At 38.4% G+C, this 230686-nt stretch carries 231 protein-coding genes, 1 tRNA gene and 3 pseudogenes (2 of these 235 cut by a window edge); 96 read left to right on the forward strand and 139 right to left on the reverse strand.

The window, feature by feature from the left end; all coding sequences use genetic code 11:
- The 3 genes from F931_RS11940 to F931_RS11950 form a co-directional block, all read right to left on the reverse strand.
- On the reverse strand, positions 1-696 hold the 5' portion of the coding sequence (locus F931_RS11940) for a phospholipase D-like domain-containing protein (RefSeq protein ID WP_080649699.1). It extends 183 nt beyond the left edge of the window; the window shows 696 of its 879 coding nt (coding positions 1-696); the start codon lies at positions 694-696; its stop codon lies off the left edge, out of view.
- 236 nt (positions 697-932) lie between these two features.
- Positions 933-1379 (reverse strand): DMT family transporter, encoded by a 447-nt coding sequence (locus F931_RS11945; RefSeq protein WP_016141620.1) that lies wholly within the window; start codon positions 1377-1379, stop codon positions 933-935.
- Positions 1380-1388: 9 nt separating this feature from the next.
- A complete protein-coding gene (locus F931_RS11950; RefSeq protein ID WP_016141621.1) occupies positions 1389-1823 on the reverse strand; it encodes a DMT family transporter in 435 nt (144 codons plus the stop codon).
- A gap of 98 nt (positions 1824-1921) precedes the next feature.
- Here F931_RS11950 and F931_RS11955 point away from each other — a divergent pair, with 98 nt between their 5' ends.
- Both F931_RS11955 and F931_RS11960 read left to right on the forward strand, forming a co-directional pair.
- Positions 1922-2854: a LysR family transcriptional regulator gene (locus F931_RS11955; protein ID WP_016141622.1), complete on the forward strand. Its 933-nt coding sequence runs from the start codon at positions 1922-1924 to the stop codon at positions 2852-2854.
- A 534-nt stretch (positions 2855-3388) separates the two neighbouring features.
- Complete coding sequence (locus F931_RS11960) at positions 3389-4234, forward strand: hypothetical protein (protein WP_016141623.1); 846 nt, start codon at positions 3389-3391, stop codon at positions 4232-4234.
- 470 nt (positions 4235-4704) lie between these two features.
- Here the strand turns inward: F931_RS11960 and F931_RS11965 are convergent, their stop codons facing one another.
- Positions 4705-5034: a hypothetical protein gene (locus F931_RS11965; RefSeq protein ID WP_016141624.1), complete on the reverse strand. Its 330-nt coding sequence runs from the start codon at positions 5032-5034 to the stop codon at positions 4705-4707.
- An 85-nt stretch (positions 5035-5119) separates the two neighbouring features.
- Positions 5120-5566 carry a winged helix-turn-helix transcriptional regulator gene (locus F931_RS11970; RefSeq protein ID WP_016141625.1) on the reverse strand — a complete coding sequence of 149 codons (447 nt, stop codon included), beginning with the start codon at positions 5564-5566 and terminating at the stop codon, positions 5120-5122.
- Positions 5567-5677: 111 nt separating this feature from the next.
- Between F931_RS11970 and F931_RS11975 the strand changes: the two genes are divergently transcribed.
- A complete protein-coding gene (locus F931_RS11975) occupies positions 5678-6916 on the forward strand; it encodes an MFS transporter (protein WP_016141626.1) in 1239 nt (412 codons plus the stop codon).
- 154 nt (positions 6917-7070) lie between these two features.
- Here F931_RS11975 and F931_RS11980 read toward each other — a convergent pair whose 3' ends face one another.
- Positions 7071-8324: a mechanosensitive ion channel family protein gene (locus tag F931_RS11980; protein ID WP_016141627.1), complete on the reverse strand. Its 1254-nt coding sequence runs from the start codon at positions 8322-8324 to the stop codon at positions 7071-7073.
- A gap of 242 nt (positions 8325-8566) precedes the next feature.
- Between F931_RS11980 and F931_RS0103835 the strand changes: the two genes are divergently transcribed.
- Positions 8567-8929 carry a DUF3592 domain-containing protein gene (locus tag F931_RS0103835; protein ID WP_025470347.1) on the forward strand — a complete coding sequence of 121 codons (363 nt, stop codon included), beginning with the start codon at positions 8567-8569 and terminating at the stop codon, positions 8927-8929.
- A 4-nt stretch (positions 8930-8933) separates the two neighbouring features.
- On the opposite strand, the gene F931_RS11985 is transcribed toward F931_RS0103835, so the two are convergent.
- The 4 genes from F931_RS11985 to F931_RS12000 are packed head-to-tail and all read right to left on the reverse strand — an operon-like array spanning position 8934 to position 11944.
- Positions 8934-9578 (reverse strand): glycosyltransferase family 2 protein, encoded by a 645-nt coding sequence (locus F931_RS11985; protein WP_016141629.1) that lies wholly within the window; start codon positions 9576-9578, stop codon positions 8934-8936.
- Positions 9575-10174, reverse strand: a complete 600-nt coding sequence (gene nodS, locus F931_RS11990) for a class I SAM-dependent methyltransferase (protein WP_016141630.1) — start codon at positions 10172-10174, stop codon at positions 9575-9577. The genes F931_RS11985 and nodS overlap by 4 nt, the downstream gene beginning before the upstream one ends.
- Positions 10149-10943, reverse strand: a complete 795-nt coding sequence (locus tag F931_RS11995; protein WP_016141631.1) for a PIG-L deacetylase family protein — start codon at positions 10941-10943, stop codon at positions 10149-10151. Before F931_RS11995 ends, nodS begins: the two co-directional genes overlap by 26 nt.
- A complete protein-coding gene (locus F931_RS12000) occupies positions 10931-11944 on the reverse strand; it encodes an acyl-CoA/acyl-ACP dehydrogenase (protein ID WP_050567587.1) in 1014 nt (337 codons plus the stop codon). Before F931_RS12000 ends, F931_RS11995 begins: the two co-directional genes overlap by 13 nt.
- Positions 11945-12193: 249 nt before the next feature.
- Here F931_RS12000 and F931_RS12005 point away from each other — a divergent pair, with 249 nt between their 5' ends.
- Together F931_RS12005 and F931_RS12010 are read left to right on the forward strand one after the other, a co-directional pair.
- Positions 12194-12427 carry a DUF2171 domain-containing protein gene (locus F931_RS12005; protein WP_016141633.1) on the forward strand — a complete coding sequence of 78 codons (234 nt, stop codon included), beginning with the start codon at positions 12194-12196 and terminating at the stop codon, positions 12425-12427.
- A 294-nt stretch (positions 12428-12721) separates the two neighbouring features.
- Positions 12722-13663 (forward strand): metal-dependent hydrolase, encoded by a 942-nt coding sequence (locus F931_RS12010; protein ID WP_016141634.1) that lies wholly within the window; start codon positions 12722-12724, stop codon positions 13661-13663.
- A gap of 53 nt (positions 13664-13716) precedes the next feature.
- Here the strand turns inward: F931_RS12010 and F931_RS12015 are convergent, their stop codons facing one another.
- The 3 genes from F931_RS12015 to yafE form a co-directional block, all read right to left on the reverse strand.
- Positions 13717-14271 (reverse strand): TetR/AcrR family transcriptional regulator, encoded by a 555-nt coding sequence (locus tag F931_RS12015; RefSeq protein WP_016141635.1) that lies wholly within the window; start codon positions 14269-14271, stop codon positions 13717-13719.
- Positions 14272-15141: 870 nt separating this feature from the next.
- Complete coding sequence (locus tag F931_RS12020) at positions 15142-15480, reverse strand: hypothetical protein (protein ID WP_016141636.1); 339 nt, start codon at positions 15478-15480, stop codon at positions 15142-15144.
- 284 nt (positions 15481-15764) lie between these two features.
- On the reverse strand, positions 15765-16532 hold the full coding sequence (gene yafE / locus F931_RS12025; RefSeq protein ID WP_016141637.1) for a class I SAM-dependent methyltransferase: 768 nt from the start codon (positions 16530-16532) through the stop codon (positions 15765-15767).
- Positions 16533-16895: 363 nt separating this feature from the next.
- Here yafE and F931_RS12030 point away from each other — a divergent pair, with 363 nt between their 5' ends.
- Positions 16896-17381, forward strand: coding sequence for an Lrp/AsnC family transcriptional regulator (locus tag F931_RS12030; RefSeq protein WP_031945533.1), 486 nt, complete (start codon positions 16896-16898; stop codon positions 17379-17381).
- A 178-nt stretch (positions 17382-17559) separates the two neighbouring features.
- Positions 17560-17676: a hypothetical protein gene (locus F931_RS22080; protein ID WP_004793556.1), complete on the forward strand. Its 117-nt coding sequence runs from the start codon at positions 17560-17562 to the stop codon at positions 17674-17676.
- Between the two features lie 15 nt (positions 17677-17691).
- On the opposite strand, the gene F931_RS12035 is transcribed toward F931_RS22080, so the two are convergent.
- The 4 genes from F931_RS12035 to F931_RS12050 all read right to left on the reverse strand — a co-directional run bounded on the left by F931_RS12035 (position 17692) and on the right by F931_RS12050 (position 20674).
- Positions 17692-18501, reverse strand: a complete 810-nt coding sequence (locus tag F931_RS12035) for a pyrroline-5-carboxylate reductase family protein (RefSeq protein ID WP_016141639.1) — start codon at positions 18499-18501, stop codon at positions 17692-17694.
- Between the two features lie 346 nt (positions 18502-18847).
- On the reverse strand, positions 18848-19072 hold the full coding sequence (locus F931_RS12040; protein ID WP_016141640.1) for a hypothetical protein: 225 nt from the start codon (positions 19070-19072) through the stop codon (positions 18848-18850).
- A 213-nt stretch (positions 19073-19285) separates the two neighbouring features.
- Positions 19286-19501: a cold-shock protein gene (gene cspV, locus F931_RS12045; RefSeq protein WP_016141641.1), complete on the reverse strand. Its 216-nt coding sequence runs from the start codon at positions 19499-19501 to the stop codon at positions 19286-19288.
- A gap of 240 nt (positions 19502-19741) precedes the next feature.
- Positions 19742-20674: an LpxL/LpxP family acyltransferase gene (locus F931_RS12050; RefSeq protein ID WP_016141642.1), complete on the reverse strand. Its 933-nt coding sequence runs from the start codon at positions 20672-20674 to the stop codon at positions 19742-19744.
- A gap of 216 nt (positions 20675-20890) precedes the next feature.
- Here F931_RS12050 and F931_RS12055 point away from each other — a divergent pair, with 216 nt between their 5' ends.
- Positions 20891-21508, forward strand: a complete 618-nt coding sequence (locus F931_RS12055) for a LysE family translocator (RefSeq protein ID WP_016141643.1) — start codon at positions 20891-20893, stop codon at positions 21506-21508.
- 98 nt (positions 21509-21606) lie between these two features.
- Here the strand turns inward: F931_RS12055 and F931_RS12060 are convergent, their stop codons facing one another.
- From F931_RS12060 to F931_RS12070, 3 genes are all read right to left on the reverse strand, one after another.
- The gene (locus F931_RS12060; RefSeq protein ID WP_016141644.1) at positions 21607-22152 is read right to left on the reverse strand and encodes a glycoside hydrolase family 108 protein; all 546 of its coding nucleotides are present in this window, start codon (positions 22150-22152) and stop codon (positions 21607-21609) included.
- A gap of 30 nt (positions 22153-22182) precedes the next feature.
- Positions 22183-22572 carry a hypothetical protein gene (locus F931_RS12065; RefSeq protein ID WP_016141645.1) on the reverse strand — a complete coding sequence of 130 codons (390 nt, stop codon included), beginning with the start codon at positions 22570-22572 and terminating at the stop codon, positions 22183-22185.
- 209 nt (positions 22573-22781) lie between these two features.
- The gene (locus F931_RS12070; protein WP_016141646.1) at positions 22782-23036 is read right to left on the reverse strand and encodes a hypothetical protein; all 255 of its coding nucleotides are present in this window, start codon (positions 23034-23036) and stop codon (positions 22782-22784) included.
- A gap of 674 nt (positions 23037-23710) precedes the next feature.
- Here F931_RS12070 and F931_RS12075 point away from each other — a divergent pair.
- On the forward strand, positions 23711-24382 hold the full coding sequence (locus F931_RS12075; protein ID WP_002119885.1) for an XRE family transcriptional regulator: 672 nt from the start codon (positions 23711-23713) through the stop codon (positions 24380-24382).
- Between the two features lie 149 nt (positions 24383-24531).
- Here F931_RS12075 and F931_RS12080 read toward each other — a convergent pair whose 3' ends face one another.
- A complete protein-coding gene (locus F931_RS12080; protein WP_016141647.1) occupies positions 24532-24768 on the reverse strand; it encodes a hypothetical protein in 237 nt (78 codons plus the stop codon).
- Positions 24769-24942: 174 nt separating this feature from the next.
- Positions 24943-25019 (reverse strand) — tRNA-Met (locus F931_RS12085).
- A 256-nt stretch (positions 25020-25275) separates the two neighbouring features.
- Between F931_RS12085 and xseA the strand changes: the two genes are divergently transcribed.
- Positions 25276-26541, forward strand: a complete 1266-nt coding sequence (xseA, locus tag F931_RS12090; protein WP_016141648.1) for an exodeoxyribonuclease VII large subunit — start codon at positions 25276-25278, stop codon at positions 26539-26541.
- Positions 26531-26725 (forward strand): exodeoxyribonuclease VII small subunit, encoded by a 195-nt coding sequence (xseB, locus tag F931_RS12095; RefSeq protein WP_004709785.1) that lies wholly within the window; start codon positions 26531-26533, stop codon positions 26723-26725. The genes xseA and xseB overlap by 11 nt, the downstream gene beginning before the upstream one ends.
- A 262-nt stretch (positions 26726-26987) precedes the next feature.
- Here the strand turns inward: xseB and F931_RS12100 are convergent, their stop codons facing one another.
- Complete coding sequence (locus F931_RS12100; RefSeq protein WP_016141649.1) at positions 26988-27206, reverse strand: hypothetical protein; 219 nt, start codon at positions 27204-27206, stop codon at positions 26988-26990.
- 47 nt (positions 27207-27253) lie between these two features.
- Positions 27254-27847, reverse strand: a complete 594-nt coding sequence (locus F931_RS12105; protein WP_016141650.1) for a LysE family translocator — start codon at positions 27845-27847, stop codon at positions 27254-27256.
- Positions 27848-28287: 440 nt separating this feature from the next.
- Between F931_RS12105 and F931_RS12110 the strand changes: the two genes are divergently transcribed.
- Together F931_RS12110 and F931_RS12115 are read left to right on the forward strand one after the other, a co-directional pair.
- Positions 28288-28617, forward strand: a complete 330-nt coding sequence (locus F931_RS12110) for a hypothetical protein (RefSeq protein WP_031945535.1) — start codon at positions 28288-28290, stop codon at positions 28615-28617.
- A 475-nt stretch (positions 28618-29092) separates the two neighbouring features.
- A complete protein-coding gene (locus F931_RS12115; RefSeq protein ID WP_016141652.1) occupies positions 29093-29449 on the forward strand; it encodes a four-helix bundle copper-binding protein in 357 nt (118 codons plus the stop codon).
- 596 nt (positions 29450-30045) lie between these two features.
- On the opposite strand, the gene F931_RS12120 is transcribed toward F931_RS12115, so the two are convergent.
- From F931_RS12120 to actP, 3 genes are all read right to left on the reverse strand, one after another.
- Positions 30046-30453, reverse strand: coding sequence for a GFA family protein (locus F931_RS12120; RefSeq protein WP_016141653.1), 408 nt, complete (start codon positions 30451-30453; stop codon positions 30046-30048).
- Between the two features lie 27 nt (positions 30454-30480).
- A complete protein-coding gene (gene cueR / locus F931_RS12125) occupies positions 30481-30882 on the reverse strand; it encodes a Cu(I)-responsive transcriptional regulator (protein ID WP_005070253.1) in 402 nt (133 codons plus the stop codon).
- A 75-nt stretch (positions 30883-30957) separates the two neighbouring features.
- The gene (actP, locus tag F931_RS12130) at positions 30958-33429 is read right to left on the reverse strand and encodes a heavy metal translocating P-type ATPase (RefSeq protein ID WP_016141654.1); all 2472 of its coding nucleotides are present in this window, start codon (positions 33427-33429) and stop codon (positions 30958-30960) included.
- A gap of 165 nt (positions 33430-33594) precedes the next feature.
- Here actP and F931_RS12135 point away from each other — a divergent pair, with 165 nt between their 5' ends.
- Entirely contained in the window at positions 33595-33795 is a 201-nt protein-coding gene (locus F931_RS12135; protein WP_079748319.1) for a heavy-metal-associated domain-containing protein, read from the forward strand.
- Positions 33796-33846: 51 nt separating this feature from the next.
- Here the strand turns inward: F931_RS12135 and benM are convergent, their stop codons facing one another.
- A complete protein-coding gene (benM, locus tag F931_RS12140) occupies positions 33847-34806 on the reverse strand; it encodes a LysR family transcriptional regulator (RefSeq protein ID WP_016141656.1) in 960 nt (319 codons plus the stop codon).
- 44 nt (positions 34807-34850) lie between these two features.
- Positions 34851-34981, reverse strand: a pseudogene (locus F931_RS22090) (hypothetical protein).
- Between the two features lie 104 nt (positions 34982-35085).
- Here F931_RS22090 and benA point away from each other — a divergent pair.
- The 7 genes and pseudogenes from benA to F931_RS12175 all read left to right on the forward strand — a co-directional run bounded on the left by benA (position 35086) and on the right by F931_RS12175 (position 43256).
- Positions 35086-36468: a benzoate 1,2-dioxygenase large subunit gene (gene benA / locus F931_RS12145; protein WP_016141657.1), complete on the forward strand. Its 1383-nt coding sequence runs from the start codon at positions 35086-35088 to the stop codon at positions 36466-36468.
- Positions 36465-36984, forward strand: a pseudogene (gene benB / locus F931_RS12150) (benzoate 1,2-dioxygenase small subunit). The gene benA and the pseudogene benB overlap by 4 nt, the downstream one beginning before the upstream one ends.
- 52 nt (positions 36985-37036) lie before the next feature.
- On the forward strand, positions 37037-38053 hold the full coding sequence (benC, locus tag F931_RS12155; RefSeq protein ID WP_016141658.1) for a benzoate 1,2-dioxygenase electron transfer component BenC: 1017 nt from the start codon (positions 37037-37039) through the stop codon (positions 38051-38053).
- 21 nt (positions 38054-38074) lie between these two features.
- Positions 38075-38860 carry a 1,6-dihydroxycyclohexa-2,4-diene-1-carboxylate dehydrogenase gene (gene benD, locus F931_RS12160; RefSeq protein ID WP_016141659.1) on the forward strand — a complete coding sequence of 262 codons (786 nt, stop codon included), beginning with the start codon at positions 38075-38077 and terminating at the stop codon, positions 38858-38860.
- Positions 38861-38918: 58 nt separating this feature from the next.
- Positions 38919-40112: a benzoate/H(+) symporter BenE gene (gene benE, locus F931_RS12165; RefSeq protein WP_016141660.1), complete on the forward strand. Its 1194-nt coding sequence runs from the start codon at positions 38919-38921 to the stop codon at positions 40110-40112.
- A 478-nt stretch (positions 40113-40590) separates the two neighbouring features.
- Positions 40591-41949: an aromatic acid/H+ symport family MFS transporter gene (gene benK / locus F931_RS12170; protein WP_016141661.1), complete on the forward strand. Its 1359-nt coding sequence runs from the start codon at positions 40591-40593 to the stop codon at positions 41947-41949.
- A gap of 44 nt (positions 41950-41993) precedes the next feature.
- Positions 41994-43256: an OprD family outer membrane porin gene (locus tag F931_RS12175; protein ID WP_016141662.1), complete on the forward strand. Its 1263-nt coding sequence runs from the start codon at positions 41994-41996 to the stop codon at positions 43254-43256.
- Between the two features lie 103 nt (positions 43257-43359).
- On the opposite strand, the gene fabH is transcribed toward F931_RS12175, so the two are convergent.
- Entirely contained in the window at positions 43360-44466 is a 1107-nt protein-coding gene (gene fabH, locus F931_RS12180) for a beta-ketoacyl-ACP synthase III (RefSeq protein WP_016141663.1), read from the reverse strand.
- Positions 44467-44561: 95 nt separating this feature from the next.
- The gene (hrpA, locus tag F931_RS12185) at positions 44562-48419 is read right to left on the reverse strand and encodes an ATP-dependent RNA helicase HrpA (protein WP_016141664.1); all 3858 of its coding nucleotides are present in this window, start codon (positions 48417-48419) and stop codon (positions 44562-44564) included.
- A gap of 352 nt (positions 48420-48771) precedes the next feature.
- On the opposite strand from hrpA, the gene ahpC reads away from it, so the two are divergent.
- Positions 48772-49335: an alkyl hydroperoxide reductase subunit C gene (gene ahpC / locus F931_RS12190; RefSeq protein ID WP_003652649.1), complete on the forward strand. Its 564-nt coding sequence runs from the start codon at positions 48772-48774 to the stop codon at positions 49333-49335.
- A gap of 194 nt (positions 49336-49529) precedes the next feature.
- Complete coding sequence (locus F931_RS12195) at positions 49530-49745, forward strand: KTSC domain-containing protein (RefSeq protein WP_005070287.1); 216 nt, start codon at positions 49530-49532, stop codon at positions 49743-49745.
- Positions 49746-49810: 65 nt separating this feature from the next.
- Here the strand turns inward: F931_RS12195 and mdmC are convergent, their stop codons facing one another.
- Together mdmC and F931_RS12205 are read right to left on the reverse strand one after the other, a co-directional pair.
- Complete coding sequence (gene mdmC / locus F931_RS12200; protein ID WP_016141665.1) at positions 49811-50398, reverse strand: O-methyltransferase; 588 nt, start codon at positions 50396-50398, stop codon at positions 49811-49813.
- A gap of 45 nt (positions 50399-50443) precedes the next feature.
- A complete protein-coding gene (locus F931_RS12205; protein WP_004702746.1) occupies positions 50444-50662 on the reverse strand; it encodes a DUF1653 domain-containing protein in 219 nt (72 codons plus the stop codon).
- Between the two features lie 257 nt (positions 50663-50919).
- Here F931_RS12205 and ahpF point away from each other — a divergent pair, with 257 nt between their 5' ends.
- Together ahpF and F931_RS12215 are read left to right on the forward strand one after the other, a co-directional pair.
- Positions 50920-52485: an alkyl hydroperoxide reductase subunit F gene (ahpF, locus tag F931_RS12210; protein ID WP_016141666.1), complete on the forward strand. Its 1566-nt coding sequence runs from the start codon at positions 50920-50922 to the stop codon at positions 52483-52485.
- A gap of 171 nt (positions 52486-52656) precedes the next feature.
- Positions 52657-53001: a hypothetical protein gene (locus F931_RS12215; protein WP_016141667.1), complete on the forward strand. Its 345-nt coding sequence runs from the start codon at positions 52657-52659 to the stop codon at positions 52999-53001.
- A gap of 60 nt (positions 53002-53061) precedes the next feature.
- Here F931_RS12215 and gstB read toward each other — a convergent pair whose 3' ends face one another.
- Both gstB and F931_RS12225 read right to left on the reverse strand, forming a co-directional pair.
- Positions 53062-53673, reverse strand: coding sequence for a glutathione binding-like protein (gene gstB / locus F931_RS12220; protein WP_016141668.1), 612 nt, complete (start codon positions 53671-53673; stop codon positions 53062-53064).
- A 207-nt stretch (positions 53674-53880) separates the two neighbouring features.
- The gene (locus F931_RS12225) at positions 53881-56319 is read right to left on the reverse strand and encodes an ExeM/NucH family extracellular endonuclease (RefSeq protein ID WP_016141669.1); all 2439 of its coding nucleotides are present in this window, start codon (positions 56317-56319) and stop codon (positions 53881-53883) included.
- Positions 56320-56464: 145 nt separating this feature from the next.
- Between F931_RS12225 and trmB the strand changes: the two genes are divergently transcribed.
- The 3 genes from trmB to yliJ all read left to right on the forward strand — a co-directional run bounded on the left by trmB (position 56465) and on the right by yliJ (position 58641).
- Positions 56465-57181, forward strand: coding sequence for a tRNA (guanosine(46)-N7)-methyltransferase TrmB (gene trmB, locus F931_RS12230; RefSeq protein ID WP_016141670.1), 717 nt, complete (start codon positions 56465-56467; stop codon positions 57179-57181).
- A 171-nt stretch (positions 57182-57352) separates the two neighbouring features.
- Positions 57353-57727: a hypothetical protein gene (locus tag F931_RS12235; protein WP_016141671.1), complete on the forward strand. Its 375-nt coding sequence runs from the start codon at positions 57353-57355 to the stop codon at positions 57725-57727.
- A gap of 287 nt (positions 57728-58014) precedes the next feature.
- Positions 58015-58641, forward strand: coding sequence for a glutathione S-transferase family protein (gene yliJ / locus F931_RS12240; RefSeq protein ID WP_016141672.1), 627 nt, complete (start codon positions 58015-58017; stop codon positions 58639-58641).
- A 13-nt stretch (positions 58642-58654) separates the two neighbouring features.
- Here yliJ and F931_RS12245 read toward each other — a convergent pair whose 3' ends face one another.
- The 5 genes from F931_RS12245 to F931_RS12265 all read right to left on the reverse strand — a co-directional run bounded on the left by F931_RS12245 (position 58655) and on the right by F931_RS12265 (position 63902).
- Positions 58655-59434, reverse strand: coding sequence for a Rossmann-like and DUF2520 domain-containing protein (locus F931_RS12245; RefSeq protein ID WP_016141673.1), 780 nt, complete (start codon positions 59432-59434; stop codon positions 58655-58657).
- Between the two features lie 93 nt (positions 59435-59527).
- Complete coding sequence (locus tag F931_RS12250) at positions 59528-60955, reverse strand: OmpA family protein (protein WP_016141674.1); 1428 nt, start codon at positions 60953-60955, stop codon at positions 59528-59530.
- A 213-nt stretch (positions 60956-61168) separates the two neighbouring features.
- Positions 61169-62404, reverse strand: a complete 1236-nt coding sequence (gene pyrX / locus F931_RS12255; protein ID WP_016141675.1) for a dihydroorotase — start codon at positions 62402-62404, stop codon at positions 61169-61171.
- 12 nt (positions 62405-62416) lie between these two features.
- Positions 62417-63433, reverse strand: coding sequence for an aspartate carbamoyltransferase catalytic subunit (pyrB, locus tag F931_RS12260; RefSeq protein WP_016141676.1), 1017 nt, complete (start codon positions 63431-63433; stop codon positions 62417-62419).
- A gap of 124 nt (positions 63434-63557) precedes the next feature.
- Positions 63558-63902, reverse strand: coding sequence for a hypothetical protein (locus F931_RS12265; RefSeq protein ID WP_016141677.1), 345 nt, complete (start codon positions 63900-63902; stop codon positions 63558-63560).
- 239 nt (positions 63903-64141) lie between these two features.
- On the opposite strand from F931_RS12265, the gene rlmKL reads away from it, so the two are divergent.
- The gene (gene rlmKL / locus F931_RS12270) at positions 64142-66352 is read left to right on the forward strand and encodes a bifunctional 23S rRNA (guanine(2069)-N(7))-methyltransferase RlmK/23S rRNA (guanine(2445)-N(2))-methyltransferase RlmL (RefSeq protein ID WP_025470350.1); all 2211 of its coding nucleotides are present in this window, start codon (positions 64142-64144) and stop codon (positions 66350-66352) included.
- Between the two features lie 18 nt (positions 66353-66370).
- Here the strand turns inward: rlmKL and F931_RS12275 are convergent, their stop codons facing one another.
- Together F931_RS12275 and clpB are read right to left on the reverse strand one after the other, a co-directional pair.
- Positions 66371-66787: a hypothetical protein gene (locus F931_RS12275; RefSeq protein ID WP_016141679.1), complete on the reverse strand. Its 417-nt coding sequence runs from the start codon at positions 66785-66787 to the stop codon at positions 66371-66373.
- A 259-nt stretch (positions 66788-67046) separates the two neighbouring features.
- On the reverse strand, positions 67047-69626 hold the full coding sequence (clpB, locus tag F931_RS12280) for an ATP-dependent chaperone ClpB (protein ID WP_005070314.1): 2580 nt from the start codon (positions 69624-69626) through the stop codon (positions 67047-67049).
- Positions 69627-69926: 300 nt separating this feature from the next.
- Here clpB and F931_RS12285 point away from each other — a divergent pair, with 300 nt between their 5' ends.
- Positions 69927-70736 (forward strand): peptidoglycan DD-metalloendopeptidase family protein, encoded by an 810-nt coding sequence (locus F931_RS12285; RefSeq protein WP_016141680.1) that lies wholly within the window; start codon positions 69927-69929, stop codon positions 70734-70736.
- On the opposite strand, the gene F931_RS12290 is transcribed toward F931_RS12285, so the two are convergent.
- From F931_RS12290 to F931_RS22095, 3 genes are all read right to left on the reverse strand, one after another.
- The gene (locus F931_RS12290) at positions 70733-71158 is read right to left on the reverse strand and encodes a GNAT family N-acetyltransferase (protein ID WP_016141681.1); all 426 of its coding nucleotides are present in this window, start codon (positions 71156-71158) and stop codon (positions 70733-70735) included. The genes F931_RS12285 and F931_RS12290 overlap by 4 nt on opposite strands.
- Positions 71159-71253: 95 nt before the next feature.
- Positions 71254-71676, reverse strand: a complete 423-nt coding sequence (locus tag F931_RS12295) for an OsmC family protein (RefSeq protein WP_009388411.1) — start codon at positions 71674-71676, stop codon at positions 71254-71256.
- Positions 71677-71754: 78 nt separating this feature from the next.
- Positions 71755-71874 (reverse strand): hypothetical protein, encoded by a 120-nt coding sequence (locus tag F931_RS22095; protein ID WP_002121587.1) that lies wholly within the window; start codon positions 71872-71874, stop codon positions 71755-71757.
- A gap of 240 nt (positions 71875-72114) precedes the next feature.
- Between F931_RS22095 and crp the strand changes: the two genes are divergently transcribed.
- Positions 72115-72822, forward strand: a complete 708-nt coding sequence (crp, locus tag F931_RS12300; RefSeq protein ID WP_016141682.1) for a cAMP-activated global transcriptional regulator CRP — start codon at positions 72115-72117, stop codon at positions 72820-72822.
- 159 nt (positions 72823-72981) lie between these two features.
- A complete protein-coding gene (tas, locus tag F931_RS12305; protein WP_016141683.1) occupies positions 72982-74031 on the forward strand; it encodes an NADP(H)-dependent aldo-keto reductase in 1050 nt (349 codons plus the stop codon).
- A gap of 55 nt (positions 74032-74086) precedes the next feature.
- Here tas and F931_RS12310 read toward each other — a convergent pair whose 3' ends face one another.
- From F931_RS12310 to epD, 6 genes are all read right to left on the reverse strand, one after another.
- The gene (locus tag F931_RS12310) at positions 74087-74866 is read right to left on the reverse strand and encodes a M48 family metallopeptidase (protein ID WP_016141684.1); all 780 of its coding nucleotides are present in this window, start codon (positions 74864-74866) and stop codon (positions 74087-74089) included.
- 114 nt (positions 74867-74980) lie between these two features.
- Complete coding sequence (locus F931_RS12315) at positions 74981-75298, reverse strand: hypothetical protein (protein WP_016141685.1); 318 nt, start codon at positions 75296-75298, stop codon at positions 74981-74983.
- 121 nt (positions 75299-75419) lie between these two features.
- The gene (purA, locus tag F931_RS12320; protein ID WP_016141686.1) at positions 75420-76739 is read right to left on the reverse strand and encodes an adenylosuccinate synthase; all 1320 of its coding nucleotides are present in this window, start codon (positions 76737-76739) and stop codon (positions 75420-75422) included.
- A 65-nt stretch (positions 76740-76804) separates the two neighbouring features.
- Entirely contained in the window at positions 76805-77971 is a 1167-nt protein-coding gene (gene hisZ / locus F931_RS12325; RefSeq protein WP_016141687.1) for an ATP phosphoribosyltransferase regulatory subunit, read from the reverse strand.
- A 183-nt stretch (positions 77972-78154) separates the two neighbouring features.
- On the reverse strand, positions 78155-79246 hold the full coding sequence (locus F931_RS12330; RefSeq protein ID WP_016141688.1) for a hypothetical protein: 1092 nt from the start codon (positions 79244-79246) through the stop codon (positions 78155-78157).
- Between the two features lie 158 nt (positions 79247-79404).
- Positions 79405-80424, reverse strand: a complete 1020-nt coding sequence (gene epD / locus F931_RS12335) for a type I glyceraldehyde-3-phosphate dehydrogenase (protein WP_016141689.1) — start codon at positions 80422-80424, stop codon at positions 79405-79407.
- A gap of 270 nt (positions 80425-80694) precedes the next feature.
- On the opposite strand from epD, the gene alaS reads away from it, so the two are divergent.
- The 11 genes and pseudogenes from alaS (at position 80695) to F931_RS12385 (ending at position 90984) form a co-directional block, all read left to right on the forward strand.
- On the forward strand, positions 80695-83331 hold the full coding sequence (gene alaS / locus F931_RS12340) for an alanine--tRNA ligase (RefSeq protein WP_016141690.1): 2637 nt from the start codon (positions 80695-80697) through the stop codon (positions 83329-83331).
- Positions 83332-83619: 288 nt separating this feature from the next.
- Complete coding sequence (locus F931_RS12345) at positions 83620-84825, forward strand: tyrosine-type recombinase/integrase (RefSeq protein ID WP_016141691.1); 1206 nt, start codon at positions 83620-83622, stop codon at positions 84823-84825.
- 35 nt (positions 84826-84860) lie between these two features.
- On the forward strand, positions 84861-85088 hold the full coding sequence (locus F931_RS12350) for a hypothetical protein (RefSeq protein ID WP_016141692.1): 228 nt from the start codon (positions 84861-84863) through the stop codon (positions 85086-85088).
- Between the two features lie 136 nt (positions 85089-85224).
- Positions 85225-86241 carry a hypothetical protein gene (locus F931_RS12355; protein WP_016141693.1) on the forward strand — a complete coding sequence of 339 codons (1017 nt, stop codon included), beginning with the start codon at positions 85225-85227 and terminating at the stop codon, positions 86239-86241.
- A 4-nt stretch (positions 86242-86245) separates the two neighbouring features.
- The gene (locus F931_RS12360) at positions 86246-86881 is read left to right on the forward strand and encodes an SOS response-associated peptidase family protein (RefSeq protein ID WP_016141694.1); all 636 of its coding nucleotides are present in this window, start codon (positions 86246-86248) and stop codon (positions 86879-86881) included.
- Between the two features lie 141 nt (positions 86882-87022).
- Positions 87023-87522, forward strand: a pseudogene (locus F931_RS0103845) (LexA family protein).
- On the forward strand, positions 87519-88817 hold the full coding sequence (locus tag F931_RS12365; RefSeq protein WP_016141695.1) for a Y-family DNA polymerase: 1299 nt from the start codon (positions 87519-87521) through the stop codon (positions 88815-88817). Before F931_RS0103845 ends, F931_RS12365 begins: the two are co-directional and overlap by 4 nt.
- A 144-nt stretch (positions 88818-88961) precedes the next feature.
- The gene (locus F931_RS12370; protein ID WP_016141696.1) at positions 88962-89504 is read left to right on the forward strand and encodes a PAAR domain-containing protein; all 543 of its coding nucleotides are present in this window, start codon (positions 88962-88964) and stop codon (positions 89502-89504) included.
- Positions 89505-89507: 3 nt separating this feature from the next.
- Positions 89508-90203, forward strand: coding sequence for a hypothetical protein (locus tag F931_RS12375; protein WP_016141697.1), 696 nt, complete (start codon positions 89508-89510; stop codon positions 90201-90203).
- Positions 90178-90669 (forward strand): hypothetical protein, encoded by a 492-nt coding sequence (locus tag F931_RS12380; protein ID WP_016141698.1) that lies wholly within the window; start codon positions 90178-90180, stop codon positions 90667-90669. Before F931_RS12375 ends, F931_RS12380 begins: the two co-directional genes overlap by 26 nt.
- A 99-nt stretch (positions 90670-90768) precedes the next feature.
- The gene (locus F931_RS12385; protein WP_016141699.1) at positions 90769-90984 is read left to right on the forward strand and encodes a hypothetical protein; all 216 of its coding nucleotides are present in this window, start codon (positions 90769-90771) and stop codon (positions 90982-90984) included.
- A gap of 187 nt (positions 90985-91171) precedes the next feature.
- Here F931_RS12385 and F931_RS12390 read toward each other — a convergent pair whose 3' ends face one another.
- From F931_RS12390 to F931_RS12410, 5 genes are all read right to left on the reverse strand, one after another.
- Entirely contained in the window at positions 91172-91942 is a 771-nt protein-coding gene (locus F931_RS12390; RefSeq protein WP_016141700.1) for an NlpC/P60 family protein, read from the reverse strand.
- Positions 91939-92196: a phage holin family protein gene (locus F931_RS12395; protein WP_016141701.1), complete on the reverse strand. Its 258-nt coding sequence runs from the start codon at positions 92194-92196 to the stop codon at positions 91939-91941. Before F931_RS12395 ends, F931_RS12390 begins: the two co-directional genes overlap by 4 nt.
- 124 nt (positions 92197-92320) lie before the next feature.
- Positions 92321-92539: a hypothetical protein gene (locus F931_RS12400; RefSeq protein WP_025470351.1), complete on the reverse strand. Its 219-nt coding sequence runs from the start codon at positions 92537-92539 to the stop codon at positions 92321-92323.
- Positions 92532-93227 carry a hypothetical protein gene (locus tag F931_RS12405; RefSeq protein ID WP_016141703.1) on the reverse strand — a complete coding sequence of 232 codons (696 nt, stop codon included), beginning with the start codon at positions 93225-93227 and terminating at the stop codon, positions 92532-92534. Before F931_RS12405 ends, F931_RS12400 begins: the two co-directional genes overlap by 8 nt.
- Positions 93227-94039, reverse strand: a complete 813-nt coding sequence (locus tag F931_RS12410) for a hypothetical protein (protein ID WP_016141704.1) — start codon at positions 94037-94039, stop codon at positions 93227-93229. Before F931_RS12410 ends, F931_RS12405 begins: the two co-directional genes overlap by 1 nt.
- Positions 94040-94240: 201 nt before the next feature.
- Between F931_RS12410 and F931_RS12415 the strand changes: the two genes are divergently transcribed.
- Complete coding sequence (locus tag F931_RS12415) at positions 94241-95302, forward strand: hypothetical protein (protein ID WP_016141705.1); 1062 nt, start codon at positions 94241-94243, stop codon at positions 95300-95302.
- Between the two features lie 97 nt (positions 95303-95399).
- Here the strand turns inward: F931_RS12415 and F931_RS12420 are convergent, their stop codons facing one another.
- From F931_RS12420 to F931_RS12440, 5 genes are all read right to left on the reverse strand, one after another.
- Positions 95400-99230: a DEAD/DEAH box helicase family protein gene (locus F931_RS12420; RefSeq protein WP_016141706.1), complete on the reverse strand. Its 3831-nt coding sequence runs from the start codon at positions 99228-99230 to the stop codon at positions 95400-95402.
- Between the two features lie 75 nt (positions 99231-99305).
- Positions 99306-100817, reverse strand: a complete 1512-nt coding sequence (locus F931_RS12425; protein ID WP_016141707.1) for a hypothetical protein — start codon at positions 100815-100817, stop codon at positions 99306-99308.
- Entirely contained in the window at positions 100817-102769 is a 1953-nt protein-coding gene (locus tag F931_RS12430) for a defense against restriction DarA-related protein (protein ID WP_016141708.1), read from the reverse strand. The genes F931_RS12425 and F931_RS12430 overlap by 1 nt, the downstream gene beginning before the upstream one ends.
- Positions 102770-102842: 73 nt before the next feature.
- Entirely contained in the window at positions 102843-103496 is a 654-nt protein-coding gene (locus tag F931_RS12435) for a hypothetical protein (RefSeq protein WP_016141709.1), read from the reverse strand.
- Entirely contained in the window at positions 103496-105031 is a 1536-nt protein-coding gene (locus tag F931_RS12440) for a hypothetical protein (protein WP_016141710.1), read from the reverse strand. Before F931_RS12440 ends, F931_RS12435 begins: the two co-directional genes overlap by 1 nt.
- 158 nt (positions 105032-105189) lie before the next feature.
- Here F931_RS12440 and F931_RS12445 point away from each other — a divergent pair, with 158 nt between their 5' ends.
- Positions 105190-105387: a hypothetical protein gene (locus F931_RS12445; protein ID WP_016141711.1), complete on the forward strand. Its 198-nt coding sequence runs from the start codon at positions 105190-105192 to the stop codon at positions 105385-105387.
- Between the two features lie 360 nt (positions 105388-105747).
- Here F931_RS12445 and F931_RS12455 read toward each other — a convergent pair whose 3' ends face one another.
- The 12 genes from F931_RS12455 to F931_RS12510 form a co-directional block, all read right to left on the reverse strand.
- Positions 105748-106473: a hypothetical protein gene (locus F931_RS12455; RefSeq protein ID WP_016141713.1), complete on the reverse strand. Its 726-nt coding sequence runs from the start codon at positions 106471-106473 to the stop codon at positions 105748-105750.
- A 4-nt stretch (positions 106474-106477) separates the two neighbouring features.
- Entirely contained in the window at positions 106478-106828 is a 351-nt protein-coding gene (locus F931_RS12460) for a hypothetical protein (protein WP_016141714.1), read from the reverse strand.
- Positions 106828-117300, reverse strand: a complete 10473-nt coding sequence (locus tag F931_RS12465) for an interleukin-like EMT inducer domain-containing protein (RefSeq protein ID WP_016141715.1) — start codon at positions 117298-117300, stop codon at positions 106828-106830. The genes F931_RS12460 and F931_RS12465 overlap by 1 nt, the downstream gene beginning before the upstream one ends.
- Positions 117301-117309: 9 nt before the next feature.
- Positions 117310-118203, reverse strand: a complete 894-nt coding sequence (locus F931_RS12470; protein ID WP_001167472.1) for a hypothetical protein — start codon at positions 118201-118203, stop codon at positions 117310-117312.
- Positions 118203-118652 carry a hypothetical protein gene (locus tag F931_RS12475; RefSeq protein WP_001240946.1) on the reverse strand — a complete coding sequence of 150 codons (450 nt, stop codon included), beginning with the start codon at positions 118650-118652 and terminating at the stop codon, positions 118203-118205. Before F931_RS12475 ends, F931_RS12470 begins: the two co-directional genes overlap by 1 nt.
- Complete coding sequence (locus F931_RS12480) at positions 118652-119299, reverse strand: hypothetical protein (RefSeq protein WP_001187722.1); 648 nt, start codon at positions 119297-119299, stop codon at positions 118652-118654. Before F931_RS12480 ends, F931_RS12475 begins: the two co-directional genes overlap by 1 nt.
- A 116-nt stretch (positions 119300-119415) precedes the next feature.
- The gene (locus tag F931_RS12485; RefSeq protein WP_016141716.1) at positions 119416-119694 is read right to left on the reverse strand and encodes a hypothetical protein; all 279 of its coding nucleotides are present in this window, start codon (positions 119692-119694) and stop codon (positions 119416-119418) included.
- Positions 119695-119756: 62 nt separating this feature from the next.
- Positions 119757-120524: a hypothetical protein gene (locus F931_RS12490; RefSeq protein WP_016141717.1), complete on the reverse strand. Its 768-nt coding sequence runs from the start codon at positions 120522-120524 to the stop codon at positions 119757-119759.
- Positions 120525-120542: 18 nt separating this feature from the next.
- Entirely contained in the window at positions 120543-121838 is a 1296-nt protein-coding gene (locus F931_RS12495; protein ID WP_016141718.1) for a hypothetical protein, read from the reverse strand.
- Positions 121839-121955: 117 nt separating this feature from the next.
- Positions 121956-122243 carry a hypothetical protein gene (locus tag F931_RS12500; protein ID WP_016141719.1) on the reverse strand — a complete coding sequence of 96 codons (288 nt, stop codon included), beginning with the start codon at positions 122241-122243 and terminating at the stop codon, positions 121956-121958.
- Positions 122244-122247: 4 nt separating this feature from the next.
- Entirely contained in the window at positions 122248-122796 is a 549-nt protein-coding gene (locus F931_RS12505) for a hypothetical protein (RefSeq protein WP_016141720.1), read from the reverse strand.
- Positions 122797-122858: 62 nt separating this feature from the next.
- The gene (locus tag F931_RS12510; protein WP_016141721.1) at positions 122859-124637 is read right to left on the reverse strand and encodes a hypothetical protein; all 1779 of its coding nucleotides are present in this window, start codon (positions 124635-124637) and stop codon (positions 122859-122861) included.
- A gap of 222 nt (positions 124638-124859) precedes the next feature.
- Here F931_RS12510 and F931_RS12515 point away from each other — a divergent pair, with 222 nt between their 5' ends.
- On the forward strand, positions 124860-125114 hold the full coding sequence (locus tag F931_RS12515) for a hypothetical protein (RefSeq protein WP_016141722.1): 255 nt from the start codon (positions 124860-124862) through the stop codon (positions 125112-125114).
- A 32-nt stretch (positions 125115-125146) separates the two neighbouring features.
- Here the strand turns inward: F931_RS12515 and F931_RS12520 are convergent, their stop codons facing one another.
- The 17 genes from F931_RS12520 to F931_RS12600 form a co-directional block, all read right to left on the reverse strand.
- Entirely contained in the window at positions 125147-125449 is a 303-nt protein-coding gene (locus F931_RS12520; RefSeq protein ID WP_016141723.1) for a hypothetical protein, read from the reverse strand.
- Entirely contained in the window at positions 125446-125994 is a 549-nt protein-coding gene (locus F931_RS12525; protein WP_016141724.1) for a hypothetical protein, read from the reverse strand. Before F931_RS12525 ends, F931_RS12520 begins: the two co-directional genes overlap by 4 nt.
- A complete protein-coding gene (locus tag F931_RS12530; protein WP_016141725.1) occupies positions 125984-127114 on the reverse strand; it encodes a hypothetical protein in 1131 nt (376 codons plus the stop codon). Before F931_RS12530 ends, F931_RS12525 begins: the two co-directional genes overlap by 11 nt.
- A gap of 1 nt (position 127115) precedes the next feature.
- A complete protein-coding gene (locus tag F931_RS12535) occupies positions 127116-127394 on the reverse strand; it encodes a hypothetical protein (protein ID WP_001243275.1) in 279 nt (92 codons plus the stop codon).
- 14 nt (positions 127395-127408) lie between these two features.
- A complete protein-coding gene (locus tag F931_RS12540) occupies positions 127409-128947 on the reverse strand; it encodes a phage tail-collar fiber domain-containing protein (protein ID WP_016141726.1) in 1539 nt (512 codons plus the stop codon).
- A gap of 72 nt (positions 128948-129019) precedes the next feature.
- Positions 129020-131011: a Hint domain-containing protein gene (locus F931_RS12545; RefSeq protein WP_016141727.1), complete on the reverse strand. Its 1992-nt coding sequence runs from the start codon at positions 131009-131011 to the stop codon at positions 129020-129022.
- Between the two features lie 19 nt (positions 131012-131030).
- A complete protein-coding gene (locus tag F931_RS12550) occupies positions 131031-131543 on the reverse strand; it encodes a hypothetical protein (protein ID WP_000014220.1) in 513 nt (170 codons plus the stop codon).
- 11 nt (positions 131544-131554) lie between these two features.
- Positions 131555-131755, reverse strand: a complete 201-nt coding sequence (locus F931_RS12555) for a TraR/DksA C4-type zinc finger protein (protein ID WP_000130711.1) — start codon at positions 131753-131755, stop codon at positions 131555-131557.
- On the reverse strand, positions 131748-132551 hold the full coding sequence (locus tag F931_RS12560) for a hypothetical protein (protein ID WP_016141728.1): 804 nt from the start codon (positions 132549-132551) through the stop codon (positions 131748-131750). The genes F931_RS12555 and F931_RS12560 overlap by 8 nt, the downstream gene beginning before the upstream one ends.
- 2 nt (positions 132552-132553) lie before the next feature.
- Positions 132554-133459: a hypothetical protein gene (locus F931_RS12565; RefSeq protein ID WP_016141729.1), complete on the reverse strand. Its 906-nt coding sequence runs from the start codon at positions 133457-133459 to the stop codon at positions 132554-132556.
- A gap of 72 nt (positions 133460-133531) precedes the next feature.
- On the reverse strand, positions 133532-133759 hold the full coding sequence (locus F931_RS12570) for a hypothetical protein (protein ID WP_001237354.1): 228 nt from the start codon (positions 133757-133759) through the stop codon (positions 133532-133534).
- An 11-nt stretch (positions 133760-133770) separates the two neighbouring features.
- Positions 133771-134229 (reverse strand): hypothetical protein, encoded by a 459-nt coding sequence (locus F931_RS12575; RefSeq protein ID WP_016141730.1) that lies wholly within the window; start codon positions 134227-134229, stop codon positions 133771-133773.
- A 78-nt stretch (positions 134230-134307) separates the two neighbouring features.
- On the reverse strand, positions 134308-134922 hold the full coding sequence (locus tag F931_RS12580; protein WP_000377371.1) for a hypothetical protein: 615 nt from the start codon (positions 134920-134922) through the stop codon (positions 134308-134310).
- Complete coding sequence (locus tag F931_RS12585) at positions 134910-136355, reverse strand: hypothetical protein (protein WP_016141731.1); 1446 nt, start codon at positions 136353-136355, stop codon at positions 134910-134912. Before F931_RS12585 ends, F931_RS12580 begins: the two co-directional genes overlap by 13 nt.
- The gene (locus F931_RS12590; protein ID WP_000633139.1) at positions 136336-136674 is read right to left on the reverse strand and encodes a hypothetical protein; all 339 of its coding nucleotides are present in this window, start codon (positions 136672-136674) and stop codon (positions 136336-136338) included. The genes F931_RS12585 and F931_RS12590 overlap by 20 nt, the downstream gene beginning before the upstream one ends.
- Positions 136674-137030 (reverse strand): hypothetical protein, encoded by a 357-nt coding sequence (locus F931_RS12595; RefSeq protein WP_016141732.1) that lies wholly within the window; start codon positions 137028-137030, stop codon positions 136674-136676. The genes F931_RS12590 and F931_RS12595 overlap by 1 nt, the downstream gene beginning before the upstream one ends.
- 198 nt (positions 137031-137228) lie before the next feature.
- Entirely contained in the window at positions 137229-138170 is a 942-nt protein-coding gene (locus tag F931_RS12600; protein ID WP_016141733.1) for a putative barnase/colicin E5 family endoribonuclease, read from the reverse strand.
- Positions 138171-138332: 162 nt separating this feature from the next.
- Here F931_RS12600 and F931_RS12605 point away from each other — a divergent pair, with 162 nt between their 5' ends.
- Positions 138333-140054 carry a hypothetical protein gene (locus F931_RS12605; protein WP_016141734.1) on the forward strand — a complete coding sequence of 574 codons (1722 nt, stop codon included), beginning with the start codon at positions 138333-138335 and terminating at the stop codon, positions 140052-140054.
- A 146-nt stretch (positions 140055-140200) separates the two neighbouring features.
- On the opposite strand, the gene F931_RS12610 is transcribed toward F931_RS12605, so the two are convergent.
- From F931_RS12610 to F931_RS12735, 26 genes are all read right to left on the reverse strand, one after another.
- The gene (locus F931_RS12610; protein ID WP_016141735.1) at positions 140201-141025 is read right to left on the reverse strand and encodes a hypothetical protein; all 825 of its coding nucleotides are present in this window, start codon (positions 141023-141025) and stop codon (positions 140201-140203) included.
- Positions 141026-141032: 7 nt separating this feature from the next.
- A complete protein-coding gene (locus F931_RS12615) occupies positions 141033-143276 on the reverse strand; it encodes a phage tail tip lysozyme (protein WP_016141736.1) in 2244 nt (747 codons plus the stop codon).
- 83 nt (positions 143277-143359) lie between these two features.
- Positions 143360-143626 carry a polysaccharide deacetylase family protein gene (locus F931_RS12620; protein WP_016141737.1) on the reverse strand — a complete coding sequence of 89 codons (267 nt, stop codon included), beginning with the start codon at positions 143624-143626 and terminating at the stop codon, positions 143360-143362.
- Positions 143627-143784: 158 nt separating this feature from the next.
- Complete coding sequence (locus F931_RS12625; protein ID WP_016141738.1) at positions 143785-144051, reverse strand: hypothetical protein; 267 nt, start codon at positions 144049-144051, stop codon at positions 143785-143787.
- A 95-nt stretch (positions 144052-144146) separates the two neighbouring features.
- Positions 144147-144977, reverse strand: a complete 831-nt coding sequence (locus F931_RS12630; RefSeq protein ID WP_016141739.1) for a hypothetical protein — start codon at positions 144975-144977, stop codon at positions 144147-144149.
- A 13-nt stretch (positions 144978-144990) separates the two neighbouring features.
- Positions 144991-145677 carry a helix-turn-helix domain-containing protein gene (locus F931_RS12635; protein WP_016141740.1) on the reverse strand — a complete coding sequence of 229 codons (687 nt, stop codon included), beginning with the start codon at positions 145675-145677 and terminating at the stop codon, positions 144991-144993.
- Complete coding sequence (locus F931_RS12640; protein WP_016141741.1) at positions 145678-146376, reverse strand: RusA family crossover junction endodeoxyribonuclease; 699 nt, start codon at positions 146374-146376, stop codon at positions 145678-145680. It lies immediately after the preceding gene.
- 258 nt (positions 146377-146634) lie between these two features.
- A complete protein-coding gene (locus F931_RS12645) occupies positions 146635-146850 on the reverse strand; it encodes a hypothetical protein (protein WP_016141742.1) in 216 nt (71 codons plus the stop codon).
- Positions 146851-146888: 38 nt separating this feature from the next.
- Positions 146889-147665, reverse strand: a complete 777-nt coding sequence (locus tag F931_RS12650) for a hypothetical protein (protein ID WP_016141743.1) — start codon at positions 147663-147665, stop codon at positions 146889-146891.
- 78 nt (positions 147666-147743) lie between these two features.
- On the reverse strand, positions 147744-148043 hold the full coding sequence (locus F931_RS12655) for a hypothetical protein (protein WP_016141744.1): 300 nt from the start codon (positions 148041-148043) through the stop codon (positions 147744-147746).
- A 28-nt stretch (positions 148044-148071) separates the two neighbouring features.
- The gene (locus F931_RS12660; RefSeq protein WP_016141745.1) at positions 148072-148539 is read right to left on the reverse strand and encodes a DNA N-6-adenine-methyltransferase; all 468 of its coding nucleotides are present in this window, start codon (positions 148537-148539) and stop codon (positions 148072-148074) included.
- Positions 148536-149297, reverse strand: a complete 762-nt coding sequence (locus F931_RS12665; protein WP_016141746.1) for a DNA-methyltransferase — start codon at positions 149295-149297, stop codon at positions 148536-148538. The genes F931_RS12660 and F931_RS12665 overlap by 4 nt, the downstream gene beginning before the upstream one ends.
- Positions 149294-149596, reverse strand: a complete 303-nt coding sequence (locus F931_RS12670) for a hypothetical protein (protein WP_016141747.1) — start codon at positions 149594-149596, stop codon at positions 149294-149296. The genes F931_RS12665 and F931_RS12670 overlap by 4 nt, the downstream gene beginning before the upstream one ends.
- Positions 149593-150324, reverse strand: coding sequence for a hypothetical protein (locus tag F931_RS12675; protein ID WP_016141748.1), 732 nt, complete (start codon positions 150322-150324; stop codon positions 149593-149595). The genes F931_RS12670 and F931_RS12675 overlap by 4 nt, the downstream gene beginning before the upstream one ends.
- A gap of 2 nt (positions 150325-150326) precedes the next feature.
- Positions 150327-150854 carry a hypothetical protein gene (locus tag F931_RS12680; RefSeq protein ID WP_016141749.1) on the reverse strand — a complete coding sequence of 176 codons (528 nt, stop codon included), beginning with the start codon at positions 150852-150854 and terminating at the stop codon, positions 150327-150329.
- Positions 150851-151615: an ATP-binding protein gene (locus F931_RS12685; protein ID WP_016141750.1), complete on the reverse strand. Its 765-nt coding sequence runs from the start codon at positions 151613-151615 to the stop codon at positions 150851-150853. The genes F931_RS12680 and F931_RS12685 overlap by 4 nt, the downstream gene beginning before the upstream one ends.
- The gene (locus F931_RS12690; RefSeq protein ID WP_016141751.1) at positions 151612-152634 is read right to left on the reverse strand and encodes a hypothetical protein; all 1023 of its coding nucleotides are present in this window, start codon (positions 152632-152634) and stop codon (positions 151612-151614) included. The genes F931_RS12685 and F931_RS12690 overlap by 4 nt, the downstream gene beginning before the upstream one ends.
- A gap of 3 nt (positions 152635-152637) precedes the next feature.
- Positions 152638-154116 carry a DNA cytosine methyltransferase gene (locus tag F931_RS12695; RefSeq protein WP_016141752.1) on the reverse strand — a complete coding sequence of 493 codons (1479 nt, stop codon included), beginning with the start codon at positions 154114-154116 and terminating at the stop codon, positions 152638-152640.
- Positions 154113-154499 carry a hypothetical protein gene (locus F931_RS12700; protein ID WP_016141753.1) on the reverse strand — a complete coding sequence of 129 codons (387 nt, stop codon included), beginning with the start codon at positions 154497-154499 and terminating at the stop codon, positions 154113-154115. The genes F931_RS12695 and F931_RS12700 overlap by 4 nt, the downstream gene beginning before the upstream one ends.
- Before the next feature lie 5 nt (positions 154500-154504).
- Positions 154505-155065, reverse strand: coding sequence for a phiTE_072 family protein (locus tag F931_RS12705; RefSeq protein WP_016141754.1), 561 nt, complete (start codon positions 155063-155065; stop codon positions 154505-154507).
- Positions 155065-155706 (reverse strand): ASCH domain-containing protein, encoded by a 642-nt coding sequence (locus F931_RS12710; RefSeq protein WP_016141755.1) that lies wholly within the window; start codon positions 155704-155706, stop codon positions 155065-155067. Before F931_RS12710 ends, F931_RS12705 begins: the two co-directional genes overlap by 1 nt.
- Positions 155703-156158, reverse strand: coding sequence for a hypothetical protein (locus tag F931_RS12715; RefSeq protein ID WP_016141756.1), 456 nt, complete (start codon positions 156156-156158; stop codon positions 155703-155705). The genes F931_RS12710 and F931_RS12715 overlap by 4 nt, the downstream gene beginning before the upstream one ends.
- A complete protein-coding gene (locus F931_RS12720; protein ID WP_000200037.1) occupies positions 156155-156340 on the reverse strand; it encodes a hypothetical protein in 186 nt (61 codons plus the stop codon). The genes F931_RS12715 and F931_RS12720 overlap by 4 nt, the downstream gene beginning before the upstream one ends.
- On the reverse strand, positions 156337-156537 hold the full coding sequence (locus tag F931_RS12725; protein ID WP_000290738.1) for a hypothetical protein: 201 nt from the start codon (positions 156535-156537) through the stop codon (positions 156337-156339). Before F931_RS12725 ends, F931_RS12720 begins: the two co-directional genes overlap by 4 nt.
- Before the next feature lie 33 nt (positions 156538-156570).
- Entirely contained in the window at positions 156571-156945 is a 375-nt protein-coding gene (locus tag F931_RS12730) for a hypothetical protein (RefSeq protein WP_000818521.1), read from the reverse strand.
- 32 nt (positions 156946-156977) lie between these two features.
- The gene (locus tag F931_RS12735) at positions 156978-157211 is read right to left on the reverse strand and encodes a helix-turn-helix domain-containing protein (protein WP_016141757.1); all 234 of its coding nucleotides are present in this window, start codon (positions 157209-157211) and stop codon (positions 156978-156980) included.
- A gap of 136 nt (positions 157212-157347) precedes the next feature.
- Here F931_RS12735 and F931_RS12740 point away from each other — a divergent pair, with 136 nt between their 5' ends.
- From F931_RS12740 to csrA, 17 genes are all read left to right on the forward strand, one after another.
- Positions 157348-158046 (forward strand): XRE family transcriptional regulator, encoded by a 699-nt coding sequence (locus tag F931_RS12740; protein WP_025470354.1) that lies wholly within the window; start codon positions 157348-157350, stop codon positions 158044-158046.
- 11 nt (positions 158047-158057) lie between these two features.
- On the forward strand, positions 158058-158345 hold the full coding sequence (locus F931_RS12745; RefSeq protein WP_016141759.1) for a hypothetical protein: 288 nt from the start codon (positions 158058-158060) through the stop codon (positions 158343-158345).
- 211 nt (positions 158346-158556) lie between these two features.
- Positions 158557-158889, forward strand: coding sequence for a hypothetical protein (locus F931_RS12750; RefSeq protein ID WP_000105905.1), 333 nt, complete (start codon positions 158557-158559; stop codon positions 158887-158889).
- 40 nt (positions 158890-158929) lie between these two features.
- Entirely contained in the window at positions 158930-159733 is an 804-nt protein-coding gene (locus F931_RS12755) for a DUF2303 family protein (RefSeq protein WP_016141760.1), read from the forward strand.
- An 85-nt stretch (positions 159734-159818) separates the two neighbouring features.
- On the forward strand, positions 159819-160079 hold the full coding sequence (locus tag F931_RS12760) for a hypothetical protein (RefSeq protein ID WP_000350171.1): 261 nt from the start codon (positions 159819-159821) through the stop codon (positions 160077-160079).
- Positions 160080-160137: 58 nt separating this feature from the next.
- A complete protein-coding gene (locus tag F931_RS12765) occupies positions 160138-160467 on the forward strand; it encodes a hypothetical protein (RefSeq protein WP_016141761.1) in 330 nt (109 codons plus the stop codon).
- A complete protein-coding gene (locus F931_RS12770) occupies positions 160464-160832 on the forward strand; it encodes a hypothetical protein (protein WP_016141762.1) in 369 nt (122 codons plus the stop codon). The genes F931_RS12765 and F931_RS12770 overlap by 4 nt, the downstream gene beginning before the upstream one ends.
- A gap of 170 nt (positions 160833-161002) precedes the next feature.
- Positions 161003-161683 (forward strand): 3'-5' exonuclease, encoded by a 681-nt coding sequence (locus tag F931_RS12775; RefSeq protein WP_016141763.1) that lies wholly within the window; start codon positions 161003-161005, stop codon positions 161681-161683.
- A gap of 12 nt (positions 161684-161695) precedes the next feature.
- Positions 161696-162724 carry an ead/Ea22-like family protein gene (locus F931_RS12780; protein ID WP_016141764.1) on the forward strand — a complete coding sequence of 343 codons (1029 nt, stop codon included), beginning with the start codon at positions 161696-161698 and terminating at the stop codon, positions 162722-162724.
- 141 nt (positions 162725-162865) lie between these two features.
- Positions 162866-163159, forward strand: a complete 294-nt coding sequence (locus tag F931_RS12785; protein WP_016141766.1) for a hypothetical protein — start codon at positions 162866-162868, stop codon at positions 163157-163159.
- Positions 163156-163554 (forward strand): hypothetical protein, encoded by a 399-nt coding sequence (locus tag F931_RS12790; RefSeq protein WP_016141767.1) that lies wholly within the window; start codon positions 163156-163158, stop codon positions 163552-163554. The genes F931_RS12785 and F931_RS12790 overlap by 4 nt, the downstream gene beginning before the upstream one ends.
- Positions 163551-164087 (forward strand): hypothetical protein, encoded by a 537-nt coding sequence (locus F931_RS12795; RefSeq protein ID WP_016141768.1) that lies wholly within the window; start codon positions 163551-163553, stop codon positions 164085-164087. Before F931_RS12790 ends, F931_RS12795 begins: the two co-directional genes overlap by 4 nt.
- A complete protein-coding gene (locus tag F931_RS12800) occupies positions 164084-164593 on the forward strand; it encodes a phage protein (RefSeq protein WP_016141769.1) in 510 nt (169 codons plus the stop codon). The genes F931_RS12795 and F931_RS12800 overlap by 4 nt, the downstream gene beginning before the upstream one ends.
- A complete protein-coding gene (locus F931_RS12805) occupies positions 164590-164934 on the forward strand; it encodes a hypothetical protein (RefSeq protein WP_016141770.1) in 345 nt (114 codons plus the stop codon). Before F931_RS12800 ends, F931_RS12805 begins: the two co-directional genes overlap by 4 nt.
- Complete coding sequence (locus F931_RS12810) at positions 164935-165186, forward strand: hypothetical protein (protein WP_016141771.1); 252 nt, start codon at positions 164935-164937, stop codon at positions 165184-165186.
- Positions 165187-165395: 209 nt separating this feature from the next.
- Positions 165396-166676: an aspartate kinase gene (lysC, locus tag F931_RS12815; protein ID WP_016141772.1), complete on the forward strand. Its 1281-nt coding sequence runs from the start codon at positions 165396-165398 to the stop codon at positions 166674-166676.
- 246 nt (positions 166677-166922) lie between these two features.
- Complete coding sequence (gene csrA, locus F931_RS12820; protein ID WP_000906487.1) at positions 166923-167177, forward strand: carbon storage regulator CsrA; 255 nt, start codon at positions 166923-166925, stop codon at positions 167175-167177.
- 67 nt (positions 167178-167244) lie between these two features.
- On the opposite strand, the gene rnhB is transcribed toward csrA, so the two are convergent.
- Together rnhB and F931_RS12830 are read right to left on the reverse strand one after the other, a co-directional pair.
- Positions 167245-167811 (reverse strand): ribonuclease HII, encoded by a 567-nt coding sequence (gene rnhB, locus F931_RS12825; RefSeq protein ID WP_002163155.1) that lies wholly within the window; start codon positions 167809-167811, stop codon positions 167245-167247.
- Positions 167812-167882: 71 nt separating this feature from the next.
- Positions 167883-168266, reverse strand: a complete 384-nt coding sequence (locus F931_RS12830) for a hypothetical protein (RefSeq protein WP_016141773.1) — start codon at positions 168264-168266, stop codon at positions 167883-167885.
- A 239-nt stretch (positions 168267-168505) separates the two neighbouring features.
- Between F931_RS12830 and yceJ the strand changes: the two genes are divergently transcribed.
- Complete coding sequence (gene yceJ / locus F931_RS12835; protein WP_016141774.1) at positions 168506-169063, forward strand: cytochrome b; 558 nt, start codon at positions 168506-168508, stop codon at positions 169061-169063.
- Between the two features lie 43 nt (positions 169064-169106).
- On the opposite strand, the gene F931_RS12840 is transcribed toward yceJ, so the two are convergent.
- From F931_RS12840 to F931_RS12850, 3 genes are all read right to left on the reverse strand, one after another.
- Entirely contained in the window at positions 169107-170105 is a 999-nt protein-coding gene (locus tag F931_RS12840; protein ID WP_016141775.1) for an adenosine deaminase, read from the reverse strand.
- A gap of 116 nt (positions 170106-170221) precedes the next feature.
- Positions 170222-171541: an NCS2 family permease gene (locus F931_RS12845; protein ID WP_016141776.1), complete on the reverse strand. Its 1320-nt coding sequence runs from the start codon at positions 171539-171541 to the stop codon at positions 170222-170224.
- 305 nt (positions 171542-171846) lie between these two features.
- The gene (locus F931_RS12850) at positions 171847-172089 is read right to left on the reverse strand and encodes a hypothetical protein (protein ID WP_016141777.1); all 243 of its coding nucleotides are present in this window, start codon (positions 172087-172089) and stop codon (positions 171847-171849) included.
- A gap of 606 nt (positions 172090-172695) precedes the next feature.
- Between F931_RS12850 and F931_RS12855 the strand changes: the two genes are divergently transcribed.
- Positions 172696-173418, forward strand: coding sequence for a pirin family protein (locus tag F931_RS12855; protein ID WP_016141778.1), 723 nt, complete (start codon positions 172696-172698; stop codon positions 173416-173418).
- Between the two features lie 76 nt (positions 173419-173494).
- Here the strand turns inward: F931_RS12855 and F931_RS12860 are convergent, their stop codons facing one another.
- Entirely contained in the window at positions 173495-174115 is a 621-nt protein-coding gene (locus F931_RS12860; RefSeq protein WP_002163161.1) for a TetR/AcrR family transcriptional regulator, read from the reverse strand.
- 525 nt (positions 174116-174640) lie between these two features.
- On the opposite strand from F931_RS12860, the gene F931_RS12865 reads away from it, so the two are divergent.
- The 4 genes from F931_RS12865 (at position 174641) to F931_RS12880 (ending at position 179036) form a co-directional block, all read left to right on the forward strand.
- Entirely contained in the window at positions 174641-175600 is a 960-nt protein-coding gene (locus F931_RS12865; RefSeq protein WP_016141779.1) for a metal-dependent hydrolase, read from the forward strand.
- Positions 175601-175664: 64 nt separating this feature from the next.
- The gene (locus F931_RS12870) at positions 175665-176498 is read left to right on the forward strand and encodes an SDR family NAD(P)-dependent oxidoreductase (protein WP_016141780.1); all 834 of its coding nucleotides are present in this window, start codon (positions 175665-175667) and stop codon (positions 176496-176498) included.
- 22 nt (positions 176499-176520) lie between these two features.
- Positions 176521-178044: a flavin-containing monooxygenase gene (locus tag F931_RS12875; RefSeq protein WP_016141781.1), complete on the forward strand. Its 1524-nt coding sequence runs from the start codon at positions 176521-176523 to the stop codon at positions 178042-178044.
- A gap of 113 nt (positions 178045-178157) precedes the next feature.
- On the forward strand, positions 178158-179036 hold the full coding sequence (locus tag F931_RS12880; RefSeq protein ID WP_016141782.1) for a class I SAM-dependent methyltransferase: 879 nt from the start codon (positions 178158-178160) through the stop codon (positions 179034-179036).
- Positions 179037-179095: 59 nt separating this feature from the next.
- Here the strand turns inward: F931_RS12880 and F931_RS12885 are convergent, their stop codons facing one another.
- Positions 179096-180016: a LysR family transcriptional regulator gene (locus tag F931_RS12885; RefSeq protein WP_016141783.1), complete on the reverse strand. Its 921-nt coding sequence runs from the start codon at positions 180014-180016 to the stop codon at positions 179096-179098.
- Between the two features lie 238 nt (positions 180017-180254).
- Here F931_RS12885 and F931_RS12890 point away from each other — a divergent pair, with 238 nt between their 5' ends.
- Genes F931_RS12890 through ttdB form a run of 3 tightly spaced genes read left to right on the forward strand, consistent with a single transcriptional unit; the run spans position 180255 to position 183107 of the window.
- Positions 180255-181553 carry an MFS transporter gene (locus F931_RS12890; RefSeq protein WP_016141784.1) on the forward strand — a complete coding sequence of 433 codons (1299 nt, stop codon included), beginning with the start codon at positions 180255-180257 and terminating at the stop codon, positions 181551-181553.
- Between the two features lie 49 nt (positions 181554-181602).
- The gene (ttdA, locus tag F931_RS12895) at positions 181603-182502 is read left to right on the forward strand and encodes a L(+)-tartrate dehydratase subunit alpha (RefSeq protein ID WP_000356537.1); all 900 of its coding nucleotides are present in this window, start codon (positions 181603-181605) and stop codon (positions 182500-182502) included.
- Positions 182499-183107, forward strand: coding sequence for a L(+)-tartrate dehydratase subunit beta (ttdB, locus tag F931_RS12900; RefSeq protein ID WP_000722967.1), 609 nt, complete (start codon positions 182499-182501; stop codon positions 183105-183107). Before ttdA ends, ttdB begins: the two co-directional genes overlap by 4 nt.
- Before the next feature lie 44 nt (positions 183108-183151).
- Here ttdB and F931_RS12905 read toward each other — a convergent pair whose 3' ends face one another.
- Positions 183152-184165 carry an AraC family transcriptional regulator gene (locus F931_RS12905; protein WP_016141785.1) on the reverse strand — a complete coding sequence of 338 codons (1014 nt, stop codon included), beginning with the start codon at positions 184163-184165 and terminating at the stop codon, positions 183152-183154.
- Between the two features lie 136 nt (positions 184166-184301).
- Here F931_RS12905 and F931_RS12910 point away from each other — a divergent pair, with 136 nt between their 5' ends.
- The 4 genes from F931_RS12910 to choB all read left to right on the forward strand — a co-directional run bounded on the left by F931_RS12910 (position 184302) and on the right by choB (position 189353).
- Complete coding sequence (locus F931_RS12910; protein ID WP_016141786.1) at positions 184302-185789, forward strand: flavin-containing monooxygenase; 1488 nt, start codon at positions 184302-184304, stop codon at positions 185787-185789.
- A 44-nt stretch (positions 185790-185833) separates the two neighbouring features.
- Positions 185834-186688 (forward strand): SDR family NAD(P)-dependent oxidoreductase, encoded by an 855-nt coding sequence (locus F931_RS12915; RefSeq protein ID WP_004702834.1) that lies wholly within the window; start codon positions 185834-185836, stop codon positions 186686-186688.
- Positions 186689-186760: 72 nt separating this feature from the next.
- Positions 186761-187654, forward strand: a complete 894-nt coding sequence (gene bah / locus F931_RS12920) for an alpha/beta hydrolase (RefSeq protein ID WP_016141787.1) — start codon at positions 186761-186763, stop codon at positions 187652-187654.
- Positions 187655-187682: 28 nt separating this feature from the next.
- Complete coding sequence (gene choB, locus F931_RS12925) at positions 187683-189353, forward strand: GMC family oxidoreductase (RefSeq protein WP_016141788.1); 1671 nt, start codon at positions 187683-187685, stop codon at positions 189351-189353.
- Between the two features lie 66 nt (positions 189354-189419).
- On the opposite strand, the gene F931_RS12930 is transcribed toward choB, so the two are convergent.
- From F931_RS12930 to vanK, 3 genes are all read right to left on the reverse strand, one after another.
- Entirely contained in the window at positions 189420-191618 is a 2199-nt protein-coding gene (locus F931_RS12930) for an OsmC domain/YcaO domain-containing protein (protein WP_016141789.1), read from the reverse strand.
- A gap of 252 nt (positions 191619-191870) precedes the next feature.
- Positions 191871-193151 carry an OprD family outer membrane porin gene (gene vanP / locus F931_RS12935; RefSeq protein WP_016141790.1) on the reverse strand — a complete coding sequence of 427 codons (1281 nt, stop codon included), beginning with the start codon at positions 193149-193151 and terminating at the stop codon, positions 191871-191873.
- Positions 193152-193182: 31 nt separating this feature from the next.
- On the reverse strand, positions 193183-194529 hold the full coding sequence (gene vanK / locus F931_RS12940; RefSeq protein ID WP_016141791.1) for an MFS transporter: 1347 nt from the start codon (positions 194527-194529) through the stop codon (positions 193183-193185).
- A 373-nt stretch (positions 194530-194902) separates the two neighbouring features.
- On the opposite strand from vanK, the gene atsA reads away from it, so the two are divergent.
- From atsA to F931_RS12965, 5 genes are all read left to right on the forward strand, one after another.
- On the forward strand, positions 194903-196588 hold the full coding sequence (atsA, locus tag F931_RS12945) for an arylsulfatase (RefSeq protein ID WP_016141792.1): 1686 nt from the start codon (positions 194903-194905) through the stop codon (positions 196586-196588).
- 25 nt (positions 196589-196613) lie between these two features.
- Positions 196614-197567 (forward strand): formylglycine-generating enzyme family protein, encoded by a 954-nt coding sequence (locus tag F931_RS12950; protein ID WP_080649701.1) that lies wholly within the window; start codon positions 196614-196616, stop codon positions 197565-197567.
- Between the two features lie 12 nt (positions 197568-197579).
- Positions 197580-198767: an OprD family outer membrane porin gene (locus tag F931_RS12955; protein WP_016141794.1), complete on the forward strand. Its 1188-nt coding sequence runs from the start codon at positions 197580-197582 to the stop codon at positions 198765-198767.
- A gap of 233 nt (positions 198768-199000) precedes the next feature.
- Complete coding sequence (locus F931_RS12960; RefSeq protein ID WP_016141795.1) at positions 199001-200077, forward strand: aromatic ring-hydroxylating dioxygenase subunit alpha; 1077 nt, start codon at positions 199001-199003, stop codon at positions 200075-200077.
- Positions 200078-200089: 12 nt separating this feature from the next.
- Positions 200090-201034 (forward strand): PDR/VanB family oxidoreductase, encoded by a 945-nt coding sequence (locus F931_RS12965; RefSeq protein ID WP_016141796.1) that lies wholly within the window; start codon positions 200090-200092, stop codon positions 201032-201034.
- A 43-nt stretch (positions 201035-201077) separates the two neighbouring features.
- Here F931_RS12965 and vanR read toward each other — a convergent pair whose 3' ends face one another.
- The 3 genes from vanR to mhpT form a co-directional block, all read right to left on the reverse strand.
- Entirely contained in the window at positions 201078-201770 is a 693-nt protein-coding gene (gene vanR / locus F931_RS12970; RefSeq protein WP_080649494.1) for a GntR family transcriptional regulator, read from the reverse strand.
- A 123-nt stretch (positions 201771-201893) separates the two neighbouring features.
- Positions 201894-202349, reverse strand: coding sequence for a MarR family winged helix-turn-helix transcriptional regulator (locus F931_RS12975; protein ID WP_016141798.1), 456 nt, complete (start codon positions 202347-202349; stop codon positions 201894-201896).
- Between the two features lie 69 nt (positions 202350-202418).
- The gene (mhpT, locus tag F931_RS12980) at positions 202419-203651 is read right to left on the reverse strand and encodes a 3-(3-hydroxy-phenyl)propionate transporter MhpT (protein WP_016141799.1); all 1233 of its coding nucleotides are present in this window, start codon (positions 203649-203651) and stop codon (positions 202419-202421) included.
- 248 nt (positions 203652-203899) lie between these two features.
- Here mhpT and hcaA point away from each other — a divergent pair, with 248 nt between their 5' ends.
- The 8 genes from hcaA to F931_RS13020 all read left to right on the forward strand — a co-directional run bounded on the left by hcaA (position 203900) and on the right by F931_RS13020 (position 213546).
- Complete coding sequence (gene hcaA / locus F931_RS12985) at positions 203900-204739, forward strand: p-hydroxycinnamoyl CoA hydratase/lyase (RefSeq protein ID WP_171067916.1); 840 nt, start codon at positions 203900-203902, stop codon at positions 204737-204739.
- A gap of 37 nt (positions 204740-204776) precedes the next feature.
- Positions 204777-206228 carry an aldehyde dehydrogenase gene (hcaB, locus tag F931_RS12990; RefSeq protein ID WP_016141801.1) on the forward strand — a complete coding sequence of 484 codons (1452 nt, stop codon included), beginning with the start codon at positions 204777-204779 and terminating at the stop codon, positions 206226-206228.
- Positions 206229-206310: 82 nt separating this feature from the next.
- Entirely contained in the window at positions 206311-208197 is a 1887-nt protein-coding gene (hcaC, locus tag F931_RS12995) for a feruloyl-CoA synthase (protein WP_171067917.1), read from the forward strand.
- A 74-nt stretch (positions 208198-208271) separates the two neighbouring features.
- Complete coding sequence (gene hcaD, locus F931_RS13000; protein WP_016141803.1) at positions 208272-209411, forward strand: acyl-CoA dehydrogenase family protein; 1140 nt, start codon at positions 208272-208274, stop codon at positions 209409-209411.
- Positions 209412-209492: 81 nt separating this feature from the next.
- Complete coding sequence (locus tag F931_RS13005; protein ID WP_016141804.1) at positions 209493-210743, forward strand: OprD family porin; 1251 nt, start codon at positions 209493-209495, stop codon at positions 210741-210743.
- A 57-nt stretch (positions 210744-210800) separates the two neighbouring features.
- Positions 210801-211337, forward strand: a complete 537-nt coding sequence (locus F931_RS13010) for a DUF3237 domain-containing protein (RefSeq protein ID WP_016141805.1) — start codon at positions 210801-210803, stop codon at positions 211335-211337.
- A gap of 40 nt (positions 211338-211377) precedes the next feature.
- Complete coding sequence (locus F931_RS13015; protein WP_016141806.1) at positions 211378-211767, forward strand: PaaI family thioesterase; 390 nt, start codon at positions 211378-211380, stop codon at positions 211765-211767.
- A 33-nt stretch (positions 211768-211800) separates the two neighbouring features.
- Positions 211801-213546 carry a tannase/feruloyl esterase family alpha/beta hydrolase gene (locus F931_RS13020; RefSeq protein ID WP_016141807.1) on the forward strand — a complete coding sequence of 582 codons (1746 nt, stop codon included), beginning with the start codon at positions 211801-211803 and terminating at the stop codon, positions 213544-213546.
- 59 nt (positions 213547-213605) lie between these two features.
- Here F931_RS13020 and uxuR read toward each other — a convergent pair whose 3' ends face one another.
- The 4 genes from uxuR to gudD all read right to left on the reverse strand — a co-directional run bounded on the left by uxuR (position 213606) and on the right by gudD (position 218690).
- Positions 213606-214319, reverse strand: a complete 714-nt coding sequence (uxuR, locus tag F931_RS13025) for a FadR/GntR family transcriptional regulator (protein ID WP_009387748.1) — start codon at positions 214317-214319, stop codon at positions 213606-213608.
- A 241-nt stretch (positions 214320-214560) separates the two neighbouring features.
- Positions 214561-216147 carry an aldehyde dehydrogenase (NADP(+)) gene (gene aldH / locus F931_RS13030; RefSeq protein WP_016141808.1) on the reverse strand — a complete coding sequence of 529 codons (1587 nt, stop codon included), beginning with the start codon at positions 216145-216147 and terminating at the stop codon, positions 214561-214563.
- Between the two features lie 30 nt (positions 216148-216177).
- Positions 216178-217089, reverse strand: coding sequence for a 5-dehydro-4-deoxyglucarate dehydratase (gene kdgD / locus F931_RS13035; RefSeq protein WP_016141809.1), 912 nt, complete (start codon positions 217087-217089; stop codon positions 216178-216180).
- Between the two features lie 266 nt (positions 217090-217355).
- The gene (gene gudD, locus F931_RS13040) at positions 217356-218690 is read right to left on the reverse strand and encodes a glucarate dehydratase (RefSeq protein ID WP_016141810.1); all 1335 of its coding nucleotides are present in this window, start codon (positions 218688-218690) and stop codon (positions 217356-217358) included.
- 284 nt (positions 218691-218974) lie between these two features.
- Between gudD and F931_RS13045 the strand changes: the two genes are divergently transcribed.
- The 3 genes from F931_RS13045 to F931_RS13055 all read left to right on the forward strand — a co-directional run bounded on the left by F931_RS13045 (position 218975) and on the right by F931_RS13055 (position 222973).
- The gene (locus F931_RS13045) at positions 218975-220333 is read left to right on the forward strand and encodes an MFS transporter (protein WP_016141811.1); all 1359 of its coding nucleotides are present in this window, start codon (positions 218975-218977) and stop codon (positions 220331-220333) included.
- 70 nt (positions 220334-220403) lie between these two features.
- Entirely contained in the window at positions 220404-221951 is a 1548-nt protein-coding gene (gene garD / locus F931_RS13050) for a galactarate dehydratase (protein WP_016141812.1), read from the forward strand.
- Positions 221952-222076: 125 nt separating this feature from the next.
- Entirely contained in the window at positions 222077-222973 is an 897-nt protein-coding gene (locus F931_RS13055) for a DMT family transporter (RefSeq protein WP_016141813.1), read from the forward strand.
- A gap of 14 nt (positions 222974-222987) precedes the next feature.
- On the opposite strand, the gene F931_RS13060 is transcribed toward F931_RS13055, so the two are convergent.
- Entirely contained in the window at positions 222988-224058 is a 1071-nt protein-coding gene (locus F931_RS13060) for an AraC family transcriptional regulator (RefSeq protein WP_016141814.1), read from the reverse strand.
- Between the two features lie 129 nt (positions 224059-224187).
- Here F931_RS13060 and F931_RS13065 point away from each other — a divergent pair, with 129 nt between their 5' ends.
- Complete coding sequence (locus tag F931_RS13065; protein ID WP_016141815.1) at positions 224188-225648, forward strand: coniferyl aldehyde dehydrogenase; 1461 nt, start codon at positions 224188-224190, stop codon at positions 225646-225648.
- Between the two features lie 47 nt (positions 225649-225695).
- Here the strand turns inward: F931_RS13065 and F931_RS13070 are convergent, their stop codons facing one another.
- From F931_RS13070 to F931_RS13085, 4 genes are all read right to left on the reverse strand, one after another.
- Positions 225696-226064, reverse strand: coding sequence for a hypothetical protein (locus tag F931_RS13070; RefSeq protein WP_016141816.1), 369 nt, complete (start codon positions 226062-226064; stop codon positions 225696-225698).
- A gap of 234 nt (positions 226065-226298) precedes the next feature.
- Positions 226299-227762 carry an amino acid permease gene (locus F931_RS13075; RefSeq protein WP_016141817.1) on the reverse strand — a complete coding sequence of 488 codons (1464 nt, stop codon included), beginning with the start codon at positions 227760-227762 and terminating at the stop codon, positions 226299-226301.
- A 400-nt stretch (positions 227763-228162) separates the two neighbouring features.
- On the reverse strand, positions 228163-229257 hold the full coding sequence (astA, locus tag F931_RS13080; RefSeq protein WP_016141818.1) for an arginine N-succinyltransferase: 1095 nt from the start codon (positions 229255-229257) through the stop codon (positions 228163-228165).
- On the reverse strand, positions 229254-230489 hold the full coding sequence (locus F931_RS13085) for an aspartate aminotransferase family protein (RefSeq protein ID WP_016141819.1): 1236 nt from the start codon (positions 230487-230489) through the stop codon (positions 229254-229256). Before F931_RS13085 ends, astA begins: the two co-directional genes overlap by 4 nt.
- Positions 230490-230624: 135 nt before the next feature.
- Between F931_RS13085 and F931_RS13090 the strand changes: the two genes are divergently transcribed.
- Positions 230625-230686: the 5' end (the start) of an Lrp/AsnC family transcriptional regulator gene (locus F931_RS13090; RefSeq protein ID WP_002120489.1), read on the forward strand. The gene runs 361 nt beyond the window's last position; 62 of the gene's 423 nt are visible here — the first part of the coding sequence; its start codon is at positions 230625-230627; its stop codon lies beyond the right edge, outside the window.

A 230686-nucleotide genomic window follows, 5' to 3' on the forward strand; every position in this document is an offset into this window, starting at 1 on the left:
GTATGAAGCATTTAACGGGGAAATTTTATAATATTCTATTGTTGTGTTCTCAAACTTTATACCATTGGTTTTAGTAAGCTGATCGTCATTTACAATGATTCTGATATTCACTCCTTTTTTGTGCTGATTGTACAAGGCTTCTGCTATAGGTCTCGATGTAATCCAAGCAACTGCTACCCAAACTAAGAATTGTGCTGATCTAATATGCTGAATTATTTCTTTTTCTATATCTTCAAATACAGGATTAACTTTTATTTCTTCTGGGAAATCTGTACCTGTAATTCGATAAATATTATCGAGTCCCTTTTCAAGACAAAAACCATCATATTTAAGGATTTTATTTAGTGCCTCGGCAACACTTTCAGAATTATCTGTATTTCGTTCATCAACTAAATATTCAAGTAAATTTTTTAAATGAATAGTCCCATTAATTTCTTGCAACTTATTTTTAGTATAAGTTGCCCTTGATCCAAATTTTTCCTCTTTAATTAAGGTATCGTAGTCATCTCGAGAACCGAAAGAATTGAATAGTTGAGTTAATTTTTTTCCTGTAAGATAATTAATTGTTCCATCAGCTGTAATTTTATCCGTTAGCTCAGAAATTGATAATGCTGATAAGTTCATCTCTTTCATCCAGTAAAATTTTAAATTAATTATAGATAAAGCATAAAATAATTGTAAAAAATTATTCGACACCACTTCGGCACCATTAAAATATAACTCATTGTTATTTAATATTTATTATAACCTTGCCAAGGTTGGGGTCGCGAGTTCGAGTCTCGTTTCCCGCTCCAAAATTCAAAAACCACTTAATTCGAAAGAATTAGGTGGTTTTTTTATTGTCTGATACTTAATTAATATTCAAAGATAATAACAATCGTCGAGACGTAACAATTAAAAAAAGGGCTTTTATACCCTGTTCAAGCTTCTATCTAATTTGTTTTACTACTCGAATAAATAAAATATAGCGCAATGCCCAAACAGATGAGTGCCGCTAATCGATAAATTGAAAAAGGTAAGACTTCATTACCAAACCAGCCAAAGTTATCAATCAGTATGCTCATTAAGAGCTGACCAAAAATAACTGCAACTGTTGCAACTGCTGCTCCAATTCTTTGTACCGCTAAAACCATAATTACAATATATGGCACACCACACATTGCGCCTAATAATTGCCATTTGGGTACGTCTAATAAAGTTAAGCTTTGCTTCGGTTCAAAATAAAAAATAAGTAATGCTGTAATTAAAGCACCTACAGAGAAAGTTAGAAATGCGCTCTTAAATACACCAACTTTACTTCCAAGTTGACCATTAATTGCAGCTTGAACACTCAGTAAAGCACCACCAATTACAGCTAATAAAATCATTAAAATAGTCATGTTACCCTCTTATGCAGTCGCTACAAGTGAAAGTGCTATCACAATAAAGACAAGAGCAATAACGCGCTTGTGATCAACTTTTCTATGCGGCGTACCCAGCAGGCCATAATGGTCAATAATGAGACTCTTAAAAACTTGCCCCGCCAAAATACCAATCATTGTCATGGCGATCCCGATAATAGGTGTCGTAATAGTAAGAATAATCACATAGATAGGACCTAATACCCCGCCTAATAATTGCCATGATGGAAGACTAAAAAATGAGGGGCTTTTGCGTGGACTAAAAAATAACATCAATAAAAAAGTAAGGGCTGCCCCTACTCCAAAAATACTGAAAGTTGCCCACAACTCACCTACTTCCTTTCCCAATGGACCTAAAAGCCCAGCTTCAACGGACAACCCCATTCCGCCTAAAATTGTTAGGAGCAGTAATATAATTTGCATCTACATTGCCTCAACTTATCTAGGCAACGAATACTAGAGTAGTCAATTCAACGAAAAAACAGCATAATTTATGAATCACTTTTGCAGAAATTGCACAGATGAATTTAGCAAATTCGATAGATATTCGTACTCTTCGCTTTTTTATAAGTGTATATAACGCTCAAAACTTTTCTATTGTGGCTCGTAAAGAAGATGTATCTGCCTCAATGATTTCTCGCACAATACAACAATTAGAAGATGCGTTAGGCCAGCAGCTTTTTTATCGGAATACTCGGGCAATTACCCCTACAGAATCAGGTAAATTGTTTTTTGAATATGCCAAAAAAATTACTGAACAATTTGATGAAGCACAAAAGGCTTTGCAAGATAAAACCATTGAACCATCAGGCTTAGTTAGAATTAATGCGCCTGTCTTTTTTGGTCAACGTCATATTGCCCCGTGGCTGACTGGACTATCGGAGCTTTACCCAAAACTTCAAATAGAATTAATTCAAACTGATGAGTTTATAGATCCTTTACGTGAAAGCACTGACTTAATATTTCGTATTGGAACCTTAACAGACTCTTCTTTTCACGCACGTATTTTTGGAACACAGAAATATCATTTAGCTGCCTCACCCAAATACTTATCTAAGTACGGGACACTCAAAGATCCTAAAGAATTACATGACCACAAATGCCTAGTTTATAAAGGCTTTGAAGGCCCTAACCGCTGGTTAGTAAAAGAAACCAATGGGGAATGGATACACTACCCGATTAATCCTCTGCTCTCTTCAAATAATGCTGAAAGTTTAATGGCAGCGGCCCTCAATGGAATGGGTATTGTTTTATTTCCAGATTGGTTAATTGGTGAAGCACTTAAAAACGGTGAATTAATAAAACTATTACCTGATTACGAGACTTCTATTAAACCTCAGCCACAACATATTGCAGCCATTTATCCCAATGTTCGTCATCCGCCATTAAACATTAGAGTAATTATTGACTATTTTGCAGAAGTTTATGGTTCACCACCGTATTGGCAAGAATAATATTGAAGGAAATGACAGCAGCAAGTTCCTATCTCCTTTCCCGCTCCAAAATTCGAAAACCACTTAATTCGAAAGGATTACTTTCTTAGTTACCTGACAATAATCCTATGATTCCTATTACACATCTAATGCCTTTCAATTAGTATGGCAACGTAACTTACTCAGAGTTGGCTTAATGGCGTTATTAGGCTCCATACCCCTATGAAGCTATTAATTTTGTTCATGACTACCGTTTACCAGTAGAGATCCTAACGAAGATTACTGGCATAAAACGGTTAGTGTTTTAGTAGATAATTATTACGGCTCTACAACATCTAAAATTGCCAAGATATTTAGTACTGCATAGAAAAAAGAGTCTTCTCCTGAGAATTTTTATGCAATTACAAATAATATTCAGATTTATATTCATCATATAAACAGAGTATTCTGATATAAAAATCTACAGCAAAAATCAAACAAAATTTCAACATATATTTAAAGTTAACACTTTTTTTTAATTGATACTTTCTTTACTTCCAAATTTGATTTACCGATATGAAAAAATTGATAGTCGCAATCGCAGCTACCCTCACATTAACTAATGCATATTCATTTGATGTTTATCAATTTATCATTTGGAAAAGCTATATAGATGATAAGGGACAACTCAACACTGATCAAAAACAACTTCAAAACTATTTCGCACAAAACAACTTAAAACCTATAAAGGTAATTTATCACAATAGATTTCTTACAAAAGGTCAGCCAGATGAGGATAAAATTAAAATTATTGCCAACGCTACCAAGGCAAATCCTTCTATCCCCGTATCCTTTGATATAGAGGTAGGTAATAAATTTAAACCTCAAACATTACTTCCAATTGTCAATGAAACATTAGATCTCTATCACAAGCATGGTGGAGCTGCGCCCGTTGGTGTTTATGGAGTTCTACCACAAATAATTTTCGCAAATGAGCAATTTAATTTATCTACTAAAAATCGTTATAGTCAACTAAATAAAGACGCAGAAGGTATAGCAAAAAAAGTAGATTTCTTAAGTCCTGTCTTATATAACACATGGATAAGAGACTTCAATCAATGGAAAGTTCGTGTTGACTTCCAAATGTCAGAAGCGCATATGTATGCAAATAAGTACAATTTAAAGATCATTCCATACATTTCTGGATCATATTTGGATAGAGGCTTTTTTAAAAATAAGATAATTCATCCATTGTCTGAATCTGAAATGAAACAACGATTAGACTATATTAAGAGCAAAGGGGCTGATGGTGTAATTGTATGGGAAGGTAGTACAGCTATACTTAAAAATGGTAAAACTCCAACTTATGATAAAAGAGCTGGTGCTTATAAAGTAATTACTGAATATGCAAATTCTAAATAAATCTATTAAAGCCCTCTAATGAGGGCTTTTTCTAAAATACTCTAATGTAAATTAATACGTTTACGTTATTGTTAATCATATATGTTGCACATTCTGAAAGTAGGGTGCACAACAAAATTAGCATCTTTATAGTGAAACTCTGTTAGAAACCCAACCATAGAAAAATTGCTCTTGCTTGGATTGCGTTCATAATTTCCAATGTAACGCTAACCCCGCATAATAGTCAGCACACAAACTAATACCCCTACCTTTACCGCGCCTGAAAATGGGTTTTAAGTGCGTTTAAAATGCCGTTAATCAATAATTTGAAAAAGAGGTAGGATTTCATTACCAAACCAGCCAAAGTTATTAATCAGTATGCTCATTAAGACAAGCTCTCATCTCCTTTCCCGATTCCAAATAAAAAAACCGCCTAGCTTAAAAAATTAGGTGGTCTTTTTATTTGCGTCAGTTAACTTTCCCCCTAACACTTAAATATTTTTAGCTAATTCTTTTGCCAAACATTGTTCATGCCAAGTGGTTTGAAAATTCTCGACAGCTTTTGATTTGATAAGAGGGTCTTCAAATAGCTTTGAAGAATATGCAGATTTGATAAGCTCTTGATAAAGTTTTTTGGCTTGTTGCTCTTCAAGATGATTGGCGATGTCATGTAACTCTTTAGCGGGCACTTCATGTTGTCTCGCATCCATCACGCCACTTGCTGCTTTCTTCACAGTTTCACAGTAATGGAGTTCCATTGCTTCGGATGCTGCATAACATTGAATTGAAATTGCGCTTATAAAGAGGAATATAAATCTCATAATCTCACCTTAATTTGACGCGCAAGGTTATCAACTAATCAGCCTAAATTTAAGTTAAAAAAGGTTATTTTTGTTTTCTCTTATTTTATTTCACCTTTTGCACTTGAGTGTCAGAAGCGTTTAGCACTTCTCCATCTGCTGAGACGGGTGCCATAAATGGAATTTGCTGACCTGTATTTTTATCAACTAATAGAGAATGGCGCTCTCCACTTTCAAATAGGTTGTGCTCTCCCCATTGACGTAGAGCAACAATCACAGGAAATAAACTCTCCCCTTTAGGGGTTAGCACATATTCCTGATAAGCCGTACCATCGGAAGCATCTTGCATTTCGAGAACACCTGCATCCACCAACTTTTTCAGCCGGTCAGAAAGTATATTTCGCGCAACGCCCAAGCTGCGCTGAAAATCTCCAAAACGGCGCATTCCATCAAAAGCATCTCGCACAATAAGCAGTGACCACCGATCTCCAATGAGATTGACGCAGCGTGCAACAGGACAAAGCTCTTCTTTTAACAATGTTGAGTTGGCCATCAGATTTCCCTACAAATTATCCGAAATAAGTTATCTAGTTGCATTTTAAAACTAGCAGGTCTAATATTCAACTAGTTGCATTTTAAAACTAGATTGAATGGATTTAGGGTCATGAAAGCTTCTCTTGCATCTCCAACATCTTCGGTAGACAACAATAAACTGCGTTCAAGCATGCCTCGCGGGGTAATTTTGCTGTTTGCTATTGCAAGTGGTGCAAGCGTAGCAAATGTCTATTATGCACAGCCTTTGCTCGACATATTGGCTAGAGACTTTAATGTCAGTCATGCCGCCATTGGCGGTGTAGTTACAGCCACTCAAATAGGGTGCGCCCTAGCGTTGGTGTTTTTAGTACCATTGGGTGATCTTGTAAATCGGCGGCGATTAATGGCTATGCAGTTATTGGCTTTAATATCTGCATTGTTAATAGTTGCCTTTGCTCACTCTACAATTATTCTTTTAATGGGAATGCTTGCGGTGGGTTTACTCGGCACAGCCATGACACAAGGGCTTATTGCCTATGCTGCAAGTGCTGCTGCCCCACATGAACAAGGACATGTAGTCGGTACTGCACAAAGCGGTGTGTTCATTGGCTTACTGCTTGCCCGTGTATTTTCAGGTGGAATTAGTGATGTGGCGGGTTGGCGCGGCGTGTACTTTTGCGCCGCCATTATCATGCTCATGATTGCATTGCCACTTTGGAAACGACTCCCTCATTTAAATGTTCAGCCTGTTAGCATGCGCTACCCGCAACTTCTGGCATCCATGTTCAAACTGCTGCGCCAAGAAAAAGTACTCCAAGTGCGCGGAGTTTTAGCTTTACTCATGTTCGCGACATTCAATATTTTTTGGAATGCGTTGGTATTACCGTTGAGTGCGCCACCATATAACTTCTCGCATACTGTAATTGGGTCTTTTGGACTCGTCGGGGTTGTCGGCGCTTTGGCTGCCGCACGTGCGGGCTACTGGGCCGACCGCGGATATGCTCAGCGTACAAGCGTGGCAGCACTCGTAATATTACTGCTCGCTTGGGGCCCATTTTCACTTATGGGTTATTCGCTTTGGGCGCTAGTAATAGGTATCGTATTGCTAGACTTAGGCGGACAGGCTTTGCACGTGACTAACCAGAGTATGATTTTTCGTACTCTTCCAGAAGCGCATAGCCGGCTTGTCGGGCTATACATGCTCTTTTATGCAATCGGTAGTGGTTTGGGTGCAATCAGTACTACAGCCACTTACGCCTATGCTGGATGGTTTGGCGTATGTGCCTTAGGTGCAAGTGTTAGTTTGTTAGCGCTAGTCTTTTGGTGGGTGACACGACGTATTGTGCCTCACGATAGAGCTAAACAATAAAAATATATAAATAGAAAAAGAGTGGATCTGACAAAGGTTCTTTAAGTTCTAGCAGATGCATTAAAATTGAGGAGGTTTAAGTCCAATACAAAAATTAAAAAAGCCCTCAAAGTGAGAGCTTTTAGTGAAACAACTTTTACATTTAATATGGCAGTTAAACTTCAGTTGGGCTAATTTCTGTCGTTAATCTTTGCAAATCATGACCCGAAGGCGCTTGGTAAACGCGTAAACCAAATTCAGGAAGAATCGCAATTAAGTGATCGAAAATATCTGACTGAATTGCTTCATAAGAAACCCATGCAATGGTATTGGTAAATGCATAGACTTCTAAAGGTAAACCTTGGCTGGTCGGTTGTAACTGGCGAACCATAATCGTTTGGTTTTGAGCAATGCCCTTGTGCTGACGCAAGTAAAATTCAACATAGGCTCTAAATGTACCAATGTTAGTTAAACGGCGCTTGTTATAACGAGATTGATTGCTTAATTGCTTATTAAACTCTTCAATTTCAGATTGTTTCGCATCAAGATATTGGTCTAATAATAAAAACTCTTTTAATTTTTGCTGCTCGTCATCAGTCATGAAATGTACACTGCTTTGATCAAGAAAGAGTGAACGCTTCATACGGCGACAACCCGAATTGCTCATGCCTCGCCAGTTTTTAAAAGTATCGGTAACGAGTTTATTGGTTGGAATAGTGGTATAGGTTTTATCAAAATTTTGAACAGTCACCGTATGCAATGAAATATCAATCACATCACCATCAGCATTTAGAGATGGCATTTCAATCCAGTCGCCAATACGCACCATGTCATAAGAAGCGATTTGGACACTCGCGACTAATGACAAAATAGTGTTTTGGAAAACCAGCATTAATACTGCTGCCATCGCACCGAAGCCTGCAAGTAAAGTGAACACATCCTTTTTAAGGAATGTTCCCAAAATCATGAGACCACAAACCACAAATAAAATGAGTTTAACCAGCTGTAAATAACCCTTAATTGGCTTATTTCTAGATTTTGGGTTACGTTGATAAATAAGGTTAAAGATATTTAATATTTCACTGACCGTAAGCGCCAAAGTTAGAAAAATAAATGCTTGTGCAGCCATCTCTACAAAAGTAATAAACTTTGGAGATAGATGAGGAACCGTTGCAATACCATTCATAATCACAACAGCAGGAACAATATTTGCAAATTTCTGTATAACGCTATGCTGAGCAAAAATAGACTGATTTGGTGATTTGAGCTTTGTAACTAAATGACGAACGCCCCGAACAATAATGCGTTTGGCAATAAAATTTGCAATTGCAGCAAATAAAATCAAAATAGTGAGTGAAACAAACATTTCTAGCCAAGGATATTGGCTTAACTCACCCCGAATATCACGAAAAAAATTTAAAAAATCCAAACCTATACACCTTAACACTTTATTTTCACTAATTTTAAGGGCTAAGGCATTTGATCATAAGGTTTGTTTACATATGTAGTCATAAATACAACAACTAAGTTATATACCCTGCTTAAATTTAATTTTGATCTATTAATTTTAAAGCTTCTTAAGTTTATGGTTCAGTCCGATTATATAAAGTAGATCGAACCTATTTGTTCCTTTAGAATAATACGTTAAACAAGTAATTTTGGTTTGAATGAGTGAAATTTTCCGATTTTTTAACTTTTATTGGAATGGTCTGGTTCAGCTTATTCTTTATCTATATCGCTTGGGTCTTTTTTCTTAAAAGTCTGGTTCATAAATTTTTAATTTATAGACGAGGAATAATGACTTCTGCCGAGGTCGTATATTTTCAGGACTCATTAGCTAAGGTGCAATATCGCCCTTTATGTTATATCAAATTGAAATTCCAAACTGAGCAAGGCCAAATCACGACTGAAAATCTAAAGGTGCTTATTGCTAAACAAAATCATCATAAATATAAAGTCGGCAGCATTATCAATATTAAATATGACCCTAAAAATTTAAAGAACATTTTGATATTGGGCGAGGTCATGCTTTAAGTCATTAGAGATTATTTAAAAAATACGATAATCCCTGCGGCGCACGCCCATTTAAGCGACTACTCGTTGTGACTCGCACCAGATTACTCCAAGTAATATTGCAACAATGCTTGAGCAATTTTTTGATTAAAGACACATCTTCATGACATGAAATAGGCTCAAAGCCACCGACCAAAAGGTAGACCTCTGCACTAAAACTTAAATTTGCTCCATGAATATGCGCATGGTCCATCTCATCTTTATAGTGTGCTAAATATTTTTGCCGTTTAGTGATAGAGAGATGACTAAAATCATCGAGCGTTACAGTGCCGCAAATTGCATCTGTCGGTTGATGCTGGATTTGATAGCGCAGCCAATCAGGGCTGACGACGGTGTCTGCATCGGTACAAGCAATCCATGTGACCCCTCTTTCAATTAAATGGCGAATACCTAAGTCTCTTGCTTGCCCAACACATGCATAGTCGCATTCAATCCAATTGATTTGATGGCTTTGTACGATCAAACGCGACTGATCTGTACAGCTATCGAGTACAACAAGCACTTCTACGTCATAACCACTGATGTTATCGATCGCCACCTGAATAGATTGCAGACAGGCAGATAAATAGTACTCTTCGTTATGCGCGGGAATGACGATACCTATTTTCATCTTAGTTTTTCCTGCTGTGCTAAAGAGGAAGTGTTCGCTGTCCATAGATCAATCATAAAATCTGGATCGTTTAAGCTGAGATAGTGATGAAATGGAAAATGTTGCTGAAAAGCTTGATGGACTTGCTCAGCGTTTAACTCAAAATCTTGTATTTCATGACGCCAGTGGCAACACAAAATTTCACCGTCATCATTTAAACTATGTTTTAACTTTTCAATAAACTGATGTAACTCATCCTTGGATAAGTAATACGCCATCTCACTAATTAAAATCAGATCAAATTTTTGAATTGAGTAGTCTTCGGGTATTTTTCTATTTTCAACAACAACATGCTCCAATTCTTTTAAACGCTCAGAAGCCAAACGAACAGCATTCTCAGAAACATCTATACATACCAATTGCTCAGCTCTTTGCGCTAAATGAAAACTTAAATGTCCGTTTGAACAGCCGACTTCTAGCACTTTTGGATAGCGAGGCTTTGTCAGCAGCGCGAGACAAATTTGTCTTTTACGTGCTTCATACCAGTGAGCGTCATAGCCCCATGGATCACTGTTATGACGATATAAATCTTCAAAGTACATGCGAGAATGAATCACTCAAATAAACCTCATAAGGCATTAAAAGACGATTAATCGCACTTGGAGATAGCACTGCGGCATTCCCCGTGCTTTCATCTGCTTCTAGTTGGGTTTTAAACTGCAAAATTGCTTGATGTTTTTTAGTTAGCTGTTCTTGTGTTAAGGAATACGCTTTTGCTCGGTGCCAATCAATTCGGGAATCTAAAGGCTTTGCCCAATGCCAAGCCCAGATTAATACGTGTAAACATAGGAGTTGCTTAGCAGTTGCATAAGCTTGTACGGTTTTACCTACTGCTTCATGGTCTGGATGTCCATCAAGTTCATAGCTACAAATTAGAATATCGTTGGCTTGCACCATCTGATCTAGACACTGCCAGAGTTGCTCGGTTTGCAAATGAATATGACCATCTAATAAATTAAGTTCTACATGCTCGGTTGACTCTGCTACGTCTAGACAATTTAAGGCCGCCAAGCTTTCTTGCGGACGAAGAATATTGAGCTGATCTGGAGGATATTTTGTAGAGTTAGGATGGCTTTGTGTGCCGTTACTCACAGCTAAAACCACTATTTTACAATTCAATGTGATCAGTTGCTGCATTAACCCGCCACAGCCAAGCACTTCATCATCAGGATGTGGAGCAACAATCACCACCCTTTTAGAACGAAATAACTCAAGATCTAAAGGCGCTAACGGATGATCTTTAAATATATTTAACCATTGCTCTTTGGTCGTGCCCTCACCAAAAATAACGCGGTCTTCAACCAAAGGATGTTTTAAAGTTCCCATAGGCTTTGCTCCGACACACAGAGTTCTGCAATTTGCTCATAGTCAAAAGCAGCATGACTTTGTCGTATAAACACAGGTAAATCTGCCATGAGTTGAGCAAATGTTGCATCTTCACAAAAAGGACGCGCGCCTAACGCTTTCCCTACTCGCTCAATAACGCTCAGGCAACATTGTTCTGTTTGGGCACGTAATATGCGTATTTCCCGTTCATGACTTAGCGTTGGTTTATGATCAATTAACTCGGCAACATATTGAAAATATTGTTTGGTGATTTCTAATTGCTGAGCGACCTCGCCTAAATACAATTTTTTATACGGATTAGGATTTGCCTGACAACTTTCTTGCAAATAACCCGCTAAGCGCACGGCAGCACCATACCAACAGGCCGCAACACCTGCTGCCCCATGCCAAAAACCTGGGCGTTTTAAATAACTATTTGGCTGACCTATTGCCGTAACAGGCGTATTTTTAAAAGTTACTTGCGCGGTCTGTGTTGCATGCATGCCTACAGCCTGCCAGTGGCTTAAATCGGTAGTGATGGATGGATGACTTAAGTCGGCAATACAAAGCTGCGCCTGTCCTTGCTGATCTTTATAACTCATTAAAGCTTTTTGGATAAACTCCGCGCCAGAGCACCACGGTTTGATGCCATTACAAAGGTCATTAGTGATTTGCAAAGGCGCTGGTCCGCCATCGGCTGCCCAAACCGCCCAAGTCTTGTTATCTATTTCTTGTTGATAACCCAATTCATTTAAAATGCTTATGGCATCGCAATGCGATTCAAAAAGCTTAGCTAGACTTAAATCAACCCCAGCAATTTGCCCAAAAAGTTGCCAACGTTGATAAGTCTGCCCCGAAGCTGGATGAGGTAAATTTTTCGCTACATTGATTAATTGATAGAGCAAACTAATACGCAGCTTACTTTTAACCTCAGCTGAGGCAGTTTCAAATTCATTTAAGATACTCAAAATCGTCATGTTTATAGGTATTTTGATATTCATTGCAAATAATTATTTATAAGACTTAACTCAACCATAACTAAACATTTCTGTTTAAATAAACACATAAATTGTAATAAAAAGAAAAATAATATTAGTTTTATATCCAATTATTTCATTGTTATCCAAATATTCCTATTAAGTGAACTTATAATCCGATCATGTAAGGTTTATTAAAAACCCAACATTTAAGCGATTATTTAAAGTAGTTTAGTTCTTACCGTTTTTCTATTTCCAAAGAAGAGGTCCAAAATGAATACTTTAAATATTAATGATATTAAAAAACATGCTGATGTCATTGCTTCATGTGGCACAAAAGTAGGAACTGTCGACCATCTTGATGGTGAGAACCAACTCAAACTCACCCGAGATGAAAGTGGCCAACATCACCTTATCCCTACTGGATGGATTGGGGAAGTGAAAGAAAACCAAGTCATTCTGAATAAAAATTCAGAAGAAGTTAAAGAGCAATGGCAAGCAATCTAGGCTTGAAGCACGGCGAGTTATTCACCGTGGTCATTTATAATTAAAATATTTCACTATAAAAATAAATGAGTAGGCTTAAATTATTTTAGGCCTAAATGATAAAAATGAAGGCTCCTTTTACTAAGGAGCCTTTTTTATTGCATAAGCTTCAAAAACACGAAGTACCAATGCTTTTTATCTGAACAAACCATTCAAGGGATATTTTTGTCCCTTAAGCACATGGTGATTAAGTTGACTGAATGCTAAAAATGACCCATTCGCATTAAATAAACAATTATGAATAGGGTGACGGATATGCTCACAGGGAATCATCAGCTTAAAGCAAGAAAAGTACATTTTGATTTTGCGGAGTCGTCCGTTTGCTGGATGCCAAATGATCCTCTATGCTCTCATGTCGCCAATGGCATTAACATGCTCTTGCCGGCTGGTGAGTTTTGGTTTTGCCGTGTGTTTAATAAAACCCTGCCCTTGATTACCGATGAAACACTAAAACAAGAAGTGATTGGATTTGTCCGCCAAGAAGCGGCCCATGCACGTGCCCATGAAAAAGCTCAAGATTTCTTACGTGAAAATGGCTACGACATACAAGAGACACTCAACCGTGCCCATTTTGTTTTTAACATTTTATTGGGTGACAAACCTTTAGGCATGCCTTTTTTAAAAGGTGAAAAGCTAGATGAATATTGGCTACTTTTCCGAGTAGGTGTGATTGCCGCAATCGAGCACTTTACCGGCACCATTGGCCAGTGGACACTCGATAGTAAGACGTGGGACAAAGCCGACCCTGCCATGGCAGATTTGTTCCGTTGGCATTTGGCTGAAGAAGTTGAACATCGCTGTGTTGCTTACGATTTATTTGAGCATCTCTTAACAAACAAATTTGGTTTTTATGTGTCACGCCAAGTGATTATGGCAGCGGTTTTCCCACTGTTTATTTACTTCCTTGCTGACTTTGCCCGTAGTCTAGGTAAGCAGGATTTAGAGCACGAGGATATTCAAAAACTAATGCGCCGTGGCTACTTCAAAATTATTCGTGAATTTGAAAAAACTGCGACTCGCTCAGACAACTTACCGACCATAAAATATTTATGGAAAGCGACATTAAGATGGGCTTCTCCAAAATTTAACCCGCTTCATGAGGGAGACACCGCACAAGCTTTAGCTTATATGGCTCGTTCGCCTGCGGTTCAATATTTTGAAGGAATGCATTCTGCAAAATCTGTGTCATTAAGTTAAACATTCTGAAAAAAAAGCCCCTGAGTTGGGGCTTTTTTTAAGTTTTTATCTGTTTAAGCCAAGTTTAAAAAGAAATAATCTAATAACCGTGCTCTGTCATCTACACTATTTGTGCCTAAAAGCTGCACCATCGCCCCATCAATCATAAATAAAAACATATAGGCATCTTGGACCGAAGCGGTCGATTTGAGCGTTAAAAGTAGCTTATATATTTCGTCAATAAACCAGTTTCTGTAGTCGACCACAATTTTATAGGCAACTGGATAAAGCTTTTCAATTTCAAAAATTGCCTTAAATGGCAAACGGTAAAAACCATCTAAATTGGCATGTAGAAAGTAAATCTCCTTAAGTTTATCGAGCACTATTTGTTCATTGTAGGAATTGAAAATTGAAAGTACTTTTACTTTGAGTGCATCGGTTTGAAAAGTAAGACTCATCTCGATGAGCCGTTCTTTTGAATGGAAGATTTTATAAAACGTAGTTTTGGACACTTGTGCTTCGGCAATAATTCGATCAACACCGATTTTTTGAAACCCATCTTGATTAAATAAGTCTTTTGCTGTGTGAAGCACTTTCAATGCTGTAAAGGAAGATTGTAAATTTGGCATAGATATACCGCTTAAAATAATTTTTTGTTGTATATAAAAGAGATAGAAATGCCGTCACTCTTAAAATGAGTGCTAAAAACAGACATGAATAAGCAGTACCAAAACGGCGTGCTCACCTATCTCGGGTTTTATTGTTGCTATGATTTTTAGTCGTAACGATTCTTAAGGCGTAGAAAACCTAGAGTCGATTAAACCAATTTATAGAGTATTTAAACGGTATGAATAGAGAGACTTTGGCAAAGGCCAATAAAGAAGAAATAGTACGCATGAGCGGACTCCTTTGGCTATAAAGAAGCTTCACTACATTACTGTCAAATAATGGTGGTGAAACGAGAGAAGGTTGACAGACTGATAGCCAAAAGATCAGCACACCCGAAGGTGTCCCCCTCCCGTTCCACCGCAGAGGGGGCACGCAGGGATGCCCACAAAAAAGAGAGACTTTTTCGTGTGCGTTGGCTATCCGACCTGTCAAAGTCGACTGGCAATGTGGCCAGCAGGCAAAGCATAATCGGAGGGGTTTATAGTGTCAATGTGATATTGGATAGAAAATAATTGAATAAATATTATTTTTCACTGGATTAGAATATTTTATTACTACATAGAAATTCATTATTTAGTAAAAATAATAATAGAACAAAAGAGGGTTAGCAGACTGATTTACCCAAAAATCAGCACATCCGAAGATGTCCCCCTCCCGTTCCACCGCAGAGAATAATAAGAGAAATTTTAAGTATCAATATGATATTAGGTCGATTCTTAAAGTTTATTATCTAGTTTAATTGGCAGATTATATTTAGTGATACACCGATAAAATGGATAATTAAATCCATCTTATCGGCTTGCTAGAAGAGGTTTTTAAAACCTTATTTTTTATTGTTTAATATATTTTGGAAACTCTTTTAAAACCTTATGACAAAAGTGGCCCTGTGTGTCCTCTTTCTTGCGCTCTTCAAACTCCTTCATACCAAATTTCATGACTTCTCTACCGTATTTTTCGCCAAGATCATGTTTAGTACATTTTGCAGCAGCATCCTTTAACTCTTCTGAATAATAGTGATAGTTGCAATCGAGTTGAGCACGACTTAAAAAACCATGTAGCTCTACTGCTTTCTCACACTGTGTTTGCTCTAAAAGATTTCTAGACTCTTGAGCAGCATAAATTGATGTTGCTACGAATAAAGTGAAAATCGTTACTAAAAAATTACGCATTATTTCCCCGAAAAAGTTATTAAAAGTATTAGTGATAATATTGCGGGCGTATTAAATAATAATTATTTATAAGTGTCTATTAACAATAAAGAAAATAGGTTGAAACCCCTTCTCTTTTGAATACTTAATCACCTTAATAAAATTGGGTGATTAATTTTTATCAAAAAATAATATTAAATTTGTTTTATAGTGATCTTTAATATAATCCAAGTTATTCAAGAAAAGAGTTTTAGCAATATTTAATTGATTTCCACATTACTAAAACCCTTACTCATTTCAGCGCTTTAAAACCCTAGTTTTTTAAAGACAAAATAACCCACATGGCTTTCAAAGCTACCATCATTTTGAATTTTGAAATATTTCTTCACAAGGTCAGATGAACCTTCCTGTAAATAACGTAAAGTTCTGATTTGATCTACAGGCGTTTTCATACGCTTTACCCAACTATCAAAGTCTAACGCAAGCGTTTGTTTATCTAAGCCCACCAAGTCAAAGCCTGCATCTTCGATGAAATAGACCCACTCTTTGACACTATAGTTTCGTACATGACTTGGGTCTCGAATCGTTTCGATGGTCTGTAAAAACGTATCTAATATTGGCGAGCTAGAACTGATAATGTCTACAAAAATAACAATACCATCTGGCTTAAGCACACGATTCACTTCTTTCATAGCTGCCGGAACATGCTGCCAGTGATGAGCTGAATATCGGCTAATGACCACATCAAACTGCTGATCACTGAAAGGCATATCTTCAGCAATGCCCTGCTGCACAAAGATGTTTTTTAACTTGCGTTGACTGGCAGCCTTAGAGACTGTATCTAACATTTCATGAGATAGATCATAAGCAAAAACAAGGTCAGCATATGGAGCAACATTATATGAGACATGACCACCACCACAGCCTAAATCAAGAACCACAGCCTTTTCAATTTTCTGAACCTCATTAATAAATTTATTAAATTCAATTCCTTGAGAATGAGCTTGGCTGTTTAAATAATCGATAGATTTATTTTGATATTGTTTTTGGTTTATATCGTGCTGGGTGATCATAACCTTGCTCCTATATGCAATGAAATTAACATAAAGGAAAAGTTAGATAAAAAATAATGATTAGTTTTTCTTCAATTAATAAATAAAAGTTATTATTTAATTTTTTTTAATAGGTTCTGTCCATTCATCAAAATCGATTTAACAATTTAAAAGAAATCCGCAAAGAGCACTGTTTAGTCACCCTTACTGAAACAGTGCTCTTTGCTCCATCTCAACCTCTATCCAGGAAGGTTTGATGCATAGAAATAGTGTATGTACCTTTTGCTCAAAATGTTTCCTGTATTTTTTAATATTTTTAAATGTTCGCAGCATAAAAATAAAGTATATTTAGATTTATCAGAAGATTCTTCTTTGGTTTATATTTTGAACAGAACAGAATACGCACTAGATCGTATAGATCGGAAAATTTTATCTGCACTACGTGGAAATGGCCGTTTAACCGTTGCTCAATTAGCTGAAGAAGTCGGTCTTTCATCCTCTCCATGCTGGACACGACTAAAACGTCTGGAAACTTTAAAAATTATCGAAGGATATACGGTAAACGTAAATCCCAAAGCGATTGGGATTCATGAAGTCTTTTTTATTGAAATTACTTTAGAGCGCCACGACGACGAAATGTTAGAGAATTTCAGCGAAGCATTAGCTGACATACCGGAAGTCGTTGAAGCTCATCTCGTTACAGGTGACTATGATTATCTGGTTAAAGTGGCAGTCAAAGATGCTGACCATTACGAACGGTTTTTAAGGAAGAAACTTTACTCGATTAAAGGAATTCGACACACCCGTTCGACCTTTGCCCTACGTCCCCTCAAATCTGCCAATACAGCAGATTTAATGTTAATTGAATAAAAGCATTAAACAGTTAAAGACAATTGTTTAATTTATTGATTTTAAAAATTTTATTAGTAGAGAAGCTAAAAAATATAACAGATCTAGACTCTGTTATATTTTTTTTAAAAAATTCTGTATCTATGATTACAGCCTCCACTTCTTCAAAATGTAATTAATCTGAATTGGAGGCATCGCCATGAACATTTTGAAGAAAAAAAATAAGGCCAGTTTTGTATTCTTTATTATTACTCTCTACTCTTTTATTGGGTTTGGCTTAGGTTTCATTATTTGGGAATACTTTTTAAAGGCCTAAGTTGCGTAAAAAGAGTTAATTAACCTCTGTAATAATTTCAGAAGTGATTTCTTTACTACGATGATATGCGGCCTTCATGGCTAAACGTATATCATCGGATAGATTTCCTAGCTCAAACATTCTTAGAGCTGATTCTGTAATTCCGTTAGCCAAAGTCACTTTCCCACACAGATCTGCAGGTGGAACATTACTTTTACGAACCATTTCAACTGCACCACTGGCCGCTTGGAGTGCTAAATCTAGGGCAAATTGCTTATCAAGCCCTAAAGAAACTCCTGTCTTTATCATGCTATCTAAAATATAGAAAAAGTAAGCTGGACCCGAACCAGAAAGTGCAATAATTGCATCGGTTTGCGTTTCAGAGGGCGCCCAAAAAGTCTGTCCCGTTGCAGAATACAGTGTTTCGATTACGTCTTTATCGAGTTGGTCCATTTGCTCTGAAGCAATAAGTACATGCGTACCCGTATGGGTAAGCACAGGCGGATTTGAAATCACACGTACAATTTTTTTTGAACCCGTAAAACGAGCCAAGTTCGCAATATCAACCCCAGCCATCATAGAAACAATGATTTTATTTGCTAACACCTTTTTAAGCGGTACAAGTATTTCTTTTAACTGTTTAGGCTCTAATAGCAATACAACAATTTCAGCTTTCTTTAATCCATTTTCATTTTGCTTTAAAGCATTTGTATGATTAATATTTTTCTCTTCAATCAGATGTATTTTTTCTTTTTTAAATCCCTTTAAAACTAACCCTCCTATTAAAGCCAAAGCTAAATTACTACTACCGACAAAGCAAATATTAGGGTGTACTGCATTTAACATTTAAAATGTTTTCCTTTCTTAAGAGAGGCTTATAACAATGAATATTTCTATTAATTATGAATATTGAATTTAAGATGACCGTCTGAATAAAGAACCCATTTTAATAAAATATATTATTAAAATGGGTTTTGTTTTATTTGCGCAATAAATAAAACAACTTTAGCTTAAGCCTAATGTAGTAGCTTTATAAGCAAAGACCACTCAATAATTGTTTAAAATATGTAACCAATACTATAGTATTGTAAATAAATTACATCACTTTAAGAGAGTAGAATTTTTCAATTGAACTTAATAGTTAGAACATCTTTTATTTACAATAATATAGTTAGGCTATTTTGTTTTAACTTTAATTACAGTATTTCTTTTTTTCTAAAATTTGCTCTGCTCTTCTTGTTGCTTGTGCTAAATCTATATCCTCACATACCCAGAAAGAAAGAATTTTTCCAAATAAATGAAAGTGTTGTTTAACATATTGAGAACCGTGATCTGAATAATGATCTTCCACTTTGAAAGTATCTTTATTATTTTCTATTTTTTGACCGTCAAAAATACCGCCAATACAAATATCCATTTTAATACCAAAAATTTAATAAATCATATTATAACATAAAATTAATGAAGCTCTTCTAAACAATTATTTTGATACTTCTCTTTTATTTTAAATACAATTTGAGATTAAAATTATAAAAACCCACAAATTTAAGTGGGTTTTCGCAAATACTATATGTTTAAATATAATTTATTTAAAAAATGTATTTAAATTCAATAAAGTATTTTTATTTAATTATGAGTTTTGAAGAATAACAATATTTGAAGCCTGTGGCCCTTTTTTACCTTGTACTACAGTGAACTCAACACGTTGGCCTTCGAGAAGAACTTTAAAACCTTGTGTTTGAATATCGGTAAAATGAGCAAAAATATCTTTACCTTCGTCAGCCGCAATAAAACCAAAACCTTTAGTTTCATTGAACCACTTTACTGTACCAGTAGAATTAGACATGTTTTAATCCTGAATCTTTAAAATATTATAACTTATTATTGGGGAAACCAATTTAACTAAAAAATAGACGTGAAAACTTAAATGACTGAAAACCGAAGGATTATAAATAAAACTACGAAAAGAGAAATCTATGATGACAAGAATATTTTGTTAGTTATGCTCGATAATACACGCTTCAAAATCATTTGCAATCGCTATTCAACATAATTAAAGCAACAAAAATTCTATGTCTCTTTATCCTTAGTAAAACTTCTTTTCACCAGCAGGACGTGTCTTAAACCGTCGGTGAAACCACATGTATTGTGTAGGGGCAATACGAATTTGATTCTCAATAATCTTGTTTACCCTTTCAGCGTCACTGACTTCACAGCCACTCGGGAAGTTTTCTAATTTTGGCTCTACCAACACATGGTATTGAGGGTTACGAATATCGCCACTTCGATAAAAATACAAAGGCACTGCTGCTGCTTTTGAGATATCCATCAGTCTGCGATGTGCCGTAACAGTAGCAGCTTGAATACCGAAAAATGATGCCATGACACCTTGTTTTAAACCAAAGTCCTGATCTGGGCTATACCATATTGCATGACCATGTTTAAGATTTTGGATGAGTCCACGCATATTGTCTCGAGCAATCTGGTTTTTATACACTCTCGCACGACTACGATGAATCAGAAAATCTAAAAATGGATTATTCTGAGGTCGGTAAACTACGTCCATATTAAAAAATAAGGTACACGCGGCTCCGCCTGCATCTAAAAGTGTACTATGAGTACCCAATAGCAGTACGCCATTTTCCTGATTATTAGTTAAATTCTCTAAACCATCTATGTGAACACGACTTTTAAACCAGTTCGGGCAATACCAAGCATTTAATGCTTCAAATACTCCCGTTAAGGTATCAACAAAAACCTGTTTAGCTTTTGCCTCAATTTGAAGAGATGTTTTTTCAGGAAAGCAAGCTTCCAGATTTCGTAGCGTAGTTTTGCGTCTTGAACCTAGAGATTTCCAAGCGATTTTTGAAAGAAGATCTGCGAGACGCCATTGAATAGCCCAAGGTAACATCGCAAATAACATCAGAATAAAAGCTAAAAACCATATACCCCAATATTTAAACGATAAAAAGGAAAATTGAAATTCGCCAGATTTAAACTGCCGTTCTTTTTTCGTCATACTATATATTTCTTGAGGTATAGGTCTAGCATACTACCATGCTTAATTTTAAGGGTTGTATGTTTATGTTGCTTTTAACTTTTATATAAATGCATATTTTAAATATTTAATCTATTTAACCCTAAAATAGACATAACCTTCTGTATACAACGTTTATTTTCTCATTTAAAGTAACCACACATTTTTTGCCTCAATTGATAAATAGGATATATCAGCGTGAGCGGTCTTTTAGTGTTTATAACAATTGCATTTCTTACCCTATTAAGCCCAGGACCGGGAGTTTTATTTACTGTCACAAATTCAATTAATTATGGTGTTAAAACTGCTTTGTTTGGAATTAGCGGCTTAATTATTGGTATGTTTGTAATTGCGGTAGTTTCTGCCAGTGGTGTAGGACTTATTATTACCAGTAACCCTACTATTTTTACGGTTTTAAAATTTATTGGTGCATTTTATTTAATGTATCTAGGATATAAAAACTTTACGAAAAAGCTTCCTTCACAAGAGTTAATGACTGATCAACAAAACAATAAAGTTATAAGTAAATCTAAACTATTTTATGAGGGCCTGCTCGCTTCTTTACTTAATCCGAAAACAATCGTATTTTTTATTGCACTCTTCCCTCAATTTATTGATATCAAGAAAGAAATTTTAAATCAGTTTTTAATTCTCTCTTTAACTTTTTGTTTCATTGGTTTTTTAATTCATTTGGTCTACGCAAATTTCTCTTCTATTTTCAAAGAGAAAATGTTGGCGGGAAATAATTTCTCGATTCTCAATAAAATTAGTGGTGCTATTTTCTTTCTTCTTGCAGTTTTACTTATCACCCAATAAATCATTACTCGATATATTATATTTTGAAAAGCCTAAACTCATGGTTAGGCTTTTCAAATCTTTTGATTTATGAACATATTTTTATCTAATTACAATTTTTAGACCGCTACTCTGTTTAATATCCAACCATAAAAAAAATCTTCATATTTTGGATTATTCTCTGTAATTTCGATATAGCGCTGCCCTTGCATAATATTTAGAACACGGACTAATACCTTTTCACCTTCTTTATGGCGTTTGTTTAAATACGTTTTAAGAGCTTGAAAAGTAAGAGGACCATATTGACCATCTATAACAAGATTTGGCCAACCTTCTTTTCCCTCTTTATTCAGCAGATTTAAAGCACGTTGTAATAAAGGTTTTGCAAAATTGACTCCACAGTTGATAGCTGTATCGAGTAACTCTTCGGCAATCGCTGGGCTAATCGTATCAATTTGATCGAATTGAGGTTCAAGCCAATATTGGTGTTTATAAATAGATTTAGCCACGGCTAATGGTAAATCTTGCATATTGCCTTGATATCCATTTGATCGAGCGACGGCTTCGGTAATGCCAAATTTAGTGGCATGACCGTGATCAGATGGATGGTTAACATAGCCGCCTTCTCGTCTGATGAGCGATTCTAAGTATTGATCAATATTCATTTTATTTTTTCCTATGTGTATAAGTTATCTTTAGCTATTTTGAAGATCATCTTTCGCCTTTTTTAGGTCTTTCATGACCTCCACAATCGTTTTACCTTCTTGTTTATTAATAAAGTTAAATATCCATCTCACAATCGCCCAGCCCGGTAATCCGCAAATAAAGAAGAATCCACATAGCGTGATCATTCCCCAAATATCGGATACCCATTCATGCAGATTCCATTTCATAATAATAAAGGAACCACCTGTCAGACTTGAAACGACGGTGCAGATGAGACCAACAATCCATTCTTGTGGTGAACGTGGAAAACGCATCATTAATACCACTGCGACAACTAAGCTGACTGCAAAAGCCACCATAATGGCAATGCTATAAATATTTAAAAAAGTGGCTAACCCACTGGTTGAAACTGTTTCCATGACATTGTCCTGCTTTAAAGGGTAAAACTTAAAAAATCAACATAATCATTAGTTTGTTGTTTTTTATGTTTTATAGTGACCCTTAGTTTTCTTTATTACAGTCAATAAAAAACACTAACGCTTTTAAACCGCGCCAAATCGCAAGACGAACTGATCCTTGACCCCATATTTCAGGGGTCCAAGAAAGAATGTTTGTATGCTAAAGCCTGTTAGTGTGCACTGCTTAAGGCCTGTTCAATCAACTCAATTACCGTGATTGCACCTAGCGCTTTTTGCATAGAGACTTGATCATCAAATATGAATGCTTCATCTTCAAGTTCATTGACAATCTGCTTTGCCTCCTCGAGTGCTCTTTTTATTTTTTGTACCTTATATTTGTTTACGTCTTTTGCAATTGTTGGGACATACCCTCCACGTTTTGCATTTTTAAGTTGTTTAGCTCTGTTCTGCATTGCTGTAGTCATTCACTATCTCCAACTCAACTCACTCGTTTAGTAAGGCGTCTTTATCGTTTGTTATTCTTGAAGTTTTCATACATTCTCTCAGCAATATAGCCAAGCTATTACTACAAATATGTGTCCGAAACGTTTCTTCTGGTACAACAAGCATAAAGACCTAAACGTTATATATTTAAAGCCTTAATTTACAAATAAATATTTCCTTTTCGGAAAATGTAAAAAAGTATTAATTTTTCCAAAATTAAATATTTTCCATACTTTAATTTTTTGACCAATAAGTTCATATAAGGCTTTGCCGTATATCGGAAACTTTTGTTAGCGCTCACAATCTTTGTTAAATTCTTCATGTTCTTGATACCCTTTATCGACGAACATTAAGCCTGATCCACGGAATCGGGCTTTTTTTTATTCCAATTTTTGTTTTGATAGCCTCTTAGCAAATAATAATTGAGCTATCTCCCTTTTATTCTGCTACCTATAGAAACAAAATAAATTTAGCTTTGATCTCAACACCTTGATAAATCTATAAATAGTGGCTTAAACACAATTTAAACTTTATCTATGCATCTGAAGATATAACTGATATTATAACTATAGTTATTATTAGTCAATAACTATAGTTGTTTTACTCGATATAACTTTAGTTATATATTTGTTATAAGTTTGCTGGTGTGACCATTATGGCTCTTAAAGATCGTTTGAAAGATTCTAGAATTAAAGCCAAAAAAACTCAGGCTGAAGTGGCAGAAGCAGTAAAGATGTCTCAGCCAGCCTATCAGGCTTTAGAATCCGGGAAAAATTTGAAATCTGCGTTTCTTCCTTTAATTGCTCAGTTTTTAGGTGTGGATGGTTATTGGTTAACAACTGGGAATACAGAAGATTCATTTAGAGAAAGCGACGTATTTAGCCCGACTGTGGTGAGTGCCGAATCTACCGATCAATATGTTTGGATTGAGGTGGTAGAAGCTAACTTTTCTTGTGGTACGGGTGAATCTATCGAGTTTCACTTTGACGCAATTAATGGAAAGATTCCTTTCCCTGCTTCATTCTTTAAAGAGAAACGCGTTGCTCAAGAATGCATGCGTATTATTAAAGCAAAGGGCGATAGCATGACAGACTACATTAAAGATGGAGATCTGGTAGGGATTGATATCTCTCAGACTGAAGTCATTGATGGTGAGATTTATGCGGTTTACTTTGCTGGCGAAGGAATGATTAAACAAATTTTTAAAGAAGCAGATGGTTCTTTAATTTTGCATAGTTTAAATGAAAAATTTAGAGATCGGCGTGTAACTGAAGAGAACGGAAAGAACTTTAAAGTGATGGGCCGTCAGTTTTGGCGGGCAGGCTAATTAAGCTATTAAATATAGCTAAAATAATAATTTGATTGCTTTAATAGCGTTTACCTTTATATAACTTTAATTATTTATATAACGTGTAGACATAAAAAAACCTATCTCCATTAAAAGAGATAGGTTTTTTGCTTTAACGCCTAACATGATCAACAATACGTATTACTTAAACGATAAAGTTGATTAAATCCAGCGTAGAAGCTTTTACCATCTTGGTTTAACTCAATTTCTTCACCAGACTGAAGTTGAATTTTTTTACCAACTTCGACCCAACGATATCCATCGAGAGAGTTTTGCTTACGCACGTGAGGAACAATCCTCACATTAATTTCATTGCCATTTACGGCTGTGGCAATTAGCCACTCATTTACTATATTCACAATCATTCACTCATCACTGAGCTCATGTGATTTAACGGTATTTAATTAGAACGCTAGATTTAAGGTATGGACAGTCAGTCTAGAATTTAATATTTAGCTTTATATAGGGTTATTTATAAGCTAATTGCTTTTCATAATTTTTGTATTATGAAAAGTGGTACATCACAGAGCATAATATTTTGGTTGCGGGGGCCGGATTTGAACCAACGACCTTCGGGTTATGAGCCCGACGAGCTACCAGACTGCTCCACCCCGCAATTGGAAGTAAGCTTTATACGCCCATATATTTTATAAAGCAAACCTTATTTTTTAATCGGTTGTAATTATTAAGAATTATCTTTTTATTAATTTTTCATTTTAACCATTCGGTCTAAATAGCCATATCGATTTCCAGCATTTAGTTGTTTAAATTGTTGTATTTATTTTAAACAGAACCTGATATTCATAAACAGCAATTGCCTTGGGTGGGTGGCTTTTATACTATCTAGTTTGGCTCTTTAATCTTTAGTTCCTATGTCTGAACCTCAGTTTTCCCTTAGTGAATATCTCGGCACAGTTCAGGAAGTTATCCGTCTGGCCTTTGATGAACCAGTTTGGGTAAAAGCAGAAATTCGAAATTTAAATGTTAAAGGTGGCCATTATTATCTAGAACTCGCAGAAAAAGATGCTGAGACAGATAAAGTCATTGCCAGTTGTAAAGCTACAATCTGGAAATTTTCAGCAAGTAAAATTGTTTTAAAGTTTGAGCGTGAAACTGGTATCGAAATCTCAAGTGACTTAAATGTGCTTATTAAAATTAGAGCACGTTTTGATCCTCAATACGGATTTTCGGTCAATATTGAAGAGATTGACTCAAGCTTTACATTGGGTGAAATTGCTAAACGTTATCAGCAAATTATTGAACGACTCACTCAAGAAGGCTTAATTCATAAAAATAAACTCCTCCCTACTCCTTTTGATATCCAAAATGTTTTAGTGATTGCCCCTCAAAATGCAGCAGGCCTAGGCGACTTTAAAAAAGATGCAGATGCTCTAGAGAGAAATGGGGTTTGCCATTTTGTGTATCACAGCGCGACATTTCAAGGAAATACGGCTGCAACTAGCTTGATGGAGTCTTTAGGTTCAGGTTTAAGACAATGGGCAAGCACATTTACATTTCCACCAGACTTGATTGTGATTATTCGTGGTGGTGGTGCTGTCAATGACTTGGCTTATTTAAATGATTATGAGCTTGCCGCCCTGCTCTGCAAACGCAGTGTACCGATTTGGGTAGGAATTGGTCATGAAAAAGACCGTACCATCTTAGATGAGATTGCACACCGTTCGTTTGATACACCAAGTAAAGTGATTGCTGGTATTCGCAACCATATTGTTGAGCGTGTTCAAGAAGCAGTAGATAGTCTACAAACCATTAAGCTGCTTTCTCAGCATCAAATAACGACCTATCAAAGCAAGAATGATCAACTGCTTCATCACATTAAGTCATCCGCACAAAATCAACTTAACTCGGCGCATCGCCTGCTTGACCAGATGAGAGAACGGATTCAGTTCAGCTCACAGCAACAAGTTAAATTTTCATTAGCTCAAATCGAATCTTTAATGAAGGAAATTCTTTTGCAAAACCCGAAACAGGTCCAAGCCAAGGGCTATGCAATTGTCAGATCCGAAGGAAAAGCGATTCGCTCTATCCATCAAATTTCAAGTCCTGCCATTGCTATTGAAATGCAAGATGGTGTGGTTGAAGCCAACATTACACAGGTAATCCCAAATGAAGAATGAAGAGTTAACGTTTAAGGACGGCCATGACATTTTGAAGAAAAATGCCGAATTATTAGAATCTCAAGAAAGCCCTGATATTGATAATTTAATGAAAATTGTTGAAGAATCGATTAGTGCTTATAAAGCGTGTAAGTCACGTATAGAAGCTGTTCAGCAAGCTTTAGATGAAACATTTAAAGAATAACTTGAATAGAAAAAGCCCATTCCTACTTCTCATTGAAGGAATGGGCTTAGTGAAATCCACTTAATCCTGAAATACAAAAGTGTGGATTAGGTCACACTTTTGCACAGGCATAGTCCCATAATCATTTTAGATGTTCAATATTTTAATTGTGTCTGTACGTTAATTTGACTTAATTTTCACCAAAACTTAACTAAAATTTCTATTGTTAAGATCAAACCAGACACAAGCTCTACTCATGATTATCGTAAACTTAATTTAAGACCTATTCCTCGCTGAAAGGTCCAATTAATTGATAAATTTTGCCATCTTTTGGATTTTCATAGAGCAAATCCATATTAGGCAAAATAATATCATCATTAATTTCAATATGTTCAACGCTCTTATGAAGTTCAAGTGCGTGATCATTCATTGGTCTAACTTTTGCCAAAGCAATTGATTCTTTATCAAACTGATCCTTGATAATTACTTTTAATCTTGTCATGAAAATCTCCTGAAAATTAAATTTTTAATATAAATAATGGGTTAAGTTTAAAATGAGCTAATCGCAGAATAGCCGATTGGCATAGCAAAAAAAGTTAAGATAAATGCAGCCGTACGTTGTAAATTACGTTGGTTTAACCAAGTTACTTTGTTTGAAATTAATACGGTTCCAAAAGCAATCCATAAAAATGCAATGGGTGTAATTAATGATAAAAAAACAGCAATATGAACAAAATATACGTGAAGCACTTCCCATGCTGCATGTGGAAAAATAGCAGAAGCAAAGAGTAAAGCTTTAGGATTTAAAAGTGTTGCGACAAATAAGGCCTTAGGCGTAATCAGTGGGGTGTCTAATTTGATGTCATTTGTTGATGTTATCCAAAGTTTAAATGCAAGATAGAGAATAAAAGTTGCACTTATTAACTTTAATAAGGCAGGAAGCCAAGGGATAAAATGTGAAACTGACTCCAGCAGAATACCCCAAGAAGTAATTGCAATGAGATAACCCATCACTTCAGCAGGAATAAGTTTAAGAGACTGCTTCACCCCTGCTTGTATTCCAGCTGAGGCTAACAATGTATTTGTTGGGCCTGGAGTCAACAAAATGGTGACCACAAGTCCAATAAACATAAATGACACCATAGGCAACGAACTCTTTAGTTATGCTAGGCGAAATATGTCAAAAAGGAATATCTATTGTCGACAAAATGGTTGTAACAAGAAATATTAATATTTAATTATTTATTTTTAAAACAATTAATTAAGTTAAACTGACCTTAAATTCACTTACAGTTTCAACAATTTTAAATATGCAAAATTGATCACAAAAATAGAAAATAACGAGCTATTTTTACTAGCTTATAAAAAAACTAACTCGAGATTTTCGCTCAAAAAAATAAGCTGTAATTTTTAATATATTGCACTCATTTAGTTTACTTAATAATCGTTTTTCTTACTTGAAATTTTCAAATTGATCAATATATAAACAACTAGAAATCGTGATTTTACTGAATATGATGTCTTGCTCCCCATCAATTCATTGATCGCCGCTTTCATCACATAAATCAGATGATCGAGGATGCATGATGAATGCTTATGTTCGCCCTCATCCAGATGGTTTTAAATCTTATTTAGGAAAGAATCAGAAAACCGGACTCTACATTGTACGAGTGGGTTGGACGATTTATGAAATGAATGGCAATGGCTCTGTTTTGTACATTGTCAAAAATGAAGATACGATTCCGTTGGATGTAGAAAAGTTTAAAACTGACCGTCCCAAAATTTATGCTGCTCTTCTAAGCGAAGTTCAGTTTCAACGCAAGAAACAACTTGCGATTGATCTCCAACAATCAAACATCCCTTCTTATGATCGTAAAGCCTACAAAAAACGCCGTGGCTTTATCAACTCTTAAACATATTTTCCTCTGTAAATTCATATAGAAAAAGCACCCTCGGGTGCTTTTTCCTTTAACGACCTGTTGCGATTAATACGAACATACTCAGTATTAGTGTGCTTAATGATCGTTTGCAATGTATGTGGACTTCATGCTCAGCTCCGTGAGCGTATTGATTAACGTTTTCCATTTCGTGTGCCCTTAAAGTTCACACTGATAATTTGCACAAATTTCAAACAATAAGAAATTAGCCAAAAGTATTATATCGAATCAAATTTTAAACCTAATTTTTTAATTGGTATTTTGCGTTTTATAAATCAACTCGAACCGATCTACACACAGGAGATGTAACATTCTTATACGAGGTTAACTGCCTATTGAGTGTTTGTAGACCTTTCATTTCAAACTCACCTGCCAAAGAAATGATTTTATAAAATGAAAAAAGATAACAATATTCTATTTTTTAATAATAGTCTTCGACAGGAGAACTCTTATGGAAATGCAACAAGAAACCGATCCTTCTTTATTTTGTGATACCTCTACCTCAATCCAAGCCTGCATTGAATGTATGATTGCCTGCAAAACCTGTGCAGCAGCCTGTTTGCAAGAAGAACATGTAAGTATGATGCGTGAATGTATTAAGCATTGCATGACATGTGTAGAGATCTGCCAACTTTGTACGTCTTTAGAGTTAAGAAACTCTGAATTAGCAGAGCCAGCAATGCAACTTTGCGCAAACGCATGTCAACTCTGTGCAGCAGAATGCAGCAAACATGAGCATGAACACTGCCAGATCTGTGCAAAAGCATGTTTAGCGTGTGCTAAAGCTTGTCTTGCCTATCGTGCCTAAATAATTTTTCAGATATAAAGCCTACGCGTCTTTAGATCGTAGGCTAATTAAAATATTTTAAATAACAATAAATTATTTATTTTTTATTTAAGGATTACTTTTTTATAGGCATAAAAAAAACCCGCATCTTGGGGAAAATGCAGGCTCTTAGATCTCCCACAACGACCATGAGTTCATTATTAAACTTGAACTTTAAACCGTTAACTAAATGTACAGCGAATAAAAATAAAAAGCAATACAGAATAGTCTGTATATTTGAAATATTTTATTATTTTTACATTACTTTTTCATAAATAATTTAAAAATATAAGCTAACTCTACATAAGAAATAGTTTTTACAGGCATTAAAAAAAGCCCGTTTCACGGGCTTTTCTGCAACGGTGAGCAATCTAAGATTTGTGTCTATCCATCTCTTGGTTTGCTCTTTGCTAGCTATATGTAAGGTCTTATCGTATCTTTTGCCCTGTCCCAAGTTTCCCTGTAGATCGAGGAGATATTACGATTACCTTAAGTACAGTTATAGCACATTATTTATTCATGGCTAGTGCTGTTCACGTTTTTTTACAAATGAATAAAATTCGATCTAACCTTAATATTTAAGGGTTTTCTACCCCATTTTGATATTGGCGAGCATTATCGCAAATTGGATACCACTTCACTTTTGAAGACACAAAAGCATGAGAAATTAACGATGTCGATATTTCTTCATTAATCAGCCCTACCCTTAAACGCACCACATCAGGTTTATCTAGACGTTCACTCCAGATCGGTGAACCACAGGTTTTACAGAACACTCTCTTTTTATTTGGCGATGCAAAATAAGCTTGTAAAAGATTTTCACCTTGCACAATATCTAAGTCACTTTTTTGTACTTGGGTAATGGCAGCAAAAGCAGCCCCTTGTGCTTTTTGACATTGTGTACAATGACAAACCATGATGGGTTCTAATTCGCTATTAATTTGTAGTTGAATCCCATTACAAAGACAAGAAGCTGTATAAGTCATCATTTTTCCTTTTTATTTTTATAAGTTTTAGCTTACACCCACACCTTTTTCAATGTGATCTAAGATGGCACAAGAAGCTTGTTGGTTACCACAGCAATCATCGGCTGAAGCCTGCAAAATATTAACCATCTCTTGTAAATGAGCGATTTTTTGTTTTAACTCGGCAATATGTTTTACCGTTAAGGCTTTCACTTCTGCACTATGCCGATCTGTGTTTTTCCAAAGCGAAATAAGTTCTTTCATCTGTTCTGATGAAAAACCTAACTCTCTCGCATGTTTTAAAAAGTTTAAAGTTTTAAGGTCTGTTTCTGAATAAATGCGATAGCCAGAAGCAGAACGCTGAGCTGCTTCAAGTAAACCGATTTCTTCATAGTAGCGAATCATTTTCGCTGAAATGCCTGAATGTTTGGATGCCTGACCGATATTCATCTCACACCTCAAATATTAAATTTGGTTTAAGACCTGCTGTCATGATCTTAAACCAAAAGTTGATTTTCAGCACCCTTACTCTACTGGCGCATGAAAATGTTTTAAGCGTAACGCATTGCCTAAAACAAAAACCGAAGAAAGTGCCATCGCGCCTGCTGCAAACATTGGCGAGAGTAAAACGCCAAATGCGGGATATAGCGCACCTGCTGCAATTGGAATCAGGGCTACGTTATATACAAATGCCCAGAACAGGTTTTGACGTATGTTTCGCATGGTTGCTTTACTTAACGCAATTGCATTCGGTACGCCTTTTAAACTGCCTGACATCAACACAACATCGGCTGCTTCAATGGCAACATCTGTTCCTGTACCAATCGCCAAGCCAACATCTGCTTGTGCCAAGGCTGGAGCATCGTTAATACCGTCACCAACGAAAGCTAAGCGACCATATTGTTTTTGCAGTTGGCGGACTGTATCGACTTTGCCTTCGGGTAAAACCTCGGCCACAACTTCATCAATTTTTAGCTTTTTGGCAATGGCTTGTGCCGTATGACGGTTGTCTCCAGTAATCATGGCAACCTTGAGACCTAATTGATGCAAGGCATCAATCGCAGCATAGGTTGTTTCTTTAATTGGGTCTGCCACGGCAATAATTGCTGCAAGTTGCTGGTCAATGGCAACATAAAGCGGTGTTTTGCCCTCTTCACCTAACTGAGCCGCAATCGCTTGGAATGAACTGGTGTTTAAACCAAGTTGATGCATATAACGGTCTGCGCCAATTTGTACTTTTTGACCTGAAACTTCCGCCTCAATACCTGAACCTGTAATCGAGTTAAATGCTGTTACGGGTAATAAGTCTAGGCCTTCGCTTTCTGCTGCTTGAACAATTGCGAGGGCGATTGGATGTTCAGACTTGGCTTCGACAGAGGCAACTAAAGTCAGCACTTGTTTACGTTCAAAACCTGATTGCACATTAAAGTCTGTCAGTGTCGGTTTACCCTCGGTGAGCGTACCCGTTTTATCAACTGCAACAACCTGCGCTTCTTGTAAAAGCTGCAAAGCTTCACCTTTACGGAACAGGACACCTAACTCAGCACCACGTCCCGTACCGACCATAATAGAAGTTGGTGTTGCAAGTCCCATCGCACAAGGACACGCAATAATCAGTACCGCAACGGCATTCACTAAACCAAAAGTGAGCGCAGGCTCTGGTCCCCAAATAAACCAAGCCAAGAAAGTAATTGCAGCAATTAACATCACTACAGGCACAAACCACATAGTGACTTTATCAACCAACCCCTGAATCGGAAGTTTAGAACCTTGGGCCTGCTCAACCATACGTATAATTTGTGAAAGTACAGACGAAGAACCAACGGCGGTTGCCCGAATGTTTAGAGTACCGTTTTGATTGACTGTACCGCCCACCACCTGCTGTCCTATTATTTTTTCAACAGGAACGGGTTCTCCCGTAATCATAGATTCATCAATGTAGCTGTGTCCTTCGACTACTTCGCCATCGACTGGCACACGCTCACCCGGACGAATTTCTACAATAGTTCCACTGACCACTTCAGCAACAGCAACTTCTACTACTTGACCATCACGCTGGATGCGGGCAGTTTTAGGCTGCATTCCCACTAAATGTTGAATCGCTTGCGAGGTTCGGCCTTTGGCTTTGGCTTCAAAATATCGCCCAAGCAAAATTAAACTGACAATAACGGCAGCCGCTTCAAAGTAAACATTGACCGTGCCTTGGGGTAATACCTGTGGCATGAAGGTTGCCACAACCGAAAAACTGTAGGCAGCCAAGGTTCCAACAGCAACCAGCGAGTTCATATCGGGTGCTAAACGCCATAAGGCTGGAATCCCTTTTTGATAAAAACGGCGACCCGGAAAAACAAGTACTAATGTGGTCAAAACAAACTGTAAAAGCCAGCTATTATATTGACCAATGGTGTGCATGACCCACATGTGAAAAGCTGGAATGAGATGTGAACCCATTTCCAAAATAAATACAGGTAAAGCCAATAAAATCGAAATGATTAAATCTTTTTTAAGCTGATCTAATTCTGACGCTTTTTTGTCGAGTTGCTCATCTTGATTTTTTTCAGATGCTTTCGCGTCGTAACCTGCTTTTTTAACGGCGCGAATAAGATTTTCAACATTGACTGATGCATCTGCTTGTACCCAAGCCTGTTCTGTTGCTAAGTTGACGGTTGCTTCTTGAACGCCGTCTACTTTTTTAAGCGCTTTTTCAACACGTGCAACACAAGATGCACAAGTCATGCCTTCAATAGACAACTCTAATGGTGCAGCTTTTGGAACATCATAACCTGCTCGTTCAACTGCTTTAACCAGTGCTTCACGCTGAATCGGTTGATTTGAATAAACAACGGCTTTTTCTGTTGCCAAATTAACATTGGCAATCTCTACATTTTCAACTTTCTTAAGTGCTTTTTCGACACGACCTACACACGAGGCACAAGTCATGCCCTCAATTGGAAGTGTTTCACTATATGCTGGCAATTTTGTGTTTTTTGAGTCCATCAAACACCTCTGCAAATCTGCAAAATTTAATATTCTGTATCGAGCATACAGATTCCCATCATGGGAAGGTCAAGCATATTTTTTAAAAAAATGGTCTTGACCTTACAATCATGACAAGGTTTAGACTCAGTGTTATCCAAACAAATATCTCGTTCTTGATGGAGTATGAATATGAAATTACTTATTGAAAATATGACTTGTGGCGGCTGCGCTCGTGGTGTGACTGCGACAATTCAAGATGTCGATCCAAATGCAAAAGTAGATGTAGACTTAGCGACAAAAATCGTGACTGTTGAAAGCAGTGAAAGCGTCGATAAAATTACCGAAGCACTTGAAGAAGATGGTTTCCCAGCTCAAGTGCAATAAAATATCAATATTTTGCATAGCTTCAACCTTGAGGCTATGCATTCACTTTATTTAAAAATCAATACCGTTTGAATCATCTATCGGGTTCTGATCGAGCGTAAAAACGGTGCGTTTATATGGAATACCTTCTAAATCATAAACCTGATAAATACAATCAAATAAAAGCTGTAAGTCTTCACTTCGGTCCATTGCGCGAGCAGTAATAAAAATCGGACTGACTGCGCCGTTATCTAAAATCGGAATGTAGTTTAAATGAGGAAAACGGATAGTGTCGGCACTTGCTGGAATAATACAAATCCCTTCTCCCGCTGCGACTAGGCCCAGAGCCAATTGAATTTCGCGTATTTCATGCAAATTTTTCGGAACCAAACTATGCTCGGCAAAGATGTTTAAAAGCTGAGTAGAAAAATTAGGTTTAGGCGATGTGGGATACATAAACATCTTTTCATCAATCAAGTCGGCTAGATATACCCCTTCCGTACGTTGAGCTATGGGATGACTCGTATGCGCGGCAACCACCAAACGCTCTTTACGTAAAAGAATACGTCTCACAGCAGGGTCGCTAATTCTTAAACGACCAAACCCGACATCAATACGTCCTTCCTTTAATGCCTGTAACTGTTCGGTTGTACTTAACTCCATGAGTTGAATGTTCAGATGAGGTTGCTGTTGACGAAATAAATAGATAATTCGTGGCAGTAAACCGTAGAGCAAAGACCCAACAAAACCAATGGTCATACTTCTTTCAATGAGACCAATACGCTTGGTCATACTTTTTATTTCTTCAGCATTCGACAAAAGTTTAACAGCGTGCTGATAAAAGAAATGTCCGGCTGGGGTTGTCTGTAAAGGACGGCTTCCGCGCTCAAACAGTTGAATTCCAAGCTCACTTTCCAGATTTTGAATCTGTCGACTCAAAGGTGGTTGAGCAATAAATAGTTTTTCGGCCGCCTTTGTAAAGCTCTGTTCTTCAACAACAGCCACAAAATACCGTAAATGTCTTAGTTCCATCAGGTTTCCATACCTTTAAGATATAAAAAAATGCAAATTCAGTCTTAGACACAGTTTAACCATTCTTTTAAGGTATATACAAGCAACAAACCGATGAAGTGATGAATCGCTTGGTGAAAAAAGCCTTCTTGCCAACCTTCCCGTGATTCATCTTCATCAATTCACTGTTAAACACCCAGCGCACTCAGGCGCTTCATTGACAATATTAGGATATCAAGACCTTTAAGAGTAGCTAAGGCCTTGGTGACTTCCACACTTTTGGAAAGTCGGAGAACGGACATGCCACGTATTCCTGTAATCAATACTAGCCATCTTGACCGTATTGATGAATTACTTGTCGATAACATCGATACAGGTGAATTTAAACTTCATCGCTCAGTGTTTACTGACGAAGCCTTATTCGACCTCGAAATGAAATATATCTTCGAAGGGAATTGGGTTTATTTAGCACACGAAAGCCAAATTCCAAACAATAATGACTATTACACCACGCACATTGGTCGTCAGCCGGTCATTATTGCACGTAACCGTAACGGCGAACTCAATGCCATGATCAATGCGTGTTCACACCGCGGAGCACAACTTTGCCGTTATAAACGTGGTAACAAAGCAACATATACCTGTCCTTTTCACGGTTGGACGTTTAATAACTCGGGTAAATTACTCAAGGTTAAAGATCCAAGTGAAGCAGGCTATTCTGACTGTTTTAACCAAGAAGGCTCACATGACCTTAAAAAAGTGGCTCGTTTTGAGAGCTACAAAGGCTTCTTATTCGGTAGCTTAAATCCCGACGTTCCGTCACTTGAAGAGTTCTTGGGTGAAACCACCAAAATCATCGACATGATTGTTGATCAGTCTGAACATGGCCTTGAAGTTTTACGTGGTTCATCTACCTATACCTACGAAGGTAACTGGAAACTCACCGCTGAAAATGGCGCCGATGGTTACCACGTTTCTGCTGTGCACTGGAACTATGCAGCAACGACCCAGCACCGTAAAGAAACTCAAGCTGCCGATAATATCCGTGCCATGAGTGCAGGTTCTTGGGGTAAACAAGGCGGTGGCTCGTATGGCTTTGAAAATGGTCACATGTTGCTTTGGACACAATGGGCAAACCCAGAAGACCGTCCAAACTTCCCGAAAGCAGATGAATACACCGAAAAATACGGTGAAGCGATGTCGAAATGGATGATCGAGCGTTCACGTAATTTGTGTCTCTATCCAAACGTTTATTTGATGGATCAGTTCGGTTCGCAAATTCGTGTACTTCGCCCACTTTCAGTCAATAGAACCGAAGTTACCATTTACTGTATCGCGCCTAAAGGCGAAGCACCTGAAGCTCGTGCACGTCGTATCCGCCAATATGAAGATTTCTTCAATGCTTCAGGCATGGCAACACCAGACGATTTAGAAGAATTCCGTGCTTGTCAGGCAGGCTACGCAGGTATTGCACTTGAGTGGAATGACATGTGTCGTGGTTCAAAACATTGGATTTATGGACCAGACGATGCAGCAAACGAAATTGGTTTAAAACCCATGTTAAGTGGTATCAAAACTGAAGATGAAGGTCTTTATCTTGCCCAACATCAATATTGGTTACACACCATGAAACACGCGATTGTATCAGAGAAAGAAATTGCTGATCAGGGAGAAACAGCATGAGTGCTCAAGACAAAGCAACTTTAGAAAATATTGCTCAGTTTCTCTATCGCGAAGCTCGTTTTTTAGATGATGAACAATGGGATGACTGGCTTGAATGCTATGCACCGGAAGCATCTTTCTGGATGCCAGCGTGGGATGATGACGACAGATTAACTGAAGATCCGCAATCTGAAATTTCACTTATTTATTATCCGGACCGTCAAGGTTTAGAAGATCGCGTGTTCCGTATTAAAACCGAGCGCTCATCTGCAACCATGCCAGACACACGCACAAGCCACAATATTGCCAACGTTGAAGTCGTAGAGCGTGATGGCGACAAAGTCACTGTTCGCTTTAACTGGAATACCTTGAGTTTCCGTTACAAGACAAATTACAGCTATTTCGGTATGTCACGTTATGTGATCGATTTTTCAGGTGATCAACCAAAAATCTTGAGCAAGTATGTCGTTTTGAAAAATGACTACATCAATCAAGTCATTGATATTTACCACCTTTAAGACATACCCCCTCAGTTAAACGGATGGTTGGCTGAGGGCAAAAGTTTCAAATATTCTGTAGGATACATGCCATGTTAAACCACAATGTTGCACTTCAATTTGAAGATGGTGTTACACGTTTCATTAACGTAGCTCAGGGCGAAACTCTATCTGACGCAGCTTATCGCCAAAAAATTAATATTCCTTTGGATTGCCGTGATGGAGCATGTGGAACTTGCCGCGCATTTTGCGAGTCCGGTAGTTATGACATGCCAGAAGAAACCTATATTGAAGATGCGTTAACCCCTGAAGAAGCTGAGCAAGGCTATATTCTTGCTTGCCAATGTCGTCCAACTTCAGATGCCGTATTCCAAATTCAAGCCTCGTCAGATGTTTGCAAAACTGCAATTCATAGCTTCCAAGGCACATTAGCCCGCGTTGAAAACTTATCAGATTCAACCATCACATTTGATATCCAACTTGATGAAGGTCAACCGGATATTCATTTCCTTGCAGGTCAATATGTGAATGTTGCAATTCCTGAAACTGGCGAAACACGTTCATATTCATTTAGCTCAAAACCGGGCAATCGCTTAACTGGCTTTGTAGTCCGTAACGTGCCGAACGGCAAAATGAGTGAGTTTTTAAGTAAGAATGCCCAAGCTGGCGACAAAATGACTTTTACTGGTCCATTCGGTAGCTTCTATTTACGTAATGTAGCTCGCCCAGTGCTGATGCTCGCAGGCGGTACCGGCATTGCCCCATTTATGTCGATGTTACAAGTGCTTGAGGAAAAAGGTTCAGAACAGCCTGTTCGTTTAGTCTTTGGTGTCACCAATGACTTTGATTTGGTTGCTCTAGAAAAACTCAATGAATTGCAGGATAAATTCCCATGGTTCGAATACCGAACTGTGGTTGCAAGTCCTGAAAGTCAGCATGAACGCAAAGGCTATGTAACGGGTCATATTGAAAGTGAATGGTTAAACGGTGGCGACGTCGATGTTTATCTATGTGGACCGGTGCCAATGGTAGAAGCTGTTCGTGGCTGGTTAGAAACTGAAAATATCAAACCTGCTAGTTTCTTGTTTGAAAAATTCTCTGCAAACTAACTCAGGGTGGAGAAGTTATCTATGTCAAACCGTCAAAGATTTACCGATAAGGTCGTGATTGTTACGGGTAGTGCTCAAGGCATTGGTCGTGGCGTAGCCTTACAAATCGCGGCTGAAGGCGGACAAGTCATCATGGCTGACCGCTCTGAATATGTTGAAGACGTTCTCAAAGAAATTCAGAGTGCAGGCGGTGATGCTGTCACGATTAATGCTGACCTTGAAACCTATGCAGGTGCACAAGCAGTAGTTGCAAAAGCCATTGAACACTATGGTCGGGTAGATATCCTGATTAATAATGTAGGCGGCGCGATCTGGATGAAACCTTTTGAAGAGTTTTCCGAAGAAGAGATCATTAAGGAAGTAAATCGCTCATTGTTTCCAACTTTATGGTGCTGCCGCGCTGTGTTGCCCGCCATGATTAAGCAACAATTGGGGGTTATTGTAAATGTATCTTCAATTGCAACCCGTGGTATTAATCGTATTCCTTATTCTGCATCTAAGGGCGGTGTAAATGCTCTAACAGCATCGCTTGCTTTTGAACATGCTAAAGATGGAATTCGAGTCAATGCCGTTGCGACTGGTGGAACTGAAGCACCCCCTCGTAAAGTGCCACGTAACGCCAATCCGTTAAGTCAAAATGAAAAAGACTGGATGCAGCAAGTGGTTGATCAAACCATAGATCGAACATTTATGGGCCGTTATGGCACAATTCAAGAACAAGTGAATGCAATTTTATTTCTTGCATCAGATGAAGCATCGTATATGACTGGGTCAGTCATTCCGGTCGGAGGTGGAGATCAGGGTTAACCCTGATCTTTTTGCATGATTGGGTAAATAATATGATTTGCATGGAGGCAATCAAACAATGGTAACCCTGTTAAAGACATTAAAAAATGACTGGTCTATATCAGCCACTGTTGCTGGCTTTCTTGCGGTTTTAATTTCCTACTCAGGCCCACTGATTATTTTTTTCCAAGCTGCTCAACGTGCCCATGTCTCTACCGATATGATGGTGTCATGGATTTGGGGAATTTCAATTGGTGCCGCCGTTTCAGGGATTTATCTTTCAATTAAATATAAAACGCCTGTCATAACTGCGTGGTCTGCACCGGGTACTGCCCTATTAGTTACCCTATTTCCCAATGTCTCGTTGAATGAAGCGGTAGCCGCCTATATTACTTCTGCCATCGTTATTTTTTTAATTGGCGTTACAGGTTACTTCGATAAGTTACTTAAATGGATTCCGCAAGATGTCGCTGCCGGCATGATGGCAGGTATTCTTTTCCAATTCGGTATTGGCCTATTTACTGCATCTGATAGCATGCCTTTTATTGTCTTTAGCATGCTCATTGTCTTTTTAATTGCCAAACGTTTAATGCCCCGCTACACCATGATTTGGGTGTTAGCTGCCGGAGTTTTATTAAGCCTCATTTTAGGCAAAATGAATCCGGTTGATGTGAGTTTTAGTTTAGCGATCCCGCAGTGGATTAGCCCGGAATGGACTTGGAACTCAACACTCAACCTCGCTGTTCCTCTCATTTTAGTCAGTCTAACCGGCCAATTTTTACCGGGTATGGCGATTATGAAACTCAGCGGTTACGACACACCAGCCAAACCCATTATTACTGTTACCAGTATTGCCTCTTTAGCTGTTGCTTGCATCGGCGGTATTACGATTGTGCTGGCTTCAATTACCGCTGCTTTATGTATGGGCAAAGATGCACATGAACTCAAAGAAAAACGGTATATCGCAGGAATCGCCAACGGGATTTTTTATATTTTAGGAGGCTTATTTGCTGGCAGTATTGTCATGCTCTTTAGCCTCCTTCCTAAAGAGTTGGTTGCAGCACTGGCTGGTTTAGCTTTGTTAGGTGCCATTGCCACCAATATTTCTGTTGCCATGAAAAATGACAATCAACGTGATGCCGCACTTATTACCTTTTTAGCGACAGCATCAGGCATGCATTTCCTTGGATTAAGCTCAGTTTTTTGGGGTATTTGTATTGGTGTAATCGCCCATTTCATTCTTACACCACGATCAGCTCCAGCCCCAAATTAAGTTTTTTATCTAAATCCCCCAGCTAAAATAAAGCTTAAATCGCCAAATCAGACAGCAAATAATTTGCTCATTCTGATTTGGCGATTTTTTATTGAATATAGATTAAATTTCATTTTTAAGATAAATCTTTAAAATAATTAAATAATAGACTTTAGTATTTTATTTTTATATTTTCACTTCAATTCATAATATAAAACTAACTATATTTTTAACTGTGATTCTCATCAAAAAAATCTATAAAAAAACATCTATAAAACCCTTAGAATTCTCATAATACAATATTCAACCCCATTTTAAACATTGTAATAAGACCAACTCACCAAATTAAAATAAATTATATTTTTCAATTATTTAAATTAACAAAAGTAAGATACCTAAAAGGCATAAAGATATATCAATTAGGTTTTTGACTCTAATCCAATAACAAAATAGTTTATTAAAAAATAACGCGATGCTTCACAAATTGGAGGTGAAGAAAATGGATACGAGCAAGGTTAATATTAATGAGTTAATTGATAAAGCCAGTTTTACATCTTTTCATTGGAAAGTTTTAATCTGGTGCTTACTTATTATTATTTTTGATGGATATGATTTAGTTATTTATGGGGTTGCTCTTCCTCTCTTAATGCAGCAATGGTCATTAACTGCGGTAGAAGCCGGTTTACTCGCCAGTGCTGCGCTATTCGGGATGATGTTCGGTGCCATGATTTTCGGCACACTTTCAGACAAACTGGGACGTAAAAAAACCATCCTGATTTGTGTCACTTTATTTAGCGGATTTACCTTTATGGGTGCCTTTGCTAAAGGGCCAACTGAATTTGCTATTTTACGCTTTATTGCAGGTCTTGGGATTGGCGGCGTTATGCCAAACGTTGTGGCACTTATGACCGAATATGCCCCTAAAAAAATCCGTAGTACCTTGGTCGCAATCATGTTTAGTGGCTATGCAATTGGGGGCATGACATCTGCTCTACTCGGCGCATGGCTCGTTAAAGATATGGGCTGGCAAATCATGTTTTTAATTGCGGGTATTCCCCTGTTATTACTGCCACTCATTTGGAAATTTTTGCCAGAGTCTCTCGCCTTTTTAGTGAAATCTAGCCATAGCGAACAGGCAAAAAGTATTGTGAGTAAAATTGCACCAGAAACGCAGGTAAACGCCAATACTCAACTGGTGTTAAATGAAAGTACAACGACAGATGCACCTGTCCGTGCACTTTTCCAACAAGGCCGTACTTTCAGCACATTTATGTTCTGGATTGCTTTCTTTATGTGCTTACTCATGGTGTATGCCTTAGGAAGCTGGTTACCTAAACTCATGCTGCAAGCAGGCTATTCATTAGGTGCGAGCATGTTGTTCCTCTTCGCGCTCAATATTGGCGGCATGGTGGGTGCAATTGGTGGTGGTGCTTTAGCAGATAAATTCCATTTAAAACCTGTTATTACGATCATGTTTATTGTGGGATCAGCCGCTTTAATTCTGCTTGGCATTAATAGTCCACAATTTATTTTATATAGCCTGATTGCAATTGCTGGTGCTGCCACAATTGGTTCTCAAATCTTACTCTACACTTTCGTTGCGCAGTTCTATCCAACAGCACTTCGTTCAACTGGTATGGGCTGGGCATCTGGAATTGGTCGTATTGGCGCGATTATCGGTCCAGTTTTAACCGGAGCCCTACTCACCTTTGAGCTTCCTCACCAAATGAATTTCTTAGCGATTGCAATTCCGGGTGTGATTGCTGCACTTGCAATATTTATGGTCAATCTAAAAGCGTCTGTTGCTGCACAAACGCCATCAACTTTTAACCCTCAAAACACGCTTACCCAGCAGTAAATATAAATGCGCCGAGGACTGGCGCATCTTTTTGGAAATGGATTATGGAATTATTACACCGTTTTAAACCACACACTTTAGCGATAGCAACATTATTAGGTTTTTTGACTAGCTCAAGTTTATGGGCAGCAGATACGGCTCAACAAAGCGAAGATGAATGGAAGTTCACGCTAAAAAATGCCTATATCAACCGTAATTTTGATAATGATGCGCTCAAAGATACCGGCAGCTGGTCTCAGGCAGCGTCATTATTTTATAAATCGAAAATGCATGACACCCCTCTGCAAATTGCAGATAAGCCCATTACCATTGGTGCCGATGCTTCTGTTCAATACGCCGTGCGCTTGAGTTCAGATAAACATGTCGCCGACACAGTTTTGCCTTTTAATAAAGAAACACAATCTCAGGCATCAGACTATCTAAAATACGGCGCGACTTTAAAACTGGGTTATGACAGAACTCTTTTAAGTGTCGGTGAACTCTGGCTCGATTTACCTGTAACAGCTGTCGACGCTAGCCGACAACTGCTTGCCTCTTATTGGGGAACCAATCTTAAGTCACAACTTTCAGATCAACTTTACGCTGAGATTGGTCGGGTTGAAAAAGTATCTCCACGAAATGAAGAAGACTTTAAAAAGTTTTCATTTACTTCAAATGGAGTTACTAAAGAATCTGATGGCCTTAACTACATTGACCTGCGCTATCAATTTACGCCGTCACTCAAGGGCGAATATTACTTTGGTAATTTAGAAGACCTCTACAATAAACACTATGTAGGGCTTGAGCATACATGGAAACAACCTAATTTCGCTCTTACGTCTAAGTTTAAATACTTTAATGCAAAAGATGATGGCAATACTTTTGATATTGATGCGCAAAACATTGGGGTGCTGGAGACTCTTAAAGTAAAAAACCATACCTTTGGCTTGGGGTACCAACAGATTATGGGTGAATCGGCTTACCCTCTACCGGATGGTTTCTTGCCAGAAACGTATTTCATTAACTGGAATGCAACGGGTTTCTTTAAAGAAGATGAAAAGTCTTACCATGTGATGTACGGCTATGACTTTAAAGACTTTGTACCGGGCTTAAATGCGATGGTGAAATATGTTTACGGCCATGACTTTAAAGCAGCCAATGGTGAGAAAAACCATGAAACTGAGTCGAATGTGATTTTAAACTATGCATTTCAACAGCCATTGTTAAAGGGTATTGCGCTGCAATACATTCGCATTGATTACAATGTTAAACACGGCAATGACTTTGGTGAAGACCGCTTGTTTGTAAACTACACCAAAAAGTTTTAATAACTTTTGATTCAATCTCAGCGGGCCAATTTTGGTCCGCTTTTTTATATGATTTCGCTCATAAAAAAACGCTCTTACGAGCGTTTTTAATTAACTTTGCAACTTAAGCAATGTGCTTTTGTACAACGATCGAACCGACTGAATAACCAGCACCGAAAGATGAAATCACGCCATATTCACCATCATCCACTTCATGGCCTGTACGGTGTAAAGCAATAATAACGCCTGCTGAAGAGGTATTGGCAAACTCATCTAGAATAATTGGCGCACGGCTTAAATCTGCCTCTTTACCAGCCACATATTTCAAGATTAATTCATTCATGTTGGCATTGGCTTGGTGTAACCAGAAACGCTTAATATCGTTTGCGGTTAACTGCATTTTTTCCAACTGTGCATTAATAATTTTTGCTACGAGCGGACAAACATCTTTAAATACTTTGCGGCCATCTTGACGGAACAGCTTGTCATCAACCACTGCATCTTCACTACGGTTTAAGAAACCGAAGTTATTGCGAATGTTGTTTGAAAATTGAGTAAATAAATGAATATCTAAAATTTCAAAACCAGTTTTAGTCGTGGTTTCTTCAATAATAGAAGCCGTTGCAACATCACCAAAAATGAAGTGACAATCACGGTTACGGTAGTCTAGGTGACCAGATGTAATCTCGACATTCACCAATAAAACACGGCGAGCACCTGAACGGATTGCATCTGCCGCTTGTTTCAAACCAAAAGTAGCAGCTGAACATGCAACGTTCATGTCATAGGCATACCCTTGAATACCGAGTGCCGACTGAATTTCAATCGCTACAGCTGGATAAGCACGCTGCATGTTTGAACATGCCAAAATTACAACATCGATATCTTCAGCAGTTACGCCTGCATTTTCCATTGCCTGTTTCGCAGCAATAACACCCCACTCTGCTTGAAGTGAAAGTTCATCATTTGAACGTTCAGACAAACGAGGACGCAAACGATTTGGATCGAGAATACCTGATTTCTCAATCACGTAACGGCGCTTAATACCAGACGCTTTTTCAATAAATTCAGCACTAGAACCACGTAACTCTTCTAGCTCACCTGCTGCAATTTTCTCTGCATTCTCTTGGTTATATTGTTCCACATAAGCATTTAAACTGTCGGCCAGTTCTTCATTAGAAATGATTTCTGTTGGGTGAAATAACCCAGTACCTGTGATACGAATGCCCATGTAAAACTCCTAAAAAAATGAATAGGGTCTGTTAATCTTTCATTTATAAATTGCGTTGTAGGCTAAACAACAACATAAACAGACCCCGATCTATCTTAACTGATTCCCAAACGATCCCATAACTTTTGCAGTCGAGTTGGCGAAATAGGCATCTTAGTTTTCATCGGTTGAGAAAATAAAGAAATGCGGAATTCTTCCAACATCAAATACAATTCTTTGATTTTGGGATTGTTTTTGAATTTAAATACCTTGTCCATCCATGGATCGACATCGTCAATAGCAGCATGATCTCGCTGTAGATTATTTGGCAATCGATCTAAACGCAATAGCAATGCTTTTAAATAACGCGGGTATTCCTGCCAAAGATCAACCGGTTGGCGGTAAACAAAATTGCCAAGTGACATGAGATCTAGTTGATCTTCAATATCATCAATACTGCGTCCAAACACATCTGGATCAAGCACTAAAAGCTGACGGCGAATTTGCTGCCATTGAATATAAATATCACTTAATTGCTCAAGTGCTTGCTGCCCATGACTCAAAAATTGCTTTTTGACCTGATCTAGCAGCTTATTAAATTCATCAGCGTTAATGGGCAAAGTCGTAATTGCCATTTGCAAGGTTGCATAGACCAACATCTGCTCAAGCTTAGCTTTATCTCCTAAAGGTGAATAAGCCAACGCGAGCGGTTTTGAAATCTGCTTTTTCAACTGGCGAACCAAGTCACCAAGCTGCATATGAACCAGACGAATAATCCCTTCGCGATGCTGTTTAATCGCCTCAGCTTGATCGTTAAACGTTTGAATAACAATGCCTGACTCATCTTTAGCTTCGAGCTCAGCAAAAGCCTTGGTCGGTACTAAAGCCTGATATTGTTTGACTACAACGCCCGTAACTTTATGAGAAGCCTCGAAAGTAAAGTTTTCAGGAAAGTCTTTAAACTCACCTTTTTGCTGTTTGACTGGACGATGTGTTTCCACGCGGCAACGCGCTTTTAACTCAGGTAAATCACGACCTTTAGCAATCAGCTTGCCTTTTTCATCAATCACTTTAATGAAAGGCACCAAATATGGGTCAATACGTTCAAACGAAAAATCTTTTTCGGTAATTTGCTCACCACGCAAGGCAAAAGCTAAATAACTGAAAATATGTTCACGTAAATGTACAGCATCAATGCCTTGCATGAGCTTACGGGCTGTATCAGGAATTGGCACCACATTACGACGCTTGTCTTTTGGTAAAGCTTTAAGTAAAGCCTCAATTAAATCTTGGCGCCAACCCGGAATTCCCCATGACCAAATATTTTCATCAACCTGAGGCAGCGCCTGCACAGGAATTTGAACAGTTGCACCATCTTCGTCATGGCTCGGGTCAAAATGATATGTGGTTGCTAAACGTAGCTGACCATTGTGCAAATGATCTGGAAATTGCTGCGTTGTTGGTCGGTCATTGAGCCAAAGCGCCTCATCGTCAATAAATAAATAACGTGGATTATTTGCTTCTACTGTGGCACGCCAGTCTTCAAAGCTACGACGGCTCGCAATTTCTTCCGGAATTTTAGACGCATAAAACTGATAAATCGTTTCTTCATCGACCACTAAATCACGACGACGCAATTTATCTTCAACTCGCTCTACTTCTTCAAGCTTAAGTAAGTTGTGTTTTAAAAATGGTGGAATCGTACCCAAGTTACCCGTGGTTAATGCATCGCGTAAGAAAATCTCATGGGCAGCAGGCTGATCAACTTTCTCAAAATTAATTAACCGTTTCGGCTCAATAATTAAACCAAACAACGAAATTTGTGCATATGCATTTACGATCCCAGCTTTCTTAGACCAATGCGGCTCAAAATAGTGATATTTCAATAAATCACGTGCAGCAAGCAAAATCCATTCAGGGTCAATTTTGGCTAAAGTACGTAAGTACACTTGAGAGGTTTCGACCATCTCAAAAGCCATCACCCAAGAGGTATTGGTTTTATGCAAAGTACTCGCAGGGAAAACTTTAGCCTTTTGCTGGCGCACTGCCATAAAGGTATTTCGTTCATCAGTTTTATTGGCAATGAACGATAATAAACCTGTCAGCAACGCACGATGCAAGTTTTCATAATTTGCAGCTTTTTCATTAAAACTAAGTTTTAAGCCTTCGGCTAACTCAACCAATTGCTGGTGTGTCTGTTTCCATTCACGTAAACGCAACCAGCTTAAGAAATGCTGCTTGGCAAATTGACGTCGTTTATTTTCAGACATCCCTGCTTCACCTTTAGGATTTAAAGTCTCCCAAAGTTTCAAATAAAACAGAAAATCTGAATCTGCCTCGCGGAATAATGCATGTTTTTGGTCAGCTTGCATCTGTTTATCTGCCGGACGCTCACGCGGGTCCTGAACAGCTAAAGCACTCACTACAATTAAGATTTCTTTGAGCACACCAAAATGCGCACCACCAATAATCATACGAGCAAGTCGTGGGTCAATTGGCATACGTGCCATCATTTGCCCAACTTTGGTCAGCTCATTTTTCTTCTCGTTAAGGGCACCTAACTCAATCAACAGTTTACGGCCATCATTTACAAGGCGGAAATCTGGTGGCTCAATAAAATCGAAGTTTTCTAACTCACCTAACCCTAAGCTCTGCATTTGCAAAATAACCGAAGCCAAGTTGGTTCGTTTAATTTCAGGTTCGGTAAACTCAGGGCGACTTAAAAAATCTTCTTCGCTATATAAACGAATACACACACCTGGAGCAATACGACCACAACGCCCTTTACGCTGATTGGCTGCGGCTTGAGAAATGGCTTCAATTGGTAAGCGTTGTACACGTGAACGGTAGTTATAACGCGATATACGAGCAAAACCACTATCAATCACATAACGAATATTTGGAACCGTAAGTGCAGTTTCGGCTACGTTCGTCGCAATAATAATACGACGACCTTTTCCACCCGGACTAAAAATCTTTTGTTGTTCAGAAACAGCTAAGCGTGCATACAACGGTAAAATTTCGGTATGTCTTGGTCCGTACTTTTGCAACGTTTCCTGCAACTCACGAATTTCTTGCTCTGTGCTTGAGAAAATCAGAATATCGGCATGTTCTGGATGACCTTTTGCCTCTGCATCCGCAAAGCATTCTTCTACCGCTTGTACAACTGCACGAGGAAGGTTTTCTTCAAAATCATCAAACTCATCGTCATCACTGCCGCCAATATTCATTTCTGAAATTGGGCGATAAAGCACTTCGACAGGATAACTACGACCTTCTACTTCAAAAACTGGTGCATTATTAAAGTAGTTACTAAAACGATTTACATCTAAAGTTGCCGAAGTCACAATCACTTTTAGATCTGGGCGTTTTGGCAGTAACTGCTTTAAATAACCCATAATAAAATCGATATTGAGTGAGCGTTCATGCGCTTCATCAATAATGATCGTGTCATATTTAGACAAGAAGCGGTCATTGCCTAACTCGGCAAGCAAAATACCATCGGTCATTAACCGTACAATTGAATCTTGCGAACCTTGTTCATTAAAACGAATTTTAAAACCAATCGATTCGCCAAGCTTTTCGCCAACTTCTTCTGCGATACGTTGAGAAACACTACGCGCAGCTAAACGACGTGGTTGAGTATGTCCAATCATACCGGTTAAGCCACGGCCTGCTAACATTGCAATCTGAGGAAGCTGTGTGGTTTTACCCGAACCCGTCTCACCCGCCACAATAATGACCTGATGCTTTTGAATTGCATCAATTAAACGATCAGCATATTGAGAAACAGGTAAATCCTGATTCAGTTTAATTTTAGGGAGACGTTCAAATCGCTGTCTTACTTTGGCATTAGATTGTTCAAATAATTTTTCAATCTCTGCTGCATTGGCTTTTTTATCTTTACGCAAACGATTTAAACGGTAACGATCTCTTGCCATCACCCACTGATCAATATTTAAATCATTCTGCACAGACAAATTTTCCTGAAAATACAACAATCCTCTATTTTACGCTCTAATGACCATAAGGTAAAACAGTTGGGTTTTTATATATTTTTAATTTTTTAAAATTTTGCCCTTGAATTTTGTCTCACTAGACTTCATGTTGTTAGGCAAGTTTCTTTTACGATAACTGTCATTTGATTTACATGTTTTTGCAGTCAAATCGAATACAGTGTTTGGGGACTTAAAAATCGTAAATTTATCACTTATTCGATTTTCCGATTTTAGTCATGTAAAAATACTATTTCCCCAATAAAGAATTTTTATTTATTCTAGATCTCGTAAACAAGTTTAAATATAAACCTCAATCATGGAGACAATGATGAGCTTGATTAATACTGAAGTTAAACCATTCCAAGCAACTGCTTACCACAACGGCCAATTTGTTGAAGTTAACGAAACTAACCTTAAAGGTAAATGGTCTGTTGTATTCTTCTATCCAGCTGACTTCACTTTCGTTTGTCCAACTGAACTTGGTGACTTAGCTGACAACTACGCTGAATTCCAAAAACTTGGTGTTGAAATTTATGCTGTATCTACTGATACACACTTCACTCACAAAGCTTGGCACGACACTTCTGAAGAAATCAAAAAAATCCAATATCCATTAGTTGGTGACCCAACTTGGACTCTTTCTAAAAACTTCGACGTTCTTATCGAATCTGAAGGTTTAGCTGACCGTGGTACTTTCGTTATCGATCCAGAAGGTAAAATCCAAATCGTTGAACTCAACGCTGGTGGTATCGGCCGTGACGCATCTGAACTTCTTCGTAAAGTAAAAGCTGCTCAATACGTACACGCTCACCCAGGTGAAGTTTGCCCAGCTAAATGGAAAGAAGGCGAAGCAACTCTTGCTCCATCTATCGACCTAGTTGGTAAAATCTAATCTCTTATTAGATTTTAAAAACTCAAAGAACCACCCCTCATCGGGTGGTTCTTTTGTTTTGAATAAGCACATCACATTTTCTACTGATACTTTTACAATTATGCCCTTCCCCATTACATGAAGTTTGAGTAATGTCGAATAAATAACCGATATTTTTTGAGCTTAAATCATATGAAATAAAAGGGGAAAAATTTATGGCGAATACTGTGGCAGTCACTTCATGGAAATACAATGCAACTTCACGTCATCTAAAAATATTTTATAGCGATGGTTCGGGCGAACTTTATCATCCTGTACCAGAATTTATTTATGACAACTTATTACGCTCAACAGACAAAGCTGCTTTTGTACATAAATATTTAGAATTCGACTTACACTTTACTCGCCTATCTTTAGTCAATGCATCATAACCTAATCAAATAAGGCCTGCGTTGAACAGGCCTTTATGAGCAATTAAATCATATTTTTAAATAGTTTATCTCGCCACCACAATACATAAACCAGCGCCTACGGGTAAAATACTGCTCATAAAATTTTCATCTTTTTTAATTAAAGACAAGAATGAACTGACCTCAGCCGCATGTGAAATGACATTATCAATAATGAGTACGCCACCTTTTGGCTTCATTAAACGCTTTAAATCTGGCCAATAATTCTCATAAGCAGGACGCTCAGCATCTAACAAAATAAAATCGAAAGTTTCCTGAGCTTCTTTTAAATAGTCGGCTGCATCTCCTACCCAAAAATCAACCAATTCATCTAATGCCAGTTCAGTCGCATGGCGTTTCGCCTCATTACTCCGATTGGCATCGATTTCAAGCGTGGTTACTTTACCGTGTGTTGCTTGTGCCGCCTCAGCAAGCCATAAAGTAGAATAACCTGTTGAAGTCCCGATTTCTAAAATTGATTTGGCTTGCTGCATTCGAATAAATTGCGATAGCAGTTTCGCAGACTCAGCCTCAATATTGCGATACCTTAGCAAACGATCTGCCTGCTGGGCATCATGTCGTTTAAAGGTGTCATATAAATCGGCAACTCTTTGTAAGAAAAAAGTATTTGGCATATATTCACCCTTTAAAATCGTTATTTTATATGACAGCCGTTTGAATTAAGTGCTTTGAATTAACTTAAAGCGCGGCACGATACTTCCATCAGCCATTTGAACCGTTTCAGTAAACATATCTAGTGGACGTACCCAAGTTGAATAGTCACCATAAAGACACTGATAAACGACTAATTCTTCTTCAGTCTCGCTGTGTTTTGCTACAGAAAAAACTTGATAGAGATTACCTTTATAATGCTGATAAATGCCGCGTTGCAATGACATGAAAGTACCTTTTAATGTTATGACATAAAATCTTTACAGCCCTATAACATATATAAATTTTTAAATACTTTCACTTTAAAACGCTACAAAAGATCAAAAAGCGTATTTTAGAGATAAATTATTGATCTTGTTTATGAATGCTTTTGTTAATTCAAAAAACCGATTAAATATATAAAAACATACTGTTTTACCTATTTTATGTTTTAACGTACTATGCATCTATTGAAAGAATTTGGATGCATTGGAGTAAAAAACAGATGTTAGATCAAAACATTAAAACTCAATTAAAAGCTTATTTAGAACGTTTAGAAAGTCCAATCGAATTAGTTGCTGCTTTAGATGAGTCAGATAAAGCTGCTCAAATTAAAGAACTCGTCACTGAAATCGCCGAGCTTTCTGACCAAGTCACTGCCCGTTTTGATGGCAACAATACACGTCGTCCAAGCTTTGGTGTGGCTAAAGCAGGTGAACAGCCTCGTGTGTTCTTTGCAGGCTTACCAATGGGTCATGAGTTTACGTCTTTGATCTTGGCGCTGTTACAGGTGTCTGGCTATGCACCTAAAGTGTCAGATGAAGTGCTCAGCCAGATTAAAGGCTTAAACCTCAAAGCAAACTTTGATGTGTTTGTATCTCTAAGCTGTCATAACTGTCCGGATGTAGTACAGGCGCTTAACCTGATTGCGATTTATAACCCGAACACCACAGCAACCATGATTGACGGTTCCTTCTTCCAAGACGAAGTCGAACAACGCAAAATCATGGCTGTACCGATGGTATTCCAAGACAACGAACACATTGGTCAAGGTCGTATGACCCTTGAAGAGATTGTGGCGAAACTTGACACTAACTCAGCTGAAAAAGATGCAGCAGCACTGAATGCCAAAGATGCATTTGATGTATTGGTGATTGGTGGTGGGCCTGCGGGTGCCACAGCTGCGATCTATGCGGCACGTAAAGGCATTAACACCGGTATCGTAGCTGAACGCTTTGGTGGTCAGGTCATGGATACCATGGACATTGAAAACTTCACATCTGTGCAAAAGACACAAGGTCCTAAGTTTGCTGCCGAGATGGAAGCCCATGTCCGTGAATATGATGTTGATATCATGAACCTGCAACGTGTGAGCAAAATCACAGGTGCCAACCAAACGATAAACGGTCTGGTTGAAGTTGAACTTGAAAACGGTGCAAAACTTGAATCAAAAACAGTGATCCTTTCAACAGGTGCACGTTGGAGAGAAATGAACGTACCGGGTGAGCAAGAATACCGTACCCGTGGTGTAGCGTACTGCCCACACTGTGATGGTCCATTGTTCAAAGGCAAACGTGTTGCCGTGATTGGTGGCGGTAACTCAGGCGTTGAAGCTGCGATTGACCTTGCAGGAATTGTTGAACATGTAACTTTGGTTGAATTCGATACCAAACTTCGTGCTGACCAAGTGTTGCAAAACAAATTGCATAGCTTGCCAAACACAACTGTGATTATGAATGCCTTAAGTACAGAAGTGCTGGGTGATGGCTCACAAGTGACTGGTCTTAAATATAAAGACCGTGCCACTGATGGAGAGCATGTGGTAGAGCTTGCAGGGATCTTTGTACAGATCGGTTTATTGCCAAACACTGACTTCTTGAAAGACAGTGAAGTTGAGTTAACCAACCGTGGTGAGATCATTGTCAATGACCGTAACGAAACCAATGTTCAAGGTGTGTTTGCTGCAGGTGACTGTACGACAGTACCTTACAAGCAAATCATTATTGCTACAGGTGAAGGTGCTAAAGCATCACTCTCTGCGTTTGATTACATCATCCGTTCTGGGCAGTAAAATCGGTCAAATCATTATGGTTTAGTTCAAGCCTAGCATTACAAAATGCTAGGCTTTTTTAATAATAGAGTTACAACTTCTTAACAATTTTCGATCTTTATTAATCATTTACTTTATGTTTATATTTTAGACATCCATATTTGGATGCCATGAATTAGAAGGAAAAACACAATGAATAAATTACTTGTTGCTTTAGGTCTTGCTGCGACTGTTGCCCTTGTTGGTTGTAATAAAGATAAAGCTCCAGAAACTGGCGCGACTACAGGTGAACATTTAGAAAATGCTGCTCAACAAGCAAGTGCTGATATCAAGTCTGCTGGTGATAAAGCTGCTGATGATATTGCAACTGCAACAGACAACGCTTCAAACAAAATTGATGCTGCTGCTGACCACGCTGCTGATGCAACCGCTGATGCTGCTGCGCAAACTGAAGCGACAGCTCGTAAGGCAACTGCTGATACAGCTCAAGCTGTTGAAAATACTGCTGCTGAAGTGAAAAAAGACGCTCAACACTAATCGTCTTTAGTATAAAAAAGCCCCTATTGATTAGGGGCTTTTTCATGTCTTTAAAATCTATTATGAAATTAAACCTTCATCACGCATCGCAATTTGTACAGATTGACGTTCTGCAACTTTATTACGTAATGCAATAATGTGCTTATATGGTGTTAAATCATGCTCAATTGAGTTTGACCAATTTGTTAAAACAAATAGATAAGCATCTGCTGGACCGAAATTATCATTTACTAAATAATCGTAATCAGATTCAGACAAATAATTATCGATATATTTTAAAAGACGATCAATTTCTGCATAAGCTTTGGTTTTTTCATCAGTGGTTAACGGCGCCCCAAAGAAGACTGCATAAGCATCATGTAATTCAGAGTTCAAATATCCTAACCATTCCAATACTTTCGCACGGCCCATCCCTGATGGCGGAATTAAATCCTGCTTAGGATCATGCTGAGCAAGGAAAGGTAAAATCGCAACATTTTCAGTTAACATTAAACCCGGATTAATTTCTAATGCCGGTACATATCCCTTTGGATTAATTTCGTAATAGTCGGCGCCTTTTTCTGTTTTATGTGTTTTTAAATCTACTCGTTCTAAGTCAAAATCAACATTAATTTCATTTAAAATAATATGTGCAGCTAAAGAACATGCGCCTGGCGAATAATATAATTTCATATCTGATCCTTGTTATCTCATATTAACGTTTTAAATTGCTTCTAGAAAACCTGCAAGGTTTGCACAATTCCTTAATTGTAAAAAAGCGTAAACTTATAAAATACTTACACCATCTAATATTCTTGAAAAATTTATTCCTTGCAAGTTGTCTTGCGTGACGATTGTTTAAAATATGATAAAACACATTTGCGTCACGCAACTTTTCCCTTAATTACGCTTAAAAAGCTGACTAAGCCAATTCATTAATTCAGTTAAGAAATCAAAAATACCGTTTTTCTTATCATTATCAGGATGGCTTGAGTCTTTTCCATTTAAATCTAGATCGACAATTACAGGGTCATGATCTGAAGAACGATAAGCATCTTCACCATAGAACAATGTCTTTTGCTCATCAGTTTTATATTCTTCGTTGTAGTCTAAAGCTGTTGGCTCATCTGCATTGATATGCCATGCAAAGGTTCTTACCACTTTTGGATATAAAGAGGCATCCGCAATTGCATGGTCTAAGTTACCTGCTCCACCATTACCATTGGCATCACTTGCAACACCAAAAACATAGCTATATGCCTGAGCCCCTTGCCCTACCTTGGCGTCATTCAGCAAAACTTTGTAGTTCGCTTTTTCAAATGACAAAATTGGTTCTTCTTTTGCATAGCTGTTCATATCTCCGACAAGTAAAGCATTTTGCTTAGGCACTTGAGTTGGATTTTTCGCGAGCCATTGCACAATTTGATCAACGGCTTTTACACGAGTCGGGTTCCAGCAACCTTGCCCATCTTTCTGGTCTGCATCATTTGAGTTAGCATCAACTCCGCTACAGCTTTTCGATTTCAAGTGGTTTGGAATAACAGTAAACGTTTTATTGCCATGAATGGCTTGGAAACTTTGCGCCAATGTTGTTCGGTTCTTGTCGCCTAAATCAAGCACAACAGCTTTGTTTAAAGGCTTAATACGCTTGCTGTTATAAATAATAGCAACCGCAATTGCATCGCCACCTAAACGGTCTAAGTTTTCAGGAACGACGTATTTCCAGTCGCTACCTAAAGCACTCGTTAAATGAGCAATTGCACTGTTCGGGCCATAACCATTGTTCGCAATTTCCATTAAACCGTAGACATCGGCATCAATCGCTTTGAGTGCACTCACAATTTTACGGTGCTGTTTATCAAACTCAGCTTGTGTCGTTGCGCCGCGCTCTGTCGGGAAACCAGTTGCACCATTGTCATAGTTCAAAACGTTAAATGAAGCTACGCGAATGTGATTAGCATTTTTGGTAATGACACTTTGACGCGGGTTTGTTTGAGTAATCACTTCAGGTTGATTGCGCCCAAGTACAGGTTGCACACGCCAACCATTAAAACGGTATTCCAAAATACCTTCAGCATTTTTAAGTTGATAACCTGAACGTAGCGTATTGGCAGCGCTAAAATTTGTCGGTAACCACGGAGTACGGTTTTGATTGTTATAGCCGTCATCAAAAATAATTTTCGACAGTAAGTTTTTCTGGGCTAGAGCTTTAGCTTCAGGAGATAACGCGGGATATAAATTGGTTGGAATATATAAGCGACCTAGGCTTAAGGATAGTTCACCATAACGGCCGTAATTGTAGTTCTCGCTCACCGTTAAAGTCTGAGGTAATTTGACCAACATACCTTGATAACGCTGCGGTGAATTAAGGGAGCCACCCGTTAAACTAGCAAACGGAAGTTCAAGGTTAATCGGCTGAACCTGATTTGCCATATTGCTATTACAGGCTTGAATATCTTGTTGTAATTGATCTATTTGTAGCTGATTTTGATAAGACGTTAAACGACCACGCAAAATAACCTCATCGCCAACTTGCCCACCTTTCACGGCACTACTATTCGGAATATAAACAAAAATGGCATTGCTGACATTTGCACGTGCTTTCGTATCAGGTGTTTGAACATAAAAACCAGAGAATCCATTGGCATAACGATAGTCGGCAGTAATTACCCCACGTACGGTATAAGTCTGGTTTTGTGCTGCGGTTGCTAAATCAGCAATTGGTGTATCGGGGCTTGAACAACTCACTGTTTCAACAGGTGGCTGTGTTGTTGAGCCAGATAAATTTGAAAAGTCATTTCGGTTTGTCCAAGCCGACCATGAACGGTCCAAATCAAATGCTGCAGTTGCATCAATACTTAAAGCTGGGTTCTCTGTTTCAATACGCTTAAAACTATTTCCCAAGCTTGAAACGGCTGTTCCCCATCCAGCTTCCGGTCGCTCACCAATACGCCCAAAACGGTCTACAGGTGTGCCTTTGTACACAAGCACAACGGCATCATCCCCATTAAAAGATAACGCAGCGACCTGATTTACTTTACTACCAAGCTCAGTTTGCAACTCTGAGCGGCCCACTAAAAACTTCTGCTTACTCGCGAGTGTGCCTTGTAAACGAAAAGCCACTGTCTTTGCTGTACCACCATTATTAAATTGTTGAATTTCATAGTCGGCTAAATTAACTGTAGTGCCGTCTGGATTATAAATTTCCAAACCTTTGCGGTTACTACTGCCGTCAACATATTGACTAAACATGAGCTGTGCTTGTGCCCAAGGACTATAGGTAAAAGCACCCAGTGCCCCTAATAGCACAGAAAGTGTGCGTAATTGAAAAGTTTTCATGAGTAAATATGTTCATTTGAAATTTATATAGATTCTTAGATTAAATATTGAACATGACATCTACATGAAGAAAAACACCGAAACATTTGACTTGACCACATGAAGACTTAAAATACCGCATTTGAATTTCAATATTGCCAAGGTTATGTCGATCGATCAGTTAGAAACGCAAATTGCAGACTTAGACAATTTGCCTGAACACCGTGAAATTGTGACGTTTATGCGTCGTTCAGCACCCCTTAATACGTCTCAACGCACGGCATTAGAACAACATCGCGATTTAATTTTGGAATATCCTGTTGGTGACTTACGCCAACACTTCGAACATCCAGAACGTCCTTTAACTGTTGAAATCGGTTTTGGTATGGGTCGTTCATTAGTGCTTATGGCAAAAGCAAACCCTGAACGTAACTATGTGGGTATTGAAGTCCACGTACCTGGTATTGCTCAGTGTCTTTATGAAGCTGGTATGGCAGAACTTAAAAACTTACGTGTACTTGATGCAGACGCAATTCAGGTTTTACGTGAAATGCCAGACAACAGTATTAACTGCGTACAACTTTACTTCCCAGACCCTTGGCAAAAGAAACGTCATTTCAAACGCCGTTTTGTTATTCATGAACGTATGCAATTGGTTGAACAGAAACTTGAGCTTGGTGGCACATTCCACGCAGCAACAGATTGGGAACCGTATGCGGAATGGATGCTTGATATTTTAGATAATCGTCCAGATCTTGAGAACTTGGCGGGTAAAGGCAACAGTTACCCTCGTCCAGATTGGCGCCCAGTGACTAAGTTCGAACGCCGTGGCATCGAGTCAGGTCATAAAATTAATGACTTTATCTTTAAGAAGATTAAGTAAATAATAAAAAAGGCTTAGTCATAAACTAGGCCTTTTTATTTTAAAACCAATCTAGTGAAAAAGTAGAATTAAAAATTAGCTGAGCATAAAGAGTTAAATGAAAATAACTTTTGAATTATTAGTTATATAAATATAATAATAACCATCATTTTAACCAAACAGAAAATAACAATGAAGCTTTTCACATTTCTAATTTGCATAATTGTCTCAAGTGGCTGCTTTGCCTCAACTCAAGAAGACTTTGAACTTAAATATTACAAGTTAATGGAACGATACATTCAAACACAATCGGACAGAAATCAAATCATTTCCACAGAAGCAAAAACTGAGCAAGAAGATCTTGTTAGGTCTAATAAACTCAAAGCTCTTGATTGCAAAGGATGGAAAGAAAATATTGAACTTTTTGACTTTATCTTAAGTAGATTTAAAGAATATGAATCAGCCTCAGAAGAGGTTAGAACAATGGGATATACTAAAGAAAATCTACAGGAGGATTCTGAATGGCTGCGTGAGCAATTACACAAGCCAGAGAACCAATGTAGATAAACCAAAATTCAAAAAACCGCCGAAGTGCGGTTTTTTATTACCTGATAAAAGCGGATACAGACAACTTAAGGAGCGGATGCTCATTTTGTTTCCAAGTAACTCTTGAGGTATGTTAAATCCTTCTTTAATTCACCCTCAAAACAAAAAACTCACAAGCAATATAATTTTCTTTAAATACCACTTTATTTATTCTCTAGACTTATTAATATTCATAAATCATGTTAAAGATATAAGAATGAACGCTTCACTAACTAATTACTTAAACTCACGAAAAGTCAGAAAACAATATGTTAAAAATTTTAGGGCGCGATAACTCCATTAATGTTCGCAAAGTCTTATGGCTGTGTGACGAACTAAATCTTGAATATGAAAGAGAAGATTGGGGACGAGGCTTTCGCTCTGCTCAATCACCTGAATATTTACAATTAAACCCAAATGGACAAATTCCTGTTGTTTTAGATGGCGATTTAGTCCTTTGGCAGTCCAACAGTATTATCCGTTATTTGGCAAATGCTTACGATAAAGAGCAGCAGCTTTACCCTACTCAAGCAAAAGAAAGATTCTTTGTTGACCAGTGGATTGATTGGCAAGCGATCGAGCTGAATAACAGCTGGACCTATACGATTATGTCTCTCTTGAGACACTCACCAGATCATCAAGATCCAAATTTATTACAACAAGGTATTGATGACTGGAATCATCATATGCAGATTCTTGATCAACAACTCGCAAAAACTCAGGCTTATGTTGCAGGCTCACAATTTAGCTTAGCCGATATTCCAATTGGGCTGTCTGTACAACGTTGGAAAGCCACTCCTTTTGACCATCCAACGCTTAAGCATGTCGATCAATATTTTGAACTGTTAAATCAACGTGCGGGTTTCTTAAAATGGGGCAATAACGGCGAACCTTAATTTTGAACAAGCCTTAGTCCGAGTGATGGCGCTTTACGATGCCATCACTTAAAAGTTGATACACCTGTTTTAAATCATCCCGCTCTGCTTGAGCTAATAAATCTTGATGCATTGCTAAGATGTTTTGATCGCCTCGCATTGCAGGCCCTGTTTGCATTTGCTTTGGATCATTTTCAGTGGCTTTTTTTGCTGTTTCCACAATTAAAGGATAAAGCAAGCTAAAGTCGACCTGCTCTTTATCTACAATCTGCTTTGCCATGTCAAAACAATAATTACTAAAATTACAAGCAAACACAGCTGCCAAATGCAAAGTTAAACGCTGTTTTGAGGTGTATTGATACACTCGACCACTTAGGCTATTTGCTAAATCTACAAGTATTGCTTGATCCGCATCTGTTACCGCTTCAACAAATAAAGGCGTTGCCGACCAATTAACTTCTCTTTCAAAGCTAAATGTCTGTAATGGATAAAATACCCCTGCTTTTTCATGCACATGACTGATGACTTCAATATCTGTGCTACCAGAGGTGTGCACTATAAGTGTTTCAGGAAATAACTCATGAACCTGTTTTGCAAGCTCTGCAATTGCGCTATCTGAAACTGTCAGAATAATTAACTCAGTCTGTTGAAATTCGCGAAGAGACTGGCAGGCTTTTGCTTGGATTTTCTCTGCAAATTTCTGGGTCTTCTCAAAATCACGCGCATAGACTTGTACGATGTGATGACCTTGAGCCAAAAGTACTTTTGCCAAATGAAAGGCAACTCGCCCACTTCCCACCAAACTGATTTTCATATCAATCCAACACTATTTGTTTCAACAAAAAAGCTTCTCAAAATGAGAAGCTTTTTTCAAATTAAAATAACTAATTTTTAATTCATCAGAGCATTATTGAGCTACTGAAAACTCGATACGACGGTTTTTAAAACGCCCTTCTTCTGTCGTGTTCTCTGCAACTGGTTGATCAGAGCCATGACCTTGTGCAACTAATTTAGACCCATCTACACCTTTAGATGTTAAATAGTCGACCACAGCTTGAGCACGGCGTTGTGATAAAGCTTTATTTGCCGCAGCATTACCAGTCGAGTCAGTATGACCGCCTACATTTAATTTCACACCGCTTACTTTATTTAAAAGTGTTGCAGCTTGATCAAGAATAGCTTTGTTATCTGCCGGAATGTCACTAGAGCCACTCGCAAAATTAATGATTTGCAAGTTAAGCGCTTTCACTAACGCATTTACATCGACATTGTTCGGGTCAATTGAGCCCAAAGCAGTTTGCGAAGCAGTTAAGCTATTACTTACAGACTGTTCAGTTGTTTCTGGTGCTGTAGAAACGACTTCAGTGTGAGGAACAAGTGCTTTTACTTTTGCGGTTAATGCTGCTAAAGCTGCTGCATCACCTGCTTTCAAAGTAATTTTGTCACCTATCCATTCTAAAGATGCATTTGGCACACCTTTTAATGCACCAAGTACGCCCGCCAGCGCATCTTTGTCTGTAAATCCAGCCGCATAAGTTTGACTAGTATCCACATTACAATCTTGAGTTGATGAGAAAACTTGCTTAACTTGGGTTTGTAATGTTGCTAAGAATCCTTGATCACCAATACCTGCCTGACACTGGCTCACAGCACCTTTATCATCTGTACTTAAAGTTAAACTCGCAGGCGCGGCTGCAGTAGTTGCTTCAACACCACTAGCAGCCGTAGGTTCAGGTGCTGGTACAGCTTCTTTATGCTGGCAAGAACGCCATAACCAAGCAATGATAAGACCCAAAATAATTAAGGCAATAATAGGGAGGAACCCACGAGATTTGCCTGTTTTTTCACTGGCTGCAGCTAATGGCGGGGCTGCTGAAGTTGCATGTGGAACTGAAGATAAACCTGCACCAAGTCCTAAAGGAGCTAATAGACCTACTGCCCATCCCGGTAAATGCGAACGAATAGTTTCTGCGTGCTGACGTAAATAATTCACAATACTCTGTTGATCATTTCCGGCAACCTCCGAAATTGCATTAAGGCTAGGTTTAATTGCACTGTTGAGTGTGCTTTCGATTTCATTATTTGGTGCTGTACCACTTAAATGAGTCAGTACAGTATTCTTGATTTGGTCATTATGAGAAAAAAGGTCTGATAACGAGGGAGCCAAACTATTTTTTAATTGTCCAATAAGATCAGGTTTAGCAGCTAATAATGAAAGTAAAATAGGATAAAACTTAGATAAAGCATTCGATTTTTCGCCTAGGTATCCGTCCTGGTTATTTAATAATGTTGATGATACTTTTTCTTTAAGCAGTTCTATAGGGTTTATCGACATTGATTATTCTCCCGAATCTTATAAGTCGTAACCAGCAACTTTTGATTATTCAAATACTTCTCTTTGCTGATAGTTTTTTATTCTAATCTGTGCTCAATCTTTTGTTGTTTTTTAAATAATTTATATACAAATTTCCATCTATTATTTACAAAACAGGTAGACCTCATTGATCTACCTGTTTATATTTTAAATTTAATTTAACTAAGCGTTTGATCAGTTAGCAAAAGTTTGAAGTACTTTACCCGTAAGGTTTTGACCCAATAATGGGGTGTTTTTCCCTTGTGATAAAATAGTTTCTTTGCTTACCGTCCAACTTAATTCAGGATCTACTAATACCCATCCTGCTTCATCTTTCCAACGCGTAGTCATATTAGCCACCTGCGCAGGCACGCTAGTCACTTTTTCAACCCACTCTAAAGGTTCGAATAAACCTTCATTAATAAGCTGAATACCTAAAGATACATAGGTATCAAAAGCGGTAATGCCCGGTTGAGTTTCAGCAAACGGCGCCATTTTTGCAGAACTACTTAAAGGCTCATGATGCGTACAAATCGCATCAATCACACCTTCTTTTAAGCCTTGACGTAAAAGTTCTTTATCTTGCTCAGAACGCAATGGTGGACGAACATGCGCAAGCGAATTGAAACCATCCGTTAAATGTTCAGTTAAATGCAACTGATGCATTGCGACATCGGCAGTTACAGGTAAACCTTTTGCTTTTGCTGCACGAATTAATTCAACTGATGCACCACAAGACAACAAACCAAAGTGCGCTTTTACACCAGTTGCTTCAATCATAAGCAAATATTTTGCAATTGCCACAGTTTCAGCAATTGCCGGAATCATTGGCAAACCTTGGCGAGAAGCAATAAAGCCTTCGTGTGCACATCCGTCTTTAGCAATTTGAGGTTCTTCTGCATAAAACACGACTGTTAAACCGAGACCCGCTGCGTATTCCAAGGTACGAATAACGACATCATCATTTTCAAAAGCAGCATTTGCGTTAGAAACAGCAGTACAACCACCCTTTTTCAAGCCTGCCATATTCGCTGGTTGTTTCCCATTTAAACCTTGTGTTTGGGCACCAATGATATGCATGTGAATCCCCCCATCATGCCATGCCTTTTCAATCAAGCCATGAATGAGAGCACCATTGTCTTGTACAATCGGCTTTGAGTCAGGTGGAGTAATGACATGCAAAATACCATTGCTACGTGCTGCCTTGCCTTCCGACTTTAATGTCCCATGCTGTTGTTGACCTGGTTCACGTAAACGCGCGCACAAATCAACCATGGTTGGCATTAACCATTTACCTTGTCCATCAATAGTTTGTTCAACTTGCTCTACCGGAGCAATCAACTTGCCATTTTCAAGATATACAGTTTGTACGCTATCTGTTTTCTGGATTGGGTCTAACACACGTACATTTTCAATTTTTACAATACTCATGTGATCCATTCCTTACAACGTAATCGCTTCAATTAAACCTTGCTCTTGGAGTTGGCCTTGCATTGATAACGCCAATACGGCCATACGAACTGCAATACCATTAGTTACTTGTTTCAAAATAACTGACTGGTCTCCATCAGCAACACTTGAATCAATTTCTACACCACGATTCATCGGTCCCGGGTGCATTACAATACAGTCCGGTTTAGCTAAACCAAGACGTTCTTTGTTTAAACCATACATTCTGTAAAATTCAGACTGTGAAGATAATGCTGGAGAGTCAATACGCTCATTTTGAATACGTAAAGCAATAATTACATCACAATCTGCAATTCCAGCATCCATGTTGTTAAATAAGCGAACATGCTCGCCATATTCAGAAAAGCCCACCGGCAATAATGTATTCGGTGCAATCACACGAATATCTTTACAGCCTAACGTTTGCAGTGCAGCCACATCTGAACGTGCAACACGAGAGTGTTTAATGTCACCAATAATGGCAACGCTTAAATCTTCAAATGGTTTTTTAGTTTCACGGCGAATAGTCAGCATATCGAGCATCGCTTGCGTTGGATGTGCATGACGGCCATCCCCTGCATTAATAATTGCGACTTTTGGACATACATCTTTAGCAATGAAATGTGCAGCACCCGAAGATGAATGGCGAACAACAAAAATATCCGCTGCCATTGCTTCAAGGTTCCAGAGCGTATCACGCAGAGTTTCACCTTTTGAAGTACTTGAACGTGCAATATCAATGTTCAATACATTGGCAGACAAACGTTTAGCTGCTGCTTCAAAAGTAGTACGGGTACGGGTGGAGTTTTCAAAGAAGAGATTCATAACCGTTAATCCCTCTAAGAGCGGACGGTTAATTAAATTATTATTATCATCTAAAAAGCTTTGTGCGGTATCTAAAATCTTGGTGAGGTTTTCTTTTGAAAGTCCCTCAATCGTTAAAAAATGTTTCAAATTTCCGTCTTGATTGAGCTGAACCTGGCTCGGTTGATGCAACGCTGCAATATGCATAATGGATTCCTATGGGTCGAATCGCGAAAACGTGCATAGTGTAGCTGAATTCCGCTCTTTTCGCAGAAGAACTTTACAGAATAAGGCCCTAAATTGACCAGAAAACTTAGAACCTTATTGGCAATTACCTTAATGCACCAATGTAATGGTGTGGAACTTGTGCCCGATAAATATCTTCGGCGGTAATTTCCGACTCTTCTTCGACTCTCCCAACAGCAATTTTTTCTTTTTGAGAAGGCTCAGATATTGTATCAAGCAACGATTTCAATCGCTCAACACATCGTTTTAATTCGTCATCTTCAGTTTCTAGTGCAAGCGCAATGACATATTTGGCATAATCTTTGTTTTGAACCATGTACATTGCATCTATTACCCGCCCCGTCACTCTACGCATGCGTACATAGATCTGTGTGGCTACCGAGAAAGCATCTGCATTGGCAATAAAACCATTCCCCATCATGTCTTTCATTTATTATTACCCCATCACTTTAAAATAATAAAATGGTTAAAAAATAGCTTTGTTTGTTAAATAAATAACCATTGATGGGATAGAGTTAGCAAAATACATACCACTTTTACTGTATTAATCTATAAAAATCAGTTTATTGGTTGGATTGTGATAGGTTGCAATAATTTAAAAACCTTTACACATCAAAATAAGTTAAACTTTGCATCGTTAATATTTATATGTTTTGGTCAATCGAGTTTATGAATACCTCTTTACGTTTAAACCACTATTGGATTACTTGTGCTGATGGTTTAGAAACCCTCTTACAAGAAGAAATAGAACAGCTTGGCACCAAAGTGACAGAACGTAAAGCAGGACGTTTAATCATTGAAGGAACGCTTGAACATGCTTACCGCATCTGTATGTGGTCACGTCTTGCTTCTCGTGTTTTACTTCCAATTCATACTTATGAACTTGAACATACACACGATGCACGTGATGTAGCTGAAGAGCTTTATGAAGGTGCAATTAGCTTTGACTGGTCACTTATTTTTGCACCACAAAGTACTTTTGCAATTCGTTTACATGCAGAGCGTGAAATTAAGGTTAACACTCAATTTGCAACACTTCGAGCAAAAGATGGTGTTGTCGATTCCTTTATGGAAGCTGTAGGTCGTCGTCCAAGCATTGACACCAAACAACCAGAAATTACGCTCTATGTTTTAGCAGGTAAAACTGAACATACCTACTGCCTAGATTTATCTGGTGATTCATTACATAAACGTGGTTACCGTCGTTATATGACGGATGCACCAATTAAAGAAAACCTTGCTGCGGCAATCTTACAAAAAGCTCAGCTTCAGCAACGTAAGCCAGAGATCGTGCTCGACCCAATGTGTGGTTCAGGTACATTTATTATTGAAGCATTAATGATTTTGACTGACCGTGCACCAGGACTTGTTCGCCGTTTTGGTTTTAATGGTTGGCATGGTCATGACCGCGAACTTTGGCTTTCACTTAAAGCTGAAGCAGCAGAACGTCATGAAAAAGCGCTAGAATTACCTTTACCTAAATTTTATGCCTACGATGCAGATTGGGAAGCGGTAAAAGCGACTCGTGAAAATATTATTGCGGCGGGCTTTGAAAAAGTATTAGGTCAAATTCAAATTGAAGAACGTACTTTAGCTGACTGGCCTGATTTTTCTACTGAAGGCAAAACTGCATTTATTGTGACAAACCCTCCATACGGTGAACGTTTAGGTGATAAAGCATCTAACCGCTCTCTTTACTTAGGTTTATCTGCACTTTTACAAAAACATTTCCCAAATCAATATGCAGCTATTATTGCAGCTCAAATTGAACAAGCCGATGTTTTAGCATTTGAAGCGCCTGAAACCTTGCGTTTAATGAATGGTAAGTTACCGATTTACATTCGTTTTGGTTCAATTAAGCCAGAAAAAGTAACTCAGCCATTTTTAGCAACTTGGCAAGCTCAACCTATTGAAATGGAAGAAGCTCAAGATTTTGCTAACCGTCTGCAAAAAAATATGACTGCCTTGAAAAAATGGGCAACCAAAGAAAATGTTTATTGCTTACGTTTGTATGATGCGGACTTACCTGACTTTAATGTCGCTGTAGATTTATATGGTGATCGCTTACATGTTCAGGAATATGCACCACCAAAAACGATCGATCCTGAAAAAGCAAAAAAACGTTTTAATTTGGCACTCGCTGCGATTCGTGCTGTTACCGGTTTAAACCGCGATGCCATCTTTATTAAGACGCGTGCGCGCCAAACAGGTACTAATCAATATACGAAACAAAGCACAGCTTCAAAACGCTTTATCGTTCAAGAAGGTAAAGCTAAAATTTTAGTGAATCTAACAGATTACCTAGATACAGGTTTATTCCTTGACCACCGTCAAATGCGTTTACGTATTGCTCAAGAAGCTCGTGGTAAGCACTTCTTGAACTTATATAGTTATACGTCTACAGCAAGCTTACATGCTGCTTTAGGCGGTGCTGCAAGTACGACAAGTGTAGACTTATCTAATACCTACTTAAGCTGGTCAAAAGAAAACTTCGTTTTAAACGGTCTTACTGTAGATCATGCAGATGAACAGCACATGTTCTTTGCGAGCGACTGTTTTGAATGGTTAAAAGAAGGTCATGAACAATACGATCTTATTTTTATCGATCCACCGACATTCTCAAACTCTAAAAAATTCTATGGTACTTTCGACGTCCAACGCGACCATGTTTCACTCATTAAACGTGCAATGAACCGATTAAACAGTGAAGGAACGCTCTATTTCTCAAACAACTATCGTGGTTTTGAAATGGATGAAGAGATTGAAGCTATTTTTCAGGTTGAAGAAATCACTTCTGAAACGATTGGACTTGATTTTAAACGTAATCAGAAAATCCACCGTGCATGGAAAATCCAGCATCCTGGTCTAGATCAATATTAATAAGATTAGAGGTTATTATTACTTCACGGTAATAATAACCTCACCATGAACATTTTTTGATTCAAAATCATATTTGGTAAATCGGTCTGCTCTTTCCGGTAACGCAATCATTTCCAGTTTCTTCTTTTCTTTACTATCTAGCACATGATTCTGTTTTTGTTCTTGATAAGGAGAAAGTACGCTCGTTCTAAGCGCATCCCATCGAACTTGTTGTAAATAGTTATCGCCCAATGCCTGACGTGCTTGTTGTTGTTCTACCATAGGTTTTTTAGCATCATCTTGAGCTTTTGCAATAATCACAGGCAAAGCAGCATTCACTGCCCCTGTCTGTGTCGCTAATGCCCCTTCACTCAGAGGCTGTGCTGCCAAAACATTCATTGGTATCAGCGTAATAAGGCCTAAAACACACAGCGCAGATCCTTGTTTATTGTTCATTGCATCTATCCTAAATTGTTATTGTTCGTTATATCGAACAAAATTAACAATTTTTTAAACATGTCGCAATCTTATAAATAGACTTCCCGACCATTAACATTGATCATTTTAAAACCTGAAATATTTCACACGTATTTTGTGAAGATTCACGTTGTTTTATAGATTTTTATCTTAGGCCTGTACATCAGTACCAACTCTATAGAAAATAAAAAAAGAGAATATGTTTCCATATTCTCTTTTCGGTTTTAGCAGAAAAAGCTTAGCTGAGTTTCATTTTATCGAAGACCAAATGCCCATTTTCGCCTTTAACTAAAATAGTATCACCTGCAACAAAATCTCCCGACAAGATTTTTTGAGCTAATGTGTTTTCAATCTGTTGTTGAATCGCACGTTTTAATGGACGCGCGCCATAGACAGGGTCGAAACCAGCATCAATCAATAAATCAAAGGCAGTGTCATCTACAGTTAAACTCATATCACGATCAACAAGACGCGAACGTAATCGATCCAACTGAATATCGGCAATGCCACGAATTTGTGCTTTTTTGAGTGAATGGAAAATCACAAGCTCATCAATCCGGTTAATAAATTCCGGACGGAAATGCTGACTTACCGCATTCATTACAATAGTACGCACTTCATCGTCTGTTGCCCCCTCACCTAGTTCACGTACATCTTGTGAACCTAAGTTAGAGGTCATCACAATGACCGTATTTTTAAAGTCGACTACTCGACCTTGTGAGTCTGTTAAGCGTCCATCATCCAACACTTGTAGCAAGATATTGAAGACATCTGGATGCGCTTTTTCAACCTCATCAAACAACACCACACTATAGGGTTTACGGCGAACAGCTTCAGTTAAAACACCACCTTCTTCATAACCCACATAACCCGGAGGTGCACCCACCAAACGGCTCACCGAATGTTTCTCCATGAATTCACTCATGTCGATACGAATCATGGCATCATCACTGTCAAACAAGAAGTTAGCCAGTGCTTTGGTCAATTCTGTTTTACCAACACCAGTTGGACCCAAGAATAAGAATGAACCACTAGGACGATTCGGGTCAGACAAGCCTGCACGTGAACGACGAACCGCATTCGATACAGCTACGACCGCTTCATCCTGTCCAACAACACGGTCATGTAAAAACTCTTCCATATTAAGAAGTTTTTCACGCTCGCCTTGCATCATTTTAGCAACCGGAATTCCTGTTGCAGCACTAACAACTTCAGCAATTTCATTTTCAGTTACTTTAGTACGAATGAGTTTTGGCTCTTCGTTCTCTTCTGCAACTTCATCTTGCTCCAGTTGTTTTTGAAGCTCTGGAATTACGCCATACTGTAAACGTGCTGCCTCAGCCAAATCACCTTCACGCTGAGCTTTCTCAAAAGCAATACGGGCTTTATCAAGTTCAACCTGAGCCTGTTTAGTACCTTCTACCAAAGTTTTTTCAGACTTCCAGATTTCTTCAAGATCGTTGTATTCTTTCTCGACTTCAGCAATCTGTTTTTCAAGATGAGTGACTTCAGCTTTGCTGCCGACATCTTCATCTTTTTTCACCGCTTCCAATTGCATTTTTAACTGAATTAAACGGCGATCAAGTTTATCAAGCGCTTCAGGTTTAGAGTCAATCTCCATTTTAATACGAGAAGCTGCCTCATCAATCAAATCAATTGCCTTGTCCGGTAATTGACGGTCGGTGATATAGCGATGAGACATTTTCGCCGCAGCAATAATCGCAGAGTCTAAAATTTGCACACCATGGTGAGTGGCATATTTCTCTTTTAGACCACGCAAAATTGCAATCGTATCTTCAACACTTGGTTCATCAACCAGTACTTTTTGGAAACGACGCTCTAAGGCCGCATCTTTTTCAATATATTGGCGATATTCATCTAAGGTTGTTGCACCCACACAGCGCAATTCACCACGAGCCAACGCAGGTTTTAACATATTCCCTGCATCCATCGCGCCATCACCTTTACCTGCACCTACGAGTGTATGTAACTCATCAATAAACAGGATGATTTCGCCTTCGTGTTTTGCCAAGTCTTTTAAAACAGCTTTTAAACGTTCTTCAAACTCACCACGATATTTAGCACCAGCCAGTAATGAACCTAAGTCGAGGGATAAAACACGTTTATTTTTTAATCCCTCTGGCACTTCACCATTCACAATACGCTGTGCCAAACCTTCAACAATCGCGGTTTTACCTACACCCGGCTCACCAATAAGAACAGGGTTGTTTTTGGTACGACGCGATAACACCTGAATGGTACGGCGAATTTCATCATCACGCCCAATAACAGGATCAAGTTTTCCAGATAAAGCCCGCTCAGTTAAATCAATCGTATATTTATTAAGTGAGTCACGTTGGTCTTCGTGATTATTACTCATGACTTTGTCATTACCTCGAATATGTTCAATTACTTTACGTAGACTGTCGGGAGTTACACCTACCGCACTTAAAATATTTTTAGTTTCGCCAGTCTCTGCCAAGCCTAATAAAACCCAGTCAGTTGATAAAAATTCATCACCTGCTTTTTGCGCATATCTGTCTGCCAAATTAAGCGCTTTAACCGCTTCTGGGTTTAAGTTGACATCACCTGTTGGATTGGCAATAGTCGGCGCATCTTTTATAGCTTGCTCAAGCTTTTGTTTAAGTTCAGGTAAGCGCGCACCTGCTTGTTGCAACAAACTAATATTTGATGGCTCTTCTAATAAGGTAGACAAAATATGAATACCTGCAATAGCAGTATGGTCTTTACCCATCGCTAAAGATTGAGCATCTGAGAGGGCTTGCTGCAAGCGGTTTGTAAATTTTTCAAAACGCATTCTTGTTATTCCTCACAACAAATTTGTACTTGTCTAATAGATGGGAACACTTCTTCGGATTTCAAATAAATTTTTATATATTTTTCATAATGTTATATAAATAACAATGAGTAAAACTCCATTATAATATGGGATTGTTTTGTATATATTTCAAGTACAGTTCAGCTACATTTTATTAAAATGCTTGATTATTTAAATTCATGCTTATTCGCACTGCACTTTTCACAAAGTCTTCATTGAGAATTTAATGATTAAGCTTTAGTTTATCTGGCTAGTTTCCTACTCGTTTTGAAATGAAAAATGCACTTTAAACACATTATATTAACAACAACTTGTCTTTTTACTTCGGCACTGGCAATCGCTCAGCTTCCACAAGATTCCAGAAGACCCGGTGGAATTGCAGTTGTTCCTCTAAGTGCTGATATTACTCAGGTCACTTTTCAACAAAAGCCCGTTTTAATCAGTCAAGAAGGTCAGCAACGTTATGCTGTATTTGGCATTCCGTTGTCTACTCCAATCGGCAGTATTCAGCTCGACACGAATAAAGCTCCGATTCAAGTAGAAGTTAAGTCTTATCCTTACGCTGAACAACGAATTAAAGTCACTAACCAAGATTATGTGAACCCTAATCAAAGTCAGTTAGACCGTTACGCTCAAGAAGCTAAAGCACAAAATGATGTATATACCTCATTTACACAAAGTTCATGGCAAACCCTACCAACATTTATACGCCCGACTTCAGGGAAATTTACCAACTCTTTTGGAAGAAAACGCTTTTTTAATGGTGAAGAACGCGCGCCCCACTCAGGTTTGGATATTCCAGCACCAGTAGGACAAAAAGTAGTGGCTCCTGCAAATGGTGTGGTTATCCAAACTGGATCTTATTTTTTTAATGGACAAACCGTTTTGATTGACCATGGCCAAGGTCTAGTCAGCATGTTCTGCCATTTAAGCGCAATTAAAGTAGAGAAAGGCCAACACATCCGCCAAGGAGAAACACTAGGTTTAGTGGGCAAAACTGGACGTGTGACAGGCCCTCATCTGCATTGGGGCATGAGTCTTAATAATGCTCGGGTAGATCCTCAGCTTTTTCTAAATACAGCCCGTTAATTTAAAGCTTTACGAAAATACTTTGGCGCCTCGATATAGCCTTCTCTTAGGTAAAATTGATGTGCCAAAGGTCTTTGCATACCAGAATGAAGTTCCATTCTGTCACAACCACGTTGTCTTGCTAACCTTTCTGCTTCTTGCACCAGTAAATGTCCCACTCCTTTGCTACGCATCTTCTCGTCAACGCATAGATAACATATTTTGGCAAAGTCACCTTGCAAAGCTATTTGCGGAATAAAGTAGAGAGATAAAAAACCACAAATTTTATCCTCCTCTTCAGCAACTAAAATTTTTGAGTTAGAGTCATTATTTAATAATTCAAATTTTTTTTGAATAAGAGTGAGAGGTTTTAGATATCCCATCTGTTTAAGTAAATCACATATTGCTTGAGTATCTTCCGATTTCGCAAAACGAATATTCACTTTTATTCTCCTTGTTATTTTTTAGTTATTTTTGACAATAAAAAAGCCAACTCTCATGTCAGCTTCTTTTAATTACTAGCTATCAAAAAACTGCCTTATTCTGCTTCAATAATTTCGAAGTCATGTGTAATTTCCACGCCACCATCAGAAAGCATTTTACTCGCTGAACAATATTTCTCGGCAGACAATTCAACTGCTTTTGCGACCTGCTTTTCTTTCACAGCTTTACCAGTTACCACAAAATGTAAGTGGATTTTAGTAAAGACAGCCGGAATTGCGTCAGCGCGCTCAGCTTTTAAGTTACATACAACATTCGTCACATCTTGACGAGATTTTTTTAAAATGGTCACAATATCAAACGAAGCACACCCACCAAGTCCCATTAATAGCAGCTCCATAGGACGTGGGCCACGGTTTTCACCACCATACTCAGGTGAGCCGTCCATGATGATACTATGCCCACTATCCGATTTCGCTTCAAAAGCAACATTCTCTAGCCAATGTACACTTGTTTGCATTGCAACTACCCAAAAAAAATTATAAATTTAAGCAGGGTCTGTTGACATTTCATCTATGGATTGCGTTATAGCTAAAAATTAATCCAAATAAGACGCAAAACCCAGACAATGGCAATCCTTTGTCCAGTTTTGTAATAAAGTTTGTGAAATTTCAGCCATAATCTGAGTTGCAATTAAAGCAGCGCAGGCATAGCGCAAGACCAAGTTATTTTGTACGTTCCATTGTTAAGATCTATTTATTTAGAATGGCTAAATTTCATAGTTCTTATTTGGTACGTCTAAAAGAATTGTCTTATGTCGCAACCATCTGTGAAATGTCAACAGGCCCTTGTTTTGTACACTAACATAAAATGAGTTGATAAGGAATTTCATCTCTTCTGTGTAATAGCTCATCTCGAGCTTGTGTGAATTGTTTACCCTATTCGGAACATATTAAGCATGACTTCAAATTTTTCACAACTCAGCACAGATGCTTTATCTCCGGGGCAACTACCTGAATCCGTTAAAGCATTGTTAAAACGTGCTCACATCAACAGATATCCAAAACGAACCACAATTGTTGATGCCGGAACAGAGTCAAAATCTTTATATTTAATTTTAAAAGGCTCAGTTTCAATTATTTTACGTGAAGATGATGAACGTGAAATTGTTGTCGCATATTTGAATCCGGGCGATTTCTTTGGGGAAATGGGGCTTTTCGAACCGAACCCTCAACGTACAGCCGAAGTTCGTACTCGTGATGTCTGTGAAATTGCAGAAATTTCATATGACAACTTCCACGAACTTAGCAAACAATATCCAGATTTAAGTTATGCTGTTTTTGCACAATTAGTTCGCCGTCTAAAAAATACGACACGTAAAATGACAGATCTTGCTTTCATTGATGTGTCTGGTCGTATTGCACGTTGTTTAATCGATCTATCTTCTCAGCCAGAAGCAATGATTTTGCCGAATGGTCGTCAAATTCGTATTACTCGTCAAGAAATTGGCCGTATTGTTGGATGCTCACGTGAGATGGTTGGCCGTGTACTCAAAACCTTAGAAGATCAAGGTATGATCCAAACTGATGGTAAAGCTATTCTTATTTTTGATGCTTCATTAGAAGAAAACCCTGTTTCTGATGATGACTACGACGATGAAGAATAATATTCTTTAAATTTTTAATAAAAAGCAAACTTCGGTTTGCTTTTTTTATATGCAACAATGAGTTAATACACAAAACTTACAAACTATTCTAATTTTATGATTTAAGTTGAATACATATTTTCCGTTAGGCTAACTCAAAATTTCCAAGGATTTCGCTGTATGCAATTTAACCCACTTAGTCGCACAGGCCTTAAACTTCCAGAAATTTGTTTAGGCACCATGACATTTGGCGAGCAAAACTCCCAACAAGAAGCTTTTGAACAACTCAATTACGCCTTGGCACATGGTTTATATTTTTGGGATACGGCAGAGATGTATTCTGTTCCACCCAAACCGGAAACCTACGGCGCAACTGAAACGATTATTGGCAATTGGTTTGCTCAGCACGGACAACGAGACAAAGTCTTTCTTGCATCTAAAATTGCAGGCCCAGGCTTTGGAGGAACCCACATCCGAGAAGGCCATACCCGCTTTAACAGCGACCATATCGCCAAAGCCCTAGATGGTTCACTTAAACGCCTCCAAACGGACTATATCGATCTTTATCAACTGCATTGGCCTGAACGTCATACCAACTTTTTTGGTACGCTCGCTTATGGTAACCAACAAGCACAAAATGATTACGACATAACACCTCTAGAAGAAACATTACTCGCTCTACAAGAAGAAATTAATCGCGGACGCATTCGCTATATTGGTTTATCAAATGAAACCCCTTGGGGCACTATGAAATTTTTACATTTGGCCGAAAAGCTAGGTGTAAGTAAATTCGTAAGTGTTCAAAACCCATATAGTCTTCTCAACCGCACCTATGAAATAGGTATGGCAGAGATTGCTAAATATGAAGATGTCGGCTTGCTCGCCTACTCTCCTCTGGCTTTTGGTTACTTAACTGGCAAGTTTAGAAATGGAGCTCGCCCTGCTAATGCTCGTGTAACACTATTTCCGCGTTTTAGCCGCTACAGTAATCCTCAAAGCGAATGGGCAACTGAACAATATGCGCAGCTAGCAGAAAAGCATGGGCTAAGTTTGACTCAGATGGCTTTAGCTTTTATTAAACAACAGTTCTTTGTGACCAGTACAATTATTGGTGCCACGAATTTAGCTCAACTTAAAGAAAATATTCAGGCATTTGAAATTGAGTTACCTAGTGAAGTTCTAAAAGGTATTGAAGCCATCCATACCCAACAGCCCAACCCTGCGCCTTAAATAAAAAACGGATGCTGAAGCATCCGTTTTCTTAATCTATAAAGAATTTTATAACTTATCTACGGCTATTATAAACTGCCATTGCTGCAGGTAAGTTTTTACGCATATCACCAATACGTTGAGCGTTTGATGGGTGAGTAGACAAGAAAGATGATCCACTGCCTTCAAGTTTGTTCATTTTTTCCCAAAGCGTAATCGCTGCATTTGGGTTATAGCCTGCACGCGCCATTAACATTAAACCGCCTTGGTCAGCACGGCTTTCCAAACTACGAGAATATGGCAGCCCCACACCCACTTGTGTGCCTAACTGAGCCGCAGCCGTCCCTAGTTGACCCACATTCCCACCATTAATCTGACTTAAGCCAATATTTAATGCTAAATCAGTTAAAGCTTGAGCACCAATTTTACTTTTCGCATGCTCTTCCAAGGCGTGAGTCATTTCATGGCCCATAACAGCCGCGATTTCAGCATCTGTCAGGTTCAGTTTATTCACAATACCTGTATAGAACACTACCTTACCACCAGGTGCAACGTAGGCGTTAATTGTATCTGATTTCAACACCGCTAACTGCCAGCTAAATGGCTGACCAGTCTGATTCATCTGGTTTGCATATGGTTTTAAACGGTTGAATACAGCATTAATACGGTTATATGTACTAGAACTTGTATCGAGAGCACCCTTACCACGTGCTTCCTGCACCATCTTATTAAAACCTTGAGCAGATTGGGCATTTAAGGTTGCAGTATCTGCACCGGCCATGTCTGCTACTGTTGCACAGCCAGAAATGGTCATCACACTTGCTGCACACAAGCTTAAAAAGAGTTTTTTATTCATAACATGGATCACCTAATCGATAAAAAGCTGTTTATTCTTTTGCACTTATTATAAGAAATACCATTCATGCTTTGAATGTCTGATTTCTTCATGATCATAGTATTTATGTAACGATCAAGTCGATAAAGTCATTAAATAAATCCAGAAAATTAAACAGATTATATTTAAACCCAGATAAACATGACTTAAGGTCTTAACTTTGTCTTCAAGATTAGAACTTTGCCTTTTCCAGAGTAAATAACTATTTTGTATGAGGACGACAGGAATTAACACGCATGCGAACAAAACTGACAAGCTCATAAAAGCAGTCATAAAGAAATCTTCATGATATTTTTGCCCATAAATCACCAACATCGCTAGTGTGGGTGAACCTCCAATAGCAAATAAAAAAGAATAGAAAATTGTTTTTGAAATAGTTGGTTGCAGCTTCATCCTGAGCCCATCATTCCTTATCTATATAGAACGTTTTAATCTGAATCTGATAAAACGAAAACTGCACTTTAGTCGGGTATAAAAAAGCCCCCTGTTAGGAGGCCTTTTTAATCTTTGCTAATTAAGCAGAGAATGGATGACGTAAAACAATTGTTTCTGCACGGTCTGGACCAGTTGAAACGATATCAATCGGACATTCGATTAATTGTTCAATACGCTTAACATAAGCCAAAGCATTTGCTGGTAATTGGTCGATACTAGTTAAACCAACAGTTGACTCACTCCAACCCGGCATAGTTTCGTAAATTGGCTTCAAGCATTCAAAAGAAACCGCATCTGAAGAACCTACACAACCTGAATCCGTATTTTCATAACCCACACAGATTTTCACTTCTTCTAAACCATCTAAAACGTCAAGTTTAGTTAAGCAAATACCTGAAAGAGAGTTTACATCTACAGAACGGCGAAGAATTTCAGCATCAAACCAACCACAACGACGTTGACGACCAGTAGAAGCACCAAATTCATGACCAACCGTACCTAGGTGTTTACCAATTGGGTCACCAGAATCAGCCGCTGCATCGTAAACCAATTCAGTTGGGAATGGACCAGCACCTACACGTGTTGTATAAGCTTTAGTAATACCTAATACATAATCAAGATGTAAAGGTCCCATACCTGAACCAGCGCTTACGCCACCAGCAGTTGTATTTGAGCTTGTAACATACGGGTAAGTACCGTGGTCGATGTCTAGAAGTGAGCCTTGAGCACCTTCAAACATTACCGCTTTACCTTCTTTGCGATAGTCATGCAACACTTTAGTCACATCAATCACTAATGGAGCAAGAACTTCACGCCACTGGTTGCAAAGAGCTAATACATCTTCAAATTTAACTGCTTCTACACCGTAGAACTGAGTTAATTGGAAGTTATGTAACTCAAGCATTTCTTGGAGTTTTTCTTCTAATGCTGCACCACCACGAACAAGGTCAGCAACACGCACTGCACGGCGAGCTACTTTATCTTCGTAAGCAGGACCAATACCACGACCTGTAGTACCGATTTTAGCGTTACCACGTTTCTTTTCACGTGCCTGATCAAGTGCAATATGGTTAGGCAAAATGAGTGGACAGTTTGGAGAAATACGTAGACGTTCTTTAACAGGAACACCTTCCGCTTCCAAAATTCCCATTTCTTCAATTAACGCGGCTGGTGAAAGTACTACACCATTACCAATTAAGCACAATACGTTTTCACGTAAAATACCTGATGGAATGAGGTGCAAAACAGTCTTTTTACCACCTACGACAAGAGTATGACCTGCGTTATGTCCGCCTTGATAACGTACTACCGCAGCCGCCTGGTCTGTGAGCAGGTCGACGATTTTACCTTTACCTTCGTCGCCCCATTGGGTACCAAGTACCACAACATTTTTGCCCATAATAGCCTCATTACATCATGCTGTTAAAATTGAAAACCACCAGTAAAAAAACTTACCGTTGGCGATTAAATCTTTTCAATATTCCATTGTCCATTTTGCGACACGAATTGATGGGTCGCATATGGAATAGAACTTAAATCATCATTACCCAACAATTGAACGACACGTAAACCTTGAGCACGTGCATTCGAAATTGCTGAGAGTAAATCCTGTTCTGAACCTTTTGGAGCAACAACAGTTTCGATTTCGGCGAACTGATTTGCACCTAAAGCATATAAATCACAACTGAAGCCAGTAGCAGGACGTGCGCGGCCAAAGTGCTCACCAATACCATCGTAACGACCACCCTGTGCTAAAGGTGCAGCACGGTTCGGTGCATAGACTGCATACATTAAGCCAGTGTGATAGTGATAACTGCGTAGCTCTACAACATCAATACCGATATTGAGATTTGGCCAACGACCTTTAATTTGCGCAAGCGTTGTTTTAAGTGCATCTAACGCTGACTTAAATTCAGCATCTTGTAAGATGTTTGCACTTAAATTCGCCTGTAATGCTTCTAGATCACTAGAATAGCGGCCAAGCGCATAAAAATCAGAACCCATATTAAGGTTTTGAGTAAATTCAGCTAACTCTGGTAATGCTTTTCTTTGATAAAGATCCGAAAGCTCACGCTCTTCATTTTTTGACAGGCCAGCATACTTTACTAAACTGCGGAACAACCCTACATGGCCCAAATCTAGATGCGCGCCTTGTAGAGTATAGATGTTCTCAATCAACCCCAGCATAACATCGACCATTTCGACATCAGCTTCGATACTGTCATGCCCGTATAACTCTGCACCCAATTGTAGAGGTGCACGCGTGGCATTAAAATTTTGTGGTTTAGTATGTAATACAGTCCCTGAATAACAGTAACGTGCAACGCCTTCAACTGGTCTTACATGTGCATCGATACGTGCAACTTGTGGCGTCATATCAGCACGAACACCGAGTAAACGGCCTGAGAGCTGATCAATGACCTTAAAAGTTACTAAATCCAAGTCTTGATTTGATTCTGATAATGAAGACAACGATTCGATGTATTCAATAAATGGTGTATATACCAATTGATAACCTCGTACCGCGAGGAAATCTAAAGCTTCACGGCGAAGTTTTTCAATGACTTGTGCCTGTTCCGGCAATACATCTGCTACCCCGTCAGGCAGCAACCATGTCTCTGAAATGGTCATATTTCAAGCCTAAAATCTGATCAACGTGGAACGACCCCACATAAAAAAATCGGGAACACACCCGATTTCTCTTAGTGTAGCATGATACTTTCTGCCATGCACCTGACAATTTGCATAAATCTTTCTTAATAAACTCTAAAGTCAAAAAGAAGATTTTATGAATTAACAAGAATATTCAATACCTTATTCTGCTTCACTCACATTATAGGCAAAAGTTCTTCGACCAAAGAATGGGCCAATATCTGAACTATCACCTGGTTGCCAGTTAACTAAATTTAATCTTTGAATAGCTTGAGCTGCTTGAGTATTAAAAGCAAAACAACCTTTTTCAAGATTTGCGATTTTTAGCTTTTGTTTGAAAGCAATTAATGAGTGCACCTCATTAAGCGGGTTATCATCGGCAGAATATAGATGAGACTTCTCATAAGCTAAATTTCTATCAGCATCCCACCGACTACTTGATATAAAATTAATAAAAAAAGCAGACTGGTTATTATTATTTCCCAATGCGCTTTGAATATCACCTGTTTCTAAGTTTTCTAAAACAGTTAAGTTATAGCCGTACCACTGTGAATTTAGAAGCCTAAAATACTTTTTATCTGAACCTAGGTTATTATATCTTTCGATAATTTTCTGCTTTTTCTCACTAAACGATGGATTTGAATCAAAACCAGATATATCTGAAATATAAGATTGATTCCATTGAGTCTCTTTTAAACGATAACAATAACTATTTTTTGGAAATCTAACATTCTTATAGTTTTGATAAAATTCAATTAAATTTTTATCAAGTTGATTATGAAGACCAGTTTCTAGATTTTTATTTTCTTTATAGCCCGGCAATACACGGTCAAAGATATTTTCACCATCCAACTTCACAATTTCAAACTTTAAATTCTTTTTCAAATCAGGGGTTAATTCATAAGTCCAACTGCTAGATGTTAACCTTTTCACAATATTGGTTTGTAAGGTCCCTTTATTTAAAATTTTCTTTTCAGTTAAAACCTCAGTTTCTAACGGCTGGTTATGTGACTTTGCAAAGAAGATTTCATTATTCTTAATTGAATATTGAGTAATTTCAAAAGAATCACTAAAGATACCTGCGGAAATATCAGAAGGTTGATAATAAACTTGGTAAATTTTGTCTTCTTTTTCTAAATTATTTTCAGCTTGATCATGGGTATTTTGATCTGAGCCTTCACCACCACAAGCAGCTAAAATAATAGTAGATGTAAAAATTAAAAAACCACTTATTTTTTTTGAGTTAAATTTCATATGAACTCTATAATTAAAATTTTAATGTTTGCGAATCATACAAATAGATATAATTTTACACAACATGAATATTTAGAATTTTAATTATTTTTAAATTATAAATTAATAATCATAAAAAGGATGTTAATTCAACACCCTTAAATGATTTAAATTTACATTTAGAAAGAGTCACACAGATCCAATAATCGATTTGCATAGCCCCATTCATTATCGTACCAGGCGAATACTTTAGCTTGATGTCCAACCACCATAGTTTGGGTTAAATCAACAATGAGTGAATAAGGTGAATGATTAAAATCACTTGAAACTAATGGCTCATCTGTTACTGCCATAATTTCTGCATAGTCTGTTTGAGATGCTTTAATGAGTAACTCATTAATATGATGCACAGTAATTGGAGATTGCGCGATAAAAGTTAAGTCAATTGCAGCCACATTAATAGTTGGCACTCGAATTGAATAACCATCAATACGGTCTTCCATTTTAGGCATAACACGTTTTAATGCGCCGAGTGCACTAGACGTGGTCGGAATAATATTTTGTCCTGAAGCTCTAGCACGGCGTAAATCACGGTGCGCGTGATCAAGTACAGACTGGTCTGCCGTTACTGCATGAATCTCGGTCATAAGCGCAGTTTCAATACCAAATGCATCATCAATAATTTTTACTAATGGCACCAAAGCCTGCGTAGTACATGACACACTCGATATGATCTGATCAGTCACTTTGACTTCATTATGGTTCACCCCATAAACAATAGCTGCATCTACATGATCAAAAGGTGCTGCCCCAATAATGACACGCTTCGCCCCTGCTTGTAGATGACGTGTTGCATCTGCATGAGAACGGAACAGTCCAGTACACTCAAGCACCACATCAATATCTAAACTAGACCAAGGTAAAAGTTCAGGTTGTTTCTGCTGTAAAACCTCAACTTTTAGTGTTCGTTGATTTGACTGAATATTCAAAAAAACTTTTTCATTTTCAATCAATATTTCTACATTTCCATTGAAACGGCCATGTGTAGAATCATATTTAAATAAATGCACTAATGTCTGGACATCTGCTATATCGTTAATCGCCACGATTTCAAAATGAAATTGTTTTGGGCTCTCGAACCAGGCACGTAAAACATTACGTCCAATTCGACCAAACCCATTAATGGCGATACGTTGCATGACCTATCCTTATCAACAAAACTACAAACTAAAGAAGGCATATAGTAAAGCACGTCACAGCCAATTGAATATAGATTTTTAGCCAAATCACAGTTTTGTAAGATATTCCTTTTAAAATCGTTGGTTCGGTGGGGTTTTTCCGCTACAATTTAGCGTTTTTAAAAAATAAGCCCCGTATCACATGCTCAGGTTTTGTATAAAACAAACAGGCATTGATACTTTTAGCCAAATTCGAAAATATGGAGTGACTTGGTTGTGAGTACTCGTTTAATGACATCTGCTGAAATTCGTGAAGCATTTTTGCGCTACTTTGAAACGCAAGGGCATACACGTGTCGCGTCGAGTTCTCTTGTTCCTGCCAACGACCCAACTTTATTATTTACAAATGCTGGGATGAACCAGTTTAAAGACTGCTTTTTAGGTCTTGAGAAGCGTGACTATGTACGTGCAACCACATCACAAAAATGTGTACGTGCTGGCGGCAAACACAATGACTTAGACAACGTTGGCTACACTGCACGTCACCATACATTCTTTGAAATGTTAGGTAATTTCTCATTTGGTGATTATTTCAAACGTGATGCACTTAAATTCGCATGGGAATTTTTAACCAGCGAACAATGGCTTGCTTTACCAAAAGATAAACTTTATGTCACGGTTTACCATACTGATGACGAAGCGTACGACATCTGGAACAAAGAAATCGGTTTAGCGCCAGAACGTATTATCCGTATTGGTGATAATAAAGGCGAAAAATACGCATCTGATAACTTCTGGGCAATGGGTGATACTGGCCCATGTGGTCCATGTTCTGAAATTTTCTTTGACCATGGTGACCACATTTGGGGTGGTTTACCAGGCTCACCTGAAGAAGACGGTGATCGTTTCATTGAAATCTGGAACAACGTTTTCATGCAGTTTAATCGTACTGCTGATGGCGTACTTCACCCTCTCCCTGCTCCATCTGTTGATACAGGCATGGGCTTGGAGCGTATCTCTGCTGTATTGCAACATGTTAACTCGAACTACGATATTGACCTGTTCCAACACCTATTAAAAGCTGCTGCAAATATTATTGGTATTGAAGACCAAGGTCAGCCTTCTTTACGTGTTGTTGCCGACCATGCGCGTTCATGCTGTTTCCTTATTGCTGATGGTGTAAACCCAAGCAATGAAGGTCGTGGATATGTACTTCGCCGTATTATCCGCCGCGCTGTGCGTCACGGTAATAAACTTGGGGCAACTGGTACGTTCTTCTACAAAATGTTGCAACCTTTAATTGAAGTTATGGGTGATGCATATCCAGAACTTGCAGCTCGTAAAGATGTGATTGAAGCAACTTTAATTCGTGAAGAAGAACAGTTCGCTAAAACACTTGAGCAAGGCTTAAAGCTACTTGAAGGCGAGCTTGCTCAATTAAAAGATAAGACAATTCCTGGTGCGACTGTATTTAAACTTTACGACACTTACGGCTTCCCAACTGACTTAACTGCTGATATTGCACGTGAACGTGGCTTTATCATTGATGAAGCAGGCTTTGAAGTGGAAATGGCTGCACAGCGTCAACGCGCTCGTGATGCTGGTAAATTCGCAGTTGACTACAACAACATTGTAAAAGTTGAAGGCGAAACCCAGTTTGACGGTTACATCAACACCACTGGTCAAGGTCAAATTGTAGCGATCTATAAAGATGGCGAACAAGTTGATGAAGTTTCTGAAGGTGATGAAGCACTTATCGTTTTAAACCAAACTCCTTTCTATGCTGAAAGTGGTGGTCAGATTGGCGACACAGGTATCTTCAAAAACGAAACTGGTATTTTTGAAGTTCAAGATACTAAAAAGTCAGGCGGTGCCTTCGTTCATCAAGGTATTGTGACCGTTGGTAGTCTTAAAGCCGAGCAAAATGTTGAAGCGATTGTTAAAGCAGACATTCGTGATGCAACAGCTCGTAACCACTCTGCAACTCACCTATTACATGCTGCCCTTCGTCAAATCTTAGGTTCACATGTACAACAAAAAGGTTCTTTAGTTGCAAGTGATATCTTACGTTTTGACTTTGCTAATGACCAACCTGTAACTTTTGAACAGTTACAACAAGTTGAGCGTTTAGTAAATGCAGAAATTATTGCAAATAGTGTTGTAACAACCGAACTTCTTGACATTGAAGCTGCAAAAGCTAAAGGTGCCATGATGTTGTTTGGTGAAAAATACGGTGATGAAGTACGTGTACTTTCTATGGGTTCAATTATTGATGAGAAAAACTTCTCAATTGAACTGTGTGGTGGTATTCACGTTAAACGTACAGGTGATATTGGTTTATTCAAAATCACTTCTGAAGGTGGTGTAGCTGCTGGTGTACGTCGTATTGAAGCCGTTACAGGTACTAGAGCGCTAGATGTAGTACAAAAAACTGATGCTGATATCCAGCACATTAATGGCTTATTAAAAGCACAGAAAGACCAAACTGTTGAGCGTGTACAAGCCAATGTTGAATTGGTTTCTGCATTACAAAAGCAGATTGAACAACTCAATCAGAAATTGGCAAACTTCCAAGCGTCAGAATTGATTGACCAGGTACAAACCATTGCTGGTCGTCAAACGCTTATTACCACTGTCCAAGGTGTAGATGCAAAATCACTTCGCAACTTACATGACAGTGTTAAATCAAAATTAGAGAATGCAGTTATTGTGTTAGCTGGTGTAGAGGGTGACAAAGTTAGTCTACTTGCTTCAGTTGCATCACAATACACTGCAAATCTAAAAGCAGGTGACATCATCAAACATCTAGCAACTGAGTTAGGTGGTAAAGGTGGTGGCAAACCTGACTTAGCACAAGGTGGCGCGCCACTTAACGAGAAGTTTGGACAAGTGATCGCAGCATTGCCTGCATGGCTTGAACAAAAATAAGACTTCACTTTTTGTGTAACTGACCCTGAAAAGCCTCTCAGGGTCATGGCTTATATGGAACAACTATGGCATTAATCGTTCAAAAGGATTAATGCCAACCAGACATCCTCAGACAAGTCTAGACAAAAATCATAATAAAAACCTTTAATTTAAAGCTTTTCCCCTTTTCCAATATAGACAAAACCAGACAAGTTCAGACAAAATAAGACACCACAATTATGTACACATGCGTGTACATATTCGAAAGATTCCTTTCATCTCTTAAAAATTATGTACACAAGGTAGTTTATGGCTTTAACAGAAGCATGGCTCAAAGCTAATAACAGCAAGTCTCGTGAGAAAGTTGAAGAGGTTGCAGATCGTGACTCAATGAGTGTGAGAATATCTCCTAAAGGGAAAATTGTTTTCCAGTTGAGATATCGATTTGCTGGAAAAGCGGAAAGATTAGATTTAGGCACCTATCCTCACCTTTCGCTTAAAGATGCGCGTATTAAAGCTGGAGAAATGCGTTCTCTATTAGATAAAGGCCAGAACCCTAAAGTCGAGATACGTGTACAACAACAGAAGTATATTGATGCAAGCACACTTAAAGAAGTGTTTGATGATTGGTATAACAGTTATTGTATTAAAAAGAAAACGTCAGCAAAGGATATTAAAAGATCATTTGAACATCATGTTTTTGAAGAAATTGGTGATTTACCTATTGAAAGAATTACGCTGCAGCAATGGTTAGCAATACTTGAAGACTTAGCAGATGAAGTACCTTCTATTGCGGAAAGAATTTTAACTAACGCAAAACAACTGCTTAAATGGGCTAAGAAGCGTGAAATTGTGGAAGTGAATGTTCTATCCGATATATATGCTAAAGAAGATCTAGGTATTGAAAAGAATCGTGGTAAACGTGTCTTAACTGATGAAGAAATTACTATGGTTTGGAAAGCTATTGATGAGTCAAAAGCTTTACTTAAAAATAAGATCTTTCTGAAATTATGTTTAATGTTTGGTTGTCGTAATGGCGAATTAAGAAAAGCACTAAAAACTGACTTTGATTTAAAGCGTAAGGTTTGGATCGTGCCAGTTGAAAACAACAAAGTCGGGAAAAAAACAGGTAGAGAAATTGTTCGTCCAATTTTGCCAGAAATGGAAGAGTTAATTGTTGAAGCCATGTCATTGAATGATAGTGAGTACTTCTTAACAAATGATGATGATGTAACACCAATGGGCCACGGTTCCTCAAATTCACTTGCAGCGAATGTTATGGAGCGTTTGCGAAGACATTATAACTATCACATGCCCCACTGGTCTCTTCATGATTTACGCAGAACTGCCCGTACAAACTTTAGTGCATTCACGAGTCGTGATGTTGCCGAACTCATGATTGGGCATGTTATGCCGGGCGAACAAGGTACATATGATTACTATGAATACTTACCACAACAAATTGAAGCTTATAGAAAATGGTTGGATAAACTAGCAACTCTGACTACTATTTAAATATATAGAGTCAATTGAATTATAGGGAACTCTTAATGACTGAAAATTTTGATGATGAAAATTTCGATAAAGATGAAATTGCTAGGCAAGCTAGAGAATGGACTAAAGAGGATGTGATTCAAGTTATTAGGTCATGGCAGATGGCGGATGAATTTTTTCAAGAAGAGCATATAGGAAATAGTAGTTTAAAGGATCAAATTGAGGGATCTAGAGAATGTTTAGCCATTATTATTGAGTTCATTAATAGTCGTTGTATTGACTAGCAAAAAACAAACTAAAGCATATATATAGTGAATTGAGTAATTAATTCAGTCGCTAAAAGCATCTACCTGTATATTATGAGAAATTAGTTCTTCTAATTTTTAAATTTTTTATAACTTTTATTCTACATAGACAAATATGATTAAGACAAAGGAAGAGACTCAAAGTGGTGGATATGATATTAATATCGAGAAGGAATTTGGTATATTCCAACTAAAACCTAATAATAAAGATTATCAAGGTTGGATTTTTTTTGATAAAGAATCTGAAATTAAAACTTGCTCAGGATATATAGAAGCTAAAATAATAATATCAATCAGATATTTAAAAAGGTCCGGCAAATTACATCACCATAATAACTTTTTTTGTGGTTCATTTTATAAAAATTTTGATGGGAGCTTATCAGCTAGTATTTCAAAATCTGAAACTACATCAGGTCATGGTGGAATTTATCTAGAGCCACCCACAATTCGTGGTTATCGTGTAGGCAGTCTAGCAATGGATCATGTTGTTCACTTTCTTAAGAAATTCCCTTCCGAAACAACTGTAAATGCTATCAATTTTAAACCAAATAGTGATACAAAAGAGATAGCTGCAAATTTTTACACAAAATTTGGTATCCCCCTTTCAAATAGTTTTTCTATTTATGATTTAAGAAACAATGATAATTGGAAAGAAAACCTTATCGAATATTCTTTATATGAGTTAATCCAATTAAATGATTATTACAACCAAGAATTCTTTTTTCTAAAAAAATATGATGCTGAGTTACAAAAGGTCTCAGACCAAATATTTAAAGAGAAAAAAAATATTTTCAATATTATTTTCGGTGGAAAAGAAGTTCCAATACCGATTTTAGATTTTACTTATATTGAAGATGATAAAATTAATGAACAAGTAGAACAATTTAATTTTAATATTGATAACATCTCCCAACTTCTACAAAAAGTTTTTAAAAATGAAACCACTGTAAAAAAAATGAGAGATGAACACAAATCTTTAATTCAGTCCTTAAGAAAAGACAATGCCATATTAATAAGAAAGTTTGATATAATTCGTTTAATAAATAAACTAAAATTAAATGGTTATTTCATATTATTTTTAATAACATTAGTTATAGTTATATACCTGAAAATAAGAACAACTATAGGATAATCACATGTGTGCAAACTATGAACCGATATCAAAAGATCGAGTGCACCTACTTGATCTATTCGAACCAACATTCGACTATAAAGATGATGTTTATCCTGGCTACGACTGCCCTCTTATATTTTCTAAAGAGGGCCTGATAGAATGGCGACAAGTAAAGTTCGGCATGATTCCACCTTGGCAACATGATCTTAAATTTTCAAAATACACATACAACGCTAGAACTGAGACTGTAGATAAAAAACCAAGCTTTAGACACGCGTGGGCTAAAAGTCAGTTTGCTTTAATCCCTGTAGAAAAGATATATGAGCCAAGGTATGTGAATGGTAAAGCTGAACGTTGGGGTATTTATCGGGAAGACAGAATGCCCTTCACTGTCGCTGCAATTTATGAATCAACAATGATTGAAGGTCAGCAAGTCAGATCGATGTCTATGCTTACAATCAATGCTGATAACCACCCTTTTATGTCGCAGTTTCATAAACCAGAAGATGAGAAAAGATCTATCATCGTTATTCCTGGCGAGTATAGAGAAGATTGGCTAAACTGTAAAAAAGAAGATGCTTTTCGGTTTTTCTTTGAAATGCCCCTAGATGAATTTACTGCTGACTACTTCCCAAAACCCCCAAAAAGTGCAAATTAGCACCGTTGATTTTCCGACCAAATGCATCATATAACGCGACAAGTTACGACTAGTTATTATTTATGCACAGTTTTTTTAATTTGAATTTAAACCAAGCTCTAGCATATCATCTTGATTATGTAACGAAATCAAGGAGTAACTATGAGCATTATCCCCAATTCCATTATCGAAATTAAACCACATCTCAATGCTGGCAAGGTATTGAGTGAAGTCGAATCAATAAAATTAGTTTCACCTACTACTTTTTTTCAATACCTTTAGCTATAGAAAAAGTTTCAGCTGGTTTTCCCTCTCCTGCTCAAGATTATGTTGATCGAACTCTCGACATGAATGAGCACCTAATTAAAAATGAAGAAGCAACATTTATTGTTAGAGTGGCATCACTTTCGATGCTTAACGCTGGCATTGATATTGATGATGAGTTGATTGTTGATCGTAGTCTTGATGCGAAACACAACGATATTGTTGTTGCACTTATAGATAATGATTTTACTGTTAAACGCTTAATGATTGATGAAAATGAGCGTTGGTTAAAAGCTGAAAACCCAGATTATGATGATATTCATCTTCATGACGGGCAAGAACTAATAATTTGGGGCGTGGTTACCTATATTCTAAAAAATACAAGAAAAAAATCATGAGGCACGAAGATAAAGTCTTTTTTCTCATAGATGTAAATAACATGTATGTCTCATGTGAAAGAGTCTTTAATCCAAGCTTGAATAATAAGCCAGTCATCGTTTTATCAAATAATGACGGCTGCGCCGTTGCGCGCAGTAATGAAGCAAAAATCTTAAATATAAAAATGGGTGTGCCATTATTCCAAATCAGAGAAGTCGTACAAAAGCACAATGTAATTGTTCTCTCTAGTAATTATGAACTTTACGCTGAAATGTCGCGCAGATTTCATAAAATTCTTGCATCGTATGTAACGGATGAAGAGGTTGAGAAATATTCAATAGATGAGTGTTTTGTTGATTTTTCAGCTTATGAAAAAAATTTTGACCTAGAAATGGTCGCTCAAGATATGCGCTTAAAAATATGGAAATGGCTTGGATTACCTGTGTGCGTTGGAATCGGTAGAAGCAAAACAGAATCGAAGATTGCTAACCATATAGCTAAGAAAAATCAATCATTTAATGGCGTTTGCGATTTAGTAAACATGGATCCGTGCAACAAAGAATATTTCTTCGCGCAGATAGATGTTTCTGAGGTTTGGGGAGTTGGCCGTAAGCATGCAAAAAAGCTTAACTCAATGGGTATTAACACTGTATTTGATCTCGCATGTAGTGAACCCAGAGAGATGCAAAAGAGATTTTCTGTTGTGATGGCTCGTACTATTAATGAGCTGCAAGGTATCTCTTGTCTTGAAATTGAAGACACTCCACCCTCTAAAAAGCAAATTATTAAGTCGTGTTCTTTTGGTGCAAAAGTTACTGAACTTATTGACCTTCAAGAAGCGATAGCGATGCATGCTCAAGAAGCATGTAAGAGATTAAGAGATGATGAGTCATTATGCGGCTGTCTTATTGTTTTTATTCAATCAAGTCCTTTTGATGAAAATGTACCATTTTATAACAAGTCAATAACCGGCTCATTTTCACAACCAACAGATTGTGCGTTAGATTTCGTAAAAGCTGCAACAAGAATGGTATTTCACATATATAAAGAAGGTATTAAGTATAAAAAATGTGGGGTTATATTGACTGGGCTAGAACCTAAATTTGGTCACACTTATGACCTTCTCACAGATTTAGAAGCTATAGAAAAGAAAGAACAATTGATGAAAACACTAGATAACGTACACACAAAATTCGGGAAGAGAAAACTTGGTATAAGTACATGTTATGTACCAGGTCGCAACTGGTCAATGTCACGGGATAAATTAAGTAAGAATCCTTTTAAATGGGATGAACTACCTTTAATAACTAAATGAGCAAATTTCTGCTCAATTTCAGTGATTTTCTCTCATTTTTGAGCAAAATTTTGCTCAATCTTAAGGACAATAAAAAATATACAGTATTGTCTACCCTCTCTTTGGTATTCTTTTGTCACTTCAAGAAAATAAGAAGGAAAAGATTTGGCAACACCATATATAACAATAGGCTGCCCAACGACTGGCGGAGGGCAAGTAATTTCTGGAAACAGTATGTTTCTAATTGACGGTATTCCCGTCGCCTGCGTCGGCGATAAAGCAACATGCCCAACTCATAAAGTCGTTGCGACAATTGTCTCAGGCGATCCATACATGCAAATTTTTGGTAAGGCTGCTGCTCGAGTGAATGACTCACTTTCATGTGGCTGTAAATTACTGCCTCAACAAAACTTAGTTGTGCAAGACAATGGTGGTGGAGCCGTTCAAGGTTCTCAAGCAAGTAACGCAACTCAAGATAGCTTTATGCCTCAGCCTGATGAACACGGGATTAAGTTTCAGTTAAAAGACCAAGAAACGGGTAAACCACTTGCACAACAATACTTCAAATTAAAAGGCCCTGATGGCAGTGAAATTGAAGGATTTACTGATAAAAATGGATTTACAGAGCTAATCAAAACAGGCACCGAAGCAAAAGAAATCGACTTAACAACTTTCGATTTATCTCAGCCAATGGCTAAGTGGGAATAAATAATGTCAGATAAAAATTTAAGAGATCCTTACAACCGACATTTAGCAGATTCATCCCCAGCATGGGATGCTTACCCACATGAGGAAAAAGTATGTGTTATTACTGAGCCACTCTGTAATGACCATATCAAGATTCGTAATTATTATATGGCCCGCCCTTATAACTTTATGATGCGAATTAACCAATGGGCAGAAGTAGCAAACACCATTGAACTATTAATGGCTGTTCGGTTTGGTATGGAATGGGACATGAATAAGTTTGACGATCGACTTCTTTCCGATCCGGGCTTTCATACCCAAATGTATATTCGTTTCCATAATTACGTACTTAAACATGCTATGAAAGAAGGTGCCCGAATCGTTGGTGAATTCCAGCAAACAGCCTTTAAGGTTCGCTTTTTAAGTGCTTTTGCAGTTGATGAGCTGCTTGAATTACGAAATCTGAGTAAGTTCGATCAAGGCAAAGAAATATATGGAAAAATTCAAGACCTTAAAGATACATTTGCAAAATTGAATGCAGCACGGGCTACTACTGATTTAGCGCAATTAAGAATGAATGATGGGCCATTATTCATCAACCGTGAAATGTTTAAAAAAGTTTTTAACCAAGACTTTAACCCTAAAATGATTCAAATAATGAAACAAACTAGAGAATATCCTGGAGATCCTATTAATGTTCGTGAAAAAGGGTTCTATTAATCCCCTAAAAACAGTCCTAATTTCTGTATTTGTTCTGGCTATTAGTGGTTGTGCTAATACGCAAGTTAATAACTACAGAGAAGCAGTTATTAACTCTACTCGTGGAGCAGTTGATATGCTGATCATGGACCAACCAGTTTACAGAAACGCAATTACCACCGAGAAAAATAAGGTAACCACTGCTTTGCTTTTCACTACCTTAAAAAAGATGGGAGTTTTAAAGGAACTTGAGAAAGAAGTTGGAAATAATTTTGTAATTGAGGAAAGTCTGTCACTGGCAAAATTGAATCAATTATGTTGGACAACTAAGTTCCTTCAGCACTATAAAAACGATTTACCTCCACAATCACAAGCTGACTATAAAGATGTCTATACGTGGGTAGATGCAAAACAGGCTACATGGCTTAAGAAACTAAATGAGTCTTATGGTAAAGATGAACTCGGAGATAATGATTGCCGAAAGTAAACTTTATATAGCCCTGAATACTCAGGGCTTTTTTATAAGTACCAATTTTTCACTATATGTTTTAGAGTAATAATCATCTTTAGTGGAAGGCTATTACTAATGAGCGACGTTTTAACAGGTACGCAGGCAGTTGAAATTTTGAATGATGCTTTCAAGGATATTGGATGTAAGATTGAGTTAGATGACTTTGATAATTTAATTCTTCTAACGATTACTGGTTGTTCTAAACTTCAAATTACACGCAGCAGATATTCCAAACGTAAAAATCTTGAAGAAACAATTACATCTCTCAAAAGACGCCTTGCTGAAGGCTAGAATTGATTATTCGTTTGAGACTTCGATTATCTAATCTTAAAGTTACTTTTTACTTAAAAAAATAAAAAGCCCTGAATATTCAGGGCTTTTTATTAAAGTGCTTTAACGCAAATAGATACGTTTACATTGCTATTTATTGTATGTGCCGTACAACCACATAAAAGAAAGCTCAGTAATAGTAACTTCATTAGGCTTCAGAAACCCGAGTAGCTGTTACGCCCTTTAATTGCGGTAAAGAATAACGTTTACTTGCTGGTTGAGGTGTACGTCCATACCAACGGAACTCTTGGAAATCTGAATCACTATATAGCGCGTAACACACTTTATTGGATTGGTTACCACCAAGGCAAACAAGTTTTCCAGTAGACTTATCACGTCCTACAACAAAGCAAACATGGCCTCCACCCTTACGGGTTTTAATAGCAACACAGCCATAAGCCGGTTTTGTTAATTTTGCGCCGTAATTCACGTAATCCAATGCACGGTACCAATGCTTAGGATAAGCAATTCCAGCTGATTTCAAGCAATGAGCAACGAAAGTACCACACCATGCTGTTTCATCATCAGCCCACCAAGCTTTAAGCTCCTTTAACCATTTCAAAATAGTTGGATTGTGCTGTTTACCTGGTATTTCTTGCAGACCAATGTGTTTTTTTGCTTCTGCAATCCAAGCTAATTCATCAGGCTTTGTTGATGTTGGGATATTCAATAAAGAATTGATCCCTACTAACTGGCCTGTTAGTTGAGGGCCATTAAGTCGCGGCTGAGAAATTTTCTTTCCAATCCATGACAGACCAAGCATTAAAGTACCAGTTACAAATGCATGATATTTTTCAGGGATAACCTCATAATCAACACCCCATTGAAGTGCTGGCAACAAAATTAGCATGATGAATGCACCAATTGTCGGTAGCTTGACAGAAAGGTACTGCCAAGCATTATTTTCAATAAACTTCATTCATCTTTCCTTTTTCGTAAACTATCTTGCTCTAAGACTTTGATTCGTAACTCGCTTTCTTTACGTTCTCTGCGATCACGTCTCCACTGAAAAATGAAACTAATGAATAGGCCAACAACAGCCACAATTGCACCTGTATAGCTCAACCAATTAATTGATGTTAAAGAGCCAAAAGCACTTGCTAAACCACTCCAAAAGGTAGTTTTATTAGCAAAAGTAGTGACTGTGACTTCAATTGCCTGATGATCAGACATGACCTATTCCCCACGTTACATTTGGTGTTATTTTTGCAAGCGTTATAGTTTTAAAATGAGTATGGTTCCAAAGAGAAAGGATCAAAAAAGCCTGAAAAATTCAGGCTTTTTAATTATTAATTTTTTATCGACTTCTACTAGCTAAAGCATTAAGACCCTTAATGACTTCCTGACCCAACTTTATAAAAGCATTGTGACGTTCAATTTCATTTTCTAAGTGCTTCTTACGATTTTCCCATGCTGATGAATTGAAGTAAGTACTTTCAAAACTCAAAGGCATTTTCAACGCATCCGATAAGGGCATTGGACAGTTCTCAGAAATACTACTTGCTGTTTCAAGCAAAAGATCGGTCCAACTCTTTGATGATTCCTGTAAAGACGGAAGCGGTGCGAAATCGTGCAGGCGCGTCATCTGCACCTCTTTCCACTAAAATACCGTGGTTATCAACGCTTAACCGTAAATGAGTAAATAACTCATTATTTAAATTATTAAAGTCTTGATAGCACAAATCAAAATCACTAGCTGGCATTTTCTTAATGAAATCTAGCCGCTGCTTAAATTGTTCTTCAAATAATTGAGGGTTTGTTCTATCCGGCAATAAAGCTAAATGCTCATGATTAGAATAACTCAACTGAAAAGCCATCATGCAGGCAATCCATTCAGCGACATTCTTACAATTTGCCTCTAAGAACTCCGCTTCCATTCCAATAAGCTGTCTAACCGTAATTCCATTTTGAGTAGTTTCAGTTTTCCATTTATTTTCTGATTGAAGGAAAACTTTAGACCAATCAGTGTTCACATCCAGCATAGTATTACTTTGTTTTTCAAGATATTTAAGCAGCAGTAAATACCGTTCCTGAATTGATAAAAGTAAAGGATCCACATTGTCTAATGCTGATTTCAGAAAAGCTGAAAGTCTTTTTTCATTAAAATTTGGAGCAATGATAGATATTTTGAGACATTGCTCAAAACTAAGCTCTTGCATTTGGTAGGTATTTTCACCAACGTACACAGGGTCAAAAGTAATCATTAGTTGCCTCCATATAATGAGTAAATATCTTTTGAGTCCCATGCAGTTCGACTCATTAAATTAATATTGACGGCCAAACTTAACCGGTTACCATTTTCATCAATTGGCGCGACTATTGGAGCAGACACACTTTCAATAATGAATGGTTTATAAGTTTTGCCGTGAGTTGTAAGAGATACGAACGGTGGAATTACACCCGAAAACAATCCTTCTAAGGTTGAATTTGAATCATTAACGACATTCTGCAGTGTTGAATCAGAAGATAAAGAAACAGGTAGACTCCAAGCCTCTAGCTGTTTGATTTTGTCCTCAACTTCTGTTTTTGCATCACTAAAAGCTAAGAAGAAAATTGATAAATTTAGACGTACTGAAGAAGTAGACAGGAATACTTGAGTTGTATTCACTTTGGTTAAATTTGTGCGCCCTTCAACACTCTTAAGTGCATTTTCTGCAGTTGATAAAGGTCCAGATGCCATATCGCTTAATGCAGAAATGAAGGGTGAATTCTCGCCTAGAGTAGCTGCAGCTTGAAGCATTTGCCCAGTTTGCAAGTTAGCCATCAACATAGGCATCTTTAGTTCTGGATTGCTATTTTCAAATGGAGTTTGCCATTGGCTCTCAATACTTTTGTCGCCTTCAGTCAACAAAGCACGAATTACTGGTGATGCTACTGGGTTACCATCTTTATCACAAAGAGAAAATTCTGCGTATTTATGCTTTGAAATCGAACCAAAGAAAGGATCTGATTCAGTACTTGGCAATTTAGTTTTTGCTGTATTTACAGCTGGAGCATAAGCTAAAGCTTTGGACATATTTAAGTACTAACTCATAAAGATAAAGTTATTATCAATTAAAAAAGAAGACCATTTATTAGCTTTGTTCCAGCATTACAAACGACTAAAAAAATATTAAAAACAATAATTATTTATTTTTATATCAAATTGATTGTGAGTATTTTTTTAGTATGATGGAATTGCAAATATTTATTTAAACGATTGTTTGAGAAATAAAAAATGTTAGATTTATTCACACCTATTGTTGAAGTTGAAAAACAGCATGATATTTTTAAATTTTTATCAAATGAAGCAATGTATGCTGAAAGGAATGTAATTTTAGATTGGGCTGATGGATTTGTTGATCGAGATAATAAATTTGTAAAAGAATTCCAAACTACTTTTGAATCTTCTTTGATGGAATTATATCTAAATAAAATCCTGAAATCAGAAAATATTGATATAGACTATAAACATCATGCGCCGGACTTTGTGTGCAACAAAAATAATTTATCTTTTTGTATTGAAGCGACTATTGCAAATCCAGAACAAGATGGGTCGCCAGCATATGGTTTTTCAGAAGACTATTTAAATTTTAATATAGACTTTAAAGAGTTCAATAGGAAATCAATTATTAGGATTGCCAATTCTATTGTCACTAAATCTCAAAAATATACAAAATCATATTGCAAATACCCGCATGTAGTTGGTAAACCTTTTATTTTAGGTCTTAATTCTTTTGATCGTCCTCATTCCCATTTTATAGGTCATCGCGGTTTAATGGCAGTCCTCTATGGAATTTATCTTAATGAAGAAAGGGCGATTTCAGAAAAACTCTCCTATATTCCAAAAGAAAAAATGGATTTTATTGAGAAAGATAATGGAGCAGCAATTCCCCTCGGTTTTTTTACAACTTCGGAGTATGAACACATTAGTGGTGTAATTTATAACCCGTATGCTAATTGGGGGAAAGTCCAAGCATTAGCTGAAGTAACTGAAGCAAATAAATATACCTATTTTAATGCGCTTTACACTAGGGATGAAGTAAATGTGGATACGTTAATCCCAGATATCCGTAATGGCATTCCTAAAGAAGAATATTCAGAATCGATCTTTGATGGTTTATATATTTTTCATAATCCTCGTGCTAAATATCCAGTGCCTGATTTTTTATTTAACCATCCCCAAATTGCTCATTTCAGTTTGGATGATACCGGGAATATTATTGAAAGAATTGATGGTAAATTTTTACTTTCAAGAAGTATAATAGGTGCACGTGTAAGTTCGTTATTTTCTAAATAGTGAAGTCGTCAAAGACATAATATTTATAAATTTTATATTTTCGAATCAAGAAGCCTATAAAAATACGCTCATCAAGAGCGTATTTTTAAATTAAATCTCAAGCAGCTAAATTAATATTGTTCTCTTGCTCAAATTCATCAATCTTCTTGATAATTTCAGCAGACTTGTTATATGGCATAACAATCTCATCGAATTCATTAACTTCTGTGCCCCAGAATTTGAGCATGATATTCTTGATCTGAGGTTTATCAATGCCGTCCCCATTGAATACATACTTGCTACGTTCAGTTCTTACATAAAGTTCATACTTAGCAAGCTGCTCATCAATGCGTAGTTTTCTAGGAGGCATTGCGATGTCACGGATTTCTGAAAAGAGGTCTTCAACACTTGTAAGATGTGTAAAGTCTAATTCTCGTGTTATTGGAACATCATTAGATCCTGCATGTTTTTCAATAATGATGATTCGAGTTGAAACGGCGGTACCAGCATTCTTGAATGTAGATTGAGGTAACAAGATTTCAGCTGTTAGAACTGCACCTGGTGTACTATCAATAAATTCGTCCACCTTTGAATCCATCGAGCCACGTGGTACTAAGGCCACAATACGACCACCATCATAAAGATGACCAAAGGCTTTCTTGATATGTTGAATTGCCAATGTGCCAGCATGACCGAACGGCGGATTCATCACAATCGCATGGTACTTATTCAATGACTCTAATGACTCGAATGTGTCAACAATAACTTTAGCACCTGTATTTGCCATTTGAGCACGACTAGCTAAAGACTCAGTTGGTTCAATCATTGTCAGCTCTACATCCTGCGGAACAAAACGACCAATTGCTCCATCACCAGCACTTGGCTCAAGCACAGAATCGCCAGTGTGCACCCCTGCCCATTCAATCATTTTGAATCCAAGTGGTTCAGGTGTTGCATACCATTCCTTACCTTCTCGGTTATCACGACTTTCAGAACGCTTACCTTTGGCATAGTAGAATGTTAGTGCTTGATCAAATGGGGTTAACTTAGCAATACGGGCATTTTCTTCATCGTATGCTTTACCACCAATACCATCATTTAGACTTGGCTCTTCATATTTAGCATCTTCATAAGCCTGAATTAACGCTTCTTTGATACTCACTACAGCATCAGCACCTTTGGCAAAGTTATCTACCGTTTCAGCTCGTCCAGCAATTGTGTCTGCAAATGCAGCCCGTTCCCATGCTGTACCAGTGGTTAAGTATCTCTGAATAGCATTCGATGCTTGTCCAGTACGATAGATACGCCCTTCTGTCTGTCTTAACTTGGCCGGCTTTGTTGGCTGCCCAATATTAATTAAAACTCGCTGATGTTTACCTGTTGTATCATGCAAGCTAATTCCCGTTGAGCCTGCATCTGATTGCAAAATTAGAATATCGTGCCCGCTTCCATCGGTATTAAATAAAGCTACGTTAGATTCACGTTGTTGCTTTGAAATGCGGCCATTAAATAAAAGGGCACTTGGAAATGCTTTCTTTAAGGTCTCAACTGGTGAATCATAATCAAGATTGAGATTCACTAGATCTGGTCTAGCTTCCTTGAATGAATCGTATTCAAGCTCAATATCATCTCTTAAATGGCTCTCATATTTTTCGATATCAAGCTGACTAATCAAGAAAGGTGCAAAACCACCACCTTCGTTATAATCATGGAAAATAACTACTTTACGGCCTAATGCTAAGTGCTTTTTCACCATATCAACACAAGCTTCAGCTTTAATAGCTTCCAACAGACGGCGTCTTGCTAAATAATCAAACCGTTTTGCAATAATTTCGTATATGTTTTTAAAACGATTTCCAGTGAATAACTGATCATACTCTTGCATAGATGCATGACGTCCCCAGCCTGTTGTTGGTTTACCAGTCTGAGCAGCCCATTCTTCAAAAGTTCGTGTTTTATGTCCTTCAATTTCTTTATAACCATTGCGAAGATAAGTTAAACCTTCATCAATAAGTTCACCAACACGAGAGCCAATTAGAATAAATTTACGATCATAGTCAAAATTAACTTCTAAATCGCGTCCAGACATAGCACCAGTGTTTTTAAGATTTTCGGCAAACTGTCTTTCCAGTACGCCTGTATCCACCTTAGCTTCTGGTCGCGTCAACTTACCATATCGCTTTCGATATCCAAGATTTCCCATATAGAAGTGCTCTCGAGCCTTACTAAATCCTTCAGCTAAATTACCTTGGTCATCAACAGATACTGAGGGAGACATATAATCAAATAAATAGCCTTCCGCCCAATCAAGTGAAAAGTGATAACTAAATGGAGTAGCAGATAAGAAAACAACTTTGACCTTACTTTTCTGGTGTTTCCAATTCAAATTCCAGATCCTTCGTTGTTCGTTTCGAAGGACCTGCATTTTGTTGTAAGCGCTTAGGTATTGTTCTGTTTCTTTACCATTTTCATCGAATTCTTCAATTGGCATCTGCTCAGCAAACTTATCTTCAAACCACTCATTAAAACCATGCAAATGCCCGGTTAATGCTCGTAGTTTGTTTAATGCTGCAGTTGCTTTACCATCTGATGATTGCGATAGAGTATGGGCTTCATCAATTAAAATTAGGTCCCAATGTTTGTGAACCAAACTTTTATTTTGACCAAAATTTGCAAAGGTTGTGACTACAACTGAGTGCTCATCACCGCCGTTATCTTTAATACTTTTTAATTTGTAAGCCTTGATATGCAAAGGGCTTGAGCTTTTTACAAAGTCATTTGCAATTTTATCATTTAAAGTAACAATCAAAATATTCTTAAGCCCAGCATTGATAAACCGCTTTGCTACACCCAGCCCAGTAAAGGTTTTTCCAGTACCTGTGCCGTTAGTAAAAAGAATACCTTTCTTATTTTCCTCAATTAAGCGCTTTTCAGTCTTAAAAACATCACCACGCTGTGCAGATTGTAGATATGGCAAAGCTTCGTCAATATTTGAAGCATCACTCCAAACGGTTTCTACATTATCTGCTTTTAATTGAGCTTCTAGCTTTTCATCTAAGGCAGCTCTAACTGATTTAGCAGATTGTACAATTGATCGATCTCTTGCTCGTTTAAGAGATGATCTCTTACCAGATAGTTCACTGCTTCGGCTGCTGTTAGCCCGGTTAGAACTGGTTCCACTATCTCCATCTGAAGATTCATTTCTTGGATTTCGGACGCTAGATAAACTTGCATCATCACTTTTTGATAAGCCAGAATTACCGACTCTGAGTTCCCCAATTTCTCCATCACTTCTGATTGCTTCTGAAGCCTCAAGTTCATCTTTTCCTGATCCAATTGTAGAAACAATTGGTCCTCTGGATCTGAAACGAAATTCGCCAACTGATTCCACATCTGAATTGGTATTTGATACATAGGAGAATAACCCTTTTACTAGTTGCTGATCTTCAGAAAGAAGTGAGTCTGGAATAGATTTAAGATGTTTTGAGCGTACTAGAATTTCGCCCTGAGAATAAAAGGCATAAGGGTCATATTCTTTAGCTTTGGTTAATTTGATGCCTTTTAGACCAATAACCTGTAGCGTTTTATTCTTTTTAGTTATGTATGGCTTCAGCTCTTTATCGCTAGCAAAAAGGGAGACAATTGTCTCTAGTTGTTCAATAACATTTCTGGAACTGTTATTAAGGTGTTGGATAACTGATTCATCAATGTTTTTGATAGCCTCGTTATATAAGACTTCAATAACTTCATCCAATTTTGGAAAGTCACTTTCTTGACGGGCAAAAGCTAAAGCTTGCTTTGCTACAGACAAGTTAAGTTCTACTTGTTTATGAATGATTAGAAGGAAAAATCGAGCAATATTGCTCTGAAAATGCATGAAATCAATCATGTAATAAATCGCAACCAATACCGTGTCTTTAGTGATTGGTTTAAGCTTTAAGATGGACATATATCCCTCAACATAGGAACTTTACATTCCTATGTTGAATGATCATAAGTACTTAATTTTCTGCAGGTTCCAGAACTAAATATCTAACCCTTCGAAAAGAATTTCATTAATTTTATTCACTTCTGGTTTTTCATTATCATCATCTTGACCAACTTTGATTTTCAAAGCACCGTGGAAACGTTCAGCTCCTTCTTTGGTTAATCGAATTATCTTAGGCCTACTTGTAATACTGGACTCAATCAAAGAATCGTACATTTGCACACTAATAAAATCTTCCCCAAGAACTTGTTTTGCGTATTGGATAGCATCTTTAACGCTGACCGGCTCAGGCTCACCAAATAAACCGATATTATTGCTTTCTAAAGCTTGTTTTTCAGCAAATTCAGCTAGTGCTTTAAACAACATGCTCATTTTTTTAGAACTGCGGCTATTCTTGGCTAGAAACACGGCGAGCTCAGCAACACCTTCTCCCAGATCCTCAAAAAGCCCTTGCTGTTTTACAAACTCAACAATATCTTGATCATTTTGCTTTGCAGATAAAATAGTGTTTGCTGCATCAATAATTGCATTAGCAACACGCTGATCTATAGCTTGCTCCATACCATCAACGATTTGATCTGATATTTCCTGAACATTCCCACGACTTATAGCTTGCGCTTCAATGAATTTAGGCGCTGCAACACCGAGCGCATTTAGCATGTTTTGAAGATCTGGTTTTGTATGATCAGCCATCATTTCTAACAAACGATCATCATTGTAAGCTTTACTAAAAATTGCAGCCTTAATTCTGCTAATGAGTGCTTGCGTTGGCTTTTTATCTTTGGTGGTGTACTGGGCTGCTTCAGTATCACCTAATTTAGTTAAAAATCCTTGAATAAACTTTTGATTACTTACTGCCAGTAAATCGCCATCTTCACTTGGATTAAAGAGAGCCAGTAAATTCTCATCTAACCGCTTCGCATCTGCTTTAGCCCGCTCAGTAGCTGAAAAAGACAACTTATCATCTTGATTAGCATCAATGGCGAATTGAGCTCTATCAATCTCAGTTGTACGAAGACGTATTAAGATTGGTTGAGCTATAGCTTGGACCTGCTCACTGCTAAAACCAAAGTAATCAGCTTCATCAATCAACCATTGTTTATACTCTTCTGCAGTACCACGCTCATAGGCAAGCTTGATTGCCATTGTTCGGCCATTTCCTGATTCAACAACTAAATCATCACCAGTTATCGGTGCTCCCGTGTCTGCCCGACCTGAGCGGCCTAGGCTTTCGGGGTCTAAATCATTAGCAGTTTTCTGTACCCATACTTGTGAGGATTCACGACTACGATCTCGTGGCTGCAATTCTTGCGGATAATTAGGGTTTTCCGCACCTGTTGCTGTATGAGATGCAATTACTTGATCAATATCAACTAAAGCGAATACAGTAGAAATCTTTTGTCCCTTGGCTGTTTTCACATTATTAGTTCTACCCTTCAAAAGCCCAGTAAAGGGCTGTTTAGGTTTAAAGAAACTAATCATTTGATCAATTACAACTAATGGATTTTTAGCAATATCTTGAGTAGAAATTAGATTTAAAGTTGTCATTAGATATTCTCCGCTTCCATTTTTTGCACTTGATTCAAGAGTTCTGTCACCGCTGGAATAAGAAGTGGATCATTTAAGTCTTTTTCTGCTTCATCTCGAATTTGCTCTAATAACTCAAGATTAACTTTAACCTGCCCTTCAATTACTGAACGGTAAAGTTGATTACCTTCATCATTTGTCGTACTAGGCTGAAGATCTTCAACTTCTGTCGGAGCATTTAGTTCTTTAGATTCATCATTATCTGAATTTTGGGCTGGCTCTTTATTACTGAGGCGATCCGCTAAATGTTCATCTGCCCATGCTCTTGAATATTCATAAAATGCTGTTAAATATTCTTGTGAACCTTCGGCCCCATTCCAGTTTTTTAAGAATTCACCACGGCGATCTGAAACCCAAGCCATAAAGTCAATGTTGTTAGAATCTTCAGGATTTTCCAAAGTGTCTAACCATGCCTGCATCATTTTGTTTTCAGCTATACCAGCTGCACGTGCTGCTAATACTTCTTCATCTCTTCTTTTGTTTGCTTCATTTTCGGCTTCATTTAGTTTTTTTGCTTCTAATTCTGCTTGCTGTTGAGCCAAAGCCTGATCATCTAGTTCAGAAATCCATTCACGTGCCCAAGCTACTGCATCAGACTCACCCTCAAGAGCCTTATTGATACGTTCAAAGAATGCTTGGTAACGTAAACCATCTTCACCTGCCCATTGAGGATCAGCATTTAAACGCTTTAAATCGGCTTTTAAACGTTCGGCTTCTTCATCAGAAATACTATCTGGTAAATCATTATCGAGGCTATTATCTTTAATGATTCCTTCATTTTCTTCAGATTGCTTGGTTAACAATGAATTTTGCAACTGATCTAATTCATTTAATAAATTGGAAATTTCCGCACTTAAAGAATTTAACTGACTTTGTTTTTGCTCGAGGCGTAGTTCAGCATCTGCTAATGCCTTGGCCTTTTCTGCTTTTTTAGATTGTAACCGCTTAAAACGATTACTATTTTGGTTAATCAGCTTCATAATTCGACCAGCGAGCACTGGAATTGAAATTCCTTCTCCCTGATTAGGCTGAATTGCGGCCGTAATATCCCGATTGTTCATTAAAATCTTCCATGAAATTAATGAATCTGCTGGACTAATTTTTTTTGATAATCGATCTGGTTTATGAAAAAGGATTGTGAAGTTTTGGCCGTCATCAAAATCATAAGTAAGGGCAATTTGAAGGACTTTTTTATGCTTAAAGGGCTTACTTTCCGTAACGTTAACGATTTTGACGCCAGTTTTTGAAAACTGATCCATAGAGTGATGCAAAATTGCAGACAGCTGCTCTAAATGCTGGTAATCAACGATAATAGAGTCATAATGCGCTTCTTCGACGCCTAGACTAGATAAAAGCGTAGGTAACCCATCAAATTTACTTAATAATTGGCTGTGATCATCATTTCGTTGCATATCTAATAACAACTTAGAAGTATCACCCTCATGAGAAATTAAATTGATTCCATCCCATTCAGGTTTTTCAGCTGCGACAACATTTTGTAATTGTTCTAGTTGCCATCTTTGAATCGGTTTTGCACCCGTCAAATTAAATTGTTGTGAAGATAAATGGCGCTTAAGTCCAAATTGATTTGTTTCAATAACATCTGTAACACAAGCATCAAACATTCGGCCAAATTGCAGTATCGCTAAATCACCTGCATGCTGGTCATCGATAGCGCCTAATACCGCAACAGAATCAAACGCATCTATCCCACCCTTTTTACCTTTTAAATTTACAACACGCCAGAAATCATTTTCCGTGTAATCTTCAGTGACTAAAGCATTAATTTGACGGTAATCACCCTTAATAAACCCAATTGAACAAGCACCACTATTCACCATGGAGTCAAAACCATGTACTAATCGGCTTTGATGTGGTGCGTGTGTTTGAATGAAAATTGATTTAACACTCACGGAGTTATCCTCATTTTAATTTGAGGATATTTTCTCAATTAGATGAATCTATAAAGCCAATGAGTTCCATAGCTTATTTTAAGTTGGGAAACATTTTGATGAAATTTAAAGTAACAATGGCATGTGCTTTATTAGAGGCATCAAGGGGCAAATTGCCTGCTTGAAGTGAAACTAGATGCTCAATTTCAAATTGGTTCTGATTTCTTGCAGCTTTATCAAAAGCATATATTTTTAATCTCATTAAATATTCAATTGGTGGCGACTGAGTACCATCTTTATTAAACATTATTTCTTTTATAACTTTAGCACTATTCGCAATAGCTGCTTCTTTAGTCTCAATAAATGAAATGCTCAACTCATTTGAAGCATTACCAGTTACATGGTTGAGTTGAAAATGCCCCACATGCACTGCATCGGTTTGGGCATCTAGTAGTGATATATCTACATTATTGGCTAACCAAGCAACTTTGTTTGAAGGATCAAAAATTGGAATATTTGCTTGAGCAATTTTACTGTTTGCACGGTACGGGCGAATTTCAATTCCAAAATGGGCCGCTGAAAGTGTCCCTAATGCGTAAAGTTCCTGATAATGTGAAACAGCTCGATCAACAGTTAGACCAGACCACAAGACAGGATTCTTAGCAAAACGTTCTTTAAACGGATTTAAAACGTTTCCAAAACTGTTATTTATAGTTTTATTCTGCGTTTCGTATTCAAAGAAAGCCATTATTCTTCATCCTCTGGAAATTTACGGCTCTTAGCAATACTTTCAGCTAATGTTAATGCTTCCTCATATTTCATACCTGTATCGCGCTCAAGAATGTACGCCATAATATCTACATCTAAATTTGATTCTTTCAATGATGCGATTACTTGTGTTTTAAGTAATGTTGTATTCATTCTTGATTGAGCATTGTTGATTTCTTCTGTAGCTGCTGCTGTTTGGTTTGAATAATATTCAACTTGCCAAGGGTAATCTTCAGGCTCAAATTGTTCGTTGTAAGCAAACCCCCAATCCAAGTGAAGAATTTGATTAATCCCTTCGGAAGCTGCTGTTCGAATATCTTGTGACCTACGCATGATTTGTGCAGAAGTATGGAATGCTCCACCTTCCCCAATACCACCAGTTAACATGTCAGCCCACCCTACCATACTTGGGTCTAGACCTATCCCGCCCATTAACAAACGGACATTAATCATGAATTGTTCAATGTTAATTGGTGAGCTTCTTTGAAGTTTGATATCACCCACTGGATTTAGAACTTGTTTTTCATCAAATACCGGAAGCATGTGAAAAGCAGTATTCCAGACTGCTTCACCACCTGATAAAGCATCACGGACATAAGCCTCATGATTTTTAAGTAAACCTTCTAAACCACGGATATAAGCTTGACGTTGTGCTGGTGGCATTCCCGACATATTTACTGTCAAGAACATCTGATTTACGGTATCTGCAATTTGCTGGCTGTTCATAGATGCCAAAGCAAGGATTACATCATCATAAATGTCTTCAATTTCGTAAAGGAATGAGCCGCCCAAATGCGCAGGTAAGATAGGTAGCTCATCTGGATCATCCCCCTCTAACATTTTCGTGACTAGACCAGTTTCTACAAGCTCATATTGAGCAATATTGCTCATACGGGGCATTTTGAAACGTACCATTTGAATAGTATTCAGTTTGGTAATAGTTTTTTGCCAATTACGAGGATCTAAACAAAAAAAGGCGACAGTCTTACTGCCTTGTTCGAAAGGTTGTATTAATGGTGGATAAGTATACTCATTACATACGAGGTCAATTACACCTTGATCTTTTTTCCCGTAAATACGTGCATAAGAATCACCAAATGAAATTGCATCTCGGGCTAGCTTGCTTAAATACTTATTGATCAGCTTTTCCATCTTTACACGGCGCTCATCTAGTTGTTTTTTTAGTTTTTCAGCTGCTGGTCCATTCGCCTTCTTTAACCGTTCTGCGGGCGTAATAAAGACTTGTTGGCCGCTATAAGAATCTCCGCCTAAGGCTGCAGAAACATGAATCCCCATACCCTCTGCGATAGGTGCAAAGCGTAACATTCTCTCCCATTTAGTAAGAATTTCTTTTCGAGTACGCTTCTTATTGGCTTTGGTTTGGTTAGTCCCAAGTGAAAACGGAGCCATAGTTTCATATAGCTGCGCTGTTGCATCCTGATTAGACGTATCGAATTGCTGATCATATGAATTAACATTTTCACCGAGTAACAACGATAAGAACCGAGAAGACATAACTAAGCCAATATACCTAAATAATTAAGTATTTTGATGACTAATAATTTTTAACTTTTAGATGGGTTCCAAAGTGAATTGGAACCGTACAGATTCCATTATTTAACTGCATGCAATTCTATCTGAACTTATTTTTAATCTGTTCAGAGGACATTCTAATGACTGAAGGTGTGAAAGTTTTTACCCCATTGGATATTGAATTAGCACAAAAAACTACTGACATTGTTAATAGCCAACGTTATAGCAACCGTCCTGAATTCGAAACACTTACCTTAGGCTGGGACCGTAAAACCGGTGCTGTTGCAGTTAACTACACTTTTGTAGAAGAACCACCAGTTAATGATCAGCCTGCATAACAGCTGAAAAAGCGCTCTTTAATGAGCGCTTTTTTTATTCTCCTTAAATGAATATTGCCTTTCCTGTTCTTCAATTGGTAAAATTATTCTCATGAAATACTTGATAATATTATTTGTTTTTTTAAGTGGCTGCTCTACATTTATTGAGCATAATAGAGTTATCCCCTTTCCTGAACGTACTATTTCACATATTGAAATTAGAAAACTTAATGGAGGTAACCCCAAAACACTGGCTTATGCAGATATTACGGGTGATACCTGTATTATCTATTTACGAAAGTACCCACAATGCTTAGCACATGAAATAAGACATTGCTATGAAGGTAATTGGCATGAAGGGCGTGAAAGTCAAGAATGGTGTTAGGTCGGAAACTCAAATATCTCGACAGTTATTTTACCCACCCGTCTTAATACTTCTGTTATATCGCCATCTCCTGAAGAAATATAACAACATTCTAATGTCTTTCCTTGATTTGACCATCTTACTTGTAACCCAGAGGTAGTAAAAAAGCTGCCTCCTTCATCTATTACAATTGTTCCAGATACAAATACTGAAGCTTCATTGATATATAATCTGCGGTCATTTGGACTTGAAATTGTTTTAACTTGGTTAAGGGATGTGAATTCCAAAGTACTAATATAAATTGGGCAACTTTTTAGAGTACTATCAGACCACATCAATTTGCCATCTTGTGAATAAATCCTAATTTTATCTGTAGAAACCCCACCTGACCAATTATCAGATACATAGTTAAAAAAAACATCTGCTGTTAAATCGGTAGTTCCTCCAGATGTCCATCCACCTCCAATATAATAAATACTGCCATCTTTCAAACATGTTGATAATTCAAACATTTCACTTGACTCTGGTCTAGAACCAGTTGAAGAAATTATTGTTGGTCTTCCAACATCATATGCATCATGAACATTGAAATTCTCATTACGTGCAGTTATCGGACAATAAGTATTCCAAGTATTAGTTTTATCCCACCTAAGAGTTTGACTAGCTACACTTTTTAAAATTCTAGAAGTAAGATCAAGGTTGACTTGTCCGTTTTCTAAAAAAAATTTAGCTACAGCAGGCACTTAACTATCTCCGATAAATTTTTAGATCAAAATTCAAAGTGAAGGCGTTCGTAAAGTTATTATTAACTACTAATGTCATCTCCAAATAACCAGAAAAATATTTGAAAGTGGAAACAACTTGCTGCAATTGAATTTCAGGATTTATATTTGTAAATCTTGCATAAGTTCCATTTGGAGATATTTCAGCATCGTAGACATTATAAGTATAAATTTTATACTGACCGTTATTAGTATGATTAGCTGGGTAATATTGAGACCACCTAATTGTTTTTATAAATGACAGCACCCTATCTCGGGAACTGTCAAAGTATAGTTTTCCATCTTGTTCAAAAAGTTTAAGCTTCGCTAATGCCATTATTCCACACCAATAAAAACTGCTAGCTGTCCATTAGGGTAATACACTCGGCTTATCCCCCCAGAAACCACTGTTTTCGACCCATCAGCTGCAACCGTTGTAAATGTAATAGCATTAAGGCTTTCAGCATTAAATAATTCAGCAGTAAGAGACTTAGCTTTGAAGTTTGATGCGGTCAAATTCTTAATAAATACTTCACTATTCATAATGACCTGATTGTCTTGAATTATGAACGGCATATATTTAGTAGAAGATGTACCAGTAGTGAAGAAAATCTTATCAGCTTGGAAACCTATAGAACTGAGCACAGTTCCATTCGTTTGCTCGCTGACCATAGACATTCCAGAGAACACACCATTATTGTCCATTCCCATTACATACTTACCTTTCACACCATCGATCAAATCAGCTTGTGATTTAAGCTTGATAGCATTTTGGCCGTAAACAGAAACCAAAGTTTGTAATGCACCAGCATATGCCCCCACATCAGTTGTATATGTGGTTTTGAAATTTTCGAAATCAGCTATGTTGTCAGCATCTTCAATATCTATAAAGTCTAGATCCACTTCACCAGCTTTACCTGAATAGTTACCAATAAATACAGGTGTAAAGAAAGCAGCTTTGTTTGCGAATGTTTTAGGGCTTAGTAGAGTGCCAGCACCTGCACTTGCACCAGCAGATCGGCCCTTAAAGTAAGCGGTACCGGTTATCCATGTTCCCAACGCTGGTGCGGTACCTGCAACTAAATAATGACTTGAACCGATATCATTGATTTCAGAGTTATCTTGAGCAATATATTTTGTTTTATTGGCGTTTTGACAGGTCGCACCAACATAAACAACTCCGGTACCACTTACACGGCGGAATCTATACTTAACTCGGTAATATTTATTGTCATCGATAGGCAAAGATGTGAACCAATTTAACCAGGCTTCATCATTACCTACGTTATTACCAATTCTTAGTGCATATCCCCCACGACATGTTGCATCTGCAACTAAACTAAGTTCAGGCTTATTCCCACTTGGAGTTTTTACTAACCAATCTTTTTGCCATGTTTCGAGTACTGAAGCCATGATCTTTTGACCATTTGCAGAATACAGTGCAGACATTCTTTCTGTTGAAGATGCGATTGCTTCATTCGTCTTGGTAGACGTCATGTAATCACGTTCTAAAGTCGCTTTAGTAGTCGAAGCTAAGTCCTTGGCAGTATCAGCTATTTCTTTAGCCTTCTCCGATATTGCACGTACTAAGGCTTGTCGTGCGTTGTGCACGTTAGCAAAGTTTGTAATGAACTGGTTTCGGTCAATCGTACTAGTTACATTCATATTTGCGAATAAAGCTGCCAAATATGTATTTAAAGTACTGAATGCCGTTGCATAAGCACCAGAAGATATACCATAAGTGACAGCCTCAGCTCGCAAGCTTGCATCAGTTTGATAAAGTGTATCCCAAACCAACTTCGCCTGTTTTTTCTCAACTGGTGTGAGTTTATTATCAGCAGCAATATCACTTAACTGAGCCATTGGAACATCCACTTTGGCTTGTGAACCTGCAGTGGTTTCCATCATTGAAGTCACTGTAAATGGCGTAACTGACTTATAAACTGATAAATCCGTTTCAATGGCCGCCGTCCAGCCATCTTTAAAGTAATCTGGCGGATTTGTATGAGTAATAGTGGCCGACTCAACTGTAATTGCTGGGTAAGACCAAGCATCTTTTTTGGTAATTAAGATACACACCTTATTATTGCTATCTAAAGCTAGAGCCAAGCCTTTAGTCGTAGCATTATTTTCATCTAAGGTAATACCAAAAGAACGTGACGTCATATTTGGATAAAATGGCACTGTTGACGTATATGCATAGAATGCCAAATCCAGATCGAAAATATTATCTTCTTTGTTATTGTAGTTATAACCAGAAATTTTAACCTTGGTCATGTACGCACCAACTGTAATTGGTGTCTTAATAACCAATGTACCCGAAGTAGTGATTGCTTGACGCCAAGTTAAAGGCTTAACGAAAATCTTACCACCACCTGAACCAAGTGGCTGCACACTCATAGCATTGGTATATTCAGAAGTAATTTTCTGTGAAGAGGCTGCAATTGCTCGCTCAACATTAGTATTTGTTATATCCGCATTCAAAATATAAGCGCCGTTTTTACTGTCTAATTTTGAAGACATCTCAGTAAGTTTGGCAGCCCAAGTTTCTTTGAAGTTGGTTAATGTTGAAATAGAGTCTGTAGCTGAAGAAACAAAGTCCTGTAAAGTCGGGTCAGCTGAAGCGTAATCAGTAACATCATATTGCTCGATTTGGGCTAAGGTCCAAACTAAAGGCGCAGTAGCTGTTGGTGTAGTTCCTCCCGCCACATAAACATGTCCTGAGTTAGAGAAAGAACCTACAGCACCACATTTAATCATTCGAATATATGTTTCGAATTTACCTGTACCCTCAGTATTGCCAATGAATCGATCAATTGCCCCTGTCCCCATTGCGTTACCAGCATTCATCAACTTATATCCAACTGGTAGCTTAATTAAATACTTGATGACAAAAACAGCATTAGCACGGCCATTAACAAGTTGGAAAAATCCACCCCATGTTGGGTTGGCAGCGCCAATGGTTTTAATTTCAATTTCATGGGTTGAGGTAGTAGGGTTATCAGAACTTTTCGCGACTCGAGTAACTGTCACATTCCCATTGCCGGCATTGTTATAGACAGATACACCATTGTTACCTTTCTTGAAATTTACGTCTCCCTGCAACAATTTTCCATTAGTAATCATCATCGCCAGCATTGTTGTGTTTTCTAATGCCGAGCCAAGATTATTTGTACTTGTTTGAAGCTGAGAAATTTCAGTATTTCTAAGGGTAGCTAGATCCTGTGATGTTTGGTCAGCTGTAGCTTTTGTTGTTTTTACTACAGAAGATAAACCACCAGGTACAGTTGCATCATATTGTTGAATTTGCTGAGCTATAACCCCTTTATTTACATCAGCCTTGATAAAAGTATCTTCAACAAATTGAGCATTTTGTTTAAGAGACGATCTAAATCCGCCCTTAAAATTTGGCGCTGAATTACCCCGGCTAATAAACATATTAGTTACAGTAAATGTTCCACCAGATGGAGCATTATCAAACCGTAAACCCAATGGAATAGCTTCAAAAGCAGAGGCTTTTAAATCAGATGGGAAAATACCAGTAAGTTCTATTTCACCACTTGCAGCTACAACAAACGAAGGTAACCCAACACTATAAGTTGCACCATGAAATTGAATACTACATGTAGCGCCAACTAATCCTGCAGTTGCTGTGTATTTGATTCTCGCAACTATTGGATCACCTTTATCAATTGGAATTTCCTTGTGTTTATATTGCAGTTCCCAAACAGCTACAGTTCGGTTTGTACCAGTAGAAATACTTAAATTTTTAGTATCATCACCAAGTAAAATCCAGTTCTCTTCTGAGTAACGTAAAGTATCAAGTTGTGCTTTAAAAACTTTGATTTCCTCAGCAAATACTTCTTTCGCATCAGATCTTGTAATTTTTTCTTGAAGAATTTGTGCGTGGTTTTCTAAAACCTTTTGTAAGTTTCCACTATTGTTTGCCAGACCAATCGGGATACCACTAACTACTTGGACTGCAAGCATGATTTGCTTAGCCCCATTTGGTCCAGTATCTGGTGTTGCATGCAATTCTATACCACGACCTGAACCAATCCCCTTCTGACCAACTAAAATGTATGCATCCCGACCCGTTATTTGATCAAGTGTGAATGGATTGGCACCTAATGAAATTAGTGCATTCTTAACTGGTGCTAGGTTTACCCCAATACTGTCGTAGTTTGTAACGATAACAAAGGTGTCATTTGGAATCGCAGCAATAGCGTTACTCATTGCCGTAGCATTTGCTACAGCTGCATAAGTATCATATCTAGTTGAAGAAGCAATAGAACCATCAGCTGCTAAAACATGTACTGAAAAACCACGTGCTGAAGCTACTGATTTGATTTCACCCTTTAAGTTTTTAATCCCTGTGAAAAAGCCATTCCAGCCACATGAATAAACACGGTAATTGAAAACTTGACCAAGGTCCTGATTTAATTGTTTATAACTTGATTCCAAGTTATTAATAGACTGTGTGGTGTTCTGTTGATTATCACTAATAGTTGAATTAATTTCCTGAAACTTACCATCTACAGCAGTTTTATTATTGTCTACAGTAGATTTTAAAGTCGCATAATTCTCTGCAAGTGAAGTAATCTTCTCACCGTTTTTTTGAACATCCGCTTTAGTACCCTCAATTGCAGAAGCATTAGCTTCGAGGGCCTTAACAAGCTCACGTGGGTTTTTTCTAAATCCAGTTGCTAACTCCCCCTTTTCGATTTGTACTTCTCTGATTGCAAAATCAGGGGCAAATCCAGTCTGTGCATATAAAATAATATTAATATTATTTAGATTTGCTACATTGGTTTTAAATGTAAAAGTACAAAGGGTTTCTTTATCGGTATTAATTTGCCATGAACTACCAAGTTGATTGTTACTTGAACCATCAAATCGATGAATAATTAAAAGCAAACTTGTTTGAGCTGCAGTGAAAGATTTTGCCTTAAATGACAAGGTATATGTTTGATCAATCTCCAACCCATCTTCAGAAGTTAGTTGTTCAAAAAAACCTTTGAATGCAGTTGTTGTATTAGTTGATCTAAAACGTCCCCAATTTGCTCCATTTTGGTCCTTATACACCTCCATGACGCTACCAGCAACGTTTGCGTTAATACGCCAGTTTGACAAAGCAAACGGCTGTGAGAAATCACCATTTTTAATTATGTTGTCACCACCACTTGAAGAAATAGCAGCTTTAATAATTTTGCTTTCTTCTGCAATGGCTTGGTTAGTTTCTGTTTTGGTGTAACGAGTGCTATCAAGAGTTGCAGAACTATTAGTCCATAGATCACCAAATTTCTGACGGAATTTAGCTTCCAGAGACTCAGTAGCAGCTGAGATCGCCTTAGTTGTATCAGACTTACTTGAATAATCAACAAGAATAGAAGACTTAACAATAGTGCTATCTACATCTGATTCATTTAAAACAGGTGCAATTCTATATGCTTGTGCTTCCCACCAACCAGCATTACCCGTATGACCTAAAGCAATACCCAGTTGAATTTGAGGATAAGTTTCAGCAACCGAAGTCATATTGATGACTTTTGAAATGATAGTCCAAGATTCGTTAGCTGGGATTTCAGCAACGGGTACACTTACACTCGTATAATTTGCCGTTGAAAATACTCCATCATTTTTCGCACGGCCAATTGGGATGTAACAAAGCCCATTAGAGTCAGAGCTACGGCGAACAAGGAAACTCACAATATATGCACGAGTATTTGGTAGTGCTTGTTTATTGTAGTTAAAACAGTTTACTGGATTAGATGTGTCCTTTCTGAAAACTGTATTACCTATTTTCCCTGTAGTCGTTGTTTTAAAATACTGAGACATGTCCCAGCCATAATGGCTATACCACATATCAGGATTTTTAAAGTTGTAGTCTCCAGCTAAAGAGTCACTGTCATTGGCTGCCTTTAGCGCCTCATCTAATTTTGTAAGAGATGTATTGAATGCCTTAGTTTGTGAGGCTGTAACTTCATCTAATTTTGCATTTGTAGCGTAGTTATTTAGGGCCTGAGTAGTGTTATAAATGTTTTTCTCAACATCACTCATCCCTGCTTCAAGTTTTGATGTTCTTTGAGCAAGAGCACCACTCTCAGTTACATAGGTTTGTTTAAACTCATTTAGATTCGCAGAAACTTGATCGAATGCAGCATTGAAGTCGTAAGGACTTGCAATCCAATTATCTGTAGTTATGAATTCCCCTTTAACTAAGACAGCCCAATAAACCGTACCTACACTGTTCTTATCTGCAGTTGGTTTGTTTAGCATGTAGAAGTGGACTTCTTTTGCTGTTCCAGCTGAAGTCTTTGTAAAGGTGATTTTGCTGATTACTTTACCTGTTGTGTTGATAACCTGCTGTAAAAACTGACTTCCGCCACCAGCATAAACAGCTAAATTTGAATTTGTGTCACCAGCACCACGTGTATGTTCAGCACACCACAAGAGCGTATATTTTGCGCCTACTTCCCATTCTTCACCAAGTTTATAGCGTAGATGAGGATATGAAACACCATTGTAAGTTCCTACCACATTAGAGTTAATCAACAAGTTCGTACCTGCTGGGGCCGACTTGTTAAGATTTGCAGATAAAGTATTAGCCTGTTCTGTAACAGCTTTAATCAGTCCAGCTTGTTCAGATACTTGAGAATTTGTTGTTTGTAATGCTTCAGTTGAGGCTTTTTTACTTACTTCGGTATTGGTTATTGTTAGATCATTTCTAAGTTTTGAAATATCTAAACTTTGAGACGATAAAGTATCGCCATGCTTCTTCACTTCAGCTTGAGTAACTTTAATCGCTTCCGCATTAGCATTTAATGAACTTTGAGTATCCCGTGGGCTTGGGCTCCACGCAGTAGCTTTATTACCAGCTTCGATCTGTAATTTTTGAATTGTAGGAATTCGACCTGTGCCATATGTACCATAAAACTCAATAGTCGATTCAGTTGTGCTACCGGTGTGTAATTTAGGAAACACAGTAACTTCAAATTTTTGAAATTCACTTGCTTTGGTGACTGTTACGGATGTTGTGAAGAAATGAGCGGATCCATTAGATGAATATACTTGTACAGTTCCAGCAACCGGTACACTCACTTCAAAAGAAATCGTAACCGGCTTATCTAAATTTTCGTCATAAAAAGCTTTCAACTCTTTGCTACGTTCATACATTAAGTATTCACGGCTTGTTGCTGCTGTGGATGTTCGAGGCGCTTCTGAATTAGCTACGGCGTTTACACCACCAATCTTAATGTTATTCACTGCAGCTGTAATATCAGTCGCCACACGCCCCATGGCGCTATCAAGATCGCTCTTTGTAGCTGTTTTCAATAATGCTTGAGAGTTGCTCTGAATACCTGTTTCAGCATTCTGCATTCTTGATTCAAGCTTACTGGTTCTTTCAGCTTCAGCTTCTGTTCTGTTAGTTGCTGTTTTGAATAAATCATTTGCAGTTGCTGTTGCATCATTTGCAGAAGCTAAAGAGTTGTTATCTTCAACAATAATGTAATTAAGCTGACAAATTCCTGTCTGGAAATTGTAGTTTGCAATAAACATTGGGGCATAATATTCAGCTTGTGCTGGGAAAGTACGTGGATTATCAATTGTCCCTAAACCAGTTGCCGCCCCAGTAGACTTACCTTTCATGTATAGAACTACTTCTTGCCACTCACCTAAATTAGGCTTAACGGCCGACAATAAGTAGTTAGAAGATCCCATATCACCTGCAAGGGAGTTTGTAGTCGTTACGTATTTACTTTGGTCTGCATTTTTACATGCAACCCCAAGGTAAATAGTTCCAGATTCCCCAGCTACACGGCGGAAGCGAGCACGTACCCGATAAAGCGTATCTGGATTAATCTTTACAAACTCATTCCAGTGAACCCATGCCTCATCATTACCGGCATTATTCCCAAGCTCAAGAATATAGCCACCAAATGCATCAGCATCTTGAATTACTTTCGCTTCACCAGTGGTTCGCCAACGTGTCCAGTCATCAATTCCTTTTGACGTTACAACAGCACGTACACCCGACGTTACTTGCGTTTGTGACTTTAAGCTTAAAAGATTTTGAGAAAGTGCTTCGGTAGCTTTTACCGCCGTTGTACCTGTTTGCTGCGCCTCTGCTGCATTATCGAAAGCTAGTTTAGCAATGTCATCAGTAGTTTTAAGTGATGATGAAAGGCCATTTATTCTTGTATTTGTATTACTTTCTAGGGTTGAAACACTTTTTTGAACATCAGTAATTTGCCCTTGTACCTTTAAATTTTCTTTAGAGATACTTGTATCAAGTTCACTAAATTTTGAAGTAGTAGACTGTTCAAATTCGGCGAGCGACTCAGTAACTTCTAGAATATTTGCATTAGATTTCCGATCAGCCTCTTCTAGAGCTGCTTTCGTTTGGTCGATGCGTAAAGATAAGGCTTTATCACCATCAGAAACTGATTGGGCAATTGTTGCTAAATCTGACGTTGTTTTAGTTTTATTCGAATTATAGTCGGTTTTTAGTTCTTCAAGTTTTTTTGCTTCTGAAACAAGCTTTTCATCAACAAGTTTTACAGATGATTCAACCTTTTCGATATATGAAGCATTTCCAGTAATTTGATCACGCCATGCTTTTGGAATGGTGTCATTAAGTGCTGTAATGTCCCAGACTTCATAATCAGCAAGGATTACATCCACTGGGTTTGCTGTGCTTGGTAAAGGTGGATTAGTGCCAGCAATAACACGGAAATGCCCATGGATAGCCGCAGGCGCATCATAGCCACACTGAACAACAGAGTAATAAACCTCAAACTTACCTGTTCCTTCCTTATTCCCAAGTACACGTAAATAACCACCCGTACCTGTAGCATTGCCAACTGGTAATAAATAAGTGCCCTTAGGCATTTTAATAATTTGTTTTATTAAAAACGTTTTATTAGGAGCAGCAACAAGAGTTGGAACAGTCGGATACCAGCCACCACCTAGAGAAGCAGTGGATCTTAATAGCATCTCATGGGTACTATTTACTGGGTTATCAGTAGATTTAGCTTGTCTAGTAAACGTTGAACCTGAAGGTACAACATATGCGCTTAACCCCCCATTCCCAGATAGAAATGTAGGATCGTCACGTAAAGGCTTACCAAGTGATTGCATTCGCGCTAACTCAGTAGCATTTAACAAGCTTGCATTAGTGGTATCTAAACTTGCTTGAATTTGATCAGTCTTTTCAGCAACAGATTTACCAAGATCAACTACTGTACGTTCAACATTATTAATTGCCGCTTTGTTATCACCAATTTGAGACTGGGCAGTACTAATTTGTTCAGTAAAGGCTCTATCTTGAGCAGCAAGGGTTTTTATTTCTTCTGAAATTAGGGCATTTGATTTACCCAATTCAGTTTGCATTTCAGCAAACTTAAGCTCAAAACTTTTTGTTAATGCCTCTTTATCATTTGCACGTGCTTCAGCTTCAGCTAGAAAACCCGAATCGACTTTCTTATCAAGGTCAACATACTGGGCTGCAACTTGATCAACTTTTTTAACTGCAGCTTCAGTTTGGTTAACAATAGGTTCAATTTTTTGATTGATGAGTGTATTAGTTTCTTCACCTAATGCTAATTTAGCATCATCAATCATTTGACCAGCTTTTACTAAATTTTGATCAATATCTTGTTTTAAAGCGGCCTTAGTTTGATCAATAACAATTAGAGTGTCAGCTGCTTGCTTTTTACGGTCTAGAACTTCTTGATCTGCAACTTTTTTCGCGTTTTCTGCGACCAAGCGAATTTCATCAGAATCACTTCTAACATCAGCAATAATAGAATCTGTTTCTCTCTTGATGAAACCAATTTTGTCATCGAGTTCTTGCTCAGCGCGGATAGCCCGTTGTTGAGCATCAGCTACCAATGCTTCATTTGCCTGAATTGATTGATCAATACGTTTATTGGCTTCATCCAAACGAATATTTGCATCATTTGCATGCTGTTCAACAATCAGTTTGGTATCGACAATTTCTTGATCAATATAAGCCCGAATTTCATCAACTTTATTTTGTGCAATCTGACCTACTTCTTTTACTTGATCATGTATTTTTTGCACTTCTTCATCAATGTGATTAATACCTTCTTCAAGCAATTTATAGGCATCAGAATCTTTAATATTGTCTATTAACTCTTCTACTTCTTTTATTTTTTCATCAATCTCTTGGCTTACTTGATCTTTATTTTCATCAATTTTTTCGCCTTGTTCTTTTAACTCCTCCTTTAAACTTTCTAATTTATCAAGAGCGTCTTTAAATGCTCCCTCAATAGCTTTAGGGTCAATAGGCACACCTGCAACCGTAAGCGTTGTGCCAACGGCCATACTACCTGCTACAGCACTATTGCCCGCAACTGAAGTATTACCCACTACAGTGCTATTTCCCGTTAATGTGCTATTACCAGTTTGTTGAGTATTAGCTTGTACATTCATTAACGGCGTTTTGATTGAAACGGTTGTGCCAGAATCTACTTTTAAATTTTCTTTAGAGATAAATTCAATATTGTCTTGTCGAATACGGCGCACCCCTACAATCGCGCCGTCTCCGTGACTGACATAACTATGGATTACTGGACGTTCTTCATTACCATTTTCAAAGAAGACATAGACGTCTTCCCCATCCACAATTTGAATTTCTGTATCTAAATCACTATCGCCGACTGGATAGGCAAAAGTTGCTGTAATTCCTTCACTCGCGCCATCAGTTAAACCATGAATGTGTACTTGTGCAGTACGACCTTTTGCGTTGTAACTTAAAATCTTTGCACGTTTTAAACCATTCATATATTTGACCTACAAATTAGCAATCCAGAACTTTGATGAAGTCCCCATTGATCCCCCGATTGCGCCTGTATCTATATGATGTGCAGCAGTTAAAACGACATACTTCTTACTATCTATTTCGAATATATCGCCTGCATTCCAGTTCAAATTTAGTGGTCTAATAATGGTCCCACGCATGATCAAAACTTTTTCCAAGTTTTTGACTTGTCGGGCATCTAAACCAGCTCTTTGCGTCACAGTGTGGCCTGGGGTTATTGAGTCATCACCAACAACCGTTGAACCGTTATTCTCAACTGTGACAAAAGATGATTTTTGCATCAGTTCCAAAGGTTTACTTGATATCCAAACGACACTGCTAGGATCTAGTTTTGTGATAGGTTCCTTTTTGAAGAAAGAATCAATTTTTTGAGCAGACACTTTATTATTTTGAAAGCAAATTACAGCTGCTTCTTGTTGCAGATAATGAGCCAAGCGCTGTGTAGGCATACTACCCTTTAAACAAACAAATTTAGGCAAAGGTAAATCACTGCCCAGACTGATCGTTGCACCACAAGCTCGAATTATTGAATTAAAAGAAGTTTCATTACTAATAATTGCTTGCTTTGAATATTCGATAAGTCTTTTACAACCAGCCAAAATACCAATACATGAGATGCCACCTACTCGCCGATCTTGTTTAACAGTCTGAGTTTTAAGAGGGGTAACTTTGATAAGTTCGAAAGGATGAGATATGTCATTAACAGTAAGTTGCTCCCCTTCTTTTAAAAGGGAGTCTAATTCAGTAGTAGATTGAACTGTGAACTCAATAGATGCGGGAATAGGTACGAGATCAGTTCTTAAAGTTGCACTAATCAGCTCAGATGCTGGAATAATTTTACCCGCAGATACAATGGTGATTTGCATTAACGGTTCCCCAAGTTAAAATTAAAACTCATTGGGGCCATACAAAATGCAAGTTTAGGCAAAGCGTCTTTCTTTTCATTATAGTTCTGTTGAGCTTCTGATACAGATAGCCCATAACTTTCGACTCCGAGCCCTCGAGTAGCTTCAACCAATCTAGCTTGCAAAAGATCACAGTGAGCTTTTACTAATGGTTGGATAATTACGTACTCATCACCGCTAAGTACGATAGTTTCATTCAGTTCAATACTCGTGGTAGCTTTAGTTTGACAATCTAAAACAGCCCATCCAGCATAATATTTTGCCTCATCTAAAAATGCTTTCACGATATCATCAAGCAAAATTGAATAGCCCGATAATTGATATTCTTTATAGAGTTCTTCTGAAAGTTGCTGGATAGAACCAGCAACTACAGCATAACCTTCAGATTCAGGTAATAACTTCATAGCCATTACCCAAATAGATTGCCCAGTTGGCGACCAACGCCTTGCACAGCATTTGCAAGATTAGTTGCTTGTTGAGCAGTATTGATCACTTGCTGAACTCGATTAACAAGCTCAGCTGTACCATCAATTTCTTTTTTACCCGGCTGAATACTGCCGTTGGTACCAATGTTTGCGAAGCTACCAAAGTAGTTATAGTCGATTGGGCAAGAGACAGTCATAACTTGAGATCGGCTATCTGAATCATACTCAGCTGACTCAAAGCGAATAGCACAGTTTTCAAGTGCATATGAGCGTGTAAAACTTCCTAATCGGCCATCATAGTAATCACCATGGATGATTCCACCACTAGCTACGACATATTCAGCTAGTAGTTGATCATGTCCTGCTTCAGTTACTAGGATTTGAAGGTTGCCTGTGTAATGGGTTTTCGGAGGACCAGCAACAATTCCAGTAAAACCACCCGCATATTGAACTTCTGCAGGATCTTCATTACTCACAATTGGACGTGGGCAACTTTTAAATAAGAAGCGAAGGTCTTCCATGCCACGAGGAACAAACATCCCCTGACAAGCCAATAAGGGTGAACCAAGTTGCTGTAGAGCAATGTAATCTTGTTTAAGCTGATTTAGTAAAATCGGATTAGATTGTTGCATATTTCTGATGCTCAATAGCTTTAATATACCCCAAGATTAAAAGGTTATATCCACTTAAAATTTGATTGGTTCCATAAAAAAAGCCACCCTAAAAGGTAGCTTTTTAAATCTGCTTTTTATCCAATATTTGGTGGTACTCGCAGAACCTGTACTGAAGGTACACCCCGATCTAGCGCATCTTGGACACAACGATAATCAGGATTATTTGGTTCATAACCTAGTTCACCACGGATATTACCCTTATGTATTGTCATCGGTGCATCAAAACGGCCACGCATAAAACGACCAATAATAATTGTGTCAGTTAAAGATTGATTGGTCTTTGTTTCTGTTTTATCAGTTTTTTTCTGATATTGAATACCAGGCGCTTCACCTAAGATTTGAGTTGTATTCATGAGTATTTCCTTAATTAAATGGATTATAGGTAAAGCCTATATATGGCCCTACCTATGAGTAATTAGTAAATACCTAAGCGTTTACCTTTATTGAATGAACGTAAACGCTTGCGAATTGCATTCGCAGTGAAAGCATGAAGTCGAGCTTTTTTCATACCAGCTTTTTGTGCTGAAGTTAAACGAACCTTTTGACCAGGTAATCGTTTATTCACTACGGTTTTGACCCCTTGACGAATAGCCAGCACGCCACGGTAGTGAATTTTTCGTCCATTTACTTTCCGTTGACTAAATGCTCCATTACGAGCTTTAATTTTTTTAGCCATTGAATCGAAACCTTCTTCAGTTTCATCCGCTTCACCGAAAATAAACTCTCGAACCAGTTCTTCAAGTTCTGGGCCATCGTCTGGCATATTAGCAAGAACTGTATTGGCTGCTGCTTCTAACGCCGCATCAGCAACTTCTGTATCATCACTAAAGATCTCTTCAATATCAGAAGCGTCAACACCAAATGTTAAGAAAGCATCGGAAAGAGAAGCCATTAAAGCGTTTTCATAGATGCCGCCTTCATCATCTGCACCATCTAATGCATCGACAATTAATGCGTCTAAATGATCAACGCCCAGTTCACCTTCTTCAAGCTTACCTTCACTGATGGCATCTACCGTATCCGATAGAATATTTAGAGCAATTTGTCGTACTTGTTCAATCACAGATTGCTGTTCTCGATCAGTACTTGAAACCTTATAAACAACGGCAGAAATATTCTCCGCTGCTGAATCAAAAGCACGTAAAGCTAAAGGTTTTTCTGTAGTTGGGCCAAATGGATTCATCTTTATAGATCCTTAAAATTATTTAACTAAAACGTCGTCATCAAAAATTGCGGCACGAGTTGTACCGACAACTCCATGGGCTAAATAGAGTCGTACACGCTCATATGGATAGTCTTTGTCAGGTATTAAGCTGAACTCAAAGGGCTTACCACCTAGATCTTCAGCTGGTTGCAACCAACCTGTTGTTTCACTAGATGCACCTTCTAAAAACTCTTGGATGTCTTCACCAGCTTTTTTGATGTAATCCGGTGTAGCTTGGAACATATAAGTTCTTAGAATTTCTATACATTTGTTAGTAACTCGAGCCGCAATCTCAGCTGCAGGAACTAAACGCAATGCACTATTTTTACTTTGATACTGGGTTAGTACATCACTTAATACGAATAATGTAGTTTCAAACTTAACCGGGCGAACTACATTAACTTTAGCTTTAGCCAACATTTCTTGAGTCTGTTCATCTTCAAGATCAATATTCGGCATCTGGCTTAGGTTTTTTGCTGTAAATGGATAATCTTTCCATGCAACGGCATTTTTTAATGGCGCAAAACCTTGCTTATTCAGCTTCGCATTACGTAATAATTTATCGCCGATGTAATGGCCCAAATAATAAGCTGGTATCTTACGACCTCTTAGCGTGACAGCATCCGTTGGGCGGCAAAGGTTCGGGCTCCAAATGAATTGAACAAACTGTGATTGCGCATCTACGCTTGTCGCAAATTGAGCTGCTTGCTCAGCTGTAAAAGTTGGATTGATTTCAGCATCCAAAGGAATACGTAGCTTTGTAGCTGCACGTTGTGCCGCAACATAAATTGATAAATCATGAGGATTTGGTAAAGTCAGATATGCTGGTGTACTTAATTGACTCGTCAGAATCTTATATAGTTCATCTGGATTAAATGATGGTAACGATTCATCTTCCAATGCCAATGTTTTTGAAGCACGACCTAAGCTATTTGATTCGTTATAAGCATTTGATTTGAGGATTGCTTGTAACGCATCATTACCTAACGATAAATCAAAACGCTCAAAATATTCTTTTGCATCAGCTACAGCGACAATAGAAGCAGAATTTTCAATGTCTCCATCTACTAATCCCTGAACAGTAACAATTTGATCACCTGTTACCGCATCACGTATTTCCAAACGCATAGAAATATCTGCAGGACCGCGTGGGCTAGTTACTTTCGCAAAAAAGGCCACATTGATTTCTGTATTCGCAAGATAACTGTGAGTATCAAATTCCAGTTTTAGAGATGGGCTGGCCCCTGCTACAAGGGATAGCTCACCTGTACTTGATAGAGCAAGTATATTCATTACATTACACGCCCAAGGCTATTTGTTTTAAGTATTTTGAGCCGTGGGCGTTTTTGATTTTCTGGCTAGTTCCAATGTAAAAAAACCACTCGAAAGTGGTTTTTCATTTCCTAAATTTTATAATCCGCTAGCAGGTTCTGTAGGCTCTTCTGCCTCAGTAGGTACAATTTTAAGTACATTACCTTTCAAGCTATTAATTTGATCAAGGTTATCTAGCAATTGTTTATGAGCTTCGTCACCGATCAATGTGAATGTTACCTTTTGACCAGCTTGTACCAAAACTTGTGTAAATGGTTCGGTAATGTCACTTAAACCGTTATTTTGAAGTGTAATACTTCGTTCAGTTGGTTGATCACCTACAGCATCCATAATTGGGTTCGTGCCATCAATAATGAAAATAGTCATCTTGTTACTCAACAGTTAGATTCTTACCAAGCCCCTTCAACTGACGTAAGTTTTCAAGAACTTGATGTTTAAATGTTTGGTTATGGCACGTAATTTTTTCTGTTAGACCTGCCCCAATAGAAACACGTGATAACGGTTCTAAAACAGTTGAAAATCCGTTATTAGTCACATTAATTACTAGTGGATCTACATTACTAATGCTAGAACCAGTTAGATTTTCCACACTTTGATGTTCGGCCATGGGAATATCAGTTTGTTGTGCCTTATTTGATGATTCAGTTGAATTTCCATTATCTTTAGTACTGGAATCTTCATTATCTGAATCGCCATTTTTCAAATTAGTAGGTTTCTTACCTTCATCTTGGGAAGCGCCGTCTTCAGGACCTTGGCTATTTAACAAATCACCTTGGTCTGAAGCTTTTTCATCACCAGCTTGGGTATTCTGTGTTTCTGTAGTTTTATTGGTTTTATTACGTGTGTTTTTTGGTTTATTAGTCGCTTGTTCGTCAGTTGAAGCTAAAGTTTCGTCAGTGTTTTGTGTTGCTGCAGCCATGAGATTTTCCTTTCAATAAATAAGGGAAAAGGCGCATCGAAATGCGCCTTAATTTGTATTACTTACGATTTTTTAAGAGATGGCATATTGATGCAGTGAATGACATAGCTTTGGTCAGCGTATCGATCCAATGGGTTCATTTCTGCAGCTTGAGAGCCAATTAAAGTAAGTACTGATTCACGTGCATCTGGACGTGTTTCAATAACTGAGAGTGGGGTTTGAATAAACCCAACAAACGGCGCTCGAATTGGCTCATTCCCACGACCTACCAAAAGCATATCAAATGCCGTATCAGCTTCTGCTACAAGCTCTTGAGCCGATGGAGCATGATAAACGTTTGTGCCATCTGCAAGAGTACCGATACGGACAATTTGACCATAACCAGCTGTGAAGCCAGTTTTCGTAGGCATCTTATCGCTACCCAATTGATTGAAGAAGATTGCGCCACTATCGCCAACATATAAATCATAAGCAACAGTTGAGCCACCAGTACGCTGATTAATATCCATTTTTGCAGCAGAAATAAACTTCATTACTTCGCCAAACAGATCGCCAGTGGTATTAAACGCTGCTGCTAATTTACCAGTCACACCACGAGAAGCATCAAAAGTAATTTCATGGCCTGAGTATTCAGCCAAATCTTTTGCTTCACCTAAAAGACGGACCGTTTGTTCCAAGAAAACTTTACCCTGAATAATTGCCAAAGCTTGACCTAAGAAGCCGAGTTTGAGTTCATTATTCAACTGAGTCTGCAATAAAGTTGCTGCGGTAACCTGTGCCATAATTGGTGAAGCCACCAAATTTTCATATTCAGGTTCAAAATCAACACCTACAGGCGTCATTAAGAAGTTACCGTTACCATCACGCGCATCAAAATCAGCTACGAGATGAACTTCAACTTTAGCACCAGCTGGTAAAGCTTCATTTAAGGTCACGCTAATTTTGCTAGCAGAAAGGTCAATTTCACTACCAACAACACGATACTCTACGCCGTTTACAATTACGTTTTTTTCAGCAATAGCTGAAATCTTGCCTGAAAATTTTGATTTACTGCGGCTTCGAGTATGCGCAACTTCTTTACCGTTGATTTTGATTGAAACATTACCAGCAATAAACGGCAGTAACTTCGCATTTACATCTGGCGTTTTTGCCTTGAAATCTTCATAGCCAGTTCGTGCTACCACTGAGTAGGTTGTACCTGCACCACCATTTGACAATGCAAAACGTAAACGGCCCTCTACATAAGGCTTTGAGGCATTTGCACCGTCTAAGTATTCTGATTTCTTCATTGCACCAAAATCACGATTGGTGACAAAACGAATAGATACTAACGGTACTTCATTTGAACCATTAGAGTTTGGAATCATTGCAACAATTGGCGTTGCATAAGCGATAACGTTTGCAATAGTTGCTACAGTAATCGCTGGGACGATACTTACAGATTCATGATGCTGGTGATTTACATCATCAAATCCAGATTCATTAATACTGTCATAATAGCTAATGGTATCAGTAGGCAAAGAACCAGCTTGTTTAGCACCACTTAAACCAGCAGTTAACGCAGCTGCAATGATTGAGGGATGGGGTAAATCACCGCCATGGCGTGCTTGATATTGTGATACCCCAAACATCACAGCTTTATCAACTTCTGGCGCATATTCGATGCCAATTGAATCAAAAATTGCTTTTAATACTTCTGGGTACTCTTCTGCCGCTGTTTGTGCACTGTCAAACCCATTTTCAAGCTCATCAGGACTTTTGAAATAGTAATTTCGGCACTGAGCTGTAGCAATTTGTTGAGCCTCATACTTTTTACGAATTTCGTCTGATAACACAGTCATTTTAAACCAGCCTTTGGCTTTCTATGTAAGATGCAGAAAGTCTGACATGTGCTATTTTTACTAAATTTGGTCGGTTCCAATTTTTTAATAAAAATAAATCTTGAAAAATTTCACTAAATCTCAATAAAGAACTAGAGTTAAGTTAAATATAAAAATTAAACTTTTTTTTAATTTTAACTCATTTCATTACATTAAAAATTTTTAAATTTAAAGGTAGATTAAATGATTATAGATATTTATCGTTCTAAGAGTAATTCTGAAAAGTTTCTTTCTGTTCTTAAAGATACAGACATTACAACATTATCAATTCCTGATAATGATTATATTGAAGTGACTTTATTTAAATCGAATAAAACTATTGAGGCTGACATGCCTTTAATTGCAATGGATCCTTCCAATATTATTGATCAAATCAATTCTAAAGGTTATGCATTACATAGCGCTGCTGTGAAGATGGAAACTGGGATTGTTAAATAATTCGAGAGAGCCCTATAAAATAGGGCTTTTCTTTATCCACTTACACCACTTGAAACATAAATCTCCACATTATCACCTGCTTTCACTTTATAACGGAGCTTATCCCAGCAATGCTGTCTAAACGGTTCAGTATCGGGCGCAGCAGCTGTTAATGTAAGAATAGACACCCAGTGAGAATCGTTTTTCGGATCTGCATATGGAATATTGCTTCCGAAAAACTCTACTTCTGCCCCGTTCCCGATTACCTGGTAATTGAATATTGCAGAAGTACATTGTTCAGCCATTTCAATGTCGCCTGTCTTTTTACCTTTTTCATTGAAAATTAAATAGCTCATTTAGTATCTCCATCACCTATCGGTGAAATAAACAAATCATCTCTACGGTTTAAAACATACTTACTGCCAAAATCTGCCATGAGGCTAAAACCAGTAATATTTACAATCTCAAACCACAACATTAGATTTTCATAAATCATTAAACCTAAAAGATCCCCTTCTTTAAGAATCAAGTCGGGAATGTTGATTATCCTTTCCAATACATCTTCCAACTCATCATTAAATGGCTCTACTTGAGCAGTTAGCACCAAATCTGAGGGGTTATTCATTGAGAAGTTCTTTTGAATATAACCACCATTAAATTTATCTAAATGAACATAAGCAGCGCCTTTATATTCATACTTGTAGTTAGGTTCATCTTGAATCGATAAAGTATTTGCTTCAAAAGAAAGAGGATCTACAGGTTTTGAATCTTCAGCTGGATTATTGAAAATTACTTCTTTGCGCCAAACTTGTGCTGGAATACTAGCTAGTGCATTCATAACAACACGTCTCGCTGCTAAACGGCGTCCATTTGCAACTTGATTTACTGATCTATTTAGCATTTCGACTTAGACCCTTCATAAAGATATTAAGCATTTCTTGGTCAATAGCGCCTGATTTATGTAAGGCTTGAATTCTTTCAATCTGACTAGCTTTAAGAGTTTCTAATTCAAAACGTTTAAGGGTTTTCAGTTCACGTTCTAATAGTTTTTTCGCAACTTTATCTGCTCTACGCATCATTTCTTTTTCAGCTTTTCGAATATTGGCTTTGATGGGCTTAACAGAACCATTCATCACATCTTTTACTTGTTCATTGATCGAATTCTGAATTTGCTTATCTGTTTGCTTATATCGTGCACCAACTTGTTTCTGGCGGTCTTTCTCTACTTCCTTTTTAAGATATGCAATGCCTGATGGCGAACCAATCCACTTAACAACACGCAAAACATGCTTACAAGCTACACCGGATAAATGCGGGTTACGTATTTTCGGAAAGCCACCCTCATCACGTCCTAAATTGTAGCCGCCAATAGTTGCCATATATCGGTACCAGAACGTATGACGTTCGCAATCACACTGAAATTTGATTTTGCCTTTAGCCAATCGGTTTTTAACAGTGGTTAATGCATGTTTGTCGATATCAAATACGACAGATTTAAAGTTTGAAAACTCAATCTCAACGTGATGATTTAAAACTTTACTATTTGGGCCGGCATTAGTAAGTAAGTGCACTAAACCAGCTTTTCTGCTGACTGGTACCGCCAAATAGATTTGCTCATTTGCACGGTCAATGTCATCTTGTCGGCTTAAATTAATGATGTTTTGAGGGGTAATACCCTTACTATACTGATCTTTTAATAGTTGAATGTTTTCCTGAAATGCCAAGATATCATCACGGGTAATACGCCGTGGCACTTCACCATTTCGCTGACCTAAGGTTGTAAAAAGTACTCTCTCTACATCATATTTTTCGCCTTGTGCAATATCTTGTGGCCGCAAGAACATAGGCTTAGGGATCTTTCTTCCCCAATCATCATATTCAATTTCCTTTTCGGCAAATGCCCGCTGTTCACGATCTGCGCGTTGGCGACTCTGTTGATCTCTACGAACCCCGCCATTTTGCAAAGATTGGTTTAATTGCAACTGGGCACGGCGTAAATCATCTGGCTTGAATGCTGACATATTAATTATCCTGCAAGTATTCTTTTTGAAGTCTTAAAAGATCAACGAGCCTTGGAAATGCTACCTTTTGTAGTGGTAGTTTTTCCCAAATACCGTTGGCACCACAGGCCACTAAAACCGCATCAATATGATTTCTTGAACCATAAAGCTTGTAGCTTAAGAGTGATGGATCTTGCGATTCATCCTCTTTAATCTCCCATACAATCAAGTTCTGAATATTATTCTGTTGAAGATTTCGGTGAATTAAATCTCTGATAGCATTTCGATAGTCATTTCTCATACTGTTTCACCTATTTAAGCTTTAACAGTACTTACACGAGCAAAGCCACCAATACCGGCTTTACCGCTGTTGCCATTACTTTCAGTAGTGTGACCAGCTTCGCCAACAACTAAAGTCATATACTGAGTTTTTTCGGTTGAATTCACATATCGGCAAATGAGTAAACCACCACTTGCACCACCACCACCAAGTGCCCAGCCATCATCTCCTACACCATTAGCACCATCACCACCAGCACCCCAGTTTGATACTGGACTTACTGATGCGCCGCCTTTGTGGTTTGTTTGGTTTGCAGCTGTACCAGCGTTACCAAGCTTGCGTGAAATTTCGGTTATGTTTGATGTCACAGTGATTACACCTGCTAAACCACCAGCACCATTTGAGAAAGCACTACCATTCGACCACTGACCACTGGTACCGCCCTTACCGCCACCAACAACCGCCAAATCAAGTTCATTTAAACGTAAGCGTGTATCTGTACCACTGGTCCCATGTGCCAATGCTCCTAACTCCCAGACACTGCCACCACCAGCACCACCAGCACCAACCAATATGAATTCTTTTTGTTCTTTTGGTTGAATTGGAATGATATAAACACCTGGTACTGTGTAATCGCCGTTTCCATCGTTTAGTGTTTCTGCAGCTACCTGAACAACTGACCAGTTCACAGTACCTGAATACCCTATCCGGTTTTGACCAGAGCGGTCCCAAACTTCATATGAAAAGCCCTTTTCAGCACGGGTAAGCTTCCATGCTTCATGTGAGCTTTCTGGTGTTAAATAGATTGCATACTTTGAATCACGTAAATCAGTAACTTTGCCACCTAATTCAACTGTTGCTGAGCTACCAATATTTACACCTGCTCCAATTAATTTTGGATATTGAGCATCTAAGTTTTTCTTGAAATCGATTAACTGCTGTAACAAATTTTTGGAACTAAGATCTAGATCATCAATCTGATGTTGTAAATCATCGTCTTTAGCTTTTACATCTTTTTCAAATGCATATTGGGGGTGCGGATCCTCATGCTGATTATGTTCAGTCATGAGCTTACGAATTAACGCGCCGTATTGCGGGTGAGGGTCTTCATCTGCACTATGCTGATTCATCAACATCACAGCAATTGGTGTGTTTGGATCAATCTTGATAGTTACGTTTTTTAAATTAACGTCAGTTAAAACAAATCCAAATGTAACAATGGCTACTACGTTTGCATGTAAAGACATGATTGATTGAGCAGCTGTAGTAGAGGCCACCGCAAGTAAGGTGCCATCTGATAGGTAAATACCCATCTCAAACACTTCCATTGTTAAAGTGGGCTCAATACTCATTACAAAACGCAAAGTACCTGTTTCTGTATCTACACCACCGCCGTTAAGAGAAAATCTAGCTAATTCATTTTTAAGAGAAGTTAGGTTTTTCGCTTCTACTGATGCATCAAATTTGCCGGTACCAACAGCAAGATGGGTAAGCTCCCCACCAAAGCTAGCAACATCGCCCACTTTATTTAATGCATTCCGACCTGCGTCAGTTAAAAAGAAGTTAATAGCCATAACCCACCCATATGATTTATTGATCTATGGTAGTTATGAAGAATAGGTATTTAAGTGGGCAGTTCCATATAACTAATCATTTTCTTTTTCAGCTGCTTCTCTTAAAGCACTGAATCTTGACTTACGTTCAGCTTGTTCACGGCCTTCCGGTGTATCGTCAGTGACATTTACAGTTTCGTAAGCCTCAGTGTAGTGAACGTTTTCCAAGAATAAGAAAGCAAAAGCATCACCGATATCCGGTGATTTAATTCCCATCCGTTTCATTTCATCTTTACTCAAGATTTTGTATCGTGCAAAGTCATCAAAACGGTATGGAACGTGGATTAACTGATCTTTAATTTTCACATTGTGTTTCTTTGTTTTTATTTTAAAACGACCACTTGCGATTGCTCGAGCCAAGCCCACATAAGCCAATGACCGCTTATTCGTGAACTCTTTTCTATTGTCATTACTAAAACATTGTGAGCCCCAATAAACTGGAACGTAGAAAATGCCTTGCTTTTTAAGGTACTGACCAAGACCTTTACCAGCACCATTATCATCAACTACTAGGTTTGCATTTGGATACTGTAAAAGCAGCTCATTAATTTTTGCGAATAACTCAATAATATCGTCTCTATTTTTACATAGAGGGATATCAACAACTTCTACACGGCGTGCACGCTCTCCCCATTGCGATTCACCCCAAACTTTAGAAACAACAATTACAGAATCGTCTCGGCCAACACCACCACCAACGTCTACCGTAATGACATAACCAAATTGATGATCCTCAAAAATACTCGCGCCAACATACATTTCTTCTGTTTGACGTTTGGTAATTAAGAACTCATCCGATAAGTCTGGGAATTCACCTAGAACACGGATCTTGTACTGAGCGTCTTCACGGCTTCCATACTTTTGCCGTTGTTCTTCTAAAGATTGCTTACTAACTAGTGGTGACTCTTCCCCGTTAAATGTGAGAGCAATCCAAACACCACCAGCTCGATGACTTAACTTGTGATGAGTCTCATAGAACATACCCGCATTACGGGTAGGTTGCGACGTCATTACGGCACGGTTGTCTTCGTGAGTTAATGCACCAAACGCCACATCCAGTACAGCATCATCTACACCGCTGGCCTCATCGACCCAGACCATGTAGTTATCGCCGTGGTTACCAGCCAAGTTTGTAGGTTGATGTTTTGGTGCTGTCTTAGCAAAGACATACCATTTTTCTTTGTAGCCTTTAATGTAAACGAGTTCAGACTGGTACCCGACATAATCAGCAAGCCAAGCCAAAGGCCCTTGCTTCAATCGTGCTAGATTGATACTGATTTCTTTCCAGACTTGTTTCTTTAACTGCCCGATCTGCGGGGCAGTAAACATCATGATTGATTCATCAAAAAACAAGAGATGCCATAAGGCAACAATACCGGCACTGGCCGTTTTACCAGTGTTATGTAGTACTAAGTCATCTTCACCTAAGAAAAATGGATCTGGATCGAGTACAAAACCGTAATATTTACCTTCACCCAGCTCGGCAACCGATGTGATTTTTAAAGGCTCATATTCCCCATCAACAAGCCTATATGATGCAAACTGTTCTCTATTTTCTGGCTTTAGGTTCATGTATTGAGAAACAAGCAATTCAATCTTGTCGCCCTTCGCCCAGCCGTTACCATCGTATAAAGAGATTAAGCAAAGGATATGCGATTTATTGAATGTATGAGCTTTGCCATTCTCATATTCAAACCGGTACATTTCCTGATAACCGGTTACTGTTTTAATTACATCTAGTTCTGTCTTACCATCAGCAGCAAGAATTTTATGATTTAGGTTAATGCGCTCAACTGGGATAAACTCCCCGTTGGCTAATTTGATTAATGTCCCTTTACCAAAGCAACCATGCCCCGATGCTACTGAAGTACGGCTACCATCAAATGCAATAGATTCAAAAAGTAATTCTTGTTGCCATGTGGGTTCGACACCTAATGCTTCTACGGCGAAAGCATAGATGTCGTATCGATAACGCTCGCAAAGTTCCCACCATTCGGGAATTTCTTTTAATGGTGCCAATGCCATACCGTAAAAACACCATTACTTAAAAGATTGAAAAAGGAAGCATTGTTGGATCTACAGCATCTTCTTCAAACTGATTCCCTTCAGTAATTGAAAAGCCTTTGGCAATTTTCGTACTAGCCCAAACAGCCAATAGAATTGCAATGTGTCCATTGTTTAAGCTGCTGCTATCAAATTCCTGCTGAAGGCCGTTTTTATCGACCTTACGGATTTCAAGTACGTTTTTAGGGTTGTACTGGTTTAGCTTCGGCTCAATTTCAATTAACTTTGCTCTGAAACGAGCTTGGTAAATTGAAATCACTTCTTCTAAATGCTCTTTAGCATTGAAACTTAATTGCCAATTCTGTACTTGGTCCGGTGAGTCAGTTACTACAACTGTTTGATCTCTTAAATCACTTGGTACGGGCAAATTTGAATAAACAGCTGTTTTTTGAATAACAAGCTCACCTGTATCAGCAAATGCCGCTCCAATAAGTCGAATTGGTTGATCCGAAAACCCAGCAACACGGCTGTCTATACGAATAATTCCAGACATTACAAGTATCCTTAGCGCCGTTTGCGTTCTAACTTGGTTTGGCATTCAATGCAGAATTTCACGCCACCTAAAGCACGGCGGCGCTCTGGTATTTCTTCACCACATTCAACACATTCTTTTTCAGATTCGCCTTCAAAACGGCATCGGTTTGCAATTTCTTGCTGCAATAAATAATCAGCACTTTCTTGTGCCTTATCGATTAAGTCAGTCATTTATACGCTCAACTGTAATTTCACCTGTTTCTCTATCACCCTTCACACGCTGGTGATCGAGTGATGTGTACTGATCAGCTTGCACTACAACTTTGTCGTTGATTGCGGGCTGTTCCGTTGCTGAGCCGTCAGGTTCATAGCCATTACCTGTGTTGTTGTCGAATGGACCACCGAAACCGATGACGTTAGGTGTATAACCCACAAGCTGAATATCTACAGTTGAGATAGAAAGATTGATTGCTTCGCTTGGGACTGGTGATGGAAAAAGTTCATTTTCAAAAACAGTGAATGTTGAATTAACAACATGATCATTCCATTGCTGAAATGGCACATTAAAACGGCGGTTATCGTTGCTAGACATGTATGCGCAAAACTGCCCAATGACTGAACGCAGATCATTAGGATTGGTGGCAAAGAAAGCGATTTGAGCACGTACAGTTGTTGGCACCAGACGAACCTTCACCCGTTTCTCATCAATGACCGTTTCAATAAAATCAGGGACTGGTAGTAATTGATTTACATCTGGGGGTTGGTCAGTTAACGCTGTTGCAGTAAGCATTACAGGTAAAAGCACTTTGGACTCTTCCTCATGCTTCTGGCTTTTTCTATATTCAGAAAGCATTGCTTCTGAATCGTCCATCATCCGTGACGGACATGCTTTTATAGCGTTACCAATGGCTCTCAACTTCCAGTCAGCCGTTAATTGTGTCTCAGGCATATACCAAGCACGAAAATTGACAAGCTGCTTATACCAAGCGTTTTGGATGCATTTAAGCGAATCGTTGGGGTAATTCATTATTACCCCCATACACTAAAGATATTGCCAAAAGACTTTTTAGGCTTTTTAGCTTTCTCTTTTACGTTTGGATTGTCCAAACTTTGAATGATTTGTTCAGCTTGTTGTTGTACTGAATCAAAACTCTTCACAGGATTTACCATACCCGTATAGAGTTCTTTTTTGCGTTCTTCTCTAAGTTGTTGCAGGCGTTTCTGTTTATCAAATTTTTCTGATAATTCACCCACTAATCCTTGAGCATTTCCTAACTCGGTTAATAATTGCAGCTGACTATTGATATTGTCGTATGTCTGTAAAATTTGATCTTCAAGTAATTGGGCAATAATAATTTCGGGCTGTGATAACTGTGAAATATCTGTTGCGCTATCAAAGCAAGAAACAACACCTTCAGGCTCTTCAGGAACAAATAATCCATCAAATAACTGACCATCACCTACATTGCTTGCATAATTTGGTTGTGCAACGAAATCAAAACCAAAAAAACCCGTTGGAATTAAACGGCCACCGACGTTCTTGTAATTGACTGATGTGCTAAAACCACCCGCTTGGGCTTTATAATCTTGTAATGCAATCTCACCAGGCTCGTTATCATAAAACTCTTCTCGGTGTTCAACTGTTCCATCCTTTGAAGCACGTAATTCAATTGTTTTAAACGCCCGTGAAAGATATACAACTTTACCTTTAATGATCACCGTTTCAGGCGGCACCATACCATAGCGCTGTCGAATTTGATGACCGTAAAAACCTTGTAATGAATTAGTAGCAACCATTTCTTGTACATGGTCACTGTTGATCAAGTTGACCATTGCATCAACATCGACATTACTTCGATCAACACCGGTATATTTACGGCATCGGTCATGTAAGTTGTAAGATAGAACTTTTGTCTTTCTATTTTTGCTAGCCATAAAAAAGCCCCAATGCTGTGATTGAGGCTATTGTTTCAGTTGTTCTATAGTTGAAATTTAATCAGTTCCAAATCAAATCTTTTGATCAAACTCAATTAATTCCAATAGCTTGTCATGCTGTTTATCTTCAATGGTTGCATCAAAGATGTACCCACTTTTAAGAGAAATAAAAACATCATAAAAGCGCTCATGGATCATGCCTCCTCGATGTTCACTTTCGGAGACTTGCAAACAATCCATTTGAGATAAGTCAATTAATTGAGAACAAGCACGTTTTCTACAAAAGATTTTTAATCGCATACTTCACCCAATTACTTAACAAGAGTGCCTTCAACACCACGAGCACGGCGCTCAGCTGTACGTTTATTAAATTCTTCTAGCGCACTTTCCATATAAATAATGGCTTGTTTGTTGAACTCACTCGGAAATTTTTCATCCAAGGTTTTAGTACGGTGAATAAGTACATTTAACAATGCTTCACTGGTAACCCCATTCACACCATGTTCTGGAATTGGGCCATCCTGAAAATGAATACTGATTTCAAAATCTTTTGCATTTTGGTTTTCAGGATTTGCTGAAATCTTATAGTAATGGCCCTGAGCATATTCCGTGATGCCTTCAACCACTTCCCCTTTAATAACTTTATCAATTTCTTGTGGTTCTAATTCATGGCTAGCATATCCTAAGAAATGATCAATTAATAAGTTTTCTCCCTGACCATTGATAGGTTCTGCGATTCCTACTAAAACATTGTCTTGAGCTTGTTGCATATAAAAAAGTCCTGAACTAATGAACAGGACTATGAAATCATTTTGTATTTGTGCGCTAACTCAACAGTTCCAATTGAATTAAAGGAAGTTATAGACTGCATAAGGCTTAGCTGCTATTGCCGCTGCAAAGCTTGTGGTGCCTAAATCTCTATCAAATGCCATTGAGTGAACTTTAACGACAATATTGGCTGGTACTAAACGGCGTAATATCGGTGACAGCTCTACCACTTCATTTGCATCAACAGTTTTATCTAAAACAATTCTAATCCGACTTGTTAAGAAGTAATTTGGCTTTTCAAAATCAGACAAATAGGCTGGATATTCTTTTAGCTTTTCCAAGCTATGCCATAGCCGGATAATCTGAAAATGATCTTTCCCCCACAACATTCGTAAAACAAACTCTAAAAACGCTAATCCTCTTTTATTACCCATGCTGCTCCAATTGGCATAGATAATTCGCATTAACGTGTCAGAGGTGTTATTTCGGCGTAATACAACAAGTCCGTTTTGTTTAGAGAACCGTTCTACAACTGTTTTACTACCGATATGAGGACAACCGTAATCCAATAAATCTTGAATGGACTGCTCAAAGTTTTGTGCAAATACTTGTTTAAATGCTTTAGCAAGTGCGGTTTGCAAGCCCGTACTTACATAGTGTTCATCGATAGGCCGAGTAAAGCTTATAGAGTCCATGTAGCCCCCGAAATATCAGCTGTGCGTTCCAACTCAACAGTAATGCTGTCTTTTGTCACATACACCCACTCATTAGGCTTATTCAACTCATTTGAAAGCATAATGGTAAAGTCACTCATCCGGTCTTGGAAAGCCACAATATTGTCATTAATCAGCTTCCCCATTTCTTGCGTATTAAAGCCATTAACCAGCCAACGACTTGAGCTCAATGATTCACGCCCGTATCGTTCTACAAGTAATTCTTTGATCTGTGTCTTAACCATATCTGTGTTATGTACTGAAGCCAAAGAGCCTTTAATTTTTACTTCAATTGGCTTTTCTACAACTTCATGTACATTCACTTTACCTTCATACAAGTTATCGCAATAACCAATATACCGACAGATATCTTGTTCTAACGTTGCTTGTTCAGTTGGGTTCTTGGCAACCACCACAAGGTTTAAATGATTAATGTCGCGGTATGTAATGGCAAAGTGTTGCTCTTGCAACGTTTCATTCCAAACAGAAATAAACTGTGCCCGTTTCATGAATTTTTTACGGACAGCATAGTCAAAGTTACCGAGAAATACCGCATCTTCATCGTAAAGTGATGGATAGCTTGATAATAAACGTAATTCTGATACAGCTAACGGATCTACGCCCTCTCTAATCACTCCACCAGCTTTAAAACGCACTGATATGCGTTGTTCATCATTAGTAAGTACATCAAGTAAAGCCGCATCTTTTAAACGATTAACATCAACTTCCCCGTATGTCTCAAGAATTCCAATTATTACCGTTTCATTGGCTTGCAGAGTACGTCCAGCTCTTTCAGAATCACCAAACTCAATAAATAGTCTTCTTAGATTATCTGTAGTGACTGTTACAGCATATTCACCTGGTTCAACATTCATCCAGCGCGGCTTAATTACATAGTTATTATTACCCTGCTTAATAGAAATATTTGCAAGTGAAAGATCCTCTAAAAGATCTATTCGATATTTATGGAACCCTTCAGTAACTGGTACAACATATTTAATTTCACGGTATTCACTTTGTTCTGCTATTACTTCCGCCGTCTCACCAGCTTTAACAGTAATGGATTGAAGCAACCGCCACACTCTACCGCCGCTATGGTCCTCAATCATTCGCCCTTGACTTAAGCTCACAGCATTTGTTGACCGGTTAATGATTTCAATTAAGTGCTGACACGGCGTACCTATAGGCAAAATGCCTTTATTTGTAGCATCCGCAATAATTGAGCGGTCACGTGTTTTGGTAAATGGTTCAATTGAAGCAATATCGATTTCTGGACCAAATGCAGTCAAAAAACTAGCCATAGAACGCAGCTGGTGAACGACAAGTGGATCTTGAGCTTTATAGCGTTCCTGAATCTCATAATCATCTATCGCTGCTTGGAGCTGGGCTTCAAAATCAGCTTGCGTTAATGTCATATGTCTCACCTGTTACTGATTTACCCAATCGGTCTGCTACTTGGTTAAGATCTATATTCACATTCATGATGCTTAAATGAATATGAACCGTCTCAAATCCTTCGGTTTGTGAATACAGTGCTAATTGGTCAGAGTTAAGCTCAGATAATATTGGTAGATCCTTTTTCATCTTAATGAGAAAACTATCTGCCACCCTCGAGTCTAAAGGTGCCATTAGCAAATCATAAAGAGGTGCACCAAAGTCAGAACCATACTTCCCATTGACCGGATGATTAAGCCAGTACTCAACCATGTCTAAAATTGTTTTAGATGTGATCATTAAGAAGTTGCTCTATTACTGAAAATCATCAAAAGCTTTACTAGTATTGCGGTGCCAATCTGGTAAGTTGAAAAAATGGTGAAATAGATTATGAATATCCATAATGAAACGCTTAATGCATCAAAATATGAAGCAACGTTATAGATTCTCCAATCAACAAGAATAATAGTGATCAATACACATGCCATACTTATGAAATACATATATCTGATTTCTTTAAATAAGAGGCTTATAGGCACATGACGGAATTGTTTAATATACGCAGCTTTATTCTTGCTATTCCATCCAGTAACAACGGAAAGATAAACTAAAAATGCAAGAATTAAGACAATATCAATACCGATTTGAATTTGCATAAAAAACACCCTTAATAAGAACTGTATTAAGGGTATTGCTTTTGTATATATGTAAGCGTGAATGGTTCCATATTTGAAATTAAGAAATGCATGGATTATTATATATACAAAGCCCGCTCCACTTATGACACGAGAACGTATAGGGTCATAAGTGTAGGTTAGAAGATGTCGCAACCCATCTCTAACTACCGGGCTTTTTTAATGCACTTCAAAAGCTGTAAGCAGCCATGCATTACTACCTTCTCGCTTAATCAATGACGCTTCATGCGAATTAAATACAATATTTATTCTTGTAGATAATCCACGTTCTGTACGCCGTTGGGTACTACCTTGAGCGATTGTTTGCACAATAGTATCCACAAGCATATGCACAACTTCATCATATGTCATGCCATCACTTTCCATACGGCGCTTGATAATATGCTTAATGCCCTGTTTATCACTGCCATACTCAAAATCCACCCAGCCTAGATCATTCCGATACATAGCTCTATGCACTGTGGTTTTTTCCATAATGGCTTTGTTCATTGCAGCTTTACCACGTGTGATATTTGCTGTAACTGATTTGACTGGACTCGCACTATCAAATTCAGGCTTTCCCAGTTCGGATTGACCAGCCTCCGAACTTATACCAAGTTGTTGCTTAGCATGTTCAATTTGTTCCTTCAGTTGGTCACGCTGAGCGGTTTGTTTTGCTAAATCTTCATCTAGCTTTAGTTCTTGTTCTTGTACTTCTTTAATTTTCTGATCTATAGAAGTACGGCGCGGAGGCAAACTAACTTTTTCCCGTTTATTTTGTTCTTGAATCTTTGATTGTGCTTCACGGATAAGTTTAGCAACACAACTCACGGCGTTTTCAAATGTTGGCTTATAGTCATCACTAAAATCACCTGATAACACAATCACTTTGTCATTAAGTTCAGCTTTCACCACATCTGCTAAAGCACGAACATAAAGTGTGAGCGTAGCGCCACCTGAAAAGAAAAATGCAACTGGTAAGACACTAACACCAGCAACACGCTTAATTTTGCGAAACTCAGGTGTGACAATAGTTTGGCCTGTTGCCTTTTCTAATGCAGATTGGATCTTTTTAATATATGGAGTGGCAGCTGTTACAGCTGCTAGATTAAGACTGCCCATGAAAATAACCTCATTAATATGAGATTATTTTGCAATTTATCTAATCAGTGATAAGAAAGTGGTTCCATAAAAATTTTAAATCATGTTTAAAAATTATTTATATTGAAATCTTTATTAACTTCTAAGAATATCCTAATTAAATTTAATGTTTGGAATATATGAATGCTACAAATCTGTACAGGAAAACTTTATACCCGAGAAATTGAATATCGAAATAATTTAAAAGGGATAATTTATACAAATTTGAAATTATTTCGTGATGAAAAAATTCAGACAAAAGCAGGCACAATACTTTCTGTTGAAAATGCAGGTGGTCCAAATACTGTTATATATGAAATAGAAGAACTGGTTGAAGAAACCGAAAGTAAGCCTGGAACTTTAATTTCTCATGGGATTAGCTCTTTAATATTAGACTTTTCTTCAATTCTTTCCTTGGTATTAAATTGTACAGCTTCACCTAGCCATTCACTTACTGAAAGGTTGCTAAGCGATGAACAAGGTGTTTCTACTCATAGATCACCAAATAAGATGATTAAAACAGTTTTTGATAAAAATATTTATTGCCAAGAAGAAGATCAAAAATTTTTTATAAGGTTTACTAATCACTTAATTGGCCTAGAACGTAAAACATATTTAGGGGTAATGAGCTCAATTCGAACATATGTAACAGGTATGCATCGTATCGCAGATGATTTTGAATTAGCCTACACTCTACTCGTCGCATCAATTGAATCACTTGCACAAAATTTCGATGGTCACCAATCAACTTGGGAGGACTACGATCAACGAAAAAAAAAGATTATCGATGAAGCATTAAAAGGATGTGAATCAGAAATTGCTCAAAAAGTTAGAGAGGCTGTATTAAGTATAGAACATACCTCTTTAAAAAAAAGATTCGAAGCATTTGCTCTTGAACATGTTTCTCCTTCTTTTTTCAGGGAAGATGCTGATTTTGTATTAAATCCTATTGCTAGATTAGATTTACCTACAGCTCTTACAAATGCATATCAAGCTAGATCAAAATATGTGCACAACTTAATAAAATTACCAAAACAATTATCCCACGCTCAATATTCTGAAACATGTTTAATTGAAGAAAAAAAATGGCTAACACTCCAAGGGTTATCGAGACTTGCAAGACATGTAATTATCGAATTTGTTATGAAACAAAAAACTATTGAAAAAGAACCATATGATTATTATTTAGAACGATCTAATATTTTACAAGTACATTTAGCACCTCAATATTGGATTGCTGAAATTGACTTTACTGTTGGGGCGGGTATTCGAAAATTAGTAGCTTTTCTGTTTCAGTTAAAGGATTGTTTAAATTCTATTCCAAATGCATCAGTTACTGACTTAACTAACGTTTTAGACGAATTTGAATCTAAAATTGATACATTGAAGCAAGTAGATAAACATGCCTATTTAGCTCTTTATATAATTTATTATAACTATTTAAAAGACACGTACGAAAATGAAAAAGAGCGAAAGCAAAAAGTACATAAATTTATGAAGAAACATCAAAAGAAGATATCGAATCCTTGTATTGAAGGTCTTATAGTTAACACTTTGCTAAGACTCCAAATTCAATGGGATATTAAAGATCATGAAAAATATTTAATACAGTATTTTAAAGATAGAGATAAAAAATTAAAAATAAGATGTCCTGATATTTTTGAATCAGCAATGATTCTTCAATTAGCTGAACGTTATAGAAAAGATGGTAATGAGATAAAAACACTAGAACTCATTGAAATGGCTGTTGAAAACCTACCCTCTCATAAGGAGCTACGCCATTTCGAGAAAGAGTATAAAAGATTATCTCAGCCAATTGATGAAAAAGAAATTTTATTCCCATTAGTTGAAGAAAAAGGACCATAAAAATCGATAGAATTTAAGTTCTCATATTAATCACTAATGAGAACTTAAATTAAGTAACGGAGAGCCCTTTATAAACTTTTAAGAAATGGGATTATAAACAACTAGGTTCATTTCCTGATCTGCACTCTTGTATATCTTATAATTCTTTAATCCGAGTTTCTGTCTTTAGCACATGGTAACCAAATCAAATCTGATCCTGCAGCATTTAGATTTTCTGAACCCCAACACCAACCACCATTTTTTATATCAACATATAAAGCATCTCTTGCGTTACAGCTTTGAATTGTTTTGGGGTCATCCCCCGAACCACCACGGCAAGAATCATTGAGCTTTTCATATTGAGAAATTTTGTTTTGAATGATGTTAGGAATTTCAGAAGATTGTTTTTTAAGATAATCATTTATACCTTGTATTGATAATTCACCAGCTTGATAATAATGGACATAAATAATTGGTATTTCTTCGATTTGATTTGTTGTTGGGTTTGTATAAGTAAATACATCTGACGGCGCTAATGTGCCCTTAAATGCAATTATATCCCCCTCAATAACCCTAGCTTGAACCTTTGGATCAAAGACTAAAACAACTAAATTTCCATCAAAATTAGCTTTATTTCCGATTACACCATATAGACCAGCCTTTTGATTAATTAAAGGTCGTGTAGATACCAAAGCTAATGTGTGATTATCAACTTTCTGGATTGAATCAATACTCGCTGCGCCTACTAACTTTGTACCTACAGCATAATCATGAAATCTGATTGCTCTATAAGTTTTGTCATCATTTACTAAAATACTTTGATTCAAAAAATCAGATTCATTTAAAGATGAGAAATCATAAGTTGCTTCCGCTTTAACCGGTTCTTGCATTGCTGATTTAGAACCTTCCGCTGGTTGTTCATTATTTTTATTACAACCAGCTAATGCAAGCATAATCATTAATACCGTTAAATTTAAAGCCCTAAGAGTCATTAATAAACTAACCTTCTAAGTTTCCCATTCCTATCCCACCAGTTAAAGCATGGGCTAGGAATCTATCATTTACGTTCTGACCGATATTACCATTATTACCATTAACAACAACGACTTCCTGAGGGTTTGGAGTATTAAGTGGCTGTTTAAAGGCTGGTATTTTAGTTATAGGATTACTTTTTAGGCTAGTTACATTTGAACTTAGATCTCTTTTTGAAGTTGGTAGATGTGGGGTTTTTGAGCTCAGTACGCCTGAAAGTTTTCTACTTGTTTGGTTATAGATATTCTCCGGCTTTGGCTCAACCTTAGAAGCACTCTTTACTGTTTTAGCTTCTATATCTTTTAATGTTTTAGAGTTATCTTGCTTATCTGTGAGTAGAGATCTTTTATCTGCATCAACATGGATATTTTGCGCCATTGCAGAACGTTTCATAGCTTCAGCTTCAACTGCTGCTGGTCGTTCATAATATCGAGAAACAATAGCGCCAGCTTGATTAGCAGTTTTAGATTGTCTTAACTTTTTACCTGCAGATGATTCATTGTTATTTAATTCCCAGTTAACAAAAGCTAATTGTTCTTGATATGAGGATTGACGAATATCTTTACCAAACTTTTGTTTAAATTTAGCTTGTCTATCAGGATGCCATTGACCAATTCCAAAAGCTTTACCACTATCACCTATAGCCGTATGTTTAAAGCCACTTTCAGCTTCAAGATTCGCAACTATTCCAGCAGCTTGTTCAGGTGTCCAATTTCCCCCTTCCTTGCTTGTGAAAAACTTTAATGCCTCATCTCTAGCAGCTGATCTATTAACTGGTTGTGCAATAGTGGCGCCATATTGTGCTACACCAGCATTTGCACCAAAACCCGGCTTATAAACTCCTTGCCCAATGCCCCATGTGGGAACGCCTTCATGGAATGGATTAAATCGGTTAAATTTATCTTTAATGAAATCTAATGTATCACCTGCCGTTTCTTTTACGCCGTCTACAACTTTTGAGGCTGTACCTTTCGCCTGTTCAAAAGCATTAGACGCATAACTTACAAATCCTTTCCAAGCAGTATTAATTATACCTGGTACATCTGCAGCAATTAAAGAATCTGTCCACTCTTTGAAATACGGCGCAACTACGGTTCCAAGCTTATTTCCAATCCAAGAACCAGCCATGCCCCCAATTAAGGTACCAGCTGGACCAATTAAAGAACCGACAGTACCACCAATCACGCCCCCAGCAAGACTACCAACCGTACCGCCCTTTTCTTGTGTGCTTTGTTCATTCCAATCTAACAATGATGCACCAGCAGCCAGTGCACCAATTACGGGTAGTCCACGGCCAAACTTAAGAAGTTTACCTAAGCCCTTTCCTAATTTCCCTATACCTTTTTTTCCTTTCCCTAGAGCACCACCTAGAAGCCCACCACCAGCAGATAACACGGAAGTAAGTAATTTCCCTAGAGAACCTAATAAACCGCCTCTAGCAGCTAAATTATCGGCAATTCGCTGCAATAACTTTATTTGTTTACGGTTATGGCTCTCTTGCTCTCTTGGTAATGGTTCATTACGTTTTTTACTACGCATCAATCCTGTTAATGGCCGCAATGCTAAACCAGCAGCACGGCGTACAGGCGAAAGTAAGTGACCAACTTCATTGATTGCATCAACTGTAGGATCTACACCTTGCGGTGAGTTCGGCATTACACCCTTTACCGCCGTGGTAATTGTTTGTGCAACTTTGCTAATAGCGGATTGGTTTTTAACATCATCTTGATTAGAAACAAAACGTCCGTTCTCATCACGTTCTGGTGTAGATGAGCTTACGACCTTATTCAAATCTTCATGGCTATTAATCTCTATAGCTGGCTTTCGTGCCTTAGGTCGGTTGATTTGTTCTTTATTTGCTGTATTAAGATCATTAACTGATTGCTCTAAAACATCAGCAAAGTCTTTGACCAGCTTGTCTGCTACAACAAAAGACTGAGTGATTGGATTAGCTTTTTCTTTTAATAAATCTTCAAAATCTAAAGCTTGTCTATTATTGACAGCATTAAGCATCTTTTGAAATTCAGTAAGTTTTGGCTGAGGCTTAGCAAACTGTGCTTTTTGCTCTTCAAAGCTTTGAGTTAGAATTTCGATAATCTTTTCAATATTTGAATCAATCTTACTTACTTTTTTTTCAACTCGTTTCATACCAATGATAAAGCCAAGCTCATCATAAGATAAAACTGGATTATTGTGATTTGAATCTGCCATAACAAAAATGCCCCATTTTGATATAGGGCATTTTGGATAAATTAATTCAATAAAAAGTTGTTAGGTTCCTATCTTATTAATTCCTAGACAGGCCATCTAACTTCTAATTTAAGTGAGATTGATGAATGAGTAGCATTTGCTTGGTATCCATCTTCTTTCAATTGACGCACAGCTGCTTCCATTTCTAGAATAGAGACTGAATTAATTTGATATAGCAAAACTACATAACCGTTCTTAAGATTTGCCTTAACTGTTTGATAAACCTGATCGAGGATATAATCTTTATCAAATTGGGTTGAACTCTTTGCTAAGTTAGATGCTTCAGTTGCAGTGATTCGATTTAAAGGCATTTGCATGTTTCCTATAAACTAAAAGTTATTGATTATTTTTAATATAGACATGCACTACTCAAAACACGGGAACTTTTTTTAAAATAAACAATCAAGTGATTAATTATTATACAAAAAAGCCCACCACTTAGGCAGGCTTTATTGAGTTTTAAGTTCTACTAAATTTCATTTTGTAAATTTTTAACTAAGTAGTAGTTCACACAAAATGGAACAATAACTGACCCAATTACAATCGCAAAAAGAATAACTGCTAAAAAGATATCAACTACTGAACTATTGATTGCTAAAGATATAGGTGCGGCAACATGTTCTGCAAATGAATATGAAAGTTTCGAAACTTCTGGCATTAATAAATAAAAATAGAAAGCAACAATGATCGCTCCCGTCACCCAGCCCCACCATGGGAAACCGTCATCTTCTTGCATAATTACTCCTAATGAATAAAGTGAATTTATTCTACATTTCATTGAAATAGTATATTCAATAATCAATCATATTCCAGCCCATTTTTTACATACTCTTAGTTATCTTCTGGATCTACTTCACCAGCTTCAACTAAAGCAAGCTTACGCATAAATGCTTCTTCTTTTTTCTTCTTCATATTTGCTTTTGCAATTGCCATTCTTTCTTCAGCACCCGAAATAACAGAACTACGCCGTGCTTGAACTTCCGATTGGTCTTTCAAATCATCAACATCTAAACCCCAGAACATTGCTTCAGTTCGAGCAATGTTAGAAATGCTGATACTTTGTTTAACGTTCAAATCAACCACTTGACTAATCAAACCCATTTTAAACTTGACGAGCGCCAATTCATCTTCAGTAGGATTATTCAGATTAAGTACTTCATCTCTAATATGAATAACGCTATCGATAGTATCTGTAATTAACTCTCCAAGCTTATGAGCTCTAATACGGTTATTTTTGACAACCAAAGCTGACTTTAGATAGTTCTCGTTGACTGTAGAACGCCCACCGTTGTTATGACCACTATTTTTTGAGTTTTGACTATTAAATTCAGCAATATTTGACGTTTTTTTGACAGATTTTTGACTTTCACTTTTTTCTGATTTTTCAGTGCTTTGTGTATCTTCTTGACCATTGTTTTTTTTGGTCAATTTTTTAATCTCTTTATTAAGCTCTTGGGCTGTCTTTTTGACTAGAGATTTAGCTTTCTTTTTCCATTTCTCAGCAAGTGCTTTACGGCGTACAACGGATGGCGAAGGCATCTCACAACCGAGTTCTTCGCCAACCTGATCAACTAAACCTTGCCACGTAATCTTAGGAGAAGATTCATAGACTTCTTTTAGCCGGTTCCAAATTTCTTCCGAGTATTCAATCTTGCGAGCCATTAAAGTCTATCCCTTAATCAGTAAATAGACCTATTTGTTTTACTTCAGCTATAGCTTGTTGCTGTAAAGAAGCCTTGCTAAAACGTTTTTTATTTTGGATAAGATCAATTAGAGCTTTTTGCTGTAAATCGTTCTCTTCACGTTGGAAAACATCATCGATAGCCATTTCTAAGTTACGGATTTGTTTCGCACGATTTTGTTCACACTCACGAACGATACGCATAAGAGTGTGAAGTTCTGGTAAAACCTTTTCTTGAATAGATTGATCTTGCGATAAACATGCTTGAATGAGCCCTTTTGAGGCTTCAAGTAACTCAACCGTTAAGGCTTTAGGGAAAGAAGTAATATGCTGTGCTGCAGCCATACTTAATTGAAATGCCATGGCTTGAGTATATTCACTCATCATTTCACCAAGACTGTTAAACAGAATACCAGCTACAGAAGCCGTTTTATCTAGTTCAGGTTCAATTGTAAAACCAAGAACCCAGTCGGCTGAAACACCATATTTTTGACATAGCAAAGAAAGTAATTCTGCATCAGGCATTAACTTACCGTTTTCAATTTCACTCATTCGATTTTTATGTGGAGTACCGAATATCTCTAATGCTACGTCTTCTTGACGTAATTGAGCCATGTCACGCGCCATTGCAAGTTTTCTACCGATAAGTACTCGACGTTGCAAATCGCTCTTTTTCGCCATTTAAATGCTTCTCCCAGCTAACCAATCAAAATCTACAGATTGTGACAACCAATCAGTTTCATCAGTAAGCACGCAAGAAAGCCAGACACAACCGTTTTCACATGGTTCTGCCAGCTTAATTTTTTCACTTATGAAAATATTGTCGTCTTTGAATAACAAGCCATCACCTTTGACACTATCAATAATAAGTTTGGGATAGTTATCAATATCAAATCGTGGATATGTCTTAGCGCTGTAAGAACGAGTTTTAAGTGGTGGTTGAACAATTAACCGTATTTCACAAAGTTGATCGATAGCTTTTAACTTAAGTGCTCTAAACATAGGTCCATATTGCTTTTGAACCTTGTCTTTATATTTTTTAGCACCTACTGAAAGACTATTTCTTTGCTTTCCGTTCTGATCAATTGTAGCCCGCCAAATCTCGTTAGCGCTTAATCCATAAGGCAATTTGATTGTGATGTATTGCTTACCAGAAATGATAACACCGCCTGTGCTTCCCCTATATATACTATTTTCACCGTTTCCACCGTCATTTTCTTTTTCGACATGGCACGGGAAAAACACATGTTTTGATGAGCTAGTTTTTTGCCTTTTAACTTTGTCATTACCTGATGAAACACTGAAATCTTTAAAGAGTTCTTGTCTTTTATTATTAGAGAAAAACTCACTCCACTGACGGCGGTTACTTTTTTTAATCATAACGACCTCAAATCAAGCAAGTAAGATTTACATAGACTTGAAACTCTTCTTGCATGACAAAATCCTTAAAAACACTTAGTTCCAGAATTATTGACCGTTTGATTTATTTAAAAGGACCTTAGTTCCAATCCTTCTTTTTGACGAGATAAAAAAAGTCCGCACCTTGGGGAAAGTACGGACTATAAAACTTAAATAAACGTAAACCGATAAACAGTTCACATAATATAAAATATATATCGAATTTAATCAATATACATTTTAATGTTTTGTTCTCATCATTTTTTCAACTATTTGCGAGGCTTCATGAAAATCTATATCAAAACAAATCCAAAATCTTAATCTCTTATCTCCAAGAATATAGCTTTGAATGAAATACTCTGAGTTCTTCTCTGGATCTATTTCAGTAGCTTTAAATGAATAAACATCCTTCTCAACTACTCGTCCATCGAGATCACCACCTATACAAATTTTCATAAATAAGCCAAAAAGAGTTTAGAACTTGATTGTACACTTTATCCCTTTTCAATCAATTCTGGGAATTGCTTTATAATTTTTGCACCATCAAAAAGTGATTCCCTAATTTTTCGATGTGAAATTATTTCTAAATATGGAATGTAAACTTCATTACTACCAATATCTACAAACCCATTATTTGTTAAATTTGAAATATTCAATGGTCCGAAATATAACTCAACCAAATATCCTTCAAATGCCATTGTAGATATGAAGCCTTTTGCGAATGATTCTGTAAAGGGTGCAACAATAATTTGCTTTAAAGAGATTTCATCAAAAAACCTTGTGGAATCTTTAAATAACCTAATTCTAACTTTAATCAAATTTGGAACTATTTTTAATTTACCTTTAATTATTTCTTTTAGAACACTTTCAAGGGTAGGATCATTTATACAGTCAGCAAAAGCATGATGATCAGAATGTATTCCTCGCCAATAAATTGAAAGAATAAAGAGCGCTATTTTTTCTGCGTCTAAGTTCTTATATTTTATCCCTTCTGGACCATTTATTATTTCAACTTCTTTTCTTTTTTCTCTAAGGATTGCAATTGAATAATTTTCATAATTTTCATTAAAAAATTGCTCACATTGACTACATAATAGCCGCGTAAACCAAGTGTCATTTGTAGTACATACATATTTTTTCTTGAGCTGAAATTGAAAAGCAACATTTTTTTTAGAATCCTTCAAGATTGGCTTAAAAAATGTTTTACCAATTACATGTGAACGCTGTAATTCTTTTTCTTCGCCACAAAGCTTACAAATACCTATATTCATACAATTTCACTAATTTAAAAAAAGCCCACCAATAGGTGAGCTTAATCGTTTTGTCATTTAAAAACTATATCTTACATACTAACGTTGGGTATGCCAGATCCTCTCACCAGTAGTTTCAGATTGACCAAATCCACATAATAAACATGCAACATCATATCCGTGTATACATGCCTCATTAATTGGTTTTACATCTGTTGATGGACAACCAAAATAACCACCTTTATCGAGTCTACCAATTAGAAAATCATTATCTTCATCTACCCTATCAATTCTGCCCTCACCAAAAATATGTGTTCCATCAGTTTCCATGCTATTCGATGATTTGAAATTTACATAAACTCTATCACCGCGTTTATATATAGGTTTTACTGACTGCATCTATATCACCATAAGAAATTAAATTTATTCAAATTGAACTTTCCCACCGAACATCTTTAAGGCTTGGTCTAAACACAACTAATGCACAACCAAATGGCGCGTTATGTTTACAACCTCCAAATTTGAGACGTCCTTTGATGTAATGAATTTCTCTATGCAATATGTGTTCTTGCCACCAAACTACATCTGTACGCACTGGCAATAGCCCTACAACAGTATGACCATTATTTGCTGTTTCAACTGCCTTCTCAATCCACAAGGAAATTTCACGTCCATATGGTGGATTCATCCAACAAGTGCCAACCCATTCTTGCTTTAAACCATCCAATTCAGGCGTGAAATAACGATCACATTTCGCATTCTCAGGTAATGCACAAACATCTAAATCAAAGTTAAATATATGGTCTATCGCATCAAATAGGTTTTGTGGTGTAGCCCAAACATCTGTTTTTCCTTCTGCATTGCCATATAAACCTAATTTTGCCATTGAGTTCATGCTATTTCTCCAAACAGGTCTGGTTGCATGTCTCTGTTTTTACGAGCCTCGCAAATTCGTTCTTCAGCTATTTGAAAAGTTTTTATATCTTTTTCAATACCAATAAAATTACGACCAGTATTAATACAAGCTACTCCAGTAGTCCCACTTCCCATTGTGTTATCAAGCACAAGTTCACCAGGATATGTATATGAACGAATTAAGAATTCACAAAGGTCTACAGGTTTTTGAGTGTCATGTACTACTGGATAATCACGACTAAAAATTTGCACAGATCTTGGATATCTTTCAGTAGAGTCATAGTCTTTAATATTCATCTGCTTACCATATAACGCTGATCCTATATCTTTCCTTTTTGCTGTTTTACGTTTATGCCCAAACGTTTTTTGAGGATTAAACGTTGGAAGAGATTTATAAAAAACAAGAATATTCTCATGAGCACGTAAGGGTTGTTTGTCAGCATTTAAAAAGCCAGTAGCTGCAGGTTTTTCCCAAATCCATTCATAACGGAATAACTTAAGATTGGATGTAGCTAGTATTGAAGTGAATGGTTGTGCAGAAAATAAAACGATTGCGCCATTTTTCTTTATTACTCTCTCGTATTGCTCCCAAAGCTGTTTGAATGGAATTACAACATCCCATTTACAGCATGTAGTTCCATAAGGTAAATCGCATAAAATCATGTCTACGGTTCCAGTTTCCACTTCCCGCATTCGTTCTAGACAATCACCCAGCATTAATTGAATTTTATTTTTCATGCCTTTGTCTCGCCTAAACGTTCTACTTTATCAATGCGATGTCCTGCCTCAATTTCCTCTTTGGTAGCATGATTTACTTGGAAGTTAAGTACATTACATACACCGTCTTTCATACCATGACAGTTAAACCCCTTAGCCTTTAGAAAGTCTCCATGACCAATACCAATGACTGTAAGGATGTCATCACATAAAAGAGTTGTAATTTTATCCCCTACTTTAAAATCACCTAGCTTTGGTTTGTTAAGCAATGCCCAAATATTGCGTTGTTGGCGCTGGCGTTGTTTTAATCTTCTCATCATGCCGCGCCCTCATAACCAAATGATCTGCCGTTACCAATGAGTTGGTCAGCAATCCAAAGCTTGCGTAATTGCTCCTCGGCTATCCCCTTATTTATCCATTCGGCGACAATCAAGAACTCTTGATAGGTATCAACGCTCTTAAAACTGGCTGATGTAGTTACATAGACTTCAAGACGATCTATTCCAAAGCCATCTGGAATTTTTTTATTATGTTCTAAGGCTCTTAAAATCTCATCATTTAAGCCTTTCCAACCTTTGACACGGATGCCACCACCTAAATCTACATAACAATCTTTTTTACCAGACCAAAACTCAAAGTAAGTCATCTTTGGAGCTGTAAGGGGTTGATTTACAATTATTGAACCTTCATACATATCGGTTCTATCAGACATCGTAATAGTGAGCTCAACATCCCATTGTTCACATTCATTAACATGCTCGAGCACTTGAACAATTGCTAAATCTTGATAACCATAAGCTGCAATACTGAAGTGATATGGAATTGATAAACGATTAGGGAAGCGCTCTAGTAAAGCTGCCTCTTCGATATTTTTATTTTCAATAAACTCTCGAATATCTTTCGAAACAAAACGCATGCTGAACTCATATTCTTGAGCAGCTTCTCTACGCATTTCAGCCTTTTTCTGATTAGCTTGAACTTGCGCTGGTGTTAGCTTGTTTGGATTGTATTTTTTTGAGCGTTTTTTGCTGGTTGCTTTAGATTTCATTTTCACACTCCCCCTTCCGCTTTTAACTTTTCAGCAACTAAACGATCAGCTACACGCTTAACTCGATTCCAAACAAAGTTGTGATCAATTTCAGAACGACCTTGATAGATACGTTCAAGTTGAAATGCCGTAACTGAATAATCCACTTCTAAAGCCAGTAAATCCCAATCTTCATTAAAAGCTGTAGCGTAGGGGGTCAATTGGCTTTTCTGCGCCAAAATACGCAATTGGCGAGCATCTGGACCACGTTTTACAACTGGTTTTGGCTTAGATTTGATTAAACCAGTGGAAAGCGCCCATTCAACACAAGTTTCGCAACGACAACATAAACGCTTATACATAGGTCCGGTGCCGTGAGGCATATTGAGATCACGTCCTAAAGACTCAACGTGTCGGATTTTATTACCAGGATGTTTCAGCCACTTCTTAACTGCTTTTTCTAATGCTTTTCGCTCCTCAGATTTAGCTGCTACGTTTGAGTAAGCAACTAATGCGTATTCAGATTTTTTCATATCAACAAATGCGTTCACTGTGCTTTACCTCCACCTATACGAGCATCATCCCAATCACATTCCACAATATCTAAGCCATCATGTTGAAATCTTGACCAAAGCCGGTCCCCAAGATCTTCGCGGACCTCAGAAAGACTTAGGTTTGAAATCACAACTGTTGGCTTCAACTCGTCGTAACGAGTGAGTAGAACCTTATGAACACTCTCAAGAAGTTGAGGACGTTTTTCAGCACGGTCATGTAAACCGTATTCATCAATAATTAATAAATCTTTTTTTACATAGCGTTTTAGCGCTTCATCTTCACTATCACCGCTACGGCGATAGGCACCCGCGATATCTTCAGCTAAGTCTGCAGATGTTATGTAGATAGCCTCCGAATTTTTGATGATGATATTTTTCAGAATTGATGAACCTAGATGTGTTTTACCCGTACCAGTACGGCCGACAAGAAGTAAATTTCGAAAAACACCTGAATTGAAATCCATAGTAAATTTTTCACAAGTTTTACGAGCTTTGTCTTGTCCTTTGTGAGTTACTGCATAGTTGCTAAAGCCGCTATTTACATGTCTTTTAGGGATACCAGCTCGAGCCATTTTCAAATTTAAAATACGAATATTCTTATCGCTTTCATATTTTTCATTTGACTGCTTCATAATTTTTTCAACACAAGACTGACAAACTATTCGACCATGTACATTGATCATGTGTTCTTTGTGGATCTTACAGATCTGGTTTGTATGGGAAATTTTATATTCCAATTTTTGAGGCACTGCGTTCATATCAATTCACCCTCCACAGCAGTGTGAGCAACTGGTTCATATTTTTTTGGCGCTCCCCATTGATCATTTACGTTGCGTGGTAACGATTGATGGTTTGACTGTTGACCAGTAGTCATTTCGGGTTTTTCGTTTAGGTACCAAGATGCTTTGAAGGCACCCCAAGGATTTTGTCTTTTCAAACAATATTCGACGGCTTGCTGAAGTGTGATTCCTGCTTTTTGGGCTTCATTCAAAAGTGCATCAAAAGCGTTTTCGGTGTTTTGAGCTTTCTTGGCTTTACGAACTTGTAAGAACTCAGCAGCGTCTTTCTCAGGTACACCATTTTTTTTCAAAGCACTCTTGAAACTAAATTTTGCTTGAGTCGATGAATCAACTTCGCCAACGGCGGAGTTGTTATTCCCTTCTGGATTCAGTGAATCAGGATTCAGATTAAAGGAATCAGGAATCAGGGCGTTTTGGTCTGAGATAGAAACAGTTTTAGAACCGTTATCTAACTGTTCTTGTGTGTTCCCACTACTGTTTGTTTGATTCGATTCGTTATCTTGATAACTGTTTTCAACAGCAGAACCAGTATTTTGAGGGGAGAATGGACCTGTTTTATCGTAAAAATGCTTTAAATCAGCTTTATTTAGCTGAATTGCCTTTCCAACAATTGTTTTGTTTTTTGGATTACGTTGATAGACAGTATAGATGCCATTTCTGTCAGGTAGCTCACTATCTTTCTCAAGACCATGTGGGTTTTGATGTTTAACAAAGTTAACGATATGGATAACATCAATACCATCAGCGTTATATAACTCGATAAAACCAAACTTAGAAATGTTCTCTAACTGTTCTGCAACGTTTATATCGTCTGCAGGAAATAAAGACATTTTGATTTTCTTAGGTCGATTTTCGAGTCGGCCTTCGCGATCTGCTAAAGTCCAAAGCCCTATAAATAGCAATCGTGCTTCATAAGGTAATTCAATAATGTCTTCATTCATAAAGAATGAGGGCTTAATATTTCTAGATCTTGCCATTTCTTAAGCTGCCTCATATAAGTGTTCATGTGCAAAATTTGCACGTACTAAAGCTTCAGAGAATTGAGGAGGTACGGAGTTACCTACCATTCTTCCCTGTTCTGTCTTAGTTAATTTGATAGTGTTTCCATGTTCATCGATCCCATGATCAATGATGTAAGTAGGTTCAAAACCTTGTGCAGTGAATAGTTCTCTTGGCTGAAGCATACGGAAGCCAATATCAACAATTTGGTGCAGCTCACCTTTAACCATTACAAGGCCAAAACGATCACGTGTTGGTATCGTACGAAGTGGCTCATGAATGCTATTTCCGTCTTTCTCACTACCGTAGAAGGCAGTTAAAAATGCTTGTACTAATGCAAAATGTCCCGCACTTGTAGTAATGGTGTGTAATGGTTCATCTACTGGTTGACCAATGTTGTTATTACGCAGTTTCACCAGGTTGCTGACGACTAAACTGTTATGATCTTTTGCAGTAATCGTATGAAGTGGTTCGCGAATATCACTACCAACTACACCCGTATAATGCTTAGCAATGAATGCAGTAACTAACGCATGATGCCCACCTTTCACCCCTGCGCAAATTGTGCGTAAAGGTTCATCAATAGGCATACATCTTGGGCTAGAAGCATTTGCACACTCAGTAAGTACTGGGGCAACGCTTTTAACCTTATCCATAGGAACAATGAATGGTTCAGGATTGTTAATTACATAACGGACTAAACCATTTGCTATACGGCGACAAGTTGCCTCAACTAAAGGTTTCTTGCGAGTAAAAATACTTGGGCAATCAATCGACCAATCAATGCAATCTGCTGTGATACGCCAAGGTTTTAATTTCCCAGTTTTAACTGCTTTACTATCCGGTGCAGCATGCGTAGGCTTGGGCCAAACTATAGGAAAGTTGTCACGGCGAGCAACTAGAAAAAACCGTCTTCTTAGAGTTGGAGAGCCGTAATCCCGAGCACTCATTACTCGCCATTCAACTTTATAACCTTGATGACGTAATGCATTAACAAAGCACCTGAATGTTTCACCTTTGTGCTTTTTACTCGGGAATCCATCTTTTCCTAGTCTGCCCCAAGTTTTGAACTCTTCAACGTTCTCGAGCATGATGATTCGAGGTCGTGTAAGGTCAGCCCATCTGAGAGCAATCCAAGCTAAACCACGTATTTTCTTTTCAACCGGTTTTCCACCTTTTGCTTTAGAAAAGTGTTTGCAATCTGGACTAAGCCAAACCAATCCTACAGGCTGATTGTTTGTAACTTTTACAGGGTCAACATCCCAAACATCCTCACAGAAATGGCGAGTATTTGGATGATTAGCACGATGCATTGCAATCGCTTTAGGATCGTGGTTAATAGCAATATCAACTGGACGGCCAAAGGCTTTTTCTAAGCCAGTAGATGTTCCACCACCACCTGCAAAATTATCAACAATCAATTCATGAGGTAATAAGTTAAGGTTGAGGCACATATTCATAATGCACCACCATTAACTTTTTTAAGCGTTAGTAAAACAGTGAATAATTGACCTGCAGAATATTTAAATTCCTTAACTTCAGTGCACTCAACTAAAAAGCGATGTTCACCGAAATTAACTCTACTTCCTGGTCTATCAAGTGTATAACGGCTCCAACCTTCAGGAATCGGATCACAGGAAAAATGCCCGCAGAATTTTTCAGGTCCACGTTTAATGCTACAAAGGGGTTCAGCTACCCAAAAAACTTGATTGAGAAATTTTTTTCTCGCAAGAAATTGATTGTTTTCCCCTTCCTTAATTCGCATATTTACCGCTATTTGGCATAATTCCCTATCGCGGATATTTTTAGCTTGATTGCGGTCAACGATGAGTTTATTTTTCATATCGTTCACTCACCCAATGCAATTAATTTCTTAAATTCAGAAATCACATCTACCAGCATTTTTTCGAGGTATACGTAATCAGGATTTAATTTGGATGGCCCACTTTCCCAAAGCCAGTCTTCACCAAACAGTTCACACATGATTGATCGGTCTTTAAAAGTAAGCTGGTCAAAGAAATTTGAAAAACATTCGAATTCAATTTCTTTAAGGTGTTCATAAAAATTTCTAAGGTCTTTTTTGGAAATTGCGCCACTTGATCGACCATCTTTTAATTCAGATAGCTTATTGATAGCTATGTATTCAATTACTTCATTACCATCCTCAACATCTACCCACTTTTCCACTTTAGGAAAAAGTTTATTAAGTAAATAAGGAGCATGGCATTGGGCAATGAACTCTTTAAAAGTTGGTTGACCAACATGAGAAAAGAAAGCAGAACCGGTAAAACTACTTAAAACGACTGTTAGACGTCCACCACCCGCGCTATATAAATTATTTGGATCAACATAAGCTAAAGCCCAGTCTGACTTATATTCACCTATTTTTTTAAAGACGAACTTTTCCATTAAAAGTTCCCCATTGAAAAAATTATCTCTTGCTTAACCTTGAACTCAATCACCCAAACCCAAGGATTTTCTTTCCAAGATTGTTTACCTTTTACAGATTCCCAATGTCTTTGAAAGCTAAGCACAGATTTATGAGAACAATTGCTTTGCTTAGTTGAATCATTTTTAGGTTTATCAAAACCTTCAGCCTTAGCATCTTCATCACTAATTTCACGTAAACGCTCAACTCGGATATCAACTATTTCAAGCAAAATACGTGATGCTTTACGAGGCATACGAGAAGATGGCTTCCATCTAACTGGATAACCCTTTCCATTACAGTCGTAATAAGCAATTTCTTTTGGATTATCTGCTTTATAGACAAATGACTTATGAGGAGTTCCACCTAAACTTCTAATTTTGGAACCATATGTCTCTTGAACAAAAAGCTGGTCACCAATTGCACCAAAAGGACAATATTTCTGAAAGTAAGAAGATATTCTTGATTTAGTATCTTCAATACCAAACAATTCTCCAAGATTTTCAGCTATCTCAATATTTTTTAGAACCTTATTCTTAATAATTCGACGTGATTGCGTCTTAGATCCATTTAAAATGGCCCTAACCATTTCTGTATTAAATAATATTGGTCGTACAGTCATGCTGCACCTTCCTGAGCTGGTTTATACAAGCTCACTTGTTCAGCATAATTCCAAGCACGTTCACAGATATTGTTAAAAGACGAGCGGCGTTCTTCTAACCATTGTTTACGCCATTTGTTTTTCTCAGTTGGATCTTGAATTAAATTGTAAGCTTTGAAAAAAGCGGTCCGGTCAATGTAGGAACCTAATAAAACGCTATTAAAGCTATTTACTAAATCTTGTTTATTTTCATCTCGAACTTGTTTAAGGGTTTCTTCAAAATTTGTACCAAATTTAGAAACAAACCATTCATCGTGCCCACCAAAAAGAAAGAATGGAACATCTGAATCATGTTGTATTCCCTTTGCAGAATATTGCCCATTTCCAAGTACACAAGTAACTAAAGCAGCAATTTTTAAATTTGGTGCTTCAAATGTACATTTATCACTAAGGTTTATTAATTCAAAAATCATTGTTCAGTCCCTACCTCAAATCGTAAATCTAAGAAAGCTTGGTTCACTGGACCTACGTAGCGTGACCAGCCAAAGTTTTCTTGCCAAAACCACCAATTGTTCTGTTCGTCACGCTTCCACGGCGTTCCCTCAGAATCAGTGTGATTGGTTCCTAACGGCCAAACCTTTTTTTCTGAAGTCATGAAATCTCCTTTTGTGCATTGAATGCACGATCTAGAAATTTCTCTTCATCGGTTTGAGTGTTTACGATTTGATGCGGGGCATCTTGATTAATAAGACAAGTTGAGCACTGTTCTTCTTTAAAATCAGTGCATTTGCCTGAGCAAGGATGATTTGCTAAATTACTCACGTTCATTCTTCCAAGGGTTTGAACAGCCATAGACCATTTCCTGTTGGCGCAGGGAGTGGTTTTTTATTTCCAGCTAAGTAGATCAAGCTGGACTGATTTATCACTAGCATTTGTATGCCGCGATTTTTCGGCCCGTAAAGGCACTAATTCGAAGGTATCTCTGGTATACCCGTTATCTTTTGACCCACAAAAAACATTTCTGAGAAACTGGTATTCAGATTCAGCTTCTGAGACTTTTCTAGTGCAAATGTTTTTAATTACTTCGAGAGAGCTTTTACCTGCCATCTCACCTTCTACTTCTGAAATCTTTTTCTTACACATAGAACGGATGAGATTAGATAAGGAGTTCTTGCCTTCAAGTTTGGCAATCCATTCCATCTTTGCTTTTTCTTCTAAAGTTAATTTCGATGATGCATTTGCAAGAAGTTTTTCAGCCATGGTTATGCCTCATAAATTCCTAATAGTGGTTTTTATGCAGATCGATTTAATTGTTTTGTCTTGGATTCCTCATATTCTTTATTCTGTTCAGATGCAACTAGCGCGTCTAAAGCAACACCTTTGTTATAAGCAACTTCTTTTTGTTCGCCACTTGCAATTTTTGATACAGAACTTTGAGAAATTCCTGTTCGCTCTGAAATTTGCTGTTGTGTCAAACCTCGGTTGTTTGAAAGGTAAATAACCTTATCTTGAATATTCATGCACATATCAATGACTCCATAATGATGAATATTTTTATTCATTAATGAATAGCTGTCAATACAAAGATGAATTGTTTTCCACAAATTATTCATTTTTGAATAAAATTAAATATCAGACCTGGACCAGAGAATGAGTCTTAAAATGAAAGAGAAATATCTTTTAGAAAAGAATGTGAAATACATTTTGTTTTCACAACGATTAACAGTAACGGGTCTTAGTAAATTATCCGGGGTGCCTCAACCTACACTCTTCCGTTGGGAAAGCGGACAATTTCAAGCGCCTACTATTAAGACAGTAGAGAAGTTAGCGAAATGGTGTGGTTTAACTACAGAAGAATTGCTCTACCAAGATATTGAAAAAATTTTAAAAAATAAAAGTTCTGATTCCAATCTTAAACTTGATAACAATGTTGATCTTAATAATAAAATCAACATAGAAGGAGATTTAGTACCTGTGATTTCTTGGGTAGCAGCGGGTTCATTTACAGATGTTCAAACTGTTTTAAAGGATACGGAAGTAATCGAATGGCTTCCACCAATGAAAAAGGCTGGGAAGAATGGTTATGGCCTTATAGTCACTGGATACTCAATGTATCCTAAGTTTGAACCTGGTGATCGAATATATGTAAATCCTGATTATCCTGTATTTGATCTAAAAACCAATGATCTTGTAATCGTTGCATGTGCAGGTGAATCAGAAGCTACATTTAAAAAGTTAATTATTGAAAATAATGAAAAATATTTAGAACCGATTAATACGAAATGGCCTGAGCAGATTATTAAATTAACTGAAGGGTGTAAGTTGGTAGGTAAAGTCGTTGGTATGCATAGGGAATTTTAGGGGGAAACACTATGGAAAGACTTGATAAAGATATTTTTAAATTTCAAGGAATTAATACTTTTTTAACTGTGTTTGCTGAGGAAGTTATTAAGAGCCAACCCAATTTAGCGGCTAATATTTTACTAAATATAAAAAATTTAGCTGATGAGAACCATCCCTTAGTGGAGCAAGCTTTTATTCTTGATAATTTTGAAAATCCTGAAATAGCTAAAGATACAGTTTTTCAAGCACTTAGTGGGTTTAATAGTGAATTAGCACGCCTACTATTAATGACAAAATATTCATTAATGGATAGTTAAATAATTCAGGACGTAAACTAAAGTAGTTAAATTGTAAGTAATGCCTAAAAACTCAGCAAAATGCTGGGTTTTTTTATAATTAGAATATTTTAAATGGATAACTTTAGATCAAATAATAATCAATTAATTCATTGATGAATAATTACTAGTTGAATAATTCTATTCATTGATGAATAATTAATTCACCAACACATCTCATGGTGAATAAATAATGAGTACATTACGCTCTACAGATTGCGAAGAATTTATTAATGACATCGATGGCGGTGCCTTTGCAAAACAACTTGGCTATGCAGTTAGCAAGGTTGCAAGTGCTGCTGTTGATACACAAAAAGTCGGCGAGATCACAATTAAATTAAAGTTCTCTAAAGGCGTTGGTCACAACAACGTAACTGTAGAGCACAAACTAATTTCAAATGCCCCACTCCCAAAAGGTAAAAGTGTCGAAGAACACGGTGACAAAACACCTATGTATGTAAACACACGTGGTGATGTATCGCTTTTTGCTAAACACACTGACCAGCTTTTTGAAGAAAAAGCTTAATTTTTAAAAACTTTTTATCTCAACTAAAGGAAAGACCTTCATGTCTGAAAAAATCGAAATCGAAAAATTTTTAGGTTTAGCTAAACCTGTAATCCCCCTTGAGCGTGGTCAGCTTGTAGCTTTGCATCATGACTATAGTGTTATAGCTGCTGAAAAATTTATGGAAGCTCGCTTCCGTCCTCATGGGGAATTTACTACACCAACATTTAATGACTTTAAGGATTTTGTAATTGCAGAAGGCGGTAAAGATACACCAATTTTTGTTAATCAAAATGACGTAAAAGCTATTGCAGTTCTTAACTTCCATGGAGAAGGACAAACCCAAGGCCATTGTGACTACATAGCTTCTTTATGTTTAGAATCAACTGTTGTATGGAAAAAGTTGAATCAACTTAAAGACCATAAATTAGATCAACGCAACTTTGCTGTTTTCATTGAAGATTGGGCTCAAGTACTTAATGCATTTGATGAAAATAATAATGTCATTGATATTAAAGATGCCCTTGTTGCAGTACGAAATATGCAAATTGAAGCATCGACTACTAGTAACGCTGAAGTAGAAAACACACGTCAGGTTCAATCTGAAATGGCCCAAATTGCAGCGTCTGCTAAAAAAGGCGTATTACCGGCTTATTTCACCATCCAAGATTCAGCTTACTTAGGTCTTGCAGAACGAGAAATCAAATTACGTTTAATTGTGAATAGCTCTGGCAGCACACCTCAGTTTGCCATTCAAATTGTCAAAGAAGAGTTATTACGTAATGAAATTATTGAAGATTTCAAAGAAGAAGTAATAGCTTTACTTCCTGAAAACCCTGTACGAATTGGGTCATTTAAATCTTAAGAAATAAAAAAAGCCCTGAAAACTTTGGACGGCTATCGGGGCTTTTTTCAACCAATACTACGTAAACGTCAAAAGGTGAACTCTCATGGATCACTACAAAGACAAAGTTATAGACGAACAAGGCTTGATTAGCGTTTCGGAGGCGTTACGAGCTATGGCTTGTGGTCGTGTTATTCAATGTTCAAGTAAAGACTTTCCAAATTGGAAGGACATGGAAATCACAAATATTAATGCGAAAAATTTAATTGATGAAGAGCGCATTAATAAAAACGGCTTTAAGTACAGATATAAACCTTCGCAAATGTCTGTAAATGCTGAGCTAACAAAAATGAAAAAGCCTCAATGACTTTGGACGGCTATCGAGGCTTTTTCTACCAATACTGTACTTATAAAGGCAAATTATTATGAATCAGAAATATATAAACAGTCAATCTGCCCCATCTACACCTATTTGTTTCGTGCCTGAACTCAGCGGGAATAAAACAAATAAACCAGCTACTTCTAAACTTTATCAGCATCCATCAGCAGAGGATCTAAAGTTTAAAAAAGATAGTAAATGGCCGTATGTTTTACTCTTCCTCGTAGTTAGTGCGATAGCTGTTGCATTTATTTATGCATGTGATGCAGAGGCTCAAGTACGTGAGCAAAAAACAAAACAATGGCAGCAGCAATTTAACTCAGATGAACCAGTTGAAGTTCAAGTACGTGTTGTTAAATCAGGTGGTGCCGAATGAACACTAACTTCCTTCGAGGCTCTAGACGTTATAACAATAGCCCAAATGGTCCGGCAAACAATAAATCTTTCCGCGAGTTTAAGGGGAAAGATGAAGAGCGTGGTTTATATAAAGTACGCTTAGGCCATACGGTTTATGCAGCAAATCACACTTTAACTCGCGTTTATACAATTGATGAAGCTGGTGAATTAACTCCTGTTTCTCAATATACGTTAGATACAAAAGAGTGGATTCTACGTAATTTACAAACCGAAATTAAATATCGTAGAGGTCGTGAGTTAGATCAAATCCTTAGTAGAACGCACATACCCTCACCGGATCGTAAAGATTATAAAAAACGTCGTGGTTTGCTTGGTACACGCTAGTTGGGGACAGTTATGTTAGTTATTAAATCTTTTCGTGTGGTTTATGGGACTTGCCCTAGATGTACTAATGACAAATGCACTTTAGGTGTTAGTCATTCTGGCTCTGGTGCTCAATGGGAATGTCACAACTGCGGCTATTGCTGGCCTAACAGTTAAATGGTGCGTGATCAATGAAAGCAATTATTTTAGATACTGAAACCAACAAATTAAATGGTTATCCAATTGAAATCGCTTATGCCCCTTTTAGCTTAGAGAATGGTCAATTATTAGTTCATAAAGATGAGGTTTTTAACCGGTTCTATTCTTGTCCTGAACCGATTGATTTAGAAGCAATGGCTGTACACAACATCATTGAAGCGGATATTGAAGGTCAACCAAGTTGTGAAGCATTCCGGTTACCTGAAGGTGTTGAATTCATTGTCGGCCACAATATTGATTACGACATTAAAGCTCTAAATAAATGTGGACCAGCAATTAAGGCAAAGACTATATGTACTTTAGCTTTAGCAAGGGACGTATGGCCTGATTTAACAAGTCATAAATTGGCTGTTCTGTACTATTTCGTAATGAGTAACCGAGAAGAAGCACGCAAGCATTTAAGACATGCACATTCTGCACGGGCGGATGTTTATTTTACTGGGATTATCCTAATAGCTCTAATTGAACGACTGGGAATTAAAGATTTGAACTCCTTATTTCTCATGTCTGAAGCTGTACGTTTACCCAAAATAATGACATGGGGTAAACACAAAGGTACGCCTCTTAAAGAATTACCGCGCCCGTACATCTCATGGCTACTGAATAAAGAAGACCTTGACCCACACTTGCGTAAAGCGCTTCAAAATATTTAAAGGTTAGCAACTATGAAACCTACTCTATTTACGCCTGAAACATGGGCGGAGTTTACCCAACAACTCAAAAATTCTTGGGAAAAAGATAACGCTGGTACTGATTCACCTATTTTTGTTGTTCAAGAAAAAAAGATTGTTTGGGGTTTAGATCCAGCTAGTGACTCAGTTGAAGTTATTAACATTGTTGATGCCGATCAAGAATCAACATTTAAAACAATTGATGATTTTTTTGAATCACTTAAAGCTACTGACAAACATGCATTAAATGGCTTTGCAATTGAAGAGGAAGACGAACTATTTCTCGATGTAAAAGCAACTACTCAAATAAGCATTTTAAGTGACTGGTATGACCGCAATATTCATATCTGCCATGGTAAATATTTTTGGGAAGATGTTAATTGCCATCTAACTCGTTCAGCTGCAGATGCATTTATTAAACGCAAATCGCATGATTTCGGTGAATTGCGGGTATTTGTTAAGTCACTTTATTGGTGTGAGGAGTTTAAGAATTTACTTAACGCAATTATTAGTGGTGAAGTAGGTTTAACAAGTATAGATGACGACAACATCCTAAACGTTTTGGGACCAATTGAACCTAAAGCAGATAAAGAAACTAACTCAACTCAAGCAAAAAAATCTGCGAAGAAGGCCAATAACAAAGAGGAAAATTGGACTCGTTACCATAATGACAAACCTGTTGAGTCTCCGTTAGCTGGCCTTATTGAAAAACTAAAGAAAACTAAAACTGCAGATGCAGCTAATAGTCTCATTGAGGAAACGAAAGACTGGGCTTCTGAAGATCAAAAATCTTTTTTAACTGAGTTAAATAAACACTTAGTCATTATTGCTGGTCAATCAAAAGAAAATATTTCTATTTCTGAACGAGTCAAACGAGCTACAGACCTGACTACGTTGGATGCGATTGAAATTGATATTTCAGAAGCAGATGAACGTATTCAAGAAGCCTTAATGGAACTAGTAGTAAAAAGAAGAAAAGAACTTGAGATCGAAGGTAACTTTTTATTGGAGTCACCTCAATGATACAGATCTATAGCAGCAAAACCAGAACCTTTACGGTGATTGGTAAAAACAGAACTCAAGTGTTTTCAAATGTCTCACTTCATGAAACTGAAGCTTTGCTCTTCAAAGCGAAACTTAAAGATTCTATTTGGAGATTCTAACATGATGAAGTACATCCCTGACTCTATGTCATATCCCTTCACTGTTTGGATGTCAGAAAGTGGTTTTTATCCTTCATATAAAAAAGGATACATCGTTATGAAGCGTGGCAAAGAAGTGGCAAAGATTTCCCTAATAGAAACAAAAAATGGTTTTGAAATGAATGAAGTCTGTCAAAAAAGATTTATTTCATTTTGCCGGGTTTGGATGAATAAGGATAAACGTTTTATTAACCAGCTTCGCATGCGTGGCATTTCTAATTCAATGAAATTCAATTATCAAAAGGTGGCAGCATGACATTGAATGAAAGAGAGGCTTTCAAAACCTACCTTAAAACGAAAGGTATCGTGAAAATTGATTGGAATTGTTTAGGTGTTATCACAAATGTTGTTCGAGAAGCTGGCTGCACTCTTGGATATAACGATATTGAATTAATGCAGGAAGTTTGGGAAGCCAAAGCTCAGGCGGTGCCAGTGAAACAGAGTCTCACTTTAACTTGTGCCGAATTAAAAGAAGCTTTTGATTTTGGTGCACCAGACGGTGAAAAAGATCAATTCCAGATGGAAACTGAAATGACTATTAGATGGCTAAAAGATGGTTATGACGGTGAAGGATACTACTGTTGGTATGCTGATTTACCCGAGGAAGGCTGTATTAAGTTAGGTAAAAGCGAATCGGGAGTTGAAGAATGATAGATTTAGCTGCACAAAGAAGTGCTTTGATTGCTGAAGTTGCTGTCTTTAAAGAAGAATGTATGAACCTTTGGTTTGTTCCAGATCTTGCGGCATCTTACTCAAATAGGGACTTCTTTTCTTATTCCATAATAGAAGATAACCAAGTCTTTTTTATGATCGAACAAACTCGACAATTGTGGGAATTCTGGAATAAAGCCAAGGATCATAATTTGCCTAAAGGTTCAGTTCTAATTGTTGAAGACGAAATTAAAACTATGTGGCAAGACAATGAAGAGCCTGAAAATTGTGTAAATAAAGAAAAAGACTTTAATTGTTTGGGTGATTGTTTAGACATAGAAGATATCATTTCAATCACAAAGCAACGCTATGCATATATCTCAGCCGAAAAGGTCTACGGTACATGGGTAGCTAAATTTGAGGCTGGTGAACTTAAAAAAGATTATTTCTTCGTTGGTAGTCAAAAAGAATGTGAGGAAATAGTCGAAAGTAATAAAGCTCTTTATTCAAGCAGAATGGGAGCTAATTCATGATTTTTTATGACCGTGCTTTTTTTGAAGAAAATTTCAAAAAAACTGAAACTTTCAAGCAAGAAAGCAATATTCGAAAAAATGACATTCTTGTATTTAGTGAAAGCATGAATGGCTATTTTAATATAGTGACGAATAAAGCTTGGTTACTTTGGAATAAAGAAATGCGAGCTCATGCTGAGTGGTATAAAAATGATGACCCACTTGCATTTAAATGGGCAAAAGATGGTTACCCTGATTATGAAGCAGATTTTTATACAAGTGCAAAATCTTGGGCTGCTGCCAAAGCACAAGCCGGTCCAACTTGGATTAGTGTCAAAGACGATGAGCCACCTATCGACAAAATGGTTCTAATTTGTTGGGCCGAATCACCCGATGTCGAACCTGAAATAGACTACATGACTACAGATGAAGCTTTAAATCATATATGGGCGAATTATTACAATGATCCACCTTCTCATTGGATGCATTTTCATAAAGTGCCTAATATATCGGGAGCTAGACAATGAACAAAATGACCCATGAGCAATTTTTGTTAATGAAACTAGCTGAAGAAGCATCAGAAATAGCCCAGATTGCCTTAAAAACTGCGCAATTTGGTATGAATGAAAAACATCCTGCTATGGAGCTAAACAATAAACAGAGAATCCATCTTGAACTTAACGATTTATTTGCAATTGTCGATGAGTTGAATAGTTGGTACCACTTTAATTTTCAACCAGACCATTTAGCTAAAATTCGAAAGATAGAAAAACTTAATGAGTTTTTAGGTTATTCAATTAAGTTAGGTAAAGTTGAAGATCCTTGGGCCCTTATTAAGGTTCAAGAAAAAAGTGATACGGAGGGCTAAATGGAAAAGTATTTAACATCTAATGCCATATGTAAAAAGTACGACATCTGCAAACGAACATTAAGCCGCTGGGAAATTATGACACCTTGGGGTATCCCTTTCCCTGCCCCTGCATTTGGTAATACACCTGGTGCTGTGAAGCGCTACTTAACTATTGAAGTTAAGAAGTGGGAAAGAAAGTGTTTTAAGAAAAATGATGAAGACACTGAAACCACAGATGTAATAGAACCTGAATATTTGAAAGCTATATAAGTTAGGTAGAAGCTAACAATCAGTAAACTTGATTAAATTAGTCCAGATCAATGATTGTTAGCATATTACCGTTACTATATACTGTCCGCCGAATCACGGCTTGCTAGATAAACTCAGCAATTTCATTTATGTACATAAGAGTGTACATATTATGAAACCAAGGAAGCAAGAATATACTTTTCCCGTTTAATAATAAGGGTTTAGGCGATATGGCATTAATCGTTCAAAAATATGGCGGTACTTCTATGGGTACCCCCGAGCGCATTTTAAATGTTGCTCGTCGTGTGAAGCGTTGGCATGATCACGGTCACAAGGTTGTTGTGGTCGTATCTGCAATGAGTGGTGAAACAAACCGCTTACTTGCTCTCGCTAAAGCCATTACCGAAACACCTGACCCACGTGAGTTAGACCAAATGGTTTCAACCGGTGAACAGGTGACGATTTCCATGTTAGCTATGGCACTTAATTCGATTGGTGTGGAAGCTAAATCCTATACCGGACGTCAAGTCGGTATTAAAACTGACAGTGCATTTACCAAGGCGCGTATCGAGTCTATTGATACAGATGTCATGACCAATGATCTAGATGCAGGCCGTGTTATTGTAGTTGCTGGTTTCCAAGGTTTTGATGCCAATGGAAATACTACAACACTAGGTCGAGGTGGTTCAGATACTTCTGGTGTTGCCCTTGCTGCTGCTTTAAAAGCTGACGAATGTCAGATTTATACTGATGTAGATGGCGTTTACACCACTGATCCTCGTGTTGCTCCTAAAGCCAAAAAAATCGACCGTATTTCTTTTGAAGAAATGCTAGAAATGGCATCATTAGGTTCTAAAGTTTTACAGATTCGCTCAGTAGAATTTGCCGGAAAATATCAGGTTCCTTTACGTGTATTATCAAGTTTTGATAATGATGACGACGGCGCATTTGACGACGAATTTAAAGAAAATGTAGGTACACTCATTACTACTGAGGCAGAAGACACTATGGAACAGCCAATCATTGCAGGTATCGCTTTTAACCGTGACGAAGCAAAATTAACAATTTTAGGTGTACCTGATGAGCCAGGTATTGCTTCTAAAATTTTATCACCAGTAAGTGATGCCAACATTGAAGTGGATATGATAGTCCAAAATGTTGAAGAAGATGGTACAACAGATTTTACTTTCACTGTAAACCGTGTTGATTTAGCGAAAGCTGAAAAAATCTTAAATGAAACTGCCAAAAATATTGGTGCACGTGAAGTTTCAACACGTGATGACATCGTTAAAGTGTCTATTGTTGGTGTAGGTATGCGTTCACACGCAGGTGTAGCGAGCAAAATGTTCACTGCCCTTGCTGATGAAGGTATCAACATCCTTATGATTTCAACATCTGAAATTAAGGTTTCTGTCATTATCGACGAGAAATACCTTGAGCTTGCAGTTCGTTGTCTACATACCGCTTTTGGTTTAGATCGTGAACATGGTGAAAGCAGCGCACGCGCTTAAATGTACCGAACGGTCAAGAATTCATTAAAAAATGTTTACTTGTCCGACAATAATCAAAGAAAACACAGAGCCGCTATAGTTTTTTTTATAGCGGCTCTGTTATATTAAACGGAAAGTTTTTTGGCAGAGATTATCAAAATATGACTTTGTTCTCATATTTCTGTTAGAATCTGACTGAAAACTGAGGTTGAGCTTTTTATTTGGGTACCAATATTGCAGTTTTAAGCGTTTAGCAAGGAGATAAACATGCTGATTCTGACCCGCCGTGTCGGGGAAACATTAATGATTGGGGATCAAGTCAGTGTTACTGTGCTTGGCGTCAAAGGAAACCAAGTTCGAATTGGTGTGAATGCACCAAAAGAGGTTTCTGTTCATCGCGAAGAAATTTATCAACGTATTCAACATGAACGTGCAATGCATGAACACCTTCAACATCTTGATCAAGATTATCAAGTTTCTTATGAAGATGATAATTATGCACAGAAAAACTTCAATCGTTAGTATGAAGTTGTTCTCTCCCTAATTAAAGCGACTTTATAGTCGCTTTAAATTTTTTAAGTGTTTGTATTTATAAACCTAAAGCACGTTTAACAGGTGCATAACTACGGCGATGCTGATCAATCACGCCATGCACAGCAATCGCTTCAAAGTGCGCTTTGGTTGGATATCCTTTATGTTTGGCAAAACCAAATAACGGATATTGCTGATCTAATTCTGCCATTTGTCGATCTCGTGTCACTTTTGCCAAGATACTCGCTGCACTAATTTCAGCATGGCTTGCATCTCCACCAACAATGGCTTCACAAGGAATAATGATTCCTTTAGGAATTTGGTTACCATCTACAATTACTTTTTGTGGTTGGGTTTTCAAACCATCAACAGCCCGTTGCATAGCCAAAAAAGTTGCCTGTAAAATATTTAGTTCATCAATTTCAGCATGTGTTGCTTCGGCAATTGACCAAGCTAAAGCTTTTTCTTGTATTTCAATAAACAACTTTTCACGTTTCTTTTCAGTTAATTTTTTAGAATCATTCAATCCCAAAATTGGATTATTCGGATCTAAAATCACAGCTGCTGCTACAACCGAACCTACTAAAGGCCCCCGTCCTGCCTCATCTACACCAGCAATAAACATCGACTTACTACCTTTAAAAACAAAAGAGGCTGATCAATAGTAATCAGCCTTCTTTAACACAAAATTATTAATTACTTTTGTAAAGCTTCTGCCACACAAGCGTTTACAGTTTTAGAAACCACTTGGTTTACGATTGTAGCACGTGTGTTTACATCAAGTGCAGCTGCTGCTAATTCTACTGCAGTCACACTGTTTGGAGCTTTTTCGCTTACACAACCACATACATTGGTTTGGATGCTATCACGTTGCTCAGCAGTCATATATTTTGTTGCTGTTTTCCAAGCCGCAACATTATTAATCTCTGTAATACATTTTGCATTTACCGCAACTTTTAACGCAGCAACGCCTAATTGTTGAGTTGTCGTTTGTGCAGAACCTGTGTCAGTGCCTGTAGTCGTTGCGCATGCTGTTAAAGCTAAAACAACTGGTGCTAGAGCGAGCATCAATTTTTTCATCATTTTTTCCTTTGATTGAACCTTGGCAGCGCGTATTGTGCCTAAACTCGACTTTAGAAGAAACAAATAATTTGATGCATTTATGCAAACTCTTTTCCGGAACGAAACTCAGCTCATCAATTGCTTTTTTAAGCTTAATACGTTCTGTTTTTAGCACGCTCCGTTACATTTAAAATATTTCTCAAAATCTGCGATTTCCCCTAAAATCACAAATCAAAACGACAAAAAAAGGGTCTTTTATGCCTGCTGTTTCCTCTCAGTATTACACCCGTACCGCACAAATCCTGCATTGGGTGATGGCAATCATTTTCATCACAGCATGGGTTATTGGCTTTTATAGTGGAAATTTTTTAAGTTATGACGTTGATGGCAGCTTTAAAGGCGATGTCATTACATTGCACAAGAATATTGCAACTACCATTATCTTTTTAGTCATTGTCCGGATTTTATGGCGCTATACTCATCCAGCTCCAAAACTACCTGATACCATGTCTCCAATGATGAAAACTCTGGCACATGTTGGTCATCTATTCTTGTATGTAATTTTGGTGGCTTTACCTGTCACTGGTTGTTTGTTTAGTTGGAGTGCTGGTCACCCTGCTCCAGTTTTATATTTATTTGAAATTCCGCGTTTAGTGCAAGATAATCCAGAGCTTTTAGCTGTTGTTAAACCATTACATATTTATATTTCTTGGTTTGCAGGTTTTCTTATTGTTGGGCATGTACTTGCAGCTTTAAAACATCACTTTATCGATAAAGACAATATTTTAAATAGCATGACCAAACAACCTAAATAAACCTGATGTATAAAAAACCGCCTGAGATAGGCGGTTTTTTTATTTAGATTTTTTGGATTTCTGCAATCCACTTTTGTTTCTCTTCATCTGAAATGAAAGAAGCTTCAAAAGAATTAATTGCGAGTTGCTTCAACTCATCATTGTTTAAGTCTAAAGCTTGCTGGATGGCAAAGAAATTATCATTCATATACCCACCGAAATATGAAGGATCATCTGAGTTAACCGTCACGTGTACACCTTTTTGCAATAGACGACGGATATTATGATCTTTCATATCTTTAACAACACATAGCTTTAAGTTACTTAAAGGACAAACGGTTAAAGGCATTTTTTCGTTAATTAAACGCGCCATTAATTGTTCATCTTCTTCAGAACGCACACCATGATCAATACGGTTCACTTTAAGTAGATCTAAAGCTTCCCATACATATTCAGGCGGACCTTCTTCGCCAGCGTGAGCAACGATTAAGAAACCCTCTTCACGTGCCTTAGCAAAAACACGTTCAAACTTAGCTGGTGGATGCCCTACTTCACTTGAATCGAGGCCTACTGCAATAATGTCTTGCTTAAACGGCAGCGCCTGTTCAAGCGTTTCAAATGCAGCTTCTTCGCTTAAATGACGTAAGAAACACATAATCAGTTGAGAGCTGATACCAAACTTAGCTTTAGCATCTGCACAAGCGCGCTTTAAACCGCTAATCACTGTTGAGAATGCAACACCACGGTCAGTATGGGTTTGCGGATCAAAGAACATTTCCGTGTGAACAACACGATCTTCGGCACATTTTTCAAAATAAGCCCATGCTAAATCGTAAAAGTCTTGTTCATGTACAAGAACATTTGCACCAGCATAGTAAATATCTAAGAATGATTGAAGATTATGAAAGTTATAAGCTTGCTTTACTTCTTCAACAGATTTGTAAGGAATCTGAATCTGATTGCGCTGGGCAATTGCAAACATTAATTCAGGTTCAAAAGTCCCTTCAATATGTACATGCAATTCGGCTTTTGGTAAGGCGCGAATCAGCTCGACTTGATTCATATTAACTCCACGTCTAAAGAAAAAAGGGTGTAGTCAAAATCACACCCTTTTATAATTTTCTTCTTATTGAAAACTATGTCTAAGATAGCTCAAGAAGAAAATTATAAAAAATCATATTAACCGCCAAACGCGATAAATTTAAATACCCAAAGCGCAGCAATAATCCATACCATATACGGTACAGTTTTTGCCTTACCCGTGAATAATTTAACTAATGCATAGCTAATAAAGCCCATTGCAATACCATCAGCAATTGAATAGGTAAATGGCATAAATACAATGGTTAAAAATGCTGGAACAGCTTCAGTAATATCATCCCAATCAATATGAGTGATCCCTTGAATCATCAACACACCAATGAACAATAAAGCTGGCGCAGTTGCAAAACCTGGTACAGATTGAGCAAGAGGTGCTAAAAATAAACAGCAGATAAATAAAACTGCAACGACAACAGCGGTTAAACCAGTACGCCCACCTGCTGCTACACCTGAAGCTGATTCAATATATGGCGTAGTTGAAGATGTGCCTAATACAGCACCAGCAACAATTGCAGTAGAGTCTGCAAATAATGCTTTTTTCAAACGAGGTAATTTACCGTCTTGTAAAAGACCCGCACGGTGCGATACACCAACCAACGTACCCGTACTATCAAACAAGTCGACAATAAAGAATACAAAGATGACACCGACCATACTTGCTGTAAATAGACCTTCAAAATCCATTTGCATGAACGTTGGTGCAATTGAAGGAATTTGCCCCACTACACCCTTAAATTCATTTAGACCTAAAGCAGTAGCAATTGCAGTAACAACTAAAATACTAATGATGATTGCGCCGCGAACCTTTAATTGGTGTAAAACCACAATCATTAAGAATCCGAATAACGCTAATAGTACTGTTGGTTGTTTGATATCGCCCAAACCAACCAAAGTTGCTTGGTTATCAACAATAATTCCGGCATTTTTTAGTGCAATCAGTGCTAGGAATAAACCAATACCACCGCCAATTGCAAACTTAAGCGACATCGGAATCGCATTGACAATCGCTTCACGAATTTTAAAGAAGCTAATTGCAAGAAAGACAAGGCCTGAAACAAAAACAGCCGCTAAAGCTGTTTGCCATGGCACGCCCATCCCCATACAAACCGAATAGGTAAAGTAAGCGTTTAAACCCATACCAGGGGCCAGTGCGATTGGATAATTAGCAATGATCCCCATCACTAGACATCCGATTGCTGCTGCCAAACAGGTCGCAACGAATACGGCACCATGATCCATGCCGGTTTCAGATAAAATGAGTGGATTGACAATAATGATGTAACACATCGTTAGGAATGTAGTTACACCAGCAAGAACTTCAGTTCGGAAAGTGGTTTTATTGTCGCTTAACTTAAATAAACGCTCTAACCAGCCTGCCGAAGAATTGGGCGCCGCCATAAGTAGCCTCTATGCAAAATCTGAACTGTGGAATATTTACGTCTATGTAGGTCACTGAACAATATTGTTTTTCTGTTCAGCCCTATAAACAAGAATCTCAAACTTATGAAGCAACAAATATGCCATTCATTTGATGTCTGTTTTCATGCATAGAAAATAACCACAGCCCCTCTTGAAACACAAAAAAGCTGCATAACCCCTATGCAGCTTTTTTACTATACGTTCAATAAGTTTAACAGATTCAACAGAAACATGATCAAAATTTATGAAAAGATATGACCAATGACACTGTAAAAGTTAGAAATTTATAGCTCAATACTGCTAGAAAATAATTTTTTGTCACCGATATATTCTTGCATATTATAAGAAGCTAAATTGCTGTGATGAGCATGGTTTGGATTACGTTCGATACTTTGTAGGTTTCTTTCAGCTTCTTGTATGATCCGCATGAGCTCTTGATGCCTTTTATTTTGACTATCCAAATAAGCCCAATATCCTAATACAAAGACAATACTCACACACAACACTATTAATACTTTATTGATCATTATTATTATCTCTATGTTTTTAATGTTAATGATCTTAACAAAAAATTATAGCTTTGTGAATATTTTCACATTTATTTACAATAACACCCTCTTACTCAAATAATTGAAAAGAAAGGTGATTTTTTAATTATTTATAATAATCTTAATAATTATTAAACTTTTCAATTGAAAAGTAACTTTATTTTATATCAGCTTATTTTAGTTATTTTTAATATTAGCTTTTTATCAGTTTTAATTATTAAGTTATTTTAAAGATAGAGCATAGACAAATGTGTATATGGCTTAAAATTTCTTTGTATTTATTAAACCTTAAATAAAATAAAAAGAAGTTATTTTTGTCGTTGAGGTCTTCTTGAAAATTGTTTCTTTAGCGACTAATTTTTTGTGTTTCCTGTTTAACTTATAAACTAAAAACTTCTACCCAAAGAATTCCACATATCGTTTAAAAATAATTTTTTTTTCTTTGCTTTTCTGTCTATAAGCAAAACTACGTCCTATTTTTATCGTTCCATAAATCGCACCAAGCTTTCTATTTTCAGTGCTTCGCTCCTATAAACGCTACGATAAACTGTGCTCAGATAAAAAATTAAATGAGGAGAATACATCATGTTTGATATGCGTTTATCTCACGAACGTGGTGCAGCACATCATGGTTGGTTACAATCAAAACATAGCTTTTCATTTGCTAACTATTGGGACCCTAAACAAGTTGGTTTTTCAGACTTACTTGTAATTAATGATGATAACGTTGCTCCATCTAAAGGCTTTGGTACCCACCCTCACCGTAATATGGAAATTATTTCTTATGTGCTTGAAGGTGCATTAGAGCATAAAGACTCAATGGGTACAGGCTCTGTGATTGTGCCAGGTGACATTCAGCTCATGAGTGCAGGTCGTGGTGTTGCACATAGTGAATTTAATCATTCAGCTCAAGAAGGCGTCCATTTCTTGCAAATTTGGGTTGTCCCGAATGAAGTGAATACAGATCCGGGCTATCAACAAGTCCATATTGATGAAGCAGACAAACGCGGTAAATTGCATTTGATCATTTCACCTAAAGGTGGTGAAAAAACTTTATCCATCAAACAAGATATTAATATTTACTCAGGTCTTTTTAATGGTGAAGAAACTGCTGAATTTGTGATTCCTGAGGGTCGATATGTTTACCTACACGTTGCTAAAGGTCGTGTCGATGTAAATGGTAAAACCTTTAACACTGGCGATGCGGCACGTATTCGTGAAGGTGGAAGCTTATCTTTTACCAATGGTGATCATGCCGAAATTTTGATATTCGATATGCGCCCAGAAGAAGTTCCAACCATGCCATAATGCAACTAAGCCCTCGCATAAAACTTATGCGGGGGCTTTTTATTGTTGATCGGACTTATAAAAATCCTAACTCAGCTCAATGTTCTTCTGAACGAGCCATCTCTGTATTGATATAGCTCATAATCATAGTCGTTAATCCCTGCACCATTTCATCAAAACTAATATAAGGGTTTGGCAAAATAAGATGCCGCGCGACGTTAAAAATTCCACTATTGATACAAATATAGGTAATTACAGGCAAATTATTAATTTTTAGGTATTTAGGATTATGCATCATATATTTCATGATCACTTCCATTAAAGCCTGTTCAATTTTGGGAATATATTTGTCGTACTGTAACTCTCCTGCATAACGTAGAACAGTCAAATAGCGGTCGTTATTTTTCTTTAATAAATCACTAAAAGTATAAAAAATCATTTCAATGACAGGCTCTAACTCCAACTGTAAAATCGTCGGTGTAAGCTCTGTAATCATGTCCAAAATTTCCCGAACAAAAAAGTGATTCATCGCATCATAAATTTCTTCTTTATTTTTAAAATATTCGTATAAAGACCCGACACTCACCCCTGCAATCTCTGCAATATGACGTGTTGTAGTACCACTTGGTCCATGAAGTGCCACTGCAATAAAACCTGCTTCAATAATCGTGTCGACAGTGACTTTGGCTCGAGTTTGACGAGGTTTACGCGTAGTCATACGATCTAATCAATAATCCGAACATAAAGTCAGATTAGCATGTAATTTGACTCGGTAGAAATAAAAAAACAAAATCCGAATAGTTGTCAAACTTAGTTAGAAAAATTCAGAAAAGCAGAGCTTAGTCTCTTAATGAATGTACAATTTAACTTATTAGTTTTGTAGAAAAAATATAGAGTTAACTTATTACTTTTCAATTACATAAGACAAAATCAATTAAAAATCTTATCGCAAAAAATATCTATAAAATACTTTTATATATTTAAAAATTTACCCGAATTGAATCCGAACATAATGTCAGATTAATATGAAAAAATTAAAGAAGACTCATTAAGTAGCTCTTGTCTACATCGGCTCTTCTTTCCGTTATTCAGCCAAATAATCAAACAAATAACGGAGCAACAACACCGTAGTCAATGCAGAGAATCATCTGCTTTTGAAAATGGAATTTTATAGTGCTTTGTTGATCATTGAGTTTATTCATTTTCATCAAAATGCACCACTACTTTGCCTCAGGGTGTCGCCATGATCTCGACCGCAGTTAAAAAATCATTCAAGAAACTTACATTTCAGCGTGAAATTGAGTTACCCGATTTTGCTAGCAAAAGTTCAATTCCAATTCGTCATTTAAATATTGGTTTTGATGGTAAGGAAATTGATGTCAGATTTTATATGGACAACCAATTTGCTACTTTGTTTTTTGCCACACTTTCGGTGTTTTTAACCTATGGTGAAGATCTAGTGATTGAAACCGCTCGTCATCACCGCGAATTTATTAAAGATCCAATTTTAAAACAGCGCGTTACTTCGCTGATTGGCCAAGAGGCAATTCATTCAAAATTGCACAATGAATATAACGATGCCCTTCAAGATGCCGAATATCCTGTTGCGCTCTATCGATTTCTTGGCTCGAACTTCTTTAAATATGTTTTCTTAAAGTTTCCACAGCCACTCAAACTATCAATGATGGCGGGTATTGAGCATTTTACTGCGGTACTTGCTGAATACATGATGAAGCATGAAAAGAATTTCTATTATTCAGATGATGCAAAAAGCCGTGCGTTGTGGATGTGGCACATGCTTGAAGAATCTGAACATAAAGATATTGCCTACGATGTCTATCAACTTTTAAATGGTAGTTATCCACTGCGCGCATCTGGTTTCTTCCTTGCGCTTTTTACAATCTTAGGTTTAATTCCTGCAACTACATTATTTGTGCCTGTGTTAAGAAAGCCACAAGAGATGCTGACTTTAAAATTCTGGAAAGATGCTCGTCGCGGTGTAGGCTTAATCTTTGGTCCCAAAGATGGTGTTTTTGGTAGTACGATTGGTCAAATTCTTGACTACTTACGTCCAGACTTTCATCCAAATGATCATGATACAACTGAGTATCTTGAGTATTACAAAAAGAAATTGCTGACCGAAGGCGGTGCAATTGCTCCTTATTTTGTTAAAGAATTTACCCCACCAGTACGCATGTCTTAATCGTCCTGCATTTCCAGCTATAAAAAGGTAGCTGGTATCTCTTCAAGCTATTTATGGATGAATCATGATTTTATTTGGCAAAAAGAAAGTTAAACCAAGCCAAAAAGCTTATGCCGTAGTGACGGGTGCAGGCAGTGGGATTGGTCGAAGTTTTGCAGTTGAACTGGCAAACCGTGGTGGCAGTGTAGTGTGTGCAGATATTAATCTCGAAGCTGCTGAAGAAACTGTAAAGTTAATTGAACAGTTAGGACAAAAAGCATTTGCTGTAAAGTGCGATGTTGGGCAAGCAGAACAAGTACAGGCTTTGGCTGATCAAGCAGAACAGTTACTTGATCATCCGATAACACTCATCATTAATAATGCGGGTGTGGGATTGGGTGGTAAATTTGATGAACTCAGTCTAGAGGACTGGAACTGGGTCATGAATATTAACCTTTGGGGCGTCATTCACGGTTGTCATGCTTTTGTTCCAAAATTTAAAAAGTTAGGTTACGGCGCGATTATTAATGTGGCATCTGCGGCATCCTATACGGCTGCACCAGAAATGACTGCTTATAACGTGACTAAAGCTGGTGTGCGTGCGCTCTCAGAAACGCTTTCTGCCGAACTGAGTAAGTTTAATATTAAAGTGAATGTACTCTGCCCTACCTTGGTCCCTACCAATATCATTAAAAATGGTCGAATTCCTGGACGTTATTCAAAGCTTGCAGACCATGCACTGATGAACTATGCCTTAACAACAAGTGATGATGTCGCGAGATTAACACTTAACCGTCTTGATCAGGATGAGTTGTATACCATTCCTCAAATTGATGCGAAGTTATTCTGGCTCATGAAACGTGCATCTCCAAGCTTGTATACCAAGTTCCTTGGTACATCGTACAAATTATTTAAATAAGAAATTTATAGGTAGTACACATATGACTGCGCAAATGAAAACAAATGCTTCAGCAAAAAAAGCTGTCAAATCACCAAGCCATATTTTCGATACTTTTATTGTGGGTGCAGGCATTTCAGGGATCGCTGCTGCCATTCGCCTAGATCAAGTTGGTTATACCAATTATAAGATTATTGAAAAAGCTGGCCGCGTGGGTGGAACATGGCGTGAAAATACCTATCCAGGTTGTGGTTGCGATGTACCGTCTGCTCTTTATTCTTACTCATTTGCACCAAGTGCAAAATGGAGCCATTTATTTGCTCGCCAACCAGAAATCTTAAGTTATCTGGAAGATGTGAGTAACGAATTTAATGTGACGTCTAAAATCGAGTTTAATAATGAATTGCTGAATGCAGCATGGGATGACTCACGTCACGTGTGGGTACTGGATACCACGACTGGTCAATATTTGTCTAAAACCGTTATTTTTGCCACAGGTCCAATTACCGAAGCTCAGATTCCACGTCTTGAGGGTTTAGAAACATTTAAAGGCGAAATGTTCCATTCGGCTAAATGGAACCATGATTATGATTTGACAGGTAAACGTATTGCCGTGATTGGTACTGGCGCATCTGCCATTCAGTTTGTGCCACAAATTCAACCAAAAGCGAAAGAGCTTTTTGTATTCCAACGTACAGCACCTTGGGTATTACCAAAACCAGATACAGACTTAGGTGAATTTAGTAAATCAGTCATTGCGAAATATCCAGCTATTCAGGCGAGCTGGCGTAAAAGTGTAGCGTTAACACTAAATGCAATTAACTTTGGTTTACGTAACCCCCTTGCCCTAAAACCAGTAAATGTTTTGGGTAAGCAATTACTTAAATTGCAGATTAATGATCCTGTGCTACGTAAAAATGTCACACCAAACTTTGATATTGGCTGTAAACGTATTTTATTCGCTAACAATTACTACCCTGCGCTACAAGCACCAAACACGACTCTCATTCCTCATGGTTTAGTGAAAGTTGAAGGGAATACGGTGGTTGCTGCCAATGGTGAACGTCATGAAGTTGATGTGATTATTTGGGGTACAGGCTTTGAAGTATCTCACCCGCCAATTGGTAAACGTGTCCACAATGAAAAAGGTCAATGTTTACAAGATATATGGAAAGATAGTTCGCCAGAGGCTTACTTAGGTACCAACATTGAAAATGTACCAAATGCATTTTTAGTTTTGGGTCCTAACGTATTGGTCTATGACTCTTTCATTGGTCTAGCAGAAGCGCAGCTCGACTATATCGTAGATGGCTTATTGAAAATTAAAAACAAAGGAATTAGCAAATTAAATGTTAAATCTGATGTGATTAAAAAGCATAACGATTTAGTGCAAAAACACTTGCAAACGACCGTATTTAATAGTGGCGGATGTAAGAGTTACTACCTCGATGCAAACGGACGCAACTTTGCCGCATGGCCTTGGTCATTGAAAAAGCTAAAACAACGTTTGAAAAAAGTAGATTTGAAAGATTATGAAGTGACGTATCAAACGACAAAAACCCACTAATTTGTAATTTCAATCAAATCAGTTGTAAGAAACAGGCAGTGTATTTTTGACTTTCATGAAATACACTGCCTTCTTCGTTGAATATCTTCAAGAAATAAAAAAACAGGATAAAGATGAAAGAAGGTCAATCAAGTCGTACCGCCGAAGCTGCTGCTGCATTACGGGCCAATCATTTTCAAAATACACAGAACCCTGTATTTTCAGATCCTTATGCTTTTGAGCTAACCAGTAAAGGCTGGAAAAAACTTCTTTCTAATTCACTGATTGTTAAGGTCATGAATTCTGCGGTTTTAAATCGTACTTTAGGTCTACTTACTGGACAAGTGGTCGGGCGCTCGCGTTATGCCGAAGATTTACTTGATCTAGCAGTTCAACAGAACACTCAACAATATGTATTGGTAGGTGCTGGCCTAGACTCTTTTGCCCTACGCGAGTCTCACCATTACCCTGCTTTGAAAATTTTTGAAGTGGACCATCCTGACACGCAAGCGGCAAAACAAGCCAAGCTAAAAAAGTTAGGAAATATTCCTACTACCGTTGAGTTTGTCGCGATTAACTTTGAAAAAGAGTCTATTTCGGAAGCCTTGACTAGAAGTCTCTATGAGCCAACCGCTCCTGCATTTTTTTCGTGGTTAGGCACAACACACTATTTAAACCCTCAAACCACTTTGCAAACTTTAAAAAGTATTGCTGAATTTGCTGCAAACGGTAGTGAAGTTGTACTCGACTATTCGACTGATTTTCAGGAATTAAACGGTATTGAGCGACTTGGAAGCATGGGCGTTGCACAGTTTACCCATTTGCTGAAAGAACCTTTATTAGGTCAATTTAAACCAAAAGATTTACATCATGCAGTGGAGCAGATGGGTTTTGAAGTAGTCGAAGATTTATCAGGTGAAGCCATTACTGAACGATATTTTAATGCGCGAATTGATGAAATTCGCCATACATCGGCAACACGTTTGCTACATTTGCGTTTAAATAGAAAATAATGTTGAAAGCCAACTTAGACTTTAAGTTGGCTTTTTTATAATTAAGATTAGTCCTATCATTACCAGCTTGAACGCGGCTCTGGCCCATCGACATGCTGATTTAAAAATTGGCGTAAATGATCTAAAAAGTGCGCGACTTTAGGTGACAAATTCAGTCTCTCTAAATACACCGCATAGACATCTGCGGGTGGTGTTTCATAGTCCGCTAGCACTTGAACCAATCTGCCACTTCTTAAATATTTTGCTACGTCCCATTCTGCTCGCATCAAAATACCGTAGCCTTCTAAAGCCCAATTTAATGCGACTGCCCCATCGTTGGTACTCAGTTGCCCATGAACTTTAACAGTTTCAACCTGTTTGCCATGACTTAACCGCCAATTCCCATAAGCAGAATCATTTTGCCGAATCACAATGCACTGATGCTGTGTTAAATCATGGGGAGTGAGCGGTTGCCCTGCCATTTTTAAATAGCTAGGTGATGCACATAATAAACGGCGGTTGGCTGCCAATTTTTTTGCAATTAGACGCGAATCGGGTATTTCGCCAAAGCGGATTGACACATCAATGGCTTCATCTGGCAGATTAATCGGGCGGTCAGTTAAATGCAGTTGGACATCGACATCAGGATAGATTTTGGCAAATGTAGAAATCGCTGGGGCAATATAAGAACGACCAAAGCCTAAAGGTGCATTCACACGCAATACCCCTTTGGGAGCTGCTCGACTACTTGAAACCAAACGCTCCATTTCATCGATCTCTTTTAAAATACGAACCGCATTTTCAAAGTAGACCTCACCTTCACTGGTTAAGCTAATTCGGCGTGTTGTTCTATTTAAAAGCCTTACACCTAAACGCTCTTCAAGTTGAGTTAAACGTCTGGAAACCGCAGGTGGGGTCAAGTTTAACTCTCGTGCCGTTGCGACAAGACTTCCTTGTTTAACCAATAAACAAAAGAAAGCTAATTCCGTATCTGCATTCATGATTATTAAGTTTTTTGCAATAGTGATTTAACTTTATATCGATTCATCAGTTTTTTAAAGGGTTTAACATCCATTTCATTGTTTCCCGACATAAGCCGTCTCTTATTTAAGAGCATAAAAACGTCCGCAGAAGGAATGCTGTGGATGAACGGGAAAAAGCCATCTAGCCGAATGAATAGCGGTAAAGAAAGCGAAAACTACCAATCAGGATTGGTAGTCATGAATATGGAGTCATGACATGGAAATGGATATTGAAAAGCGAACGTTACGTCGAATCACGTGGAGAATCGTACCGTTTATTATGTTGTTATACCTTGTAGCCTATATCGACCGCGTCAATATTGGCTTTGCCGCGCTCACCATGAAAGAAGACCTAGGTTTTACCGCCTCAGTTCTCGGGTTTGGTGCCGGAATTTTCTTTTTGGGCTATTTCTTATTTGAAGTCCCATCCAACATTATTTTGCATAAAGTCGGTGCCCGTATCTGGATTGCTCGAGTCATGGTGACTTGGGGTCTGATTGCAGCTGGTATGGCATTTGTTGAAAGCTCAACCAGCTTTTACGTTATGCGATTTTTACTCGGTGTTGCCGAAGCGGGTTTCTTTCCAGGCATTATTTTGTACTTAACTTACTGGTTTCCTGCACGCCATCGCGCTGGTGTGATTGCTTTATTTATGGCAGCCGCCCCAATTGCCACAGCAGTTGGTTCACCAATCTCTGCCGCGTTACTTGAAATGCATGGAATTTGGGGTCTCGCTGGCTGGCAGTGGATGTTCATTATTGAAGCAATACCAGCACTCATCTTAGGCGTTGTCGTTTTTAAATATATGACTGACCGCCCTGAACAAGCCACTTGGTTAAAACAGGATGAACGTGAATGGCTTGTAAAAACCATGAAAGAAGAAGATGTCGGGAAAAATGCGCCTCAGCATCACAGCATTCTTCGCGGTCTTGCCAACCCACGAGTACTTGCCCTTGCATTGATTTATTTCGGAACGTCAGCTGGGCTTTATACCCTTGGAATATGGGCACCACAAATTATTAAACAGCTTGGCGTAACGTCTATGACTGTCGGGCTTTTAAATGCCATTCCACCCATCGTTTCTGTCATTGCCATGGTTTTATGGTCTCGACACTCTGACCGCACCAATGAACGTACTTGGCATGTTGCTCTCGCGTGTTTAACCGCGGCGGTTGGTCTCGCAATTGCAGCAGGCACACACAATGTCATTGGATTAATTGCAGCACTAACCATTGTGAATGTCGGTATTAGCTGTGCCAAGCCACCGCTATGGAGCATGCCCACCATGTTCTTGTCAGGATCAGCCGCAGCAGCAGGCATTGCCACGATTAACTCAATTGGAAATTTAGGTGGGTTTGCAGGCCCTGCCATGATCGGCTGGATTAAAGATCAAACTGGAGACTTCACAGGTGGGCTCTATTTTGTGGCAGGCCTACTCATTATCTCGACCTTACTGACACTAGTGCTGAGCTTCTCCCAAAAATTGAAAGTAAACACTGCCAAAGCCACCCACTAACCTTATTTACATCAATTAGATCTGAACAAGTTTCTTCAAGGAGCACAACATGGACAAAGATATTGCCGTCCAGTCCCTTACGGACACCATGGCCAAATTTACGGCTTATATTGGAAAACGCCTACCTAAAGATGTGAAAAGCAAGTTAATTGAACTTCGTACTTTAGAAACCAATCCTCTCGCTAAATCAGTTTATGACTCGATGGAAGAAAATCAGCAAGCTGCGGATAAACTCAACCGCCCAAGCTGCCAAGACACGGGTGTGATTCAATATTTCGTTGAAGCAGGTGCCAACTTCCCTTTGCTTGGTGAACTTCAAGATATTTTGAGCGAAGCAACTGCTGAAGCAACACGCATAGGTCCTTTACGCCACAATGCTGTTGAAACCTTCGATGAAAAAAATACGGGCACCAATACAGGCACTCAAATTCCATGGTTAGACTGGCGTATTGTGCCTGAACTCGACACTTGTACCATTGATGTCTATATGGCTGGTGGCGGTTGTACCCTACCGGGTGCAGCAAAAGTTTTAATGCCAGGTCAAGGCTATGAAGGTGTTGCTGAATTTGTGATGGACGTTATTACCGAACGCGGTGTAAATGCTTGTCCGCCGTTACTGGTTGGTGTGGGCGTATCAACTTCGGTTGAAACCGCTGCTCGTCTTTCTAAACTCGCCATTATGCGTCCGGTTGACTCAACAAGTGAGAACCCACGCGCTGCCTTAATGGAACAACTGTTAGAACAAGGTCTTAATGAAATTGGTATTGGTCCTCAGGGACTCACAGGGAATAACAGTGTGATGGGAGTCAATATTGAATCTTCTGCACGCCATCCATCAACCATTGGGGTTGCCGTAAATACAGGTTGCTGGGCACATCGCCGTGGCAAAATTAAGATTAACCCAGATATGTCTTATGAAATCTTGTCTCATGAAGGAGTTGTACTATGAAAAAAATTCTGACAACTCCTATTAAAGATGAAGATCTTTTAGACCTTAAAGTCGGTGATGTGGTTTATTTGACTGGCCGTTTGGTAACTTGTCGTGACGTTGCCCATCGCAGACTAATCGAACAAGGTCGTGAACTGCCAGTTAATCTTGAAGGCGGAGCGATTTTTCACGCTGGCCCTATTGTGCGCAAGAAAGGTGAAAACGACTTCGAAATGGTTTCGATTGGCCCAACAACAAGTATGCGAATGGAAAAATTCGAGCGGGAATTTATCAAACAAACTGGCGTTAAGCTTATTGTGGGTAAAGGCGGAATGGGTCCAGAAACAGCTGCTGGATGTCAGGAAAATATTGCTGTTCATGCCATTTTTCCAGGTGGATGCGCAGTGCTTGCAGCAACTTTGGTTGAAGAGATTGAAGGTGCTGAATGGCAGGATTTAGGTATGCCAGAAACTCTTTGGATTAATCGAGTAAGAGAATTTGGTCCTCTCATTATTTCTATCGATACAAAAGGCAATAATCTGATTCAACAAAACAAAGTTGAGTTTCAGGCCAAGAAAGCTCCAATTTTAGAAAAAATCAGCAAACAACTGAGCTTTATTAAATAAATCACTCTTTAGATGAAGGGAAAGCAAAAGCCCCTTCATCTTTTTTATTTTTGTACTAAACGCATGGCATGAGGTGTTTTACCATGCCATCTTTTATAAGCATGAATAAAACTGGCCGTTTCTGCATAGCCTAACCACTCTGCAATCTGTTCAACTGAAGCCTTAGGCACGGTCAAATATTGTTCTGCTAAAACCTGTCTAACTTCTTCACGAATCTGGATAAACGTCATCTCTTCTTGCGCTAAATGGCGACGTAAAGTGCGAGCATTTAAATGCAGTCGATTGGCAACCACTTCCATGGATGGCATTTCACCGCGAATATTCATCAATTGTTGTTGCACCAATGCCGTGAACTTCTTTTGTGACTGACGTTTATCGAGAATTTGCCGACATTGCTCTTCAGCTGTATGTAAAACCAGATCATTCGCCATCTGCAATTTCTGGTCGACTTTGTGCGCATCGAGTAGAACAAAATTCCGGCCTGCGCCAAACTCTGGCAAGATGCCAAACAAATCTATATAAGGTTGTACATCGTGTTTAGGCTGAAAAGAAAAAGCCAAATACTGGCAAAAATTATCTTGTACTAAGTCGCGTTGCACCGTAATAAGCGCGGCAGCATCACGTTGAATAATAAATTGTCTAACCGAAGATGGTATATCTCCATCTGTGAGTTCAATAAGAGTGCCGTCTTTAGTGTCTGAAACAATAAAACGGGTAAACGCAAATGTTAATGAAAAATAAGTCAGTGCAAAATCAAGCGCTTCACGGATGCTGGCACTACTTATAAGCGCCATGCCTAAAGGTCCAAATGTGGTGAAATGATAACGTGTACCTACTTCTAAACCTAAAGTTGGCCGATCTTCAAAGAGTTCGACTAAATTATGGATGAGCTTTAATTCTTGGTGCCCCGAGACCACCATATTCGGGTCAAGCAACTGCTGTTGACTCAGTCCTGTTCCGTCTAAAATGGTCTGATAAGAAGCACCTGCTTCTACTGCAAAATCAGCCATGAGTCGGACACTATGTATGCTGCGTTCAAATGCCCAAGCGTACGTCACTGTACTTTCCAAAATGTCCTCGAATCACAATATTTTGTCCTCATCCATCCTCTAAATCAAGTTAATAAACGTCTATTCTGCATATAGGAAATTGCGATTTCTTCGCCCACTGTTTTTAAGGATTTTAGAGCAGCCTATGTTTAATTCGACGTCTAATTCAAATAAAAATGTACGTATCGCTATTATAGGTACTGGTTTCGGTGGCTTAGGTTTAGCCATTCGACTCAAACAAGCAGGTTTTGAACAATTTACCCTCTTTGAAAAAGCTGCTGATGTCGGCGGTGTATGGCGTGACAATACTTACCCTGGTGCTGCATGCGATGTACCTTCTCATTTGTATTCTTTTTCTTTTGAACAAGAGCTGGGCTGGAAAAATCGCTACGGGACATCTCAAGAGATTTATCAATATTTACGCCACTGTGCCGACAAATATGATATTCGTCCGCATGTCCAATTTAATACTGAAATTGCCAGTGCCGAATTTGATCCCCTACAGGGTGTATGGCGCATTCAAAGTACGACTGGTGAACAGTTTGAAGCTGAATTTTTAGTCGGTGCGGTGGGTCAGCTTAACCGCCCTGCCTATCCGAAACTTAAAGGTATTGAAAACTTTAAAGGTAAAGCATTCCACTCAGCGCGTTGGGATCATGACTATGATTTAACTGGCAAACGTGTTGCGGTAATCGGTACAGGTGCAAGTGCAATTCAGTTCGTACCTGAAATTGCAAAACAGGTTGCCCATCTCGATGTTTACCAACGCTCTGCACCCTACGTGATTCCTAAACCAGATCGGGTTTACCAACCTTTAGAGAAAAAGGCTTTCCGTAAATTGCCAATTTTGCAAAGTCTGGATCGAGCTTTGCAATATGGTCATCATGAAATTCGTTTGCTGGCCTTTACTACTTCTTTAAATGAAATGCCTTTGGTGGAATATTTATTCCAGCGTCACATCCGTAAAGTCGTCAAAGATGGGAAGTTACGCCATCGTTTAATGCCGGATTATCCAATTGGCTGTAAGCGTATTTTAATTTCAAATCATTGGTATGAAACCCTGACTCAGTCTCACGTAGACGTCATTAATACAGGCATTCAAGAAATTACCGAAAACGGCATTTTAGATACGAAAGGAAATCTACGTGAAGTCGACACCATTATTTATGGTACAGGCTTTGCCGCAACGGAATTTATGGCGCCAATGCAGATTACAGGTCTTGATGGTCGTACCTTAAAAGACACATGGAAAAATGGTGCAGAAGCTTATCTCGGCTTAACTGTGAGCGGCTTTCCAAACTTCTTTATGCTCTATGGCCCAAACACCAATCTTGGGCACAACTCAATTGTGTATATGATTGAAAGCCAAGTGAATTATATTTTAGATGCTATTCAGACAACCCTACAAAACAAACTTCTGTTCACTAATGTTCGTGCGGAAGTTCAACACGAGTTTAATCAAAGCATTCAAGAAAAAATGAAAAAAACTGTCTGGGCACAAGGTTGTACCAGTTGGTATCAGACTGCTGACGGCAAAAATACCAATAACTGGCCAGGTTTTACCCTTGAATATCGACAACGCACTCGTCGCTTCGATATTGAAAACTACAATCAGGTTTCGGCTGTTTCTTAAACAAGCTTCACCATAGGAAATGAGAAAAATAAACGGAGAATTTTATGAAGTCTTTTAAAAATAAAGTCGCAGCTGTGACAGGTGCAGGTTCTGGGATTGGACAAGCACTTGCTATTGCACTCGCAAAACAAGGTTGCCATCTAGCACTTTCCGATATTAGTGAAGCCGGGTTAGCCAAAACAGTCGAGCTGTTAGCACCTTATTCTGTCAAAGTAACCACACAAAAAGTCGATGTGGCTAAGCGTGATGAAGTTGCAACTTGGGCAAAGGCAGTTGTAGATGAACATGGCCAAGTTAACCTGATTTTTAATAATGCTGGTGTCGCAATAGGCAGTACGGCTGAAGGTGTGAGCTATGAAGATCTTGAATGGCTCATTGGTATTAACTTTTGGGGCGTGGTTTATGGCACCAAAGAATTTTTACCTTACTTAAAGCAAAGTGGTGATGGGCATATTATTAATATTTCCAGTATGTTTGGCTTAACAGCTCAACCGACCCAAAGTGCTTATAACGCCAGTAAATTTGCTGTTCGTGGCTTTACCGAGTCTCTACGCCAAGAACTCGATATGCAAAATGCTGGAGTGAGTGCGACCTGTGTGCATCCGGGTGGTATTCGTACCAATATTGCCAAAGCTGCCCGCATGAATAATAGTGTCCAGTCTTTAGGAATGGATCCTTTAAAAAGTCAGGATGCTTTCGATAAATTACTTCGCACCCCTGCTGACGATGCCGCTCAACAAATTTTAGAAGCTGTTCGTAAAGACCGTCGCCGCTTACTGATCGGAGCCGATGCGAAAGCCGTTGATGTGATTCAACGTATTCTTCCACAGGGTTACCAAAAGATTTTTGCAACTGCCACTGCCTTGCAAACTCGCCTACTCAACAAATCAGCAAAATAAAAACAGTGGTCAGCATACGCTTAATTTTAAGAGATGCTGACTGATATTAAATGCTTAGTATGAGTCCTTATTATGAAGCAGCTTCTTGCATGGACTATTCGTACCACACTACGTCCAGCTTTATCCCCTAAAACACCACTAAAGCTACAACGTTTTTGTAGCGATGCAGCCAGTGCAATTGTGCTTGGGCCACGTGGCTATAAAACAAAAAAGCAAACCATCGCTCAAGTACCGACAATCCATATTCAGCCCAAAACGACTCAATCAGGCCTCGGCATCTTGTATTTACATGGCGGTGGCTATGTGGTTGGTAGCTCAAAAAGTCACACTAAGCTTGCTGCTCAAATCGGACATGCAGCTCAAGCACAAGTCTGGTTACCTGAATATCGCCTAGCCCCTGAACACCCAAGCCCAGCTGCTCTTGAAGATGTAATTGCGGTTTATAAAGCCTTACTTGCTCAAGGGCAAGTCCCGAAAAAACTCATGATTGCTGGGGATTCTGCGGGCGGTGGATTAAGCTTAATCACGGCAATTGCTTTACGGGATGCAGGTTTACCGTTACCAGCGGCATTAGTTTTACTTTCACCTTGGGTCGACTTAAGCCTTTCTGGAAGCACGATGAAAACGCATGCTACTCAAGATGCAATGCTGTCCAAAGACTGGTTAGCTTGGTGTGCAAATAACTACTGCGGCCAAAAATCGCTAACCGATCCAACCTGTTCTCCACTCTATGCTGACTTAACTGGTTTACCGCCTATTCTGATTCATGTCGGTACCGAAGAAGTTTTATTAGATGATGCAAAACGCCTCGCTGAACAGGCTAAAAATTACGACATTTCGACGAATTTACGGGTTTATGACAAAGTCGGTCACGTTTTTCAATTTCATGCAGGTATACTAAAAGAATCCGATGACTCAATTGAGCGCATTGGGCAATTCATTGATAAACATATGCAGTCAATATAAAAAATATCACTAGACAGGAGCCTTTGGCATGGCATCAAACAGTTATGATTATGATTATTTAATCATTGGTTCAGGCTTTGGCGGTAGTGTTTCTGCCTGCCGTCTAACCGAAAAAGGCTACTCAGTTGCTGTAATGGAAATGGGGCGACGCTGGAAAGCTGAAGATTTTGCTAAAAACAACTGGAACACCCGCCGCTGGATCTGGCGCCCGGGCATGAAACTTTTCGGTTATTTCAATATGCGATTTTTTCGCCATGTCACCATTATTTGCGGTAATGCTGTAGGCGGCGGCTCAATTACCTATGCAAATACCCTGCTCGTTCCACCCGAACATATTTGGGATGAAGGTACGTGGGCGGATGCAGCAGACTGGAAAAATGAAATGCCGCAGCACTATGCTGAAGCAGAACGTATGCTTGGAGTGACGGATAATAAAATTTTAGGTCCTGCCGACCATATGCTAAAGAAAATGGGCGATGCAGTTGGTGTTGGGCACACATTTAAACCCACTCGTGTTGCAACGTTCTTTCCACCTGAAGGTGAAGAAGGTGGCAAGACCTACCCTGACCCTTATTTTAACGGTGAAGGACCAGACCGCGGAACCTGTACCGCATGTGGCGGCTGTATGACAGGTTGCAAACACAACGCAAAAAATACCTTAGATAAAAATTATTTGTACTTTGCCGAAAAAAATGGCGCCAAGGTTTACGAAGAAACCAAAGTTGTTGATGTTAAACCTCTCAATGGTAAAGCAGATGGCAGCGATGGCTATGAAGTCACTACCGAATGCTCAAGCTCATGGTTCAATAAACAACGTCGTACATGGCGTGTTCGCAATGTCATTTTCTCGGCTTCCTCTTTGGGCACCCAAGAGATGTTGTTCCGCTTAAAGCAATCAGGTTCGCTGCCAAATATTTCTGATGATTTGGGTAATCGGGTACGTACCAATGCCGAGTCGATTTTAGGGGTTCGTTTCTTTGATAAAGATGTCGACATGAGTAAGGGCGTTGCGATTGGCTCAAGTATTTACATTGACCATGATACTCATATTGAAGCGACTCGCTATCAGGGTGGTTCCGATGCCATGGGCCTCATGTGTACTTATATGGCAAAAGGTAAACCAGGTTGGACCCGTATTTTTTATTGGTTATGGATACTCATTAGTCACCCACTTATATTTTTACGCATGAGCAACCCTGTTGGCTTTGCACGGCAAACCTTAATTTTCTTGGTGATGCAAACTGCCGACGCTTCCATTAACATGCGTTTAAAACGAAATTGGTTCTGGCCTTTTGGCAAGGTTCTGTCCAGTGAAGGTAAAAAACTTCCTGTTTATATTCCACAGGCCAACACCTTTACTGAAAAAGTCGCAAAAATGTTTAATGGCCACCCAATAACCACCATTACTGAAATTTTGTTTAACGTGCCTTTTACTGCTCACTGCATGGGTGGCTGCGCGATTGCATCTAGTCCAGAGCAAGGTGTAGTCGATGGAAAAAATCGTGTGTTTAACTATAAAAACTTATATGTCGTAGATGGTTCAATGTTAGGTGCCAATTTGGGCGTTAACCCAAGTCTCACCATTACAGCACTAGCAGAACGTGCAATGTCTTATATTCCGGCTAAACACACTTTGGATGAGCAACAAGATCATCTCACAACTACACAAACTGTAGAGATCACAAAAGTCTCTGCTTAAACCAGCAATTTGTTTTATAAAAAAAAGCCTATTTAAAAATAGGCTTTTTTTCTTTCATGTTTTAAATTACATCGCCACGGCTTTAGCACGAGCTGCATGCAATTTTTTATAGCTCTCGATCAGACGTAAATGGCGGTCAAGTCCTTCTAGTTTCATGCTGGTTGGTGTTAAACCATAGAAACGAACACTACCATCGACAGAACCTAATACCGCGTCCATTCGGGTGTCACCAAACATACGACGGAAATTCGTAAGGTAATCTTCAAGCTCTAGTTCTTCATCCAACATCACTTCAAGTACTACGTTCATGCACTGATAGAACAAACCACGTTCAACGGTGTTGGTGTTATATTGCAAGTAAGTTTCGACGAGTTCTTTTGCTTCTTCAAATTGTTGTAAGGCAACATAAATCAGCAATTTCAGTTCTAAAATGGTGAGCTGTCCCCAAACTGTATTGTCATCAAATTCGATGCCAATGAGGGTAGTGATTTCAGTGTAATCATCTAGCTCGCATTCTTCTAAACGCTCAACCAACGCCTCAAGCTGTTCATCATCCAAACGATGCAGATTTAGAATATCTTCACGGAATGAAAGTGCCTTATTAGTATTGTCCCAAATCAAATCTTCAACAAGATAAATTTCTGAATAATCCGGTACTAAAATACGGCAAGCAGTCGCACCCAAGTGCTCGTACACTGCCATATACACTTCTTTGCCCATCTCTTCGAGAATACCGAACAATGTTGCAGCTTCTTCTGCATTCGACTCTTCGCCTTCTCCAGAAAAATCCCATTCCACAAAGTCGTAGTCAGATTTAGAACTAAAGAAGCGCCAAGAAACCAAACCGCTTGAGTCAATAAAGTGCTCAACAAAGTTGTTTGGTTCAGTCACTGCATTACTTTGGAAAGTCGGTTGTGGTAAATCATTTAAGCCTTCAAAACTACGACCTTGAAGTAATTCTGTCAGACTACGTTCTAATGCAACTTCAAAACTTGGATGTGCACCAAAAGATGCAAACACCCCGCCTGTACGCGGGTTCATTAAAGTCACACACATTACAGGGAACTGGCCACCTAACGATGCATCTTTAACTAATACAGGGAAACCTTGCTCTTCTAAACCTTTAATACCGGCAACAATACTTGGGTATTTTGCTAATACGTCTTCAGGAACATCAGGAAGTGCAATTTCACCTTCTAAAATTTCACGTTTTACAGCACGTTCAAAAATTTCTGACAAGCATTGAACTTGGGCTTCTGCCAAAGTGTTGCCCGCACTCATACCATTACTTAAGTATAAGTTTTCAATTAAATTTGATGGGAAATAGACAACTTCACCGTCAGACTGGCGCACAAAAGGTAGCGAGCAAATGCCGCGCTCTACGTTACCTGAGTTGGTGTCATATAAATGTGTACCCAATAACTCTTCATCTGGGTTGTAAATCTCAAGACAATATTCATCTAAGATTTCTTTAGGTAATTCACCATTTGGACCCGGTTTAAACCATTTTTCATCTGGATAATGCACAAATTCAGCATTGGCAATTTCTTCACCCCAGAACTGGTCGTTATAGAAGAAGTTACAGTTTAAACGTTCAATAAACTCGCCTAATGCAGATGCTAAAGCACTTTCTTTAGTTGCACCTTTACCATTGGTAAAACACATTGGAGACTGTGCATCGCGAATGTGTAATGACCATACATTCGGGACAATATTACGCCAAGATGCGATTTCGATCTTCATGCCCAAATTTGCCAAAATGGCAGACATATTGGCAATGGTTTCTTCTAGCGGTAGGTCTTTACCTTGAATATAGGTATGGTTTTCAGTAGTTAAGCTTGGCAATAACAATGCTTGGGCATCTGCATCGATGCTTTCCACTTCTTCAATAATAAATTCAGGACCCGTTTGAATCACTTTTTTAACAGTACAACGGTCAATCGAACGTAAAATACCTTGGCGATCTTTCTCTGAAATATCGGCTGGTAATTCAATTTGAATTTTAAATGTTTGCTTATAGCGGTTTTCAGGGTCAACAATATTATTTTGCGATAAACGAATATTATCGGTTGGGATATCTCGAGCGGCACAATACACTTTTACAAAGTACGCTGCACACAATGCTGACGATGCTAAAAAATAGTCAAATGGGCCCGGTGCCGAACCGTCACCCTTGTAGCGAATTGGTTGATCGGCAATTACCGTAAAGTCATCGAACTTAGCTTCCTGTCGAAGATTGTCGAGATAATTAACCTTGATTTCCATGCTGGCACCTAAATATTTTTATGTGTCAGCACAGACACATAAAATTCTAAATATTGAAAAATAAGCCGAATCACAGCGAAGAAATTGACTTAAAAAAATGAGAGATTAAAGCCATGTGTTTAATGAACGACTCAATTGGCTTTAATAAGATTGGCGGTATTATAGAGTGATTTTGTGCAGTTGATAACTAAAGTTAAAACATTGATCGTCACAATGTTTTAACTTGTCTTAAATTTAGTTAAATATTAATCATTAAAATTTAAAGGTGTAATCGACATTTAACCGCGTTTCATTTGTCGAATGAAAGGTCATATTAGTCGGCATATCGTTGCGATAATGAGAAAAGCGAGCACGCATTCCCAAACCTTTTAACCTACCTTCAGGAATTTTATAGCCCAAATCAAATTCCATCGACTCTTCTTTAAAACGCTGATCGCCGTATTGCAACAAATCAATATCTTCGCCTTTTGCATAGCGGGTCATAAAGCGTAATCCGTTTAATGAAACATCACCTATCCACGCATTTTTAAAGTCATATTCGTAACGAATCGAATAGACTTTTTCATCTTTATTCGAATAGTCCGAACTCATAAAATCAAGCACGACCGGGCTTTCGGTTCCAGACAAAAACGGCAGACCAGTCGAGCCAAACGACTGCATGTAGCCCAAAGAAACCGTATGGTTTTGATAATTTAAACCAAATAAGCCGCTCACATGTCGGTTATCGACCTCTCCTATTTTCTTGCTCCCAGTTTCTTCACTATTAAAAAACCGTACATCACTTAAAAAGTTAAGCTGATCATTTAAAGGCTGCTTCCCGTTAAAGCCCAAAAATTGTTGCTGGTAAATATCTTTAAGTTCAGCATGATAAGCACGTAAACGATAGTCCTTTAACTGATAGCTTCCACCTAATGTATAAAAAGAATCAGTTGTTGCCGCTCTGTCGAAACGACGGTTGATATTGTCCGTTCCAACATCGGTATAACGAATCGAATCACGTTGACGTACTTCATCAACATAAAAGCCTTCGAGTTGAAGATTTGGAATTTCATTTGAAACAAAACGGATACCGCGATAAGTCTGTGGAAACAAACGTGCTGGCGATGAAAATATAGTCGGTAATTGTGGAACTAAATCCCCCACAAAAAGCTCATTTTTTCTAAATTTAGCCTTCCCCGTAATACCTATTTTTCCATAATAATCATCACGTGAGTTATCGGTATTCACTGGTAATAAGCCACTCCGTGCATAGTCATCAGCGCGGCTTCCCATCAGATTAAAACCTGCCATTGCCAGTACATCAACACCGAACCCAACTGTCCCTTCGGTATAACCAGACTGTCCTTTAAAAATGAGGCCCTGCGCCCAATCTCTGGCGGCGGTATAGGGATATGGGTCTTTTTTATAGTCTCGGTCAAAGTAAAAATTACGTAGTGTCAGCTCAGCTTTACTGTCTGCAATAAATTCGGCATGCACAACTTGACTAAATAATGGGCACAAGCATACCCCCACCCATAATGGTGTCTTTTTCATTTTTTATCTCAACTATTTATTTTTTAATAACTTAAGGTGCTGTTTTAAGTGAATAGCTTGGTTCTTTCTTATTTCGGTAAAAAGCACTGCCCAAACTCAGAATTAAGAAAATAGCTAAAATAAAGACCACACCGTAATAGGCATAAAGCGTTGCGGGAGCAATACCTTTATCTAGAAAAACACCTGCAACTGTTGGTGATAAAATTGCCCCAATACGACCAAAACCAATCGCATAGCCCACGCCACGACTACGGATTTCGGCATCATAAATTGTTGGAGAAATCGAATATAAACCTGCCACACAGCCATTAATGAGTGTGCCGAGTAATAAGCCGACTATGAGAGCAATACTCACTTGAGCCGAGACTGCGACAAATAAGAAAACACATGCAGACGTTAGCCCTAAAAATAGACTTAAGGCATAGAAAATTTTCATACGTGATGCCAATAAACCAATAATGGCTGCACCGAAAATCCCACCAATACTAATTAAAATGCCGGTACTTACCCCTTGTTGTGGTGACATCCCCATTGAAATAAGAATTTTTGGTGTCCAGCTCATGACAAAGTAAAAGCCAAACATCACTAAAAAGAATGCAAACCAAAGACAAAGTGTTTGAAATCCCTGTTGTCCTGCAAATAATTTGCCCAATTCACTACCATTTTGTGTGTTGATTTTTTCATAACGTGGCATAACTGGCAGGTGGTTAAGCCCCATACGACTTACCGTTGTGTTAATCCGTTCGAGTGCCTGATTTGGTCGTTTTGCAAGTAAATAATCTAAAGATTCTGGTAATAACCATGCGCTGATGAGTAGCATTGCAATGGTAGTAACCCCACCTGCTAAAAAGATTGAGCGCCAACCTAAATGTTCAATCAAAGCCAGTGATAGCACTCCACCGAGTGTTGCACCAATTCCATAACCTGTAGACATTAAGCTCACTGCGAGACTACGCCAACGAGCATTGGCATATTCACTTGCCAACACATTACTGCTGGCAAGAATCCCACCTACCCCAATTCCGGTAATAAACCGAAGTGCTGCTAACATGCCGTGGCTTTGTACTAAAGCACAGCCCAACATGCTAAGACCTGCAATCACAAGACAAATCAAGATGAGTAAACGACGACCGATTTTATCGGCTAAAGGCGCGAGAAAAATGGAACCAGCAGCCATTCCAAAAAGGCCCGAACTGAGCAACAAGCCTATTTGTGCCCCTGAAAGTGACCATTCTGCTGACACCGATGGCGCGGTAAAAGCCATCACCATCACGTCAAAACCATCAATAATATTGAGACAAATACAGATCAAAATGACGAACCATTGGTAGCGGCTCATGTTGTTTTGATTGATCTCACTTAGAACGTCTCTTTCCATTTGTGTATCTCCCAATGTGGATAAGAGATACACACGACATTGCCGATAAGAGCGATTGGGTGGTTATGCATATCCGTATCCATAATGACCTAGAGGAATATTTGTTTTGGAGCATCCTGCTCTTTTTATATACTGAATATTTGGATCCAAAAAATCAACTAAAATTATAAAAGCGTTATTAAAAAATCTATAAACACATAAATTATATAAGTATAAAATTATTAAAAACATAAAATTAGAATGCTTTAATATTTTTATGGATCCATATTAAAAAATCTATTATGATCGATTCCAGAGCATTTTTTAGCCAAAAAAGCTCAGTTCATTTTTATGGAATGCAAGAAGCATTTTAAAAATTCAAAGGATTGTTGTTATGAAACTCAAAAGAGTAAGCCAGCTTACATTGGGAATTTTTTTTGCCAGCCAATTGTTTTACACAGCGCAAGCAGCACCTCCAAAAAATCAACAACCACCTAACATCATGATTATTTTGGCCGATGATCTTGGTTTTTCAGACATTAGCGCCTATGGCGGCGAAATTAAAACTCCTCATATTGATAGCCTATTAAAGCAAGGAAAAATGCTTTTTAATTTTCATGCTTCATCAATGTGTTCACCGACACGTGCGCAACTTATGACAGGTGCAGATAACCACTTGGTCGGTTTAGGTGCCATGTATGAAACGTCAAAACGACAAGAAAAATTGGTTGGCCCCGATAGTCCGCGTGCACTACTCAAAATTGATGGATATTCAGGTCACTTAACGCAAAATGCTTATACACTCGCAGAAATTTTAAAGACTAAAGATTATTACACCTTCATGGTCGGTAAATGGCACTTAGGCTTTGCTCCCGAACAAAACCCTAAAGCTCGTGGTTTCGATCAATCTTTTGCCCTGCTCGATGGCTTCGATTTACACTTTAAAGACCAACCTAAAAACTATCCGCGCAATACCCAGTACACTGAAAATGGTCAAAAGGTTACTTTGCCTGACAACTACTACTCAACCGACTTTTTTACACAAAAAGCCTTTGAGTACTTAGATAAAAATAAAGCACAAAAACCATTTTTTGCCTATCTAGCTTATACCGCTCCACATTGGCCGATACAGGCGCCTGCTCATTATAGAGACTTATACAAAGGTAAATACGATCAAGGCTACGATGCAATTCGCAAACAACGCTTTGAACGTCAAAAGAAATTAGGATTAATTCCTGCAAATGCAGAATATCCAGTCGAGCGTGGCAATCAAGCTTTAGGCACCAAAAGCTGGAATGAACTCACGCCACAAGAGCGCAAATATGAAGCGCGCAAAATGGAAGTTTATGCTGGCATGGTCACTCAGTTAGATGATCGCGTGGGTGATGTCATTCAATATCTTAAAAAGCATCATTTATATGACAACACTTTGATTGTGTTTATGTCAGATAACGGCGCTGAAGGTGGTGATCACAATTTCCCAATGGGTGATGCCGACAATCGTTATGAAAATATAGGCAACGCCAGCTCATATGTTTATATGGGACCACGCTGGGCCGAAGTGAGTAGCACACCATTTACCCACTGGAAGTCAGCCGCTTCAGAAGGCGGAGTACGAGTTCCATTTATTGTTAAATCGCCTGTGCAGATTTCTAAAGAACGTGGAATGAACAATAACTTTGCGACAGTCAGAGATATATTCCCAACTGTGATGGAACTAGCGGGGATTCAAAATAATCAAATCTATCCAGCCTCAAGCACCAAAATTAAACCGTCTGGTTTTAGTCTAATCCCTGCTTTTAAAAACAATAATGCCCGTATTCGACCTGTCAATTATTATGACTTCAAAGAATTACATGGCAGCCGCTACGCCAAAAATGATGAATGGAAACTCGTTGAAAACTCACCTTCTAAATTTAAGAGCCACGGCTGGGAACTCTACAATTTAAAAACAGATTTCAATGAGCAACATAATGTTTACGCAGCACATCCCGAAATCGCCAAAGTCTTAAATGATAAATATCTAAGATATGCCAATGAAAATGGTGTCGTGGATTTTGAGCAATACAACAAAAAGTAGGAAAAACCAGATGAAACAGATCATGATGCTTTCATCGTTCGTATTACTTTGTGCATGCCAAAAAACCACACCTCAACTAGAACAGACCACCTTGCCCGACTTAGGCAGCAAAGCTAAATGTAATTCTTATTCAGGCCTTCCTTCGGGTTGGCCTAAAAATAAAGAAGCCGGTATGGTCAAACTTCCGCAAGGAAAAATTGTTTTAGGCACCACACAAGGTTATGAAGATGAACGCCCATTAAACCTACAGGCAACTTCAGTTCCCGCATTTTTAATCGATGCAACTGAAGTCACCAATGCTCAATTTCAAGAGTTTGTTAAACAAACGGGTTATGTCACCGATGCAGAAAAGCAAAGCGGTGCAGCTATGTTTGTACAGCCAGATCATCCAGTTGAAGAGCTACAATGGTGGCGATTTGAAAAAGGCGCCAATTGGAAACACCCATGGGGTTTAAACAACCCTAAACAACCCGCGCCTCACGAGCCCGTTCGCATGGTGACATGGAATGATGCCTACGCTTATGCAAACTGGCTAGGTCACGACCTACCGACCGAGCTTGAGTGGGAATATGCAGCCAAAGGTTTTCAGCAAAACTCCGACATTGGCCCTACTCATGAAGGCCATATTACAGCCAACTTCTGGCAAGGTGAATTTCCATACAAAAATGTTCAGGAAGATGGTTTTAAGGATGTTGCCCCTGTTGGCTGTTTTAGTAAAAACCCATTTGGTTTATATGACTTGATTGGCAACGTATGGGAATGGACGCAAACACCCTATACAGGTCCACGAGATCATCATATGGGAGATCCATCGAAATATCGGCAAAGTCACGAACAGATTTTGCAATACACGATTAAAGGTGGGTCTTATTTATGCGCGACCAACTATTGCGCGCGTTATCGTGCTGCCGCGAGGCATCCACAGGAACTCGACCTTGCCACTAGCCATGTCGGATTTAGAACAGTAAAACGCTTTTAAACGGATTTTAAAATGAAGCATATTTTTATTTATGGGATTTTATTCTCAGGGACGGCCCTTGCCTGCTGTTTCGCTCATAGTGAAGCAGATATTAATTTTCAAAATACACTCACACTCAAAACATTCAACTTCGACAGACAATATGAAAATGGGGCCAGCCCCGATACTCATAGCCTGAGTCAAGGCTTGATTTATCGTGGTGACTGGTCAACCAAGCTTAATGATGTACAGCTACACCTCAATCCAAGCATTCAATATGCATATCGCCTAAGTAACGACCAACACACCAATGATATGGTCATACCCTTTGATTCTAATACCAAGAAACAAGCACAAGACCAAGTTAAATATGGCTTAGGTGCTGGAGTTGAATATCAAAACTTTCGCATGAATGTAGGTGAAATCACTCCCGATTCACCACTTACGCCACAAGTGGATACACATCAATTGCGCGTGAACTATAAAGGCTTGGAATTAAAATATAAGACAACGCAACAAAATTTCGAGCTAGGTTTGATTAATCGTTATTCGCCAAAATATGAAGAGGATTATCACAAACTAGCCATTTCAAAACATGAATCTGATGGGCTTTACTTTTTTCAGTGGGATGGCAAAACGCCTCAATATAATTGGAAATTTTATAATGGTTACTTAACCGATCTCATTAATCAAAGTTACCTTGCTTTTGATTATCGATGGACAAAGCAGCACACTACAAAATTACGTGTGTTTCGCCACGACGATGTCGGCAAATCAAAGCTTGGTAAATATGACAATACATCTGTAGGGGCCATGCATTTCATTAAACATGGCAACTTTACAACTGGAATTGGCTATCAAGAAAACTTTGGTAAAGATGGTATTCCAAAACTCGACAATATGCCCATTCCCCACATGGTGAACTGGACCTTAGGCGCGTTTACCAAAGCAGATGAAAAGTCTTATCATTTCGTTGCCTCGTATGACTTTAAAGATTACATCAAGGGTCTAAAAGTGACCTATAAATATATTTATGGCGACTCTTTTCAAACCATGAATCAAAATGATTTTGAGCAAGAAAGTGACGTGTTGATTCAGTATGATCTCAATGCGTGGATTAAAAATCTTAAATTCCTGTTCTTAAATATTAACTACGATACCAAACATGGCAAAAGTCTGGATGAACAGCGCATGATGCTTCACTACACGGTTAATTTCTAAATCTCCACACTCCCATAATGGCTTCAACCACAGCCATTATGGATCCAAATTAAAATCAATAAAAATTTCCTCCTGAAAACTCAAAGAAATACAAAAGCCTTTATTAGCAAACATAAAATACAATTCCATTAATTTTAAAGAACAATATTTTTTTAAAAATATACTGCTTATCAATTGACCATTATTTTTATTTATTATAAATTGGATCCAATAAGTGATAAGGAGTCGTCACAATGTTTATTAAAAATGCTTGGTATGTAGCCTGCCGACCAGAAGAAATCCAAGACAAACCACTAGGTCGCACCATCTGTGGTGAAAAAATTGTTTTTTATCGTGGCAAAGAAAACCAAGTTGCTGCCGTTGAAGATTTTTGTCCGCATCGTGGCGCCCCACTCTCACTTGGTTATGTCGAAGATGGCAACCTCGTATGTGGTTATCATGGCTTAGTCATGGGTTGTGATGGAAAAACAGTTTCCATGCCAGCCCAACGTGTAAATGGTTTCCCTTGTAACAAAGCATATGCAGTTGTTGAAAAGTTCGGCTTTATTTGGGTATGGCCGGGCGAGAAAGCTTTAGCAGATGAAGCAAAACTGCCAACTTTAGAATGGGCAGATCATCCTGAATGGAGCTATGGCGGAGGCCTGTTTCACATCCAGTGTGACTATCGTTTGATGGTCGACAACCTGATGGATTTAACCCACGAGACCTATGTTCACTCAAGTAGTATTGGGCAAAAAGAGATTGATGAATCATTGCCTGTGACTAAAGTTGACGGCGACCATGTCATTACCGAACGCTATATGGAAAATGTGATCGCACCTCCATTTTGGCAAATGGCCCTACGCGGCAATCACTTGGCAGATGACGTACCTGTGGACCGTTGGCAACGTTGTCACTTCTTTGCGCCAAGTAATGTTCATATTGAAGTGGGTGTCGCACATGCTGGACATGGCGGTTATCACGCACCGAAAGACAAAAAAGTTTCTTCAATCGTGGTCGACTTTATTACGCCAGAGACTGAAACTTCACATTGGTATTTCTGGGGAATGGCACGTAACTTCCAGCCTGACAATGCAGAACTCACCGATCAAATTCGTGAGGGCCAAGGCAAAATCTTTACTGAAGATTTAGAAATGCTGGAGCAACAACAACAAAATATTTTAAACAACCCACATCGCAAGTTACTGATGCTCAACATCGACGCAGGCGGTGTGCAGTCTCGTAAAGTAATTGAGCGACTACTTGCCGAAGAAAATAAAACACCTCCTGAAACGTCCGCACAGAAGTTTCCAAACATTCGGATTATTTAAAGGAGCATGAACATGGACGTTATTATTCAAAAAATTCACCAGCTTACCCCGACCATTCGTGCGTTTGAGTTGGTTGCAGCAAATGGTACGGAGCTGCCGAGTTTTGAAGCAGGTGCGCATATTGATGTGCATCTGAAAAACGGCCTAACCCGCCAATATTCACTTTCAAACTGCTGCACTGAAAAGCACCGTTATGTGATTGGTGTTTTACATGATGCCAATTCACGCGGTGGTTCACGTTGCATTCACACTGAATATCGTGAAGGCGACCATTTAAAGATTGGTGAGCCGCGTAATTTATTTGAAATTCACCCTCACACAAAGCAGGCGGTTTTATTTGCGGGTGGTATTGGTATTACCCCTATTTTGTCGATGGCATATCGACTTAAAGCCGCCAATATTCCTTTTGAATTACATTACTTTGTTCGTAGTCATGAAATGATTGCTTTCTATGGCAACTTAACCGAACATTTTGGTGAACAAGTCCATTTTCACATTCAAGACCAACCAGACACCGAATGTAATATGGCAGAGGTTTTGGGCCAAGCTTCACCTGATAAACACTTATATGTGTGTGGCCCTACAGGGTTTATGCAGTTTGTCATGAGCGCGGCTGAACAAGCGGGTTGGCATAGCGAACAGTTACATCAAGAGCACTTCGTCGCTCAAAAAGTAAATACGTGCAACGATGAAGCTTTTACCATTGAAGTTAAAGGTACAGGCCGTCGAATTGAAGTATTACCAGAGCAGACTGCTACTGAAGCATTAATTGCAAATGGTTTTGATATTCCTGTTTCGTGTGAACAAGGCATTTGCGGTACCTGTATTACCCGTGTGGTAGAAGGCACGCCAGATCATCGAGATCTATTTATGACCGATGAAGAACATGCACTAAATAACCAGTTTACGCCCTGCTGTTCTCGTGCAAAAACTAAAAATCTTGTGATTGAGATTTAACTCGAAAGTTCCTTTATTCAAATATAAAGGAACTTGTTTCACTTTAAACATTGAGAACATTCTTTAGCGTTTCACCCAAAATCACTACACTGCTATGTTCACGCATTAAAGTTTCAGCACGCCCTGCCTGACGATGTACCAATGCATCGAAAATCGAACAATGCTGTAAATGTGCATAGTGCAAACGGCGATATTCCGACAAAGCTTGATTCTGGTCATAGGTAATGGCTTGGGCAGAAGCCATAGGCAATTGGTTGTTTTTCGCTAAGGCTTGTATAAGTGCGACGTTTTGCGCGCCTTCAATAATGGTGTCATGAAAAATGACGTTAAAATGGTGATAACGTTCTAGTTCAGCATCGCCAAACTCGTCTTTTTCATTAAAAAGTTTTTCAGTTTCCTGAATGCAATGTTGTAGCGTCTTTTTCTGCTCTTCGCTTAAGCCTTGCTCTGCCAAAGTTTTTGCAGCCAACCCTTCCAGCACCCCGCGCACTTCGAGCGCATCATGAACAAGTTGTTCTGAAATTTCACGAACCGTGTAACCACGAGTTGGTTTTTTGATGAGGAGCCCTTCTTGCTCGAGCAAGCGAAAGGCTATCCGAACAGGCTGCCTTGAAACCCCAAGTAACTCAGCAGTCGGAATTTCGGCAATTCTGGCACCGCCTTCAAGTTCCCCTGAAATAATCATTTTTCTTAGTTTAAGTAAAACTTGTTGTCCTGAAGACATTCGCTGCCACACATCACCAAAAACGTCACTTCGATGCTAGCAAGTTCATTTGCAAAATGAAATAAATTTTCTGTGTGAATCAGTGCTTAAGCATTTCTATTGAGTTTAAGAAGTTAAACTGCGCACTACACTCGATTAAAGGTTTTTAAGATTATTCACCATAATATCAAGGTTGTTACGAATTAAATAAGCCAAGTTAATATCAATGCCTTCCAGCATTTTTTCTTCGACTTTTAAAACCACTTCGTTGCATTTATTGAGCTTATCAATACCGCTTTCGGTCAGTGTAATTAAAATACGGCGGCCATGGGTTGGGTCTGGTTTTTTCTCAATCCAACCATTCATCAGTAAATCTTGCAGAATTTTATTAGCAGATTGCGGCTTTATAAAAGAACGCTCAGCAAGTTTGGCATTAGATAAATTACTTTTTGAAGCTAAAACAGAAAGTGCAGTAAATTGCGGTAAGGTAATTTCAAGCTCTTTTAAATGTTCTGATAAATGTTTACTAATAATTCGATCAACACGAGCAATCATATAACTTAACTTAGGCTCATCTTCTACTTTTTTTGGAACTAAATTCGAACGTACCATAACCTTTCATTCATCATAAGAAAATCTGTAGTGAAAGTATGAGGATCTACCCCATACTTTCGTTAAAACTTAGCGAGCACCTGAGCTTTGTACTAAATGTACAGGCTGTTTAGGTTTTTTGACAAGAAGTAATGCAGAGATCGCTGCAATTAAAATCACTGGAATACTTGAACCAATCACAATGGTCGAGCTTTGTCCAAGCGAGAGTAAAAAACCAGCCATTAAAGGCCCTGCAAAGGAACCAATACGTCCAATTGCAACCGCTGAACCTACTCCTGTTCCACGCATTTCGGTCGGATAATACATGGCAGCCAGACCATATAACGCAGATTGTCCACCCACAATAAACAGACCACAACCTACTGCTGAAAGTGCAAGTAAAGCTACTGTCGGAGAAACTGCCAAACAGCACAGCGAAAATAAAATACCAAGATAAATCAGCTTAATCACAAAACTCATGCGTAATTTATCAAGCAATACACCCATGAGAATCGAACCTAAAATTCCGCCAACGTTGTAGCCCATCTGTACATAGTTTGCCTGTAGTTTCGATAGACCTTGCGCACCCATCAGTAACGGCAACCAGTTCAATAAAAAATACAGTACCACCAACGTACAGAAAAAACTTATCCAAAGCTGAATGGTCGACATACGACGTTCTTTAGCAAACAAAACTTCCAAAAATGGTGTCGTTTTCTGTGCTTGAACTTTACGTTGCAGATAATCATTTGACTCGGGTAAAAAGCGCATAATCAGGGGAATGAGTAAAATAGGTGCAATCCCACCAATATAGAAAATATGGCGCCACTCTGCATCACCTGCCAATGACATAGCAACCACAGAAGTGAGTAATCCACCAAAAGGAATCCCGCTATACATAATACTTACTGCTGTCCCTTTGTGCTGGTCAGGCACAGCTTCAGAGGCAAGTGTAATCATCATTGGAAGTGCCCCGCCCATTCCTAAACCGGTACAAAAACGGATGAGCAGTAACAGGCTGAAATTGGCCGCATAGGCGGTCAGTAAAGACATAATTCCAAAAAGTAAGATACTAAAAATCAGAATTTTCTTACGCCCGACAATATCAGCAAACCGACCGCCCAATATTGCACCTGGCAGTGTTCCTAAAATAGCAGCACTAAATGCCCACGCCATTTGAGCATTGTCTAACATAAACTCAGCCCGCATTCGTGGAGCGGCTACCCCCATTGATTGAAGATCAAACCCTTCAAAAATTGCTATGGCAAAGCACAGTAGCAATGTGATTTTTGCCCTTGAAGGCTGTCCTGATATTTTTTCCATTGTGTTGTCCTTTATTGACTAGTCGTTCCATTTAGCCCTTTGTGTATTGTTGTTTAAACACATCAAAAATATCAGTTAAACTTACTAAAAAATCAACATATTTTTATATTAAATAATCAATAAAATTAATTAATATTTAAAATACAATGAATTATAAAATATTTAAGAAATTTTATAAAAAAGACTTGAATGTAAGTTTAACTGATATTAGATTAAATCCCAGAACATCAAAAAATCATTCAAGGAGTATGAAGATGAGTTATGAAAACCGCTGGGAAACAGTAGATGTTAAAGTTGAAGAAGGAATTGCATGGGTTACCCTAAACCGCCCAGAAAAGAAAAATGCCATGAGCCCGACACTCAATCGTGAAATGATTGATGTGCTCGAGACGCTTGAGCTTGATCAAGAGGCGCGTGTTTTAGTGTTGACGGGTGCTGGCGATTCTTGGACAGCGGGTATGGATTTGAAGGAATATTTCCGTGAAGTCGACACTCAACCAGAGATTTTCCAAGAACGTATTCGCCGTGACTCATGTCGCTGGCAGTGGCAACTTCTTCGCATGTATTCAAAACCAACCATTGCCATGGTCAATGGCTGGTGCTTTGGAGGTGGTTTCTCACCTTTAGTGGCGTGTGACCTAGCAATTGCAGCAGATGAAGCAACTTTTGGTTTATCTGAAATTAACTGGGGCATCCCACCGGGCAACCTCGTAAGCAAAGCAATGGCAGACACTGTAGGTCATCGTGCATCTTTGTATTACATCATGACGGGTAAAACCTTTGGTGGTAAAGAAGCCGAAACCATGGGTCTTGTGAATAAAAGCGTACCACTTGAACAGTTAAAAGCAGAAGTGACTGAGCTTGCAAATTGCCTACTTGAGAAAAACCCTGTAGTGCTTCGTACGGCTAAAAATGGCTTTAAGCGTTGCCGTGAACTGACTTGGGACCAAAACGAAGACTATTTATATGCCAAGCTTGACCAATGTATCCACCGCGATACTGAAAATGGTCGCCAAGAAGGTTTGAAACAATTCTTAGATGAAAAATCAATTAAGCCAGGTTTACAGAGCTATAAACGTACTGGTTAACTTTTGATTCTTTAATGGCAATGTAAGGACACAACCCATGCAAAATGTACAGTTACTTATTCACGGTCAATCTGTTGATGCATCAAATCAGGCAACTTTTGAGCGTATTAGCCCAATTGATGGATCAGTGGCCACTAAAGCCGCTGCTGCAACATTGGAAGATGTTGATCGTGCAATCGATTCGGCACAACAGGCTTTTAAGATTTGGTCGAAGCTCTCGCCTACCGAACGTCGCTTACGTTTGTTAAAAGCAGCCGATTTAATGGACCAAAAGACCGAGCAATTCATTCAAATTGGAATGCAAGAAACAGGTTCAACTGCAACATGGTATGGGTTTAATGTTCATCTTGCTGCCAACATGTTACGTGAAGCCGCAGCCATGACTACACAAATTGACGGAAGCCTCATTCCGTCAGATGTGCCGGGCAATCTCGCAATGGGTGTGCGAGTTCCTTGCGGTGTCATTGTTGGCATTGCACCTTGGAATGCCCCTGTCATTTTGGCAACACGTGCACTTGCTATGCCTTTGGCTTGTGGTAATACGGTAGTGTTAAAAGCATCGGAAGCCTGCCCAGCAACACAGCGTCTAATTGGTGAAGTGTTACATGAAGCAGGTCTTGGCGAAGGCGTGGTCAATGTGATTACCCATGCCGCCGAAGATGCACCACAAATCGTGGAACGTTTAGTGTCTCATCCAGCCGTGAAACGTATTAATTTTACCGGTTCAACCAAAGTCGGAAAAATTATTGCAGAGACTGCTGCAAAATATTTAAAACCAGTTTTACTCGAATTGGGTGGTAAAGCGCCAGTTGTGGTTTTAAATGAAGCTGATATTAATGAAGCCGTAAATGCAGTCGCTTTTGGAGCATTTTTTAATCAGGGGCAAATTTGTATGTCGACCGAACGTGTTTTGGTTCAAGACAATATTGCCGACCAATTTATTGAAAAGCTGATTGAGAAAACCCGCTCTATTCAAGCAGGTAATCCGACGTCAAAAGACAATGTACTGGGTGTTTTAGAAAGTCGCCGCGCTGCGAACCGTATTCAGCATTTGCTGGAAGATGCTCAAAATAAAGGTGCAGACTTACCTTTAGGTATTCATATTGAAGACACCACCATGCAACCGACGCTGGTGCTGAATATTAAACCTGACATGCTGCTTTACCGTGAAGAATCATTTGGCCCTGTATGCACAGTTCAACGTTTTTCAAGTATTGAAGAAGGTGTAGCACTGGCAAATGACAGTGAGTTCGGCCTTTCTGCGGCAGTGTTTAGCCAAAATATTTCGCAGGCATTAGAAGTCGCTAAACAGATTGATTCGGGTATTTGCCATATTAACGGCGCGACCGTACATGACGAAGCTCAAATGCCATTTGGTGGAACAAAATCGAGTGGATACGGACGATTTGGTAGTAAAGTCTCTGTTGCCGAATTTACTGAACTACGCTGGATCACTATTCAGACCCAATCGCGTCATTACCCGATTTAGTCAGGCTAATGCGAATAACGACATATTAAATAAAAATTGCATGATGCAAAAAAATAAAGTGCAGTGATGCGCTTCCCATGGAGTGAAAGAAATGCAAATGAATGCCACTCAATCACAAGACCGCGAACGGTTCGTAAAATTAGGGCAACATGATATTCATTATCACTATAAAGATGACACGCTCTATATCAGCCCAAAAGAGCAATTAAAACCGTATCCACAAAAACTGACAGATCGGTTAATTCATTTTGCGCAAACCAAACCAGACCATATTTTTGCAGCAAAACGCAATGCTCAAGGTGAATGGGTCAAACTAAGTTATGCAGAAGTTTTACAACGTGCATGGCACATTGCTCAGGCTTTACATGAACGTAATTTAAACCAAGAAAGACCTCTGGTCATTTTAAGTGGTAATGATCTCGAACATTTAACACTCTCTATGGGTGCGATGCTGGCGGGTGTGCCATTCTCCGCTATTTCCCCCGCCTACTCTCTGATTTCTCAAGATTTTGGCAAACTCAAACATGTGTTTGAAGTGCTTACACCGGGTATGGTCTATGCCAGCGATGGGCAAGCTTTTGCCAAAGCCATTCAAGCATGTATTACGCCTGATATTGAAGTGGTGACCAACAAGAGTCTTGTGGGCAATCAGATCTGCACGTCTTTTCAATCACTGTTGGATACGCCTGTTTCAAATGTTCAAGAGTTTTATCAAACCCTTGATGAAAACCAGATTGCCAAATTCTTATTTACCTCGGGTTCAACCAAACTTCCTAAAGCTGTGCCGACCACGCATTTAATGTTGTGTGTTAATCAGCAAATGCTGTTGCAGACTTTCCCTGAGTTTGAAGAAACGCCGCCTGTCCTACTCGACTGGCTGTCTTGGCACCACACGTTTGGAGGCAGTCACAATGTCGGTATCGCGCTTTATAACGGCGGTACCATTTACATTGACGATGGCAAACCCATTGCAGGAAAATTTGACGAGACCATTCGTAATCTCAAAGAAATTTCTCCAACTGTTTATTTAAATGTGCCCAAAGGTTGGGAAGAACTCACCGAGGCTTTAGAAAAAGATGAGGAATTAAGAGACCGCTTTTTTGCCAAAGTTAAAATTTTATTCTTTGCTGGCGCAGCGCTTTCAGAAGCAGGATGGAACCGACTCGATAAAATTGCTCAGCAACATTGTGGAGAAAAAATCCGCATTATGAGCGGCTTAGGCATGACTGAAACTGCACCATCTTGCGCTTTTACCACTGGTCCACGCGTAATGGCTGGCTTTATTGGTTACCCTGCTCCGGGATGTGAAATTAAGCTAGTGCCATGTGGTGACAAACTTGAGTTCTGTGTTCGCGGCAAACATGTCATGAAAGGCTATTGGCGCTTAAAGGCAGACCAACAAAGTACTGTGTTTGATGATGAAGGCTTTTTCCACACAGGTGATGCTGTTCGTTTAGTCGATATCAATGATCCGACCAAAGGTCTGATGTATGACGGACGAATTGCCGAAGACTTTAAACTTAACACGGGTACTTTTGTTAATGTCGGCACACTACGCAACAAAGTACTGATTCAAGGTAATTTACTTATCCAAGATGTTTGTATTACCGGTTCAAACCTGAATGCTGTCGGTTTTCTGATTTTTCCAAAACTAGACGCTTGTGCTCAATATGCAGGCCTTAAACTTGGTGAAAACCCTCCAACAGAGATATTACAACACCCTAAAGTTCAGCAGTGGTTCCGCCAATTTTTAATGACCTTTAATAAAGATGCGACTGGTAGTTCAAATACGGTCTCAATGCTTTATTTAATGACTGAACCACCTCAACTCGACGCAGGCGAAGTGACCGATAAAGGCAACCTCAATCAAAGCAATATTACCAAGCGTCGTGCTGCTTTAATTGATGAGCTTTATCAAAAGCAGACTGATAATCCACTCATTATCCGAGTGCCCACTTTAAAGCAATAAGCAATTGAAATAAAAAAAGAAGCTCAAACTTCGGTTTGAGCCTTAGCCTCACTTTTGCCTAAAAAAGGTTCAACATGCCACACGATACAGAATTTGAACTATTTCGGGACAGCTATCGCAGGTTCTTAAAAGAACAGGTTGCTCCATATTATGAACAATGGGAACACAATGGCCTTATCCCACGTGATCTATGGCTTCGTCTTGGGGAAAATGGCTTTTTGTGTGTTGATGTGCCCGAGGAATATGGCGGCTATGGCGCTCCTGTTCATTACTCGCTCATGCTGGTTCAAGAAACTGCTCAAGCGGGCTTTGCGTCTTTAGCTGTTGCCATTGGTGGGCAAAACGAATTGGTCTCTCCTTACCTGCAAAATATTGGTTCTGAAGAGCAAAAACGTTATTGGTTACCGAAAATGGTCACTGGTGAAGTTGTCACTGCAATTGCCATGACAGAGGCCAATGCAGGCTCAGACTTACAAGCCATACGCACTCAAGCCATTTTAGAAAACGACCACTATCGTGTGAATGGTTCAAAAACGTTTATCTCAAATGGTTTGCACGCCGACCTGATCGTTCTGGTAGCAAAAACCGATCCGCAAGCCAAAGCAAAAGGCATTTCGATTTTGTTAGTTGATGCTGCATTAGACGGCGTTAAAAAAGGTCGCTCTTTACAAAAAATCGGGTTACATGCCCAAGATACAGCCGAACTATTTTTTGATGATGTCTGTGTGCCTGCAACTCAGCGTTTGGGTGAAGAAGGACAAGGCTTTGCCTATCTAATGCAAGAGTTACCTCGCGAACGTTTAAGTATTTCCATGATGGCTTTGGGGTCCATTTTGGGGGCTATTGAAATCACTAAAGACTATGTACTAGAGCGCAAAGCTTTTGGGCAACCCTTAAGTCAAATGCAAAACACTCGTTTTGTGCTCGCAAACGCACACATCAAGGCTAAAGCTGCCCAAGCTTTTGTAGACCAATGTGCAACGCTATATCAACAATACCAGTTAAGCGTCACTCAAGTTGCAGCATTGAAATGCTTTATTACCGATGCTCAATGTGAAGTGATTGACCAATTACTTCAGCTTTTTGGGGGATACGGTTACATGCAGGAATACCCGATTTCACGCTTTTTTGTGGATGCACGAGTACAAAAAATTTATGGGGGAACCAATGAAATTATGAAAGAAATCGTCGCCCGAGAACTGCTCGGAAAATAATTCGATTTAAAACCAAATAAGGCAGACATAACAACCATGCCTTATTTAAAACAAAAAAATGTTATTTCAGGAAGAAATGCTATGTCGAAATTATGGATGTACTCTACCCTCATGCTCTCTGGTTCAGTGTGGGCTGGCAATTTTATTGACAACAGTTCAGTAGAACTCACCACGCGAAATTTCTATTTTGACCGCGACTACCAAGAGCAATCCGCTTACCCTGCTGCCAAGGACTGGACACAAGGGTTTATTCTTAAAGCCAATTCAGGTTATACCGAAGGGACTGTCGGTTTTGGGCTGGATGTGCTTGCTACGGCAGGTTTTAAACTCGATGCCGATGCAGAGCATGGAGGTACAGGAAACCTACCCAGAGACACTCGTACTAATGAACCTGCTGACTCTTACGGAGAAATTGGCGTTACAGCAAAAGCCAAAATGAGCCAGACTGAGCTACGCATTGGTACGCTCATGCCAATGAACCCTGTTTTAGTGGCGTCACCTGCTCGTTTGCTTCCTCAAACCTATCGAGGAATTTCACTGACCAGTAAAGATATTAAAGATTTTGATTTACAGGCAGCCTATCTCGATAAAGTGAATCATCGTGATTCGACCAACTATGAAAAAATTAAAATTTCAGGGGTAAATGGACGATTTAAAGGTGCCGAAACTGATGGACTCTATTATTTAGGTGGAAACTATCAGTTTAATCCCGCGCTCAAACTCACCGCTTTTTACATGGATGTTGATGATCTTTATAACCAAACCATGGTCGGTGCATTACACCAACACAAAATTAATGACACCACTAACTTTAGCTCACAATTACGTTACTACCGCAGCCGAGATGACGGACAAGCAAAAGCAGGCTTAGTCGATAATGATCTGTATCATGCGCATTTCGAACTTAAACATCAAAACCATAAATTTATTTTCGGAACTTTTCAGCATCACGGCGACACCGCTTTTCCGTATTTAACCGGAGGTGAAACTGGGCTTCTCATTGACACGTGGCCAGGTGAGTTTTTAAACCCAAAAGAAAAAGCCTATAGCTTCCGCTATGAATATGACTTTAAAGATTATGTACCTGGTTTACGTTTCATGACTCGTTACACCACAGGTCACAATATTTATGCACCCAACTTAGGTGGCACCAATTTAAAAGAGCGAGAAACAGACTTTGATTTAGGCTATACCGTTCAAAGTGGGTGGTTAAAAAATCTAGGGTTACGCGCGCGCTATGCAATCTATGACAACAACATGCTCTCTACAGCAAATATCAAACCTGTAAACGAAACCCGTATCAACATTGACTACACATGGAAATTTAAATAATTCAAAACAAGAGGTTCTGTCGCACATAGAACCTCTTTTTATTTCGGGAAATTCATCATGAAGAAAGTTGTAACACTACTCTGCGGAATGAGTCTGGTTGCCCTGACTCATGCCGAAACTCAATATAGCCCACCACCCATTCAGCTTGAGCCTTTAGCAAAATTTAGTGTTGATTTAAATGCGCCTGTTTGGGAATTAGGTACCACTAGTGACGCAGGTAAACGCCGAATTATTCCCATTACAGGTGGGATATTCGAGGGCAAATCACTTAAGGGCCGCATTTTAAATAATGGCGCAGATTGGCAAATTGTCGACAGTAAAGGATTGGCAATTATTGATACGCGATATTTGTTAGAAACCGATGATGGTGCACTCATTTATCTCCAAACAAAAGGTTACCGACATGGCTCGGCCGAAACGCTAAAACAGCTTGCCCAAGGCAAAGATGTCGACCCGAAAAATTACTATTTCAAAATCACCATGCAGTTTGAAACCAGCTCACCTAAATATGCATGGCTTAACCAAACTGTTGCAGTAGGTAGTGCAATGCGTTTGGGCAAAGCGGTTATTTATGATGCCTATACCCTGAAATAATAATTTTTATAACACTTACAAAAAGGATGGACCCTTCACTATGGACCCAAAAATTTTAGAACATTTACCGCCAATTCATCACCATTTGGGTGGACACAATATTCATTGGAATGAAAAAAATACTGAACTCACCATCCACTACACAGCGCTAGAAAGCTTTACCAATCCGCGCGGCACCGTTGAAGGCGGCATGATCTGCGCCATGCTTGACGACGTAATGGGACTTTTTGCATATCTCGCCAATGACCGTAAACCAGCCACCACCATCAACTTAACGATGGATTTTTTAAGACCCTGTGCTGTGGGTGAAGTCATTACAAAATGCCGATTCATTAAACAAGGCAAAACGGTACTGAATCTCGAAAGTGAAGCTTGGCAAAACAACAAAATGATTGCACGAAGTACAGCTAATTTTTTGGTTTTAGATTAATTGCAAACATTCATTCAATAAGGATATGAATAAATGAATTACACCAACAGAAAACGTTTTTGGACCCAACCAACCTTATTACTTGCTATTGCAGCAGTACTGGTGGGCTGTGGTAATGACAATGACAGTACAACATCATCACCATCCCTCCCCAAGCTTACTCCTGCTGTTAGCGTAAAAATGACAGGAAGCTGTTCAGACTTACTCGGCTTTCAATACAACAATACCGTCATTAGCTCAGCTACTCTTCAAGAAGCAGGCACTCTGACTGTCGCCAACAAACCGATTGGCGCTCATTGTTTGGTCAGAGGTTATATGGACCAACGTGTAAGCCCAGTCGATGGACAAACCTACCAAATTGGTTTTGAAATGCGCTTACCTGTTGATTGGAACGGCCGTTTTCTCTATCAAGGCAATGGTGGAACCGATGGTAATTTAGTCCCTGCAACGGGTCAGGTCGGCAGCGGTGGTCCACTCACCAATGCGCTGCATGATGGTTTTGCTATCATTTCTTCCGATGCCGGACATAATGCTTCACAAAATCCAATGTTCGGTTTAGACCCTCAAGCCAGAATTAACTACGGCTACGGAGCAATTACCAAACTCACGCCTATGGCAAAAAACCTAATTAAAGCCGCATATGGTAAATTGCCAGACCGCTCCTATGCAGGCGGTACATCGAACGGCGGCCGTCATGCCATGATTGCAGCAACTCGTTTGGGCGACCAATATGATGGAATTTTAGCAAGTACACCGGGTTTTCATTTACCTCGTGCAGCCGCGGCTCAACTCTACACAGCGCAGCAGCTTCGTCGTGTCGCAACAGATGAAAATGACTTAAGTACTGCTCTTACCCTCTCGGAACGTAAAGTTTTAGCAAAAGCGATTTTAGATCGATGCGATGCTTTAGACGGTGTTGCAGATGGCTTGGTTCAAGATGTCGAGGCTTGCCGTACAGCTTTTGATATTCACAAAGATGTACCCGTTTGCTCAAGCACAAGAGATGGCACTTGTTTAAGTACCGAACAAATTGATGTATTAGCCAACATTTACCGCGGCCCTGTAAATTCGGCTGGACAAGCGCTCTATGCAACCCAGCCTTTCGACCCAGGTTTAGTCGGCAGTAACTGGGCAAGCTGGAAATTTGAATCTTCGGTAGGCACAGCGCGTGACCCCGTTGCTGTTGGTATTCTTTTTCAGGTTCCGCCCGACCCAACTGTGGCTCAAAACGCTAGACAATTTGCCTTTAATTTTAACTTTGATACTGACTATCCAAAACTCTCGGCAACCAATGATGTGTACACCGAAAGTTCGATGTCTTTCATGATGCCACCCGATGAACTTAATCTAGATAAACTCCGCAATCACGGTGGAAAAATGATTGTGGTACAAGGCACAGCAGACGGTGTTTTCTCTGTAGATGACACCCAAAATTGGTACGATCAGCTGCTACAACACTATAAAAATGATGCAAAAGGTACAGCGCCTGAATTTGCACGTTTCTTTAGAGTTCCGGGCATGAACCATACCCGTGATGGCATTGCGACCGACCAATTTGACGCATTGACTGCTTTAGTCAACTGGGTGGAATATGGCCAAGCACCTGACAAAATCATTGCAACCGCACGCGGCGCAGGTAATCCAAGTGGTCAAGTGAATACTGAGCTTCCACAAGACTGGGCACCAGACCGCACCCGCCCACTTTGCCCTTACCCGTTGATTGCCCGTTACAATGGTCAAGGTGATAGCGAAAAAGCTGAAAACTTTAGCTGTAAATAACACCCTATAAAATTAAAAGAGAGCTTAAATAAGCTCTCTTTTTTATCTTAGCTCAAGTTTTACTGCTTAAACTTTTTAATACTTTTAGATAGATGAGCTCGCATCATTTGTCGAGCCAACAAACCATCCTGATCGACAATTGCGTTATAAATATTGACATGATCATGGTGAACCGCTTTTAAATATTCTTCACGGTTTTCGGGACTTTGCTCAATCGATTTTAAGCGTGCACGCGGAATAATTTTTTCACCCAGATACTTTAAAAAATCAACGAAATATTGATTTTCAGAAGCTTCAGCAATCGCAATATGGAAATCATAATCAGCTTTTACTGTGCCATCATTTGCATCTGATGAAATATGACGTTCAAAATCTTCAAGTGCAGCTTTCATTTTATCGATGTGGATTTGCTTACGGCGCTCAGATGCTAAAAAAACAGCTTCAGACTCAAGACTAATCCGAAGCTCAAGTAAAGAAACAATATCGTTAATGGTTTCTAAACTGGCATTAGACAGCAAAAAATTCTGTTCAATCGTCTGCTCTTTTACAAAAGTACCAATCCCGTGACGAGTTTCGACAAACCCTAAAGAACGCAATTCAGTGATAGCTTCACGAATAACAGAACGGCTTACTTCAAAAGTTTCAATTAATTCAAGTTCAGTCGGAATTTTCTCTCCGACTTGGAAGTCTCCAGACTGAATTTTTTCGATCAGTTGTTCTACAATAATCTGGCTTAGTTTTTTTGTTGATCTAGGTTTAATTGCGCTAGACATAATCTGAAGAACTCATGAAATGTTGAAAAAATTAGAAAATTCATTTTACTATAAACTTAGACGATAGTCATATTCGGTTTTTATACCTCTAAGTTATTAAAATCAAAATATTTTATCCCCCTTATCAAACCCTCACACATATTTAAAAAGTAAGCAACTTATGCTTCTGTTGATATTTAATAATGCGTTGAATAAGTTAAAAAATATGCAGCCCAATAGCGTTGATTGAACTGCACAACTTTTAAATTTGAGCCTGACTTAACTGTCCATTAACCAGACGAGTAATCTGTAGTGGATTACTATCTTTTAATGCATCGGGTAATAAAACTTGTGGTGTATTTTGGAAACATACCGGACGCAAGAAACGCTCAATTGCTCCCGTACCTACCGAAGTTCCGCGTGCATCACTTGTTGCAGGGAAAGGACCACCATGTACCATGGCATCAGACACTTCAACTCCTGTCGGGAAACCGTTAAACAATACACGGCCAGCTTTGCCGGTTAGCAAATGAAGAAGCTCGCCTGCTTCGGACAGCTCATTTTCATCACCAATAATGGTTGCCGTAAGCTGTCCACCTAAAGCCTCAATCCCTTTTAATAAAGTCGCTTCATCCTCTACGCCAATCACAATCGACATTGGTCCGAAAACTTCATGTTGTAGTTTTGGGTTGCCTGACAGTAAAACAGATTGGTCCGCTTTAAATAGATGTGCTTTTGCTTGAGAAACTAGCTCGGTCTCTTGACCTGTCGCAATAACTTCAAAACCAGCTTCACTGTTTAGAGCATCAATACCTTGACGGTAGCTTTTTAAAGTTCCTTCATTCAGCATGACCTGAGGCACAGCTTTTTGCGTGCTTTCAGCTAAAGCTGCTACGAAACTGTCAAATTCAGGTCCTTGTACGCCTAAAATTAACCCGGGTTTTGTACAGAACTGACCACATCCCATATTAAATGAGGCAACGGTATCCTGAGCGATTTGTTCACCACGAGAACTCAACGCTTGAGATAAAACCACTACAGGGTTTACACTCGACATTTCAGCAAAGAATGGAATTGGCTGAGGACGACTCTGCGCAAGGTTATAAAGCGCCATTCCACCCTCAAGAGAACCTGTAAATCCAGCTGCTTGAATCAGTGGATGTTCTACCAAGTTTGCGCCAATACGGCCGCCAAAAATCATATTGAATGTGCCTTTAGGCATGCCACAAACTTCAATTGCTTTTTCAATGGCTTCTGCAACAAGTTCGGCAGTTGCCATATGGCCAGAGTGTGCTTTAAAAACAACCGGACACCCTGCTGCTAAAGCAGCTACGGTATCACCGCCCGCAGTTGAAAATGCAAGTGGGAAATTACTCGCGCCAAATACTGCAACCGGTCCTACTCCAACTTTATATTGACGCAAATCAACACGTGGCAAAGGCTTACGTTCTGGCAATGCCACATCAATACGAGCACCGTAAAAATCGCCACGACGTAAAAGTTCAGCAAACAATCGAAGCTGACCAGTAACACGGCCTGTCTCTCCTTGAAGACGAGCAAGTGGCAAGCCTGTTTCAAGTGAAGCGACTTCTTGCAAGTTCGCACCTAATGCTTCAATTTGGCGAGCAATTTCTTCAAGAAAAGAGGCACGTTGCTCTTGAGAAGTTTGGCTATAAACTAAAAAAGCCTTATGAGCAGCTTGAGCAGCTTGATCTACTTCTTCAAGAGTCGCCTGACTAAATACATAACCTGTTGGCTGATAGTCTTTTGCAGCTACACTTTTTAGGGCTGGCGCATTTGCAGCAACGCGTTGACCATTAATAAACTGCCGACCGTTATTTTTACTCATTTTAAAGCTCCAATACCTAAACAGTTAAAATTATTGCGGACCAAGTGTCGCAATGAGGGCAGCCAAATCTTCATAGTCTGCTTGGGTTAAATCACTTAATGGTGGACGTACTGGACCTGCGTCGTGCCCAACAATTTTGGCACCTGCTTTAATCATGCTTACCGCATAACCAGATTTACGGTCGCGAATTTTAATTAGTGGCAAGAAGAAATCTTTAATCAAACGATTGGTTGTTTCAAAGTCATCACTGCGAAGCGCGTTATAAAACTCCATTGCAGTCTTTGGAATAAAGTTAAATACAGCTGATGAGTAAACTGGGCAACCTAAGGCTTTATATGGCGCTGCAAAAACTTCTGCTGTTGGTAAACCACCTAAATACGACAAACGATCACCCATAGTCTGAGTCACTGCCGTCATCATATCGATTTGACCAGAGCTGTCTTTAAAGCCGATTAAGTTCGGGCACATCTCGGCTAACTTTTGGATTGAATCGAGATTTAATCTTGAAACGCTACGGTTATAAAAAATTACGCCAAAATCTACTGAGTTACAGACTTGCTTAACGTGTTCGATCAAACCTTCTTGGCTTGCTTCAGTTAAGTAATGCGGCATTAACAAAATACCGTGTGCACCTAAACGCTCTGCTTCTTTTGCCTGTTCAATCGCCTGACGTGTCGGACCACCTGCCCCAGCAATAATCGGTACACTACCTTTACAAGTATCGACCGCAGTTTTAATCACATCAGAGTATTCATTTCCAGTTAACGAGAAAAACTCGCCTGTACCACCCGCAGCAAATAATGCGCTTGCACCATAAGGCGCTAGCCATTCAAGACGTTTTGCATAAGAAGATTTATTAAAGTCCCCATTTTGGTCAAAATCAGTAACCGGAAAAGAAAGAAGGCCATCAGAAACAATGTTTTTTAACTCAAGAGCATCCATTAGAAAATATCCATACATGTTTATGTTGTCAGACATCTTACATCATAAATTTTATTTTAATCAATATATTTTTCCTCTGAAAAATTAAATTTTTTAAAAAGATAAAAGTTCATTACCTAAAATGATTTAAACTATTGTTTTATAAAGTATAGTTAAAAATTCTTAATATTAGGGCTAATCGTTAAACATAAAAAAAGCTGCCCATATGGACAGCAAAGCATTAAGAAAACTCAAAAAGCGAATTTTTCAAAAATATCGGTAAAATATTAACGAACCAAACACGGCTTTTTATTATTAAACGACCAATTTGGTATTAAAAATTGCATCGCATCGGCATCATTACGAGCCCCTAAACCTTTTAATTTATACAGTTCATGGGCTTGATTAATTCGATCCCAGTCCAGCTCAACCCCAAGTCCCGGTGCTGTTGGCACCTGAATTTTACCGTCTTTAATTTCAAGCGGCGCTTTAGTCAGTTGATCTGTCCCTTCTTGCCAAATCCAGTGCGTATCAATTGCCGTAACCTTACCTACCGCGGCGGCGGCAACATGGGTAAACATCGCAAGTGAAATATCAAAGTGATTATTAGAATGCGAACCCCACGTTAAGTTATACATATTGCAGAGTTGTGAAACTCGAACCGAGCCTTCCAATGTCCAAAAATGTGGATCAGCCAAAGGAATATCAACAGCTTGCAATTGAATACTATGCGACATTTCTCGCCAGTCCGTAGCAATCATATTGGTCGCAGTGGGTAAGCCTGTTGCACGTTTAAACTCGGCCATAATTTCACGGCTTGAATAACCTTGTTCTGCACCGCATGGGTCTTCTGCATAGGCCAACACCCCTTTAAGATGTTTACCTAAAGCAATGGCTTCATCTAAAAACCATGCACCGTTTGGATCAAGCGTCACACGCGCTTCTGGAAAACGGCGCGCGATTGCTGTAACAGCTTCAGCTTCTTGTTCACCCTGTAACACGCCACCTTTTAGCTTAAAGTCTTTAAAACCATAACGGTCATAAGATGCTTCTGCTAAACGCTGCACTGCCTCAGGTGTTAACGCTTTTTCATGACGAACTTTATACCAATCATGGTGATGCTGAGGTGTTGTTACATAGTCTAATGAAGTCTGTTTTCGGTCACCGATAAAGAACAAATATCCTAAAACTTCAACTTCACTACGTTGCTGACCTTCACCAAGCAAACTTGCGACATTCACATTCAAATGCTTACCAAGCAAATCAAGTAATGCTGACTCATAAGCTGTTACAACATGAATTGTGGTACGTAAATCAAAGGTTTGATTGCCTCGGCCACCACTGTCACGATCAGCAAAAGTTTGCTGAATTTTTTTAAGTAGATTTTTATATTCACCAATCGGCTGCCCTTCTACCAAGGCTTTAGCATCATTTAATGTCGCTAAAATTTTTTCTCCACCCGGAATTTCACCTACACCAATATTTCCAGAATTATCTTCGATAATGAGTATGTTACGAGTGAAATAAGGTCCATGGGCACCACTTAAATTGAGCAGCATACTGTCATGTCCAGCAACAGGAATTGCTCGAATTGATTTAACGATAGGTGTAGAGGTCGCCATTAAAATACTCCTTGGCATTCTGATACTATTTTTTCATTACCAAAACTTATAAGACATCAGACAACTTGTCAATATAAAGCCATATAAAAATTATTTTTCGACCCTACTTGCCAAAATAATATTTTTAATCATATGATGTCATACATCTAAAGACGCGGTTTTAGAACTAGGACTATAGAGTAGATACAAAATTCCGTTTTCTCATCTATTCTATCGATGAATTTGACATGACGTCACCTATTTCACGGATATGCAAATAGGTCGATTATTAAAAGAGTTTGTATATGGATAATCTGCAAACAAATATTGCTGTAGTGACTCAGCAAAGAGCCAAACATACAAAAACTCGCTACTACATTCTTGCGATGATTTTTTTGGTCACGGCTTTTAATTACGGTGATCGTGCAACCCTTTCAATGGCTGCAACGCCAATGTCTCATGAGCTGGGAATCGACTCAGTCACCATGGGTTATATTTTCTCGGCCTTTGCATGGGCCTATGTAATTGGTCAAATTCCAGGTGGTTGGCTACTCGATAAGTTTGGTGCTCGCCGTGTATATTTCTGGAGTCTGTTTTTATGGTCGTTATTCACTGTTTTAATCGGTTTTACCGACATTTTAGGTGATACTGCGACCATTATTACTTCACTCTTTGTACTCAGATTTTTAGTGGGTTTGTCTGAGTCGCCTGCTTTTCCGGGTAACAGTAAAATTGCTGCTGCATGGTTTCCAACCAAAGAACGTGGAACTGCCGCTGCCATTTTTAACTCCTCCTCTTATTTCTCAACCGTACTTTTTGCCCCCCTAATGGGTTGGCTTGTTGCAACCGTCCACTGGCAGTCTATTTTCTGGGTCATGGGTGGTCTTGGAATCATTCTTTCCTTTATCTGGCTCAAAGTCATTTATAGCCCGACCAATCATCCAACAGTAAATCCTGAAGAAGTGAAATACATTGCTTCAGAAGGTGCTTTACTCGATATGGGCGAAAACAGCCAAAATACTAAAAAAGAGAAAATTACTTGGAGTAAAGTTAAACAACTGCTTGCTTCACGTATGATGCTCGGTATTTTTATTGGGCAATATTGTGTAAATACACTGACCTATTTTTTCTTGACTTGGTTCCCTGTTTACTTGGTGAAAGAAAGACATCTCAGCATTTTAGAAGCAGGTTTTGCAGCAGTTGCACCGGCACTCTGTGGCTTTGTAGGCGGAATTTTAGGTGGCTTGATTTCAGATAAGTTAATTCGAATGAATTACAGCTTAAGCTTTTCAAGAAAGCTCCCAATCGTGGTCGGCTTCTTGGTTTCAACCTCAATCATTATGTGTAATTACGTCGATTCTCAAGCGGCAATCGTATTCTTTATGTCTTTATCTTTCTTTGGGAAAGGCATCGGCTCTTTAGGTTGGGCAGTCATGTCTGATGTTGCACCAAAAGAAATGGTGGGTTTATCAGGCGGAATGATGAATGCGTTTGGCAATACGGCAGGAATCGTGACCCCAATTGTGATCGGCTATATCTTGGCAAGTACTGGTTCTTTCAATCTTGCATTGACTTATGTCGGTGTGCATGCGATTGCAGCAGTGATTTGCTATACCGCTATTGTGGGCAAAATCCAGCGCTTCGAGTTAAAACCTACCTCTTAAAACTTTAAGTCATGACGCTTAACTAACTTAAGCGTTATGCCCTTTCTTCAAATGTATACAAGGAACGATCATGCTGAAGCCTCTCCTCATAAAAATTAGTCCTCTTGATAATGTAGCCATTGTAGTGAATGACGGCGGTTTACCACCTTCTACACCTATTGAGGAATACCAACTCATTTTGGTTGATCATGTGCCACAGGGACATAAAGTTTTATTAGAGTCATTAAAGCAAGGTGAAGCAATTGTTCGTTATGGGGAAATTATTGGCTATGCCAATAAAGATTTACCCGCGGGTTCATGGGTAAATGAAGCCGTTACCGAAATGCCTGAAGCACCTGAGCTAGATGATCTTGAGTTAGCAACTCGTCCTGATCCAAAACTTCCAGCCTTGAGCGGATATACATTTAAAGGTTATAAAAATAAAGATGGTAGCGTCGGCACAAAGAATATTTTAGGTATTACGACCAGTGTTAACTGTGTAGAAGGTATTGTCGATTATGTCGTTAAAATTATTGAACGTGATTTACTTCCTAAATATCCAAATGTAGATGGTGTAGTCGGATTAAACCATTTATATGGTTGTGGGGTGGCAATTGATGCACCCGCTGCAATTGTTCCTATTCGTACAATTCATAATCTTGCACTCAACCCTAATTTTGGTGGAGAGATTATGGTGGTGAGTCTGGGCTGCGAAAAAATGCAACCAGAACGTCTTTTAAATATTCCTAAAGAAAACAAATATATTCCCCTAGCAAACGAAGATATTATTCAGTTGCAAGATGAACGTCATAACGGTTTTGAAAGTATGGTGAACCATATTTTATCCGTGGCAGAACAACACCTAGAAAAGCTTAATCAACGTACTCGAGAAGAAGTTCCAGCTTCTCATTTGGTTGTAGGCATGCAATGTGGTGGGAGTGATGCATTTTCGGGAGTTACCTCTAACCCTGCCGTTGGTTTCGCAGCTGACTTGATTGTGCAATGTGGCGGTACAGTCATGTTCTCTGAAGTTACGGAAGTCCGCGATGGTATTCACCTACTTACTCCACGTGCAGCAAATGAACAAGTTGCCAAAGATCTAATTCGAGAAATGAAATGGTACGATGACTACTTAGCAGCAGGCCAAGTAGACCGAAGTGCCAATACCACACCAGGTAATAAAAAAGGTGGACTGAATAACATTGTAGAAAAAGCGATGGGATCGATTGCCAAATCGGGCCGTTCACCGATTGTAGAAGTTCTCGCACCGGGCCAAAGACCGACAAAAAAAGGATTAATTTTTGCGGCAACACCATCAAGTGACTTTATCTGTGGTACGCAGCAAATGGCATCTGGTATTACCGTTCAAGTCTTTACTACAGGCCGCGGTACGCCCTACGGATTGGCAGCAGTGCCGGTTATTAAAATGGCAAGCCGAAATAATATTGCAAACCGTTGGTATGACCTGATTGATATCAGTGCTGGCGATATTGCCATTGGAAAGAAAACTATTGAAGAAGTGGGCTGGGAACTTTTTGAACTAATTTTACAAGTGGCTAGCGGCGAAAAACAAACGTGGTCGGATCGTTGGGGTATTCATAACTCACTCGCTGTATTTAACCCTGCACCCGTGACCTAATAAAGTTTAAAAGATGAGGTTATATCACCTCATCTTTCTTATTTCCCTTATTAATTACGACACATTTCACCAAAACTTAACATCGCTGCTAAAATAACATCGAAAATTAAGAACTCTATTTCTCTATGCAAAATCAGACTGCTTCAAACCTCCCCTCAACTCAACTTGGAAAAGCACTGCTTTGTCTTATGACATCGGCATTATTATTTTCCATTATGGGAGTGTGCATTCGTTTTGCTTCACAAACGGTAGACAATGCGACTGTCGTGTTTTTTAGAAATGCAGTGGGTTTATTTATTTTTATTCCGATGCTGTTTAAACAGGGTCTAGACTTTATTAAAACCGATAAACTCTGGATGCATACGTGGCGAAGCCTAGTTGGACTTGCCGCAATGTATGGTTTTTTCTATGCCATTGCGAACTTAAAGCTATCAAATGCAATGGTTTTTAGTTATTCATCTCCTATTTTTATTCCGTTGATTGCATGGCTTTTCTTAAAAGAAAAAATTACCAAATCGATGATTTTTGCCGCAGTTATTGGGCTTGTTGGAGTTCTATTTGTTGCTAAACCCGACCAAGGTTTATTTAACGCATTATCTTTTATTGGCTTGGGTGCATGCTTTTTATCCGCAATGGCATTTGTCACCGTAAGAGCTTTAACCAGTACAGAGCCGCCTGAACGTATCGTTTTTTATTTCTGTATTTTTGGTAGTTTAATTTCATCTATTCCAATGTTCTGGCATTGGCGCATTTTCACTTGGCATGAACTAGCTCTACTCATTGCCGCAGGACTTTTAGCTAATATTAGTCAACTGTTTATGTCTTATGCCTATAGCTTAGCACCGGCAGGACAAATTGGCCCAATGAATTACATTGCCATTATTTTTGCAGGAATATGGGGATTTGTTTTTTGGCACGAATTACCGGATCTATTCAGCATTATCGGCATATTTATTATTTTATTTGCGATTTTGCTCTGTAATCCATTTTTACAGAACAAGTTACTCTCTCGATTTAAATAGCGACATACCTGATTCTAATTTAGGTACTGTATTCGATACTCATTTGGTGAAATGCCTGTCCAGTGACGATAGGCTTTTCTAAAATTAGAGGTATCTGAAAAGCCAATTCTCTCAGCAATTTCATCTACGGTTAAAGTTGTTTCTCGCAAATATTCATCAGCAAGACGGCGACGAGTCTCATCTAACAATTCTTGATAGGTTAAATCAAAACCTGCCAAGCGCCGATGTAAGGTACGCTTTGATATATGTAAGCGTTCAGCCATTTCTTGAGCTGATGGAAAAAGCCCTGTTCCATCCAATAGTATTAAACGAATCGTTTTCACCAACTCAGGCTCTTCAAGTTCAGCAGCACCTAGCATCCGCTCACAAAACGACTTACACATGTCCGCAGTAATCGGGTTGGCATTTGGGCAAGGTACATCGAGCCACTTTAAATCAAAGTGCCATTGCATCACCCCAGCATTAAACTGAACAGGACAATGAAACACTTTTTCATATTCTTCTGCATAGTCAGGCGCTGGATAGGGCAACAAAAGCTTCTTCGCTTGAAATGGTCCTTCAAGCACGCGTTCAATTAAAGTTTGCATGGAGCTAAACCAAAACTCGCACACCAAAGGCAAAAGCTTACCCAGTGTAATAATGTCCTGCCCTTCAAAAATCGCAACATCATCTCGAATATAAAATGACTTCTTTAAAATAGGTCCTGCAAGCTTAATGTGTCGAATACCAAGCTCGACTGCTTGTCTAAAATTACGTGAGGAATATAACGCATAGCCATATACCCCAAAATCAGACAACCGCTGCTTTTGCCCTGCGCGTAGTCCAATTAAGGGATCGAGAGATAGCTTTTGAATATTGTGAAATAGCTGAATTTTTTGAAACTGAGAAATATATAAAGAGGATTGGTTCAACGCATCAGGTGAAATATTTGTGCCAGATAAAACACCTGATATTGAATGGCCTTGCAAACCCATTTCATCAAACAAACTGGTCAAACCCAGCAAATATGTATTGGCGCCTAAGGAGGTATTATCATAACTTCCTTCGATAATAGAATTTGTATCTTTATAAATATTTTTAGGCATTTAATTCACACCATCCCTAGAGTGACGTGCATAATGGCACTAAACTACCTCTTGTTGTCTCAATTTAACATCGACCATACGACGCTTCAAGCATAAAGTATGATAAGCAAAAGTATGGAAGGAACAATAATGGAACACTCCACTTTAAAAGAATATAGCGGCTCTGCCACTGAACATATGGAACTTATTTTTTCCAAACAACGTGCCAATTTTGAGGCAGATCCATACCCAACTCTTGAAGCACGCCGCACAAAACTGCATCAACTCAAAAAACAAATTATTCGTTATCAAGATGCTTTGGCTTCCGCGATTAATTCCGATTTTAGTTCAAGATCACTTGATGAATCTAAACTATTAGATTTGCTTGGCTCAGTGTTAGAGGCTGATCATGCGATTCATCATTTACGCCGCTGGATGCGCCCAAGTAAACGCCGTACCGAGCTTTTATTTTTATCGAACCGTTTAAGTGTGCAATACCAACCTAAAGGCGTGGTTGGTGTGATTGTTCCTTGGAACTTCCCCGTTTATTTAGCACTTGGTCCGCTCATTGCCGCATTAGCTGCAGGCAACCGAGTTATGATTAAGCTGCCTGAAATTACCCCAAATACCAATGCAATGCTTCGACGCATGCTTGCCGAAGTCTTTAATGAAGATGAAGTAGCCGTGTTTGGTGAAGAAATTACAGATCCAGCAAGATTTACCTCTTTACCGTTTAACCATATCGTCTTTACTGGTTCTCCTGCGATTGGCAAGGTCGTCATGCGAGCAGCGGCTGAAAATCTAACACCTGTTACGCTTGAGTTAGGTGGTAAATCACCTGCAATTGTCAGCCGCAATTACCCGCTTGCTGATGCAGCAAAACGCATTACGCATGGTAAAGCGACAAACAGTGGTCAAATCTGTGTAGCGCCTGACTATGCGTTGGTTCCCAAAGAAAGTATTGATGAGTTTGTGAATGCTGCAAAATCAAGCTTTATAAAAATGTTTGGTCAAGACATTGAAAATAATCAGAATTACACATCGATTGTAAATGACCGCCATTTAAACCGCATTCAAGATATTTTGACCGATGCGCAAGAAAAAGGTGCCCGTATTATTCCTTGCGATACTTACAGCTTTGACCAACAAGGTCGCAGGATGCCTGTACAGATTGTGCTGAATTGCACGCCAGATATGCGCATTATGAAAGAAGAACTCTTTGGCCCTATTTTACCTGTGGTAGCTTATGACTCTTTAGATGATGCGATTACCTATGTGAAATCGGACGAAAGACCTTTAGCGCTTTATTGCTTTACGCATAGCTCAGTAGAACGCGACCGGATTTTACGTGAAACTCATTCGGGTGGTGTGACCATTAATGACTGGGGCTGGCATGTAGTTAACCATGATGCTCCTTTTGGTGGTATTGGCAACTCAGGTATGGGGTCATATCATGGTGAAGAAGGCTTCCGTGAACTTTCACATGCAAAAACTGTATTTATTCGCCATAGGTTCTTCCCAACTCAGCTTTTCCACCCTCCTTATGGAACCTTCCTACAAAAATTAGCAATACGCTTTTTCTTGAAAAAAGGCGATCCGAATATTAAGTAACCTTTATAGAAAAAGCCTCGTAATGAGGCTTTTTTATCGGCTTTTAATTAATCATCCGATGTAATAGAAAAATTATGGAATTTACAGATCTTTAAATAAGTATCTTCAAATAATTTTTCCATTTTAGAATTTCCATCATGATAGTCATCCCAAAATGCTCCACTAAATTCTTTAGGTTCAATAGTCGTAGTTATAATATCTTCCTGTTTATAAAGTGAAATTTCCCAACCTTCAGGTATATTAGGATTAATTATTTCAAATTTAGAAATTTCTAGAATAACAGGGGTTCCATCCGAATCGCGGCGAACGGATACCTTTGTTTCATTTAGATACTCATTAAATTGTACCCCAAAACAGATATATCTTTTCCCAATAGTAAAATCGTACAAATTACTATCATTACACTTAAGTATCATGGGATTACTATTCCTTTTACTTTGTAATCTTTAGTTTTAAAATTAATTTAATTCATTTTAATATTTATGACTATATTTAAAATCCTGAAAAATATTTCAGACCTTACAAAAATTTTCTGAGTAAGTTTGCTACTAAATTTTGTAACCATAAACAAATTATCTTAATCAGAAATTATTATTTAAAAATAAAAAGCTAGACTCACGCCTAGCTTTAAAAATATTTCATCTTCTAGCTTAAATATAATCAGCCTTTTGTGCTTTCAAAATATCAAGTTGCATCATTTTTTTCTTTTTATACTTATAGGCAATAAATAAACCAATAAACCAGATTGGTGAGCATTCAAGCGCAATTAAAGTGTCATGATCTAAAGCCAAAATTACAATAGTAAAAACTAAAAATAACATGGTCAGCCATGCCATAAATAAACCACCTGGCATTTTATATTGAGATTGAATATGTAACTCAGGAAATTTTTTACGATAAGAAATATAAGAAAGCACAATCAACATAAATGTAAAAATACATAAAATTGAAGTCAGTGCTGAAATAATCGTAAATGCGGTCATTACATTAGGCACAATAAATAAAATAGATGTTCCCGCTGTCACGCATGCCATTGAAAATATTAAGCCTCTAATAGGAACTTTTCTTTTTGACAGTTTACTAAAGCTTTTAGGTGCATCGTTGTCTAACGCTAGACCGTATAACATCCGGCTAGTCGCAAAGATTCCACTGTTTGCAGAAGATAAAGCCGAAGTCGCAACAACAAAATTGATTAAACCTGCTGCAATTGGTAATCCAACTAAAGTAAACATTTCTACAAACGGACTTTTTTCTGGTGAAACCTTAGCCCAAGATGTGACCGCAATAATACAAACCAATGCACCTACGTAGAATAACAAAATGCGTAAAGGAATAGAGTTAATCGCTTTTGGAAGTGATTTATGCGGGTCTTTGGTTTCAGCAGCAGTTGTACCAACAAGCTCAATACCCACAAACGCAAATATGGCAATTTGGAAGCCTGCCAAGAAACCTGTAACGCCATAAGGAAACATCGATTCTGTTTCAAACAAATGGCTCATTGAAGCCTTAACACCATTTGGTGAAGTAAACCCAGTACCAATTAAATAAATACCAGCCAGAATAAATAGAATAATTGCAGTAATTTTGATGAGTGAGAACCAAAACTCAAGTTCACCGAACAATCGAACGGCCACAAAGTTAAGTATGGTTAAGATGGCCAATGATGTAAATGCCGGAATCCAGACGGGTAAATCGGGATACCAAAACTGCATGTACCCTCCGATTACAATTACATCGGCAATCGCAGTAATAATCCAGTTACACCAGTAGGACCAACCAAGGAAAAACCCCGCCCATGGACCGAGATAAGCTGTTGCAAAATCGGCGAAGGTTTTAAAATTAGTGTTCGCAAGCAACAATTCACCCATTGCCCGCATCACGAAGAAAAAGAAGAAACCAATAATTAAATAGGTTAAAACAATTGAAGTACCCGAAACACTTAATGTTTTCCCGGAACCCATAAATAATCCAGTACCAATTGCACCACCGATTGCGATCATCTGAATATGACGATTTGTCAATGAGCGCTGCAATTTCTCTTCTTCTTGATCAGTCATATGTTGACTACCAAGAAGATCTCCTTCCAGGAACTGCTTTCCTTTATTCTTACTCATGTAATATTTACTCCAATTTATAGCAACCGTCGTAAATGCTTTAATAATAAATAAATTATATGATTATTAATTTAATCCATTAAACCATTCTAAAAATATTATTAAATCACTTAAGACCTTATAAATTCCTTTTTAAAAGCTATCACCTATAACAATAAAAATTATTCATCATTCCTTTCCTTCATTATTATATTAGCCCGCTCTTCTCAATATATTTTCAATAAATACCTAAAATATATAAATTAATTAAATATTTTACTTACTTACCCTTTATATATAGAAAAACAGGCTAATTAATCTCAGCTCAGCGAGCAAGATTGTATTTATCCATATACTCATCTTGCGCTAGCGATAATATATTATTCCTTCTTAAATTTGGTGAAATGTGTAGTATTACTGATTAATTAACAGCCATTCGAAAATGATTAGTCTCTTTGAGCTTCTTTACCACTTCTGGACTCGCAACCTGTTTAACTTGAACACTTAGCACACGAACCAAAGAGCCATTTTCGACATTCAATTGTTTTGCCTGTTCTTTTGTTAACTGCAATATGTTCTGATGAGGCTGGCTATACACAAGAATAGCCCGATAATTTTCATAATCATCATTAGCCACAATGTAAGACTCATCCCCTACAGCGATATTTTGAGGCTGTTCAATTTGAACCGTTACAGACTGACTTTCTTTAATTGCCCGTAAATTTTCAATATCCGCTTGTAGCGTTGCGCCCCCATCAAAAATATCGACATAGCCTTTATAGCGTAGTCCCTCTTCAAACAGCAGGTTGTAGGCTGGTCGAGTATTCGGATGCACAATGCCAATCGCGGCTTTAGCATCGTCAGGTAACATATCGACATAGAGTGGATGTCTTGGCATCAGCTCAGCAATAAAAGCCTTCTGCCCTACACCACTTAAATAATCGGCCTTGGTAAATTCGATATTAAAAAACTTATGACCTACCGCATTCCAAAATGGTGACTGCCCATTGGCGTCAGAATATCCGCGCATTTCGGCAACAATCGTTTCTTCAAAATATTGACGGAATGCTGAGAGAAATAAGAAACGGACTTTAGATAAAAATTTGCCATTTTTATTTAAGCGATAGTCAGGATCTAAAAATAAAGTACAAAGCTCACTACAGTTTGTATGGTCATTACTCAAATACAAAGTCGGTAAAGCGTTATAAACACTTAACGGTTCTGACGCATGCACTTGTGTCCCAACATGGAAGTTATACCAAGGCTCTCTTAACCCCAGTGCTACTTCAATACCGCAAACGCCGACAACTTTGTTGAGTTCAGTATCTTCTAAAACAAATAAGTAAACCTGATCTGCCTTTGGTAGTTCGCCTGCGACTGTTTTACATGCCCGTTCAATACGAGCAGCAAGCTTTTCCATATTTGGCTGCAAAGAGGTCAAACCAAAACCTGCTTTTTGCGCCAACAGGTAAAGGTCATTAACATCTTTAGGTTCAATGTAGCGAATAATCATCATGCTGCTTGTTCATCCTTTTGAATTTCTACAAAGCGAGCAAGCGCACGTTCAAAGCGTTTTAGACCTTCATCAATATCAGCAAATGGAATAATTAAAGATGGCGTAAAACGGATAACATTTGGACCAGCAATCAAACTCAATAAACCTTCTTCGCCCGCAAGATTATTAATATCTTTTGCTTTACCAGCAAATTCGGCTTTTAAAGCACAGCCAATCAGTAAGCCTTCACCACGAATCATTTCAAAAATTTTATATTTTTCATTTAATTGATTTAAAGCGTTTTTATAGTAGTCATGACGCTCTTTTACACCTTCAAGTACTTCAGGCGTATTAATAAATTCAAATACTGCACCCGCAACCGCACTTGCTAGCGGGTTACCACCATAAGTCGTGCCATGTGTACCTACTGAAAAATGTGGGGCAAACTTATCGGTTGTTAACATTGCACCGACTGGGAAACCGCCGCCCAATGCTTTTGCAGTGGTTAACACATCTGGAATAACACCAGAGTTCATGTAGGCATAAAGTGCACCGGTACGGCCAACACCCGTTTGTACTTCATCAAAAATCAGTAAGGCACCGAACTCATCACACAGTGCACGCAAACCTTTTAAAAATTCAAGGTCAGCAGGAATAACGCCACCTTCACCTTGGATTGGCTCAACAATAACAGCACATGTTTGCTCATTGATCACTGCTTTTGCAGCTTCTAAATCATTAAAGGCAACATGGTTGATACCATTTGGAAGTGGTGCAAAGTCTTGTGAATATTTAGGTTGACCACCTGCTGAAACGGTAAATAAGGTACGGCCGTGGAATGCATTGTTAAATGCAACGATGCCGCTTTTGCCAGCTACACCACTGTCTAAACCAACTTTACGAGCCAATTTTAATGCTGCTTCATTGGCTTCTGCACCTGAGTTACAGAAGAATACTTTATCTGCAAATGTACTTTCAGTGAGTTGTTTTGCAAGACGTAGAACAGGTTCATTGGTATAACCGTTACCAACATGCCAAAGTTTTGTTGCTTGTTCTGTTAAAGCATTTACTGCCACTGGATGCGCATGACCTAATGCGTTTACTGCAATCCCGCCTGCAAAATCGATATATTCTTTATTTTCTTGATCCCAAATACGTGAACCTTCGCCACGTACCGGAATGAAATTTGCCGGTGCAAAAACTGGAACCATCCACTCATTAAAATTATTTCTAGAAACTGTAAAATTATTCATCTTATCTAATCCATTAAATTGAATTATTGGGCTTAACTGATGTCCCTATTATTCAAAATCAAATTGATTCAAAAAATTTGTATTTTAGTAAAAAATGAATTATTTTTTACCAATTTGATAATTGACAATTACAATATGGACAACATTGATCAAATTATTTTAGGTTTACTTAAAGATAACGCACGAATGTCCGTTAC

It is taken from the genome of Acinetobacter pittii ANC 4050, assembly GCF_000399685.1.
GTDB lineage: Bacteria > Pseudomonadota > Gammaproteobacteria > Pseudomonadales > Moraxellaceae > Acinetobacter > Acinetobacter pittii_E.

Bases quoted from the DNA above. Each gene is read 5' to 3' on its own strand.
- F931_RS12875 (WP_016141781.1), top strand. From the start codon at position 176,521: ATGACTGCGCAAATGAAAACAAATGCTTCAGCAAAAAAAGCTGTCAAA.
- ttdA (WP_000356537.1), top strand. From the start codon at position 181,603: ATGGACAAAGATATTGCCGTCCAGTCCCTTACGGACACCATGGCCAAA.
- F931_RS13005 (WP_016141804.1), top strand. From the start codon at position 209,493: ATGTCGAAATTATGGATGTACTCTACCCTCATGCTCTCTGGTTCAGTG.
- F931_RS13070 (WP_016141816.1), bottom strand. From the start codon at position 226,064: ATGATACTTAAGTGTAATGATAGTAATTTGTACGATTTTACTATTGGG.
- pyrB (WP_016141676.1), bottom strand. From the start codon at position 63,433: ATGCATATTGCAGCGTTGCATCAACCGAGCCAGGTTCAGCTCAATCAA.
- ahpF (WP_016141666.1), top strand. From the start codon at position 50,920: ATGTTAGATCAAAACATTAAAACTCAATTAAAAGCTTATTTAGAACGT.
- hisZ (WP_016141687.1), bottom strand. From the start codon at position 77,971: ATGACCATTTCAGAGACATGGTTGCTGCCTGACGGGGTAGCAGATGTA.
- mhpT (WP_016141799.1), bottom strand. From the start codon at position 203,651: ATGGAAAAAATATCAGGACAGCCTTCAAGGGCAAAAATCACATTGCTA.
- F931_RS12915 (WP_004702834.1), top strand. From the start codon at position 185,834: ATGAAGTCTTTTAAAAATAAAGTCGCAGCTGTGACAGGTGCAGGTTCT.
- mdmC (WP_016141665.1), bottom strand. From the start codon at position 50,398: ATGCCAAATACTTTTTTCTTACAAAGAGTTGCCGATTTATATGACACC.
- F931_RS11945 (WP_016141620.1), bottom strand. From the start codon at position 1,379: ATGACTATTTTAATGATTTTATTAGCTGTAATTGGTGGTGCTTTACTG.
- F931_RS12265 (WP_016141677.1), bottom strand. From the start codon at position 63,902: ATGAAAGACATGATGGGGAATGGTTTTATTGCCAATGCAGATGCTTTC.
- F931_RS12110 (WP_031945535.1), top strand. From the start codon at position 28,288: ATGATGAATGCTTATGTTCGCCCTCATCCAGATGGTTTTAAATCTTAT.
- xseB (WP_004709785.1), top strand. From the start codon at position 26,531: ATGAAGAATGAAGAGTTAACGTTTAAGGACGGCCATGACATTTTGAAG.
- F931_RS12555 (WP_000130711.1), bottom strand. From the start codon at position 131,755: ATGACTGACTTAATCGATAAGGCACAAGAAAGTGCTGATTATTTATTG.
- F931_RS12670 (WP_016141747.1), bottom strand. From the start codon at position 149,596: ATGATGAGAAGATTAAAACAACGCCAGCGCCAACAACGCAATATTTGG.
- F931_RS12635 (WP_016141740.1), bottom strand. From the start codon at position 145,677: ATGGCGAAAAAGAGCGATTTGCAACGTCGAGTACTTATCGGTAGAAAA.
- vanK (WP_016141791.1), bottom strand. From the start codon at position 194,529: ATGGAAAGAGACGTTCTAAGTGAGATCAATCAAAACAACATGAGCCGC.
- F931_RS12360 (WP_016141694.1), top strand. From the start codon at position 86,246: ATGTGTGCAAACTATGAACCGATATCAAAAGATCGAGTGCACCTACTT.
- benA (WP_016141657.1), top strand. From the start codon at position 35,086: ATGCCACGTATTCCTGTAATCAATACTAGCCATCTTGACCGTATTGAT.
- F931_RS12625 (WP_016141738.1), bottom strand. From the start codon at position 144,051: ATGCAAGAAGATGACGGTTTCCCATGGTGGGGCTGGGTGACGGGAGCG.
- F931_RS12070 (WP_016141646.1), bottom strand. From the start codon at position 23,036: ATGACTACAGCAATGCAGAACAGAGCTAAACAACTTAAAAATGCAAAA.
- F931_RS13065 (WP_016141815.1), top strand. From the start codon at position 224,188: ATGGAACACTCCACTTTAAAAGAATATAGCGGCTCTGCCACTGAACAT.
- F931_RS12380 (WP_016141698.1), top strand. From the start codon at position 90,178: ATGTTCGTGAAAAAGGGTTCTATTAATCCCCTAAAAACAGTCCTAATT.
- F931_RS12845 (WP_016141776.1), bottom strand. From the start codon at position 171,541: ATGGCGGCGCCCAATTCTTCGGCAGGCTGGTTAGAGCGTTTATTTAAG.
- F931_RS12695 (WP_016141752.1), bottom strand. From the start codon at position 154,116: ATGAATATGTGCCTCAACCTTAACTTATTACCTCATGAATTGATTGTT.
- F931_RS13055 (WP_016141813.1), top strand. From the start codon at position 222,077: ATGCAAAATCAGACTGCTTCAAACCTCCCCTCAACTCAACTTGGAAAA.
- F931_RS11985 (WP_016141629.1), bottom strand. From the start codon at position 9,578: ATGAAAATAGGTATCGTCATTCCCGCGCATAACGAAGAGTACTATTTA.
- F931_RS12440 (WP_016141710.1), bottom strand. From the start codon at position 105,031: ATGTCTTCTCGGTTCTTATCGTTGTTACTCGGTGAAAATGTTAATTCA.
- F931_RS12350 (WP_016141692.1), top strand. From the start codon at position 84,861: ATGACTGAAAATTTTGATGATGAAAATTTCGATAAAGATGAAATTGCT.
- F931_RS12405 (WP_016141703.1), bottom strand. From the start codon at position 93,227: ATGATTACTTTTGACCCTGTGTACGTTGGTGAAAATACCTACCAAATG.
- F931_RS12585 (WP_016141731.1), bottom strand. From the start codon at position 136,355: ATGACATTAACGCAAGCTGATTTTGAAGCCCAGCTCCAAGCAGCGATA.
- benK (WP_016141661.1), top strand. From the start codon at position 40,591: ATGGATACGAGCAAGGTTAATATTAATGAGTTAATTGATAAAGCCAGT.
- benD (WP_016141659.1), top strand. From the start codon at position 38,075: ATGTCAAACCGTCAAAGATTTACCGATAAGGTCGTGATTGTTACGGGT.
- F931_RS11975 (WP_016141626.1), top strand. From the start codon at position 5,678: ATGAAAGCTTCTCTTGCATCTCCAACATCTTCGGTAGACAACAATAAA.
- F931_RS12245 (WP_016141673.1), bottom strand. From the start codon at position 59,434: ATGAAAATCAGTTTGGTGGGAAGTGGGCGAGTTGCCTTTCATTTGGCA.
- F931_RS12755 (WP_016141760.1), top strand. From the start codon at position 158,930: ATGTCTGAAAAAATCGAAATCGAAAAATTTTTAGGTTTAGCTAAACCT.
- F931_RS12550 (WP_000014220.1), bottom strand. From the start codon at position 131,543: ATGTCTGGAATTATTCGTATAGACAGCCGTGTTGCTGGGTTTTCGGAT.
- F931_RS12075 (WP_002119885.1), top strand. From the start codon at position 23,711: ATGGCTCTTAAAGATCGTTTGAAAGATTCTAGAATTAAAGCCAAAAAA.
- F931_RS12910 (WP_016141786.1), top strand. From the start codon at position 184,302: ATGTTTAATTCGACGTCTAATTCAAATAAAAATGTACGTATCGCTATT.
- F931_RS12640 (WP_016141741.1), bottom strand. From the start codon at position 146,376: ATGATTAAAAAAAGTAACCGCCGTCAGTGGAGTGAGTTTTTCTCTAAT.
- clpB (WP_005070314.1), bottom strand. From the start codon at position 69,626: ATGCGTTTTGAAAAATTTACAAACCGCTTGCAGCAAGCCCTCTCAGAT.
- F931_RS12005 (WP_016141633.1), top strand. From the start codon at position 12,194: ATGAATACTTTAAATATTAATGATATTAAAAAACATGCTGATGTCATT.
- F931_RS12850 (WP_016141777.1), bottom strand. From the start codon at position 172,089: ATGATCAATAAAGTATTAATAGTGTTGTGTGTGAGTATTGTCTTTGTA.
- F931_RS12410 (WP_016141704.1), bottom strand. From the start codon at position 94,039: ATGTCCAAAGCTTTAGCTTATGCTCCAGCTGTAAATACAGCAAAAACT.
- F931_RS12750 (WP_000105905.1), top strand. From the start codon at position 158,557: ATGAGTACATTACGCTCTACAGATTGCGAAGAATTTATTAATGACATC.
- F931_RS12800 (WP_016141769.1), top strand. From the start codon at position 164,084: ATGATTTTTTATGACCGTGCTTTTTTTGAAGAAAATTTCAAAAAAACT.
- F931_RS12060 (WP_016141644.1), bottom strand. From the start codon at position 22,152: ATGAATATTGATCAATACTTAGAATCGCTCATCAGACGAGAAGGCGGC.
- F931_RS12560 (WP_016141728.1), bottom strand. From the start codon at position 132,551: ATGAATTACCCCAACGATTCGCTTAAATGCATCCAAAACGCTTGGTAT.
- actP (WP_016141654.1), bottom strand. From the start codon at position 33,429: ATGGACTCAAAAAACACAAAATTGCCAGCATATAGTGAAACACTTCCA.
- F931_RS12630 (WP_016141739.1), bottom strand. From the start codon at position 144,977: ATGGCTCGCAAGATTGAATACTCGGAAGAAATTTGGAACCGGCTAAAA.
- F931_RS12890 (WP_016141784.1), top strand. From the start codon at position 180,255: ATGGAAATGGATATTGAAAAGCGAACGTTACGTCGAATCACGTGGAGA.
- F931_RS12545 (WP_016141727.1), bottom strand. From the start codon at position 131,011: ATGGCATTGGCACCATTAAAAGAAATTCCCGAATGGTGGGAACTTTGC.
- yceJ (WP_016141774.1), top strand. From the start codon at position 168,506: ATGCCTGCTGTTTCCTCTCAGTATTACACCCGTACCGCACAAATCCTG.
- F931_RS11995 (WP_016141631.1), bottom strand. From the start codon at position 10,943: ATGGGAACTTTAAAACATCCTTTGGTTGAAGACCGCGTTATTTTTGGT.
- F931_RS12975 (WP_016141798.1), bottom strand. From the start codon at position 202,349: ATGGTACGTTCGAATTTAGTTCCAAAAAAAGTAGAAGATGAGCCTAAG.
- F931_RS12605 (WP_016141734.1), top strand. From the start codon at position 138,333: ATGCTACAAATCTGTACAGGAAAACTTTATACCCGAGAAATTGAATAT.
- benE (WP_016141660.1), top strand. From the start codon at position 38,919: ATGGTAACCCTGTTAAAGACATTAAAAAATGACTGGTCTATATCAGCC.
- F931_RS12000 (WP_050567587.1), bottom strand. From the start codon at position 11,944: ATGAATATCAAAATACCTATAAACATGACGATTTTGAGTATCTTAAAT.
- hcaB (WP_016141801.1), top strand. From the start codon at position 204,777: ATGCAAAATGTACAGTTACTTATTCACGGTCAATCTGTTGATGCATCA.
- F931_RS12495 (WP_016141718.1), bottom strand. From the start codon at position 121,838: ATGAATATACTTGCTCTATCAAGTACAGGTGAGCTATCCCTTGTAGCA.
- F931_RS12445 (WP_016141711.1), top strand. From the start codon at position 105,190: ATGACTGAAGGTGTGAAAGTTTTTACCCCATTGGATATTGAATTAGCA.
- F931_RS12730 (WP_000818521.1), bottom strand. From the start codon at position 156,945: ATGGCTGAAAAACTTCTTGCAAATGCATCATCGAAATTAACTTTAGAA.
- lysC (WP_016141772.1), top strand. From the start codon at position 165,396: ATGGCATTAATCGTTCAAAAATATGGCGGTACTTCTATGGGTACCCCC.
- F931_RS12435 (WP_016141709.1), bottom strand. From the start codon at position 103,496: ATGGCTTTCTTTGAATACGAAACGCAGAATAAAACTATAAATAACAGT.
- F931_RS12375 (WP_016141697.1), top strand. From the start codon at position 89,508: ATGTCAGATAAAAATTTAAGAGATCCTTACAACCGACATTTAGCAGAT.
- F931_RS12965 (WP_016141796.1), top strand. From the start codon at position 200,090: ATGGACGTTATTATTCAAAAAATTCACCAGCTTACCCCGACCATTCGT.
- F931_RS13020 (WP_016141807.1), top strand. From the start codon at position 211,801: ATGAATTACACCAACAGAAAACGTTTTTGGACCCAACCAACCTTATTA.
- F931_RS12950 (WP_080649701.1), top strand. From the start codon at position 196,614: ATGCTTTCATCGTTCGTATTACTTTGTGCATGCCAAAAAACCACACCT.
- yliJ (WP_016141672.1), top strand. From the start codon at position 58,015: ATGTTAAAAATTTTAGGGCGCGATAACTCCATTAATGTTCGCAAAGTC.
- F931_RS12020 (WP_016141636.1), bottom strand. From the start codon at position 15,480: ATGCGTAATTTTTTAGTAACGATTTTCACTTTATTCGTAGCAACATCA.
- F931_RS12225 (WP_016141669.1), bottom strand. From the start codon at position 56,319: ATGAAAACTTTTCAATTACGCACACTTTCTGTGCTATTAGGGGCACTG.
- F931_RS11965 (WP_016141624.1), bottom strand. From the start codon at position 5,034: ATGAGATTTATATTCCTCTTTATAAGCGCAATTTCAATTCAATGTTAT.
- F931_RS12205 (WP_004702746.1), bottom strand. From the start codon at position 50,662: ATGTCATTGCAACGCGGCATTTATCAGCATTATAAAGGTAATCTCTAT.
- F931_RS12705 (WP_016141754.1), bottom strand. From the start codon at position 155,065: ATGGAAAAGTTCGTCTTTAAAAAAATAGGTGAATATAAGTCAGACTGG.
- F931_RS13010 (WP_016141805.1), top strand. From the start codon at position 210,801: ATGAAGAAAGTTGTAACACTACTCTGCGGAATGAGTCTGGTTGCCCTG.
- F931_RS12120 (WP_016141653.1), bottom strand. From the start codon at position 30,453: ATGACTTATACAGCTTCTTGTCTTTGTAATGGGATTCAACTACAAATT.
- F931_RS12235 (WP_016141671.1), top strand. From the start codon at position 57,353: ATGAAGCTTTTCACATTTCTAATTTGCATAATTGTCTCAAGTGGCTGC.
- F931_RS12535 (WP_001243275.1), bottom strand. From the start codon at position 127,394: ATGAGAAATGACTATCGAAATGCTATCAGAGATTTAATTCACCGAAAT.
- F931_RS12575 (WP_016141730.1), bottom strand. From the start codon at position 134,229: ATGCAACAAGCTCAAGACAATGTTTTAGTAGGAATCGCAGAACCTATC.
- F931_RS12285 (WP_016141680.1), top strand. From the start codon at position 69,927: ATGCACTTTAAACACATTATATTAACAACAACTTGTCTTTTTACTTCG.
- F931_RS12930 (WP_016141789.1), bottom strand. From the start codon at position 191,618: ATGGAAATCAAGGTTAATTATCTCGACAATCTTCGACAGGAAGCTAAG.
- F931_RS12715 (WP_016141756.1), bottom strand. From the start codon at position 156,158: ATGATTTTTGAATTAATAAACCTTAGTGATAAATGTACATTTGAAGCA.
- F931_RS12355 (WP_016141693.1), top strand. From the start codon at position 85,225: ATGATTAAGACAAAGGAAGAGACTCAAAGTGGTGGATATGATATTAAT.
- F931_RS12460 (WP_016141714.1), bottom strand. From the start codon at position 106,828: ATGGCATTAGCGAAGCTTAAACTTTTTGAACAAGATGGAAAACTATAC.
- F931_RS12115 (WP_016141652.1), top strand. From the start codon at position 29,093: ATGGAAATGCAACAAGAAACCGATCCTTCTTTATTTTGTGATACCTCT.
- ahpC (WP_003652649.1), top strand. From the start codon at position 48,772: ATGAGCTTGATTAATACTGAAGTTAAACCATTCCAAGCAACTGCTTAC.
- F931_RS13015 (WP_016141806.1), top strand. From the start codon at position 211,378: ATGGACCCAAAAATTTTAGAACATTTACCGCCAATTCATCACCATTTG.
- F931_RS12480 (WP_001187722.1), bottom strand. From the start codon at position 119,299: ATGCAACAATCTAATCCGATTTTACTAAATCAGCTTAAACAAGATTAC.
- F931_RS12610 (WP_016141735.1), bottom strand. From the start codon at position 141,025: ATGACTCTTAGGGCTTTAAATTTAACGGTATTAATGATTATGCTTGCA.
- F931_RS12685 (WP_016141750.1), bottom strand. From the start codon at position 151,615: ATGAACGCAGTGCCTCAAAAATTGGAATATAAAATTTCCCATACAAAC.
- alaS (WP_016141690.1), top strand. From the start codon at position 80,695: ATGACATCTGCTGAAATTCGTGAAGCATTTTTGCGCTACTTTGAAACG.
- F931_RS12660 (WP_016141745.1), bottom strand. From the start codon at position 148,539: ATGAACTCAATGGCAAAATTAGGTTTATATGGCAATGCAGAAGGAAAA.
- rlmKL (WP_025470350.1), top strand. From the start codon at position 64,142: ATGAATACCTCTTTACGTTTAAACCACTATTGGATTACTTGTGCTGAT.
- garD (WP_016141812.1), top strand. From the start codon at position 220,404: ATGCTGAAGCCTCTCCTCATAAAAATTAGTCCTCTTGATAATGTAGCC.
- trmB (WP_016141670.1), top strand. From the start codon at position 56,465: ATGTCGATCGATCAGTTAGAAACGCAAATTGCAGACTTAGACAATTTG.
- yafE (WP_016141637.1), bottom strand. From the start codon at position 16,532: ATGATCACCCAGCACGATATAAACCAAAAACAATATCAAAATAAATCT.
- F931_RS12860 (WP_002163161.1), bottom strand. From the start codon at position 174,115: ATGACTACGCGTAAACCTCGTCAAACTCGAGCCAAAGTCACTGTCGAC.
- F931_RS12580 (WP_000377371.1), bottom strand. From the start codon at position 134,922: ATGGACTCTATAAGCTTTACTCGGCCTATCGATGAACACTATGTAAGT.
- tas (WP_016141683.1), top strand. From the start codon at position 72,982: ATGCAATTTAACCCACTTAGTCGCACAGGCCTTAAACTTCCAGAAATT.
- cueR (WP_005070253.1), bottom strand. From the start codon at position 30,882: ATGAATATCGGTCAGGCATCCAAACATTCAGGCATTTCAGCGAAAATG.
- ttdB (WP_000722967.1), top strand. From the start codon at position 182,499: ATGAAAAAAATTCTGACAACTCCTATTAAAGATGAAGATCTTTTAGAC.
- gstB (WP_016141668.1), bottom strand. From the start codon at position 53,673: ATGAAATTATATTATTCGCCAGGCGCATGTTCTTTAGCTGCACATATT.
- benC (WP_016141658.1), top strand. From the start codon at position 37,037: ATGTTAAACCACAATGTTGCACTTCAATTTGAAGATGGTGTTACACGT.
- csrA (WP_000906487.1), top strand. From the start codon at position 166,923: ATGCTGATTCTGACCCGCCGTGTCGGGGAAACATTAATGATTGGGGAT.
- F931_RS12760 (WP_000350171.1), top strand. From the start codon at position 159,819: ATGGATCACTACAAAGACAAAGTTATAGACGAACAAGGCTTGATTAGC.
- F931_RS12310 (WP_016141684.1), bottom strand. From the start codon at position 74,866: ATGAATAAAAAACTCTTTTTAAGCTTGTGTGCAGCAAGTGTGATGACC.
- F931_RS12475 (WP_001240946.1), bottom strand. From the start codon at position 118,652: ATGGCTATGAAGTTATTACCTGAATCTGAAGGTTATGCTGTAGTTGCT.
- F931_RS12330 (WP_016141688.1), bottom strand. From the start codon at position 79,246: ATGAAATTTAACTCAAAAAAAATAAGTGGTTTTTTAATTTTTACATCT.
- F931_RS11960 (WP_016141623.1), top strand. From the start codon at position 3,389: ATGAAAAAATTGATAGTCGCAATCGCAGCTACCCTCACATTAACTAAT.
- F931_RS12015 (WP_016141635.1), bottom strand. From the start codon at position 14,271: ATGCCAAATTTACAATCTTCCTTTACAGCATTGAAAGTGCTTCACACA.
- uxuR (WP_009387748.1), bottom strand. From the start codon at position 214,319: ATGTCTAGCGCAATTAAACCTAGATCAACAAAAAAACTAAGCCAGATT.
- F931_RS12505 (WP_016141720.1), bottom strand. From the start codon at position 122,796: ATGGCTGCAGCAACACAAAACACTGACGAAACTTTAGCTTCAACTGAC.
- F931_RS12010 (WP_016141634.1), top strand. From the start codon at position 12,722: ATGCTCACAGGGAATCATCAGCTTAAAGCAAGAAAAGTACATTTTGAT.
- F931_RS12570 (WP_001237354.1), bottom strand. From the start codon at position 133,759: ATGCGATTAAAAATCTTTTGTAGAAAACGTGCTTGTTCTCAATTAATT.
- rnhB (WP_002163155.1), bottom strand. From the start codon at position 167,811: ATGTTTATTGCTGGTGTAGATGAGGCAGGACGGGGGCCTTTAGTAGGT.
- F931_RS12665 (WP_016141746.1), bottom strand. From the start codon at position 149,297: ATGAAAAATAAAATTCAATTAATGCTGGGTGATTGTCTAGAACGAATG.
- F931_RS12600 (WP_016141733.1), bottom strand. From the start codon at position 138,170: ATGGGCAGTCTTAATCTAGCAGCTGTAACAGCTGCCACTCCATATATT.
- F931_RS12880 (WP_016141782.1), top strand. From the start codon at position 178,158: ATGAAAGAAGGTCAATCAAGTCGTACCGCCGAAGCTGCTGCTGCATTA.
- F931_RS12690 (WP_016141751.1), bottom strand. From the start codon at position 152,634: ATGGCAAGATCTAGAAATATTAAGCCCTCATTCTTTATGAATGAAGAC.
- F931_RS12395 (WP_016141701.1), bottom strand. From the start codon at position 92,196: ATGTCTGATCATCAGGCAATTGAAGTCACAGTCACTACTTTTGCTAAT.
- F931_RS12720 (WP_000200037.1), bottom strand. From the start codon at position 156,340: ATGACTTCAGAAAAAAAGGTTTGGCCGTTAGGAACCAATCACACTGAT.
- F931_RS12345 (WP_016141691.1), top strand. From the start codon at position 83,620: ATGGCTTTAACAGAAGCATGGCTCAAAGCTAATAACAGCAAGTCTCGT.
- F931_RS12515 (WP_016141722.1), top strand. From the start codon at position 124,860: ATGATTATAGATATTTATCGTTCTAAGAGTAATTCTGAAAAGTTTCTT.
- F931_RS12065 (WP_016141645.1), bottom strand. From the start codon at position 22,572: ATGGAAACAGTTTCAACCAGTGGGTTAGCCACTTTTTTAAATATTTAT.
- F931_RS11955 (WP_016141622.1), top strand. From the start codon at position 1,922: ATGAATTTAGCAAATTCGATAGATATTCGTACTCTTCGCTTTTTTATA.
- F931_RS13075 (WP_016141817.1), bottom strand. From the start codon at position 227,762: ATGAGTAAGAATAAAGGAAAGCAGTTCCTGGAAGGAGATCTTCTTGGT.
- F931_RS13060 (WP_016141814.1), bottom strand. From the start codon at position 224,058: ATGCCTAAAAATATTTATAAAGATACAAATTCTATTATCGAAGGAAGT.
- F931_RS22080 (WP_004793556.1), top strand. From the start codon at position 17,560: ATGAACATTTTGAAGAAAAAAAATAAGGCCAGTTTTGTATTCTTTATT.
- F931_RS12470 (WP_001167472.1), bottom strand. From the start codon at position 118,203: ATGCAAATCACCATTGTATCTGCGGGTAAAATTATTCCAGCATCTGAG.
- atsA (WP_016141792.1), top strand. From the start codon at position 194,903: ATGAAACTCAAAAGAGTAAGCCAGCTTACATTGGGAATTTTTTTTGCC.
- F931_RS12215 (WP_016141667.1), top strand. From the start codon at position 52,657: ATGAATAAATTACTTGTTGCTTTAGGTCTTGCTGCGACTGTTGCCCTT.
- F931_RS12275 (WP_016141679.1), bottom strand. From the start codon at position 66,787: ATGAACAATAAACAAGGATCTGCGCTGTGTGTTTTAGGCCTTATTACG.
- hcaA (WP_171067916.1), top strand. From the start codon at position 203,900: ATGAAGATGAGTTATGAAAACCGCTGGGAAACAGTAGATGTTAAAGTT.
- F931_RS12620 (WP_016141737.1), bottom strand. From the start codon at position 143,626: ATGCCTTTAAATCGAATCACTGCAACTGAAGCATCTAACTTAGCAAAG.
- F931_RS12805 (WP_016141770.1), top strand. From the start codon at position 164,590: ATGAACAAAATGACCCATGAGCAATTTTTGTTAATGAAACTAGCTGAA.
- F931_RS12770 (WP_016141762.1), top strand. From the start codon at position 160,464: ATGAACACTAACTTCCTTCGAGGCTCTAGACGTTATAACAATAGCCCA.
- F931_RS12675 (WP_016141748.1), bottom strand. From the start codon at position 150,324: ATGAAATCTAAAGCAACCAGCAAAAAACGCTCAAAAAAATACAATCCA.
- F931_RS12530 (WP_016141725.1), bottom strand. From the start codon at position 127,114: ATGTCAGCATTCAAGCCAGATGATTTACGCCGTGCCCAGTTGCAATTA.
- F931_RS12650 (WP_016141743.1), bottom strand. From the start codon at position 147,665: ATGAATATAGGTATTTGTAAGCTTTGTGGCGAAGAAAAAGAATTACAG.
- F931_RS12315 (WP_016141685.1), bottom strand. From the start codon at position 75,298: ATGAAGCTGCAACCAACTATTTCAAAAACAATTTTCTATTCTTTTTTA.
- F931_RS12250 (WP_016141674.1), bottom strand. From the start codon at position 60,955: ATGTCGATAAACCCTATAGAACTGCTTAAAGAAAAAGTATCATCAACA.
- F931_RS12765 (WP_016141761.1), top strand. From the start codon at position 160,138: ATGAATCAGAAATATATAAACAGTCAATCTGCCCCATCTACACCTATT.
- F931_RS12080 (WP_016141647.1), bottom strand. From the start codon at position 24,768: ATGATTGTGAATATAGTAAATGAGTGGCTAATTGCCACAGCCGTAAAT.
- F931_RS12465 (WP_016141715.1), bottom strand. From the start codon at position 117,300: ATGAATGGTTTAAAACGTGCAAAGATTTTAAGTTACAACGCAAAAGGT.
- bah (WP_016141787.1), top strand. From the start codon at position 186,761: ATGAAGCAGCTTCTTGCATGGACTATTCGTACCACACTACGTCCAGCT.
- F931_RS12700 (WP_016141753.1), bottom strand. From the start codon at position 154,499: ATGAAAAATAAACTCATCGTTGACCGCAATCAAGCTAAAAATATCCGC.
- benM (WP_016141656.1), bottom strand. From the start codon at position 34,806: ATGGAACTAAGACATTTACGGTATTTTGTGGCTGTTGTTGAAGAACAG.
- F931_RS12540 (WP_016141726.1), bottom strand. From the start codon at position 128,947: ATGGCTATTAACTTCTTTTTAACTGACGCAGGTCGGAATGCATTAAAT.
- F931_RS11950 (WP_016141621.1), bottom strand. From the start codon at position 1,823: ATGCAAATTATATTACTGCTCCTAACAATTTTAGGCGGAATGGGGTTG.
- F931_RS11970 (WP_016141625.1), bottom strand. From the start codon at position 5,566: ATGGCCAACTCAACATTGTTAAAAGAAGAGCTTTGTCCTGTTGCACGC.
- F931_RS12960 (WP_016141795.1), top strand. From the start codon at position 199,001: ATGTTTATTAAAAATGCTTGGTATGTAGCCTGCCGACCAGAAGAAATC.
- F931_RS12795 (WP_016141768.1), top strand. From the start codon at position 163,551: ATGATAGATTTAGCTGCACAAAGAAGTGCTTTGATTGCTGAAGTTGCT.
- F931_RS12645 (WP_016141742.1), bottom strand. From the start codon at position 146,850: ATGAAAATTTGTATAGGTGGTGATCTCGATGGACGAGTAGTTGAGAAG.
- astA (WP_016141818.1), bottom strand. From the start codon at position 229,257: ATGATGATTATTCGCTACATTGAACCTAAAGATGTTAATGACCTTTAC.
- choB (WP_016141788.1), top strand. From the start codon at position 187,683: ATGGCATCAAACAGTTATGATTATGATTATTTAATCATTGGTTCAGGC.
- F931_RS12385 (WP_016141699.1), top strand. From the start codon at position 90,769: ATGAGCGACGTTTTAACAGGTACGCAGGCAGTTGAAATTTTGAATGAT.
- F931_RS12710 (WP_016141755.1), bottom strand. From the start codon at position 155,706: ATGACTGTACGACCAATATTATTTAATACAGAAATGGTTAGGGCCATT.
- F931_RS12135 (WP_079748319.1), top strand. From the start codon at position 33,595: ATGAATATGAAATTACTTATTGAAAATATGACTTGTGGCGGCTGCGCT.
- F931_RS12780 (WP_016141764.1), top strand. From the start codon at position 161,696: ATGAAACCTACTCTATTTACGCCTGAAACATGGGCGGAGTTTACCCAA.
- F931_RS12195 (WP_005070287.1), top strand. From the start codon at position 49,530: ATGGCGAATACTGTGGCAGTCACTTCATGGAAATACAATGCAACTTCA.
- F931_RS12295 (WP_009388411.1), bottom strand. From the start codon at position 71,676: ATGCAAACAAGTGTACATTGGCTAGAGAATGTTGCTTTTGAAGCGAAA.
- fabH (WP_016141663.1), bottom strand. From the start codon at position 44,466: ATGGGCATTCGTATCACAGGTACTGGGTTATTTCACCCAACAGAAATC.
- vanP (WP_016141790.1), bottom strand. From the start codon at position 193,151: ATGAAAAAGACACCATTATGGGTGGGGGTATGCTTGTGCCCATTATTT.
- F931_RS12870 (WP_016141780.1), top strand. From the start codon at position 175,665: ATGATTTTATTTGGCAAAAAGAAAGTTAAACCAAGCCAAAAAGCTTAT.
- F931_RS12175 (WP_016141662.1), top strand. From the start codon at position 41,994: ATGGAATTATTACACCGTTTTAAACCACACACTTTAGCGATAGCAACA.
- hcaD (WP_016141803.1), top strand. From the start codon at position 208,272: ATGCCACACGATACAGAATTTGAACTATTTCGGGACAGCTATCGCAGG.
- F931_RS12485 (WP_016141716.1), bottom strand. From the start codon at position 119,694: ATGAATACAACTCAAATCTTAGGTGAAGCGCCTGGTATTCAATATCAG.
- pyrX (WP_016141675.1), bottom strand. From the start codon at position 62,404: ATGAGTATTGTAAAAATTGAAAATGTACGTGTGTTAGACCCAATCCAG.
- F931_RS12655 (WP_016141744.1), bottom strand. From the start codon at position 148,043: ATGCAGTCAGTAAAACCTATATATAAACGCGGTGATAGAGTTTATGTA.
- F931_RS12740 (WP_025470354.1), top strand. From the start codon at position 157,348: ATGAAAGAGAAATATCTTTTAGAAAAGAATGTGAAATACATTTTGTTT.
- xseA (WP_016141648.1), top strand. From the start codon at position 25,276: ATGTCTGAACCTCAGTTTTCCCTTAGTGAATATCTCGGCACAGTTCAG.
- F931_RS12490 (WP_016141717.1), bottom strand. From the start codon at position 120,524: ATGAATCCATTTGGCCCAACTACAGAAAAACCTTTAGCTTTACGTGCT.
- F931_RS12525 (WP_016141724.1), bottom strand. From the start codon at position 125,994: ATGCTAAATAGATCAGTAAATCAAGTTGCAAATGGACGCCGTTTAGCA.
- F931_RS12040 (WP_016141640.1), bottom strand. From the start codon at position 19,072: ATGGATATTTGTATTGGCGGTATTTTTGACGGTCAAAAAATAGAAAAT.
- F931_RS12855 (WP_016141778.1), top strand. From the start codon at position 172,696: ATGTTTGATATGCGTTTATCTCACGAACGTGGTGCAGCACATCATGGT.
- F931_RS12885 (WP_016141783.1), bottom strand. From the start codon at position 180,016: ATGAATGCAGATACGGAATTAGCTTTCTTTTGTTTATTGGTTAAACAA.
- gudD (WP_016141810.1), bottom strand. From the start codon at position 218,690: ATGGCGACCTCTACACCTATCGTTAAATCAATTCGAGCAATTCCTGTT.
- F931_RS12615 (WP_016141736.1), bottom strand. From the start codon at position 143,276: ATGGCAGATTCAAATCACAATAATCCAGTTTTATCTTATGATGAGCTT.
- F931_RS12590 (WP_000633139.1), bottom strand. From the start codon at position 136,674: ATGATCACATCTAAAACAATTTTAGACATGGTTGAGTACTGGCTTAAT.
- F931_RS12955 (WP_016141794.1), top strand. From the start codon at position 197,580: ATGAAGCATATTTTTATTTATGGGATTTTATTCTCAGGGACGGCCCTT.
- F931_RS12365 (WP_016141695.1), top strand. From the start codon at position 87,519: ATGAGGCACGAAGATAAAGTCTTTTTTCTCATAGATGTAAATAACATG.
- F931_RS12390 (WP_016141700.1), bottom strand. From the start codon at position 91,942: ATGAAGTTTATTGAAAATAATGCTTGGCAGTACCTTTCTGTCAAGCTA.
- F931_RS12785 (WP_016141766.1), top strand. From the start codon at position 162,866: ATGATGAAGTACATCCCTGACTCTATGTCATATCCCTTCACTGTTTGG.
- epD (WP_016141689.1), bottom strand. From the start codon at position 80,424: ATGCAACGTATCGCCATTAATGGGTTTGGTCGAATTGGACGTAATGTT.
- F931_RS12595 (WP_016141732.1), bottom strand. From the start codon at position 137,030: ATGCAAATTCAAATCGGTATTGATATTGTCTTAATTCTTGCATTTTTA.
- kdgD (WP_016141809.1), bottom strand. From the start codon at position 217,089: ATGGATGCTCTTGAGTTAAAAAACATTGTTTCTGATGGCCTTCTTTCT.
- F931_RS12105 (WP_016141650.1), bottom strand. From the start codon at position 27,847: ATGGTGTCATTTATGTTTATTGGACTTGTGGTCACCATTTTGTTGACT.
- F931_RS12420 (WP_016141706.1), bottom strand. From the start codon at position 99,230: ATGTCCATCTTAAAGCTTAAACCAATCACTAAAGACACGGTATTGGTT.
- F931_RS12510 (WP_016141721.1), bottom strand. From the start codon at position 124,637: ATGACTGTGTTATCAGACGAAATTCGTAAAAAGTATGAGGCTCAACAA.
- F931_RS12565 (WP_016141729.1), bottom strand. From the start codon at position 133,459: ATGGCTAGCAAAAATAGAAAGACAAAAGTTCTATCTTACAACTTACAT.
- F931_RS12745 (WP_016141759.1), top strand. From the start codon at position 158,058: ATGGAAAGACTTGATAAAGATATTTTTAAATTTCAAGGAATTAATACT.
- F931_RS12790 (WP_016141767.1), top strand. From the start codon at position 163,156: ATGACATTGAATGAAAGAGAGGCTTTCAAAACCTACCTTAAAACGAAA.
- F931_RS12035 (WP_016141639.1), bottom strand. From the start codon at position 18,501: ATGTTAAATGCAGTACACCCTAATATTTGCTTTGTCGGTAGTAGTAAT.
- F931_RS13045 (WP_016141811.1), top strand. From the start codon at position 218,975: ATGGATAATCTGCAAACAAATATTGCTGTAGTGACTCAGCAAAGAGCC.
- F931_RS12810 (WP_016141771.1), top strand. From the start codon at position 164,935: ATGGAAAAGTATTTAACATCTAATGCCATATGTAAAAAGTACGACATC.
- F931_RS12500 (WP_016141719.1), bottom strand. From the start codon at position 122,243: ATGACTATTTTCATTATTGATGGCACGAACCCAATTATGGATGCTGTA.
- F931_RS12100 (WP_016141649.1), bottom strand. From the start codon at position 27,206: ATGACAAGATTAAAAGTAATTATCAAGGATCAGTTTGATAAAGAATCA.
- F931_RS12735 (WP_016141757.1), bottom strand. From the start codon at position 157,211: ATGTGCATGAATATTCAAGATAAGGTTATTTACCTTTCAAACAACCGA.
- F931_RS12725 (WP_000290738.1), bottom strand. From the start codon at position 156,537: ATGGCTGTTCAAACCCTTGGAAGAATGAACGTGAGTAATTTAGCAAAT.
- aldH (WP_016141808.1), bottom strand. From the start codon at position 216,147: ATGAGTAAAAATAACGGTCGGCAGTTTATTAATGGTCAACGCGTTGCT.
- F931_RS12050 (WP_016141642.1), bottom strand. From the start codon at position 20,674: ATGACGAAAAAAGAACGGCAGTTTAAATCTGGCGAATTTCAATTTTCC.
- F931_RS12775 (WP_016141763.1), top strand. From the start codon at position 161,003: ATGAAAGCAATTATTTTAGATACTGAAACCAACAAATTAAATGGTTAT.
- F931_RS12520 (WP_016141723.1), bottom strand. From the start codon at position 125,449: ATGAGCTATTTAATTTTCAATGAAAAAGGTAAAAAGACAGGCGACATT.
- F931_RS12415 (WP_016141705.1), top strand. From the start codon at position 94,241: ATGTTAGATTTATTCACACCTATTGTTGAAGTTGAAAAACAGCATGAT.
- cspV (WP_016141641.1), bottom strand. From the start codon at position 19,501: ATGTCTAATTCTACTGGTACAGTAAAGTGGTTCAATGAAACTAAAGGT.
- F931_RS12830 (WP_016141773.1), bottom strand. From the start codon at position 168,266: ATGAAAAAATTGATGCTCGCTCTAGCACCAGTTGTTTTAGCTTTAACA.
- F931_RS12840 (WP_016141775.1), bottom strand. From the start codon at position 170,105: ATGAATCAAGTCGAGCTGATTCGCGCCTTACCAAAAGCCGAATTGCAT.
- F931_RS12865 (WP_016141779.1), top strand. From the start codon at position 174,641: ATGATCTCGACCGCAGTTAAAAAATCATTCAAGAAACTTACATTTCAG.
- crp (WP_016141682.1), top strand. From the start codon at position 72,115: ATGACTTCAAATTTTTCACAACTCAGCACAGATGCTTTATCTCCGGGG.
- F931_RS12425 (WP_016141707.1), bottom strand. From the start codon at position 100,817: ATGACAACTTTAAATCTAATTTCTACTCAAGATATTGCTAAAAATCCA.
- purA (WP_016141686.1), bottom strand. From the start codon at position 76,739: ATGGGCAAAAATGTTGTGGTACTTGGTACCCAATGGGGCGACGAAGGT.
- F931_RS13085 (WP_016141819.1), bottom strand. From the start codon at position 230,489: ATGAATAATTTTACAGTTTCTAGAAATAATTTTAATGAGTGGATGGTT.